Source organism: Paenibacillus mucilaginosus 3016 (genome assembly GCF_000250655.1).
GTDB classification, from domain to species: domain Bacteria; phylum Bacillota; class Bacilli; order Paenibacillales; family NBRC-103111; genus Paenibacillus_G; species Paenibacillus_G mucilaginosus.
Map to the genome: position 1 here is coordinate 429,290 of NC_016935.1, position 230,686 is coordinate 659,975.

Below are 230,686 nucleotides of genomic sequence, written 5' to 3' on the forward strand. Positions count from 1 at the left end.
ACGGCACGCCGTTTGATGACGGTAACGATCCACCAAAGGGCGACCAGCATCGATATTGGGGTCAAACGGAGTCTCTGACGGTGTTCCCCAATTTTGATTATCCTCCGGATGCGGAGAGCCACACTCCTTTAAAGGAGAGGGATTGGATAGAGGAGCCCTGGAACAAAAATATTAAGAGAGCTCAGAAAACCGACTATATGGAAGGTGAGCTATGGGATACCGGGAGTCAATCGGACCAACAAGACTCTCATCTCGAGGCATCACCTAAAGAGTGGCTGAAAGGTGCTGTAAACCACTACAACAATGACAGCAACCTGCTCGAAGATCTCGGGTGGAGCGTGGACAAGCTGTACAAGCACGCGGTGATTCTGTCTCGTCCTACGGAGTATTCGTACGGTCAGATCGTGCTTTTCCATCATCGTAATGGGGTAAACTGGTACGACGACTTCATGATTCCTCCGCTGAAGAGCCGGTATAACATTTCGCTAAGAGGCTCCTCGCTCACTCCGAATGACAAGGGGCCCGAAGGTTCGCCGCTCCGGCTTCACACGGAGGTGGAGCTCAGCGCTTACAATTCGGAGCCGGTGCGCATCAAGGTAGAGTTCCGCAGGCTGAACGGCGATATCATCAACTCCAAAGAGATCGAGCTTTCCCGCGAGCATCCAATGGAAAAGGTCAGCATCGACTGGAAGCGGCCGGGCGGCGGGGAGAAAGTAACCGTCGAAGCCTATGCGGTGAACAGCAGCGGGCAGCGGGACGAGAAGTTCCCAGAAGCCTACGAGGAAGATAACGTAGACTACATCGCCTTGTCGGCCCCGGTGGATGTACCGGACGGTCCGTACGAGGGCTTCTATCATGTGAGCGACCTCAACAAGCTGAAATCCCAGGAAGACGTCCGTTCTTATGGCGGCAACCCGGTGTTCATTCAGGAGCTGTCGACCGGCGGCAAGACCGTAAGCGGCATATCGGACCTGCCATCGGAGCCGGTTTGGAAAGACAACAAGGGCAATGATATCAGTCCCCGCAGCTTCTTCGTCAATGACGGAAGCCGGACGTATCTGAAGCTCTCGTCGCTGGCTTCGCTCTCGGGCGCCAAGCTGACGAGCAAACTGACCGCCCCGGCCTTCAGGACGGACCATGAGTCAGAGATTACCCGCACGGAACAGGGAGCCTGCGTAACGGAGACGGAGTGCGAGACCATCTACCATGTGACCGAGACGTTCAGACTGCAGTCCATGGGCTCCTACTACTCGCAGAATCTGGCGGAGTTCGAAGTGGAGCAGTCCCGCGCGCCGCAGATCAGCAAGTTCGCGGTGGACCCGCAGGGCAATCTGCGCATCTCCGCCTCCGCGTTCGGCTTTCCTGCGGGCGGCCTCAAGGCGGATCTCATCCTCGACTATGAGGCGAACAAAGAGAAGCTGCCTGAGGGCCTGCGTTCCTTGGACAATCCGGCCAATCCGCAGGGCGGCTACTGGCGCAAGATGGTGCTGCCGGCCTTCGCATCGGAAAAGCAGCCGTTCATTCACGAGCTCACCTCGTCGGATGGGGCGGTGATCACGAAGGGCACGGAAGCCAAGCTGAAGGGCAGCTCCTCGGATGAGCTCGTCATCTCCCAAGAGAAGCTGCAGCAAATGTTCGCTTACAGCGAACAACTGGATCTGTTCCGTCAGTCGGAAGCCTACCACAAGGCCCAGGGAACGGAAAAACACAGGCTGCTCAAATACATGGAGGGCATCGGGAAGGACCGTCCGGCGCTGTCGCCGGGGCCTCATACGCTGACCCTTTACGTAACCGACACCTTCGGCCGTTTCGATTATATCACCATCCGCTACTCGCCTGTCGCCCTGCATGACGGCAAGGCAAAGCCGGAGTTCGCCTACTTCCAGGGTAAGGGAACGCCGACCGAGTTCAGTCACGAGACGGCGAACGGCCGCTCCGGCATGAACGCGTACCGGGACTATGCCGTTCACTTCGATCTGACGGTGCCGGCAAGTATCCGGAAGAGCGGTACAACGCTGGAACGGCCGGGCTTCCTGGCGGCATGGGCCACGGATTTTCCGGCTATGCGCACCGGCTCGCAGTATAAGGTCGGCATGTCGAAGGACACCGCCGGAGCGCTGCATGCTGCAGACACGGGGGATTTTAACACTTTCGATGCGGATGGATCGGTGAAGAATGTCAGCGATCTGGTACCGGCCAATGAAGCCAAGGTCTACAGCAAGTTCGATCCAAGAGACTTCTATAACACAAAGCTGATTCAGGAAGAGAAGAACACGTCGGCACAGTTCAAGGCGTTCCCGAGGGTGATCCGCTCCGGACAGGGCATCTTCACGGAGAGCAGCCTCGAAGTGAGGGCTGTGCTGGAAGGACCGAGCGAGGCGGATAACATCCGCCGCATGGCTGAGCTTGTCAGCAGCGTGATCGAGGGCGGCTCGGGACTTCAGCTCTCGGGGGCCAAGGACGAGGAGCTGATCACCTCGGTGACAGGGCCGGGCAAGTACGGGGATCTCACGAACAATCTCAATGAGACAAGCCAGAAGCTTGTGCTGCAGTCCGGCACGGTACAGTCCATCATCGAGGCCTCGAAGCCCGTCACTACGAGCCAGACGATCATCGAGGACAGCAGGAACCGGCTGCAGGTACAGCGCACGGAGTTCATCTTCGCCGTACCGGTCTGGCTGGAGCCGGCCAAGGGAGCCTTCGGCGGAAGCAACCTCAACACGAAGTCGTATGACTGGACCGGCCGCGGCTACCGCGGTTTCATGATCCACCCGAATACCAAGGACGGCTTCTACACGATGCGGGTGGAAGGCAGCGCGGATCTGTCCAAGCTCGATCCGTCGTTCGCCGGGCGCAAGCTCAGCCTGTACAGCCGGTTAGAGCCGCTCGTTGTCCTCGGATCCGTGTTCCAGGACATGTGGGTTGATACTTCGGCCCCTGCACCGGCACAGCCGGGAACCGTCGATTCGGGATCGGATTGGCAGTGGACCGATTAAGCGACTGAATACATTTTGGAAGGCAGCTGCAATACCAAAGAATAGCAGAAGGACCGCACCCCGGGGCTGAGGGTTGCGGTCCTTTTTGCATTTGTACAGGCTAATCTAGAAGGGGCCATTCTTTTTTCGGACGGCGCAGCATTCAAGCAGCCGGATCCTTCAATGGCTGCGTTCCCTAATTCTTGCCTACAGTCCCTTCCACCGGACGACGGTGAGCGAGACGGTCTGGGCGCCCGCTCCCTTGGTATAGGTCCGGTTCGCGATGTCGGTGCCCGTGGAGCTTACCTCCACGGTCTCCCAGGAGCCGCGGGTGATTTTGTACTGCACGGCCGTGCCCTCGGCAATTGGCAGCGTCACGGTATACGTGCCGTCAGCCTGCTTCACCAGCTTCGAGGCCGGATCGGCCGCATTCCAGCTGTTGAAGGATCCGGCGACGTAGAGGCTGTCGCCCGCAGGCGTATTCGACGGCACCGTGACCTTGAAGGTCAGCGTGCTGGCCCCCGCAGCCGGATTCGTGGTCACGGACAGCGCAGCCGACGCGGTGGAGGTGTTGCCCGCGGCGTCGAAGGCCTTGACGGTGTAGCTGTACACGGTGTTGGCTGTCAGCCCGCTGTCCGTGTACGTCGTGCCGGCGGTGGTGCCGACCTTCACGCCGCCGCGGTATACGTCGTACCCGGTAACCTTGACGTTGTCCGTCGAAGCGGTCCAGCCGAGCGTAACGCTCGTATCCGTCTTGGCCGAAGACTGCAGGCCGGCGGGAACGCTTGGCGCCTGGCTGTCCGCCGGCGGAGGGCCGGACGTGATGACACCGCCGCTGTAGGTGGACGTGCCTGCCGGGAAGATGTAATTCTTCCCGCCGTTGTTGTCCCACGTGCCGCTGCCGTTGTTGAACACGGCTTCGAGGGAGGCCGCGGCGCCGAGGTCCACGGTCAGCTTGTGGTAGCCGGCGATCTCGGAGGCCGGCATGACGGTACCCGGAGACGTCGTCCATGTGCCGCCCGCCGGACGGTAGTGCATGTAAGGCGTCGTGTAGCCGGGCTTATAGTAGACCGTGGCCGAATTGCCCTGGTCGGTTGTCGACAAGGTGGCTGCCGCGCTGGCAGCGGACGTGTTGCCTTTGGCATCAAAGGCTTTCACGGTATACGTGTACGCGGTCAGAGCAGCCAGGCCGGTGTCCACATAACGGTTCGCCGCAGAGGTTCCTACCTTGGTGCCGTTCCGGTAAATCTCATAGCCCGTGACGCCGACATCATCCGTGGAGGCCGTCCACGTCAGTTCGATGGACGTCTTGGAGGCGGAAGCGGCTTTGATGTCCGACGGTACGCTTGGAGGCGTCGTGTCGAGCACCGGCGGCTTGTCCGTCAGGAACGGATACGTGCCTTTGATATCGCCGCTCGGGTCCTCGATGATTTTGCCGCCAACATTCTTGTATGTGCCTGCACCGACATATACCTGCTGAATATCGCTGCGGGTAATGTTACCTTTGCTGTCCTTCGCTTCAATGTAGTAGTCGACAAGCTCGTCACGCAGGTCCTTGATGTACGAATAGTACAGATCGCCGATCTCCTGTGCCGGCACCTTCTGAAGCACAGCTTTGGAGCCGGCCTGCCAGTCGACGCCGTTCATGTCCGGCTTCAGGTCGCGGCGCAGCATCGGATATTCCTTCCACTCGCCGACCTTGGCCGGGTCGATCCCTGCCACGCCCTGTGCCTTCAGCGCCGCCGGGTCATAGACGCGGAACGTGTTGTCCGCCGCATCCGCCTGCTTGCTCGTATGCTTGCGGATCTTGACCTTGATGTCCGTGATGCCGTTCAGGTCATAGGCGTAGGTGTAGATGCCGAACGTATTGTCAAAATGATGAAGCGTCCAGCCCTCGGACTTGTCCACGTTGGCGCTGCCCGGGTTATATGGCCAGCGCTGCGGCCACCAGACGGACGGGCCGGTGCGGTCCTTGTCCGCTTTGGGCGTAACATACGGCTTCGAGAAGTGAAGAGACTGATTGAACGAAACGGTCGGCTTCACGGAATCGTCCTGGTTCTCGTCATAGTAGCCGAAGCCCGAATCGATCGCCGGCATGAGGAAATACCACGACAGCTCCGCCGGGTTGGCACCGCCTGCATAATCCTTGGATGCATCGCCCTTCACCGGATAGGACATCATCCACGGGTTGAGCTGGTTGCCCGCATAGGTGACTTCCTTGTCAAGCGCGGTGGCCGGCTGCCAGTGGTTCGGATGCTCGTCGAGCCAGATCTGCTCGGCCGTCTTGGCGTAGTTCTCCGCCGCCTGCAGCAGCGCAAAGTTGCGCTCGAGGTAGTGGTAGCCGTGCTCGAATGACACCGTCATGCCTTCCTCGACGCCAGCGAGGTTCTTTTTCGGCGTATAATTGGTGCCCATCACGCGGTTGAAGTCGGCGAACTGGCCCTTCCAGATGCCGAACGGCAGCTTCCAGTGATGCCACTGCGGGTCCGAGGACGAGTCGCGCGTATCGATCCAGGAGCCGTCCTGCACGTGCACGACATCCGACGCGGCCGGCTTGTTCGTCGCGAGATATTCGTCGATGCCCATGCCTTTGACCCCGGTATCGGAATACGTCACCGCTCCCGCGTTGAGGTAGGTACCTTTGTCACCGGCGCGGCCGGAGGAATTGTCCCCGTCATGCGCGATGACGAAGAACTGCTTCTGCGGCACCAGCCCTTCGAACGGCTTCAGTGCCTTCGCCGTCACCTGGCCCTGATACCCTTCCTCCCAGGACTCGGCTTGGGCTACCGGGACCCCGACGATCTTGGACTCCTTGCCTGTGGTCGGATTTACATACTTCACCCAATGCGGAGTGGAGGCAAAAGGAAACTTGTTATGCGTCACCTGCTGCTCGTTGAACATCTGCTGCGATACCCAGGAGCCGACATTGCTCTCATTCTGCAGGTCCGCACGGTTTGGCGGGGAGACCATCGTGTCCTTGCCCGGGTCGTTCAGCAGCGGATAGTCTCTCAACGTACGGGAGAAGTGGTTGTTGCCGATGACCGACCACTGGATGCCAAGCTTCTCCAGCACGGGAATGATGCGCTCGGAGAATCCAAGCTCTGTCGGGAAGAAGCCCTTCGAGGACTTGAAGTCGCTTCCGAGGAAGTAAGGCTGGGCAAGCGTCGCGTTATGATAGATGAGGTCCTTCAGCATATAGTCGTTGCCGACGAGAGGTCCCATCGTATGATGGCCAGTAAAATGCACCATATCCATCGTGCGGTTGCCGCTTGGGGTCTTGAGCGTATTGTAGGCGTTCTTCCATGGGGCTCCCCAGTTCGTGTTGCTGTAGCCCGGCACGTTGTTCGTGTACATGAAGCTGTTCACGTTGTTGATGACGGCAGCGGACATCGTGACCTGCATCTGGGCGGAAGGATGATTGGCCCGCAGAGTGGCGGCCACATCCCAGGGCCATTCCAGGTAGGCACCGGTTTTGGCGTGATGCGTGTAGTAGGAGACGAGATCGTCATGGGGCATCGGGGCGCCGCTGGGCAGGTAGTAGGTGTAGTTGGCCGGCGGGTTCTTCTTTAGGTCGATCACCTGGCCGTCGTAAATGTAACGGACCGGACTGCCTACAGGGGTAGAATCATACTTGGAGACATCGTAATAGGGCCAGAAGTTCGGCATGTGGTTGTGGTACACGTGAGATGCGGCAATCTCCGCCGAAGCGGAGGCAGATGGCAGAGCGAGAGCCAGCGCCAGCGCGGCGGCACTGAACCGGCGGAGCCATCTTGAACGGGATTTCATCAGAAGTACACCAGCTTTCTTTGGGTAGAAGTAGGAATCCGCGATCGTTAGCGGCAGGGGGCGGAAGAGGGATCTGCCCCTCCGGCAGGATATGCTTCTTCCGGACAGGAAGAAGGATGCCTGCTGACATGGGGCGGGCCCAGCCGCAGATGCCGTAAGGTCTTGGGGGATGGGATCAGGCGGGTGTTCGAGGGACCTCCTTTCGGGTGGGAGACAAGGGATCTGTCGTCCCAAGAATGAGTAGAGCGCTTTCATGAAGGGTCATGCATGTCATTCTTGTTACTTCGGCAGCTCAGTTGAAAGAAGAATGAGCTGAAACCGGTTTCCGATGTAATGCAGCATTAGCCAACACGAAATAGGAGGTGCCGGAGACTCAGGTTGGCAAGCGATTACAATTCCATTATATGGTGTAAGGGACAGACCGGGTACCCGACAATATTGCTCTCAAAAGTGGAATATATTGATCTAGCCTGCACCATCACTCATTGAAAATGGTTTACATTTGATTGAAACGGCGGGGCGGCTGTACCGTATCCTCTTGTATAAACTTAGGATACGAAGGAGGTGAGAGGGCGGATGGCGGAATGGTCGCCGGATTGGCCGGCCCTGCTGCTTTTGCTGGGAATGACTTCCCTGGTATGGGGACCTTGGATGCTGGCAAAGGGGGTTTTTATTGCAGAAGGGGCAGGACAGCGGAAGGACGTGGTGCCTCTGCCTCCGGAGCCTCAGGAGGATCTCCGGCCTTCGGGGACACGGCGGTTTGCCGTTCGCCTTCTTCGCCCGCCAAGGGCAGGAACGGATGACAGGGATGAGGAGGACTGACCTTCCTGGGAGCGTGCTGATGCAAGGTTCACCCCAAGCACCCTGCGCTCGGCCCGGTCACAGCCGGAGCCGAAGCGCACGATCCAAAGGAGGAAACGGTAACCGATGTATACCCTCGTTCAACCCTTGATCGACTTCCTGGCCTACCTGCTTGCGATGCTCTACGAATGGACCCAAGACTGGGGTCTTGCTCTGCTTCTGCTCACCTTCGGCGTCCGGCTGCTGCTCGTCCGCTTCAACCTGAATGCCGGCCGCCAGCAGGTCCGCACGGCCGCCGCCCAGCCCGAGCTCGCCAAGCTGCGGGACACGCATGGAAGCGATCTGGCCGAGCTCGTCCGGCACACGTCGGAGGTCAACCGCAAGTACGGCATCCGGCCGCTGGCCCCGTTCGCCGCGGCGCTGCTGCAGGCTCCGCTGCTGATGGCCATGTACGGCCTGTTCCTGACCCACGGCAGCACGATGACGACCGTGCTGCTCCCCTGGATGGCCGGCCTGGGTACGGCCGATCCGCTGCACCTGCTGCCGCTGGCGGCCGGGCTTCTCTCCGCTGCGGCGGGCCTGATCCCCTTGGCGGATGTGCCGAGCCTCGGCAGTGCGTTCACCGCTACAGGTGCCCGCCTGGTGCTGGGCAGCCTGCTGCTGCTCGTGCCGCTGGCCGTCACGTGGACGGCCCCGGCCGCCGTAGCCCTGTACTGGACCGCCGGGAGCGCGTTCGCGCTGCTTGAGCGGCTGTTCTACCGAACGGCCCCGGGCCGCCGTCTGCTGCACCGCGGGCTGCCGGCAGCCGTACGTCCCCTAACCTGACAACAACCCCAAACTCCCGTTTCCCGGCTCTAACCGGGGAACGGGAGTTTTTTGGCATCGCGCCCTATGCACGCCCTCGCTCTCCATACTATCAATACTCTGTCGTGATCACCGGCGTTCCCAGCGTCAACCGGGACTCGCCCGTCTCCGAGCTGCGGTGCACCGCCGCCTGCAGGTTCAGCATCCGGCCTCCGCTCTGCACCGACGCCTCGAGGAGCGGTGAGGCATAGGAGACGCTCACGCTACGGCCGTCGTCGTAGCTCTCGACCGCTTCGGCCCGAAGCTCCGCCTGCAGCCAGCCGTTCAGCTTATCCGGGGAGGCGTAGTCCGCCTTCAGCTTGCCCTGGACAATCACGTTCCAGTTCGGCGTGACGCCCATGCCTTCGAGGACGCGGCTCAGCTTCGTCTGGGCTTCCTCCATCCGGGAGGCAGCTTCCCCGCCGGTGCCGGTGTCCCCGGATTCCGGGGTCTCGGCGGAGACGATCAGCTCGGTCGACCCGTCAGGGAACATGACCCATAGCAGCGTACGCCGGATGCCGCCGGAGTCGGGGCCGGAAGCTTTGTAGAGGATGTGGTCCCCGCCGCTGCGCAGCTCTGCGGGAGGGAGGCCGAGCCGCTCGCTGAGCCGGCGGCCGGTCTCGAGGAACGCAGCCTCGCCGGCATGGGGCTTGTAGGGGCTGATATGCTTGACGACGACGCGCACGGGGCCGTCGATCACATCGAGGGAGAGGGGCAGCAGACGCTCCAGGTCCCGGTTTGCTCCGGCGCCGGACGCCAGCGCTCCCCAGACGCAGAGCACGGTAACGGTAAGAAGAAGGAAGAAGGACGCGGTACGTTTCATATCGGAATAGGCCCCCTCGAATCTATCAATCTGGTAACTACTACAAAGCATAGTCAGAGAGAGGGACAAATATACCCGGGGGCCGAACATCTAAAAAAATTACAACAGATCCTAAAACCAGCCTCGTTCAAGGGGCTTCAGCAATCGCTTACAATATCAATATAAAACGCTTACATATAAGCCGCACAAAAAAGAGGTGACTCCCATGCAACAACTGAAGCGCATAGCCCTATGGTTCGACTCGCTTCTGGAGAACCTGGCGCAGATCGCGCTGCTCTCCATGATCCTGATCGTCACCGTACAGGTGCTGACGCGCAAGCTGTTTAATTACGTGCTGCCGTGGTCGGAGGAAGTCACGCTGCTGCTGCTCGTCTGGTTCGCCTTCATCGGGATCGCGATCGGCTTCCGTGAGAGACTGCATCTGGCGATCGATTCCTTTACGGCGAAGCTGCCGCCGCTGGCCAATAAGGTGCTGGACAAAGTAATCTATGCCGTCACGCTCGCCTTCGGCTTCTACCTGGTTGTCTCGGGTACCGAATTCACGCAGCTCATGCACGAGAGCCGGCTGGCGGCCACCGGGCTGCCAAACTCGATCATTTATGTGATCATGCCGATCACCGGCGTTCTCGTCTGTATTTACTCTTTTCTGCAGCTGATTGGCATGGATACGGTAAGACACAAAGGCATGGACGAAGGAGGGGGCCACTAGCATGGAAGAAACCACAATCGCCGTACTCGTCCTCTCGATCTCGTTCGTCGTGATGCTGCTGCTCCGCTTCCCGGTCTCGCTGACACTGGCGGTCTCGACACTGCTCACCGTCATGTATCTCGAAATTCCGCTCGCGGTCGTAGGCCAGCGGATGATCCAGGGGATGTCGTCCTACTCGCTGCTCACGATTCCGTTCTTCATCCTTGCGGGGCACATCATGAGCGAGGGCAATCTCGCGCTGCGGATCGTCAACCTCGCTCAGCTGTTCGTCGGGCGCGTCCGCGGAGGACTCGCGATGGTGAACTCGGTGGCCTGCATGTTCTTCGGCAATATCTCGGGCTCCGCCGTCGCCGACGTGTCGTCCATCGGATCGGTCATGATCCCCATGATGAAGAAAAAAGGCTACGACACCGACTACTCCGTCGGCGTCACCGTCTCTTCCGCCATCCAGGGCGTCGTCGTGCCGCCGAGCCACAACCTCGTGCTGTACTCACTGGCCGCAGGGGGCGGAATCTCGATCACCTCGCTGTTCCTTGCAGGCATCGTGCCGGGGATTATCCTGTGTCTGTCGCTCATGCTGACGAGCTACGTGTTCGCGGTGAAGCGCGGCTACGCCAAGGGCGACCCGATCGACCGCAAGGATGTGCCGAAGATTCTGCTCGACGGCTTCATGTCGATTCTGACGGCTGTCATTATCCTCGGGGGGATTTTCTCCGGCTGGTTCACGGCTACGGAGTCGGGGGCGCTGGCCTGCCTGTATGCCTTTATCCTGACGTTCGTAATCTACAAGGATATCCCTTACAGCCGCATGTGGCTGATTCTGAAGAAAACATTCCGTACCGTCTCCATGGTGCTGTTCCTGATCGCCGCCTCCGACGCGTTCTCCTGGCTGCTGGCGTTCCTGAAGATTCCGGCGATGGTGACCGACGCGATGATCTCGATCTCGGACTCGCCGTTCGTCATACTGCTCATCATCAACCTGCTGCTGCTGCTGCTCGGGGCGCCGATGGATATGGCCCCGCTCATTCTGATCATGACGCCGATCCTGCTGCCCGTCGTAACCCATCTGGGGATGGACCCCGTGCACTTCGGCATCATCATGATGCTCAACCTCGGGATCGGGCTGCTGACGCCGCCGGTGGGCACCGTCCTCTTCGTCGGCTGTGCGATAGGCAAGATCTCGATCAGCGAAGGAACGAAGGCCATGATGCCGTTCTTCTACGTGCTATGCGTCGTGCTGCTGGTGCTTACCTACCTGCCGGGACTTGTGATGTGGCTGCCGAATCTGGTGCAGGGCACCGGATAGACAAGAGTTGGCAGTGGATTGCGGGGAAGGCCGGAAGTACAATATCCATAAGAAGAAAAGGGGTAGTTCTCACATGAAAACACTCAAGAAAACGGTTACGGTACTGTCTGCTCTGGCGATCGCCGGCGGCCTGCTGGCAGGCTGCGGAGCGAAGGAGACGGCGGGCGGTACGGAAGGCGAGAAGAAGGCGGAGGGCAAGAAGTATACGTTCCGCCTGGCGGATACCCACCCTGCGGATTACCCGACGGTCATCGGCGACAAAAAATTCGCGGAGCTGGTGAACGAGCGGACGAACGGACGCATCAAGATCGACGTGTTCCCGGGGGCGCAGCTCGGGGAAGAGAAGGCGGTGCTCGAGCAGGTGCAGCTCGGCGCGATCGAGTTCACCCGCGTGTCGTCCGGACCGCTGGGTGAATTCTCGAAGGGCTTCGGCGTCTTCTCGCTGCCGTACGTGTTCGACAGCGACCAGCACCTGTGGAAGTTCCTCGAGAGCGAGGCCGGCAACAAGATGCTCGACAGCCTCGAAGGGGCGAAGATGAAGGGCCTGGCCTACTACAGCTCGGGGGCGCGCAGCTTCTACTCCCGCAAGCCGATCGCGAGCCTGGCCGATCTCAAGGGCCAGAAGATCCGCGTCATTCAGAACAAGATCAACATCGACCTCGTAGCGGCCCTGGGCGGCAGCGCGACGCCGATGCCGTACGGCGAAGTGTTCTCCTCCCTGCAGACGGGCGTTATCGATGCGGCGGAGAACAACTTCCCGAGCTACCAGTCGTCGAACCATTTTGAAGTGGCGAAGAACATGATCCTCGACGGCCACCAGCGCGTGCCGGAAGTGCTGCTCATCTCCCAGACAGCGTGGAACAAGCTGGGCGAAGAGGACCGCAAAATCCTGAAGCAGGCGGCGCTCGACTCCGTGAAGACGCAGCGCGAGGCATGGGATAAGTATGAGAAGGAAGCCGAAGCCAAGGTTCGTGCCGCCGGCGCGACCATCACGGAAGTGAAGGACCTGAAGCCTTGGCAGGATGCCGTGAAGCCGGTCATCGAGAAGTACCGCGCGGATTACAAGGAAGCGCTGGACGCGATCGACGCGGCGCGCAAGTAAGCTCTTCAGCCCGTATCCCGGGCGTGCGTGCTCCCGTCCCGCGGGGCACGCTTCTTGCGCTTCGGAAGCGGTGAGGGTGGCCTGCGCCGCACAGAGGTCGGCGGCATGCTCCGCATGTCAGGAGGCCCTCCCTTTCCACGTCAGACGCTCTCTTCCGACCGTACACGCAGGTTCGCGTACGCGGTCCCAAAAGGGCAGCCAAGCTTCAGATCACGGGAAAGCGGACGGCTGTTATAGGTTTCTCGCTTCCCTGCGGGAAGGTTCGCGTCAGCCTGTTCATCCCGCACACAAAGCGGTCCCTCTTGGTATCGCTTCCATGATACAATGAGAGCAGGGAAGGGATACGGAAGAAAGGGGGATGGCCATGAGCATGCGGATCGGGCAATGGATGGACAGAATACAGCGGTACGGGCTGCTGCGCGACAAGCCGCTGACGCTCCGGCTGTTCGTCTTCTCGGCGCTGCTCGTGGCGGTGCCGCTTGTTCTGGTGGGGCTGATCTCCTACCAGCGGTCGGCGGATGTTCTCGAAAGCGAGGGACGCGAGTCCAGCCTGCAGATCATCGAGCAGGTGAAAAGCCACATCGAGTATTACGTGCGGGACTTCGAGATTACGACGCTCGGCATCGTCAATCACCCGGACGTTACCCGTCTGCTGCGGATGCGGACTGCGGAGGAGATCCAGCAGAGCGGCATCCGCCCGGCCGTCGTGCAGATGCTGAAGAACGCGTCTTACTCGCGGTCGGACATCTCCAACATCACGCTTGTGCTGGACGGCCGGCAGACGTTCGACACGGCGGGCGTCCGCAGCCCTTATCCGGCCGACGAGCTCCGCAAGGAATACTGGTATGCGGATGTGCCGCTCCAAGGCACGCCGAAGCTGATCTCCCGGGTCATCCGCTGGCCGGACGGGCGGCAGGAGCAGGTCTTCTCCATCGTCCGCCGCCTGATGTCGCCGCAGACGCTCGAGCCGGCGGGGATGCTGATCATGGACGTGAATTTCAAGCGCATCCAGGAAATCTCGGAGATGGTGTCCATCGGGCGGACCGGGTTCCTGTACATGGTCGATGCGCAGAACCACTACGTGTACCATCCGGACCTGTCACTGGTGGGTACCCCGGCCGAGCCCGGCCATACCGGGCAGATGACGGAGGAGAGCGGAGCGCTGATCACCGGCGACAAGCCGAGCCTCTTCCTGACCTACAGCCTCTCCCCCTACCTCGGCTGGCGGCTGGTTACCGTGCTGCCGTACAAGGAGCTGACTGACGGCACCGACTATATCGGGCGCACGATCCTCTGGACGCTGATCATCGCCCTGACGGCCGCCTACCTGCTCGGCATCGGCTTCGCGGCGTCCCTCGTCGGTCCGATCCGGCGGCTTCAGGCGTATATGCGGCGGGTGGAGGTAGGGGATTTCAGCGTGAAGCTGGAGGTGCGCTCCAAGGACGAGATCGGCCTGCTTACCCACGGCTTCAACAAGATGGTGGAGCGGCTGGAGAGCCTGCTGGAGGAGATCTACTTCAGCCGGCTCAAAGAAACCGAGGCTTCGCTGCGGCAGAAGGAGAGCGAGCTGAAGGTGCTTCAGTCGCAGCTCAATCCGCATTTTCTCTATAACTCGCTCGAGACGATCCGGGGCATGGCGCTCGACCAGGATATGGACGATATCGCCTCCATGTCGGGGGCGCTGGCGAAGCTGCTCCGCTACAACCTGAAGAACGACCGGCCGGTGGTCACGCTCCGCGAGGAGCTGCTCTTCTGCCGGATGTATCTGCGGGTGCAGCAGTACCGGTTTGAAGACCGGCTTGACTCCGAATTCGACGTGCCGGATTGGGCGCTGGAGCTGCCGGTGGTGAAGTTCGCACTGCAGCCGATTGTCGAGAACAGCATCATCCACGGTATGGAACCGGGGGCGGCTCCGATGCGCATCCGGATCAGCGCGCGGCGGGACGGGGACGCCTCGTTCCTCGTGGCCGTCGAGGATACGGGCGTGGGGATGCCCGTGGAGGTGCTCTCCCGGATCCGCCTGGATCTCGAGCAGAAGGATGTGCTGGCCGGAGGCGACCATATCGGGGTGGCCAATGTGCACCGGCGGATCGTGTATGTGTACGGAGAGGCCTATGGGGGCCGGATCGATTCCCGGGAGGGCGGCGGCACGACCGTGACGCTGCGGTTTCCGGCGGAGGCCCGGCGGCAGGCGGATACGGACGAGGGTCTGTCTCCGCTCCGGAAGGCCGGGCTCCCGCTGTCAAGTCCTGAGCAAAAGGGAGGTAGCGATAGTGTACAGCGTGCTGTTGGTGGATGACGAGAAGTGGGTGCGCACCTCGCTGCGCAAAGTGATCGAACGCACGGGCCTGCCCTTCGAGGTGGCACGGGAGGCCTCGCATGGGCTGGAGGCTCTGGATATCCTGAAGGAAGCGCCGGTCGATATGGTGCTGACCGATGTGCGGATGCCGGTCATGAACGGCATGAGCTTCGTCCAGCAGCTGCGGCAGACGGCCCGGGAGCAGAGCGTGATCGTCGTCAGCGGCTATGACGACTTCGCTTACGTCCAGGGGGCGCTGCGCCTCGGGGTCACCGACTACCTGCTGAAGCCGGTCGAGGTGGAGGAGATGCGCGCCTGCCTGGAGGGCTGGCTGCAGGCCCGCGCGGGCGGGCAGGCGGCGGGAGCTCCCAAGGCTTCCTGTGATCCGGCGGACCGTTCGCCGGTGGAACAGGTGCTCGGGTATATCCGGGAGCATCTCGGCGGGGAGCTCACGCTGACCGAAGCCGCCGCACGGGTGCATCTCAACCCGAGCTACCTCAGCCAGCTGTTCAAGCAGCAGCTCGGGCGGGGCTTCGTCGAGCATATCGTCGAGATGCGGATGGAAGAGGCGAAGCGGCTGCTGGCGGCTACTTCCCTGCGGGTCAGCGAAGTGGCCCAGCGCGTGGGATACACGGACGTCGCGTATTTCAGCAATACCTTCAAGCGGAGCGCGGGCTGCACGCCGACGGAATACCGCCGGTGCCCGCCTGCATAGGATAAGAGAGGGAGTCGGAGTGAGCCCGGCTCCCGTAATGCATAGGTTCTTCAGCGTCCGGATGTCCGGACGTTTTGTTTTTTTATGGAGACGCCGGCTTTGGATTTTGCAGATGAGAAGACTCCCTCGGTAACGGTCCTATGCCCGCATGCCCAATGATTTCATTTCAGTCCGGCGGGATATAAGGTATACTAGATTGATACAGTATGTGGGGTGCCTAGCAGAATAAGGTACGGCCAGGTTCTGAGGGGAGGACAATGAAGGATGCATGCAGGCTACACCGCGCGTCGTGCCAAAGCTCCGGCAGCGTGCGAGGTACTGATCGTAGAGGATGACAACATCAGCCGGCGGGTGCTTCATACCATACTGGCCCAGCTGGGCTTTGGCCATATCGACATGGAGGATAACGGAGAGGCTGCCGTATCCGCCGCAGCTGCGAAGCGCTACGACCTGATATTCATGGATCTGCGGCTGCCCGTTCTCGACGGGCTCTCGGCCGCCCGGCGGATTATGGCGGACTGCGAAGGCCAGCGGCCTGTGATGATCGCCGTGACGACGAATACGCTGCCCGAGATCAAGCAGCAGTGTATGGCGGCGGGCATGGCGGATTACATTATCAAACCTTACTACAAAGCTACGCTTGTGGAAGTGCTCGATCACTATTTTCCGGTCGTCTTGTAAAATCACGCATGAGGGAAGGCTGCGACATTGCGGCCTTTCTGCATGTTCATGAGGGGGAGAGCGAATGCCAGCCCATACGGAGGCGGGAGTGCTGCTGCTTGATATGGCGGAGCAGCTCGCAGACCAAGTGACGGAGAGACAGTACAGCCTGCAGCCGGATCTCATCCAGAGGTTCGGACCTGCGGGCCGGGAGCGGACGAAGCAGGACACGGTGTTCAGCCTCAAATATTTGGCGGAGAGTCTTATGATGGACAGTCCCTCGTTGTTCGTGCACTACATCACCTGGCTGAAAGCGCTTCTCGAGGGGTACAAGGTCGGCGTGAAGGAGATCGAGGTGAATCTCGCCTGTCTCCGGGAAGAGGTGTGCCTCTCGATCGGAGGAGAGCATCAGGAGCATGTCACCCGGTTCCTCGACATCGGTCTGCATCAGCTTGCACTGCCGGCCGACGTGCCTCCGTTCATCGCGGCGGATGCGCCTTACGGGGCCGAGGCGGCCGAATATCTGCGCATTCTGCTGGAGGGCAGGCGCCAGGAGGCGAGCCGGCTCATCATGGAGCTGGTGGAGGCGCAGACGCCGCTGGCGGACATCTATCTGCACATCTTCCAGCCGGTGCAGTACGAGATCGGCAGGCTTTGGCAGACGGGCGGAATCAATGTGGCCCAGGAGCATTACTGCACGGCGGCCACGCAGCTCATCATGTCGCAGCTGTACCCGTATCTGTTCGGCTCCGAACGCAAGGACCGCAGGCTTGTGGCCACCTGTGTCGGCGACGAGATCCACGAGGTGGGCCTGCGGATGGTAGCCGATCTTTTCGAGGCCGAAGGCTGGGATACGTATTACCTCGGCGCGAACGTGCCGGCCCGCAGCATTATCCAGACCGTGATCTCGCAGCAGGCCCATATGGTGGCCATCTCGGCGACGATGACGTACCATGTCCATCTGGTGAAAAAGCTGATCGAACAGATCCGGGCCTCCGAAGGGTGCCGGGGGGTCAAGATCATTGTCGGCGGCCTGCCGTTCAACATCGATCCGCAGCTGTGGATCCAGGTAGGCGCGGACGGCTGCAGCCGCAATGCGGGCGAAGCGGTGCGTATGGCGGCCGGGCTGCTCCGGGAGATCCCCGCATCCTAAGGAGGCTGGCAACCCTATGACAACCATCGGCGAACCGGAAGAAGCGCAGCGGCTGAGAGAGACGATCGCCCGGCTGTCGGACGAGCTTATCCGTTCCAAGCAGAGGGAGGATGCGGCCCTGACGGAATTCTCCGTGATGAACAACGAGCTCATCACACTGCAGCGCCTGCTTGCCAAGACGAATGCCCAGCTGAAGACGGCCAAGGAAGAGGCCGAGCGGGCGAATGCGGCCAAGAGCGATCTGCTCGCGATGATCTCCCATGAGATCCGAACGCCCCTGAGCGGGATCATGGGAATGTCGGAGCTGCTAGGGCTCTCCGGCAAAGCGGCCGAAGCCCGGCAGGAGCTGGCGCTGATCCGCTCCTCGGCGGCCCTGCTGCTCACCATCGCCCATGACCTGCTTGATCTTTCGCGGATGGAGGCGGGCAAGCTGACCCTGGTGTCCCGCCCGTTCCGCCTGCGTGAGGTGCTCCTCCATGTCGTGGAGCTCCTGACCCCGTCCGCCGTCTCCAACGGAACGGCGCTGCTCCAGCAGGTGGAGGAGCGCATCGCGCCCGTGCTGGTCGGCGATGCCGACCGGATCCGCCAGGTGCTGATCAACCTGGCGGGCAACGCCATCAAATTCACGCCGGGCGGCACGGTGACCATCCGGGTGGACCTGCTGGGCGGAGGTGCCGGAGAGCAGCGGATTGCTATGGAGATCCGGGATACGGGCCGGGGCATCCCGCAGGAGAAGCTGTCGGAGCTGTTCCAGCCGTACTACCAGGCGCATGACGCTTCCTCGGCCGACATGCCGAAGGGCACCGGACTCGGCCTGTCGATCACCAAGCGGATCGTGGAGCTCATGGGCGGCACCATTGCCGTACAGAGTGTGCTTGGAGAAGGCTCCACCTTCCGGGTGGAGCTGCCGCTGCCGGTCGGGGAGAACAGCGGGAGGGCGGACGAGCCGGATTCCGGTCCGGCCGATCTCCCGCAGCGTGCGGCCGTCAAGCGGGAGATCGCCGTCCTGCTGGCGGAAGACGATGCGATCTCCCGCCAGGTCATTCTGATGCAGCTTCAGAAGCTGGGCCTCAGCCGCATCACGACCGCAGGCAGCGGGACGGAGGCGGTCGAGGCATGTGCCCGCGGAACGTTCGACATCATTCTGATGGATCATCACATGCCGGGAATGAACGGCAGCGAAGCGGTTCGCGCCATCCGGCTTCAGGAGGCCGCCGCCGGGCGGCCGCGCATTCCGATTCTGTCGCTCTCGGGGTCCACGCTCGGCAGGGCCGGTGAGAGCCGCGTCCTCGGTTCCGAGCTCGACGACGCCCTGATGAAGCCGTTCACCCTGAAGGCGCTGAGAGAGGCACTCGAGAAGTGGGTCCCGGCATTCCGTCCGGAGCCTCAACCGGAGCTCCTCGAGCAGGAGGTGCTGGCGGAACTGCTCGAGCTCGATCCGTCCCGTGCCCTGCTGCGGCAGCTTGTGGCGGATTACCTGGCGGATACCCCGGGACGTCTGCAGCGGCTGAAGGAAGCGGCGGACCGCGGCAGCCATGAAGAGATTGCCAGGCTGGCCCACAGCCTCAAGTCCGGAAGCGTCACCCTGGGGCTTCGCCCGTTGTCCGACCTGCTGCACACGCTGGAGGAAGAGGCACGGGAGGGCCAGCCGTCAGGGAAGCTGGCCTGCCTCGTCAGCGGGGTCCTCGCCGAGTACGAGCGGGCGGACACGGTGCTGCGGCAGCTGGTTTGACGCAGCCGGTCCAGGAGCCGCCGGTTCCGGATACAAGAAGAGTCCGTCCCTTGCTTTAGAGGGCGGACTCTTCTTGTTTGCGGACCCACAGTCCCTTGATGACCGTGTAGAGGATGAGCAGGGCGGGCATGACCGTTAAGCTCATGGCCGCCCTTCCCTGGACGGCGCTCTGCACAAGATGAACCAGCGGCACGGTGCCGGCCGCAGCGAGAATGAAATGCAGAGTAGACGGGCGCAGGCGGCATCGCTTGTCCAGAAAGCGAATGGTCCAGGCGAGCAGGGTACGGAAGATAATGAAGATGGCGAGCAGCCCGAGGGCTTTGCCGGCCAGCGTCATGGGATCACCCCCCCTCAGTAGAGCGAATTCGGCAGGACAGCTTAAGGATGCGGGCGGCAGTTCACCTAACGCAGGCATCCTATTCTGCTTACCCCTCCCTGCCGTTTGTTACCCATTGTCTTCCAAGTGGGGCCGAGCCCGGCTCAGGGGAGTGTCGGGGCAGGAGGGAGACGTGCCGTGCCCCGCGCAAAAAAGCAGCCTGCGGAGCTCGGGGCTCAGCAGGCTGCTTGGGAACACGTAATGAAGAGAACTGGCTTGGACGGTTTAGTACTTGGTATTGCCGGATTGGTAGGTATTTCCGGAAGCGAAGCCCTTGAACAGCGTCGGTACGCTGCTGTAACGGGTGTTCGTGATGCTGCCGGTGGATACAGGGCTGTCCGTGCGCAGGATGGAATCCTTCACGTTGGAGATATCGCTGGAGTCTACGTTCATGACGACCTTGAATGTCGTGCCCCCGTTTTGGCGTACCAGCTTGCCGATGTCATTGGCGCGGAAGTTCTTGATGTTGAACGTACCCGCAGCATTCGCCTGGAATACTTTGTCGTACGCCTTGTAGGCGGAGCCGCCCGTGATGTTCACGGTACCGGAGGACTTGAGCGTGAGGGCATCCTCACCTACGTCCTGCCAGTTCACGTTCGTGATGTTGCAGCTGCCGTAGCAGTGTACGCCGTCCGCGGCAGGAGCGCCGAGGTTCACGTTCTTGAGCGTGCCGCCCGCTTCGACGCGGAAGACCGGCTTCTGGCCTTCGGCCTGGCTGCCGTCGCCTAGCGTGCTTGCATTGGCTACATAAGTGTTGCCGGCACCGTCGAAGGTCTGCCCTGCAGCAACCACGATCGTGGAGTTAACTGTAATGGTAGCGGCTTGTGCCGGGAGAGCGGCGAATACCGAAGAGACCAGACCGACCGACAGCATCATGCTTGCGACTTTTTTCATTTTCATAAGTAACGCCTCCATCATTTGAATTTTGGTTTTGGTAAATTGGTTTATACAAGCTTACAGCCAATAAGGGTTGGGTCCCTGCACCTCCTCGTCTTGGGCTCGTCATTACCGTACCAGAATTTCCTTATTTCGGAAATAATCACAGTCTTAGTTTGAGGGAGTTTTCAACCAAAGGTTGAGAAGAGCGTATCGGTTTGAATGCAGCATATGGCGGTGGACGGGGGAAGTTGAAAGCGCGCTACGGGTGTAATCTAACGGGTAAGGCGTGTAAAAGCGAGGAGATATCTTTTTGAAAGCGACCTTTATGTGAAGCATAACGGAGCCCCAAAAGATATGCCCGAGCGCAGAGTATGCCGAAATCAAGAGGAGCGGGATCCAGACCAGCCTAGGAGTAAAAGCGAGGAGATGTCTTTTTGGAAGCGACCTTTATGCGAAGCATAACGGAGCGCAAAAAGATATGCCCGAGCGCAGAGTATGCTGAAATCAAGAGGAGTAGGATCCGGGCCAGCCTAGGAGTAAAAGCGAGGAGATATCTTTTTGGAAGCGACCTTTATGCGAAGCATAACGGAGCGCAAAAAGATATGCCCGAGCGCAGAGTATGCAGAAATCAAGATGAGGGATTGGTGCCGTTTTTATTCCTGGGGGGACCGGGGCCTCATGTGATCCGAGGATCAGAAGTGAGTTGTGAGCAGCTGCACGGGCTGTTTGTTTGACCCCCTCCTCAAACAGGTAAGTAATAGTATCCACAGCTTGGAAAGGGGAGAGTGCAAGATGGAAACGCCGAAAAATACGGAACGGATGCGGCAGCGTGTGAACCGTGATCATCCGGAGCAGTATCCGACGGACAAGCCCAGTCTCTTCGATCTGTACGAGAGCGAGCAGACGGTGGATGCCATTCCGGTGGAGGACCTGACACTGGAGCAGCAGGAGGAGAAGAACGGGGAAGAAACAAAGCACCGCTCTTCGAGCGAGCGCAAATATCATCCGTAAGCTTGGAGGCGGCCGGCCGCGGAGGCCTCGGATCAGCGCTGGAACACCGGGATATCGCCGGTGTTTTTCTTTTTGCCCGGACGTGTGATCTGGTTCACATCATCGGCTGAGGAGGCGTGCTATAGTAAAGGCATGAAAGAGAGCAGCACAGCACACGGGAAATAAGAAAGCACACTTCCAAGTAAAGCGAGCCATGAAGGGAAGCGAAGGTCATGAGTCCACCACAACCGCAGGAGCAGCCGCCTGAGAGCCCGACCGGAAACAACAACTCAGCGCAGGGCAGCAAAAGTAAAGCTTAGGTTAAAGTCAGAATGTTCTAAAGAGCTGCTAAACTGCACACTAATTTGTGAAAATATTCACTTGAATCAATTATTGGGACGAAATCCAGTCGTTCTGCATTCCATAAAACCATCCGAGGGAGATGTATCCATCATGTTAACCCGATTCCTTAGAGACAACGTGTATGCCGCCGGACTGCTGATGGTCCTTCGCTTGTATCTCGGTTACCAGTGGTTTACCGCAGGGCTTCACAAGCTGACGGGCGGATTCGATGCCGCCGGCTTCCTCAAAGGCGCCATTGCCAAGCCGGTGCTCGATAAAGCCACGAACGAACTGGTCTATCCGACGTTCACCGCCTTCCTGCAGCACTTCGCCCTGCCGAACGTGAAGCTGATTAACTTCCTGATACCGGTAGGGGAAACGCTGGTCGGCCTGGGCCTGATCCTCGGGGCCCTGACGACAGCCGCCGCCTTCTTCGGACTTATGATGAACTTCATGTTCCTCTTCGCCGGTACTGTAAGCACGAACCCGTGGCTGATCCTGCTTGGGGTCATCGTCCTGATGGCAGGTACGAATGCCGGCCGGTTCGGCGTAGACCACTACCTGATGCCTTTCCTCCGCAAGCTGCGCCGCCAAGGCGGCCATGAAGCCGGCCGCGGGAACGGAACGGCGGCCAAAGTATAACGGCTGCAGCGTAAACGGGCGCCCAAGTGTTCGACAACCGAAGCAGACGAAAAAACCGGGAGAGCCAAGCTCTCCCGGTTTTTCTTGCAGCAGTCGGTGGAATCAGCCCGTTTGCGGGTGATGTCCGCCCTGTTTCTTCTTGGCGGCATAGCCGGCCAGCAGGACAACCGCAATGATGGCGATGATGATGCCCCATTTGAGCACATCGTTTTCGCCGATGAATCCTTTAAGCAGCGGCTCGTCCGTAATCATTTTGCCTGCCGTCATCGCGAGAACCGCTGTGCCGATATAGACGATGACCGGGAAGCGTTCGATGAGCTTCAGGATGATGGTGCTTCCCCAGACGACGATCGGAACGGAGATGATAAGGCCGAGGACGACCAGCAGGAAGCTGCCGTGTGCCGCTCCCGCCACCGCGAGCACGTTGTCGATACCCATAACGGCATCGGCAATGATGATCGTGCGGATCGCTTCTTTGAGCGAGGTGGTCGCTTTAATATTGTCGTGGCCCTTATCGTCGGCCAGCAGCTTGTAGGCGATCCATACGAGCGCCAAGCCCCCGATCAGCAGCAGCCCCGGGACTTGCAGCAGCCATACGGCAACCAGCGTGAAGATAATCCGGATAATGATCGCGCCGGCGGTACCCCAGTAGATGGCCTTTTTTTGGTGCTCCTTCGGCAGATCCTTGGATGCCATACCGATGACGATGGCATTGTCTCCGGCCAGGATCAAGTCGATGATGATGATCGCGCCGAGGGCTGACCAAAATTCCGGTGAAAACAGATCCATGAATAAACTCCCCCTTTTCGTAAGTAATGACTGTCACCATGCAAATTCCTACACGTTTCGTCGTAGATCTTATACGGAACATCAGCGGACACGTTTCAACGAATGTACAGATTTAGGCTCATTCCTGCAAAAGTACGCTGTACCTAGTATTACCCAAGCCTTCACTCCTTACTAACCGGTTCTGTTAGTTGGTCGGTGAACGGATTCGGAGTGAATACATTTTTCGCCGCGAGTAATGATAAAAGGTATCCATGGGGATGAGCGAACGCGCAGCTGCGACGCTGATCAGCGAAGCTCTGTCCCTGATCCGGCGGCCTGCGGGACGCAGCCCAACTGCTGCACGACTCCTTGGAGGCAATTGGCACTGGCCCCGGCTGCGGCAGACTTGCTTAGGCTTAGATTGAAATCAGGTCGGTAATCAAAAGAGCTTTCCCCGGACTTCAAGAGTCCGGAGAAAGCTCTTTTGGTGCTGTACGAAATTCAGCCGCCCTCCATAGGAAAGAGCGTCACGTAAAGATCCTAGTAGCTCGTCTTCAGCCAGTTGTCCTTCGACCAGATCAGCTTGCCGGCGCCTGCGCCGTTCGATGCCGTCAGTCTGGCCTTCAGGGTCGCCGGGTCCTCGGCGGTGTAGCTGTACGGCAGCGTGGAGAAGCCGTTCCAGGAGAAAGCAATGACCGGTGCCGGCACAGGAGCGAGCGGGGAGCCCGAGGTGTCGCTGCCGCCGCGGAACGAAGTGCCGTTCAGCGAGTAGAGCGTGTCGAGCACCCGGATTTTGCCTGTGTAGCTGCTGTCGGCCGGATCGGTCTGGTTGTTGCGCACGGGGCTGGCCACGTCAATGATCTCCGACTTCTCGACAAGCACCGCCCCGCCTTCGGTGGAGATGGCGCCGTTGCTCGTTACGCCGAACTTGTATCCCTTGGACTTCAGAGCGGTTTCCATCGCTGTCGTAATCTTCTTCTTCGCGGCGTAGGCAGCCGCGCTGTCCATCACGATGTTATACGCATGGGCGTTGCCTCCGCGAAGCCGCGGCATCCGGTCCTGGATATCCTTGTAATAGTTATGGTGGAGCGTTACCTGGAGGTTCGGATTCAGGGAGTCGAACTCGGTGGCGCCTACGAGATGGCCTTTTTTCTGGGAGGCGGCAACTGCAATAATATCTTCCTTGGTCAGACCGATCGCGCTGCTGCGCAGGTATGCGTACATCGGGTAAGCGGACGGATTCGCTTCCATCGCGTCGATCTGCTTGCGGACCCAGCTGCCTGCGCTGCCGTCGTCGCCCTTGAAGGTGGACCAGGAGATCGTGACGCCGTTCGTGCCCTTTTTGACATCGACGAGGCCGTCGTAGGCTTTATTGAACTTGCAGTGGTCGATCCATACCTTGCTGTTCTCCTCCAGGGTGACATAATCCCAGTCGTTCTTGTCGTAGTCGCCCTTCGTATACTCGTCCCACTCCCACAGCTCGTCGAATTCCAGGTTGCGGATGATCACGTTAGAGCTGCGTTTGAAGACGAATGCGCCGTGTTTGATTTTGGCCCCGTTCGCCGAGAAGATCGTCAGTCCGTTGAAGCCGTCAACCGTAAGCTTGCTCACCCCTGTCGTCTTGAGCACGGGATGAGTCAGAGGCGTGCTGTGCGCTGTAAAAGGGGAGATCTTCGCTTCGGCCGGCAGCTCGTTCCAGCCGAGGTTCAGGTCGTTCATGATCTCGACCACCTTGACACCGGAGCCCCGCTTCAGTGCAGCGGCAAGATCAGCCGCGTTATATACCTTCTTGTAGCGGGCCGTGTCGGTCTCCGGGATGCTGCCGCCTCCGGTATTGCCGGCCGAGAACCCGGTCAGATTGTACGGGACAAGAGCCGGGTCCGCCGCGCTGGCGGACATCAGGGGCATGGCGGAGACGATGAGCGATGCGGCCGTAAGCACTTTCAACAAGGACTTGCTTTTCATTATTGGAGTTCCTCCCGTTTTCCGAATGAATGGAATTTGCGTATTCCGTTCCACAGCTTGGCCCTGATTGCCGTAAGGCTGCCTGTCCACTCCTCTCTATTTGCGTTTCAACCCGGTATGGATCAACCCGTCCGGATGCAACCAAAGCGTAGCATCGGGGCAGCGTTGCAGCAATGCGCTGATTTCAACCTGTTCAATGGAAGTGGAATTGGCGGGGATGTGAATAAAAGATAACAATAGGTACTTATGGTAAAACTAACCAAAATCTAATCGCCGGATTATTGCCGTTACGATCTGGCTCTCCGATAATGGGGCTATCCCCTCGAGGTGATCTGCAGGCTGAGGGGATAGATCGAAAGGCGGTGATCCCTCCCTAACTCATCATGGACGTTCATGAGTCATGGAACAGATGAGCCCGGCTGGCCTGGAAGAGTACAGAACTTCGGGCGACTACCCTAACCCCATTCTCAGAGGAGGAATATGTAACGTGAACAAACGCATGAACAAACCAGCTGCACTTCTGCTGTCTTCCGCATTGGCTCTCTCGATGCTGGCGGCTGCCCCGGCCGCCGCGGCTCCCGAGCCGATCTACGCCGCACCGAACGGATCGGCGAGCAATCCGGGCACGCTCAGCGCGCCGACGACACTGGCCGCCGCCCTCACCAAGGTCGCAGCCGGCGGTACGATCTACCTGCGCGGCGGGACCTACAGCTTCAGCTCCACCGTGACGATCGACCGGACGAACAGCGGCGCATCCGGTGCGCATAAAGCCATCGTCGCCTACGGCACGGAGAAGCCGGTTCTCGACTTTTCGGGCCAGACGTTCAACTCCGCCAACCGCGGCCTGCAGATCAACGGCCATTACTGGCTCGTGAAGGGTCTTGAGGTCAAGGGGGCCGGGGATAACGGCATCTATATCGCCGGCAATTACAACCGCCTCGAGAATGTGGAGACGCATCACAACCGCGATACGGGCATCCAGATCGGGCGCTACGCCTCGACGGCTGCACAGAGCGAGTGGCCGAGCTATAACGAAGTGATCAATTCCTACTCCCACGACAACTTCGACCCGGACAACGGCGAGGATGCGGACGGCTTCGCGGCCAAGCTGACGGTCGGGCCGGGCAACGTGTTCGACGGCTGCATCGCTGCATACAATGTGGATGACGGCTGGGATCTCTACACGAAGACGGATACGGGAGCGATCTCTCCGGTCACGATCCGCAACAGCGTAGCCCACCACAACGGCAAGACGTCGGACGGCACCACCACCACGAGCAGCGACGGCAACGGCTTCAAGCTGGGCGGCGAGAAAAATTCCGGTGAATCATATCGTGCAGAACTCGGTGGCGTACCAGAACAAGAAGCACGGCTTCACGTATAACAGCAACCCGGGTTCCATCCAGTTCAAGAACAACACGTCGTGGAGCAACGGTCAGAGCAATTTTGCCTTCGATGTCGGCACGCACGTGTTCACGAACAACCTCTCGTACAAGGGCGGATCGAGCGACAAGACGAGCGGGACGGATGTGTCGAGCACGAATGTATGGTGGAAGGACAACAAGACGGTGAACGCCAAGGGTCTTGCGGCCAGCGACGCCGATTTCGTCTCTCTGACGCCGGCGATCTCGCGCAATGCGGACGGTTCGCCGAATCTCGGCAGCTTCCTGCAGCTGTCATCTGGCAGCGATCTCAAGGGCACCGGTACGCCGAGCGGCACGGACATCGGGTATATCCGTTAAGCGTGAATGAGATCGGCGTAATCGGCATGAACGGCAAATGAACAAGAACACAGGGCGCCTGGCGGACAGGCGCTCTTTGGCATGCTGCGCAGGACGAAGGATGGGGAGCAAGAGGGGCGGAAGAGTTGGGCGCAGATGACCTACAATCTGGAACAAATTGTTTCGGAACACGTGAACATTGTCTGGTATAATGAGTGAAACGAATCGGAAGTTCTCGTCTTTGCCCTATACACCGCTGCCAGAGATTTTTCGACCATGCTGTCTTAGAAGAGGGGAAAAAGCCATGCTCCGGATCATCTTGTTCTATGTACCGATGGGAACCTCCGCCCTGCTCGCCGCCCTGACCCACGTGATCATCAACGGCGTGCTGGCCCGTTCCGCGAATCCCGACGTGACGATCTCCTCGTACGCCGTGGCGCTCAGCCTTTCCTTCCTGATCGATCTGCCGATGAACATCATCCGCCAGACCTCCAGCAAATATTCGCGCGACCGGATCTCCTTCAAGTCCGTCGCCCGGCTGACCGCCATCGTCTCGGGAGCGCTCGTCGCCATCAGCGCGGCCATCGGCTGGACCCCGGCCGGCGAGCTCCTGTTCCGGTATGTGTTCGGCGTCAAAGAATCTCTTCTCGAGCCAACCATCGGGGTCTATCAGGTGCTGGCGTTCATGTACGTGTTCACGGCTCTGCGCAGCTTATTCCAAGGCGTCATCATCAACCAGCTGCGCACCGGTTGGATGACGGTAGGCATGGCCGTCCGCGTGGCGGTCATGTTCGCGATGTCCTGGTTCTTCATCCGCGAGGGAATGACCCATGACGGGCGGATCGGCGCCTGGATCTTCGTCGTGGGGCTGATCATCGAATGCATCGTCGCCGTATGGGAGGGCATGGCGCTGCGCCGCGGCCTGCCGCCCGCCCGGGAAGAGCAGACCGTGGGGAAGGTGGGGCAGCTGCTGCCGTTCTATCTGCCGCTGCTGTACTCCTCGATGGTGCTCGTGCTGCTGAACCCTTCGATCCAGGCTGCGCTGAACAAGAGCATGGATCCCACGCTGGCCGTGGCCGCTTATGCCGTGGCGATTCAGCTCGCGAATATGGTGGCCTGGTTCTGCGCTTCGGTCCACCAGATCGTGATCCAGTTCTACGAGGATGAACGCCGCAGCGTGCTCCTCGTTGTCACCTGTCTCTCCATTCTGTCGCCGGCTCTGCTGCTGGGGGTATCTTCGCCGCTGGGCGGCCCCCTGCTCGAAGGCCTGCTCGGCCTTCATGGCCCGCTGCTGGCTGAAGTACGGCATCTGCTGCTCTTCCTGTCCGTGCAGGCACTGCTCTTCCCGTGGATCGATTTCGTGGCGGGCAAATGCATGATGCTCGGCCGGACGAAGGCGATCATGGCAAGCAAGATGGTCTCCGTCGGGCTCTCCCTGGGGCTGCTGCTTCTGCTGGTCTATACCGCGCCGGGCCTGAACGGACTGCTGGCCGGACTTGTGACCGCCCTTGCCGCACCTCTGGAGCTGCTGGTCATCTGGCTCTGGCTGAAACGGCTGGAGCGCCGGCCTGCCCCTCCGGTGCTGCAGGAGACGAAGCCTGCCTAAGGGTTGCAGGGCTGGGCGGATCCCGTTATGATTTAAGGTGGGTACCATATAAAGGAAATTCGTATCATGGAGAGCGGCAGTAAGGCTCCTTCCAAGACAGCATAGACCGTGCCTTTGGTGCAGCGGTCTTTTTTTATCGATTCGTTCTTGAAAGGGGTGGGGATGTGAACTCTTCTTATGCACTGCGGCAGGTTATTCGAGAGATGTCCGAGCAGGAAGCCAAGTCGCTGCTGTCCCTCCTGTTCGCTCATGACGGGTATTCGGCAGAGATGCACGAAAGCTTGAAGAAGTCTCTGCTGGAGATGTCCAAGAAGCGGACGGAGGTGGACTATGTAAAGATCCGGCATATTCATATTGCCCTTGGGGATTCGCCGGGCGGTTCGCTGAAGATAGCGCTGAAGGCACCGGAGGGGAGGAAGCCGGAGCACCGAGTTCTGGTGCTGCGGGATGCGCTTCCGTTCTCGGTCGGCCCTTTATGGAAGCTCGAAGAGGAAGAGGGGCGGGAAGAGCGGCGGCGGTGGTGCATGCTCCATATCAACATGGATGACAGGGATGAATATCTGCTCCAGGGCGAGGAGCAGTTTCTGGAGATGAGGAGCCGGTTGGAAGGCATACCCGAGTCGCTGCCGGTTACGATCTGGGCCGGCTCCAATGCGCATGAACAGGCGGGATTACGCTTTGCGGTTTATTTGCTGAGGGATAAGGAAAATCCGGTCTTCTTGATGGACACAACCTCAGCCTATGCTTCACTGCATCAGACGGATCCGAGTTACGGGAGGCGGCGGACCGGAGAGATGAATCCCGAGGAGCTGAGGGGCATCTGGGAAATGAAGGCGTGCTGCCGGAAGCTGTCGCCTGAGCAGAGACAGAGTCTGGAGTCCGAGTGGCTGGAGCTTTCCGGGCGGAAGACGGGCCTTCGGATATGGCGGGACGGGCGGATCGTGGAAGTACGGGAGGATTACTACGACAGCACGCTTACCGCCGTGGTGGAGCAGCTGCACAGGGAGCGGAATAATCAGGAGTGGATCAGGTCGGCTCGGGTGGTCGGAGAGATGATCGGCCATCTGGAGCAGGATATTGGTGATGAATACGTCGAATACCGGCTTAGGCATTTGATTTATCATGGTGTGCTGGAGATCCAGGGGGTACCCCGGGGCATGCGGTATGATGATGTGAGAATGAAGCAGCCGCTCACAGGCCTGGAACAGCGAGGGGGAACCGAAGACCATGAAGAATATGTTGAAAATTTATAATGATCCCAAGGGCGATGCCTACCGCAAGCTGATTGATTATGCGATGAAGCGGGCGGCGGTGTTCGCGCTGGCCGACCGGGAGATCGGGGCGGAAGAAGCACCGGCTCCGGGAGGAGGCCGAGCCGGGGCACTGCTGCGCAGACTGCAGCCGTATCTGATCCGGACCTGCACCATGGGCGAAGTCCGGCAGCGAAATAACATCGGTTACAGCCCGAAGGGCACCGTATATGTCTACCAATGCTGTCCCGAGGCGGCGGAAGTGCTGAAGAAGGCCGCCTCCTCGATGCATGCCTGGCAGTATCCCGATCTGCCGGAGGACCTCAGCTTCTGGGATGCGGAAGAGGAGGATTGGCTGGTCAACGTCGCGCACGAAGAGATGCTCTATATCCGGCTCTCCGAAGAGGAAGGCAGGGCGCTGGCCGAGGAGATCCCCGGGGTCTTCGTGATGGGGGAATTCAACCGGGGGCTGGATGCCTTCCTGGAGGATGCCCTGCGTCACGGGGCGGAGAAGCTGGAGCTGATGGGCTGGGGACTGGAGGAAGTCCCCGAGAAGCTCACAAGGATGACGCGGCTTAGGGAGCTGCAGCTCTTCGAGCAGGACATCCGGCGCCTGCCTCCGGCCTTGTTCGGGCTGCGGAATCTGGAGAGCCTGACAGTCTACACCGCCGACCTCGAAGAAATTCCGGGAGAGATCGGCCGGCTGGAGAATCTGGTACAGCTCTCGGTCTACTGCTGCAGCTACGACCGTCCGCACCAGGCGGAGAAGCTGATCGGCATCGATGAGGTGACGCTCAGCATGCTGCCGCCGGAGATTGGGGAGCTCTCGAAGCTCGAAATCCTGCGGATCAATGCCACCGGCCTGAAACGGGTCCCTCCCGAGCTGGCGAAGCTGAAGAACCTCCGGGTGCTTGATCTCGGCCGCAACAAGCTGGAGGCGGTGCCGCAGGAGCTCCTGGAACAGCTCCCGAACCTGGTGCATACCTCGTTTGAGGGGAATCCGTTCGGGGAGTGAGGCCTTAGGGCAGAAACGGAAGACCAAGGCCAATATCCATATCGAAAGGGGAGGGTCCCATGGTCAAGCTTAAGCTGAGCCGCCCGGCTCTGTTTCTCTTCCTGGCGGCGCTGATTCTGCTATTGGACAGCGCTGCCGCCCGATGGAACCCCGGAGCTTCGGAAGACCGGCTGATCGCTTACGCTGTGCTCTTCGACCTCATGCTGGTGGTTCCTCTGCTGTACTGGTTCCTGGTTGCCCGGCCGGCAGGGAAGCCGTTCTTAAGGATTCTTCCGTTCGCGGCTCTCGGCACATTCGTTTCCTGGCTGGTGCTTCCTGCCGCGCTCAAGGAAACGGCCTGGACGGTCTACTGGCCCCTCGAACTGCTGCTGATCGCCGCGGAAGCCGTGATCCTTTTCTATGAAGGGAGGCTGCTCTATCGTGCGGCAAGGAGATTCAGGGAGCTGGTTGGGGAGGAGCCGGACACGGCGGAGAGGCTTCGCAGAGCCGTAAGGGAGGTGCTGGGTGAAGGCGTGGTGTCTTCCGTTCTTCTGCATGACGCCCTTATGCTGTATTATGTTTTCTACACATGGACCAAGAAAGCTGATGTAACACCATCGGATTCAAAAAAATACAGCTACACCTATCACCGGAACAACAATCAGATCCTGTACGCCGCCATGCTGACCAAGATTCTGCTTCTGGAGACGGCAGCCCTTCACCTGATCGTCCAGACCTGGTCTACAGTCGCCGCATGGCTGCTGACTGCAGCAGACCTCTGGCTGCTCACGCTGATTTGGGCCGACTGCCGGGCCTCGGTCCTTCAACCGGTCCGCCTATCGGCCGGGGGGCTCCGCCTGCGGTATGGGCTGCGGATTCAGGCGGATCTGCCCTGGCACCGCATCGCCTCCGTCGAGGGTGTGGAATGGGATGTACGCAGACCCGAAGAGAGAAGGGCTGCAGTCCTGCCGCTGTTCGGAACGCCGAATGTCCGTATCCGGCTGCGCAGCCCGGCACGTGTGCAGGGGCTGCTGCTGCTTCCCTGCGAAGTGACGGCGATCTATCTGTCCCTCGACGAGCCGGAACGGTTCATCCGGGAATGGGGCCTGATGGCCCAGGACCAAGGAGATCGGCTGTAGCCGCAGCTGTATCGCCAAAAGAGCAGGCCGCGGGGCCTGCTCTTTTGGGGTACTCTGTAACAACGACCTATTGAAAATGACTGAGGTGAAGCAGCCGCTCCTTCCGGTTACCGCACATGCTGTAGCTTCTCCGGGTTGACGACGATATAGATCGCCCGGATCTGTCCCCCGGCCACCTCGAAGGACATGACCGACGACGGCTCCCCATGGATGTAGGTCACGAGGCCGGGGTCGCCGCCGACAAGGGCCGGCCGGTACGAGAAGCCGGGAGGCGACTTCTCGAGCAGCCCGGTGAGGAAGCGGATGATCCGGTCCGCCCCGAGAATCGGGCGGACGGCCGCCGTAACCCGGCCGCCTCCGTCCGAGAACAAGGAGGCATCCTCCGAGAGGGACGACAGTAGCTTCGGCACGTCCCCGGTCGCGAGGGCCGTCAGAAAGCCCTCGATCAGCTGCCTTGCCTCCTGTCCCGCCGCAGGCCGGGGGGCAGCAAGGCAAACATCGCCGCCGCTGTCGAAGGAGGCGGACCCGCCGATGCTGCGCTTCGCGCGGTGAAAGATCTGCCGGCAGTTGGCCTGGCTTTTGCCGACGATGGAAGCGATCTCCTCATAGTCATAGAGCAGCACCTCGCGGAGCAGGAACACGGCCCGTTCCGTAGAGGAGAGCTGCTGGAGCAGCAGCAGGTAAGCCGTCGACACGGATTCCTGCAGCATATACTGCTCGGGCGGATTGCCGGAGGGATCTCCGTCGGTGAGCAGAGGCTCGGGCAGCCAGGGGCCCACGTACACCTCGCGCTGCTTCTGGGCCGAGCGGAGCCGGTCGATGCAGCGGTTGGTCACGACCCGGCACAGGTAGGCTTTGAGGTTGCGGATCGGTTCGGGTCCCGCCGCATCCAGCGACAGGAAAGCATCCTGGACGATGTCCTCCGCATCCATCACACTCCCGAGCATACGGTAAGCCAGGGAGAACAACAGCGGTTTATATGTCGTATACGCCTGTTCGGCCACAGTGCCGTTTTCCATGAGAATCCCCTTCCTGTATCGAGCCGGACTTCTGCTGTCATGCCCGGTATTCCGGCAGTGATCGATAAATTGGGCTGATCTTAGACGAGAGCCTCAAGCCGAACGCCATGCCTGCTGTCCTGAAGCAGCTTCCGGACAGCCCGGCCTGCGCTGGCCGCCGCTGCATCGGCGAGCATCTCCCCATGGCTGGCCCAGTCGCCGGCGGCATAAAGCCCGGCGAGCCCTGGGACCTCAGGGCCCGGATAAGGGCCGCTGTGCCCGAGATGCACGGCATCGTGAACGACCGTGATATTCGGCAGGAACTGCCGGGCCGCGGTCTCATTCTGCCAGCCGGGATGAAGAAGGCTCATCGTTTGCTCGAGCAGCTTTTCGTCCGCCTGGGGATCGCTGTCCCCTCCGCCGTATTTAATCATGTGTACGACCAGTGTACCATTCCTGCTCAATTTTGCCACCCTCGAATGATGCGAGAAGAAGACAGGTTGATCGAGACCGAGGGCAAAATGGCGTCCCGGCGAAGGCAGCCGCTTCAAGGCCAGGTCGAGGCAGGCGGCCTTCACCGGCCGGGCTTCGTCCTTCCAGCGCCGGAGGACCGTCTCCTCCGCTCCGCGCACGAGATGGAACAGGGAGGCTGGGGATACGGCTGCAAGTACAGCGGATACCCGAAGGGTCCCGCCGCCCTTCAGCCGGATGCCGCTCACCTGTCCGTCATCATGGAGGATCTCCTCCACAGCCTGCCCTTCGGCGAAAGTAACGCCGGCCTTGACGGCCAGCTCCCGCAGCTGGTCCACGATCGTCTGCCAGCCCCCGTCGAGATACAGCACCCCGCCTTTCATGGAGCGCTGCAGCTGCAGCAGCACGGGGCCGGCCGGCTGGTGATCGATATCCCGGGAATAGGTGGATGTGCGGCACAGCGCATAGAAGATATGGCGAACCATCGGATCGCGCACTTCCCGTTCCGCCCATTCCCTCAGGGAGATGCGGGGCAGGGAAGTGGTATCGATTTTGGAGAGCCCCAGCATCAGGCGCCCGAATTCCATTTTGCCGGACCAGGACAGCAGCCGCGAAGAGAGAAGCTTCAGGGGATCACCGGGGAGCGGCACGACCCGTCCCTGCCAGATGGCGAAGCCGCTGGCCGGTGGAGAGCCGCCGGGCAGCCGAAGGCCAAGCTCCTGCAGCATGGCATAAGCCTCTCCATCCCGGTACAGCGCGTGACCGCCAAGGTTGAACAGGGCACCGCCGCGCTCCACCGTCATCGCGCGTCCCCCGAGCCTGGGCGACTGCTCGAGGAGTACCACCTTTTGCCCCGCCTTGCCCAGCATCACTGCAGCCAGCAGACCTGCCAAACCGCCCCCGATCACAGCCGTCTCATACGTGTTCTTCTCCATTGGGTTCATTGCTCTCATCCCTTCGTGTGTGAATAATCCGTTCTGCCACCTATGACGGGGAGGGGGATCATTCTGTGACACACACAGGGAATATTTTATCTTAGCTCATGGATATGCGGGAAAAGCCCGGGATATGGACGGGTAGGCAAGATTTTATATTACGGATCTGTGCTTCGGGCGGAAGGAACGGGGTAGGGACGTCAGGGGGATCGGGTGTAAGGGAGGGGGCAAGACTTTCCTGCGGCGCATCGGCGGGATAACAGGTGCATTGGGTTGCAGGGGATGCCAAGGTATGGAATAGTGGTTCTGTTACCTTCATTCCATAACACGTGACCAGGGAGGGGATTCGATGATTCGGGAAGCGGCGGGAGGGGACGCGGACAGACTCGCGGGGTTTTACCGGGAGCTCGCGCCTTCGAGCAGGAATGTGAACGTGCTGCCGGAGAGGGTCGAGCAGATCCGGCGTGATCCGAACAATTTTTTGTTCATCTACGAAGAAGAAGGGATTCCGCTCGGGACGGTGTTCCTCACCTTGTGCATGGATCCGGCCTACGAATTTCGGCCCTACGGGGTGATCGAGTATATGTTTGTGGCGGAGAGTGCCAGAGGCCGGGGAATCGGAAGCGCGCTGCTTGAGCATGCCGAGCGGCTCTGTGCCGCCAAGCACTGCACCCGGGTCAGCCTGATGAGCGGCAGCGAACGGACGGAAGCCCACCGGTTCTACGAGAGCCGGGGATACAAGGGCTCAGCCAGCAAAGCGTTCAAAAAATATATTCGGGTGACCCCGGTGAACTGGCCGGAGCAGCCGCCAAGCTGAAGGAGGGGGTCAGGGATAGAGAGGCAGCACCCCGATGTTCAGCGGACTCCTGCTTGCAGCAAAGAGGCATTCACCCGGAATTCGGGTGGATGCCTCTCGCTCTTACAGCGCTTTCCCCCGGAGCCATCTTGCATGGCCCGGCGGTTCTATACTATATTCTCGCAAGCAGCCGATACTTGGCTGCGGCTTCTCCTCAGCGAATCCACTGAACGACGCTGTCCAGGCTTTGACGGGTCTTCGGACGGGGCTCGTTCTTGCGGTAGCCGAAGGCGGCCATGACGGTCAGGGCATAGCGGCCGTTCTCCAGAATGCCCTCTTCCTCGAGGATCTTGCTGACGCCTTCGGGATCGAAGCCTTCGATCGGGCAGGAGTCGATGCCGATCTGGGCGGCTGCCGTCAGCATGTTGCCGAGGGCGATATAGGCTTGCTTGCCCGCCCAATCCTGCAGATAGCGGTCATCATCGAGGAGTTTGTAGGTGTTTTCCTGGAAATTTTTATAGAAGCCGCTCAGCATTTCGACAACATTGTCCGGCATGTGATGTATGTTCTCCATCAGGTTCTGCAGGTAAGCGGAGCCCGCGAGCAGATCCTCTTTGGTACGGCTCAGCAGCAGCACAAAGTGGCTGGCCGTAGACAGCTGGCCTTGGGCTCCCCAGGACACCGGCAGCAGCTTGGCACGGAGCTCGGGGCTCTGGACGACAACGAATTTCCAGGGCTCGAAGCCGAAGGAGCTGGGCGACAGGCGGCCGGTTTCGAGAATGAATTCGAAGTCTTCGTCCGGAATCTGGCGGCCGGCATCGAACTCCTTGCAGGCGTGGCGGAACTCGTAAGCTTTCAGAATCTCATGTTTCAGATCAGCTTGGGTTGTCATTGGATCATCCCTTCCCGTAGGCGGAGTAAAGGCATGAAGTATGTAGATGGATAACGGAGTAAAATGCCCTTTTGTAACTATAATAGTTACAGTTTTGTTTCCTGTCAAGTGTTCTTTTGGGAAAGATTGGGGGTCGGGCGGGCTGACTGTTCCGGAGCATTCCAACACCTGCATACGGCTGTGGTATAATAGGCCCGGACCCATATGGAAAAACTATGCAGGACGATAACCGGACTAAGGGGGATTACTGTATGCAGTATCATCAGATTACCGAAATCAACGACAAGCATTTTCGTGCGATGCACGAGCTGATGGGCCGGGTATTTCCGCCCGAGGAGGTGCTGGAGTACGACCTGTGGGCCGAGCCGCTTCAGGACCCGGGCATCCGGGTGTTTGTCGCCGTGCTGGATGGCGAAGTCGTAGGCGCTACGGAATACCGTTACTACGAGGATCTCGGCGTGGCGATGACCGATTTTACGATCATCGGCCGGGATGCTATCGGAGTAGGCCCGTTCCTGGCCGGACAGCGGATGGAAGATCTGCGTAAGGTTGTGGCGGCAAGCGGCGGAACGCTTCAGGGCATGTTCGCGGAGATCTACAATCCCTATCTGTCGGAGAAGCTGGAGTTCGGCGGGGTGAAGGCGATGAACCCGTTCGTCCGCCGCGAAGTGCTCGCCCACCTGGGCTACCGCAAGCTGGACTTCGACTATGTCCATCCATCCTGGCATAATGACGGCGAAGCGGTGCACGGTCTGGACCTGTGCTTCATGCCGATCGCAGACGCGAAGCAGGCGGATGTCCCTGCGGAGCTTGTAAGCACTTTCCTTGAGCGGTATTATGCCGTGCTGCCCCAGAAGCCGCAGGCCTGGTACACGATGGTGGAAGGTTTGAAGGGCCGGGAGCGCGTGGGATTGAAAGCAATCTGAACCCGGCATCGTAAAAAAGCCTCAGGGCTGCCAAGGCGTGATGGCCTGGGGGCCTGAGGCTTTTTGGGGTTGAGGCGCTGCGGTCCGGCGGAGGAGGCCCAAAATGCATGCGGCGCCTGCCTTCCGGGGCAGAACGGGAGGCGGGTTACTCTTCCTCCGTGCCGCTCCGGCGCCGGGCTTCAGCCGCTTCCAGCTCGTCAAGCGCCCGCTCGAGCCCGTAGTTGAGCAGCAGTGTCTTGAAGCCTTTGCCGCGGTTCTCGGCCAGCGCTTCCAGCCGCTCGCGAAGATCCTTGCGGAGATAAACGCGGTCCTTCTCGTGCGTCTCCTTGCGTTCCTTCTTCTTCAGCCGCGTCTCGAGTGCCTGCAGGACCGTCTCGGGCACGGCGTCCACTCCGCCGGCCGAAGCGATGAGCGCGGCCGTCTCGGCCGGCGCATCCGACGCCGCTACGGCGAAGGCGGCGCGCTGCGCCTCCGGCGCTTCCGGCACGGCCGGCGGATCGTCCTGCGCGGCCGTCTCAGCGGTCTCCGCAACGGTTCCGCTGTCGGCAGCCGCCTCGGCTTCGGCAGCCGTGATGCCTGCGGCGGCCGCCAGCAGAGCGGTCTCCGCAGGCTCCTCCGAAGCGGCCACCGCGCGGGCGGCGGCTTCTGCTTTCAGTGCGGAAGCGCTGCGGCGGTGACGGGCAGCGGCAGACTTCTTCGGCGCGGCGCTTTCGGCAGCGGTTGCCGCATCCCCGCCGGCAGCACCGGAAGGGCCGGCAGCGGCGGGCGGATCGAAGCTAACGAGCAGTTCTTTTTTTCGGGACGGCATGGGCAAGAACCTCCTTGGTTAACTCAAAATAGGGAGCGACCGCCGGATGGGACCGGTCCGACCATACGGCCGGCCGGCCTTCATAGGCTGCCGCATTCGCATAGCGGATGGACCGGGGAATCACGGTCTCGAGCATCGGGAAGCCCTGAGCCGCGCAGTAAGCGCGTGCGGAAGCGAGCAGTTCCCCGTGCAGGGTGGAACGCGAATCCACCATCGTGGCGGCGACGCCCACAATCCGCGGGGAGGGCGAGCCCTCGTCCCGCAGTCCCTCGATGGCTTGGACGACGCGCTGCAGCCCCTTGACGGAGAAGGCCTCCGGCACGAAGGGCACGAGCACGCCGTCAGCGGCCTTCACAGCATTGGCCGTCAGCAGTCCCAGCGAGGGCGGGCAGTCGATCAGGATCCAGTCATACTCCTTCTTTACCCGGCCGACGGCTTCTTTCAACAGATGCAGCGGCCTGGCGTACCGGCCGGGCTGGCCGAGCACCTGCACCTCGCTCCCGTTGAGCTCGTCCGAAGCCGGCGCGAGATCGAGATGATCGCTTACCGGCACGGTGATGTCGGCTAGAGGTGTACCGCGAAGCAGCACGTCGGCGGTCGAGCCGCGCTCCAGGCGGTCCGGGTCCCTGCCGAACACCACCGCCGCGTTGCCCTGCGGGTCGATATCGACGACGAGCACTTTGGCGGGATCCGCCCCGGAGGCCAGCACGGCGGCGAGGTGGGTGACGAGCGTGGTTTTACCCACCCCTCCCTTATTCATACATACGGCAATGACATTCCCCATTCGTATCTCCCCGCTTACTCTCTAAAGCTTCTGCAAGATGGGGCCCGCGGGCCCAAGTTTTGCATCCATTGTATCATAGGGCCGGAATCTTAGGGGGAAAATGATGGAAATGGTGCGGAGGCGGGGCCTCTGACATCTTGTCCGCTTCCTGCTATAATAGGGGCAGATGAATTCTATGGAAAACAGGTGAAGACAGATGAAGCAGACGGCGAAGGTCATGGGGGTTACGTTCTCCAAGGATACGCTCGCAGGAACAGTGAAGACGATCATCGGCCATTTGGATAAAAAAGACGCGGATTACATGCACATCATCACGTGCAACCCGGAGATCGTCATGGCTTCGGCGCATGATGAGGAGCTGAGGAACATTCTGGGCGATGCGGGACTGGTGACGGCTGACGGGATCGGCATCGTGCTCGCCTCCCGGTGGCTCGGCGATCCGCTGCCGGAGCGGGTGACGGGCTTCGATATCCTGATGGGGCTGCTCGAGGAAGGCGGCCGCAAGGGCTACTCGTTCTACCTGTTCGGTGCCGATCCCGAGACGAACGCCAAGGCAGCGGAGGTTATCTCCGCGAAGTACCCGGGTCTGCGCATTGCGGGCCGGCAGCACGGCTACTACAAGCCGGAGGAGGAAGGCCGCATTATCGGGGAGATCGCCGCGGCGAAGCCCGATATTCTCGTGGTGGCCTTAGGCGCCCCGCGGGCGGAGCGGTGGCTCTACCGCAACCGCGCGAAGCTGCCCGTCCGAGCGGCCATGGGTGTCGGCGGCAGCCTGGACGTCATTGCAGGCAAGGTGAAGCGGGCCCCGGTCATCTGGCAGAAGATGAACCTGGAGTGGCTCTACCGCCTGCTCTCCGAGCCTTCCCGCTGGCGCCGTCAGCTCGTGCTGCCGAAGTTTGCGGTGCGGGCGCTGTTCAGCCGGGGCCGGTCGTAGCCTGCCCGGCCTGAGAGCCTGCAGGCCTCTGTCCCCCGCCCCCTGACGTTAGCGCGTCGGAGGGGGCGGGCGGGCAGGGGCTTTTTTGTAATTTTAAATAAACGCGCATTGTTCTTCATGGGACCGCATTTGCCGGGGCGAATCCAGTTACTCTTCAGGTCGGCCCCGCCTCCGGCCGGAACAAGCCCATGTAGCCGAGGCCGTAGACGGAACCGACGGTGAGGAGCACGGTCCACAGCACGAGGGAGACCGTCATCCACAGCATGACCCAGCGCCGGGAGGAGCCGAAGGTCAGGGCCACGAGGGCGGCCAGATCCGTGCCCAGCAGGACCGGAGCGACCAGGGCCAAGCCGGGAACGCCGTACTTCTCCCAGATGCGCTTCGCCCGCGCATACTTCTTCGAAGTGCCGAGAACGGCTTCGCCGTTCCCGGCCCCGTCCTGCACCGGCGGGGGCGGTACAGCATGGGGGGCCTCGGAGCCGCCGCCATGAGGTGCTTCCGCCGGCAGAGCTTCGCCGGCACCGGCCGTTTCGGCCTGCGGCAGCCCGGCTTCCGCCTGCGCGGCCCTGCGTCCGGCCTTGCGTGCTTTGCGGCGCGCGCGCCAGGCGCTGAATTCGCGGAAGAACAGCGCGAGCAGCAGCAGCGGAATCCAATTGCCGATGAACGCCGAGACCGCGGTGCCGGCCGGGTTCATTCCCCAGGCGATCCCGAGCGGAATGACAACGAAGACGTCGACCCAGGGAACGGCGGCCAGCAGAAGCATGGCGGCGTAGGACCAGAGGGAGCCTCCTCCGGCAGCAATCATGTCATACATGGGTATCCCTCCTCTGCAGGATGCCCGGCCTGCCGGCGGCGGGCCGGTCCGGGCTGGCTTGCTTAAGCTTTTTCATCCTATCCTCTAAGGGTAAGGGATCCCTGCCGCAATAACAACCACGGGAGTGCAAGAAGTTTGTTGGGATACGGATTTCTTGTGTGAGGATACCCTGGAAAAGACTGTACAGCCGTTTACCCCCGGGGCCCATTTACGGTATAGTGGAGAGGAGCCTGAAGTTTGGCGGGAGGAGATTCAGCAGAGGTATGTCTAACAAAAACGATTGGGATGAATGGATCAACGACATAGACAAGGAACTCAGTGAGAAGAAGCGGGAGCAGGCCGGCGATCCGGGTCCCGGCGAACCCGAATGGCCGTCATGGGAGCCTGATCCGCGGGACGGCGGCTTCTGGGACGATCCCAGGGGAGGCGAAGGCCCCGGAGCGCCATGGACGGAAGGCGATCCCCGTGAAGCCTCCGACGGCGGAGCATGGGACGAGCCGCCTGCGGGCGCTGCGCCCCGCAGGACATCCCGTCCGATGCGGGCGAGCGCTCCGCTGAGGCCGACGGCCACGATGGAGGACGCTCAGGAGCTGCTCCGCAAATATTACGGCTACCCGGATTTCCGGGAAGGCCAGAAGCGGGTCATCGCGAGCGTGATCTCCGGCACCGATACGCTCGGCATCATGCCGACCGGGGGAGGGAAGTCGATCTGCTACCAAGTGCCGGCGATGCTCATGGAGGGGACGACGATCGTCGTCTCCCCTCTGATCTCGCTGATGAAGGACCAGGTCGACGGCCTCGATTCCATCGGTGTGCCGGCGACGTATCTGAACTCGACGCTGTCGTATGCCGAGGTGTCCAAGCGCATTCGGATGGCGGAGCAGGGAGAGTACAAGCTGCTCTATGTGGCGCCGGAGCGCCTCGAGTCGGAGCGCTTCCTGGAGCTGCTCTCGGGGCTGACGGTGCCGATGATCGCCGTGGACGAAGCGCACTGCGTCTCGCAGTGGGGGCGATGACTTCCGCCCGAGCTACATGCGCGTTAACGAGCTGGTGAACCACCTGCCGAGGCGGCCGATTCTGGCGGCGTTCACGGCGACGGCGACCGACCAGGTGCGCGAGGATATCGTGAAGCACCTGAAGCTCGCGGAGCCGCAGGTGTTCGTGACGGGCTTCGCGCGGACGAATCTGTCGTTCTCCGTCGTGAAGGGCGAGAACAAGCGTGACGTGCTCATGGGCTATATCCGCGAGCATGCGGACGAAGCGGGGATCATCTACGCGGCGACGCGCAAAGAGGTCGACCAGCTGTGTGAATACCTGCTGCGGCAGGGTATAGCGGCCGGCAAATACCACGCGGGCCTGACGGACACCGAGCGGGCGGACATGCAGGAGAAGTTCCTGTACGACGAAGTCCGCGTCATGGTGGCGAGCAACGCCTTCGGGATGGGGATCGACAAGTCGAACGTGCGGTATGTCATCCATTACAACATGCCGAAGAACATGGAGGCCTACTACCAGGAGGCGGGACGCGCCGGACGGGACGGGGAGCCGAGCGACTGTACGCTGCTGTTCTCCCCGCAGGATATCCACATCCAGAAGTTTCTTATCGAGCAGTCCGTCTCCGATCCGCAGCGACAGGCGCAGGAGTACCGCAGGCTGCAGCAGATGGCGGACTACTGCCATACGCCCCAGTGCCTGCAGCGCTATATCGTCCGCTATTTCGGCGGCGAGATGGAGCAGGACTGCGGGCAGTGCTCGAACTGCGCGAGCCCGGATCTCGAGATGACGGACATTACGCTCGAGGCGCAGCAGATCTTCTCCTGCGTGCGCCGGATGCGCGAGCGCTTCGGTATGACGCTGGTGGCATCGGTGCTGAAGGGCTCCCGGGCCAAAAAGGTGCTCGACATGCGTTTCGACCAGCTCAGCACCTATGGGCTTATGAAGAACCGCACCGAGAAGGATATCATCGACCGCATCCAGCTGCTTGTGGCTGAGGGCTATCTGCAGCTGACCGAAGGGCAGTATCCCGTGCTGAAGCTGACGCCGAAGGCGGGCGCGGTGCTTGCGGGCGAAGAGCGCGTCGTGCAGCGGGTGCGGGTGAAGCCGGCCGCTCCGGCGGTCAAGGAAGTGGAGAACGAGCTGTTCGACGAGCTGCGGAAGCTGCGCTCGGAGATTGCGAAGCGGGAGGGCATTCCGCCATATATCGTGTTCCCGGACAGCACGCTCCGCGAGATGTGCGGCGTGAAGCCGACGAACCCGGCTGCGATGCTGAAGATCAAGGGCGTCGGAGAAGCGAAGTTTTTCAAGTACGGGGCTTATTTTATCGAGTTTTTCAAAGGGCTGTCGGGCTGATCCTTGGGGACCGGGATTGGCGGCAGGTCCTGCATATAGAGGAGGAACGGCGTGACGAAGTCGAAGTGGTATGTAGTGTGGGAAGGGCGGCAGCCTGGCGTGTACAAGACTTGGGCCGAATGCCAGGCACAGACGAGCGGGTTCCCGCAGGCGAAGTTCAAGGCCTACGAGAGCGAGGCTGAGGCGAAAGCGATGCTGGCCGCCGGATGGAAGAAGGCCTTCTCCGCTGCACAGAAGGCCGGTGTGAGCGGCGGCGCGGGAACGGCAGGCTCCCGCGGGGGCGGTGCGCGTGCCGCTGCAGACGCGGCCAGGGCGTCCGGGACGGAAGCGGATCTCGACAGCCTGTCGGTGGACGTGGGCTGCAGCGGGAATCCGGGCATCGTGGAGTACAAGGGCGTGCATACCCGCACGGGTGAGGTGCTTTTTGAGCATGCGCCGATCTCCAAGGGGACCAATAACATGGGAGAGTTCCTGGCGATCGTTCACGGGCTGGCCTATCTGAAGCAGAAGGGCAGCTCCATGACCATCTACAGCGACTCCATGACGGCGATCGCCTGGGTCCGCAACAAGAAGGTGGCCTCCACGCTGGTGCGCGATGCCTCCACGAAGGAGATCTGGACGCTGGTGGACCGGGCGGAGGAGTGGATCCGACAGAATACATGGCCGAATAAGATTCTCAAGTGGAACACGAAGGCCTGGGGCGAGATCAAAGCGGACTATGGACGAAAGTAGACGTTAGGACCTGCGTCCCGAACGAACAATATGGTTATTCAACGAACTGTAAAATATTTCACACTTTCAGATCGACTTTTTTCGACATTTTCCCCGGTTCCCTTGTGGTATAATTGGTATATACATACGACATGGGAGCTATGACTTTGAATCCGTATCTGGGCACTTGGATTCAACGAGCCAGTAGTGCAACCGACCATCTTCCTTGGGGAAGGTGGTTTTTGTATTTTCTCATCCGGGGGGGAACAGAATTGGAAACGTTGAAGATTGAAGAGATCATCCGGCAGTTGGGCATCGCCGAGGAGCGGTTCGCCAAATGGTGTGAAGAGTTGGAAATGGAGCGTCCGGATTCTTCGGAGGACGGACAAGCGGAAACCTAGGACGTATGGGGATGGTCAGCTGCGTTCCTATACGAAAATGAATACATAAAGGGCTGCCTGTCACGGCAGCCCTTCTTTTGTCCATATACGAAAACGGCGGCCGGGTCCGGTGTTATTCAGGCCGTTCCAGCTCGAACAAGGTGCCGAGGCGGCTGTAGAAATTCCCGGCCATCCGGGCGACCGGCTGAAGCTTCTCCGGATCAATGTGCCCGCGATCGTAGAGTTCCTCGTCGAGGTGGAAGCGGACTACGCGCCCGATGAGCAGGTCGCAGGCCGGTACGCCGCCGGTGCCGCCAAGCTCGATGGCCTGCTCGAGTACGCATTCCATCCGGATCCGCGCCTCCTGCAGCCCGGGCACGGGAATCGCGTCGCTGGCCACGGGGGTCAATCCGGCACGTTCCACCTCACTCTCTCCGGGCGGCAGGGCTGCAGCCGTCTTGTTGGCCTTCTCCACGATGGATTCATCCGTAATATGTATGACGAAGGAACCGGTATCGGCGGCATTCCTGGCGGTATCCTTCCGCTCGCCCTGTTTGCGCTGGACTGAGACGGACACCAGGGGAGGCTGGCTGGCCACGATGTTAAAATAAGAGAAGGGGGCTGCATTGAGCACCCCTTCTTGCGACAGCGTGGTCACCAGTGCGATGGGCCGGGGAACGATGCTGCCGATGAGCAGCTTGTAGTTCTCCCGGTCCGACTGCTGCTGCGGATCGATGGAGATCATCGGCTGTCACCCCCGCCAAAGTGCTCTGCGAACCAGCTGGACGCAGCGGCGGCTTCCGAAGGCGTCAGCTGATGGCCGTACGATTCCCAGTGCACGGTGACATCGGCACCGGCGCCGGAGAGCAGGGCCTGCAGGTCTTCGGTCTCCTGCGGCGTGCAGATCGGATCGTTCTTCCCGGCCCCGATGAAGACCGGCAGGCCGGAAGCGTCCGGCAGCTCGATGCCCCGGCGCGGCACCATCGGATGGTGGAGAATCGCGCCGCGGAAAGCGCGGGCATAGTGGAAGAGCAGGGAGCCGATGATGTTGGCTCCGTTGGAGTAGCCTACCGCGACGAGATGGTTCCGGTCGAAGCCGTACTTGGCCGCCGCTTCATCCAGGAAGTCGTACACTTCCTTCGTGCGGAAGATGAGATCCTCTTCATCGAAGACGCCCTCCGCCAGACGGCGGAAGAAGCGCGGCATGCCGTTCTCCAGGACATTGCCTCTTAAGCTCAGTACGGCCGCCCCGGGCGCGATGCGCCCGGCGAGACCCAGCAGGTCGTGCTCCGTACCGCCGGTGCCGTGGAAGAGCACCAGGGTCGGTGCCTCCGGCCGGCTGCCTTGCTGATAAATATGCTTCATGATTGATCTCCCTCCAGTACTCTCACTTCGATCGGAAGCAGGTTCGCTTCGATTTGGGCGCGGTGCGGCTCATACCACTCCGGCAGCATGACCTTCTCGCCCAGGGCCTCAGGGGCTTCATCCTTGGCGAAGCCCGGAGGATCCGTGGCGATCTCGAAGAGAATGCCGCCGGCCTCACGGAAGTAAAGCGCGTTGAAGTATTGGCGGTCGACGACCGGCGTCGGCTGATAGCCGTAAGCCTGTACGGCGGTGCGCCACGCTTCATGATGCTCGAAGTCCTCCGCACGCCAGGCGATGTGATGGACCGTCCCCGCACCGTCGCTTCCGCGCTCCATGGCGGCGTGCGGCACATCGATCACATTGCCGATTCCGGCTTCGGAGCGGAAGCGGGTATAGCCTGCGTCCTCCGCTTCCTTAACGAAGCCGAGCAGCTGTTCCAGCGCATCCTTCGTGCGGGCCGGATTCGTACTGAACAGTACCGCGCCGGCGAACCCTTTGATCGCATGCTGCCCCGGAATGCCGCCGAACGACCAGCGGCTGTTCGCGCCTTCTACTCTTTCGACAATCTCAAGGCGCAGCCCTTCATTGTCGCTGAACTGCAGGGAGGTTTCGGAGAAGCGGGTCACCTTCTCCGTCTGAATCCCGAAGCGGGCCAGACGTTCTTCCCAGAAGGCCAGCGAGCCTGCCGGCACGGCGTAGGAGGTGATGCCCACCTGTCCGCCGCCGATCCGTCCCCGCCGCGAATTCGGCCAAGGGAAGAACGTAATGATCGTGCCGGGGCTGCCGGCTTCGTTGCCGAAGTACAGGTGATACACTTCAGGGGCATCGAAGTTGATCGTCTTTTTCACGAGTCTCAGGCCGAGCACTCCGGCATAGAAATCGACATTTTGCTGCGGATCACGGGCGAAGGCGGTGATATGGTGGATTCCGGCTGTTTTCATGGATAACATCCTCCTAAAAATTCGATTTAAATTTAGAATGTATTTGAATTGGCATTCGCCAAGGGGTATCGTGCTTATTACCCTTTAGAAACTAGTCATCTTACTGTTCCCTGGAGCGCTTATTCCATTAGCTGAGCAGGGCGTCGAGCGAGAGGGCGCCGGCACCGGTCAGGGCGATGCCGATGACGACAACGAGCAGGACCAGCGGATATTCGTATCCGTTAGAGGTCGACCATAACCCGTTGGCACCGTGCACTTTGACGATGGCTCCGAGCATGGTGGCGGCCAGCAGGACGGCGGCCAGCGGAGTAAGCAGGCCAAGGGTGAAGAGAAGGCCTCCGGCCAGTTCCATCAGCCCCGCAAGCACAGCCATCAATACGCCGGGCTTGATGCCGATTGAATCCATCCAACCGCCGGTTCCCTTGGGGCCGTAGCCTCCGAACCAGCCGAACAGCTTTTGGGCCCCATGCCCGATGAAGAGCACGCCGACCACCAAACGAATCAGAAACAAACCAAGAGCTGTGAGAGTTACCATTGCGAATCATCCTCCATTTTTTTAATTCAATATTCTTCAATTCAAGATATATGGCCGAGAGACAGAACCGCAGACAGCACTAACGGTCCTCGGCTCCTTTCCCAAGCTTCTTCAGCAGCTCTACAGCCGTCTCTTTCTCCTCCGGGGTGAGTCCCTGCATCAAACCGTGAATCGTATCCGCATGATCGGGGAAAATACGGTCGAACAGCTCGTTTCCGGCCGGGGTCATCTCCGCATAGATGACTCTTCGGTCCTCCTGGCAGGGTACCCGCTTCAGAAGGCCCTTCTTCTCCAGCTTATCGATGTTGTAGGTAATCGTGCCGGAGGTGATCAGAATCTTCTCGCCGATCTGCTGCAGAGGAATCCTGCCTTTGGTGTACAGCACCTCCAGAATCGTGAATTCCGAAGGGGACAGCTCATACTGCTTCATGTCTTTGACCGCCCGGTCCATGACGGTCTTGTAGGCTTTGGACAGCACCACGAGCAGCTTCAGGGAGGCGGCGTGTGCATCACTTACCGAATGGGGCATGGCGGCGATCCTCCTTGTGTTCCTCACATCATGAAATTAAGTATCTTGAATTAAAGATAAACCATGCGGCGCATATTGTCAAGCACGAATATAAAATCCGTGCCGGCACGCACCCCGGCCTGCTCCCTTGGCCGGGAAGACAAGCGGCGGCATGAATCGGCCAGGCCGGGGGAAACCGGCTTTACCGGCTAGTCTGCCCAGGGGCCCCGGGCGCTTATTCAAAGATCAGCGGCCGTACATGCGTACGATCTCCTGGGCTTTCTGGCGCAGCATATCGGCGACAGAGGAGGGCTCAAGCACCCGGACGTCCGTTCCGTAGCTCATCAGCATGCTGTAAAGCCAAGGCTCGTCGGGCCGCTGGCACCGGACAAGGAGGGAGCCGTCCGGGCGCGTCTCGATCTCGCTTTCCTCGAACCCGTCCTGCACCTTGGCCTTGGCGCGGGGGGAGAACTGAAGCACTAGTCCGAGCAGCGCACGCTTGGCATGGTAGTCGGCATTCCAGCCGAAGCGCAGCTCTTCGAGTTCGCCGGCCCTCCTCTCGAACGTCTCGCCGAGCAGGGTCAGGTCCATAATGCGCGAGAGACGGAAGATCCGAAAATCCGTCCGAAGCCGGCAGAAGCCGTAAAGGTACCAAATATAGCCCTTGAGTACGACGCCCATCGGTTCACAGGTTCTTGCCGAGTCCTCGCCTTGAGAGCTTGTATACCCGAAGGAGATCAGCTGCTGGGCGCGGATCGCCTGTTTGAGCAGGTGCAGCTTGGCCTTCTCGGCCTGCCCGCCCTGCCAGGGATTGAGATCCAGGATCATCTCGAGGCGGAGGTCAGCGGTTCCCCCAGAGGCGGTTCGAGCCACGAGTGAGCCGACCTTATCGAGGAGGGAGCCGATATCGATATCCGGCTCCGCGAGGGTAGTCTGAATGCCGCGCAGGGCGACGATAATCGATTGAAGCTCTTCGAGGGAGAGATACTGGCGTTCGATCCGGTACGTCTCCATGATTTCGTAACCGCCGGATGCACCGGCGTACGACGCGACGGGAATGCCTGCGCCGTTGATCGCTTCCAGATCCCGGTAGATGGTGCGCAGCGATACCTCGAAGCGCTCCGAGAGCTCCTTGGCGCTGACTCTCCTGCGGTTCAAGAGCAGCATCGTAATGGCGAGCAGACGATCCAGCTTCAGCTTGGACCCCTCCTTATGGCGTCTTTTCTTCCAAGATACCAAAAAATGGCCAAACCGCCTAGTCTGCCTGCGAGAAATGCTTCATGCAAGCTGGCCGGCCTGTTCAACCGTGAAAAAAAGGGCCCGGAAACGGCAATGCGCTTCCAGGCCCAGCTTTGAGTGTTATCCGGTGAAAAAACGGAGAGTGGTGGATCAGATCGCCCAGTTACCCTTGCGGAAGAGCGGTACCGTCGTACCGTCAGCCGTGATGCCGTCGATATCCATCTCAGCCGAGCCGATCATGAAGTCGACGTGGGTGATGCTCGTGTTGAGGCCGCGGGCCTTCAGCTCCTCCTGGGAGAGGCCCTTGCCGCCTTCCAGGTTGAAGGCATAGGCGCTGCCGATCGCGAGGTGATTCGACGCATTCTCGTCGAACAGCGTGTTATAGAAGAGCAGGCCCGACTGCGAGATCGGGGACTCGTGCGGCACCAGCGCCACTTCTCCGAGGTAGCGCGCGCCTTCGTCCATATCGATCAGGGTGCGCAGCGTGTCTTCCCCCTGCTCCGCCGAGACATCGACGATCTTGCCGTTCTCGAATGTGAGCTTGAAGTTGTCGATGAGGTTCCCGCCGTAGCTCAGCGGCTTCGTGCTCGATACCGTTCCGTTCACCCCGTCGTAACGCGGAGCGGTGAAGACTTCCTCCGTCGGCATGTTCGCCAGGAACGAGATGCCTTTCTCGTTGATGCTGTCGGCAGCAACCCACAGATGGCCTTCCGGCAGTTCGATCGTGAGATCCGTACCGGGAGCGGTGTAATGCAGCTTTTTGAACTTCTTCTCATTAAGGAAGTCGGATTTGGCATTGAGATGGCGGATATGCTCCTCCCAGGCGGCCACGGGGTCTTCGCGGTCGACACGCACGGTCCTGAGGATCGCTTCCCACAGCTTCGCCACCTGCTCCTCTTCGGACAGGCCCGGGAACACTTTGGCGGCCCAGGCCTTGGAAGGTGCCGCGGCTACGCACCAGCTGAACTTGTCGGACTGCATGTACTGCCGGAATTGGTGCATGGCCTTGCCGTAGGTCTTCTGGTGGTTCATGATCCGGCTCTGCGGCACTCCCTTGAGCAGATCGGGGTCGGAGGAGGTGATGGAGACGACGGCTGCGCCGTTCTCGGCAAGCTCCAGCATCTCGCCGGCATACCACTTGGGTTCTTCGAGGAACGATTCCTCCGGCGCCATATCATACCGCAGGCGGGTGATCGTATCGTCCGTCCAGTTGACCTTGACGAGGTAGGCTCCTTCCTCATAAGCATGCTTCGTGATCAGGCGGACGAGCTCGGCCGCATCAATCGTGCTGTTCACGACGAGCTTCTGGCCCTTCTGGATCTTCACTCCGGTCTTGACGATAAGCTCGGCATAGCGGCTCAACAGCTCTTGAAAGTTGGACATGCTCGATTCCTCCTAAGTATGAGGTGTAATGTAGTGAGTTATGTAGGAACAGGGTGCAGACCCGGTGGTTCTCTTATTGTACAACATTCCAGCCCGGATACGAAAACAGCAGAAGCCCGGGGAGACCTCCCCAGGCTTCTTGGTGTATCGTATTTATTCGCCGATCCCAATCCACTTCAGTGCCCCTGCTGTATAGAGCAGGATCGCAACGACGAGGACAGGAGCGACATACCGCAGAACGATGATCCACAGACGCAGCCACATCGGAGTCATGCCGGCTTCTTGAACGGCCGCCGACCATTTGTACCCGACGAACAGGGTTACGATGAGACCGCCGAGCGGAAGAAGAATATTGGAGGCCAGGAAGTCAGCCGAATCCATGATATTCTTACCGTCGATGATCGTAACATCTCCCAGCACGCCGCCGACCGACAGTGCGGACGGCACGCCGAGGACGAAGGTGGCAAGAGCGACGATCCAGGTTGCCTTGCTGCGGGTCCAGTTCCATTTGTCCATAGCATAGGCGACCGGCACCTCGAGAATGGAGACGGACGAGGTCAATGCGGCAATCGCAAGCAGGATGAAGAACAGCCCGCCGAAGAAGGCGCCGAGCGGCATGGCGGCGAAAGCGGCAGGCAGTGCCATGAAGACAAGTCCTGCGCCCTGCGACGGCTCAATGCCGAACGAGAACGAAGTAGGGAAGATGATCAGGCCTGCAACAAGGGCATAGAGCAGGTCGCCTGCGCCTACGGCCATTGTCGCAGCACCAAGGGACTGGCGCTTGTCAATGTAGCTGCCGTACGTAATCATGATGCCCATCCCGAGGGAGAGCGAGAAGAATGCATGGCCCAGCGCTACAAGTGCGGATTCCGCCGAGAGCTTCGAGAAGTCCGGCTTCAGGAAGAACTCGACCCCCTGCATGGCGCCCGGAAGAGTAAGTGAGCGGGCCATCAGGATGATCAGCAGGATCAGCAGGCCGGGAATCAGGATTTTGTTAAACTTCTCGATACCGCCCGAGATGCCGCGGGCAACGATCCAGATGTTGAGCAGCACAACGACAGTCTGCCAGAATACAGGCCAGAAGCCGCCGGCAAAGTCGAGAAACTGCTTGGTGTAGTCCGTGCTGGAGAACAGTGACCCGCTGAAGGACATGGCCGCATAATGCAGCGTCCATCCGGCTACAACAGAGTAGAACGTCATAATGAGGAATGCGGCGATGACCGAGAGGAAACCGAGCGCACCCCAGCGCTTGGAGCCCGACAGTTTAACGAAGGAGCTGTATGCGTTGCCGCGTCCGCCCCGGCCGATGGAGAGCTCGGCCAGCAGTACCGGAAGACCGACGACCAGAAGGCAGATCGTAAAGAGAAGGAAGAAAGCCGCGCCGCCGTATTTTCCCGTAATGTAAGGGAATTTCCACATGTTACCGAGTCCCACGGCACTGCCGATTGCCGTCAGGATAAAGCCCGACCTGCTGAACTGCTCCGTAAGTGAGCGCTCGTTTGGATCCAATTTCGATTGAGCCATTAGGTTCGAAGTCCCCGCTTTCTGTCAATATCATACAAAGATAATATGTGTATGTTATATGAAAACCCTTGATTTTGTCCATGTATTTAATTGGAAAAGGATGACGAAAACTAGCGAAAATTATTATCCGATGACAAATTAAATGCCGTGCGGCTGACATATCCGGGCAGGGATGCATATAGCCCCCATTGTTCCCCTCCGTCTCCTACTATTTCCTGTCAAAAAAGGGGGGTCAAAAGAAGGAATAGTTGTCCTCAATAGCGAACAATTAGTGCATTGAAACTAACGGTCGAAACTTGTGAATCGCATCGCAAGGGCGGGCTCGGGGGTACAGCATGGGACACGAAACAGGGCGGGAACCTTGGGAAATCGAACGCAGCCAATGGTTGCAGCGTGTACGCGAGCTGGAGCAGCGGGAGCGGGAGCTGCTCCAGCAGCTGAGAACGCAGGAGAACCTGAACAGCAAGATCCTTGATGCACTGCCCATGGACATCTTCATGGAGGATGCGGAGGGGCGGACGATCTATGCCAATCAGGCTACATATAAGCGCAACCGGCTGACGGAAGAGGAACTGCTCGGCCGCACGCTCTATGACTTTTTTCCTTATGAGGTGGCAGAGCGGTTCCGCCGGGAGAATCTGGAGGTGTGGCGGACCGGCAGACTGATCACCAGCGAAGGCACGTCTCTGGTCGGAGGGGACGAGATCTATCTGTATACGGGCAAGACGCTGATCTGCCCGGATGAGCAGACGGGCGAGAAGCTTCTGCTCGGCTTTGCTCTCGATATCACGGACCGGGTGCTGGCGGAGAAATCGCTCAGGGAGAGCGAAGAGCGCTTCCGCAAGCTGGTGGACCAGGCGGCGGACAGCTTCTTCCTTATGGACGGCAGCGGGCAGTTCCTGGATGTCAACCGGCAGGCCTGCCTGTCGCTCGGGTACACGGAAGAGGAGCTGCTGACGATGCAGGCGGGTCAGATTTCCTCGTTCCCGGCGGGCGAGCTGCTGCGTCTGCACGAGCGGGTCGTGGAGGAAGGAATGATCCAGTTGGAGGACGAGTTCCGGCGCAAGGACGGGACCCGGCTGCCGGTGGACATCCGGCTCGGGCTGGTCCAGGTGGGGGACAAGCAGATGGTGCTCGCGCTGTGCCGGGATATGACCGAGCGCAAGAAGGCGGCTGAGAAAATCGAGCACATGGCCTACCATGACGCCCTGACCGGGCTGCCTAACCGCTGGTTCGTCCACAAGCGGGTGATGGAGTGCACGGCCGGAAAGAAGGGGCAGGCGAAGCCGCTCGCGGTCGTCATGTTCGATCTCGATCACTTCAAAGTGATCAACGATTCGCTTGGCCATAAAGCCGGAGACCGGCTTCTGCAGCAGGTGGCGGAGCGCCTCCGGCGGGAGCTGGCCTTTGCCGATACGATTGCCAGGCTCGGGGGGGATGAGTTCCTGCTGCTTGTGCCCGGGGTAGACACGGAAGAGGAGGCGCTTAGGGCGGGACGGTCTGTAACGGGGCTGCTCAAGGAGCCCTTCGAGCTGAGCGGGCAGAAGATCAGCGTCACGGCCAGCGTAGGCATCGCGCTGTACCCCCGGGACGGGGGAACCATGGATTCGCTGGTCCGGAGTGCCGATATCGCCATGTACCGCTCGAAGGAGCTCGGCCGCAATGCCTGCCGGCTGTTCGCGCCGTCGATGAAGGATGAGGCCAAGGAGCGCCTGCGGATGGAGGTGCTGCTGCGGGAGGCGATCGTGGAGAAGCAGCTCGTCCTGCATTATCAGCCGAAGCTCGATCTGCGCAGCGGCCGGGTGTACGGGGTCGAAGCGCTGGTGCGCTGGAACAGCCCCGAGCAGGGGCTGGTCTATCCGGGCGCCTTCATTGGCATTGCGGAGGAGACCGGTCTCATCGTACCGATGGGCGAGTGGATCGTCCGGGAGGCGTGCCGGCAGTGCAGGGAGTGGCTCGATGCGGGGCTCGGGCCCCTCACGGTCAGTGTGAATCTGTCCGCCCGCCAGTTTGCGAAGGCCGACCTCGGCCGCAAGATTGCGGCGATTCTCGGCGAGACGGGACTGCCGCCGAATCTGCTCGAGCTGGAGCTGACGGAGAGCACAGTCATGGGAAACCCGGAGGAGGCGGCCCGGATGCTGCAGAGCCTGAAGGAGCTCGGTGTCTGCATCTCTATTGACGACTTCGGGACGGGCTTCTCCTCCCTGAGCTATCTCACCCGCTTCCCGATCGATACCCTGAAGATCGACAAATCATTCATCTCCCGGCTCGAAGAGGAGCAGGCGAACGGCGCGATCGCCGCCGGCATTGTGTCCCTGGCCCACAGCCTGCATCTCAAGGTGGTGGCCGAAGGGGTGGAGACGCAGCGGCAGCTGGACTTCCTGGCGGCGAAGGGCTGCGACGCGGTCCAAGGCTTCCACATCAGCAGGGGACTGGATCCCTGTGCCCTGGAGGCCTTCCTGCAGCAGCGATAAACCTCTTGCATTTCCATACATTTCCGTTTATGCTGGTGGGGAACAAATTTCATATTGTGATGCACGGGAGCTTGGGAGAACGCCAGGCTGAGAGGAAGGCCGCTGCCTTCGACCGTTAGACCTGAACTGGATAATGCCAGCGGAGGAACGAGAACCCACACCATCAGCGTGCAGCGGGAGCGGCCTGTTGTCGATCGACAACGGACCGGCCGTTCTGTGCTGCGCATACATCCGTGGACCGCTTGCGTAACATCGAGCGGTCCTTTTTGTCGTGCTTCCCCCATTGGTGATCCTTGTTCGGGGCCGGAAGCGGCGCAGGATGCCGCGCGTCCAAGAGCCTAGGAGGATAAGATCAGATGACAAGTGAAAACCGGATTGAAAACGGGAATGCTCCCGCAGCGGAAGCGGTACAGGGAGAAGGCGCAGCGGCGAAGATCGCCGGCGCGTTCCCGGGCAGCCGCAAAGTATACGTAGAGGGCTCCCGCCCCGATCTGAAGGTCGCCATGCGTGAGATTGAGCTGAGCCCGTCCACCGGGCGGTACGGGGAAGAGCCGAACGCACCCGTGCGCGTATACGACACCAGCGGGCCGTATACGGATGCGGGGGCGAAGACCGATATCCGTCAGGGGCTGCAGCCCAGCCGGCTGCCGTGGATCCTGAGCCGGGAGGACGTCGAATCGTACGAAGGCCGCGAAGTCAAGCCGGAGGACAACGGTTATCTGCACGCCGAATCGGTGAAGGAAGAGCTGCTGTTCCCCGGGCTGAAGCGCCGTCCGCTGCGGGCGAAGGCGGGGAGCAACGTAACCCAGCTGCACTATGCACGTAAAGGCATCATCACCCCGGAGATGGAGTATATCGCCATCCGCGAGAATGTCGATCCGGAGTTCGTGCGCAGCGAGGTGGCGCGCGGGCGGGCGATCATCCCGTCGAATATCAACCACCCGGAGAGCGAGCCGATGATCATCGGACGCAACTTCCTCGTGAAAGTCAACGCGAACATCGGCAATTCGGCTGTCGCTTCCTCGATCGACGAGGAGGTCGAGAAGATGACCTGGGCAATCCGCTGGGGCGCTGATAACATTATGGACCTCTCGACGGGCAAGAACATCCACATGACCCGCGAGTGGATTATCCGCAACTCCCCGGTGCCGGTCGGCACGGTGCCGATCTATCAGGCGCTGGAGAAAGTGAACGGCAAGGCGGAGGACCTGACGTGGGAGGTGTACCGCGACACGCTGATCGAGCAGGCGGAGCAGGGTGTCGACTATTTTACGATCCATGCGGGTGTGCTCCTGCGCTATATTCCGATGACGGCCAAGCGGGTGACGGGCATCGTCTCCCGGGGCGGCTCGATCATGGCGGCCTGGTGTCTGGCGCATCATCAGGAGAACTTCCTGTATACGCATTTTGACGAGATCTGTGAGATCATGAAAACGTATGATGTGGCGTTCTCCCTCGGGGACGGCCTGCGGCCGGGCTCCATCGCCGACGCGAACGACGAGGCCCAGTTCGCGGAGCTCGATACACTCGGCGAGCTGACGCACCGTGCCTGGAAGCACGACGTGCAGGTGATGATCGAGGGGCCGGGCCACGTGCCGATGCACCTCATCAAAGAAAACGTCGACCGCCAGCTTGAGGTATGCGACGAAGCGCCGTTCTATACGCTCGGACCGCTGACCACGGATATCGCGCCGGGCTACGACCACATCACCTCCGCCATCGGGGCGGCGATGATCGGCTGGTTCGGTACGGCCATGCTCTGCTACGTCACGCCGAAAGAGCACCTCGGCCTGCCGAACAAGAACGACGTGCGCGAAGGCGTCATCGCCTACAAGATCGCTGCGCATGCCGCCGACCTGGCCAAGGGCCATCCGGGAGCGCAGGAGCGCGACAATGCGCTGTCCAAGGCCCGCTTCGAATTCCGCTGGCGCGACCAGTTCCACCTGGCCCTCGATCCCGAACGCGCGATGGAGTACCACGACGAGACGCTGCCGGCCGAAGGTGCGAAGACGGCGCACTTCTGCTCGATGTGCGGGCCGAAGTTCTGTTCGATGCGCATCACGCAGGATATCCGTGAATATGCGCGGGAGCACGGCTTGGGGGAAGCAGAGGCGCTGCGGGCCGGCATGGAAGAGAAGTCGAAGGAATACGCCGAGACGGGCAGCGGGGTCTACAGGTAGGGTCACAGGGCAGAGCCTTTATAGACAAATTGAATTTAATGTATGTTGACGGGTTTCCGAATCCCGGCCTGGAACGTCTCCTGCGAGGCGCCTCCTGGACGGGGGAGGGCCCGTTTTTTGGTTTTTATACTTTTTTTAGAAATGGTTTAGAGGGGCTTTAGAAGCGGGGGGTATTCTGGATTCAGGGAGAAGCCGAAGGGCAGCGAGCGAAAGAGAGAATCGGGCAGCGGAGAAGGATGCGGCCGGGCGGCTCCAAATCCAAGAGTGGAGGAAATCACAATGAACATGGGTCTCAAAAAGAACGGTAAGGTATGGAAGACGGCGGTTCCCCTGGCACTGGGCGGCGTACTGCTTGTGAGCAGCGGCATGTCGGCCATGGCCGGCACTTCAGGATATGAGGCGTATAAGGCAGCGCTGAAGCAGCAGCATACGGTCCAGAGTGTAACGGCGGATGTGAAGATGGTCCTGAAGGACAACAGCCAGCCGCTGTGGCAGGCCGCACAGCACGTGAAGCTCGACAAGGCGGGACATCGGGCGAGCGGGGAAGTGGAGCTGCAGGAGGGGGCGGAGACCGAGCGGGTGGCGTTCTTTGCCGGAGCCGAGGAGGACCTGGTGTTCAAGAACAGTACGGAGGAGACGTATTATGTGGTCTCGGAGGATGAGCGTGCCGGCCGGAAGCATCACCGGGAGTCCGGGAAAGAGGGCGGACCGACAGCCGAGGAGCTGGAAGGGATCGTGGACGCGCTGGCCGGCGGTCTTAAGCAGCAGATGACGCTCGAGACGAAGCCGGACGGAGGCAGCCAGGTGGAACTGCAGCTGTCCGCGGCACAGATCCCGCCTGCCGTTCAGGCCTTGGGGGCGCTGGCTCTGAAGTATGCGGGGGATGGGGAACACCGGCATGCCCCCGGGAAGGAAGGCCTGCCGGCGTGGTTCGGCGGTACGGAGCCGGATCTGCCTGCCTTGACGCAGGATATCCGCATCGAATCCTTCCGACTGACAGCGGACATTGCTCCGGACGGCATGCTGCAGGGGCAGGTCGTGGAGCTGAAGGTCGATGGCAAGGATGCCGCGGGCGCAGAGCATGAGCTGGCCCTGACCGCTCAGGTGGCGCTGTCCGGACATAACGCGACGGCTGCGGATACGGTGGAGCTTGACGGAAAGCAGGTTCGCACGCTCGATCTGCATGGTGACGGGAGGAAGTAAGGGGCAGTGGGCTTGTCGCGGATGGCCGGCTGAGAACTGCAGGCCATCCCGCGGCGGCTTTCGGAACCCATGTGTATGGAAGTGGATGAGATAAGGAGGCCAAGATGATGAACGATCCCGTACTTGAGGTCAGCGGGCTGACCAAACTTTTTCGCAGCGGCAGGGGCATTCAGGAGATGAATCTTACGGTCGGCGAAGGGGAGATCTACGGACTCTTCGGACCGAACGGGGCCGGGAAGACGACGCTGCTCAAGCTCGTGACCGGCTTGATCCCTGCCGCCGGCGGGCAGGTCCGGTGGTTCGGGCACAGCCTGGAGGACGAGTACGAAGAGGCGATGAAGCGGGTCGGCTGTGTGCTGGAAGCCGGCAGCACGTACGGCTATCTTACCGCGAGGGAGCAGCTGGAGCAGGTGCGCCGCCATTACCCGGGCTTGGCGGCAGCCCGGATGGACGAAGTGCTGGAGCTGACAGGGCTTCGCCCTTACGCCGGGGAGAAAACCCGGGGCTTCTCGCTCGGTATGAAGCAGCGCCTGGCCCTGGCCGCCGCCCTGCTGCCCCGGCCGGCGTTCGTGCTGCTCGATGAGCCGACCAACGGGCTGGACATCGAGGGCATTCTGGAGATCCGCCGGGTGATCCGGCAGCTGGCTGCGGAAGAAGGGGTCACCTTCCTGATCTCTTCGCACCTGATCGGGGAGATGGAGCAGGTCTGCAGCCGCGCGGGTGTTCTATTGGGGGGGCGCCTGGTGCTTGAGGGTACGGTCCCCGATCTTCTGCGGGAGTATGGCTCGCTGGAGGCCATGTACCTGGCGGCGGCGGGACGGCCGCTGAGGGAGGGGGCGTAAATCATGCATGCTTTCTACGCAAGTCTGCGCAATGAGCTCGCCCGGCTCGCGGCCCAGCCCAAGACCCGCTGGTTCCTGGCGGCGTCGCTGCTGCTGCCGCTCGGTCTTTCGCTCTTGTCGTCCCGGCTGCAGGGAGGCGGCGGTCTGTCTGCCCTGCTCAGCGGGGATCCTTACCTCGCACTGCTTGGCGGCTATACGGCCTTCGTGCTGCCCCTGTTCCTGTTCATGACCGCCGCCGACCAGTTTCCGGGCGAGCGGGAGGAGGGCACGATGGTGCTGACGCTGCTTCGCCCTGTCTCCCGGGCCAAGATCTATGGGGCCAAGGTGGCTGCCGCCGCAGTCTATACCGGTCTGCAGCTGCTGCTTCTTGCTGTGGTCAGTTTGCTCTGCAGCCTGCTGCTGCCGGGCAGTGCTCCTGCGGTGCTGGATCCCCTCTCCTTTTTCCGGGCGGCCGTAGCCGCTTGGGCGGCCATGCTGGCTGTCGGAGCCGTCGGTGCGGCGCTCGTACAGCTTACTGGGCGTGCTACGACCGGCCTGGCGCTCTGCCTGGTGTTGTACGGGGCGTTGAAGCTCCTTCCGCTTCTGCTTCCCGGATTGTCGGTGTGGTCCCTCTTTTCTTACACGGGCTGGCATGCCCTCTGGCTCGGAGACGGGGTCCCGGCCGTCCGGTTGTGGAATCTGTCCCTGCTGCTCCTGGCGTATAGTATAATAGCCTATACAGGCGGTTTGGCTATTTTTAACAAAAAATCATTCTAACAGCAGCGGGGAGCGGGAAAGCCTTGTCCATCCGAATGAAGCTGATCCTTTCGAATATTGCCATGGTCGTCGTCCCGGTCCTCTTGTTTGCCCTGACAACGGTCCTGGTGGCCGCTCTTGTCATGAACAACGCCTTCGGGCTCAAGTCCCTTGTTCTGCCGGGTATCGGCTTGGAAGAGAATGCGGTGGAGGAGCATTTCGACAGCAAAAGCGAGTGGTATACGGTTCTGCAGTACTTTGCCCGGGAGGAGCCCGAACGCTTCCGGGACCCGGATTTCCTACAGCAGACCGGAGAGAAGCTCGCCAGCCTGGAATCCGGCATTGTGGTGCTGCAGGAAGGGAAGGTCACCTTCGCTTCACAGGCGATCGGACGGGTGGATGACCCGTCTGCGCTGCTCGCGCTTCCGGATGTATCGGGGCGGGAGCGTCATGAGCATGAGATCGTTCTGGGCGGTGTGGCTTACTATGTCTTCTCGCACGAGCTTAGGTTCGGAGATGGGGGCACCGGCGTGCTGGTCATGCTGGAGGATCAGCGGCCGCTCGGCATGGTGACCCGCAGGGTCTTTCCCATCGTGCTGGGTATTCTCCTGCTCGTGCTTGCGGTGACGAACGGCGGGCTGACCTATCTTGTCTCCCGCAGCATTATCCGACCGCTCCGCGAATTGAAGGCGGCGGCCGAGCGGATCAAGGACGGGCGGCTGGAGGAGGCGCTGGAGCTTCGGCGCAGGGATGAGATCGGCGAAGTGGGCGCGGCGTTCGAGGAGATGAGGCAGCGGCTGCTCGATTCCATCCGGACTCAGCTGCAGTATGAGGACAACCGCAAGGAACTGCTCACGAACATTTCGCACGATCTCAAGACCCCAATAACCGCCATCCAAAGCTGTGCGGAGGGGCTTCGGGACGGTATTGCCGATACGCCGGAGAAGCAGGCCAAGTACGTAGGCATGATCCACAGCAAAGCGCTGCACCTCAACCGGCTGATCGATGAGCTCTTCCTGTTCTCCAAGCTGGACCTGAAACGGCTTCCCTTTCACTTCGAGCCTCTTGAGCTGCGGGCGTATCTCATGGATTATGCCGAAGAGCTCAAGGTGGATCCGCGGATGCGGGAGATGCAGGTCCGCTTCGAGGCTGTTGAAACGGGACCCCGGGTGTGGGTCCAGGCGGACCGTGAGAAGCTCGGACGGGTGCTTATGAACATCGTGGATAATGCGGTGAAGCATGCAAGGGAGCCGCAGGCTCAGCTGCAGATTGCCTTAAGGACTGAAGATGGGGAGGCGGAGCTGACGCTCGAAGACAACGGGCCCGGCATTGAACCGCAGGCGCTGCCCTGGGTGTTCGACCGGTTCTACCGGGCGGATCTCTCCCGGCGTACCGATACGGGCGGCAGCGGATTGGGCCTTGCCATCGTCAAGGGCATCGTGGAAGAGCACGGCGGGCGTGTCCGGGCGGAGAGCGGACCGGACCGGGGGACGGCGATTGTCATCACGCTTCCGCTGCTCGCGGAGGTGCCGGAGCCGTGAATGGTAAGGGCGTCAGTCAGGTGGCCCGCATAGGGGAGAGGAGCGCAAGGGATGAAGCGGATTCTGATCATTGAAGACGAAAGCGTGATAGCGGAGGTGCAGAAGGATTATCTGGAGGTCTCGGGCTATGCGGTCGAGATTGCGGCTACCGGGGAGGCGGGGCTGCAGAAGGCGCTGCTTGAGCCGTACGATCTTATTCTTCTCGATCTGATGCTGCCCGGGGTTGACGGCTACGAGATCTGCCGGCAGGTCCGGGCGGCGAAGAATATCCCGATTCTGATGGTTTCGGCCCGCCGGGAAGAGATAGACAAGATCCGGGGCCTCGGCCTCGGTGCCGACGACTACATCATGAAGCCGTTCAGCGTCGGGGAGCTCGTCGCCCGGGTGAAGGCCCATCTGGCCCGGTTCGAGCGATTGACCGGCGGCGGGGGGAGCGGGGAGTCCAGAGGAAGGGACAGCCTGCAGGTCGGCGGCCTGATCATCGATACCCTCTCCCGCAAGGTGCATGTGAACGGCAGGGAGGTTGCTTTTACCTCCAAAGAGTATGACCTGCTTGTCTTCCTCGTGCAGCACCCGAACCGGGTGTTCGGCAAGGAGCAGATTTTCGAGCGGATCTGGGGGCTGGATGCCATGGGCGACAATGCGACGGTCACCGTACATATCTCGAAGCTGCGGGAGAAAATCGAGAGCGATCCGTCCAAGCCGCAGTACATCGAGACGATCTGGGGCGTGGGGTACAGGTTTAATGTATAGAAGCTCGTGATTTCGTTTTTGCGCTCCGTTATGCTTCGCATAAAGGTCGCTGTCAAAAACGAAACACATCGCCGGGCAAGGGGGAAGAAAGCGCTCCGTTATGCTCCGCATAAAGGTCCGGGCGCAAAGAGAGGCTGACCGCTTGAAGTACGCCGCTTGGGGTGACCCGCATGAAATAGATTGGAACGGGAAGCTTTTCGGAAGGAATCCGGAGGGCTTTTTTGCCGTGGGGCTGCTGCTGCCGTTCCAGGTCCCCTCTCCTGCCTGCCGCCCTTAATACGTTAAGATCCGGTAAACTCTGCGGGCAGGTGGGCGGCAGGCGGGTAATGGAATAGACAGGGGCTAACGAAGCGGGGCTTCCCGCTCCTTGAGGTAATGCGAAGGAGGCAGGCCGGTAAGACGCTTGAAGGTGCGGTGAAAAACGAAGGATCGCAGTAGCCGAGCTGCTCCGCGATGTCCGCTACGGTCAGGTCGGAGTGGCGCAGCAGGTAGACGGCGGTCTTCATCCGCAGCCCGTGCGTATATTCGGAGATCGTCTGGCCGGTCGCTTCGCGGAACAGCACGGCGGCATGCCCGGGGCTGCGGCCGATGACGGCAGCGAGATCCTCCTTGGTCACCTTCTCGCGGTAATGGTTGCGCAGGTAGGCCGTCATGAGCTCGCCCTGCCGGTGAAGCAGGGCGGTGTGCGGCCCTTTGTCATATTCCCGGTTCAGCCGGGTGAGCGACTCAAGAAGCAGCGCGCTGCAGAGGACGCCGGCGTAGGGAGCCCCTTCCGCCCATTCCTGCGCCATCGTCTGGGCCCGGGCGAGCAGCAGCTCCCAGGCGGCACAGCGCCAGCGAAGCGGCTGGTCCGAAGCCAGCAGGGGGAGCGGTGAGGCGCCGCCTGCTCCGGACGAGAAGGTAGTCACATATTTTTCGTGGGTGAGGGACGGAATGCTTTTGCCATAGTAGGTAACGCCGGGGGGGAGAAGCAGCACATCGCCCTTCTCGAGGAGCATTTTCTCCCCCTGCACCCAGTAGACGCATTTGCCGTAGCCCATCAGGATGAAGGACCAGGAGTCGGCCTCCCGTTCCACTTCCTCGAACCAGGGCATCGTTCCGGCGTCCCGGCGTATATTTTCGATCTGAAGCATGGGGGTGGTCTCCTTTTGAACGAGGGAAGCTCCAAGCGAATCCTCTGAATCTAACTATAATACATCTATCATACTATATTTCATGGAATATTGGGGAAAAGGGGATTACAATAACGGGAGACCATTCGACAAGAATCGAGCTAAGGGAGAGACATACACATGCGCAAAACCAAGATTATCTGTACACTCGGACCCGCTTGCGACAACCTGGAAGTGCTGAAAGAGATGATCCGGGCGGGCATGAACGTAGCCCGGCTGAACATGGCGCACGGCGATCTGGATGAGCAGCGGACCCGTATCCGCCGGGTGCGGCAGGCGGCGAGTGAACTGGGGGCTGCGGTGGCGGTACTGCTCGACATCAAGGGACCGGAAGTGCGCATCGGCAAGCTGAAGGACAGCTCGTACGAGCTGAAGACGGACGGGAAGCTGACGCTGACGACGGAGATCATCGAAGGAACGGCCGAGCGGATCTCGGTGTCTTACGCGCAGCTGCCACAGGATCTCCATCCGGGCAGCCGCATCCTGATCGATGACGGCCTGATCGAGCTGCGAGTCGAAGAAGTGGAAGGAACGGAGATTCACTGCCGCATCGTGAACGGCGGCGTGATCAAGCCCCGCAAAGGTGTCAACCTGCCGGGCGTAAAGACGTCGCTGCCCGGGGTAACGGAGCGGGACGTGCAGCACATTCATTTTGCAGCGGAAGAGGATCTCGATATTATCGCGGTTTCGTTCGTGCGCAGGGCGGCGGATATTCTGGAAGTGCGCGAGCTGCTGGAGCAGCTTGGTGCCGGTCACATCCAGATTATCTCGAAGATCGAGAACGAGGAAGGCGTGGACGAGCTGGATGCGATCCTGGAGGTGTCCGACGGCCTGATGGTCGCGCGCGGCGATCTCGGGGTCGAGATTCCGGTGGAGGATGTGCCGATCCTGCAGAAGCTCATGATCCGCAAGTGCAACCAGGCCGGCAAGCCGGTCATTACGGCGACGCATATGCTCGACTCCATGCAGGTGAATCCGCGTCCGACACGGGCGGAAGCAAGCGACGTGGCCAACGCGGTGCTCGACGGAACGGATGTGCTCATGCTGTCGGGCGAGAGTGCGGCAGGCAAGTATCCGGTGGAGTCCGTCCAGACGATGGCGGCTATTGCTGAGCGTACCGAAGCGACGCTTCCGTACTGGGACAACTACGTGAAGCGGGCGGCGGAGCAGACGCCGAACGTCACGGAAGTCATCTCACAGGCGGTCGTAGGCTCTTCCCTGGAGCTGAATGCCAAGGCGATCCTGACCCCGACGGAGACCGGCTTCACCGCGCGGATGGTATCCAAGTACCGGCCGAAGGCGCCGATCGTGGCGATCGCTCCCGACGAGCGGATCCGCCGTAGGATGAGCCTCATCTGGGGCGTAACCCCGGTGCTTGGCGAGCCGGTAACGTCCACCGACGCGATGTTCCTCTCCGCCGTGGACGGCGGCAAGAAGAGCGGGCTGGTCGAAGCGGGAGATCTCGTCATCGTCTCCGCAGGGGTGCCGATCGGCGGCGCAGGCTCGACGAACCTGATCAAGATCATGAACGCCGAATAGCATAGCAGACAGTTGCAGGCCAAAGAGCGCCCGGGAGAACCGCAGAAGCGGGAAACCCGGGCGCTCTTTGGGGATAGCTGCAAACAATTAAGATTTACCGGCCTTGCCCAGAGGATCGGCCCCGAAATCATTATCGTAATGCGACCGCTTCTTCGTGTTGGCCGTCGTATCCTTATAGAATTCTTCTTCCTGGCTCTCGAGCGGCAGGGAAGTCAGCTCCCATTCAGTATTGCCGAGCACCGGGTCGGCCGGAAATTCGTCGCCGCGCTTCAGCTTCTCTTCGCGGCCCCATTCGTTGGTATAAATGCCGTCGGTTTCGACTTCTTCGCCCGACATCGGATTCATGCTTTTATCATTTGCCATTGCTGCCAAAACCCTCCTTGTGGTCGAATCGAACGTTAGTATGCCCGCCTTCATTGAAAAAATGCCGCCCCCGGGGTATGATGTTGCCGTTGTACAGAAAGGAATGCGGTGGACATGACAGAAGCTTTATGGGGAACAGGGGTAAACGCCGCCGCGATAGTGGCCGGAGGACTGGCCGGACTGCTGCTGCAGCGGATGAGTGACGGCATGCGCCGTACGGTCATGCAGGGGATCGGTCTCGCGCTGATTGCGCTCGGAGTATCAATGGCGCTGAAGTCGGATCAATTTCTGCTCATGGCAGCCTGTTTGACCCTGGGGGGCATTACGGGTGAGCTGGCCGGAGTGGAACAGGGGCTGGAGCGGCTCGGCAAGCTGCTGGAACAGGCAGTGAATGCGCTCACCAGACGGCTCCGGCGGGGGAAGGATACGGGATCGCAGGAAGGCCGGCTGGCCGCCGGCTTCGTCAATGCGACGCTGGTCTTCTGCATCGGGGCGATGGCTGTCCTCGGTCCGCTGGACAGCGGCCTGCGCGGGGATCACGTCGTATTGTATACGAAAGCACTGCTCGACGGATTTTTGTCGATTATCTTTGCTTCGACGATGGGGGTGGGGGTGGCCTTCTCCGCCCTGGCGGTCTTCTTGTATCAAGGTGTGATCGCCTTGGCGGCATCCTGGATCGCCTCTGGGCTGGACGAGGTGCTGCTCGGCGAGATCATTCGTCAGGTGACGGCGGTGGGTGGCGTACTGATCGTCGGCGTGGGCATCAATCTGCTGGAACTGCGCCGGATTCATGTGGCCAATCTGCTGCCGGCTCTCGTCTTTGCAGCGCTTGCTGTTCCGGTGACCGGATGGCTGACGGCCTGGTGGGCGGGACTGGGCTAGGCTGGGCGGCAAGCGGACAGGACGTCCAATCCTATAGAAGCTTCTATAGAAAATAAGGCAGCCGTCGGCCGCGCGGTACAAAAAAAGAAGCCAGTTCTCCCTCAGAGAACTGGCTTCTTGGCGTACCCGGGCAGGCCGGCGGCGTAAGCTGCGTCTCCCATAGAATGGGAGCAGAATGGGCAGCGCTTAGTCCCGGGGAGGGACGAGCCGGTCCAGGCCGCCCATATAAGGCCGCAGCGCTTCCGGGATACGGACCGTGCCGTCTTCCTGCTGGTGGTTCTCCAGCAGGGGAATGAGAATTCGCGGCGAAGCCACGGCCGTATTATTGAGCGTATAACAGTACCGCAGCCGGCCGTCCCCGTCCTTGTACCGGATGCCCGCCCGGCGGGCCTGGAAGTCGAGCAGGTGCGACGACGAGTGAGTCTCCCCGTAAGCTGCCCGGCTTGGCATCCAGGTCTCGATGTCGTACTGCTTGAACGTCTTCTGCGACATGTCTCCGGTGCAGACGGCGACCGTGCGGTGCGGGAGCTCAAGCAGCCGGAGCAGGCGCCGCGCATGTCCCGTAATCTCCTGCAGCAGGGATTCCGCGGCTCCGGGGTCGGCCTCGCAGAGCACGACCTGCTCCACCTTGGCGAACTGGTGCACCCGGTACAGACCGTGCGTATCCCGGCCGGCCGAGCCCGCTTCGCTGCGGAAGCAGCTCGATACCGCCGCCAGCCGGATCGGCCGGGTGACGTCCACGGTCTCTCCACTGTAATAGTGCAGCAGCGGGATCTCCGAGGTGCCGGCAAGATAGCGGTCCTCTCCCTCAAGGCGGTACACCTGGTCTTCTCCCAGCGGGAAGAAGCCGGCATGGCGGAACGCCTCCGGCCGGAGCGCAAGGGGCACCTCGAGCAGCGTGAAGCCCTCGGCGAGCAGCAGGTCTACCGCCAGCTGCTGCACCGCCCGGTGGAGCAGGGCTCCCGCTCCGCGCAGGTAGTACCCGCGGCTGCCGGCCGGCTTGACGCCCCGGGGGAGGTCGATGATGCGGTGCAGCTCCCCGAGGGCGGTGTGGCTCAGCGGCTCGAAGCCGAACTGCGGCGGCTCGCCCCAGCGGCCGGTCTCTACGTTGTCCGCATCCGAGCGCCCCGGCGGGGTGTCCGCCGAAGGCACGTTCGGTACCCGCAGCAGCAGGTCGGCGCGCTGCCGCTCTGCTCCGTCCAGCTCCGCTTCGAGCCGAGCCAGCTCGCCGTTCACCCGGCGGACCTCCCGCTTGGCGTCCTCCGCTTCTGCCCTTCGGCCTTCCCGCAGCCAGCCGGGGATCGCCTGCGAATGCCGGTTGCGGATGCGGCGGAGCTCCTCCACCTGCTGCAGCAGCCCCCGCCAGCGGTCATCGCAGGCGAGGAGCTCTTCCACGCTCAAGGGAATGCCCTTAAGCCTGGCTGCCTCCTGCACCTTCGTTTGGTTTTCCCGAATCCAATGAATGTCCAGCATCTTAACCGCTCCTTTGTGTGGGTGTTGGTCCAAAAAACACAAAAAGCGCCCTCATCCGTATGGGACGAGGAGCGCTTGGACTCGCGGTGCCACCCAACTTGACCGGACGCTGAGAGTCCGATCCACTTTGGTTCCGCGGTAACGGGCGGGTCCGGTTGACTTAGGGGACGGGAGTCCCTTGACGACAACGCCTCCGAGTTGGATGCTCTTCATTGGCATAATGGCTGGATGCTTTTGTAGTAGTATACGCGATTCGGTTTGAATCATCAAGGGGAGGCTGCCCATAGGTTCGAGGAGGACAACTGACAGGCAGTGCGGTGCAGCAAGGGCGGGCTTCGGGTTGATACCGAAACGGAGGAAAGGTTGGTTAGCAATGAACTTTTCTGGTGGCAGCCTTATCCAAATATGGTATGGTAGTGATATGGTAAAAAGACGGTTCGGGGTTCCTGTAGGCTGTCTCCACGTTAACTCCCAGAGAGGTGAAAAAAGTCGTGACGTTTGTAAACCGCTTGGCCTGGTTTTTCCGCGAACGCTGGGTCTGGTATCTCGGTGCCGTCCTGCTTATGGCGCTTGTGAATGTGCTGGGAATCGTGCCGCCCCGGATGATCGGCAGCGTGATCGATGAGATCCGTACGGGGGCGCTGACCGGCGATCAGCTGCAGAGGCATGTGCTACTGCTCGCAGGGCTTGCCGTATTCATGTATATCATCACCTACATCTGGATTACTACGCTGTTCGGCAATTCGCTGCTTCTGGAGCGGATGCTGCGGAGCCGCCTTGTATCCCACTTCATGCGGATGTCGCCATCCTTCTTCCACCGGAACAGCACCGGGGAGCTCATGGCGCTGGCCACCAACGATATTCCTTCGATCGGGCAGACGGCGGGCTATGGCGTGATGACGCTTGTCAATACGATCGTCGGCACGTCGGTGGTGCTCATCACGATGATCTCGCTCATCTCCTGGAAGCTGATGCTGGCCGCGCTGATCCCGCTGCCGCTGCTGACCCTGCTGATCAGCGTACTGGGCAAGCAGACGCGGTCGCGGTTCATCGCGGCGCAGGCCGCCTTCGGGCGGATGAATGACCAGGCGCTGGAGTCCATCTCCGGGATGCGGGTGATTCGCTCTTATGTGCAGGAAGAGCACGACCTGGCCTCTTTTGACCGGGTGACCAGGGACGTCATGAATCTCAATATCCGGGTGGCCGCCATTCAGGCGCTGTTCCATCCCGCCATCTCGCTCATCGTAGGGATGAGCTTCATTATCGGGATCGGCTACGGAGCGAACCTCGTCTTTCATCATGAAATCACGCTGGGCCAGCTCGTATCCTTCAATATTTATCTCGGCATGCTGATCTGGCCGATGATCGCCTTCGGCGAGTTCATCAACGTGCTGCAGCGCGGCACCGCCTCCGTGGACCGGGTGACCGCCAGCTTCGCGCAGACGCCAGAAGTGCAGGATCCGGAGGAGCCGGTGAAGGTCGACCGTCCGGAATCGATCGAACTGCGGGATCTGACCTTCCGCTACCCGGGGGCCTCCCAGGATAGTCTGCGCGGCGTGTCCGTGCGGCTGGAGAGCGGCCAGACGCTCGGACTGGTCGGGCGCACCGGCAGCGGCAAGAGCACCCTGCTCAAGCAGCTCCTCCGCTACTATCCGGTCGAGCCGGGGACTGTGCTGTTCTCCGGCGTCGGGATCGAGAACCTCTCGGTGAGCGAGATCCGGAGCTGGATCGGCTATGTGCCGCAGGAGCATCTGCTTCTCTCGAAGTCGGTGCGGGACAATATCGCTCTCGCCCGGCCTGACGCTTCGGGGGAGGAGATCGCGCGGGCCATTGCGATGGCTTCATTCACCGCCGATATCGAGATGCTGCCCCAGGGGCTCGAGACGATTGTCGGCGAGAACGGTGTCATGCTCTCCGGCGGACAGAAGCAGCGCATCAGTATTGCGCGCGCCCTGCTCGCCGACCCGGAGATTCTGATTCTCGACGATTCCCTGTCGGCCGTGGATGCGCGGACGGAGAGCGCTATTCTGGAGGCGCTGCGGGCCGAGCGAGCAGGGCGGACGACGCTGATCGCCACCCACCGGTTGTCGGCCGTGATGCACGCCGACCGGATTCTGGTGCTTGAGGACGGCAGAATCAGCGAGGATGGCACCCACGAGGAGCTGATGCGGCGCGGCGGCTGGTACAAGGAGCAGTTCGAACGGCAGCAGCTGGAGGCGAACCTGCTCGAAACCTAGAGGCAAGAGGAAGGATGTGCGAGGATCATCATGGAACCGCAATCGAATGCAGGGGAAGCGAGAGTCCCGGTCTTCCGGAGGCTACTGGCTTATGCGCTCCTGTTCAAATACCGGATCGCCGCAGCGCTGCTTGTGCTCTGCTGTGCCGTGGGCGCGGAGCTGGCCGGGCCCTTCATCGCGAAGACGATCATCGACCGGCATATCGGGGGGATCGCCCAGCCTTGGTACGAATGGAACGTTAAGGATGTCTCCCTTCCTGCGGATACAAGGAATGTAGAACTGGACGGCGTATTGTATGTTCGCAAAGATTGGTTGGATGCGGGCGCTGCACCGGGATCCGGTCCTGCAGAACGTCCCGCCCTCTGGCGGGAAGCCCGGATTCTGCAGCTGGACAGCGGCATGTACCTGGTCCGGGGAGCGGGAGAGATGACCGGCGGTTCCTGGTCCGCTGCCGGGGAAGGAGCGGACGCGCCGGTACTGACCTGGAAGGCGGAGAGCGGGGAGACCCGGCAGGTGCCGGCGCGCAAGCTGACCACCGCAGAGACGGTGGCGTTCTACAAGTATGATATCCCCGAGGTCATCCGGTGGCTGGCTGTCTTCTTCGGCCTGCTTGTGCTCGGCAGCGCGCTGCATTATATCCAGGGCTTTACGCTGCAGACCACGGCACTGCGGATTATTCAGCGGATGCGGATGGATCTCATGAATCACATCCAGCGCATGCCGATCCGTTATTTTGACAGTACGCCGATCGGCCAGGTCGTCTCGCGGATCGCGAACGACACGGAAGCGGTACGGGACCTGTTCATGAGCTTCATGGCGACCTTCGTGGTCAGCTCGATTAATATTGTCGGCATCTATATCGCCCTGTTCCTGCTCGATTACCGGCTGGCGCTGGTGACGCTGGTGTTCATGCCGCTGTTCACTGTCGTGATGTACGTGCATCTCAAGTATTCCAAAAAGTACATCTCTGTGATGCGCGCACGGCTCAGTGATATGAACGCGATGCTCAACGAATCGATCAACGTCATGCCGATCCTGCAGGCGTTCCGGCAGGAGAAGAACCGCATGCGGGAGTTCAATGCCCTGAACGAGGACCGCTACCGTGCGAACATCAAGCAGATCCGGCTCTTCTCGCTCTCTTCGCGGAACTTTACCGGCTTGGTGGGCTCCCTTTTTACGGCGGGGGCCATCTGGTATTTCGGCGGCCAGTCGCTTCAGTCGGCGATCTCGTTCGGAGTATTCTACGCGTTCATCGATTATACGGGGCGGTTCTTTCAGCCGATCATCGGCATCTTCGATCAGCTCATGAACGCGCAGCGGGCGGTGGTATCCGCAGAGAAGGTGTTCGGCCTGATGGATATTGAGGGCACCGAGGTGGCGAGAGCCGACGAAGTCCCAAGGCCGCAGGGGCATGTGAAATTCGATAACGTCACGTTCGCTTACAAAGAAGGCGAGCCGGTACTGCGCGGCATCACCTTCGAGGCGAAGAAGGGGGAGACGGTAGCGCTGGTGGGGCACACCGGATCGGGCAAAAGCTCGATCATGAACCTCCTGCTCGGTTTCTACGAACCCTCGGACGGGCGTATTCTGATCGACGGGCAGGAGATCCGCAGCATCTCCAAGCAGGCGCTCCGCAAGCATATGGGGATCGTGCTCCAGGATCCGTTCCTGTTTACGGGCGATATCAAGTTCAATGTGTCGCTGTATAACGAGCGCATCGGGCCGCAGCAGGTACGCAAGGCACTGGCGGATGTCGGTGCCGCGGGCTTCGTCGAGGCGCTGCCGGGCGGCTATGACGAGCGGGTCGTCGAGCGCGGGAGCACGCTGTCCGCCGGACAACGGCAGCTCATCTCCTTCGCCAGGGCGCTGGCCTTCGACCCGGCGATCCTCATTCTCGATGAGGCGACCGCTTCGATCGACAGCGAGACCGAAGGGCTCATTCAGGAGGCACTGCGGGTGGTCAGCGCAGGGCGCACGACCTTCGTGATCGCCCACCGGCTCTCGACCATCCGCGAGGCGGATCAGATTCTGGTGCTGCACCGCGGTGAGATCGTCGAACGCGGCAATCACGAGACCTTGATGGAGCTGAAGGGCCGGTATTACCGGATGTACCAGCTCCAGTCGGGCGGTACCGTTCAGACCACAACCGCATAGCCGGCTGGGGATGTGTACGGATGAACAGCAACAAGGACCGCGGCCCGGGATTCGGGTGCGGTCCTTTTGATTCGAAGGGGCGGTGAACCATAGTGGATGGATTCAGCCGTGCTCCGCTGCTTGCGTCCCCAAGTCTCACAGCAGGGAAGGGGCTTCCGGTTCAGGATCCCGGCTGCGGATGACGAGCAGCAGGCCTTCCCGAACCTGCACCGTACCCGCTTCATCGACGAGGACATTGGAGATACCCAGCGACTGTCCTATGGTCAGCGAAGCCTCATGAAGCGGATATTGGAACCCCTCCAGGGTGATGCCGTGCACATCCAAGGTCAGCGGGAGCAGGGAGACGTGCGTATGGGGGCTCTTCTGCAGCTTCAGCGGCGTACCTGCACCGATCAGCTGCAGTTCGTTATACTCGTCGGCGATCCGGCACGGCACACCGGCCAGGAGGCCGCGGCGGAGCAGATGCACATTCGCCAGCGAGTGGTCCCATCGGCTGCCGAGCACTCCCGCCATTACAATCTCGCGGGCTCCCTGTTCGTGCGCCCAATTGAAGGCCATCTCGGTATCGGTCAAATCCTTCATGACCGGGTCACAGGTCAGGAACCGGGCGCTGCTGTCCCGTACCCGCTCCAGCTCCATGGCCGTCACGGAATCAAAATCGCCAAGTGCGATATCGGGACGCAGGCCGTGCTCCGCGAGGAAGAGAGCGCCCCGGTCGGCTCCGATCAGCTTGTCCCCCGGCTGGAGCAGGCGGAGGGCCCAGGAACCGAGGGTGCCTCCGGAGAAAATTACATAACGCGCCGCAGCGCTCATCATCACAACCGATCCTTTCCTGGTACCATGCTTTTCCTCATTGTAGCATAAGCGTCGGGGAAGGATATAGATGAGGTCTCCGGCCCGTAATCACCTGCCGCATCTGTACGTTCCAGAGCCCAACCTGCTCTATGGGGCGCATACATGAAGTGCGGCCGGGGTAATAACAAGAACAAAGGGTCTGGAGTGGTTCCGGCCAAAGGAGGGGATGTCATGAAGATCAACGGGCGATACGAGAACATGGATGGAATTCGGCTGCGCAAGAAGCTCCCTTTTATCCAGAAGTGGCGCAAGGAACGCAAGAAAATCAAGCTCAAGGACTGGAGCTATACTGTGCCCCAATGCGGGGAGAAGCAGATTGAGTTTCTGAAAAGCAATCATACCGAACCGACGATGACCTGGATCGGCCATTCCTCGTTCCTGCTGCAGATGGAAGGCAAGAACCTGCTGACCGATCCGGTGTGGGCCCAGCGGATGGGGCTGGAGAAACGGCTCGCGCCTCCCGGTCTGATGCCGTCGGATCTGCCGCGGATCGATGCGGTCCTGCTGTCGCACAGCCACTATGACCACATGGATATGCCTTCGCTGCGCACCGTACACCAGCGCAATCCGGGGGTTCAGATGCTGGTACCTGTGGGTCTGGGCAAAAAGCTGAAAAGCAGCGGGTTTCAGAAAGTTACGGAAGTGAATTGGTGGGATACGGTGAGGCTCGACGGCTTGGAGCTGCACTTCGTGCCGGCTCAGCACTGGACCCGCCGTACGCTCTTTGATACGAACGCTTCCCATTGGGGAGGATGGGTGCTGCGTCCGGTAACGCATCACGGAGAACGTCTTGCCGTCTATTTCGTAGGAGACAGTGCGTATTTCGGGGGATTCAAAACAATCGGTGAACGATTCCGGATTGGGTGGGCACTGATGCCGATCGGGGCTTATGACCCGGAGTGGTATACCGGCAAGCAGCATGTGAATCCGGAGGAAGCGGTACAGGCCTTCATCGACTGCGGGGCAGATGTCTGTGTGCCGATGCACTACGGCACCTTCCGCCTGGCAGACGACACGCCGCGGGAAGCGCTGGACCGGCTTCACGCGGCGTGGGAACGCCATGGTCTTGCTCCCGAGCGTCTTCGCATTCTGACCTTCGGCGAGACAGTAAGGCCGCTTGCGGAAACGGTGGGAGCCAGAGGGTAAAAAGAGGGGGTTAGCTCCGGTCCCGGCGGGACATCTGCTGCCATACGGAGCCGGCGGCTTCCTCGCCGCCCTCGATCCGCTCGAGTGCCATGCGGATCTGCAGACGGACTTCGAATTCGGGTTCATCCTCGGCCGCTTTCAAGGCTGGCAGTGCCGTTTCGTCCCCAAGCTCATAGAGGAAGCGGGCCGCCCGCCAGCGGACGAGCTTGTTCGGGTCGGAGAGCGCGGCGATCATGGCCTCCTGTGCCGCGGGATCCCCGAGATCGGACAGCGTATCCCCGGCGGTCCGGCGGACGGACGGGGAAGGATCCTGAAGCGCCCGGTACAGATGCGGAAGGACGACAGGGTCCTTCAGGTCCCCGAGGTATACGGAAGCGAGGCGGCGTACCGCTGCCTGCTCGTCATCCAGGGCGATGAGCAGCAGCGGAAGCGTTTCGGCGGAAGGCTGAATCCGGCGCAGCGCCGCATACCGCTCCTTCCATTCGGGCGAGCGCAGCAGGGCTTCCGCCTCCGCATAGGACAGCTCCCGCCGGGTTTTCTCGGCGCGCTGCTGCGCATCGCCCGTACCGGCTCCGGCTGCAGCTTGGGCCGCGAGTTCTTCCAGCTGCGCGTCGGAATAGGCGGCGTCAAGCTCCTGCACCACATCTTCCAACACCTCCTGCAGGGAGCCGTAACGGGTATCCCATTCCTCGAGGGTGCGCTCCTTGATCAGGTTGGGAGAAGCGGAGGCCGCCCGGACCGCCGTGTCGCTGAAGCGGGAGGGCAGGGCCGCCCGCTGTTCTTCGTCACCGCTGGAGACGCGAACCTGCAGCGGGATGCCGCGGAAGTGCTGCAGGAATACATGGACTTCGCCGAAGGATGCATCGGCCGTTGTCCCTTCTCCGTTCCCGGCGTCGGGGCCTTCCGCAGCGGGATGGGAGCTGCCCTGCGGATGGGCGGATTCCGTGACACCAAGCACTTCCCGGACCTCGGCGAGGATGCGGCCCCAGTCTCCCTTGGGCATCCGGTCTACGGCGATGAAATCCGCGGCACGGTAGAAGGCTTTGACTCCCTCGATCGACAGCAGGCGCTGCAGCTCGGGCGTCGGCGCTTCCGCAGCCTGCTCCCGGGTATAAGTTTCACGTACACCGCTGGGGAGCGACTCGCTCATATTGATCTTCATGGTGTTGGGGCTGGGGGTCGGTTCAATGGATACGATGGGCATCGGTGTACTAACTCCTTCTATTATATATATCGTTCTTGAATGATACGGAGATGGTGCAGTTCATGGCCGGCGATAATGTAGGCGAGTGCACGGGCGGTAATCGGATAGCCGCTCGCCGAGCCCTCCCGGAGCCAGTCGGCTGGGGACAAGCCGGCGAACAGGCTCAGTGTGGCCTGGCGGACCACGGCCAATTCATCGGCAAGCCGCTGCAGCGGCCATTCGTCGAACGCGGTGCCGCGGATAAACAGATCCTGGTCGAAGCCGGGCAGCGGCGTGGTATCCCCGCGCGCCACCCGCAGCAGGCGGTAGCTCATCACCCGCTCGGTGTCTGCAATGTGGCCGAGCACCTCTTTGATGCTCCACTTGTCTTCGGCGTAGCGGTGCAGGGCTTGTGCTTCGGTCAGCCCAGCCACCAGACCGGCCGTTTTCTGCAGCTGCTCCTTTAAGTGTGCGGTGACATCCCCTTCAGGCACCTGTGCGATGTATCCTGCATAAAACGCATTGTACTCGGTTTGTTCCGGTTTGGCCAATGTCATATGATTTCTCCTCCATTTCAGAAAAAGGACCTTCGGCCTCGGTGGGGAGGCCTTCGGGTCCTTGTGTTCAATGTTGTATGGGGCACCGTCCGGATAGAAGGCAGAGGCGCAGGATCAGTCGAGATCCAGCAGATTCCGGTGCAGATATGTATCGTCCAACGCTTTGGTCAGATCGAATACGGTATGGGCGAGATCCAGGTTCTCAAACACATGCTCACAGGAATCCTTGTAGGCCATTTCTTCCTCGTAATGGGACATGTAGCGTTCGATGAGCTCCGGGGTATCTCCGCGCTCCTGCTCGCGCTTCAGTACGGTTTCCCGGTCCGCATAGATGAAGATCCGGACAACCTTGTCGCCGTATACTTTCTTCAAGGCTTCCGCCCCGAACCGGTTTAACACCAGGTAGACCGCCCCGAATTTCTGGAGCTGTGCCGCGACATCGGCTTCCTTGATGCCGTAGCAGTTTCCGTCGATCTCGATGACCTCGATAAATTCTTGTTTCTCCTCGGCCGCTTTGAACTCTTCTCTGGATACAAAGTGATAGTCCTGCCCGTCAACCTCGGATGAGCGCGGAGGGCGTGTCGTGTACGATATGACCTGTTTTACGCCTAGCGTACTTCCTGACATTTGGGCTACCGTCCGGCGTCCTGCGCCGTTCGGACCGGTGAATACAAAAATTATTTCCTTGTCTTTCAGCTCGTACATGGAAACCCTCCTTCGATTTGAAGTGCAGTTCCTTGCCGGGTGGATCTACCTGTATTTTACATGGTTTCGTAGAAGAGGTAAAGGCATCGCTTACATTGCCCATTTGCCACGCTTCCGAAGTGGTTTATTCAAAATTCTTAGAAATGAAAAGAACCGGCTTCGCCGGCCTTCTCAGTTCCTGCATCGCAGCCTTCCCCCGTGCGCAGGTCGGGCTTTACCGGATCAGGGAGTGCGGCAGCACCGTCTTGGTGTCGTGCGCTGACTCCCTTGAAGTTCTTTAACCCGCGCGGCTTAGGTGACGCTTATCTGCCGCGCCTCCGGCCTCCAGCCGCTCCGCCGCGGCCCGCCGGCTTGGGTCCGCGGCCTGCACCTCCGCGCTCCGGAGCACCACCGCCGCCGGAACGCCCACGCGCTCCCGCGCTGCCGCCTCGCGCTCCGGCTCCGCCGCTGCGAGCGCCTGCCGTCCGCGCTCCGCGCTCGCCGCCCGGCCGCGGGCCGCTGCTCCAGCGCTCGGCGCCGTCACCGCGTCCCGGCGCGCCGCCGCCGCCGCCGCCGCGGGTGCCTGCCGCTGCCGCTCCGCGTCCGCCGCGTGGGGCGGCACTGTCGCGCGTGCCGCCCTGCGTGCCGCTCCACGGCAGCGCGCCTTCACCGCGTGCTCCGGCGCCGCCGCGTCCGCCCGCTGTGCCGCGTCCGGCTCCGCGTGCCGCGCTGTCGCGCCCGCCGCTCGCCGCTGCGCCCCAGCGCTCCGCGCTCTCGCCGCCGCGTGGCGCTGGTGCCGCTGCACGTCCGCGTCCGCCCGGTGCCGCTGCTCCGCGTCCTGCGGCTCCCCGCGCTCCGCGTCCGCCGGCGGTGCGTGCCTCACCGCGGCGCCCGCCTTGACGTCCGCCGCGCTCACTGCGCTCGTCCGTCCGCGCCTCGGCACCACCGCGTCCCGGCCGCTTCACGAGCTGCATCTTGATGCCTTTTTCAATGGCCTCAAGATAGAAGGCGTCGCGCGGCGCAGTGAAGGTGATCGCTTTGCCCGTCATCCCGGCCCGTCCCGTCCGGCCGATCCGGTGGATATAGCTTTCCGCATCATGGGGGATGTCGTAGTTATACACGTGGGTGATGCCTTCGACATCAAGTCCGCGTGCGGCAATATCGGTTGCTACAAGGAACTGGATCTTCGCATCGCGGAACCGTTTCATAACCTGCTCGCGCTTGGCCTGGGTCAAGTCGCCGTGCAGCTCATCTACCGCGTATCCGCGCTCGTCCAGCTCATCCCGCAGCTTCGTGGCCCGAAGCTTCGTCCGACAGAAGATCATGCCGAGGAAAGGAGGGTCTTCTTCCATCGCCTTGCAGAGAGCGTCCAGCTTACCGCGATCCGTCGTCTGTACGACGATCTGTTCGATTTCATCGAGGGTGACGCGCTTCGCTTTCACTTCAATCTCTACAGGAGGCTTCATATATTCTTTAGCCAGCTGGCGGACACGCTCCGGCATGGTGGCCGAGAAGAGCAGCGTCTGTCTGCGGGTTGGCGTAGCGGAGATAATCTCCACAACTTCAGGCAGAAAGCCCATGTGAAGCATCTGGTCGGCTTCGTCCAGTACGAGGGTGGAGAGCTTGAACAGCTGCACGGTTTCGCGGCGCAGGTGATCCAGCAGCCGGCCCGGCGTGGCGACGATGATATGAATGGCCCCTTCGAGCTTCCGGATCTGCCTCTCCACATCCTGACCGCCGTAAGCGGAGAGAACGCGGATGCCCTTCAGGGGAGCCCAGCGGGCTACCTCTTCGGTGATCTGGATGGCAAGCTCCCGCGTCGGCGTTACGATCAAGGCTTGTACATGCGAGCGGTTAGGGTCAATGCTCTCGAGGATGGGGAGCACGAAGGCAAGGGTTTTTCCTGTGCCTGTCTGTGCCTGGGCAATCACGTCATGTCCGCCCAGTACGGAGGGAATCGCTTCGCGCTGAATCGGCGTCGGTTCATTATACCCGTGTTTATGCAGTGCTTCGGCAAGCTCCTGGGAGATGCCCAGTGCCTGGAATTCGTTTTTCTTCATTATATAAGTCTCCCTGCTGTGTGAATTGTCTTCGATTATTTTCAACTTTCTGCCTGCCGCTCATACCTGAGACAGTCATAATTAAGCCCTATATATAGGAAGCTTTTTATCGGACCCGCCCGGAACCTGTTCCAAATGTATCCATAGTATCTTCACATTCTACAGGAAGCCGGTGCAAAAAGAAACTGCACAAGGAGGAGTTTCCCTGTGCAGCTGTGATTTTAGATCCCGTCAGTATTCCCGTCCATTGGCTTCCGCCTGGTTCGGAATGGTTGGGTCCGTTCCAAAGGTCCTCTCCATGGTCCGTGTGAACTCGGGAATATAAGGGCTAAGGGAGCGTCCGTGCCAGCTTTCGATCGCCAGCTTGGTGAATTGGTCAATGATATTCGGATTCGCGGAGATGTATACATCCTGGATGGTCGGCTCGAGCGAGCGGATCTTCTCTGCAATCTTCTGTTTGAACAGATGAGAAATGTGCTCATGGTGGGGCTCGGTTTGAGCACCGCTGACTCCGTCGATGAGCTGCGTGGGATCCACATGCAGGCTTTGGAAGTCACCTGCAGGATTTTCGCCGCGGGCTCGCCCGTCTTTGTTCGAATCGAGGGCCATCTTGTCGCCGCCATGGGTGCCGCTTGCCGTACTGTCCATCGTAATAGCTGTGTAGGCTACATTGTCCCCGACGAGCACAATAGCCGAATTCACGCCGTACATGGCCGCCACCTGGTCGGAGAGGTTCTGGTTCATTTCCAGTTTGGTTACTTTATGGGATACAGGGGCATACTGCTGCTGAGTCTGGTAAGCACGGGAGGTATCCTGTCTCGGCAGATCCCGTTTGCTGCCGTAATTGCTGGCGCTGTTGTAGTCGTACCAGGAATAGCATCCTGCCGCGACGGCAAAGGTGAAGAGCAAGGAAATCAGGCCGACAAGTCGTAGAGCGCGTGCCATGGTGGTTCCTCCTTTGAAACGGATAGTCGGGAAGAGAGCTTCGGCTTTTCGTGAACCGGGTGGATACCGGAGCTGCAGTTACGGGAATTCTCACAAATAGAATGGGTCATCCGTGGGGAAAACATGCGGGAGGGGAAGGAGGTCCAAAACATGCATAAAAGCACCGCTTAATGGAAATAACCAAAGAGAGGCAAAACGCTTAAACCCCTGAAAAATATACACTTCCGAACAATTTGTGAACTCTCTGAGATTCATTGACAAAAAAGAGACACGAATTTATAGTTAATATGGTGATCAGGCGTATTGACAAGATATGACCTTTTTTGTACGAAAAATATTTGCTTTCTAAGGTGGGATTGATAAGATGATTCGATGGCAAAATCTGTGGCGTTTCATCCCTCTTTTCGGGTTGATGATGTTGCTGTTAACGGGGTGTGGAGACGAAACGATTTCCGCCTTGAGACCGAGAGGTCCCGTAGCCAGAGACCAGCTCTTCCTGATGAAGCTCAGCTTCGGGATCATGCTGCTGGTTGTCGTGGTCGTATTCGTTATTTACTTGTACGTTCTCGTTCGCTTCAGAAAGAAAAAAGGCGACAAAGACATCATTCCAAAGCAAGTGGAAGGCAGTCATACGCTCGAGATTATTTGGACGGTCGTTCCGATCATCCTGCTTCTCATTCTTGCCGTCCCTACGGTCAAGTACACGTTCCAGCTGCTTGAAGACCACAGAGACAACAAGGATGCACTGCCTGTTAAAGTAACGGCCCACGCGTTCTGGTGGCAGTTCGAGTATCCGACGCTCGGCATCTCGACGGCACAAGATCTTGTCATCCCTACCGGCAAGAAGATTGCATTTGAATTGACGGCTTCTGACGTGAAGCACTCCTTCTGGGTTCCGTCGCTCGGCGGAAAGATGGACACGAACCCGGGATTGACCAACGTGTATTACCTGCAAGCCGATGAAATAGACACGTTCAAAGGTAAGTGTGCTGAGCTTTGCGGCGCTTCCCACTCCCTGATGGACTTCAAAGTGAAATCGCTTGACGCGGCCGCATTCGACCAATGGGTTGCCGATATGAAGACGCCTTCTACGGTGCCAGCGGATGCCAAAGCCGGCGAAACGCTCTTCAAAGACAACTGTCTCTCCTGTCACGCGGTCAATGCCCAAGGTCTTGGCGCCGGTCCGAACCTGAACGGCTTTGCTTCCCGTGAGCTTGTAGCCGGGATCCTGCCGCACAACGAACAGAGCCTGCGCGACTGGATTAAAGACCCGCAGTCGATCAAGCCGGGTGCCAAGATGCCTGCGTTCGGTGAGAACCCGCTCGAGCCTATTCCGGGCAGCAAGCCTCTCCAGGAGCAGCAGATCAATGACATTATCAAATATTTGAATACGCTGACTGTGAAGTAAAGAGCATCAGGGAATAAAGGAGGTTTCAAACGGTGGCTCACGCACACACGGTAAAACGTCACACCGGGCTGATGGATTGGCTTACCACGGTGGACCATAAAAAGATCGGCATTCTGTATCTGCTCGCCGGGGGGATTTTCTTCCTGATGGGCGGTTTGGAAGCGATCTTAATCCGGATTCAGCTCTTGTATCCGGATCAGAAAATCTTCATCGGCGATACCTTCAATGCACTCACTACAATGCACGGTACGACGATGATCTTCTTGGCGGCGATGCCTGTTATCTTCGCCTTCATGAATGCGATCGTGCCTCTGCAGATCGGTGCACGGGACGTAGCGTTCCCTTTTGTGAACGCGCTCGGCTTCTGGCTGTTCTTCTTTGGCGGCCTGCTTCTTAATACCTCCTGGATCATCGGCAGTGTTCCGGCGGCAGGTTGGACGGCTTATCCGCCTCTCTCCAATCTTACGCACGGTGAAGCCGGTACGTTCCAAGGCGGAATGGACTTCTACGTTCTGGGTCTGCAGATTGCGGGTCTCGGAACGCTGATCGGCGGTATCAACTTCCTGGTTACGATCATCAACATGCGTGCGCCAGGGATGACGTACATGAGAATGCCGATGTTTACATGGACGGCATTCATTACTTCCCTGCTGATCCTCTTCGCATTCCCGGCGATTACGGTCGGTCTGGTAGAACTGATGTTTGACCGGATTTTCGGTACCGGATTCTTCGATGTCAGCAAAGGCGGTAACCCGGTCCTGTGGGAGCATATCTTCTGGATCTTCGGTCACCCTGAGGTATACATTCTGATTCTCCCGGCCTTCGGTATCATATCCGATATCGTCTCGACCTTCTCGAGAAAGCGCCTGTTCGGTTACAGCTCGATGGTATTTGCTACAGCGCTGATCGGCTTCCTGGGCTTCATGGTTTGGGCTCACCATATGTTCACAACAGGGATCGGTCCTGTCGGGGATGCGATCTTCGGGGTCGCCACGATGGCGATCGCGGTTCCTACCGGCGTTAAGATCTTTAACTGGCTCTTTACCCTGTGGGGAGGCCAGATTCGCTTCACTACGGCGAACGTGTTCGCAACAGCTTTCATTCCTACCTTCGTTATGGGTGGGGTTACCGGGGTTATGCTCGCGGTTCCTGCGGCAGACTTCCAGTACCACGATACTTATTTCGTAGTAGCTCACTTCCACTATGTTATCGTCGGCGGTCTCGTGCTTGGTTTGTTCGCCGCTTCGTACTACTGGTGGCCTAAGATGTTCGGCCGTCTGCTGAACGAAACGCTGGGTAAGATTCATTTCTGGACGTTCTTCATCGGCTTCCACATGACCTTCTTCCCGCAGCACTTCCTCGGACTGATGGGTATGCCTCGCCGGGTATTTACATACCAGCCGGGTGTCGGTCTTGAGACAGGTAACTATATCTCTACGCTCGGTGCATTCCTGATGGGTATCGGTACGATCGTATTCTTCATCAACATTATTGCAACGGCAAGTAAACCGGCCAACGCACCGGCTGATCCATGGGATGGCCGTACGCTGGAGTGGGCGATTCCATCCCCGCCTCCGGAATATAACTTCAAGCAGACTCCGCTTGTGCGCGGCTTCGACGCTTTCTGGAAAGAGAAGATGGCGGGCAACAAAGAAATGACGCCTGCAGAGCCTGTAGGTTCGATTCACATGCCTTCGCCTTCGATTCTGCCCTTCGTGATGTCCGTCGGTCTGTTCATCTCGGGTTACGGCTTCATGTACCACAACTATCTGCTGAGCATTGGCGGTTTGATCATCACGTTCATCTGTATGTTCCTTCGCTCCGTGTACGACGATGCGGGCTTCCATATCGAACCGGAGGAGCTCAATGATAAGGGGGTTAAGGCATGAGTGCAGCACATCATGAAGTAGGCGGCGCCCTGCCACCTCACGCCGAAACGGCAACACTCGAAGGCAAGAATAAAGTACTCGGCTTCTGGCTGTTCCTTGGCGGCGAGTGCGTACTGTTCGGTACGCTCTTCGCTTCCTTCATCGCTCTTCGCAATCAGGTGCCGGACGGTCCTACCGGACAGCATTTGTTCGCCCTGGATCTGGTCGCTCTCTCGACGTTCATTCTCTTGACGAGCTCCTTGACAAGCGTATTCGGAACCATGGCTCTGCACCGCGGAGACCTGAAGAAGCTTCAGCTGTGGATGGCCATTACTGTACTGCTCGGTCTGTCCTTCCTCGGTCTTGAGATCTATGAGTTCGTTCATTATGTACATGAAGGTCATACCTTCACGAAGAGTGCGTTCTCCTCTTCCTTCTATACGCTGGTCGGCTTCCACGGCGCCCACGTAGCGTTCGGTGTTCTATGGATTGCCCTGCTGATCATCCAGTCCTTCAAAAAGGGCTTGACGGTCGTCACGGCTCCGAAGTTTTATGTAGCCGGTCTGTACTGGCACTTTATCGACGTTGTCTGGGTATTTATCTTCACGGTTGTATACCTGATGGGGAAGGTGGGTCCTTAAATGAGCAGCCAACACCACACGTCAGCACCAACGGAGCGTCACCGCCTGGAAGGGCCAAGAAATCACTACTTGTCGTATCTGATTTCGATCATCCTTACGATGATCGCCTTCGCGGTCGTTCTGTATGGAGGCCTGGATCGTTCGTTTATCATCTTTTTCATCGTCGGTATCGGTGTAGTTCAAGTCATTTTCCAACTCGCGTACTGGATGCATATGAAGGACCGGGGCCATATGTTCCCGATTGTAGGATTGGCTTTCGGAACCTTCGTCGCATTATCGGCAGTAGCCGCTGCAGTATACTGGGTTTGGTGGTAAGAGTAGGAGAGGTCGCTTGGGTTTGGAGGCGCCTCTCCTTTTGTTCATTTTGATTTTGTCGAAAAATTTCACGATTCTGACAAACCTCACCATGGGTAAAGGAAGGAGCTGCCAAGCATGCCGGCTAATGTTTCCCATGCAGGGCACGGTGCCGAGTCAACGTTCGCCGCTTTGTGGAGTCCCGGACTCCTGCTGCTGTTAACGGTCGTCGGGATTCTTTATACGCTGGCGGTGGGCCGTTGGCGCAAAGAGATTCCGGACAGCGAGCCGGTCCCTCTCAAGCAGCGGATCTGGTTCTGGACCGCACTGGTACTCTGGTACGCGGCTGAGGGGAGCCCGCTTTCCTATTACGGGCACCATTACTACTTCAGCGTTCATATGTTCCAGCAGTCGATTCTATATCTGATCATGCCGCCGATTCTTTTGCTCGGACTCCCGGCATGGCTGCTGCGAGCCGCCATTCGAACGGAGAGGGTCAAACGGATCGTATGGTGGTTGACGTCGCCTGTATTCGCTCTGTTTTTCTTTAACTTCATCTTCTCGATGTACCATATTCCGATGGTCATGGATTGGCTGATGGCCAGACCTGCAGCTTTGTCTGCGTATAAGGCGATCTTCCTTTTCTCCGCTTTCCAGTTATGGTTCCCTGTATTCTGTCCGCTTCCCGAATACAGCCGGATGTCCGAGCTGAAGAAGATGGGGTACATCTTCCTTAATGGTGTTCTTCTAACACCGGCTTGCGCCTTGATTATCTTTGCAGGCAAGCCGATGTACGAGATGTATGCTGCCGTACCGCCTGAACTGCTCTATCTGCCTATGGTCGATGACCAGCAGCTTGGAGGGGTTATCATGAAGATTGTACAGGAGATCGTGTACGGCTGGGCCCTGTGGTATACGTTCATCCGCTGGTACCGGAGGGAACGCAAACAGGACGAAGAGGAAGAGTTTCGGGAATCGTCCTATCTGACTTCAAGCACGATGAACCGTGCATAACTCAGCGGCAGGCCGCACAGCGGTCTGTCTTACATAGAAACGGGTGGAACTATCGTGAATGTACCTATACTGCCGACGATCTCTACGTTATTCATCGTGATCAGTGCCATCTTTGTCGGCTTCGGATGGTATCAAATTATGCGGGGGAACCGCCAAACCCACGAGAAGCTGATGCTGTGGGGAGCTTTCTTTGCTCTTGCCTTCTTCCTCGTTTACGCAAGCCGTACGATCTTCTCCGGCAATACCTCCTTTGGAGGGCCGGAAGAGCTGAAGCTGGCCTATCACTTGTTTTTGTTTTTTCATATCCTGCTGGCTACGGCGGCAGCTGTGTTCGGGATTATTACGCTGCTGCATGCCTTCAACAAGCGGTTTGCCAAGCACAAGAAGCTCGGCCGCTGGACGGCTGTAATCTGGCTGCTGACCGCCCCAACAGGGGTGGTCGTGTATGTGCTGCTCTATGTACTGTATCCGGGCGGCGCAACCAAACCGATGATTGATGCCATACTGGGGACCTAGTCTAGGTCGCCGAACGATGCGAAGAACCCTGCCGTATCCAACCGGATGCAGCAGGGTTCTTTTCATAGGGTCGAAATGGCTTCAGGCAGGATGCACTTTTCCGGATTCCTTTGACTTCCTTTTCCACCATACACCAGCGCACTCCGGCACGATCGGCAGTCCCTTCTGTCGTACCTCATCCGCCAGGGCATCGCCGAAGAAAAAGCGCGTCAATTCTTCCGCTTCCTGAGGGGAACGGAACGTATAATCGGTACGAATCCAGCGGTGACCGAACTCGTACTGCCGCTCCAATTGATTGTAATACTCAAGAAGGAACGGCGGCGGCTGCGGTGCTGTATACCCGGTTCCCATCGTTTCGAAGAGGATGACGGTACCGCCCGGCCTCAGAAGTCGGTCAATCTCGCTCATCATCTGCTTCAGATTCGCCTCCCACTCCGGCTCATCGCTGCCGGCCAAATAGCAGAGGCTCCATCCGGAGACAATGAGGTCGAAGGAGTGATCCGGGAGAGGCAGATTCCGGTGGTCTGCCGCGATGGTCATGAGACGGGAATGGCAGGACAAGGGAACGTTCCGTACCAACTCCTCCAGCATAGCCGGGGAAAGATCCGAAGCTGACAGCGAACGGGCCCGGGGGAGGAGGGACAACGTCAGACGTCCGCTGCCGGCGCCCAGATCCAGAATATCGAGGTCACCGCCTGGGTAGAGTTCCTCCATGATGTTCGAGAGATCCGGCTGAGCGGCAATCAGACGATGATATAGATGGGCTTTCATTCGGTAAATGTGTTCATGATCCGGCATAGGTGAAGCCTCCTGGCAGTGGAATGTCCACAGCATACACCCTGCCGCTGCGGCAAGGTCAAGGAGCTTCGATACCGGCCAGACAAGAGGTCTGCTTATAGAGTGAGAGCAGTTCCTCCCGGCTGAGTGAGCCGGCCTGATGCTCGAAGGTCACGTGGAATCGGCTGTTATGGGCTGCCAGATGCTGGAGATAGGCTTGCGCGTCTCCATAATCGGAATGCCCGTCCTGCCAGGGTTGTACGGGCTGGTGGTTGAAGAAACGGTCACCTGCATACCTCACATTGCTGTAATGGACGAGATACACGGAAGGTGCCACTTCATCCAGCCACTGATAGGGATCAAAGGAGTCCGCAACTCTTGCCGCCACATCGAGCCGGGCGGTGTCGACAACGAGGTCGATTTCCCGGTAGTCCCGGAACATGCGCACAACGATGTTCTGATAACTGCCAAAGAAATCATGCTCCAGCAAAATCTTTTGACCATAGCGGCGCTGCAGCTCCGACAGCCGCTCAAACAGACGGTGCGAGACTTCAAGGAATCGGCTTTGGGGCAGATCGCTTGGTTCGTATCGTTGGCCCTGCCTCGGAAGATTGATGTACTTCACTTGATCCCCTTCTCCGAAGATGGGCAGGAACGGGTAATGGAAGAGAATATAGTCGGCGCCCGACTCCGCAGCAAGCTCCACATCCTTCTCCGCCGTTCGCAGCCCTCGTGCCGTTCGTCCGGATCGGGAGAGGTCAACCTGGGCAGGGTGTAGCCCTTGCTGCCCAGAAGAGGGGTATGGATGCCAAAGATGAGCCCTTCCTTCCGGCAGAAGGAACGGAATTGAAGCAGTGCTTCACGGTCCGCGAATTGCGAAATCTCCATCCCGCTGATCTGTTCCGAGCCGAAGCGCGCCCAATCCTCCGGACGGAAGCCTCCCCACATGCCGATCTGCAGGCGTCTAGGTTTCATGATCTCCCCTCCGGTTTCTTTAGATGATCATTCCTCGGTCAGTAAACGCATGCTCATGAACATTTTACCATCTTGGGATGGGATGGAATACCGGTTATTACAGAGCATAGAGAATGCCGCTCCTGACACATAGTATGGATGGACCGCCTCGACGATTCATTCAAGTCGGTAGAGCCGGCGAACAAAAAAGCTCCAGCTGCCAAGAGGCAGCCGGAGCGGTGAAGGGCAAAGGATTAGCGCAGTGCGCTGCCGCCGAAGATAAAGCGGTGTTCCCAGTGGCGGCCGGCGATGGAGTCGATCCGAACGCCGCCGGAATCTTTGGAGTACGTGTGAAGAATTTTGCCATCGCCAAGGTAAATTCCCACGTGGGTAATCGTCTGGCCGGCTTTATTGCTCGGATAGTTCGAAGCGCTGCCTCCCTTGTAGCTCATGAAGAACATGAGATCACCAGGCTTCAGGTCATGCCAGTTCGTAGAAGTTTTGCCGATGGACTTCACGTAGTCTCCCTGGGTACGGGAGCTGCTTGGCAGGGTGACCCCGAGAGCATCCTTGAATGCTTGACGTACAAAATCAGAGCAGTCGAAGGTGTACGTGGTGGAACGGTCCGAACCATATTCATACGGTGTGCCGAGGTAGGCTTTACCTGCCGCAATGACTTTGCTTACCGCTGTGCTGGAGTATGTTACAGTGCCTGAAGAAGAAGCTGTTGTGCTCGTGCTCACAGGAACCGTACTGGTTGTGCTTACGTACCGGCTGCTTGTAGAGATATAGCCTACTTTCCCGGAAGACGTGCGGACTTTGTACCAGTAGCTGTTCACTTTGCTGAGAATCTCTACCGTCTCACCGGTGCTGACATATCCGTAGCTTGCCGCGCTGGTGTTCGGCTCACTGCGAAGGTTCACACTGCTAACGATAACGGCGCTGGCAGCTTGCGCTTCCTCCGGAATAAACGTGGTCGAGCCGAGCGTGATCGTAGTAGCAAGCAGCATCATGGTCCATTGCTTTTTCATAGTCAGTATTCCCTCCTGCGTTATCTGGTAGTTGTTGATCACGATCTGCGATCAGGCGGTACATACGAAGGTTGACATCTTGGCCGCCATCCCCCCACAATGGAAGTATGGAGTAAGAATGGGGATGGAGAATAATCATGGAAACTTGGGTCTTGGGACCTTTGGTCATATCACAATACTTGCTGGTCCTGTTCTTATCCGCTGCCGCAGGATACGGAGTGCTCCGGCTCAGGCTGCGGGGGAGCGGCATAGGCCGCCCAATGGGAGAATCAGTCCAAACCGCACTGCTGTTGTGGGTGCTGGTCTGGAAGCTGAGCATCCTTCTGTGGGAGCCGCAGAGCATTCTGGACGATCCCGTCTCCCTCCTGTATTTCAACGGCGGAGAGAAGGGGGTGTGGCTGGCCTCGATCGTGTCGGGCTTGTACATCCTCTATGCAGCCGAACGAAGACAGCTTGACCGCATCCTGTATAGCGATTCGCTGCTCCTGGCTCTTTTGGGTGGGTATGCGGCGTATGCGGCGCTGATCCTGCTTCTGGATCCACGGGAGTTTGGCAGCCGCCTGCCGTCCGTCATCGTGGTCCTGGCCGCCGCAGCACTGTGGCTTCGGTACCGGCCGGGGGGCACGCTTCAGTCACCGCTCCGGCGTGCCGCGCTTCTTGTAACAGCCTTCGCGCTCGTCTCTACCGTCACCGGCCATTTAGCTGACCGCACGACAGGGACGGACGCTGTACTGGCCGAGGTTGGAGTCGGTTTAAAGACCGGGCAGCTTGCCCCGGATTTTGAACTCGGCACCCTGGGCGGCGAGAGCGTTAAGCTCTCAAGCTACCGCGGCCGTACGGTGATCGTGAACTTCTGGGCGACCTGGTGTCCGCCCTGCCGCACGGAGATGCCGCATATGCAGGCTTATCATGCGGCGCAGCCCGAAGGCGGTCCGCTGATTCTGGCGGTCAATGCGACCTCGACGGAGGTCAGCGAACCTGTGGTGTCGAGCTGGAGTGAGACATGGAAGCTCACATTCCCGGTCCCCCTCGATAAGGAGGGTAAAGTGACGGAATTATTCGGTATTCATTCTTATCCGACTACCTACGTTATCGACAAGGACGGAATCATCCGCTACAAACAGGCCGGGCCGATGACTTTCGAGATGCTCGAGGATGCGGCGGCCAAGGCAGAGTGAAGCGCCTCTCAAACTATAAAGGCTGCGAAGGCGATCTTCAATGGAAAATGAGTCCTTCGAGGGTGGACCTGTGACCGGCCGCGCCTGGAATCCGGGAATCTTCTATAAAATTAGCTATAGGGGGTTCTGTTCTTTTTAATTGGATAAGCGTGGACGATCATGGTACCATGTGGATATATGACAGGTCATATTGAGCTGATTGGTATATCATTTTAGGTCAAAGGGTGGGATTGTGCGTGGCACAGACGAGTATTATCTTGCGTATTGAGTTGGATCATAACCACATCACGTTCGGGGACGTCGCTGCAACGATCGGCAAAGCGGGAGGGGACATTACGTCCATTGACGTCATTCGCCCAGGCAAAGATTCATCCGTCCGTGACATTACGGTGGATATTGCGGAGTCGGCGGAAGCGGCCGTAGTCGAGGCGCTGAAGTCGCACGTGGGGATCAAGCTCATCAACGTGTCGGACCGTACATTCCTCGCTCACTTGGGCGGTAAAATCAATATACAGCCGACTCTTCCGATCAAAAATCGGGACGACCTCTCCCGGGTTTATACACCGGGGGTAGCGCGTGTCTGCACATCCATTCATGAAGATCCGAAGAAAGCCTATTCGCTGACGATCAAGCGGAATACGGTAGCCGTGGTAACCGACGGTACGGCGGTACTTGGCCTTGGCGATATCGGACCGCATGCGGCAGCACCGGTGATGGAGGGGAAGGCCATGCTGTTCAAGCAGCTGGCCGGGGTCGATGCCTTCCCGATCTGCCTGGATACGAAGGACACGGAAGAGATTATCCGCACGGTGAAGTCCATTTCCCCGATCTTCGGGGGGATTAACCTGGAGGACATTTCCTCGCCGCGCTGCTTCGAGATTGAGACCCGTCTGGCCGAGGAGCTCGACATTCCGGTCTTCCACGATGACCAGCACGGTACGGCAGTGGTTGTGGTGGCAGGGCTGCTCAACGCGCTGAAGGTCGTCGGCAAGAAGATTGATAGCGTACGCATTGTGGTCAACGGGATCGGAGCGGCTGGCGTCTCCATCTGCAAAATGCTGCTGGCAGCCGGGGTAACGCGCCTTGTACCGGTCGACCGGGAAGGGGCGATCGTACGCGGCGGCAGCTACGAGCATCCGATGTGGCAGTGGCTGGCAGAGCAGCCGCAGGTGGAAGCGGAGAAAGGGACGCTGAAAGAAGTGCTCCGCGATGCCGACGTCTTTATCGGTGTATCCCGCGGCGGCCTGCTGAATGCAGACGATATCCAGACGATGGCGCCGGATCGTATCGTCTTCGCCATGGCGAATCCGGTGCCGGAGATCGATCCGGAAGAAGCCCTGCCGCATGTTCGGGTTCTCGGAACCGGACGCAGCGATTATCCGAACCAGATTAACAACGTTCTGGTCTTCCCGGGGATCTTCCGCGGGGCGCTGGATTGCCGGGCCCGCCGGATCAACGAGCCGATGAAACTGGCTGCCGCTCGCGCCATCGCATCGGTAGTGACGGAATCGGAGCTCAATGAGCATTACATTATTCCAAGCATATTTAACGAGCAGGTGGTGTCCAAGGTGCGCCGCGCGGTCATCGAAGCGGCGATCCTGACGGGAACCGCCCGCCGGACGCCGAAGGATTTTCGCTAACCCTCCTGGAGTGTACCGAGAAGAATAACCAAATAACGCCTGTCCTCTGCACACCAGTGCTGAAGGACAGGCGTTATTTTTTTAGCATACAAGAATGTATATCTCACCAGGGCTCGATGCCGGGGGCACCGGACCGAAGGCCCTAAGCTTTACTCGGGATCTACCCAGGCCTGAGACCACTGCTCCATTCCCTTCAGCACCGGCTCCAGCGCCCGTCCTTTGTCCGTTAACGAATACTCGATGCGTACCGGGGTCTCAGGGAAGACATCCCGCTTCACGATCCCCTCGGCTTCCAGATCCTTGAGCCGCTCGGAGAGCAGCCTGCCGCTGATCGGCAGGGCGGATTCCATCGTGCAGAACCGCTGCGGACCGGAGAGCAGCTGGTACATGATCAGGGCGGCCCAGCGCTTGCTCAGCAGCTTCATGCCCCTCTCCACCCTTGGGCATAAGGAGAATTGTTCCATCGTGCGACCACCTCCTCTCTATTATACCCGGGAGCGGAGGGCGTAACAATTTTACAGATCCCTCCGCAAAAAGAGCTTGACGGGTCCTCACGGCAGAAACCCTTCCTGGCTTATACGGATGCTTTCCTCGGGGAAACGGGTCTTCAGGGTCTCGATGACCCGGAGATAGGCGTCGGGGCGGTTCCATTCCTCCAGCTGAAGGGCTTCATAGAGCTTGTGGAGGCCCAGGCGCTGCGTCCGCTTTCCCTGGCTTCCGTCGCCCATGAAGACATCATCGACGCATAAGCGGGTGACGCCGGTGGAGGCCAGCACGTCCGCCAGGCGGGGCGAGCTCGGCAGCACGGGAGAGACCGCGGCTTGAGCGGGAATACCGGCGGCCACCAGCTCCTTCAGCGCCTTCAGGCGGGCGGCCAGGGGAGGAGCAGAGGGTGTGAAGGCCCGGCGTACGGGCTCCAGATCCGTCTCGATCGTCAGGGATACACGGACACGGGAGCCGAGACTGCGCAGCAGATCCAGGTCTCTGGTGACCAGGGGGCTGCGGGTCTGTACGAGCAGAAACGCGGGGTTATCCGAGGCGGCCATGACTTCCAGCAGGGAGCGGGTCAGGCCCGTCCGGTATTCCACAGGCTGGTACGGATCAGTACTCGAAGACATGAAGATCTGCAGGGGGCCTTTGCGGCCGGCGAGTCTAAGCTCCCGTTCAAGCCGTTCGGCGGCCTCCAGCTTGATATGGACCCAGGAACCCCAGGCTTCGCCCCGGAACTTGCCTACCGGCATCTCCCGCACGTAACAGTAGGAACAGGCGAAGGTACAGCCTCCGTACGGATTGAGCGTGTGCGTGTAGCCCTTGAGATAGCCTGAAGCCGGATTCAGGAGCCGGGAGGGAACTGAGGAAGTGATCGTGATGGAAGGCTTCATGTGCGGTAGAGCCTCCTTGTAGTGCAGGATAAGCTGCTTTACTTCGGAAGAACGGGTGCTGCGGAAGAGGATCCCTTCCGTGACGGCGTGGCTTCGTCCTTACGGAAGAAAGATCCGGACGGTGTCCCCCTCGCGGATTCGCCCCTCTCGTTCCACCGAGCAGACAATCCCCCGGCGGTGCTTGGCTGCTTTGACGAACCGGCCGGCGAGGTCGGGGAGCTGCAGGGCCTCTGCGATCTCCTTGCCTGGGCCTTTACACGGCGGATTCTCGCCTTCACCGATCAGCCCGCAGGCCTCTGGGAACAGCAGACGTGAGCCCACGGGCAGCGAGGTGAGCTGCGGATAGCCTTCGAGCAGCAGATTGGCTCCGAGCCATTCCGGCCTTACCTCCGGGATGCCCATCGCTCCGGCGATCAGGTCACACTCTTCCGCGGAAACGATGGAGATCTGACGCCGGTTGGCGATAAGCGTCCCCCGGGGATAGAAGGACTGCCGGCTGTCGGCTTTGCGGAAGAGCCCATAGTGACGGTCACCGGGGATCCCGCCGAGCTCTATCGCGAGCTCCGGCTCCCGTGAGGTAACGAAGCTCTTCGGCTGCCTGGCAGCCAGGACGGCGGCTACCCGGGCTTCATAGCAGGTTCGGGCCATTGGGGCAGGCCTCCTTATCAATTGGTTTGGTATTAGCGGAGGGACCGACAAGAAAACCCGGATGCCTGGGTCCGGGAATCGGGCCGAGGTACCGGGTTTATCGTGTTGATCCGCAGTGCAGGGGGGTCCCCGGCAGTCTGCAGAATAGAATTAGTCAGCTGCGCCGGCAGGCATCACTTCAGGCGAGGTCAGCTTGTCGTAGAACTCGGTGTACTTGTCCTTGTCTTCGCCGGCACGGGCCGCCATGGCTGCGCGCGGGTGGTCGTTCAGTACGCCTGCGATCATGTACGGGATGATGTAGCCCCACTCCCACTTCTCGCGCATCGAGACCATGTGCTTCTCGATAATGCCGAGAACCGGACGCAGATCGTACTTCGGATTCTTGAGGTGGCTGACGAGCAGCTCGGTCGGGCAGTTCCCTGCCGCACGGCCCATGCCGTATACGGACGTATCGAGGAACTCTACGCCTTTTGCAGCGCCCATAATCGTGTTGGAGAAGGCGAGCTGCTGGTTGTTGTGCATATGCAGGCCGAGCTTCTTGTTAGGGAGCAGGCGCTGGAATTTCGATACGAGGTAATCGACATCCTTGTAGTCCATGCTGCCGTAAGAGTCGACGATGTAAACGACATCGACCGGACTCTTCGCGATCTCTTCGAACGCTTCGTTAAGATCGTTCTCCATGACGTGGGAGAGGGCCATGATGTTGATCGTCGTCTCGTAGCCGAAATCGTGGAACTTCTGGACGAGATCGAGGGCCTTGTCCACATCTTTAATGTAGCAGGCTACGCGGATCAGATCGAGCAGGCTCTGTTCGCGCGGAAGGATGTCCTTCTCGTCGACGCGTCCGATATCCACGAGGGCGGACAGCTTCGTATCCGTCTTCTGCGGAAGGACTTCCTTCAGGAAGTCCTCGTTCAGGAAGCGCCATGGACCTGCCTCCGCGCCCTTGAGCAGCTTCGCCGAGTTCTTATATCCGATTTCCATATATTCGACGCCGGCTTCGCTCAGTCCGTAGTACATGTCCTTAACGAATTGGACGCTGAAGTCCCAGTTGTTGACGAGTCCGCCGTCGCGGATCGTGCAGTCCAGAATTTTATGATGGTCTCTGGTCATGATCATAGGCTCCTCTCCCGAGTCGGGCTGTTCGCTTTCAAGCTTTTATGCTTTTAAGCGGTAAAGTATTTGTATTAATTTCTATTTTTACACATCCGTTTTCCACTTGTCAATGATAACAAATTCCAGTAGGTGAATCAAACAAGATAAACGGCTTACCTGTCCTTTTAGGACAATGCGCGTTTATAACAAATATAAGATGACAGGATCAAGCTCCGGCGAGATATAAATTTGAATATTTCGAAAAAGGGGGCTTCAAGTCGAATGGGGGAAGGATTTGACGGAAGGGGCGTGGAAGATAGTATGGACCATACAAAGAATTGGAAAAAACAGACTGCGGGAGGGATGCCCTGTGCTCGAATATAATGTTGCTTTCCTTCGCAGGGGAGATCTTCTCCTTATGCTTAACCGGAGCAAGCCGCCTCTTCTCGGCTTATGGAACGGTGTCGGCGGGAAGCTGGAGCCGGGCGAAAGCCCCCTGGAGAGCGTCCTGCGCGAGATCGGGGAAGAAACAGGACTGGCCTTAAAGGAGGATGCCATCCGTTTTGGAGGCATTGTAACCTGGGAGATCGACGGCCGGATGGCCGGCGGCATGTACGCGTACACGGCGGACGCCGGTTCGGGGGATCTCGGCGGCTTGCCCCGTGAGACGGCGGACGGCATTCTGGCTTGGAAACCGGCGGCCTGGGTGCTGAATCCGGAGAACCGCGGCGTGGCCGGGCACGTCCAATACTTTTTGCCGCCCATGCTAGAGAAGTCTCCTGCTGCAGAGTACCGGTGCCTCTTTCGGGAGGGCCAGCTGCTGACCTGTGAGTGCCTGCCGCTGGATCTGTCTCTTTATACCTAGGCCGGCAGGCGAACTCTTGGGAAAATTGGGGAAAAGGGTCGTTGTACGGAGGAACGGCGATGTGGTATAGTTTTCCTTAAAATGATACATAATGTAGCAATATTCGGGAGGAATCATTGTTGATGAGACGAATCGCTTCGCTTACGCTCACATCGCTGCTCATGCTCAGCCTGTCCCCGCTCCTTGCGCACGGTGCCGAGCCCGCCAAACCGAAGGGAAGTGCATCCCCCGCCGTTTCCGTACTGACGGACACGTATGGGGGCGTCCGAATGGAGGTGCAGCCGGGGGAGGTCAAAAAGGAGACTCCGAAGGACGGCCGGCCGGAGAACAAGGTTATCCTTGACCGTACCAAGCTGAAGGAAGCCTTCGGCCGGCTCAAGGATCAGGCGGCGGGGCAGCCGGCGGTGACCGCTGTGATTCCTTCGACGGAGAGTACGGTCAAGATCCATATTGCGGACGCCGTCCTGGATGAAGCACGTCAGACCGTGCCAGGCGCTTATCTCCTACTGCAGCTGCCGGAAGTCAGCTACAAGCTGCCTGTCGGGTTCTCCGCCAAAGCGGCGGAGGAGCTGAAGGTGCCGCCGGCTAACGTGACGGTGATCGTCACGATCAAGTCGATGCCGGACTCGGCTCTCGGGACGGCGAGGGAGCGGCTGAAGGCTGCGGGAGCTTCGGAGATCCTGCCTGCACCTGTCGACTTCAAGATTACCGGCCAGCGGACGAACGGCCAGACGGTGGATCTGACGCGCGTAGGCTCCGCTTATGTGCAGAGGGTGCTCACCCTCCCTGCATCCGTGGATCCTTCCACAGTGACGGCCGTGACTTACGCCAATGGAGAGATTTCGTTCGTTCCCGCCCTGTTCAACTATAACCAGGCGACCGTACTGTCCCCTGGAGGCGGCTGGTTCACCATCGTATCGAGCAGCAAGGAATTCACGGATACAGCCGGACACTGGGCGGAAGCGGACATCCGCCTGCTGGCTTCGAAGCTGCTGGTCAAAGGCACCTCAGCCTCCGAGTTCTCGCCGGACAAACCGGTGACGCGGGCGGAGTTCGCAGCGATGCTCACACGTGCGCTGGGGCTGCCCGATAACCGCGGGGCCTCGGCCAAGTACAGCGATGTCGGCAAATATACCTGGTTTGCCGGCCCGGTGGGCGCCGCTTCGGCCGCCGGCCTGGTGGACGGCTACGATGACGGGACCTTCAAGCCGAATGCCCGGATTTCCCGCGAGCAGATGGCGGTGATGCTGACCAAGGCGCGGGCCTATGGCAGCGGGCTGCAGGGCCTGCCGAAGACGGTGGATCTCTCAGCTGTATCGATTCCTGTTTTTGAGGATGGAGCCAAGATCGCATCGTGGGCCTCGGAGCCGGTCACCGAAGTGCTTGCAGTCGGACTGATGGAGGGCGTGACCCCGGAGAAGTTCGCGCCGAAGGAGAATGCGACCCGTGCCCAGGCGGTCGTGCTGCTGAAACGCCTGCTCGTCAGCTTGAAGCTGGTCAACCCGGTGTAGCGTTTGGAAGCCCGGATTCAGCGGATGTCACTTAAAGAAAGAAGCTCTTTCCTATGGCGGAAAGAGCTTCTTTGGTATGCCGGGCGCATCGGTCAGCGGAGGAGGGTGGCGCCGCCGATCAGGGGCAGAGGCTTCGTCAGGCCGTTGATCGCATTCAGAATGCCGATGAGCATCAGCACCAGCAGTGCCAGATTGGCCACCGGCAGGAGCAGCAGACCGAGGAGCGGGATGAGCCCCAGCACCAGGTTGGCCCCTATGGCCGTAAGCAGCAGCAGAAGCCCCTGATTGGCATGGTACATGGCGTATCGGGAGTCCCTTGCCGCCAGCAGCGGCAGGAAGAAGAGAAGATAGGAAGCGGCGGCAATCCATTTGTTCGCTTGAACATCGTCCGGGTGGGGAGAAGGCATGGGATCGGTGCTCACGGGAATCACCTCTTTCATGAATTTACACAGTATCGGCGCAGGTGGGTGGTCGTAATTTGGTGTATACCATCCTATGTCAGCGGAAGGCCCGGTATGTATGCCGGACAGGAATAAGCTTCCTCCCGCAGGGTAAAGCTATATGGGAAACGATCCCTGATCAAGTGAGCGGAAAGGAAGCGATGGGCATGAACAGCGCACCGATAACCTTCGAATTCGAAAGCCGCAAAGCGGCCCTGCTGGCAATGGATACCATGGAGGAGCTCGGTTACCGGACTGCCCTTCATGACGAGCCGCAGAAACCGCTGCTGCATGTTATTGTGGACAAGGGCGATATCACATCGGCCCTGGAAATTGCCGAGGCCCATGGAGGAAGGCTCATCGAAACGGCGGACTTTCCGAACGAGCCGGCGGTATTTGCCATGGCCTATGATCCCGACGGGGGCATTATCATTCCGGCGCATCTGGTAGGCCCAGACGAAGTCGACATCTCCGCAGCCGCATACGGCGGCGGTCCCGGCAGTGCATATACTAATGAGGATGACGATACCTTCGACCCTTCCCGCGAAGATTACAACGGATTCGATGCGGGCATCCATCTATAAAAGGCAGGGGCCGGGGCAGCTCCGGCCCGATGACGGCGGATTCTCCGGATCCAGGCGGACCGCTGTTTTTGCTGTGAGTTCACGGATAGGGATAGGGGCCTGCAAAACTCTCATCTGGTGAAGGAAGAGTCCATGATTATTGGACAGGGCCTACAAGATTTGAGCGGGTGAACAATGTTGCACGGGACCTATTTTTATTAACGCGGAAAACACTGTTTCTCTAGACCCACACGTTTTGCGTTTGTTATGATGGGTGGGACTTTGAGGCGGACGAACGCCGCAGAACGATGGAGGGACACCGCTGTGGAAACCTATGATTCTTTGAAAGAAGGCGAGAGGGGCGCATGGGTCAGCATTGCCGCTTATATTCTCTTGTCCATTTTCAAAATCAGCATGGGCTATATGACCGGTTCTGAAGCTCTCACGGCGGATGGAATCAACAATACGACGGACATTATTGTATCGGTGGCCGTACTCGCCGGACTGCGGATTTCCCGTAAGCCCCCGGACGAGGACCACCGCTATGGACATATGCGGGCGGAGACGATCGCTTCGCTCGTGGCATCCTTTATTATGGCGCTTGCCGGGCTGCAGGTGATGATCCAGGCGGGCCGCAGCTTCCTTAACGGCCAGCATGAGGCTCCGGATCTGCTGGCGGCCTGGATCGCGCTCGGGTGTGCCGCTATCATGTGGGGCGTGTACACCTATAACCGCAGACTGGCGAAACGCATCAACAACCAGTCGCTGATGGCTGCAGCTTATGATAACCGGTCGGATGCCCTCGTCAGCGTGGGGGCCGCGGCCGGGATTATCGGTGCCCGGTTCGGCTTCCCGGTGCTGGATGCGGTAGCCGCCCTGGCTGTAGGCGTGGTCATCCTGAAGACCGCCTGGGAAGTCTTCTCAGACGCATCGCATGCGCTGACCGACGGATTCGATGACCAGAAGCTGGAGGTCTTCCAGCAGACCGTTGAGTCCACCCCGGGCGTGAAGCGGATCAAAGACATCCGCGCCCGCGTTCACGGCAGCCATGTGCTGCTTGATGTGGTCGTAGAGGTCAGTGCGGAGCTGTCGGTGGGCGAGAGCCACGATATCAGCGACGAGATCGAAAGGCGCATGGCGGACGAGCATCACATCAGCAATGTGCATGTGCATATCGAGCCGTATTCCGACTCAGAGCGGGAACGGCAGCAGATGACCTAGAAGAACTGTCCCTTGAGAAGGGACAGTTTTTTTCTTACTAATAATGGATTTGTTCGACAAAATTCGCATAAATCGGCCTTTTTCTAAAGGAAACTTAAGAATATTTTGTCAAAAAAGCAGGTAACAAATGGTCAATATCATTATATAATCAAGGACGGAACACAAAAATTGGTACTATAGTCGTTCCATCCCGCTGTTGGCGGTAGGAAAACCGGAGTACCGATGTTCTTTGATAACATCATATAATAGAGGAGAAACAGGACAGAATGACTAATTCTACCAAGTCAACTCAAGTTGACATGGCGGCTAGGATGTACCGGAATTTCCGGCAGTCCACTGCAATGGTCAGCAAGACGGTCGTTACGTGTATGCTGGGTACTACGCTGCTGACGGCTGCTCTGGGTGCTGCAGATTCAGCCTATGCCGCACTGCCGGCAGAGGGTGCTGCGCTGCCTTTATCCGGTGCGGTGTATGGAAGCGGTGGACAAGGTGCAGCTTCTCCATTGACCGATCTGGACGGCTCATATGCGAAGAAGGAGATACTGGCGCTTGCCGAGGCCGGCGTGGTTTCCGGTTATGAGGATGGGACATTCGCTCCGACCCAAGGTATGACCCGGGCGGAAATGGCCAAAATCATTGCGAAAGCCATGGGCTTGGCGGAAGATCCATCCTACGCGGAGAAGTTCACCGATATTGCCGCTGACAGCTGGTATAAGGGATATGTGGGCGCCCTCTTGAAGGCAGGCATTACGCAGGGAACGTCCGAGACAGCTTTTAGTCCGGACAGCTCGGTTACCCGGGAAGAGCTTGTCGTCTTTTTTGTCAGGGCTTTCGGGCTTGAGAAGGCTGCAGAGGCCTATGACGGTCCAAGTGTCTTCACCGATCAAGCGTCGATTTCCCCTTGGGCGCTGCCGCATGTTCACTTGGCTTACGGCATGGGCTTTATCGGAGGAGTCGCGAGCAGCGACGGAACTCTTCGGTTTGATCCCCGTGTTCAGGCGGAGCGGCAGGCCTTGGCCCGCCTGGCCTACGAGTACATTGGCAAGAAGCAGGATTATGTAGCCAAGGCAAAGGAATTGGTCGCTGCAGGGCAGCAGCCGGGCAAAGATGCGCCGAAGGCAGAGGATCCTGCTCCCGTCAGCACGGCATCTGCAGGTGGAAGCGCCGCTGCAGGTGGTGGCGGAGGCGGAGGCGGCAGCTCGTCATCGAAGAAAACGGAGAGGGCTCTGGAGCAGGCACTCGCTTCACTGGCCATCGGCTTTGCGTCGGGGGACAGCGAGCAGAACGTCAGAAATCCGATTGCACTTCCCGCGACGGTTGTGTACAAAGAGAACGGCTCCAAGGACAAAACGGTGCCGGTAAGCTGGACCTCCAGCAATCAGGACATCGTCGGAGCGGACGGTATGGTGAATCGTCCGGCAGCGGGTCAGCCGGATGTTCAGGTGGTGCTGACCGCATCGGTGCAGAAGGGAAGCAGCAAGGCCTCCCGGAACTATGAACTGACGGTTAAAGCATTGACTTCGCCGGTACCGGATCCTGATCCGCAGCCGGATCCAGATCCTAAGCCCGATCCCCAGCCGACGGGGTTGATCCGTTCTATCAGCGGAGTCCATACGGAGGAAACAAGGGCTGCCGAAGGGCTGCAGTTGGTGGAGTTCCAGGTGGAGCTTTCCAAGCAGGTGGAAGAGGCCTCGGAAATACCACACACCATTATGCTGGGAGACGACACCTTCCAAGTGCTTGTTTGGCAGGAGGGTGAGCAGCGCCAGCAGATTCCTATTTCCTTCCTCGATGTATATAACAGAGAGGGAACTTCCGTTATCGTGCGGCTTCACGAAGAGAATAATGTCGGACCTGCAGTACAGTACGGGCAAAAGTATACGGTTGAGCTTCGTGCGGGTAACGGAGAAGTTGCGGGTTCAAAGTTCTTCCAGATTGGTCTGCAGCCTACAGAAGTCAAGGTGGAAGATCACGACGAAACCCCTGGTGTGGACGGGAGAGATTTCTCGGTTACCTGGAGTCCCTCGGCTTGGGAGGAGGCTGAACTGCAGCAGGTCTATATCCTTCCGGTGGAAACCGAACTGGACCGCAGCAAGCACAGAGCCGTTGCTGAGTTCAGGGACCGGACTTCGCATTCCTGGACCGGGAGTGTGAATACCGCAGACAGTGCCGGACAAGCTTTAGCTCTGAAGGAGTATGCCATTGTTGTCGTTTCCTCTACTGCGGATGCGGAATCTTCAGAGGCTGTTACTTTTGTGCCTGACGGGATTATCACCGCACAGCCTGCCGTCGAGACAAAGGTTTATAATAACGGTGGTGAACTGTTAGGTCGAGGTGAACCCAATACGTTCGTTTATCTTAAAGATAACCGAGGACGTTTGGTGGGGGACGCCAAGGCTGATGGGTCAGGCAGATTTAAAATCCTACTTCCTACTTTCTTTATGGGAGAGGAAGGAGCGGTGCTAACCGTATCGGCCAAGAGCGCAGGAAAGCTTGAAAGTACGGGGGTATCCGTTCCTGTGGTAGCCGGTACTAAATCGGTGATCTCGGGGCTTCAAGCGCAGATCTATGAAGACGGAGGGGCGATTCACATCCCCCGGGAATTCAGGGGAAGTGTGAGAGTTTCTGCCGGTGACGGTACGGTATTGGCGGAAGAGTTTATTTACGATTATGAATACAGCCCTTTTACTATTATGCTGAACCAACCATGGCAGACAGCTAAGCTGAATGCAGGGGAAAGGATTGCCGTCAGAGTACAGGAATACCGCAAAAGTCCTAGTGATCCTGTGTACTTTGAAGTCAAGCCGCTCGAGGGGGTGACAAACAAGCCGGTTGTCACAGGCACCGTATATAATGCTCTGAGCCGGATTGAGCTGGAGGTGGAAGATTACTCTGCAGCGATCTCCCTTAGACGCAGTAACGGTTCCCTGCTTTGGCATGGATTTAGGGGAGGGTACGATTCCCTGTCAATTAATGGCCTGCTGTTGATCCCTGGAGAACATATCTCTCTTACAGCGGATGAGTTTGGCAAGGCAGAAAGTGAACCGGTTATTCTTGAGGTAATGACGGGTGAACGAACCAAGCTCGATTCGGTTACTGGGATTGTTTATGAAGACGGTGGAACCTTTACCGGATCTTTTTCCTCGGATTCGGAAGTAACCTACAGAGTGAAAAAGTGGGATGGCACCTTTGTAACGGCTGTCACGAACGTCAGCGGTCCGGACACTTCCTCGGCAAACTTTAAGGGGACCTACACAGTAGGGGAACAAGTATTTGTTACCGCACGTTCTAAAGGCCAACAGGCAAGTAAAGAACTGGCGCTTATCGTGCAGAAAGGTTCCGATACGAAAACCGCCGTGCCTGTAGTTGACAATGTTTATGGCACTGCATATGAGGTCAGCGGCATGGCTGAACCGAATGCTTACGTCAAAGTAACCCGACCTGACGGAACGATCTTTGAAGGATTTGCTTCCATACATGGATACTTCTACATTCCTTTGAATGATGCATTGGCCGTGGCCGGCGAGACCTTGAAAGTTACTGCAGATGCTCCAGGGAAGCTGGAGAGCGATATTCAAGAAATTACAGTTCTAAACGCGCTTCAGACTCCGGTGCCGACAGTGACCGTATCTGTATACAATGGCGTGGTGAGCAAGCTGCACGTAGTCAGCAAGCCGAATGCTTTTGTATGGGTTATAGATGAAAATGGCAGCCAGGTTGCAGGAAATATGGCGGATGGCAATGGGATATCGGATATCGTATTGGGTGAATATCCGTCCGGCAATAAGCTGTATGTAAAAGCCTTGTATTACGGCTGGGAGGAAAGCGCTCCATATGTCGTGGATCGTGGAGTTACGACCCCATCTTCCAAGCCAAGTGTAACCGGAGTGGTATATACGGACGGTTATCTCTTGGAGGGAACAGCCGGGCCGAATTCCTGGACTCAGCTTTTCAGCGGAGGAACCTCCATTGGAGAAACCATTTCCGACCAGGAGGGCAGATTCGAGCTTGGACATAACGGCAATGACTGGTTGTACGCTGGTGAAGTGGTTCAGGTTACCTCTCAAGAGCCTTATAGATCCGTTAGTCCACCGGTTGAATTCGTTGTGCAGCCGGAACAAGGAAAAACAGAGGCTCCAACGGTAATTGGAGATGTGTATGAGAACACGAATTGGCTAAGTGTCCAGACGGTACGTGGCGCTCTTGTTATCCTTCGGGACAACGAGGGCAAAGTGATTTCCCAGAATTACGCTGATTTTGAGGGCCGAGCAGACTTAAGATTCTATCCGTGGATTCGCCAAGGAAATACATTCAAGCTTACCTCTGATGCAATTGGCCGTACAGTGAGTGATGCGGTAGTTGTGAACGTGATCCCACCTCCGCCGACAACAAAGCCATATGCGGTAACCTCTGCAGTTTATGTAGACGGAGGCGAGGTTCGCGGTTATACGGAAGCTTACGCAGCAGTAGAGTTGAAACGAACGGATGGCTCGGTGATTGCCCGAGGATCTGCGTCATATGACGGTTCGTTCTTCCTTCGTACCCAACCGCTTCAGTTGGCAAACGGGGAGATCTTGGCCCTCATTGCCAAGGCTTGGGATAAGAGTGTGAGTGAAGCTTACAGTGTTACAGTGCAAGGCATTGTTTATGGTCAAACGGCGCAGCCTTCGGTTAGCGGGGCAGTGTATGAGACGGTTGGTAACCTGCGCATTGAGGCTGGTCCACGACAGTGGGTTCGTGCTTACTCGGAGTCAGAGGGACAGTTATTTTGGGAGTGGACTGGGGATTATCCCTACTGGTACCGTTACATTAACTTAACTAATCAGAAGGTAGGGACGAAGGTGTACGTGTACGCTGACGCTTTTGGCCAGACGGAAAGTGAACCCGTCGTTTACACAGTGCAACCTTCACCGCAAACGGCCAAGCCTTCGGTAATAGGAAGCGTTTATGCAACGAGCAACTCGATTACCGTAAGTTTGTCGGATTACCCTGGAGACAGTACCTACATTCGAATCAAACGGGCAGATGGACAATTGGTTGCATCAAATTGGGCCTACTCATCTACTGCGCAGCTTTCTCCCTGGCACACATTAATTGAGGGTGAAATCCTGTATGTTACAGCACAGGACACTTTTAAGAAGGAAAGCGATCCTTTCCTGGTGACGGTACAAGCGGCGCCCATGACAGTTACACCGTCCGTATATGGTTCTGTGTATGAAGACGGTGGAGTGATTACCGGAACGGCGGCAAAGTACGCCTCTGTACGTGTCTTTACCGGGGATAACTCTTATATTACTACGGGGTATGCCGATTACTGGGGTTCCTACCGCATTGATTTGACTTCCTACACCTTCAATCCAGGTGCTGTCCTTTGGGTAGAAGCACAGGCATCCGGCTATAAGCCAAGCTACAGGGTTTACCTGAATGTCCTTCCGGTTGCGGGACAAACCGCTGCACCGACTGTGAATGGAACCGTGTACCAATCCGATTCGTATGCACTCAGCGGGTATGCAGCTCCTTACTCCAAGATTACGGTTACCCGGGAAGACGGAGCTTCCTTTACCGCCTGGTCTGGGGAGTACGGAAACTTCTGGGCTTACTATCCAAGCTCCTACAACTGGCTCCATGGCGCAAGTGAACTTAAGATTACAGCCGATACGTACGGTAAGCTGGTCAGCGAGCCATTGATTGTTCCGGTTGTATCGAAGAAGACACCTGCTCCAGGAGTAGCGGTAAGTGTTTACGGCTCGACTTACACCCTGTCGGGGTATATGCATCAGTTAACAATTCTGCGGATAAGTGACGGTTATGGCTTGGATTTGACGTCCGTGGAAGTTGGCAGCTTTACATGGGATATTCCAGCCTATATGATCCAAGGAAATCGTTTAATGCTGACAGGTCAATGGAACAACTACTCCGTCAGCGACGTGGTCTATCTGACACTTCCATACAACAGTTCCGCTGTCGGTGGAAATGTGTATGGTGGCGGCAGCTCTGTAAGCGGGTCGGTGTACGGGTTCTCGACAGGAGGAAGCACGGCTTCCTCTACGAGCAGCCCGGCTCCTGCCGATGCAGCTTATCAAGCGTTCGCAGCAGCGGCGGCTGTGCTTCCGCAAAGAAGAGCGGCTTAATCCGCAACGCAGCATCGTAAAGCCTTAAACAATCAACACCCAAAAGGGCCCCGAGCTCAGCAGTTCAAACTGCCGAGCCCGGGGCCCTTTTGATGTTACACCGCCTGCTTCAGCCGCGGTACCATGCCTTTCAGGTACCAGACCAGGGCGCCGAACACCAGCGCGATGCCGGCTGTCGTCAGCGAGACGTTCAAGCCGCCGGCGATGAGCAGCTTGGCGAGGCCGACGCCCCCGATCATGAAGAGGTTCTCGCTGAAGTTCTGGATGGCGATGGTTTTGCCGGAACCGACGAGGTTTTTGCCCTGATCCTGAAGCACCGTATTCATCGGGATGATGAACAAGCCGCCAAGGATACCGATGAGCAGCAGCAGGATGATCGTCAGTACGAGATGCACCGGCAGAAGAGCGAGCAGAATCGCCGCCAGCATCAGGAAACCGAACAGGTAAGCACGGTAAAACTTCTCAATCCGTACAAGCCGCGGAGTCAGCAGAGCGCCGATGACGATGCCAACGCCCGTGGCCCCGATGATCCCCGACTGCAGAAGCTGATTCTGCACGCCGAGATATTGGGCGATCCAGATCAGGAAGGTGATCCGCAGCACCGAGGAGGTCATCCAGAAGGCGCTGGTGCCGACCAGGGAGAAGCGGGACTTCGGCTCCGCGAACAGGATTCGCACTTCGCGGAAGAAGGAAGCGGCGGAAGCGCCGTAGCGCAGCTCCGGATTGCCTTCCCGGCAGGAGATCAGCGGTGTCAGCACCGAAGAGGCAAGGTACAGCAGCACACAGACCGTAATCCCCAGCGCCGGGGCAAGGGAGGCGAGCCAGCCCCCGGCCACGGTGCCGAGCAGGATCGCCAGGATCGTGTAAGACTCGAGGTTGCCGTTGGCGCGGTAGAGCTGGGCTTTGTCCTCCCCGGTAATGTCGGTCAGCACCCCGTACTTGGCGGGAGAGAAGACGACCGCGCCGACTCCGACCAGCGCATAGGCGGCGGCAGGAGGGAAAGAGGTGAAGAGCAGCAGGGTCCCGGCCGTCTTGAGCAGGTTGCCGATGAGGAGCACGCGGGACTTGCGGTTCTTATCCGCGAAGGTGCCGACGAACGGGGCCAGAACCACGTAAGCCAGCAGGAAGCCGAGCTGTACGCCCAGCATGCCTTCTTCCGGATTCGCGGAACCCCGGGCCGAGAGCACGCCCAGAATCACGAAGAACACGGCATTGTCGGCAAAAGCGCTGAGAAACTGGGAAACGTACAGCGAGCGCAGGGAGCGGGAGACGGAAGAAGAAATGCGGTTCATGAAGGTCACGCTTCTTTCGGTGGAATATGGGTTTGCGGTCCGGAAGCACCCGGACGGGCCAGCTCTGCCGCCATGCGCTGAAGCGAGGCGTAGTCGGTCTTGCCGCTGCCGAGCAGCGGCAGGGAGGCGACACAGACGAGCCGTTCGGGGAGCAGCAGTGAGGTGATGCCTTTATCCGCTAGATAGGCGGAGAGTCGAGCACGTTCTGCCCCCGGACGGGTGTGGAACAGCACGATGCGCTCTCCCTTGCGGGGATCGGGCAGGGCGACCGCGGCTGCGGTTTCATCGCCGAAGCAGTCGGCCGCGGCCTGCTCGACGGCGTTCAGCGAGATCATCTCGCCGCCGATCTTCGCGAAGCGCTTCAGCCGGGCGACGATGCTCACGAACCCGTCGCCGTCGAGCTCTACGATATCTCCCGTACCGTACCATTCGGGGCAGGGAGTGAAGCCCTTGCCGTGAAGCAGGTATCCCTGCATGACATTCGGTCCTTTGACGTACAGGCTTCCGCCCGGCACGCCGGGTACGGATTCGAGTTTGTATTCGATGCCGGGGAGGAACCGGCCCACGGTGCCTTTGCGGTAATGCAGCGGCGTGTTCAGCGACAGGACGGGAGCGGTCTCGGTGGCACCGTAGCCCTCGAGAATCCGGATGCCGAACTTGTCGTTCCACAGCGTACGGACCTCATCCTTCAGCTTTTCGGCTCCGGCTACGACGTAGCGCAGGGCATGGAAGTCGTATGGATGAGCCGTCCGGCCGTAAGCGGCCAGGAAGGTCGAAGTGCCGAACAGGATCGTGGCGTTGCGGTCATAGACCAGCTCCGGGATGACTTTATAATGAAGCGGGCTCGGGTACAGGTAGACCCGCATCCCCGTCAGGAGCGGAAGCAGCGTGCCGGCCGTCAGGCCGAAGCTGTGGAACAGCGGCAGCGCATTGAACACGGAATCGGAGGAGGTAAAGTCGATCGACGCCCGGGCCTGCTGAACATTGGCATACAGATTGCCATGGCTGAGCACGACACCCTTGGGTTTGCTCTCGCTGCCGGAGGTGAACAGAATCACCGTGGGCAGTCCGGCTCCGCTTGCAGCTTTTCTACCGAGGAAGAGATCGAGCAGAGCCCCAAGCTTCACGACCGCTCCCAAGGAGGCTTTCAGGTCCTCGAGGTAGATGACCCGCACCCGGCTGCTGAGATCCGCTGCCATCGCTTCAAGGCCCGCCTTCTCGATGAACGTCCGCGAAGTCAGCACCGTGCGGACTTCGGCCGTTTCGCAGGCATCCAGAACGGCCTGGCGTCCGGCCGAGAAGTTGAGCAGCGCCGGCGTCCGGCCGAGACGAAACAGGGCGAGCAGCGTAACGGCACCAGCGGATGCGTTCGGCAGCAGTACAGCTGCGGTCTTTTGTCCCTGCAGCAGGGGGGCAAGCCCGCGGCTCAGCGCGTAAGCTCCGGTCAGCAGCTTCCGGTAGGAGAGCACGCCGGACGGATCCTCGCAGGCGGCAGCTCCAAGCCCATGCCGGCGGCCGGCTTCGAGCACTTCGTCGAACAGGTTCGCCTCCGGCTTCAGCCGGCTGCGCAGCAGCTGCTCCTGCAGGGCGCGCCCGATCCGGTCGGCCGCGGCTTCCTTCTGCCGCCGCATGCTTTGGCTGCGGTCCCATTCGATCCGCAGCGGTTCGCCAACATCGATGGAGACGGCCGGGAACCAGACGGTCCGCAGCTTGCGGCCCAGATAGGAAGCCTTGGACCGTTCCAGCCCGTTCAAGGCGATCGGGTACAGGGCGGCTCCGGTCCGCAGGGCGATATAGCCGACCCCGCTGTAGATTTTCATCAGGCCGCCGGTCGTCGTAATCCGGCCTTCCGGGAAGAGCAGCAGCGGCGTGCCGCCGGCGACCACCTTCACCATTCGGCGTACGGAGTAGGGGTTCAGCGGATCGACGGTAATATGGCGGCGGAGCCGGATGAACGGCGCGAACCGCGCGGCGATCCGGGTATTGACGACGAAGGTCACTTCCTTCGGCAGATAGAGGGCGAGCAGCACGGCGTCCAGCAGCGAGAGATGGTTCGGCATCAGGATCGCCGGGCCGGAGAAGTCGAGCTTCTCGAGCCCTTTGACTTTGAGACGGAAGGCTGCGGTAAGACACCATTTGAGAATCCATAAGATGACAGGCATGAGAGCATCCTCCTATTGGGCGGAACGATAGTTGGTTTAACATGAACGCAATAGATTGGAACTGCTGTTTTGTTAGATGATCTTAGTACTTGGTTCTAAATTTAGTATACGGGATCTCCGTCAGAACAGAAGTACTAACTTTCTATAGTACCGTTCAGCAGACCGTCGTCCACGATCATTCTGCCAGGCGTCTGCCTTGAACAGAACGCGGCATACCGCAAAAAGGCCTTACCCCTTAAGGTAAGGCCTTCAAACCGGACTGCGGGTGCAGCCTTCCCATGATCCCATGGAGAAGCCGAACACGCATGTTCCCATTCATCCCGCAGGAAGCGTCAGCTTCCACAGTTCTCCGCTGCACTCTTGCCGGCCGTATAGCCGGTCGTGAAGGCGGCGGTGATGTTATAGCCCCCGGTGTACCCGTGGATGTCGAGCACTTCCCCGCAGAAGAACAAGCCGCCGGTCAGCTTGGACTCCATGGTGCGGGGATCCACTTCTTTGAGATTGACGCCGCCCCCTGTGACGAAGGCTTCTTCGATCGACAGGGTGCCGTTGACTTCGACGGGAAAAGCTTTGAGCAGCTTCGCCATCTCGAGCCAAGGCTGCTTCGGAATGTTGGCGAACGTGGTCTCCTCCTTGAGTCCCGCCTTCGTCAGGATCAAAGGGATCATCCGCTCGGGGAGGGTGCCTTTCAGCACGTTCTTCACTGCCTTCTTCGGCTCCTGCTCGGCGAGCCGCAGGGTTTCGGTATAGAGCTCGTCCGCCGAGCGGTCCGGGAACATGTCGATGGTGACGCGGACCGTGGGCACATTGAACTGCTTTTTGGTCTTCACGACGAACTGGCTGCAGCGCAGCGCGACCGGGCCCGAGAGGCCGAAGTGGGTGAAGAGCAGATCGCCTTCATGCTCGATGAGCTTCTTCCCCTTTGGGTTCCAGACTGACAGCGTGATGTCCCGCAGCGACAGCCCCTGCAGCTCGCGGCTCTTGATGAAGCTCTCGCGCGAGGTCAGCGGCACCTCGGTCGGGTACAGCTCGGTGATGGTGTGGCCGCCTTCCTCCGCCCACGGATACCCGTCGCCCGTCGAGCCGGTCTGCGGCACCGACTTGCCTCCCGTGGCGATAATCACCGCCCGGGACTCAATCCGCTCCCCGCCGCGCAGCTCGACCCCGGCGACGGCACCGTCCCGGTACATCACCCGTTTGACGGGCGTGTTCACCCGAATCGTAACGCCCTGCCGGCGCACCTGGCCGACGAGAGCGTCGACCACGGTCTTCGCCCGGTCGCTGACAGGGAACATGCGGCCCCGGTCTTCCTCCTTCAGGGCAATGCCGAGGTCCTCGAAGAAGGCAATAATGTCGCGGTTGCTGAATGTTGCGAAGGCGCTGTAGAGAAACCGGCCGTTGCCGGGGATATGCTTGATGATCTCCTCGGGGTCCTTGGCATTCGTGACATTGCACCGCCCGCCGCCCGAGATGCCGAGCTTGCGTCCGAGCTTGTCCCCCTTGTCGATGAGCAGTGTCCGGGCACCGTGCCGGGACGCTGCGATGGCCGCCATGAGACCGGAGGGTCCCCCGCCAATGATAATGACATCGTAGCTCATAGTCCGTACTGCTCCTTGTTTCACTTGGGATATGCCCTTTATCTTACCCTTTTTTGGAACGGGAGTCACGGTGCCGGCAGAGGGCCCGACAAAAATAGTGTCCCCCGGACAGCGCGTTGCGACATAATTTGATTTCACTTCCGTATTATAATGCAGGAAAATGACCCTCACTTTAAAGGAGCGATCAGTTGGGACATGACCCTTACTTCCGTGGAATCCCCCGATTGGCAGTACCAGCAGCGTGACTGTATGCTGCTCGATGCGATGGAGCAGCGGATTGTCCGCTTGACCCAGAAGAACACCACCCTGCTGGGTGTGGTTACGCAGAATACCGAAGCCCTCGAGCTGACCAAAGTAGCGGTAACGAGCAACAAGAACCGCTTGAGACAGCTCTGGCGGCAGCTTAGTGAGCTTCGAATCCATAATCACTAACACGAAGGGCTGCCTGCAGCGGCTTCTTCTTCCTTAAGCATAATGAACAGATGAACCGGACCGTTCCTCCTTGGAGAGCATTCCAGGGATGGAAGACGGTCTGTTTTTTTCTTGCGGGGGGCGGGAGGTAATGATTATCACTAAAATGAGCGGGGCGTTCTTCCGAAACATAGGTATATGGATTGCAAACCAAGGAGGAACAGGAACGTGAAGATGACCGTAGGAAAAAAAATATTCGGGGGCTTTGCCCTGCTGCTTGTCCTGCTGCTCGTGGTCGGCTTGTTCGGTGTGAATCAGATGAACCGGCTGTACAAGCAGGCGGAGGAGATGAATGTGTCCTGGATGCCGGGCGTGTCGACCAGTAAGGAGATCGAATCGGTGACGCAAGAGATTGTCTCCAAGATGTTCCTGGTCGTGGTAGAGTCTGATGTGCAGCGAGCGACGGAATTGACGAAGCAGATCGATGAACATTTCAAACAGATTGATACGGAGATGGCCGCTTACGAGGCAACCATCCTGGATGAGCTGTATCCGGAGGACCGGCACAATTTCGAGGAGCTGAAGAAAGAAATCTCCGGTTTGAAATCGGCTATCGAAGAGAGCAAGAAGTTGGCAGCCGACGTGAACCTGGAGGCAGGGGTCGGTTCGCGCATCGGTGAGGTCAACAACATGATTAAGAGCCTTACGGACCGCCTGAGGGCTTCCAACGAGATTCTGGACAAGGTCACCAAGTTTAACGACGACGGAGCTGTCCGCCTGGCCAAGCTGGCGGCCGAGACGAACGAGAGCGCACGCGGGGTGATCTTCACGGTCATCGCAGCTGCAATCCTGATCGGTCTGGTCATGGCCTACCTGATCGCCCGGAACATTTCCCGCCCGATGATTCAAGCCTCTGAGGCGCTCGGACGTGTGGCTGCAGGGGATCTCACCGTGGAACCGCTCAAGGTCAAGAGTCGTGATGAAATCGGGCAGCTGGCAGAGGCCTTCAACCGGATGACAGCCGATATGAATGCGATGGTATCGCAGATCAAGGTGTCCTCCGAGATGGTGGCCGCTTCGGCGGAACAGCTTCTGGCTTCGGCCGAGCAGAGCTCGAAGGCGGCGGAGTCGGTCGCAGACGGCTCGCAGGAGGCATCGGATTATACGGAGAAACAGATGCAGAGTGTCGAAGAGCTCTTCAATGCCCTGTCTGAGGTTTCGGCCGGTATGCAGCAGATTTCGGGCAACGGCGAGATTATGCTGACCATGGTCCGCGAAACCAACGAGCTGTCCGACCGCGGCGGCAGAGCCGTGCAGGCCATCGCCGAGCAGATGAACGAGATCAACCAGACCTCCGAGGAGTCTTCCCGGATGATCCGGATGCTGGGCGAGCAGTCCAAGCAGATCGGCAACATCGTTACGCTGATCACCGGTATAGCGAATCAGACGAACCTGCTTGCGCTCAATGCGGCTATTGAGGCGGCTCGCGCAGGGGAGCATGGCAAAGGGTTCGCCGTCGTTGCAGGTGAGGTGCGCAAGCTGGCCGAGCAGTCGGTCCAGTCGGCCGCCCAGATCACTTCGCTGGTCGAATCGATTCAGCGCGATACGGACAAAGTCATTCTCTCCGTTGAAAGAGGAACAGACAAAGTCTACGAAGGCATTCGCAAGGCGGAGGACGTACGAGATGCGTTCACTGAGATCAAGGAGTCGATCCAGACGGTATCCGTGAAGGTGGAAGAGGTGACGCATTCCGTCGAGGACATGACTGCTTCCAGCGAAGAGATGACGGCGACGATCGAGACGGTGAGCACGGCTTCCGAGCAGATCGCCACCGCTTCGCAGACCAATGCGGCTGCAAGCCAGCAGCAGCTGGCCTCGATGCAGGAGATCAGCGCCTCTTCCCAGTCCCTGGCGCACTTGGCCGAGGAACTGAACGAAGTGCTCGCACGCTTCAAAACGAATAAGTAAGGTGAAAAACGGCTGTTCCCAGAGCTCATAAGGGAACGGCCGTTTTTGCTCTTTACTGGATGAATTTAATTCGGTATATAAAATAAGCCCCTCTGCGGTCCGGGGCGGGTCATCCTGATCGATGCCTGCCGGTAGAGCCGGAGGGGCTTATTATTTTATATGATGCCGGGCGAAGGCTGAGTGCTTCCGAAGGGGACTCTGCTCAGCGCTAAGCCGACTGAGTCTGCTGGGCTTCCAGCCTCTTCACCGTCAGCCGCGCGATCCGCAGATCGTCGGTTTCCTCGATCACGAACTCGTAGGTATCGCCGTAGCGGATGCTCTGGCCCTGCTTCGGAGGAATTTCGACCTGCGAATAGATCCATCCGCCGATCGTATCGTAGTCCTCCGATTCAATCTCCAGCCCGAACTGTTCGTTGACTTCGTCAATCAGCAGCCGGCCGTCGATGGAATAAGAATCATCGTCACGAATCTCGACGCTTGGGCGCGGATCCGGGTCGAACTCATCCTGGATCTCACCGACGATCTCCTCAAGGATGTCCTCGATCGTCACGAGACCCGAAGTTCCGCCATACTCATCGATGAGCAGGGCAATCTGGCCTTTTTTCTTCTGCATGAGCTTGAGCAGCGTGGAGATCGGCATCGATTCCGGCACCTTCGTAATCGGGCGGGCGATCGAACGGATGTCATCCACCTTGCCCTGGGCCTTCAGCAGATCCTTGATATGCACGAAGCCGATGATATTGTCCTTGTCGGGATCGCAGACCGGGTAGCGGGTGCGCATCTCGTTCAGGGCAATATCCAGGTTCTCCTGGAACGAGAGATTGGCATACAGGCAGCCCATCTCCGTCCGCGGGATCATGATCTCTCTCGCGTTCGTTTCCGAGAATTCGAATATATTATCAAACAGTGTCAATTCGGTGTTATCGATAAACCCGCTTTTGTGGCTTTCCTTCACCAGCACACGGATTTCTTCATCCGTATGGGCCGACTCGTGCTCGGTCGCAGGCTCGATGCCCACCCGTTTCAGCATCCAGTTGGAGATGCCGTTGAGGATCCAGATGAACGGGTACATCACCTTGTACATCACGACCAGGGGCATGGCCGCCCACAGGGTCACATTCTCGGACTGCCGGATGGCATACGTCTTCGGGAACTGTTCACCGAGCGTGATATGCAGCGTCGTGATCAGGGAGAAGGCGACCAGGAACGATACCGTATGCACCACCGTATCGCTGAGTCCCAGCCAGCCCTTGAGGACGGGCTCCAGAGCATCCGCAATGACCGGTTCCCCGACCCAGCCGAGGCCGAGAGAGGCCAGGGTGATGCCAAGCTGGCAGGCGGAGAGGTAGGCATTCAGGTTGGCCATAATCTTCTGGGCCAGACGCGCGCTGAGATTGCCCGATTGCGCCAGCACATCGATGCGGCTGTTCCTTACTTTCACCATTGCGAATTCGGCAGCGACAAAGAAACCATTCAGAAGTACAAGCACCACGATCAAAACCACGTTAAGCAATAAAGGTAACGGGTCACTACTCAATCATTCCCTATCCCCTGCGTGAGGCGGATAGGTACACCTCCTTGAACAAAGCAATTTTTTTGGACAAGATCCAGTTTGACCGGCATAAAGAATGTTTATAAATTATTATACCGAATCGGGAAAAGGCGCTCAAACGACGAGAGAGTGCTTGCGGTGCATGCAGAAGATGCTGCAGCCGCGTTTCATCCGGGGAATGACCGTTTTCCCCCTGTACGCTGTTAATTTGACCGAATTTGTTCAAAATCATGATTTTCAGGCTGTTAGTTTAAGGGTATTTACCCTTTTCTCTTCCATACGAAACGTTGGATGGAGCAGCCCGAGTCTCTTCTTCCCTCAAAACGATGGCAAAGGAGTGAGTGGTATGCCGAACCTGTGGCAGGCAATCCGGAAGGGGAATACGTCCTCGGGGATCGCGGCGCTTGGCAATGCCGGGCTGGCGGTCCTCAAGGGGGTGGCGGCGTTCTTCAGCGGCAGCGGCGCCATGTTCGCTTCCGCGATGCATTCTATAGCGGATGCGGTGAATCAGGGCTTCGTGTTCGCGGGCAGTGTGCTGGCGGAGCGCAAGCCCACCAAGCGGTTCCCGGCCGGATTCGGCCGCGTCATCAACATCTTCTGCATGATCGCTGTGATTGTGGTGACCGTGATGGCCTACGAGACGGTCAAGGAGGGCTTCCATCTGCTTCAGCATCCGGCGGAGTCGGAAGGCTTCTGGCTTTCCTTTGTTATCCTGCTGGCCGCCATTGCGGTGGACGGCGGGGTGCTGATCAAGGCCATGCATGAGATTCTCAAAGAAACCCGGGTGGAGGCACACGGAATGGACGTCATCCCGGCGGCCTTCCGGAATGTGGGGCGTGCCGCACCGCCGACACGTCTGGTCTTCTATGAAGATATTGTGGCCACGACCGGTGCGGTGCTCGCGTTAGCCGCCGTAGTTATTGCGGAGTTTACGCCGCTGAAGGTCTTTGACGGGATCGCCACCATTCTGATCGGGCTGTTAATGGTGATTGTGGCCTTTAAGGTCGGGTTCGACAATATGGCCGGTCTGATCGGCGTCGCCGCTCCGGTCGAAGTGGAGACCAAGGTCTCGGAGCTGATTCTCGGGGACCCGGACGTGCGGGATATCAACACGCTGCGGATCATCCAGGAGGGGCGTTTCTACCACGTGGACGGTTACATCGAGCTGCGGCGGGGACTGGCTCTGGCCGAGGCGGATGACATCAAGTTCCGTGTACGGGACAAGCTGCTGGCGGATATCGATATAGCGGACGTGACCCTGGGCATTATTGAAGATAACGGGATCCAGACCTGGAATCTGGAGGAGCTGAGAGGAGAAAGCAGGGGCTGAGGGCCCCTTTTTTTTGTGCCTGCTCTTCACTTTTCATTGACTTATGCCGATATTGGTAGTATGATAGGTGTTATGCTTTGCAAAAGAAGGAACCTCAAATAACCCCTATGAATTTGAATCCCCTCGAATTTTTAACCCACTTTCCATGATTCACCGCACATCGAATGACAATTCTTAAGGATTCCCATGAATGTTCAACTGTGGTTTGTACTGATTCACACTGGCGCGGTCTTCGGAGCCGCAAGGATGGAAGAGAGGCAGGGCTTTCATTGTTTTAGTTTCACAGTATCATGACAGATTCAACAAGCAAGATGAGGGGTTGACGGTTCGACGCTGCAGGAGTTGACTGCCGGCGCACGATATAGGTTCCCACCGCAGAACATGCATTACACCCATAAGCCTTGACCTTGGCTGCTCGCCATCCGGTCGGGGCTTTTGTCGTTTTACGGGCCCAACACGCCCCTTGTCCAATCCGCTTCTTTCCCCGGCCGGGAGCTCGACGCTTCCATTTTCTGCGGGTGCGCTTTCCGCATGGATTGACGGCAGGCTGCCGCATACTAGGCATTAGAAGGGAGATGAGACTATGGCGAAGAACAAGAAGAACCGCTCGAACAATTCCAAAGAGCAGGAGATGCACGAGAACAGCAACGGGCAGGCCAATGCTGCGGGAGTGATGGATAAACGGCTGAGCGGACCTAACCGTCCGGCTGAATAAGGAGGCACGTTCCGTGACGACCCCTAACCGCCCCGGGGGACACGACCCCGAGGGCTACGACCATGTGAACACCGACATAGAGTACAACGCCAAAAATGACCCGGCGCTCGATCCCTTCGAAATCGAGTTCAAGCCGGAATACCAGTCGGGCCGCGGTCCCCGGGAAGCCTTCGTGAACGAGCACGGGGTGCTGATCGGCGACCACGACTACACTTCCGCGAATTCTCCGCTGGAGCAGTGGAGCAAGGATACCGACCCGTCCATCATGTCCGGAGACGAGTGGGTTCACCCGTATAAGGACGTGGGCTTCCAGACGGCGGAGAACCGGGATATCTTCGAGCGGGGCATTCCGCCGAAGGCCGACCGCTTTATGCATCCGGACAAGGATGTCGCCTACGATGCGTTCCAGCCGGGGGAAGCGGACCCGCAGCGCAGCGAGGACGGCCGCTGAGGCACCGGTTCTTGTCTGCTGCAGGCCCTGCGCCTGCAGCCCTTTGCTTTCCCGATGACCCGATGTATAATAGGACATAACACAAATGTCCCCTGCGGAACATGGGATCGAAGGAGTGAGCAGAACAATGTCCATGTCGTTTGAGAGATACATGATGGATATGGTGCAGCCGATGAGAGACGAGCTGACTCGGATCGGCATCCAGGAGCTTCGCACCCCTGAGGAAGTAACGGAAGCGCTCGAGAACATGAAGGGCACGGCCCTGGTTGTCGTCAACTCCGTCTGCGGCTGTGCGGCGGGCCAATGCCGCCCGGGCGTGACCAAGGCACTTCAGCATGAAGTGAAGCCGGACCACCTGTATACGGTCTTTGCGGGCCAGGACAAAGAAGCGACAGCGAAGGCGCGCGAATTCTTCGCACCGTACCCGCCGTCCTCCCCGTCCATCGCTCTGATGAAAGACGGCGAGCTCGTTCACTTCATCCAGCGTCACCAGGTCGAAGACCGGTCCGCCGAGATGATCGCGAACGACTTGATCGGCGCTTTCGAGACCTACTGCAAATAAGTGCGCAGCGCTCCCGCCGGATCCTCTCAGGATCCCCCGGGAGTTTTTTTTGTGCCGCGGGCATATGGGATGAATGGAAACGGTTCCTGTTTCAGAAGGGGCCAAGCCGTTTAACCTATGAAGAGAATCATGGTATACTGTAAGGAAACTTGACAGCGGGAAAATACATAAGCATGGACAGCAGGACTTTTCAGAGGAACCCGCCCCGTCACGGAGATAGAAGAAGGAGAGGTGCTCGCGATGAGTCTGCAGCAGGAGATCATTGCCAAGCTGGGCGTGAAGCCAGAGATCAATGTACAGGAAGAGATCCGCAAGCGCGTGGATTTTCTGAAGGAGTATGTGCTGAAGGCGGGAGTCGACGGGCTGCTGATCGCCATCAGCGGGGGGATCGACAGCGCAGTGGCTACGGGGCTGTGCAAGCGTGCAACTGACGAGCTGACTGAAGAGAAGGGCCGCGAGTACAAGACGCTCGGCGTCTTCCAGCCTTACGGCACGCAGGAGGATATCGCCGACAGCTATGCCACGGCGGAAGCGTTCAACTTGAAGTACAAGGTCGAGACGAACATCGAGGAAGCGGTGAACGAGATGGCCCTGGAGACTGAGCATGCGCTCAAGTCGATCGGCGTCCACCAGCATGTCAGCCGCGGGGGCAAGGGGAACATCAAGGCCCGTACGCGGATGGTTGTGCAGTATGCACTCGCCTTCGATCTGAACCTGCTCGTGGTGGGGACCGACCATGCGTCCGAAGCCATTACCGGCTTCTTCACGAAGTGGGGAGACGGTGCCGTTGACATTACGCCGCTGCGGACGCTGAACAAGCGTCAGGTGCGGGCGCTGGCCCGCGAGCTGGGTGTGCCGAAGAGCGTGCTGGACAAGGCGCCTACGGCGGGCCTGTGGGAAGGCCAGACCGACGAGAAAGAGCTCGGCATCACCTACGAGGATAACAGCGACTATCTCGAAGGCAAGCAGATTGCGGATGAAGTCCGCGAGAAGCTGGAGAAGCACTACCTGCGCACGGAGCATAAGCGCACCGATATTCCGGGCATCTAATAGACATTCCGGGCATCTAATGGCCGGCCAAAAGGACAACCCTCTCCCTTACGGGAGAGGGTTGTTTGATGTTGGCGAAGGGTGTGGTGCGGGGGACAGCGGAGGCGTGTTATTTCATCCCGGCATTGCTCTGCAGACGTTTCGCGATCTGCAGGAAGTCCTCGGCCGAGATGCCCGGGGCGAACTCTTCGGGCACCTCCGGCAGGTCGGGAATCGGTGCCCCCGGAGGTGAGCCGAAGACCGTCTCGAGCGGTGACCCGTCCTCCGGATGCTGTCCCTTCCAGATCAGTGCGATGTCGCGGTAATCGTCCGGCGAGAAGGTGTAGAGCTTCCGGTGTTCGCCGATCGCCTCGAATTTGCGGGCCTCATCGAAGTATTTGTTCTCGAGGCTCGGGATCGGGAGCATCTTGGTCACATCCACGCCGGTCGCCACCTCCAGAGCCTTGGCATAGGCGATGATATGTACGCCCCCGCGGACAAGCAGATAACCGATCATATGCCGGGCCGTAGGGTGGTCGGTCATCTCGTAGACCCGCATCTTGTGGGTTCGGGCTCCGCACTCGAGGAAAAAGTTATGGAGCAGATCGAGCACGAGATTACCGCTGTTGAAGACGTTATCCCCGACCCAGGGGCGTCCTTGGGAGTCGGCGACATAGGCCGTCTGCGCATTCGGGATGAAGTGCAGACTGTAGCGTTTGTCCTTCGCATTGCGCATCGGCCCGATATCCGGGTCGCCGGGATACGTATCGCGCCTCTCGCCGGTCAGCACCATGTTGATGGTATGGGAGACGAGCTCGACATGGCCGAACTCCTCGGCGGTAATGCTGGCGACGAGATCATAGAACGGCTTCAGCTTCTTTTTGCCGCGAAAATTGTGGGATTGAAACATATAGTTGTTCAGCGTCGACATCTCGCCGAATTTGCCCCCGAGCAGCTCCTGTACGGCAGACGCCGCATTGGGGTCGGAGTAAGGCGACTTCGGCAGTTCAATTTGCAGCTTGTTATGACGGGTGATCATGATGTTATCCCTCCCTGGCCTTATGGGCTCCACTTCACGAATATGTCGAGCGGGAGGGAAATATGACGGACAACCCGGGGGGCCGGAGGGGCTTGGGACGCACTTGGACTTAGCGGCTCATCCGCTGCAGCACCTTCTCCGTACGGCCGAGAATGTCGTCGATCTGCGCGGCCGTCGTGCAGAGCGGCAGCCAGAAGTAGATCGTATCGCCCAGGGGACGGAGGAACAGGCCCTGCTGCAGTCCCTCTTCGTAGACCCGGAAGCCGATGCGCTCCTCCCAAGGATAGCGCTCCCCGGAGTCCCGGTCCCGGTAGAGATCGAAGGCGGCCACCATCCCGAGGCCGCGGAGATGCGCGACGCCCGGATCAGCGGCCAGCCGGGCGGCTGCCTGTTGCAGGTGCGAAGCCGCGGCGGCGGCCTGCTCAAGGACGCCCTCTTCCTCGAAGATCCGCAGGGATTCGAGGGCGACGGCGCAGGCCAGCGGGTTGCCGGTGAAGCTGTGGCCGTGCGTGAACGTCTTGAGCTTGGCGTAGTCGTCGTAGAAAGCATCATAGATGCCGGCGGTGGTCATGGTGACGGAGAGCGGAAGCATGCCGGCGGTCAGGCCCTTGGAGAGGCACAGGAAGTCGGGGGAGATCCCCGCATGCTCGCAGGCAAACATGCGGCCGGTCCGGCCGAAGCCGACGGCCACCTCGTCGGCGATGAGATGCACGCCGTACTGCGTGCACAGCTCGCGCAGGCCCCTGACGTAGGAGGCCGGATGCAGGATCATTCCGCCGGCCGCCTGGATCATCGGCTCGACGATGAGCGCCGCGATCTCGCCGGCGGAAGCCTCGAAGAGGTGTCGTACCGCCTCCAGCGCTTGAGCGGCTGCTGCTTCCGCATCGCCGTCCTGCCGTCCACGGGGATCGGGCGACGGCACCTTATGGGCGCCGAAGAGCAGCGGCCGGAAGACGGAGTGGTACTGGTCCACGCCGCCGACACTGACCGCTCCGATCGTATCCCCATGATAGCTGTGCTCGACATAGGCGAAGGTCGTCTTGTCGGGACAGCCGGTCTGCTGCCAGTACTGGAACGACATTTTCAGTGCCACTTCCACCGCCGTGGAGCCGTTGTCCGAGTAGAAGACCTTCGTCAGCCCGTCCGGGGTAAGCGCCGTCAGCCGCTCGGCCAGTTCAATGCCGGGGGCGTGCGTGAGGCCCGCGAACATGACATGATCCATCTTCGCCATCTGCCGGTTCACGGCCTCGCGGATCCGGGGATGCGCGTGGCCGTGAACGTTCACCCACCAGGAAGAGTTCGTGTCATAGTAGGCCTTCCCGTCCGCATCGTACAGGAAGACCCCCTCGGCCCGCTCGATCAGCACCGGGTCCCTCTCGGCATAATCCTTCATCTGGGTGAACGGATGCCACACATAACGGCGGTCCGCTTCCAGCAGACGCACTTTGTCTCTATGCTCCATGCTTTTCCAGTCCTCCTTGAACTCACTCGCAAGATCCGATACGATGAATGCAATCCTCATTGTACCAAAAGAGCGTAAAGAAAGGACCCCATTCCATGATCATCGGCATTGGAACAGATCTTCTGGATATCGCCCGAGTGCAGGCGATATTGAAGCAGCCATCCGGCGAGCGGTTCCTGCAGCGCGTCCTTACGCCGGCGGAGCGGGAGCTGGCCGCGGGACGCGGCGGCAGGCTCGCCGAATTCACCGCCGGGCGTTTCGCCGCGAAGGAAGCGGTCGTGAAGGCGCTGGGCTGCGGCATCGGCCGGGAGGTGGGCTTCGGCGACATCGAAGTGCTCCCGGACGCCAAGGGCAAGCCTCACTGCCGGTTGTCCGAGGCCTCGCTCGGGCGCCTGGCCGCCGGAGGCACCGACGTGCGCGGCCTGATCGTGCACCTCAGCATCACGCACAGCGACACGGCGGCCATGGCCTACGCGATGGCTGAGCTGAGGGCGTAACCGGACAAGCATTGGCAGCCGCCGGGAAGCGGGCCCGGATCCGCAGGGGCTGCGCCTCTCCGGCTGAGCACGGCATGCGGACATCAAAGAACCTCCCCATCCAGAACGGAAAGGGAGGTTCTTTTTGATGCGTGCGTCATGACCGCGTTACTTCTTGCCGGCCAGCCAGGCGGACAGGCCTTCGATTTCCTCGGCGCTCAGCTTGTCCTGGAAGCCGGGCATGCCGCCGCCTCCGCGGGCGATCTGCGCGGCGATCTGCTCCTTGGTGAACCGGCCGCCCACCTGCTGCAGGTTGGTGCTCGGCCCAACCTTGCCCTCGAGCGCGCCTCCATGACAGGAGAGGCACCGCTGCTTATACAGTGCCTGTACGGGCTCGGAAGCGCCCTCCATGGCTTTGGCCGCTGCGGCGGTGTCGGCCGCATTCTTGCCGCCGCCGAACGGCTCGGGGCTGTTCTTGGGCCCGCAGGCCGCAAGCATGGCGGCCGCGGCGCCGATCAGCAGCACAATTTGAATGGTCTTCTTGATTATCATTGGTATCGCATCCCCCTTGTCCATAAACGAAGCAGGCCTGCCACCGCCATCAGGGACAAGCCGCCGAGGCCGGACACCAGAATGGGGGCGAAGCCGAGATACTTCCACGCGGTTACCGCCGTGAGAGCCAGCATCCATACGCCCAGCACCGTCAGCGGCCATCCGAGCCGCCTGCCGAGCACGAGATAGGCGGATGCCAGCACGAAGCCCGGCAGCAGGGCGCTGTCGTAAGGAGTCAGTCCCCACAGACTCATTCGGGAGCCGGCAAGGTACAGGGCGGAGAGCCCCAGGACCACGGCGAGGCTCCGGACCAGCGTGGCCGGCAGCAGCCGCGCGGGAACGCCGGCAGGTGCCCTGCGGCGGAGCTTCTCCCACAGCAGCAGGCTAAGGGAAACAAGCAGCGCCGCCAGGAAGAGGCCTGCCGGCAGCCGGCCCGCCTCCCGCCAAGGCTCCGCAAACCGCAGTCCCGCATTCACGGCCCGTTCGGCGCCCCAGACGAGCAGCCAGGGAGCATACGATGCCGCAGCCAGGCGGTGGCGGTCCCGGAGGGCGGAGCGCAGGGCCGGGCCCGAGGCGCTCCTCGCGATCAGATCTCCTTGTTTCATCGGGCCACCTCATTTCATCACGGCTCATGCTTCTATGTATAGGTAGCGTACACTTTCTTCGAAGGCAAAGTCAAACCTCACAGGGGTTCTCAGGAAGTGGGGAAGAAACGGTGCTTTTTGGCATACTCCCGGGGCGATTCGCCCGTCACTTTCTTGAAGATGCGCGAGAAATAGAACTCGTCCGTATAACCGACGCTGCCCGCAATGGATTTCAGCCGGTAATCGGAGAGAACGAGCAGCTCCTTCGCCCGGTCGACCCGCAGGTGGGTGAGGTAATCGATCGGGCTGTAACCGATGTATTTCTTGAAGAGGCGGGAGTAATGGCTCACGCTGAGGCCGGCCATCTGGGCAAGCGTCTCCAAGGTGAGCGGCTCCCGGTAATGCCCGATCATATAGTCCTGGGTGAGCTCGATCGCGGCGGTCGTATCCCCGGCGATCTTCTGTGCCCGGAAGTCGGCCACGAGGGTCAGGAAGAAGTCCTGGAGCACGATTTTGCGGCGCATGGCGGTCATATGCCCCCGGCGCTTCCACAGAAGGTCGAGCTGCTCCATCTGGTAGATGAGCTGCGGCGTGTTCGTTACCGTATACATCCCCTCGAGCGGGAACTTGGACTCGGCGGCATTCCTGTAAATCCATTGTTCCTTCTCCTCGTAACATTCCGTATAATGAAAGCGGAGAAAGTAGTATTCGAGCGGCTGCTCGGGATCGGTCGTCCGTTCCACCACCATGCCGGGCGTGAAGCAGAACAGCTTGCCGGGCTCGGCCGGATAATGGGTGCCGCCGATGGTGAAGGTGCCTCTGCCTTTGATGATGAGCCAGACGGAATGATATTTGATTGAACGGGATTTCTGATGCCAGTGGCTCTCGCACTTCTGGTGGCCGACGAGCAGGATTGAGACGACCAGCTTGTTGAGGCGCGCGGCCAGTTCTCCGGGAGTCAGCATCGGCTTGTCCTCTTTTCGCTTCGGATTTGCTTCTCTCCATTATAGCCTGACAACGTGTGCAAAGCGAAGGAGAACTCATGTACAGTACAGAACAAAAGCAATATTTCTCGGAAAAGCTGCTGTCGTGGTACCGCCGGCACAAGCGCGATCTGCCTTGGCGGCGCAGCCGTAATCCGTATCATATCTGGATCTCGGAGATCATGCTGCAGCAGACGAGAGTCGAGACCGTCATCCCTTATTTTCATAGATTCGTTGACAAATTCCCTACCGTGGAGGCCTTGGCCGAAGCGCCGGAGGACGAGGTGCTGAAGGCCTGGGAGGGGCTTGGCTACTATTCACGGGCCCGCAATCTGCAGAGCGCTGTCCGGGAAGTGCAGGAGCGCTATGGGGGCGTCGTGCCGGATACCAAGGAGGAAGTGTTTGCCCTCAAAGGAGTGGGGCCGTATACGGCGGGCGCCATTCTCAGCATTGCCTACAACAAGCCGGAGCCTGCGGTGGACGGCAATGTCATGCGGGTGCTCTCGCGCTACTTCCTGATCGAAGAGGACATCATGAAGGGCAGCACCCGGGTCCTGATGGAAAAGCTGGCCAAAGAGCTCATTCCCGAAGGGGCTGCGGGTGATTTCAACCAGGGCCTGATGGAGCTCGGGGCCATGGTCTGTACGCCGAAGTCGCCGCACTGCCTGACCTGTCCGGTCATGCTGCACTGCTCCGGCCGGGCCGCAGGCATGGAGGCGGAGCTGCCGGTGAAGAAGAAGGCGAAGCCGCCCCGGCCGGAGAGCCGGTATGTTGCCCTGCTCGAGGGCACTGGCGGGCAGGCGGGGCGCGTCCTGATCCGCCAGAGGCCGGCGGAGGGGCTGCTCGCGCGGATGTGGGAGCTGCCCCATGCCCTGGCTCCCGGCACCGGCACGGACGGGAGAGATACGGCGCAGGGGCCGGATCCCGCTCCCGCCCACGAAGCGCTGGCGGAGCATCTGGACGCGGACGGGCTGGGTCTCGGGGAGCTGCGGTGGTTCATGCCGGCCGAGCACACATTCAGCCACATTCATTGGGAGCTGGACGTCTTCCTCGGCACGGTGGACAACCCGTCGCTGCTTCCCGAATCCTCGGCGCCGCTGCCGTCCCACTACCGCTGGATCACCCGGGAGGAGATGGAGCAGTATGCCTTTCCGAATGTGTTCCTGCGCATCCTGAAGGCTTACTTCAAGGAACGGGAAGGTGCCTCTTAAGCTCTGCAATAACGGACCAAAAACCCCCTCCGGCAATCCGTGCTTGGAGGGGGTTGGGCGTTAGTGAAAGGAAAAAGGCCGGCGGTCAGTAGATGAGTTTGGCCATCCGCTCGGGATCTTTGACCATAATGTATTTCTTGTCGATCGTGATGATGTCGTCCTCCTGGAGCTCCTGAAGCACCTTGGTGACGGACTCGCGTACCGTGCCGACCATATTGGCGAGCTGCTGATGAGTCAGCTTCATGTTGATGAGGTACCCGCTGGAGCGCTGCAGGCCGTGCTCTTCGGCCAGCTGGGAGATGACCTTGATCGTGCGTGTCCGCACATCCAGGAAGGTCAGGTTATAGATCTGTTCGTTGGCTTTGCGCAGCCGCTCCATGGTGACTTCAAGCAGCCTCATGCACAGCTTGGGGCTGTTCTCCATGAAGCTCGCAAAGTCGGAACGCATCAGGGTGTAGATCGAGCAGGCTTCGAGAGTCTCGGCGGCGGCGGATCGCTGGAGCCCCTTCTGAATCAGCGACATTTCACCGAAGAAATCGCCCTGGCGGAACAGGGACAGAATGATCTCCTTGTAATTGTCGATCCGGTAGATCTTGACGACCCCGCTGCCGATCAGATAGAATTCTTCACCAAGGTCCCCTTCCAGGAACAGGATGGTTCCTTTCTTGTACTTGCGCTCCTGGAAGAGCGGAGCGATCGATTCCAGTTCCGTGACGGACAAGTCCTGGAACAGGGGGACATTCTGCAGAAGAGATATCAGGTTGCTCATAAAGGTGGCTTCACTCTTTTCCGGTCGTACTTCTGTTAAGAAGAGAATACTAAGATTATATCGGTCTTGGGACCGGGGGGCCAGATTTTCTTTTTATACTATAGAAAATTTTATAAAATCCATTCTGCCGGGCCGAGAGGCCCAAGGAGCTGACTCTGCTTGGATCCCGTACTGCTCTTGTCTTTCACGGCGGTTGCCGTCCTGCTAACCTTGGCCCCCGGGCCGGATCTGCTTTTCGTCATAGCCCAGAGCCTCACCAACGGAAGGAAGGCCGGCGTCATCACGGGGCTTGGCCTGAGCACCGGCGTGGTGGCCCACACGTTCGCAGCCGCCGTCGGCCTGTCGGCCCTGCTGTATAATTCGCTCATCCTGTTTCAGCTGGTGAAGTATGCCGGTGCGGCCTACCTGCTCTATCTGGCCTGGATGGCCTGGAAGGAAGGGAGCGGCGCCGCAGGGCTCGCCAGCCCGCCGGCCCAGGCGGCCGGGGCGCTGTACCGCCGGGGCATTCTTATGAATGTGCTCAACCCCAAGGTGTCGCTGTTCTTTCTCGCGCTGCTCCCGCAGTTTGTGTCGGCGCAGGGCGGGGAGCCGGCTGTCCAGATGATCGTCCTCGGTGCGGTCTTCATGGTGCAGGCAATGCTGATCTTTACCCTGGTCTCGCTGTGTGCGGGCTGGCTGGCCGGCAGGCTGACCGGGGGGAAGGGCATGCCTCCCTGGATTCACAAAGCCAAAGCGGTGCTGTATGCGGCCATCGGCCTGCGGCTGGTGTTCTCGGAACGTTAGAAGCGCTTAGCCCGGACGCCGCATCCCCAATATTTCCTTGTCGCACTGCGGCGCCGCAGCAGCGCAAGCGCAAAGAAGACCCGCCGGAATAATCCGGCGGGTCTTCTGCATTCTATTCGTTTCGCGCGAATTACTTCGCTGCCGCTTCGTAACGCTTGCCGACTTCTTCCCAGTTGACAACGTTCCAGAAGGCCGCGATGTAGTCAGGGCGCTTGTTCTGGTATTTCAGGTAGTAAGCGTGCTCCCATACGTCCAGACCGAGGACCGGCGTTTCGCCTTCCATGATCGGGCTGTCCTGGTTAGGCAGGGAAGCTACTTTGAGCTTGCCGTCTTTGGTTACGGACAGGAAGGCCCAGCCGGAGCCGAAACGGGTTGTTGCCGCTTTTGCGAAGTCTTCCTTGAACTTGTCGAAACCGCCGAGCTCAGCGTTGATCGCATCAGCAAGCTTGCCGCTTGGTGCGCCGCCGCCGTTCGGTCCGATCGTTTCCCAGAAGAGGGAGTGGTTTGCATGGCCGCCGCCGTTGTTGCGAACGGCAGTACGGATGCCTTCCGGCAGAGCGTCCAGGTTCGAGATCAGCTCTTCCACGCTTTTGGATTGAAGATCGGCGTGAGCTTCCAGCGCTGCGTTCAGGTTCGTTACGTAAGTGTTGTGGTGACGATCGTGGTGAATCATCATCGTCATTTCGTCAATGTGGGGCTCAAGTGCGTTGTTCGCATAAGGCAGTGCAGGTAATTGATGTGCCATCTTCTAATCTACCTCCCGCAAAGTATAAGATTTCCAAGATTCATTATCGCCTATATTCCATATAAAATCAACATATATGTATGTTAAGTGTTCATAGGATAAAGGGAACGGCTGCAGCGGTCCCTAGTATCCGCTGCGCCGCTCGATCTCATGGATAATCTGCCCGAGCATGGCGGTTCCCTGCGCATTCAGCCAGGGAGACAGGTCGGCCATGACCCGCTGGTGATAATGAAGCTCCTCGGAAGTCCATTCTTCCGTTTTGCGGTCGTTAAGTTCGTGGATGCGGCGGATGTCGTCGGTCACTGGAGGCACCTCCTTTCGATGGAGAATGGGGCCCGTACCGGATTATTCTGATTCGGGCCGTCCACTTTTATGCAGCATGTCCTCCAAATGACGGAAAAAAGGTCATCCGGAGGAACCTGAGCTGGAGCTGCCGACTCCGGCGCGGGAGCCGGAAGTGCTGGAGGCGGCTGCCGGGGAGGAGGCGGAGCCGCCCGGGGACGAACCGAGCGAGCGCGAACCTGGAGGGCTGCTCTGGGGCGGTGCGGAGGTGCCGGCCGAGCCTCCTCCGGCTGCGGCTCCCGGCCCGGACGGGCCCGCCGTGCCGCGGGCGCCGGTTCCGCCGGAGGCTTCCGTACCGGCCGTGCTCCCCTTACTCGCTCCCGCTTGTGCAGGGGGCGACGTGCCGCCCCCTGCCGCCGCACCTGCTGCACCTGCCGTCGTGCCGGAAGCCGTTCCCCCTGCGCCATCCCCGCTTTTGGTAAACGTTCCGGCACGTTTGGTCGTTTCGGGAGCGGGTACAGCGGGCGCCAGGGGCTTTGTTCTCCACCGTGCTCCCGGGCGCGGTCTTTGACGGCTGAGAAGCCGCAGGACTGCGGCCCGCAAGGCCTCCGGAGCTGCGGCGGTAGTAAGGGACCGCACCTCCGTAGAAGGCGGCGTTCTCCGCAGCGTCGATGAAGCCGCTGCAATCATCGAAGCTGCGGTCCTGATCCGCATCGGCGCAGAAGTCCTCGGGCGGTACCTGCGCGGAAGAGGCCGTGGCTGCAGGGGGACGGCTGCCGGCCGTTGAGGAATACGCCGGCGGAGGAGCACTGCCGGCAGGGCCGGGGGAACAACCGGCCGCGGCCGTCAATGCGGCGGCGGCGAACAGAGGCATCAGTTTGGAAGGACGGCGTGCGTTCAGGGAGGAGAGAGCAGGTTTCATGACGGAGCGCCCCTTTGATGTGGTTTATACTTCTAGTACGCTGAATGAAACTAGAATGTTCCATTTTTTTACATAATGTAACCTTGACTCCTTTGGATTCTAAAAGTTTACTGAAATCATCCGTGAATCATTGCCAAGCGCTCCCAATTGACTTTATACTATCCTTATGGAAACTTTTAGTAGACTTTCTTTTCGATTGGAAGAGAAAAGGGACTGGATGAAGAGATAGATGAAGGAGGAGCCGCTATGGATTGGCCCAAACAAAGGCTGGCCTGCGCCGGACTGGCGGCAGCTCTCGTGTTGTCGCCCTTTTTGTCGTGCGCAGCCGACGCAGCGGCAGAGATGGGGACGGCGGAACCGGAGCCGGTACAGGAGAGCGAGCCGATCCCGGCAGCATCAGCCCCGGAGGTCGTGCCGGGCAAGGTGCTTGTCAAGTACAAGAAGACGGCTGAGGCTCCATCGGGCGCACGGATGCTGAAGGCGTCCGGCAAGGTCAGCACTACGGTGACCGTGCAGACGCAGGAGCAGGAGAGTGTGCCTGATGCTGTGAAGCGGCTCATGGAGAATCCGGATGTGGAATATGCCGAGCCGGTATACCGGTTTCATTACACCGATCTGGATTACCGTCCGGCCCTGCCGGTGGAGAAGGGTTCGCTGCTCGGGGCAGGCAAAGGAAGCGGCAAAAGCCTGAAGACTGTGGCTTCGAATGACCCCTACCTCGATTACCAATGGGGATTGTCGGTTACCGAATTGACCTACGGCTGGGAGAGGGTGCAGGGGAATACGGACCGCCAGCCGGTCACGATTGCCGTTATTGATTCGGGGGTGCGGGCGGACCATGAGGACCTCGCCGGCGTCCTGCTGCGGGGCTACGATGTGAAGAACCGGGATTGGAACCCGGAGGATGAGAACGGCCACGGGACGATGGTAGCGGGGCTTGCCGCCGCCCTGACCGATAATGGTGTAGGTATCGCGGGGGCCGCCGGACCGGGTCCTGTGCGCATACTTCCCGTCAAAGTGGGCGGCAGCGGACGGACGGATATCGAGAGCTCCGATGTGGCCGAAGGCATCTACTGGGCGGCGGATAACGGGGCGGACGTGATCAACCTGAGCCTTGGGATGTCCGGTGAGGTACAGGCCGTGAAGGATGCCATCGAGTACGCCTTCAGCAAAAAGATCGTGGTCGTCGCCGCTGCGGGCAACGACAGCAATCACTGGACCGGAGATGAGGCGGGGAACGTGCTCCGGGAAGAGGAGGAGACGGAGGGTGAAGAACTGCCCCGCCGGGCTTACCGCACGCTGTTTCCGGCAAGCATGCCGGGGGTGGTGTCGGTAGGCTCCGTCACCCGTGCGGAAGGAGGCGGCCTGACCATCGCCGACTTCTCGAATATCGGCAGGGTAACGGTCGTTGCTCCCGGCACCTCGATGTACTCGACCCTGCATACCGGGCCGGACGCGGTGGGAATCGGCAACGGGACCTCCTTCTCCGCGCCGCTTGCGGCCGGACTGGCGGCCCTGCTCAAGATGCAGGACCCCGACCTGACCTCTGCCGATGTGGAGCGGATCCTGTCCCATACGGCCCGCAGGCTTGAGCCGCCGGCAGCCAAGGGCAGCGGCTCCTACTCCGCTTCGGCTTATTATGGCGGCGGACTGCTGGATGGAACGGCGGCGTTCACCAGACCCCGGCTGAGCTTGACCGCCTTGAGGACGACTGCCGGGTCGGCAGGCCAGTCGCTTCTTCAGGCGAAGCTGAGGGCGGAGGACGACACGGGCCGGGAGGCCGGAGCGGAAGTGAGCCCGGGAACCGCGGTGCGGGTGTCCATTACAAGCCGTACCGGCGAAAGCAAGACGGTTACGCGGGAGGTGTACCTCGGCCGGACGCTTGAAGAGCGGTTGAACGCAGAGGATGTGTACCACCTTGAGGTGCAGGCGAAGCTTCCGGAGGACCTGGAAGGCAGGTACGTGCCTCCCGGTCCGGTCGTCCTTCTGAAGCGGCCGGGAGCGCCGGAGACTTCACCCGCTGCGGGAAGCTACACCGGCAAGCAGACGGTGGAGCTGAAGACGGTTACGGCCGGAGCCAAGCTCGTCTACGGATTTGCCGGGAGCACCACGGTCTATGACTACACGGGACCGATTACCTTGACGGAGAGCCGCACGCTGGTCGTCTATGCGGTCAAGAACGGCATCGCCAGCGAGCCCCGAAGCTACAAGTATACGATCGGCGCGGGATCTTCGAACAGCGGCGGCGGTTCGTCTTCGGGCACCGGTGTCAGTCAGCCTGCTGCCGGGGAAGGAGGATCTCCCGGGGCGGCGCCACCTCCAGTTACGGTAGCCCCTCCCAAGGAGGAGCTGAAGGAGCGCATCACTTCGGCGAAGGGAGCTCCCGTCACGGTGGATGTGCCGGATAAGGGAGCCGGAGGCTGGGTATTCGAGCTCGCGGGCGAGGTGTGGAACCTGGCCAAGACGACAGGCACGAAGCTCATCATCCAGGGCGACGGGCTGAGCTTCACGGTACCGCCGGGCGCCTTCGACGTAGCGGACGACACCGCCGTGAAGCTGAGTGCCCTCTCGGCTGCGGAGGCCCCGGGGAGGCCGGCATATGCCGAGCCCGCTTCGCCGGTCTATAAGCTGAGGCTGGAGGCCGGGGGGCAGGAGATTACGGCCTTCGAGAAGCCGGTGCTGCTCACCGTCGATTTTGACGGCGGGAAGATCACGGACCTGAACCGCTCCGGGGTGTACCGCTATGAGGAGGAAACGGGGAATTGGGCTTATGCCGGCGGAAGCCCGGAACAGAATCAGTACCGGATCGAGTTGAAGGGCTTCGGCCGGTTCACCGTGATGCAGTGGAACCGTCACTTCGCGGATCTCGAAGGCCATTGGGCCCGGGAGGCCGTCGAGCGGATGGCGTCCAAGGGAGTGGCCGATGGCATGACGGATACGGAGTTTGCCCCTGACGCCGAGGTGACGCGGGCCCAGTTCACGGCCCTGCTCGCCAGGACGCTGCAGCTGCCGCAGAGCGCCGGGGAGCTGCCGTTCGGGGATGTGCCGGAGGATGCCTGGTACCGGCAGGCCCTGGTGAATGCCCTCGCGGCCGGGCTGATCAGTGGAGTGAGCGACACGCAGTTCGCTCCCGATGAGCTGATCACCCGTGAGCAGATGGCGCTCATGCTCGTGAACGCCGGGAACTATGCGGCCGGGCCCGGGAATGGGGCCGTTCTGGCCTCGGCTGAGCCGGTGTCCTTCCGCGACGGGGGGCGGATCAGCGCCTGGGCGGCGGAGGCCGTGAAGAAGGCTGCCGGCCTCGGGCTGCTCAAAGGCATGCCGGACGGTACCTTCGGTCCTGCCAATCCGGCCTCCAGGGGGCAGGCGGTAACCGTGCTGTGCCGTTTGCTGGACCCGGATGCCCCGTAAGAGGATCAGCGGAGGAAAGCCGCTTTTCGGAACGAAAGTCCCGGAGAGCGGCTTTTTCGCGCAGTCAAAAACCGGCATCGTTCGTGAAAACGCTTCAAAATAAAGCGTTTTCAGAAGAAAATTAAAAAAATGTGAAGATTTTTTGCGATTTCTTAAAGATTAAGCAGGAATTTGGGCCGTTTTGTCGTATTTTACTATAATACCAATCTCAGTGGCGGGGAGAGTTCGACTTATGCTTGTGGGTTCCTATCAGGTTCGCTCGTTTCAATTATCGGATTATGTAGCGGTAACCTGTCTTCTCGAAAGCGTGCTGACGGAAGATTGCTACGAAGAAACGATGGAAGCATTTGCGAGACAGCTGTCTTGGGACAGTGAATTGGTTTTGGTTGCAGAACAAGAAGGGGAGATCGTCGGCATCATTGTCGGTACGATCGATAACCACAACGGATACTATTACCGGATTGCCGTGGAAGCCGAGCATCAGCGCAGAGGGATCGGCCAGTCTCTGATCGAATCGCTTCGCCAGCGCTTTATCGGTCGGAAGGTTCGGCGAATTCTCGTTACGGTGGACGCTCATAACGAAGTGGTGCTGCCTGTGTACGAGAAGGCGGGCTATCAGGCCGCCGATTTTTCGCGTGCGCCTCATCGTCTCAGTATAGTAAACGGATAGACCCCACCTGCGGAACTTCATGAAAGTGACGATATAAGCATAACCGGAAGGCTGCGGCTGTTTCGGGGATGCTTTTTTTGTTGTTATGGTATAGAAAAGCGATTTTTGTTATCAGGGTTCGCTCTCTCTCCCTTGAAAGCCGCACCACATACGTTTATGCTAGTAGCAAGATTCCTGCGTCCGGGACCTTCGCTTACACACCCTGGTTCCATGGACGCATGCAGCAAGCCAGTGCAAGACAGACGGAACGGCACATTGTATCAGCAAAACGCAGAGCGCCCCGCCACCTGAAGGCGGTCCGATGCAGAAGGGCAGGCACCTTATGGGAGCATTTCATCCATATTTGATCAAGAGCTTCAAGCACGATGGGCACCTGCACCGGATGTGGCTCAAGAACTGGCTCGTTCCGGACGATCTCCTGCACGAATCCCATCGGGCCGAATCCATGCTGGTGCTGATTAACAGCCAGACGAAGATCGTGGAGGCCGACGGCAAGGAGTGGGTCAGCCGCATACCGGGCATATCCTTTTTTATCCCGAAAATGTGGTTCAATGTAGTAGCCCTGATTGAGGAGCACGGAGTCCGGTACTACTGCAATGTCGCTTCGCCTCCCTACGTGAACAACCGCATTATTACTTATATTGATTATGATCTGGATGTCATCCGGATGCCGGCAGGCGATATTCACGTGGTCGACCAGGACGAATATGAGCAGCATAAGATCCTGTATCATTATTCTTCTATTGTAGACGGGAAGGTGAAGCAGGGGCTGAACGCCCTGCTTGCCAGAGTACGGGCCGGTGGAGCGCCGTTCCAGGACGATCTCGTAATGTTTTATTATGAACGTTGGAAAGAATATGGGGCGGAGGGGTAGCATGGGGCTCCTTCCTGCCAAAGGCATGCAAGAGCAGGAGGAGCAGAAGGCTTCGGCTTCCCCCGAAGGGTCTCTCCGGGAGATCTGGAAGTGGATGAAGCTGACCGCTGCCGGACTCCTGCTCGTTGTCTTCATTCACCAGTATTTTTTTCATTTCTCTACGGTAAGGGGCATTTCGATGGAGCCCACCCTCGTAGAGGGAGAGTGGCTCTTCATTAATAAGACGATCCGCCTGGCCGGTATGCCGCAGCGGGGCGATGTGATCGTCATCAAGCGAAACAGTGAAGAAGAGCGGAAGCCCGTCTTCCTTGTGAAGCGCGTCGTGGCCGTAGGCGGGGATGAGGTGCACATCCGCCGCGGCAGGCTGTATGTGAACGGCGAGGCGGTATCCGAGCCCTACACGGGCACGCCGATCGAGGACGGCGGATTCGAGCCGTATACCATAGAAGAGGGACACCTCTTTGTCATGGGGGATAACCGTCACCGGTATGCGAGCCATGACAGCCGCAGCTTCGGTGCGGTTCCCCTCGAAGAGGTGGTCGGCAGGGCCGAGTGGATCATCTGGCCGCTGGATAAGTGGCGGCGATTGTAGAAGGAAGGAGAGGAAGGGCGCATGGAAGACCGGCATCCAGATCACGATACAGAACTCCCTGCGGGCCTGGCCTCCCTGCCGGACGTCCCCGCCGGAGCGTGGAAGCGGCTCAAGGACAAGCTGCGGAGCGCGGCGCCGGATCTTGGGATCGACAAGATCGGCTTCGCTTCGGCCGAACCGTTCACGGAGCTGAGGGACATCCTGGAGCGGCACCGGGAGAAGGGCTATGAGTCCGGCTTCGAGGAACGGGACATCGCGAAGCGGGTGGACCCGGCACTCACGATGGAGCGGCCGCGGTCGATTCTCTCGATTGCGGTAGCCTATCCGTCCAAACTGCCGAATCCGCCGCGCTCCGAGCCGGGGCGTTACCGCGGAATTCTCTCCCGCTCCGCCTGGGGCACGGATTATCATCATGTGCTGCGGGACCGCCTGCAGAAGCTGGAGAACTGGATTCGCGCCGAAGTGCCGGGGGCCCGTACCGTATCGATGGTCGATACGGGGGTGCTGGTCGACCGGGCGGTCGCGGAACGGGCCGGCATCGGCTGGATCGGCAAGAACTGCTCCGTCATTACGCCGGAATGGGGATCGTGGGTGTATCTTGGCGAGATGGTGACGAACGTGCCTTTCCCGCCGGATGTACCGGTGCTCCAGGACTGCGGGGACTGTACGCTGTGCATCGACGCCTGTCCGACCGGTGCGCTGGTGGGGCCGGGGCAGCTCAATGCCCAGCGGTGCGTCTCGTATTTGACTCAGACCAAGGGCATTATTGAGGATGACGAACTGAAGCGCAAGATCGGCAACCGGCTTTACGGCTGCGATACGTGTCAGATCGTGTGCCCGAAGAATAAAGGCATCCATGCGGATCACCATCCCGAGCTGCAGCCGGATCCCGAGCAGGTCAAGCCTCTGCTGGTCCCTTTGCTGCAGATGACCAACCGCGAATTCAAGGAGAAGTTCGGCACGAGCTCCGCCTCCTGGCGCGGCCGTAAGCCGATCCAGCGCAATGCGATTCTGGCGCTGGGGAACTTCCGCGACCGGGAGGCCCTGCCGGAGCTGCTCCGTGTGCTCCGGACCGATGAGCGGCCGGAGATTCGTGCGACGGCGGCTTGGGCGGTGGGACGAATCGGCGGAGCGGCGGCCGAAGCGGCGCTCCGCGAGGCGCTTGAGCGGGAGACTGACGAAGCGGCGCGGCGGGAGATCGTGAAGGCGCAGGGGCTGGCACAGGAGCAGGAACAGACTGCGGCGCAGGAGCAGCATACAAGGGAGACGGGCGCATGAGTACGATCCGGTATCATGAAATGGATTCCCCGATCGGGGTATTGACGCTGGGCATCAGCGATAGAGACGGCCTCTGCCAGATCGAATTCGGTTCGTTCGAAGAGCATGAAGATCGTCTGCGCAGCTGGTCGGGACGCTTCTTCGGAACAGACATCTGGGGGAGCGATCCGGCAGCGCTGGCGCCTTTCGAGGACCAGCTCCGGCGCTATTTTGCCGGTGAGCTGCGGGTCTTCACGCTGCCGCTTGATCTGCGCGGAACCCCCTTCCAGGTTGGCGTGTGGCAGGCTCTGATCGGGATCCCATACGGAGAGGCGCGTTCCTACAAGGATGTGGCCGAGGCGATCGGGTCGCCGAAGGCCGTGCGGGCCGTCGGCGGGGCGAATAACCGCAATCCCGTCCCGATCGTAGTGCCGTGCCACCGCGTCATCGGGGCGGCCGGCGCCATGGTCGGCTACGGCGGAGGATTATCGATCAAGACCTTTTTGCTCGGACTGGAAGGCTATGAAGGAAGGGCATCTGCAGCGGGAGGCGGACGGATATGAGATATGTGCACATCGACAGCGTCGAGTCGGGCCAATACCTGGGGCGCACGATTTTTACGGCCAACGGGTCCATTCTTCTCTCCGAAGGCGTGCAGCTGACCGTATTCATGATCAATCAGCTCATGCGCATCGGGGTGACCATGATCTATATCAAGGACCAGGAGTTCGAGGATCTGGAGATTCCGGAGCTGGTTTCGGAGGAGACGAAGCGGGCGGTCATGAAACGGATGACCGACACCTTCAACTCCATCCGGTCGGGCAAGGATTTTAATACGAAGAGCCTGAACTTAAGCATCGACTCGCTGCTGGAAGAAGTGATGCAGAACAAAGAAGTGATGGTTCAGCTGACGGACATCCGGACCGAGGACAATGCGATGTATGTCCATGCGCTGAACGTCTGCATGATGTCGGTGCTGATCGGCATCAATCTGGGCCTGCCGGCTTCCCAGCTTCGTGAGCTTGCCATAGGGGCGCTGCTCCACGATGTGGGCAAGCTTGAGCTCATCACGGATGACGAGCACAGCGACAAGCGCCGGCACCATACCTGGCGGGGCTTTGAGGTGCTGAAGAACAAGCGGGAGCTCAGCCTGCTGATCGCCCATGTCGCTTTTCAGCATCATGAGACCATGGACGGAGAAGGGCTGCCGCGCCAGATCCCCGGAGAAGAGATTCATCTCTATGCACGCATCGTGGCCGTCGCCAATACTTACGACAATCTGCTGTTCGAAAAAGAGGGCAAGCGAATGCTGCCCCATGATGCGTGCGAGCGGATGATGGTGCTGGCGGGATCGAAGCTCGATCGTGACATTGTGATCCAGTTCCTGCGTACGGTCTCTATTTATCCGACAGGTGCCTCCGTAAGGCTGACGACGCGCGAGACCGGGGTTGTGGTAGGCCAGCACCGGGGGCTTCCGGGGCGTCCCGTCGTCCGGGTAGTGAAGGGCAGCGGCGACGATCTGGAGATCAAAGAGGTGGATCTCGCGAAGCATACGACGGTGTTCGTCGAATCCGTGCTGATGTAAGGAGGTATTTGTCACTCCTTGTCAGGCATGCTATGATAAAGAAATCCAAATTATCGGTAGAGGTGAACGAACCAATCATGTGGGGATATGTCGTAACCGCGGTAGTCGCTCTGCTGGTCGGAGGTGCGGCCGGATTTTACATCGGCGTGATGTACCTGCGCAGGCAGATGGAGAAAATGCAGAGCAATCCGGAGATGCTCCAGCAGATGGCCAAGCAGATGGGGTATAACCTGAACAAGCAGCAGATGGCCAAGATGCAGCAGATGATGAAGAAACAGAAGTTTCGTCCGTAACCGGGCCTGAAGGCCGCGGGAGCGGTTTGGCGGTCCTCCGAACCGGGGGGCGAAAGAGGAGGGAAAGGCCATGCCGGCCAAAGAATACAGAAATAACCGCGTGATCGAGAACCGCGAACAGATCGAGCACCATGTCCGCGAGATTCTTCGGTTGATCGGTGAAGATGTGGACCGTGAAGGTCTGCATGACACCCCGGCACGCGTAACACGCATGTATGAAGAGATTTTCGCAGGCTATGAAGCCGATGTCAAAGACATCCTCGGCGTGGCATTCGACGAGAAGCACGAAGAGCTGGTCATTGTCAAAGATATCGTCTACTACAGCCAGTGCGAGCACCATATGGCGCCTTTCTTCGGGCGGATCCATATCGGATATATCCCGAGCGGGAAGATCGCGGGACTGAGCAAATTCGCGCGTCTGGTGGAGGCCGTCACCCGCCGCCTCCAGGTGCAGGAACGCATTACCTCGGAGCTCGCCGACATCATCGAAGGGGAGCTGGAGCCCCACGGCTGCATGGTCGTGGTGGAAGGCGAGCATCTGTGCATGTGCGCCCGCGGCGTCAAGAAGCCGGGCAGCAAGACGATCTCCTCGGCTGTGCGCGGCGTATTCCGTACGGATGCGTCCTCCCGTGCCGAGTTCCTGTCCCTGATCAAGGACTAGCCTGTTTCGACCGGAATACAAGAGCGCAGGACCATCTCCCCTGGAGGAGACGGTTCTGCGCTCTTTGTTGTTCAGCCATGGTCCTGGGACGGGGCACAGGGGTGGACATCAAAAAGGAGGCCACTTGAGCCCGCGTGCGGCTTCCAGGCGTTCGTTCACGTGCTCCCAGTGTATAGTGTTCCACCAGGCTTCAATGTAGCGTGCACGGTCGTTCCGGTAGCGGACATAGTAAGCATGCTCCCAGACGTCGAGTACGAGGAGCGGGATGACGTCCCACTGGGATAAGTTCTGGTGCTTCTCCGCCTGCAGGATCTCGAGCCTGTGGCTGCGCGGACTCCAGACGAGAAGCGCCCATCCGCCGCCTTCCACCTTCTCGGCGGCCGCGCTGAACTGCTTGCGGAAAGGGGAGAAGCCGCCGAAGGACTTCTTAAGGTCCGCCGCAATGGTGCCGGTGGGCGGACCGCCCCCTCCGGGCTTCATCACCTGCCAGAACAGCGTATGGAGGTAATGCCCCGCTCCGTGGAAGGCGGTTTCCCGCTCCCAATGCTTCACGAGGGCATAATCGCCGATCTCCCGGGCGCGGGCCAAGGCAAGCTCCGCTTTATTGAGGCCCTCCACATAGCTTAAGTGATGCTTGGTGTGGTGCAGGCGCATCGTTTCTTTGTCGATATGGGGTTCGAGAGCATCGTACGGATAAGGAAGCGGAGGGAGCCGATGTCCGCCGATGGGAACCGGCTTGGCATAAGCCGGGACGGGCCGGATGCCCATGGTCCAGACCCCCTCCTGGGTTGCCGTGGCGCCGGAGCTGTCATAAGGCTCTTCCGGCGGCTGGGCTTCAGACGGATCCCCCCCAGTGTCGTGGGCAGAGAGCGGGTGCCCATCCGATCCTCCCTGTCCCTCTTGTCCGGTCTGCGCGTCGTCTGGTGCGAAGCTTCCCCCGGAGAGTCCCTCCTCGTATGCTCCAGGCCCTCCTGCGGCGGCCTGGAGCACACCGAGGAAGTACTCCGACTCCCGGATGAGATGAAGGAGTATCGCGCGGAGGGGAGGCTGGGTCCGAATCGTTCGGCTTCTCTCCATGAGCAGGTGGAGCTGCCGGACGAAGGCCTGCGATTGGACAGCCGAGGCCTCCAGGAAGCGCCGCACTTCCTGCCGCAGAGCCGGGGAGGCGGGAGCCGGCCTGCGGAGCAAGGCCTCGATCCAGCGCCCGGCGGAGGTTTCGGCCCGGGCCAGCACGACCTCCCATTCCTGCAGCAGCCTTTTGTAGTCGGGTTCAAGGGCGGGGGCCAGCTCGCGGATGACGACCGTATGCTCACGCTCCTGCCCTTTCCAGAAGCGCGTCTCCTCGAGCAGTCTGAGCGGCGTGAGCGCACCGTAAGCATACTGCATGAACAAAAAACCTCCCCATCCGTTACCGTAAGGAGCCGGCCTGGTCCAGGTGCGGCTCCATCGGAAACAGTGTATTCGGGGAGGTTCTGCGGTATGTGTCACCGGCTCTGTCCGTGCTTCACGACCTCGGGCGATCCGGTCGAGAGCGTCTGCAGGAAGCCGGTCGTCATCTGCAGGTAGGTTTTCTTGTGAGCGCGGTAGATCAGCTCATGGCCGTCTTTCTCCAGCAGCCACAGCTGCGACCCGGACTGGTCCTTCTGGAGCTGGTAGATGCTCTCCACCATGTTCCAGGGCGCTTTAAGGTCTTCCTTGCCGTGAATGAAGAAGATCGGGATATCGTACTTCGTTTCCTTCACCGTCTGGTAAGGCACCTGGTTCAGGCTGACGCCGTTGAGCAGAGGGAAGAACATATGAACGAGCCCTTGCGAGAACTTCGGCAGATTGGCAACCTGCTTCATGTTGTGGTACAGGGTCTCGGGCTCCAGAACGAAGGTGCTGTCGAGGATCATGCCATCGATGTCCTTCGTTAGCAGAGCGGCCTGCAGGGCGGTGCCGGCTCCCATGGAGAAGCCCCAGACGTAGACCCGGTCCGCGCCGCGGTCTTTGGCGTACTGCACCGCACCCAGCAGCTCCTGGGATTCCCGAAGACCGCCGGTAACGTTCCAGTCCGGCTGCACGTAGCCGTAATCGAACATCACAACGTTGAAGCCCATTTTATGCGCAGCTTTGGCCAGATCGTAGATCGGCACCCAGATTTCTTCACGGTTGCCGCCGTAGCCGTGGGAGAAGACCACCGTCTTGCGGGAGTTGGCCGACTCCATCTCGGACGGGATATACCAGCCGGACAGGGTAGACGATCCGTTCAAGCTCGGGAAGGTGATGTCTTCGTACGCCGTTCCGATCGACAGGGCCGGATTGGATCGCAGCGGATCGATATGCGGCCGGGCGAGCGTCCAGGCGATATATGCATGGAATGCCATCAGGAGGCTGAATAAGAGCAGCAGAACGGACAGCAGGCCGATCAAGAGGCCCTTGTGCCGGCGGACGAAGGTTCGTCTGACAGCGGTTTCAACGGTGGTGGGGTTTATGGGTACAGATGAATAGGATGATGAAGAATTGGTTTCCATAGCGGTTCCCTCCCAAGGAAGTGAGCTGAGATGACTGGTTGCGGCAGACGACGCAGGCGGGGCCCTGATCCACTTCGATCCTGGCAGCTTTCGGTCCGGCGTACCGGAAGGGAGAGGCTGTTGCAATCGCTAAGGAAAACATCCGATGGAGGATGGCAGGCTCCAACCCGATCCGGACGATATGATCGGATAGGCCGGCATGAACCGGGATATACATAAGAATGCGGCAGGCGGTTTTTCCAATAATATCGGTGGAAGCGGTCCGTTTTCTTTAAAATAATTAAGAAGCTTTATCTCACCAGGGCTCGATTCGGTCATCTTATATTTCTAAAACGCGCTCATTGTCCTCGAAGGACGGTGAAGCCGTTTATCTTGCATATAAGCTGAATAATCAGATAATTTACTTCTATTTCTATAGTAAAGGGACGAGGGCGTTCCCGTCAATGTTCGTCGAAAATTGTAAGCCTCCTGTAATCTTGCCGTAACATACGCCGGTTTGGGACAATTCCCGATGCGGGTATAGGGGGATGCGGGAGGAAACGATATAGGAATATCAGCCAAAATGGGCTATAATAGATTTCAACCAGTGAAACGATATTTCGGGGGGTGAAAGGAATGGAAGATGGCAAATTAACGGTTCGTGCGGTGGAGCGGGCTCTCGATATTCTGCTCTGCTTCACGGAGGCGGAGGATTTGAGCCTGACGGAGATCTCGGCCCGGGTAGGTCTGCACAAGAGCACGGTCCATCGGCTGCTCGCCTCGCTTGAAGGCAAGGGCTTCATCATCCGCCATCCGGCTACAGAGCGGTACCGGCTCGGTTTCCGGATCTGGGAGCTGTCCGCGAATCTGACCCACAGCGACGACCCTGCCGTCATCCTGCTGCCTGAGCTGGAGCGGCTGCGCGACCAGCTGGGGGAGACGGTCTCGCTCTATGTGCGCGACGGCCTCGAACGCGTGCGCGTGCAGGCCGTGCAGAGCAATCAGGCCATCCGCCGCGTCGCCCCGATCGGAGCCCGGCTGCCGCTCTATGTCGGCGCCTCGAGCAAAGTGCTCGTGGCCTTTGCCGATCCCGCGGAGCAGCAGGCGCTGCTGGCGGACCCGGCCTGGCCGCCCGCTTCAGACCCCGCCGCTTACGAGCAGCAGCTGGCGGAGGTACGCTCGCTGGGCTACGCTACCAGCGTCGAAGAACGCGAGCCCGGCGCCGCCGCCGTCTCCGTCCCCGTCTTCGACCGGGCGGAGAAGCTGGTCGCCGCGCTCGCGGTGTCCGGCCCCTCCAACCGGCTGACGGTGGAGCTGATGAAAGAGCACGCGCCGCTGCTCATGGATGCGGCCCGGCGGATGGGGAAGATGCTGCGCTGAGCCGCAGCATCGGTTTCTGCCGCAGCCCCTTCTTGCAAGGGGGTCTGCAGCGGAACCCCTCCTTTCAGGCTGCCGCCCATTCCCGAATTTTTCTATATGTATGTCAAAAAAAGCCTTAGGGCCCTCTCTCCGGAAGGAGAGAAGCCCAAGGCTTTTTGGTGTAACTTGATGGTCAGCTTGCCGGCCAGCGGGATGCTTACGCCATGATCTGGCGAAGCACGGTTTGCAGAATACCGCCGTTACGGTAGTAGTCTACATCCACATAGCTGTCGAGACGGGCGATAACTTCGAAGGAGAAGCTTGTTCCGTCTTCGCGGGTTACGTTGACCGTTACTTTTTGACCCGGCTGAACATCGTTGCTCAGACCTACGATATCGAACGTTTCGGTACCGGTCAGGCCGAGCGTGCTCCAGCCTTGGCCTTCCTGGAACTGCAGCGGCAGAACGCCCATGCCGACGAGGTTGGAACGGTGAATCCGCTCGAAGCTTTCGGCGATAACGGCTTTGACGCCGAGGAGGAACGTACCTTTGGCCGCCCAGTCACGGGAGGAGCCGGTGCCGTACTCTTTACCTGCGATAACGACCAGGTTCGTGCCCTGCTCTTGATACTTCATGGAAGCATCGTATACGGACATGACTTCGCCGGTTGGCAGGTAAGTCGTTACGCCGCCCTCAGTGCCCGGAGCCACTTGGTTACGGATCCGGATGTTCGCGAAGGTACCGCGCATCATCACGTCGTGGTTACCGCGGCGGGAACCGTAGGAGTTGAAGTCTTCTTTCTTCACGCCGTGCTCCATAAGGAATTTACCCGCTGGGGAATCCGGCTTGATGTTACCTGCAGGCGAGATGTGGTCCGTTGTAACGGAATCGCCGAGCAGGAGCAGCGTTTTGGCGCCGCGGATATCGGCGATGTCGTTGAGTTCCGAACCGAGGTTCTCGAAGAACGGCGGGTTGGCGATGTACGTGGAGTTGTCGTCCCACTCGTACAGCTCGCCTTCCGGTACGTTGATCGCGTTGAAGCGCTCGTTGGAACGGAACACGTTCGCGTACTTCTCGCGGTACAGGTCCGCACTCATGCCCTGCGTGAACGCTTCGGCGATCTCTTGAGCCGTAGGCCAGATGTCCTTCAGGTAGACAGGCTCGTTCTTCTGGTCATAGCCGATCGGATCGTTCGCGAGGTCAATGTTCACGGTGCCGGCCAGCGCGTAAGCGACGACGAGCGGAGGCGATGCCAGGTAGTTGGCTTTCACCTGAGCGTGAACGCGGCCTTCGAAGTTCCGGTTACCGGACAGCACGGCCGCGACCGTCATATCGTTGTCGGCAATGGCACGGGACACTTCTTCAGGCAGCGGACCGGAGTTCCCGATGCACGTTGCGCAGCCGTAGCCTGCCACGTGGAAGCCAAGGGCTTCGAGGGACTCGAGAAGTCCGGCTTTGCGCAGATACTCCGTTACGACCAGGGAGCCTGGCGTCAGGGAGCTCTTCACGTAGCCTGGCTTGCGCAGACCGCGGGCAACGGCTTTCTTCGCCACGAGACCTGCACCGAGCATTACGCTTGGGTTCGAAGTATTCGTACAGGAAGTGATCGCTGCGATAACAACCGCTCCTGTGCCCATCTTGCTCACTTCACCGTTCACATGAGGAACATCCACCACTTCGGCGATCTTCTCATCGGAGAGGCCGTAGCCGCCTTTGTCGATCGGTGTGCGGATGATGCTGTTGAACGATTCCTTCATGTTCGTCAGCTCTACACGGTCTTGAGGACGCTTAGGACCGGCCAAGCTTGGTACAACGGAACCGAGGTCGAGCTCCAGCACGTCGCTGAATACCGGATCCGGCGTATCGTTGGTACGGAACAGGCCCTGCTCTTTATAGTAAGCTTCCACGAGAGCGATCTGCTCTTCGCTGCGGCCCGTGTTGCGGAGGAAGTACAGGGATTCCTGGTCAACCGGGAAGAAACCGATCGTTGCACCGTATTCCCGGAGCCATGTTGGCTACAGTCGCACGGTCCGCCAGGGAGATGTTGCTGAGGCCCGGGCCGTAGAACTCGACGAATTTGCCGACAACGCCTTTTTTACGGAGCATTTGGGTAACCGTCAGAGCCAGGTCCGTTGCCGTAGCGCCTTCGGACAGAGTGCCTGTCAGTTTGAAGCCGATAACTTCTGGAGTTACGAAGTAGAGCGGTTGACCGAGCATGCCGGCTTCCGCCTCGATTCCGCCGACGCCCCAGCCTACGATACCGAGACCGTTGATCATCGTCGTGTGGGAGTCCGTACCTACGAGAGAATCCGGGAATACGAATTCTTCGCCGTTAATGGTGCGGGTTGCCGCAACGGATGCGAGGTACTCCAGGTTGACCTGGTGAACGATCCCTGTGTCCGGCGGTACGGCACGGAAGTTATCGAATGCGGTTTGAGCCCAGCGCAGGAAGCGGTAGCGCTCTTCGTTGCGCTCGAACTCGATTTTCTCGTTGAACTCGAGAGCGTCTTTGGAGCCGAATGCATCCACCATGACGGAGTGGTCGATAACAAGGTCGACCGGAACGAGCGGGTTGATGCGCTTCGGGTCTCCGCCGGCGCGCTTCATTGTATCTCTCATGGCGGCCAGGTCAACTACAACCGGTACGCCAGTGAAGTCCTGGAGCACGATACGTGCGGGAATGAACGGAATTTCTTTATTCGGGTCGCGGTCGGAAGCCCAGCTCGCGATTTGCTTCACATGCTCTTCCGTAATCGCTTTGCCGTCGAATTGGCGGAGAGCCGCCTCGAGAAGAACTTTGATCGAGAAAGGCAGATTGGAAATGTCGCTGCCTTGTTCCTGGAACGCCTGCAGGCTGTAGTAGTTGTAGGTTTTGCCGCCTACTTCCAGCTGTTTGCGGACCGAGAATTGGTCTTGGTTAGACATGGTAGCCTTTTCCTCCTTCAGGTTATGAATCAGCTGCTTTGCCCTCGTTTCACTAAGTGAAACACGATTTCAAAATTAGCTTACCCTTAGTATACAATGGGAGTCCCATTTTCGTAAAGGTCGAATTCGTTCATTTTTGCGACTCTCCGCGCATACGATGGGACTAACGCCGCCCGCCTGTTTTCCGCGCATGAGCTCGTCCGTTCGGGTGCTTACCTCACTTATCGAAAGGGGCTGCAAGCCGTTGAGCTGGAGAACGACTCTCTACGACTATGTACATCACCGCAACCGGATGGACATTGAGCATTCCGTAGAACCGATGCTGCCGTTTGTAAGCGATGAAGCGTATCTGTCGGCCGAGCGGTCCAGACTGGCCCGGCGTCTCGACAGTGATCGGGAGAGAGGCCTGCTGCCCGTCAAAACCGAGACCCGGCTCTCCATCAGACAGACCGTCCCTTACAAAAACGGGATTGCCGCCGACTGTGTGCTGAAGCGGATCGCCGTCGGGCAGATCGGGCTTGAAGCTTACGAGGAACAGCGGGTCGAACAGGAACGGATCTGCCTGGCGCCGTCTCCGGACGGCGAAGCGTGGACGATTCAGCGGGTTGAGCCGCTTCTGGGGGAGCAGAGACTCCGGCTGAAGACGGCCCATCCGGGCGCGCTGCTCGAAGCCGATGACGAGTTCGAACATGTGGGTCTGATGCGTGCTCCTTCCGTACCCCTGCTCGGACCGGGGGTGGCTCCGCTTGCCGGTACCGCCTCACGCCGCTCCTACAACCGCGGGGAAGCGGTGCGGTACGCCGACAAATGGTGGGACGGAAACAACCCGGCCTATATCGCATTTGAAGTAGACTGCACCAGCTACATCTCCCAATGCCTCTTTGCAGGGGGGGCACCGATGAACTATACTGATAGAAGGGATGCGGGCTGGTGGTACAAAGGCAGGCTCGGCGGCCAGGAACTGTGGAGCTTTTCCTGGGCGGTGGCGGAGAGTTTGCAGTTTTACCTCCGAACGAGCCGCAGCGGGCTTCGCGGACAGGAGGTTGTTTCCGCGGGTGAGCTGGAGCCGGGCGACGTCATTGCCTATGACTGGGACGGGGACGGCAGGTTTCAGCACAGCACGATCGTCACGGCCAAGGATGCGAACGGGATGCCGCTGGTCAACGCACACACGGTCAGCTCACGGCGCCGATACTGGGATTACAGAGATTCCCATGCATGGACGACGCGGACACAGTACCGCTTCATACATATTTCGGATGCATTATGATGACGATGGGTGAGCCATCCCTTTACCGTAGGTAGGGTTCGCTAATTCGGGCGGGCCCATGCACTGCTTTTCTTCTTTCTGATCTCAGGGACGACAGACTTCATTAACCGGAGGGTACTTATGAGCAAAATTCGCGTAGGCCTGATATACGGAGGCAAATCCGGAGAACATGAAGTGTCTCTCCAGACCGCTCTTGCCGTTACCAAGGCACTTGACTTGAGCAAATATGAGGTTCAGCCTTTTTACATAACCAAAGAGGGAGACTGGCGCTCCGGCCCCCAGCTTACGGCACCCGCAGATTCGGTGGATGCCCTCACCTTCGGGTCGGCTTCTTCTTCGAACGAAACCGGCACGTTTGCCCTTCAGCCGCTGTTCGGTTCATCCGCTGCGGCCAAGGCTTCCGGTAACCCGGCGGTTTCCGGGTCTGAGAGCGGAGCCGCTGCCGGACCGCTTGATGTAGTGCTTCCGCTGCTTCACGGCACCTTCGGTGAAGACGGAACCGTTCAGGGTCTTTTGGAGATGGCCAATATCGCGTATGTCGGAACGGGCGTTCTGGCCTCCGCCGTCGGCATGGATAAGGTCATGATGAAAAAGGTATTTGCCCAGGAAGGTCTTCCGCAGTGCGTATTCCGCCATTTCACGAAAAGCCAGTGGGAGAAGGACAACGCGTTCTTTATTATGGAAATTGAAGTGGCCATCGGCTATCCGTGCTTTGTCAAACCGGCGAACCTGGGCTCCAGTGTCGGGATCAACAAGGCGCGCAACCGCGATGAGCTTCTGTCGGCCATTGCGGAAGCGTTCCGCTACGACCGCAAGGTCATTGTGGAAGAGTTCATCGATGCCCGGGAGCTGGAAGTGGCTGTGCTCGGCAATGACGAGCCTCAGGCTTCGGTGGTCGGGGAGATTGTTTCATCCGGCGAATTCTACGACTATAAGGCCAAGTATATCGACGGCAAGTCCTCGATGATTATTCCTGCGGAGATTGATTCCGAGCAGGCTTCCCGGATTCGTGATCTGGCGGTCCGTGCGTTCCAATCGATTGACGGCACCGGTTTGTCCCGTGTGGACTTCTTCCTGCGCAAGGACAACGGCGAAATCTACATTAATGAAATCAATACGATGCCCGGCTTTACTCCATTCAGTATGTATCCGCTGCTCTGGAGAGAGTCCGGCAAGCCTTACAGCGAGCTTCTCGACGATCTGGTCCGTCTGGCGATCCAGCGTCATGAGGAGAAGCAGCGCCTGCAGTATTCCTTTGACCTGACATAGCTTTGCCCGCAAGCCGCCGCTTCTGCTGCGGCTTGCTTCGTTTGGCGGCATCCCTTATGCTAGGGTTAACGGGGTATGCCTAATCGAGAGGAGCGACCGGTCCATGGGATTCCAAACCGAATTTAATTCCGTCTGCAAATTCAAATCCGAGCAGGAGCTGTACGAGCTGCTTGAATACGGCCGCGGCAAAATGGTCAAAAGCGGTTTTCGCGTGTTTCCCGCCGGACAGAAGGTTATTGCCTACACGCCGGGCAACCAGGCGATCGCCATCGTCAAGATTCTGGCTTCCATTGCGGAGATCAACTTCCAAGGGGAAGAAGTCACCCAGGTGGAGATGGAGCTGGTGCGCCGGCTGACGGAGGAAGAAGCGCGGATCCAGACAGCTTTGGCTCACGAGATGTTTTTCGGGGAGCAGGAATAGCTTTGTACTCTTAATGACAAGCGGCGTTAACGATCAAGCTCGTAAAGAATCGCACGCCAAAGAGCAGTTCACCCTGTATGATACGCTCCCCATACGGTAGACAGGTGAAATAATAAAAAACCTGTTACTGTAAGGGGAGCTTTTTCATGTCTAAAGAAAAATACTGTGCTACGGAGAAACTTGCTATCCTTGAAGAAGTTTCAAGTGGAAAAATTGGTTTTATCGCTGCAACCAAAAGATACGGTATGAATAAAACAACTTTAATGAAATGGCAGCGTCGTTATAAGCTATATGGGTATGAAGGACTGGAAAGAAGTACTCGCAATCGAAGTTACAGCGCTGAGCTGAAGCTTCAAGCGGTGAAAGATTATGTAGAGGGTGGATTGTCAAAATACCGGATCATCGACAAATACAGGATCTCAAGTACAACGCAGCTTTCTAACTGGATTAAGAAGTATAATGGTCATAGCAGCTTAAAAGCCTACAAAGGGGAAGCACAAGCTATGACAAAGGGTCGCTCTACTACGTGGGATGAGAGGATCGATATCGTCCACTATTGCCTGGCACATCAGCATGACTATCATAAGACAGCTGGCCAGTTTCAGGTCTCCTACCAGCAAGTATATCAATGGGTGAAGAAATTCGAAGCCGGCGGTGCGGATGCTTTAAAGGATGGCCGGGGGCGAAAGAAGGCGCCGGAAGAGATGACGGAGGCAGATCGCCAGAAGCTCGAGATGAAGAAGATGGAATACGAAATGGAGAGGCTTCGGGCGGAGAATGCATTTCTAAAAAAGTTACGGGAAATCCAAAGGAGGCGAAGCTAAGCCAATATCGCCAAGAGAACGTCTACCTTGCCATCCAAGCGCTTCAGGAAGAGGAGTCGATCAGCATTCAACTTCTGTGTGAAGTCGCAGGAGTTGCACGCTCAAGCTATTACAAATGGTTAAACCGCAAACCCAGCTCTCGTGAGCAGGAGAATGAGCGGCTGACAAAGATGATGATGTCCATATATGAAAAAGTAGAGAAAACCTTTGGGTACCGCCAATTAACACTCCACATGCGCAAGGAAACCGGACAGACGATTAACCATAAACGCGTGTACCGGCTGATGAAAGTCAAGGGAATCCAGTCGGTCATCCGCAGGAAGAGAAAGAAATACCCTCATTCTACTCCCCAGCACGTGGCCGAGAATGTGCTGAATCGTAATTTCCAAGCAGCTGAACCCAATGAGAAATGGGTAACGGATGTAACAGAATTTAAATACGGCAACGGTCAGAAAGCGTATTTAAGCGCGATTCTCGATCTTCATGATAAATCCATCGTCTCCAGAGTAGTGGGGCATTCCAACAACAACCCACTTGTTTTCGAGACGTTGAAGCAAGCCTTGCAAGCAGCTCCAGGAAGCAAACCAATGCTTCATAGTGACAGAGGATTTCAATACACTTCACTTGACTTCAAAAAGCTTTTGGACGATAACGAACTGACTCAAAGTATGTCCCGGGTTGGGCGGTGTATCGATAACGGGCCGATGGAATCCTTCTGGGGGACCTTAAAATGCGAGAAGTATTATCTACACACTTACCAAACCTTTGAGGAGCTTGAGAGAGACATTCTGGCTTACATCGATTTTTACAATAACGAACGATTACAAGCAAAACTAAACGGCCTCAGTCCAATGGAATACAGGACCAAGGCCGCTTAAGATTTTTATTTTTTGTACTGTCTACTTGACGGGGGGCTGTTCAGTAGCGGGGAGGGCTGCTCTTTTTATTGGTGTCTGCTGGGTCAGCCGCCCTGCTGCGAGGGCGGTTTATGGAGAAGGGCCGGATCGGGTATCCTAGATCCATACAACTGGACCAAGTGGGGAGCGTGAAGGTGTGATAGTCCGTTTGGGTTACGTAGCCATGTCGGTCATGGTGAAGAACGCTTCGCCTTCCAAGACGATGACCTATACCCATTTCGAAAAGCTCGGGGACCGGGAAGCCGCGATCCGCAAGCTGGAAAGGATTGCCTCGGAGAATATCCGCAATACGCAGCGCCTTCTGAAGCATAACCGGGCCTATGATATCGAAATGTACCGCATCTCCTCCAAGCTGATTCCGCTTTTGGGGCATGAGGGATTGGGGGACTGGGATCCGATCGAACGGCTGTCGGGTGATTTTGCCGAGCTCGGCCAATATGCCAAGGACAATCGGATGAGGCTTTCCTTTCATCCCGATCATTTTACCGTGTTCAGTACTCCGAGGGAGGACGTTCTCCGGAGTTCCAGAGCCGATCTGGACAGGCATGTAAGGATGCTCGAAGCCATGGGGCTGGATGCGTCGGCCAAATGCAATATCCACGTCGGCGGAACTTACGGCAATAAGGACTCCGCCCGGGCCCGGTTCCTGGAACAGTTCGGCGCCCTGCCCGAGAGGATCCGCGAGCGGATGACACTGGAGAACGACGATAAAACCTTCAATGCCCTCGAGACGTTGGAGATCTGCGAAGAGGCGGGTGTGCCGATGGTGCTCGATATACATCATGATGCGGTCAATCCGGGAGAGGTACCGGCAGCGGAGCTGTGGCCAAGGATTCTACAGACCTGGAAGGGTCAGAAGGAGCAGGAGGACGGAAGCGGTTCTCCGCGCGATCTGCCGCCCAAGATTCATGTCTCCAGCCCCAAAAGCGAGAGCGACCCCAGAGGGCATGCCGATTATATAGAGACCGGCGTGTTTATGGATTTTGTGCGTGCCGTCGCTCCGCTTACACCGAGACTGGACGTCATGCTGGAGGCCAAGATGAAGGACGGCTCCCTTATTCAGTTGGCCGAGGATCTTAAGAAGGAGCCGAATATTACCATGCTCTCTCAGGCGTCGTTTGAAATCTAGGCCCCGGATGAATATGGCTGGGGACCGGTCCAAAGTTCTCTTGAATCTTCTGGCAAAATACGTTACCTTGAGGTAAGCAAAGGGTACGAGCCTATAAGCGACAGGGGGACGTAAGGATATGAGTTTGGTTGCCGGAAAGAATATCGTGGTAATGGGCGTGGCTAACGACCGCAGTATCGCTTGGGCGATCGCCCAGTCTTTGGCGGCTCAGGGCGCAAGACTGGTATTTACTTATGAGAACGAGCGGGTGGAGGAGCGGGTACGCAAGCTGGCCGGCACCATTGAGGGAGCATCAATTCTCCCCTGCAACGTAACGGATGACGCGGATATCGATCGTCTGGCCGAGAACCTGCGGGAGCAGTTCGGCGTTCTTCACGGCATTGTACACAGCATTGCTTTTGCGCGGACGGAAGAACTCGAGGGGATGTTCGTGAATACTTCCCGCGACGGGTTTGCCCTCGCGCATGACATCAGTGCCTACTCTCTTGTTGCGGTAGCCCAAAAGCTGTATCCGCTGATGACCGAGGGCGGCAGCGTGATGACCATGACGTATCTCGGGGCGGAACGCGCCCTGAAAAATTATAATGTGATGGGGGTGGCGAAGGCGGCTCTGGAAGCCAGCGTCCGCTACTTGGCCAATGATTTGGGCCAGTTCAACATTCGGGTGAACGCCATCTCCGCGGGTCCGATCCGTACGCTTGCGGCCAAGGGAATCAAGGACTTCAATTCCATCCTGAAGACGGTGGAGGAGAAGGCGCCGCTGCGCCGGACGACCGAAGCGGCCGAAGTGGGCGATACCGCCCTGTTCCTCATGAGCAACCTTTCGCGCGGCATCACGGGCGAAGTAATTTATGTGGACAGCGGGTATCATATTATTGGCGTGTAGTCTTGCAGAAGACCGTCACTGTCACTGACAGGATGGTCTTTTTGCTTTTTTGTCACAATACCTAAGCGGAATTGGACGAAACGCCGTAGCCAATCCTGCGTATATTCTCTATACTAGAATGCATACGTTGATATCGGCTCATTTAATTCCACAAAAGGAATGATCAGTTATGTCCACATCCAATATTCCGGCGTTCGCCGTCGGCAGCAAAAGCTTCACCGCAGTAGCTATCAACACGGCATCCAAGGCTGGCGAGTGGATACAAAGCAAGGTTGGGGACTTCTCTAGTCTACATACGAAGTACTCTGCGCAGGACCTGGTGACGGAAGTAGACAAGGGCGCGGAGAAGATGATCCGCAACTTGATTTTGACGCACTTCCCGGGCCACTCGATTCTTGGTGAAGAAGGCGTGGAGCCAGGACCGGAAGCTTCGCAGCGCGCCCTGGAAGAGGCCAGCAGCGCCGAATACTTGTGGATCGTCGATCCTTTGGACGGCACCACGAATTTCGTCCACGGGTTCCCGTTTTTCTCGGTTTCTATCGCACTGGCATATAAGGGAGAAGTAATCGTTGGAGTCGTATATAATCCGATTCACAATGAGCTGTATGTAGCGGAAAAAGGTAAAGGTGCCTACCTGAAGGGCAGGAAGATGGAGGTTTCACCCGAGAAGACACTGGGCGAGAGCCTGATTGCCACAGGCTTCCCGGCGGACCGCGACGGAACCCTCCCGGCCAATCTTAGAGGGGTTCAGGCTCTGAGCCCCAAAGTGAGAAATATGAGGGTGGCCGGTTCGGCAGCTCTTCATATGGCTTACGTGGCAGCGGGCAGGCTGAGTGGTTTCTACGAGATCGGGCTGAATTCCTGGGACATGGCTGCAGGCGCTCTATTAATAGAGGAATCCGGCGGCAAAGTCACGGATACGCTCGGCAACCCGTATCATCTGGGAGTTCGGCATGTCGTTGCATCCAATGGTCACATCCACGATGAACTGCAGAAGGAACTGGCTGCCGCTTCGGCAACGGGGTATTAAGATCAGAAACACAAGTCCAAGCGACTTGTGTTTTTCTTTTTAGGGGCTTGCATTTTATTTTTAGGCATGATACTATGTCTTTCCGGCCAGCGAGGTCGGCAAATGCACTTCCCAAAAGGAAGAAAAAAACTTTTAAAAAAAGCTTGCATTTGAGATTGCATCTGTGGTAAATTACAAAAGTCGCTTTTGACGGATACGAAAAACAAGTCGAAACGCGTCGTAAGAAATTGCCCTTTGAAAACTGAACAACGAGTGAGTGTTAAATATAGAGACTCAGCGATGAGTTTCTGCCAAGCTTCAAATGAGTCATCAGCTTTTCTTTAATGGAGAGTTTGATCCTGGCTCAGGACGAACGCTGGCGGCGTGCCTAATACATGCAAGTCGAGCGGAGCACTTCGGTGCTTAGCGGCGGACGGGTGAGTAACACGTAGGCAACCTGCCTGTAAGATCGGGATAACTACCGGAAACGGTAGCTAAGACCGGATAGCTGGTTTCGGTGCATGCCGGAATCATGAAACACGGGGCAACCTGTGGCTTACGGATGGGCCTGCGGCGCATTAGCTAGTTGGCGGGGTAACGGCCCACCAAGGCGACGATGCGTAGCCGACCTGAGAGGGTGATCGGCCACACTGGGACTGAGACACGGCCCAGACTCCTACGGGAGGCAGCAGTAGGGAATCTTCCGCAATGGGCGCAAGCCTGACGGAGCAACGCCGCGTGAGTGATGAAGGTTTTCGGATCGTAAAGCTCTGTTGCCAGGGAAGAATGTCGTGGAGAGTAACTGCTCTGCGAATGACGGTACCTGAGAAGAAAGCCCCCGGCTAACTACGTGCCAGCAGCCGCGGTAATACGTAGGGGGCAAGCGTTGTCCGGAATTATTGGGCGTAAAGCGCGCGCAGGCGGTCTTTTAAGTCTGGTGTTTAAGCCCGGGGCTCAACCCCGGTTCGCACCGGAAACTGGAAGACTTGAGTGCAGGAGAGGAAAGCGGAATTCCACGTGTAGCGGTGAAATGCGTAGAGATGTGGAGGAACACCAGTGGCGAAGGCGGCTTTCTGGACTGTAACTGACGCTGAGGCGCGAAAGCGTGGGGAGCAAACAGGATTAGATACCCTGGTAGTCCACGCCGTAAACGATGAGTGCTAGGTGTTAGGGGTTTCGATACCCTTGGTGCCGAAGTAAACACAATAAGCACTCCGCCTGGGGAGTACGCTCGCAAGAGTGAAACTCAAAGGAATTGACGGGGACCCGCACAAGCAGTGGAGTATGTGGTTTAATTCGAAGCAACGCGAAGAACCTTACCAGGTCTTGACATCCCTCTGAAAGCCCTAGAGATAGGGTCCTCCTTCGGGACAGAGGTGACAGGTGGTGCATGGTTGTCGTCAGCTCGTGTCGTGAGATGTTGGGTTAAGTCCCGCAACGAGCGCAACCCTTGACTTTAGTTGCCAGCATTGAGTTGGGCACTCTAGAGTGACTGCCGGTGACAAACCGGAGGAAGGTGGGGATGACGTCAAATCATCATGCCCCTTATGACCTGGGCTACACACGTACTACAATGGCCGGTACAACGGGAAGCGAAGTCGCGAGATGGAGCGAATCCTTAGAAGCCGGTCTCAGTTCGGATTGCAGGCTGCAACTCGCCTGCATGAAGTCGGAATTGCTAGTAATCGCGGATCAGCATGCCGCGGTGAATACGTTCCCGGGTCTTGTACACACCGCCCGTCACACCACGAGAGTTTACAACACCCGAAGCCGGTGGGGTAACCCGCAAGGGGGCCAGCCGTCGAAGGTGGGGTAGATGATTGGGGTGAAGTCGTAACAAGGTAGCCGTATCGGAAGGTGCGGCTGGATCACCTCCTTTCTATGGAGTCCATGTCACCTGCAGGGTGGCGGACAAATCTTATAGCAGCCCTTGAGCTGCGGACACTCACTCGTGTTCAGTTTTGAAAGGTGCAATGCCTTTCAAACTTGGCTAGGCTGTCAAAAGCTGATACTTGTATCGGCCGCGGCGCCATGCTAAGATAACGTTCCTGCCAGTGAAACGGCGGTGAACATGGTTTGTTCCTTGAAAACTGGATAGCGAAACAAAGCAAATAAAGCTGAAACATCCAATGTTTCGAATAGCGATTAGGTTAAGCTATTAAGAGCACACGGAGGATGCCTAGGCACCAGGAGCCGAAGAAGGACGTGGCGAACAACGATAATGCCTCGGGGAGCCGTAAGCAGGCTTTGATCCGGGGATGTCCGAATGGGGAAACCCACATGTGGTAATTCGCATGTACCATGCAGTGAATACATAGCTGCATTGGAGGCATACGAGGGGAACTGAAACATCTAAGTACCCTCAGGAAAAGAAAACAATAGTGATTCCGTCAGTAGCGGCGAGCGAAAGCGGAACAGCCCAAACCAAGGAGCTTGCTCCTTGGGGTTGTAGGACGTCAATGTGGGTTAAGCAGAGTAGGCGAACAGGTCTGGAAAGGCCGGCCAGAGTGGGTAAAAGCCCCGTAACTGAAATTCTGCGAACACCCTAGACGGATCCTGAGTACCGCGAGACACGTGAAACCTCGTGGGAAACCGGCAGGACCATCTGCCAAGGCTAAATACTCCCTGGTGACCGATAGTGAAGCAGTACCGTGAGGGAAAGGTGAAAAGAACCGCGGGAGCGGAGTGAAAAAGAACCTGAAACCGTGTGCTTACAAGAAGTCAGAGCCCGTTAATGGGTGATGGCGTGCCTTTTGTAGAATGAACCGGCGAGTTACGTTCCCGTGCGAGGTTAAGGTGAGAAGCCGCAGCCGCAGCGAAAGCGAGTCTGAATAGGGCGACATAGTACGTGGACGTAGACCCGAAACCGTGTGATCTACCCCTGTCCAGGGTGAAGGTGCGGTAACACGCACTGGAGGCCCGAACCCACGAATGTTGAAAAATTCGGGGATGAGGTGGGGGTAGCGGAGAAATTCCAATCGAACTCGGAGATAGCTGGTTCTCCCCGAAATAGCTTTAGGGCTAGCCTCGGGTTAGCGTTGCGGAGGTAAAGCACTGATTGGGTGCGGGGCCCGCCAAGGGTTACCAAGTCCAGTCAAACTCTGAATGCCGCAAACGTGATGCCCGGGAGTCAGACAGTGAGTGCTAAGATCCATTGTCAAGAGGGAAACAGCCCAGATCATCAGCTAAGGTCCCCAAGTGTGTGTTAAGTGGGAAAGGATGTGGAGTTGCACAGACAACCAGGATGTTGGCTTAGAAGCAGCCACCATTGAAAGAGTGCGTAATAGCTCACTGGTCGAGTGACTCTGCGCCGAAAATGTAACGGGGCTAAACACACCACCGAAGCTATGAGTCCAAGGTGCAAACTTGTTTGCACCCGGGCAGTAGGGGAGCGTTGTATGCGGGTTGAAGGTTGATCGTGAGGACAGCTGGACTGCATACAAGTGAGAATGCCGGTATGAGTAACGAAAAGATCAGTGAGAATCTGATCCGCCGAAAGCCTAAGGGTTCCTGAGGAAGGCTCGTCCGCTCAGGGTAAGTCGGGACCTAAGGCGAGGCCGAAAGGCGTAGTCGAAGGACAACAGGTTGAAATTCCTGTACCACCGTGAACCGTTATGAGCAATGGGGTGACGCAGAAGGATAGTGACGCGAGCTGATGGATGCTCGTCCAAGCAGTAAGGCTGATGTGTAGGCAAATCCGCACATCGTAAGGCTAAGCTGTGATGGGGAGGGAAATTTAAGTACCGAAGGTCATGAGTTCAGGCTGCCAAGAAAAGCCTCTAGCCAGGGAGAAGGTGCCCGTACCGCAAACCGACACAGGTAGGCGAGCAGAGCATGCTAAGGCGCGCGGAAGAACTCTCGTTAAGGAACTCGGCAAAATGACCCCGTAACTTCGGGAGAAGGGGTGCCTCGGTAGGGTGAATAGCCCGAGGGGGCCGCAGTGAAAAGGCCCAAGCGACTGTTTAGCAAAAACACAGGTCTGTGCGAAGCCGCAAGGCGAAGTATACGGGCTGACGCCTGCCCGGTGCTGGAAGGTTAAGGGGAGCGGTTAGGAGCAATCCGAAGCTGTGAACCGAAGCCCCAGTAAACGGCGGCCGTAACTATAACGGTCCTAAGGTAGCGAAATTCCTTGTCAGGTAAATTCTGACCCGCACGAATGGCGTAACGACTTGGGCGCTGTCTCGACGAGAGATCCGGTGAAATTTTAATACCTGTGAAGATGCAGGTTACCCGCGACAAGACGGAAAGACCCCATGGAGCTTTACTGCAGCTTGATATTGGACTTTGGTACGATCTGTACAGGATAGGTGGGAGCCTGAGAAGCCTGAGCGCCAGCTTGGGTGGAGGCGCCGTTGGGATACCACCCTGATCGTATCGGAGTTCTAACCTGGTACCGTGATCCGGTACGGGGACAGTGTCAGGTGGGCAGTTTGACTGGGGCGGTCGCCTCCTAAAGCGTAACGGAGGCGCCCCAAGGTTCCCTCAGAATGGTTGGAAATCATTCGAAGAGTGCAAAGGCATAAGGGAGCTTGACTGCGAGACAAACAGGTCGAGCAGGGACGAAAGTCGGGCTTAGTGATCCGGTGGTACCGAATGGAAGGGCCATCGCTCAACGGATAAAAGCTACCCTGGGGATAACAGGCTTATCTCCCCCAAGAGTCCACATCGACGGGGAGGTTTGGCACCTCGATGTCGGCTCATCGCATCCTGGGGCTGAAGTAGGTCCCAAGGGTTGGGCTGTTCGCCCATTAAAGCGGTACGCGAGCTGGGTTCAGAACGTCGTGAGACAGTTCGGTCCCTATCTGTCGCGGGCGCAGGAAATTTGAGAGGAGCTGTCCTTAGTACGAGAGGACCGGGATGGACGTACCGCTGGTGTACCAGTTGTTCCGCCAGGAGCACGGCTGGATAGCCAAGTACGGACGGGATAAGCGCTGAAAGCATCTAAGCGTGAAGCCCCCCTCAAGATGAGATTTCCCAGTATGTAAGACCCCTTGTAGACGACGAGGTTGATAGGTTCGGGGTGGAAGCGCGGCAACGCGTGGAGCTGACGAATACTAATCGGTCGAGGGCTTATCCACAAGCTTCCTGAGGGAAGCGGCGGCAGTAATATAGATGTTAGATCGATCTTCAGCTAGCAAGTGAGGATATGTCATTTTGGTAGTGACCTTTGTGCGAAGCACAACGGAGCGCAAAATGACATAACCGAACGTATATCCAGTTTTCAAGGTGCAAGCCTTGAACAACCGTTTGGTGATGATGGCGGAAGGGAACCACGCGTACCCATCCCGAACACGAACGTTAAGCCTTCCAGCGTCGATGGTACTTGGACCGCAGGGTCCTGGGAGAGTAGAACGTCGCCAAGCGGATCTTAAGATCCACTATACAGCTCAGTATTCCCTGATAGCTCAGTTGGTAGAGCACTCGACTGTTAATCGAGTTGTCACAGGTTCGAGTCCTGTTCGGGGGAGCCATATCTTGGAGAGGTGTCCGAGCTGGCCGAAGGAGCACGATTGGAAATCGTGTAGGCGTCACAAGCGTCTCGAGGGTTCGAATCCCTCTCTCTCCGTAGATTTATTTTTAGATTAATGCACTTATTACTGGTTTGGCCCGTTGGTCAAGGGGTTAAGACACCTCCCTTTCACGGAGGTAACAGGGGTTCGAATCCCCTACGGGTCATTTTATCCCATGGAGGCTTAGCTCAGCTGGGAGAGCATCTGCCTTACAAGCAGAGGGTCGGCGGTTCGATCCCGTCAGCCTCCACCATAAAGACTTTTTACTGACGCGGGGTGGAGCAGCCCGGTAGCTCGTCGGGCTCATAACCCGAAGGCCGCAGGTTCAAATCCTGCCCCCGCAACCAATTATCTCTTAGTGTGGAGCCGTGGTGTAGAGGCCTAACATGCCTGCCTGTCACGCAGGAGACCGCGGGTTCGAATCCCGTCGGCTCCGCCATTTTTACAAACCAATACATCGAACTTATTATGATTCTATGATAATCGGTGTTGTTTTTATGAAAAATGCCGTCGTAGCTCAGCGGTAGAGCAACGCACTCGTAATGCGTAGGTCGGAGGTTCGATTCCTCTCGACGGCACCAGCAGTATCATGGCGGTCGTGGCGAAGTGGTTAACGCACCGGTTTGTGGATCCGGCATTCGAGGGTTCAATTCCCTTCGACCGCCCCATTTCTTCTATTGGGGATTAGCCAAGCGGTAAGGCAACGGACTTTGACTCCGTCATGCCTAGGTTCGAATCCTAGATCCCCAGCCATATTAGAGCCATTAGCTCAGTCGGTAGAGCACCTGACTTTTAATCAGGGTGTCGTAGGTTCGAGTCCTACATGGCTCACCATGTTATTCTTACCACTTGCGGAAGTGGCTCAGCGGTAGAGCATCGCCTTGCCAAGGCGAGGGTCGCGGGTTCGATTCCCGTCTTCCGCTCCATCATTTTCATCTGGCGCAGTACAAGATTTTATGTTATTATGCGGAAGTGGCTCAGCGGTAGAGCATCGCCTTGCCAAGGCGAGGGTCGCGGGTTCGATTCCCGTCTTCCGCTCCATAATCCCATCTCCGTAACATACATGCCGGTATGGCGGAATTGGCAGACGCGCGCGACTCAAAATCGTGAGGGAAACCGTGGGGGTTCGAGTCCCTCTACCGGCATCAATTAACGGGACGTAGCTCAGCTTGGTAGAGCACCTGGTTTGGGACCAGGGGGTCGCATGTTCAAATCGTGTCGTCCCGACCATCAGTTTTCTTTAACTCATGCGGGTGTAGTTCAATGGTAGAACTCCAGCCTTCCAAGCTGGTAGCGTGGGTTCGATTCCCATCACCCGCTCCATGTCCCAGTAGCTCAGTTGGATAGAGCACTCGCCTTCTAAGCGAGTTGTCGGGGGTTCGAATCCCTCCTGGGACGCTTTTCATGAATATTCAACCTTCTACGTGTAACGTAGAAGGTTTTTTTGTGTTTTCAAAGTGCTATTAATCCCGGGGCTGGTGGAAAATTGTGCTTGCCCGTTCTGCGAACTTCGGGTAGAATCGAACCAAGTTAATTGTTAACCTGAATTTCTTTAACTTGGTTAACGTATTGGAGTGATAACCGCATGGGCAAAGGGCTTTTTATTACGGGAACCGATACGGAGGTGGGCAAGACCTGGGTTACCTCGGTCTTGGCTGCAGCTGCAGCCAGGCGCATTTCCCTGCATAATGCCGGCCAGGGTACTGTGCTGTCCAACCCTCTACACCTCTGGAAACCCATTCAATCCGGTTCCCAGCCGGGAGACCCAAGGGCGGATAGCTTCAGGCTGCTGAGAGGCAGCGGAATCGAACAAACCGAGGAGGAGACTGTAACGTATTCCCTGAAGGCCCCGCTGGCTCCCTGGATGGCAGCCCGGCGTGCAGGAACCCTGATACCGTGGGAGGAACTCCTCGCCGAAGGAGAACGAAAGCTGGCATCGTATCCACGGTTATTGGTGGAAGGAGCTGGTGGACTGCTTGTTCCTCTTACGGAGCGGTACACGGTTGCCGATCTGGCAGCGGCCATGGGGCTGCCGCTGCTGATTGTCGCAAGAACCCGGCTCGGTACGGTCAACCATACCCTGCTCACCATTGAGGCGGCAAGACAACGGGGACTCCGAATCGCAGGTGTACTGCTGAACGGATACCCCGGGGATGACGATCTGGCATTAAGCGAGACGATCGAGATGATCGAACAGTTTGGCTCCGTCCCGGTTCTGGGAGTATTCCCGCAGCTGGAGGAGGAGCCGGTCTCCATGGAAGAATGGGAGGCCTGGAGGGATCAATGGATCGAGATCGTGGAGAGCCGGATTCGTATGGACGAGATCATGAGCTTTTTTTAATCATAAGGATTCCATAGGATAAGCAAAGGAGCTGGAATGAATGGTTACCACATATACCAACTGGAGCGAGCTGGCGGAGAAAGCGATACAGGGTGAACGCTTGACGATGAGAGAGAGCCTTGATCTGCTGGAGGCGCCGGATGAAGAACTGCTGCGAATTATGGATGCCGCATTTCAAGTGAGGCGTCATTATTACGGTAAGAAGGTCAAGCTGAACCTAATTATCAATGCCAAGAGCGGTTTGTGTCCCGAGGACTGCGGGTACTGCTCCCAGTCGATTGTCTCCAAGGCTGCCATTACCAAGTACCCTCTGCTGGAGAAGGAAACGCTGGTAGACGGGGCGCGCAAAGCGATGGAGCTGAAAGTAGGTACATATTGTATTGTGGCCAGCGGGCGGGGGCCAACCGGGCGTGAGCTCGACCAAGTGGTGGAGGCGGTCAAAGAGATCAAATCAACCATGCCGATGAAAATTTGCGCCTGTCTCGGCATTCTTAGTGAGGAGCAGGCCGTCAAATTAAAAGAAGCCGGTGTGGACCGCTACAATCACAACCTCAATACGAGCAAAGCGAACTTCGGCAATATCACAACAACCCATACCTATGACGACAGGGTGGAAACGCTAGAGAAAGCAAAAGCAGCGGGTATGTCTCCTTGTTCCGGCTGTATCATCGGCATGGGAGAGACGAACGAGGAGATCGTCGAGATGGCTTACGCGCTGCGCGAACTGGATGCGGATTCGATCCCGGTTAACTTTTTAAACTCCATCCCGGGCACTCCTCTGGAGAATCGGCGGGATCTGGACCCGCGGCATTGTCTGAAGGTACTGGCGCTGATGAGACTGATCTGCCCGACCAAAGAAATCAGGGTCGCCGGCGGCAGGGAAGTCAATCTGCGGTCGATGCAGGCTCTTGCGCTGTATGCAGCGAATTCGGTGTTCGTAGGAGACTATCTGACGACCGAAGGACAGGAAGCAACGGCCGATCACCAGATGATCGAAGATATGGGCTTTGAGATTGAGCTTTGTGCCCTCTAAGAGAGCGAGTGAGTCGACAGCAGCTGCAGTGGATGCATAAGGAACTGGAGTCCCTGCGGGAGCGGCAACAGTTTCGTTCGATCACGGACTCGGAGCCTCAGCCTGATGGATGGGTCATCCGCTCAGGGCAGCGAATGCTCAACCTGGCATCCAACCAGTACCTCGGCATGGATTGCGCTTGGGCCGCTCCGGGGCTGGAGACAGCTTCAGCGGGCATGGGGGCGGGGGCGTCAAGGCTTGTGACCGGAAATCATCCGCTGTGCACGAGGCTGGAACAAGAGTTTGCCCGTTTCAAAGGAACGGAAAGCTGCCTGCTCTTATCCAGCGGGTATATGGCGAACATCGGTGTGATCCCCGCGCTAGTGGGGCGCTCGGACTGCATTTTCAGCGACCGCCTCAATCATGCGAGTATTATGGACGGCATCGTACTCAGCAGGGCGGAATGCCGCCGCTATCCTCACCGGGACCTCGACCGTTTGGAAGCCCAGCTCAAGAAGGCACCCGCAGGAGCCAGGAAGCTGATCGTCACCGATTCGATCTTCAGCATGGACGGCAGTATCGCACCGCTTCGGGAGCTGGTCGAGCTCAAGGATCGGTACGGGGCCATGCTCATGGTGGATGAGGCGCACAGCGGCGGGCTTTACAGTGAAGAAGGCCAAGGGCTGATCCACAGCTTGAGGCTAACCGACCGGGTGGAGATCCAGATGGGGACCTTCAGCAAGGCTTACGGCGCCTATGGATCATACATAGCCGGCGATGCGCTGTTGAAGGAATACCTGACGAACAAGGCGCGCAGCTTGATTTTTACGACTGCCCTTCCTCCGGCAGTGATCTCTGCCGTGTACCGCAGCTGGCAGTCGGTTAAAGGCCACCGTGTACGGAGAGCGGAACTGCAGAGAAAGGCAGCGTTGTTCCGGCAAAGGCTGCAGGAGGCCGGATTCGATACCGGAGGAAGTGAGTGCCACATTGTACCGCTGGTACTGGGCAGCAATGAGAAGGCGCTGAAAGTCAGTGAGAAGCTGCAGCAGGAAGGGATCGCCGCCGTGGCCATCAGGCCTCCTACCGTGCCGGAAGGGACGGCTAGGATCCGCTTCAGCCTGATGGCCACCCATTCGGATGAAGACCTGCAGTGGGCTATGGAACGCATTATTCGGATAGGACGTGAAGAAGGATGACCCTGCCGCAGATTAAACCGAGCATCCTCTGGGTCCACGGATGGGGGATGAGTCCGAACATCTGGCCCCATGCCATAGGTACAGATATAGCTGAGCCGATAGGACAGCCGGAGGCCCTTCTACCCGGATGGAGGCACAGTTATTTTACCTATGAGGGGTGCAGTACAGGTGAACAAATGGTACGGCATCTTCACAGCCGCCTGTCGGAAGAGAAGCCGGATGCGGTTGTGGGGTGGTCGCTGGGAGGGATGCTGCTGCTCCGGTGTCTGGCGGATGAACTGCGGTCCGGCAGGCAGTTTACCGGGAGTATGCGAGGTGGAATGCCGTTAGTTATACTTGCGGGCACCACCCTCAGCTTCACCCACCCTGATCGAACTTACGGATGGCCGCGGCGCATTGTGGAACGGATGAGGGCTAAGGCAGAGGCGGAGCCATGGGCTGTGATCGAGCAGTTCGCCGAAGCCATGCTCACAGGAAGGATGCACGACACAAGGCTGGTGGATCAGGTGAAGGCGTCCTGGGGGACGACCGACTTTTCCAGGGAGGGGCTGTATGCCGGCCTGAGTTATCTGATCGAAGAAGACCTGCAGAGGGCTTGGGTGGAGATTCTGACACCTGCGCTGAAGAGCGGGGCGCTGCACCTGCTGTGGCTCCAAGGGGAGGAAGACGGCATCTGTCCCATTGGAGCGGTTCCTGATACAGGGGAAGGCTGGCAGAAGGCTGTCTTTCCCCGTACAGGGCATCTGCCTTTTCTCGAGAGGACGCCGGAGTTCTACCAACGCATAAAGGAGTTTCTTCATGAATACCTGGAGTATCGATAAGAAGAGGGTTCGGCGTCATTTTGACCGGCATGCCCACGAATACGACCTGTATGCGGAGGTTCAGCGCCGGATGACGGATGAATTGATGAGCCGCCTGCTCGAGAGGAGAAGAGGGCCCCATGTAGGTCGAATCGTCGAGATCGGGTGCGGCACCGGCCAGCTGACCCAAAAGCTGCTGCAAGCGTATCCGGAAGCGGAAGTGACGGCGATCGACCTCTCACCAAAGATGGCGGAGGTAACAAGGCTTCGCTGCGCCCCTTGGGCAGGGGAGCGTCTTACGGTCCTCGCAGCAGACGCGGAGACCCTGTTGATGTCGCCATTTTGCACTCCGGAACGATTCTCGGGATTTGATCTGGTCGTCTCAAGTGCCGCTTTTCAATGGTTTACAGACACGCAGAAGACTCTGACCAGCTGGCTCGGGCGAATCCGGCAGGAAGGACTGCTGGCCTTTGCCACCTTCGGCCCCGAGACGTTCCGAGAGCTGCATGGTGCTTTCCGGCAGGCCGAAATCCGTCTTGGAATTCCTCATCAGGCCAGCGGGCAGCAGTTCGCAGACCGGGAAGAATGGCAGAGGCTGCTGCTTCCTTGCGGTGAGAGCGCTTGGGAACTGGATTGGGACGAAGAAAGGGTGATCCAGCGGTTCGATAACGTTCGGTCTTTTCTCGACAGTGTGAAGCGCGTAGGGGCCGGCAACAGCGTACAGGATGGAAGAGCGGGCTTCTCCATGGCCCGGAAGAGAATAGAGCTGATGACGGAAGCGTACAGCCGGGCCTATGGGGGAGAAGGGATTCCGGCCACGTATCATATCTACTATGGAATGTTTGGAAAAAGGTAGATTTGAGGCGGGGGAGTATGGCAGAATGTCGGCGGATGTCATATAATGATAGGGAGAAGTCTTCGCAAACGTGTGCGAACAGACTTAAAACGTTTAAATGGGGTGTAGAGATGAATTTGTTTGATCTGACCGGAAAAGTCGCTTTGGTAACCGGCGGTGCCGTTGGTCTGGGTGGGGGCATTTCGCTTGGATTGGCCAAGGCAGGCGCGGATATTGTCATCGTTACAAGCAACGACCGTTCGCGTGAAGTTCAACAGGAGATTGAGGCCATGGGCCGTAAAGTACATACGATCGTAGCCAATCTCATGGACGAGCAGGCGCTGAAGGGCGTCGTGGAAGAGGCCCTGTCCGTTTTCGGCAAGATCGACATTCTCGTCAACAACTCCGGGATCATCCGCCGGACACCGGCTGCAGAGCATGGGGCGCAGGACTGGCACGATGTGCTCAATCTGAACCTGAACTCGGCGTTCTTCCTCTGCCAGCTCGTGGGCCGCGAGATGATCAAACAGGGCTCCGGTAAAATCATCAACATCGCATCCCTGCTGAGCTTCCAGGGCGGGATTAACGTTCCCGGCTATACGGCGTCGAAGCATGCGATTGCAGGCGTTACCAAGGCTCTGGCGAACGAGTGGGCCAGCAAAGGCGTTCAAGTGAATGCGATTGCACCAGGCTATATGTCCACGGACAATACCGCTGCTCTTCGCGCCGATGAAGAGCGCAGCTCCCAGATTCTCGTTCGTATTCCGGCAGCACGCTGGGGCACGACGGAAGACCTGCAGGGGCCAGTCATCTTCCTGGCTTCCGCAGCATCGGATTACATGAACGGCCACGTGCTTGCCGTGGACGGCGGATGGATGGCACGCTAATGGCAGAGAGCGGACAAACCCAAGAACACCAAATGTTCCGTCCGGAGATTATCACCTTCGGAGAGACCATGGCACTGATTATGCCGGAGGGTTCCAAGGGAATCGAGTATTCGAGCAGCTTCCAGGGGCTGTTCGGCGGTGCGGAGAGCAACGTGGCCATCGGCGTATCCCGTCTCGGGCACCGGGCCGGCTGGTTCAGCCGGCTCGGCAAGGACCCGTTCGGCCGGATGATTCTCAAGAAGATCCGCGGGGAAGGTGTGGACGTCTCCCGTACGGAACTTACCACGGAAGCACCGACGGGGCTCATGCTGCGCGAAGTCGTATCCGGCAAGACCTCCGTCTACTATTACCGCAAGGGCTCTGCAGCCAGTCTGCTGCGTCCGGAGCATCTCGATGAGGATTATATTGCCCAAGCGAAGTATCTGCATGTCACGGGCATTACGGCGGCTCTGAGCGAGTCCTGCCGGGCTACCCTCCGGGAAGCGATCCGTCTGGCCAAGAAGCACGGAGTCAAGATCTGCTTTGACCCGAACCTTCGTCTGAAGCTGTGGTCAATCGAGGAAGCAAGAGGCGTGCTGCTGGAGCTGGCCCAGGAAGCGGATTACTTCCTGCCGGGTCTGGATGAGCTGAAGCTGCTCTATCAGACGGAGAGCTTCGATGAGATTGTGGCGAAGCTCTCCGAGCTGAAAGCGATATCCATCGTCAAAGGCGGAGAGGACGAAACCTACGTTGTCGAGAACGGAGAGGTATCGGCCGTACCGTACTTTAAGGCGGACCGCGTTGTGGATACGGTAGGCGCCGGAGACGGGTTCTGCGCGGGATTTTTCGTGGGCCTGCTTAAGGGTTACACGCATGTCGAAGCGGTGCGTCTCGGCAATCTGATCGGGTGTATGGTGGTTCAGATGGAAGGCGATTGGGAAGGCATTCCTACCTGGGAGCAGGTAGAAGCATTCCTCAACAACGTCAAGCACGTGGAACGGTAGGGGGAGGACACAACCAATGAAAAAACTGCAGCTCGTACAAAAGATTGTCAATGAAGGGGTCGTGGCGGTACTGCGCGGCGACACGCCGGACGAAGTCGTTGAGATGGCCGAACAGGCGATTGAAGGGGGCATCAAGGTCATTGAAGTCACGATGACCGTTCCCTTCGCTCTGCAGGCGATTGAGAAGCTGGCTAAGAAATATTCGAGTACGACTGACGATCCTTCGCGTTATGCGATCATCGGTGTAGGTACGGTGCTCGATCCCGAAACGGCCCGTGCGGCCATCCTGAGCGGGTCTGAGTTCGTCGTTGGGCCTTCCCTTAATCCGGATACCATAACCCTCTGCAACCGGTACCGTGTGCCTGTAATGCCGGGCGTCATGACCATCCAGGAGATTCAGCGTGCGCTGGAGCTGGGTGTGGATGTGGTGAAGCTGTTCCCTGGCAACCTGTATTCGCCGAGTATGATCAAAGCGATCAAGGGGCCTCTGCCGCAGGCGAACGTCATGCCGACGGGTGGGGTATCACTCGACAATCTGGGCGAGTGGATCAAAGCCGGGGCGGTTGCCGTGGGCATCGGATCGGATCTGACGACTGAAGCGGTTAAGCAGCGCGATTACAGCCTTGTAGCCAAGAAGGCGGCCCAGTACGTGGCAGCGTATCGTGCAGCCAAGGCCTAAATGAAGAAGGTGCTCTTTCCTAATGGAGAGGGCATCTTTTCTTTATAAGGGGCAGCGGCTGGGCTTGTGCTGACCTGTCTGAAGCATATACGGGGCCGTCACCTTCAGCGTAAGCGATCTTGGGCGGATATCCGGGGCTCTTCACCGGTCAAGAACTGGTACCAGCGCTGCCGGAACCGGACCTGAGGACCGTCGGCCCCCACATGGGCTTCCATGCGCAGGGCATCCGGGATGGGACGCGGGTGCTGGCTCTCAACGACAGCACGGTCTTCATCCAGCACCTGGGCGCTGTAAAGGGAGAAAATACGGCTCACACCCGGAAACTTGGCAAAGTTCCTGCCGGCATAACCGAAAATCGCCGTAACCTCCCGGTCCACCGGGCTGAAGGTAACATAATTGGTGAACCGGCTGCGCCGCGGCTCGGCCGGTGTCAGGAGCCACTGCTGGGGAAAGCGGTAGTTCAGCAGTCCGCTGCCGTTGCGTATCGTGATCCGGTCTCCTTCGGCTTCAAAATCAATGTGAATGTTGGACGAGCTGTTCCGCCCGATCGTGCGCCGGTGGACGATGGGAACGTGGGCCACATCGATTACGCTCTCGATGACTCGGGTCAGATGGGCCTCCCACACGGCATCATAGGGAGCCAGCACAAGATCCGGATCGTCCAATTCGGGAAATAAGGCAGGAGGTTCAGGCTTCCTGCCGTTAAGTTCGCGCATCGTCATGGGGTAAACCCACAGCAGGCCTGCTTGTTCTTGTACCGGGTAAGCGAGGGTATGTGCAAAGCTGGGAATCGGTCTGTCCGGATGGGCAGGAATGGAGGTGCAGGTACCATCCCCTTTAAAGGTCCAGGCATGATAAGGGCAGCGCAGCAGATCGCCTTCGCAGCTTCCAAGCGACAAGTCTGCCCCGCGGTGCGGACAGTAGGCATGAAGCGCCTGTACAGTGCCTGCTGAGTCCCGGAACAGAACGAGATCACGTCCGGCAATCCTTTTCCTAAGAAGCCGCCCTTGCTTCAATTCTTTGGACCAGCCTAAGGCATACCAGACGCAGGGGAAAACATCATGATCTCCTTCTTGGCTTGCGCGGTACAGTTCGTCGGGCATCTGGGCTCCTCCCTCAGCTTATCGAGTGATAAGTTATAGATATGAATGGTGGATTGGGATTAGTGCAAGAATGAGGGGAGCATTAGAAGTATAAACCAATCCGGCAGTCAGCAGTTAAAGTTATATTTAGATATTTACCCTTACTGTATGATTGTACAAACATTATACAACTAAGCTGGGAAGGCGTAAAGAGCATGAGGTGCGATGGATCTGTGATGGCAAGTAAAAGCAGCAATAATAACAGTAAGGGCACAAGCCCCAATCAGATCATCCGGCATGGATCAGGGACCTTTCTCGAGAGTAATCTTGTATGGGCTGCTGCGTCCACGTCTCACTTTATAGGGACAAAGAAAACAGCCCCCTGCAGGCAGGAGGCTGTTAAAAAATCTTGTAGAGTTAGCTTTGAAGCATACTGCTTAAAGAGCGGCCTACTCCGTAGCTACGGATTGGTCGGCTTGCAGGTTCACCGGAGCGATCCGGACGAAGTTCGCCTGCAGGTTCGCCAGCAGACCGTCGATCGTTGCTGCGGCTTCCGTTTGACCGGATTTCGCGAGCTCTTCGCGATAAGCGCCGAGCAGCTCGTTCAGATCCTTGACGCTTTGGACGCCGATCTGTTCGATCTTCACTTTGGCACCCTTGGCGATACGGCGCTCGATAGCCGCTTGATCCAGTCCCATCTCAGGAACGAGACGCTGGTAGATCACGCCGCCGGTCATCCCTGCGCAGATCCATGGACCTGGGTCGCCGAGAACTACGGCACGGCCGTTGGTCATGTACTCGAATGCAAAGCCCTTCAGGTTCGCACGGGAAGCGAGGCCGCCCAGATCGTCACGGAGCGGAGTGGTAATCTCGCCGCCGAAGACAACGTCTGCGCCCGAGAAGCGGATGCAGGCACGGGTATCGGCATTGCCCTGGATCAGGAACAGACCCTTCTGAGCGCCGTAACCGAACGATTTACCAACGGAACCGTTGATGAACTGCTTGTGCTTGCTGTGAGCCTTCAGGATGGCAACCTTACCGCCGAGGGACATCTTGCCGACGCCGTCTTCCGCACCACCGTGTACCGTGATGTCTACGCCGCGGGCGTTGAATGCGGCCAGACCGTTACCCGGTACGGAACCTTCGGTCATCGTGATGTTCACCGCTGGCAGGCTGTCGTAGCTGCCGTCGAAGCGGTCTCTTACGCGGTGGCTCGCATAGCGTGCCCCGAGAATACGGGATTCGGCATCGACTTTGCTCCAAGTGCGTTCAACCGGTGCGTGGAACGATACGGCATCCGGGAAGAACTCTTGGCCTTCGGCGCCGGCAGCGATCCGGATATCGGACGATACGGCTGCAGCCACTTCAGCATGAGCTTCCTGCGCAGCAGCGAAGGAGAGCGGAGCCGGACGGAGCAGGTCGGACAGGTCGATGCGCTCGAGGTGCGAGATCTGCTGGAGCAGGTCGGAACGGCCGACGAGTTCCTGCAGGTTCTTGAAGCCGAGCTGGGCAACCGTCTCGCGAATCTCTTCACCGATACCGCTGAAGATCCGGACAAGGCCGTCTACGGCGAGATCGTACACGCGAGGTACGAAGCGGCGAAGACCTTTCTCTTCGGCTTCTTCCATGGAGTCGATCTGCGTAGCGATACCTACGTGGCAGGTATCCAGGTGGCAGCCGCGGCAGGTCGTACATCCGATGGACTGCATCGCGATGGAACCGAAGCCGACACGGTTGGCGCCGAGCATGACCATCTTAACGACGTCCTGGCCGGACTTCATGCCGCCGTCGGACCACAGTTCAACGCGGTGGCGAAGGCCTGCGTCGATCAGGGCCAAGTGAGCGAGCTTCGTTCCGATCTCGGTAGGCAGACCTACATGCGTGATGGAGTGAATACGCGCCGCACCTGTACCTCCGTCGAAGCCGGAGAGCGTGATGACGTCCGCGCCGGCCTTGGCTACGCCGACGGCGATGGTGCCGACACCCGGTACGACCGGAATCTTAACGATAATCTGTGCCTTGCGGCCGGAAGCTTCCTTAAGCTCCGAGATGATCTGTGCCAGGTCCTCGATCGAGTAGATATCGTGGTTGTTGGATGGCGAGATCAGGTCGGAACCGATCGTGGCGTTCCGTGCCGCTGCGATCTTGGCCGTAACCTTGGAGCCCGGCAGGTGACCGCCTTCGCCCGGCTTCGCGCCTTGACCGATCTTGATTTCAAGGAATGCTACGGCATTCGCGAGCTCGACGTTAACGCCGAAACGGCCGGAAGCGACCTGCGCACCGCGCGTACGCTTGTATTTGCCGAGCATGTCTTTGATCTCTCCGCCTTCGCCGTTCATGGTAACCATGTTGAGGCGTTCGCCGGCTTCGGCATAAGCACGGAAAGCTGTTTCGTTCTGCGAGCCGAAGGACATCGAGGAGATGAGCATCGGCAGGCTGTGTCCGCCGATACCGATCTCGACCTGCGACGGTTCAAGCGGCTTGCGGCCTTCGCTGTGTGCCTTCTCGAAGTCGAATCCGGCAACGTGACGGATCGAGATGGCGTTCTTCTTCTCTTCTTCACGAAGCTTGTCGCGGTAGTCCGTGTAAGGAGCCGCGCCGGAAGCTGCGTCGCCGAGAGCCTTCCACATGCGCTGGAAGAAGCGGAAGTTCTTCGCCGCCTTGGCTTTCGGGTTCGAGAAGTCGTTGTAGCGGGCTTCGGCTTCGGCTTCCAGCTCGGCATAACCCGTACCGGCTTTGTCGCTGCCGAGGTAGTTCACGATATCGAGCACGTCGGCAAGCTCCGGCTTGAGGCCGATGGACGAGAAGAAGCGGGTGTAGCCGCGCAGCTCGTGCGTACCGATCGTGGAGATGACTTTCTCCAGGCCCTTCATGAGAGCCGTGAATACTTTGCGTGCCGCCGGCGCGCCGTCTTTGGAAGCGGCGGTAGCGAACATGATGTATGGAGACAGAACGTCTGCGCCAAGGCCACAGGCCACAGCGATGTCATGCAGGTTGCGGATCGCCGCGCTGCGCAGGACGATCGTCGTCTGGCGGCGCAGGTTGTCGCCGAATCCGAGCTTCTCGGCTCTGAGGGCGATATCGACCTTGGATACGGCCAGATGCGGATCCATCCACAGACGGTCGTTCTGGTGCGCTTCGCTGTCGTCGAGGACAACCAGCATAGCACCGTTCTTCACGGCACGGACCGCTTCAGCCGCCAGCTCATTGAGGGCTGCTTCAAGCGAACCGCCGCGAGGGAACGTCGTCGAGAGCACAGCAACGTTGGCACCGTTCGGGCCGCCGAAGAGGTTCACGAGCTGCTCCAGGCTAGGCTGCTTGAGCTCGGCCAGAGAATCGATCCCGTTGCTGCCTTCGAGCACGACAGGGTACAGAATCTCGACGCGAGGGCGGGCGTCCGGCTCGCCGTATACTTTCGGACGCGGACCGACAACGACGCGGGTGGAGAAGTGCTCCATTTCGCGGTCACGGTCAATCGCCGGGTTCGTTACGACAGCTACGCTTTCCTTGATGAAGTCCGGAATGTTCTGGCGCTCCCATGCGAGGGCCGCATGCGGGCTGTCGTGGCCCAGGGAACGGATCGGCTCGGCGCCGGTTTCGGCAGTAGACTCGATCATCGTGATCCCGTCGCGGTCCCAGCCGAACGCGCTGTATACCGCATCGGTAGGTACGATGTCAGCCGATGGAGCCGCTTCGCTTACAGCTACTTCCTGCACCAGGTGCTTGCGGAGGCCGTCCAGCCCTACGCGTGCCGCTGCGCGCTTCAGTACCAGGTTCTGCACTTCGTAGTAAGGGATTACCTGGATATGCTCGCCCGGTGTCAGCACGACACCGATTTTCTCGCCCGGTGCGATCGGCTTCGGATCGGCAACCATCTCGCCGACCGTAATTACGCCCTGCTCGGAGGAGAAGTACAGCGAAGTTTCGCTCTCCACCATCCATACCGGACGAAGACCGAGGGCATCGACGCTGAAGATACACTCATTGCCGTAGCGGGATACGATACCGGCAGGTCCTTGAGCGAAGTGGCCCCAAGTCTGGCGGTAGTACACATAGAGATCCTGCAGCTCCGGACGGAACAGCTTCATCTCGTTATGGATCGGCGGGAAGACGACTTCCATCGCTTCGAACAGGGACATGCCGGAACGGTGAATGAACGTCTCGATCGTACGGTTCATGTCCTGGGAGTCACTGCCCCCGTCGACGAGCGGTACGCCGACCATGTCAGCTTCGATACGCAGCTTCTTCACCGTGTTGATCTCGCCGTTGTGGCCGAGGAGGGAGAAAGGCTGAACGCGGAAGAAGCTCGACTGGGTGTTCGTGGAATAACGATTATGTCCGATCGTGACCTGCGCTGCGAACAGCGGGTCGCGGGTATCGTTAAAATATTTCGGCAGGATGCTTGCGGCACCCATGACCTTGTAAGCCGCGGTTACGTTGCTCAGTGTGGCGACGTGTACGGTGTACTGATCTTCGATCGCAACATGAAGCTCGAAGAGGTGATCGGCAACTTTCACTTCCTGCTTCTCGCAGAGGCCTGCGATCTGCCAGAACGTAGGCTCGTCATTGCGGCCGTTCGGACCGAGGACGGAGCTGTCCACCTGGTTCTCCTGCTCCATCAGGATGGAGACGCCGAACTTCGCGAACAGGGCGCGGATGCCTTCCTGCATCTGGGCAACCGTCAGGTCGAGCTTGCGCGGAACGAAAATGTGGGCTACGGAGAAATGCTCGTCGTATGCAAGCTTGCCGTCGAGACCGTTCTCTTGGAGTTTCTTCTCCCAGAGGGCTCTTGGAATATCCGTCAGGATCCCACAGCCGTCGCCTTCACCGTTGATGAATCCCGAACGATGCTCCATCTTAACAAGAGCTTCAATCGTTTTCTGGATGTTGTCACGGGATGGAAAACCGTCTTTCTCTACAATACAAATGATGCCGCAGGAGTCATGTTCGGTGGCCAAGAGATTCTGAAAGCGGCCTTCATCACGCATAACTTGATTCATTCTAGTGGTCAGCAGGCTGACCGTCACCTCCCATGTAATTAAGTTGCGGTTTCGTCCATAATAGAAGGTTCTGTACATGATCTTAGAAAGTATATAGCGAGGCTCTATACCGACTCTAAATCATGGGGACGAGCTCCTAACGCTTCAACCCGCGGAAGGGCACCGGACCCCCGATGCTGCTGCAAAGAAAGCGGACAAAGCCAAATGGGCAGAACGGATGAATAAAAATACAATTATTCTGCATAAATGGCGTTGCCGACGCGTCCTTACACCTGAAATCAGGTAAGAACACTGGGCCATAATTAAAAAAATAAATGTGCCCAAGTCGACAAAATGAGCGCATATCCTCGTGGCTATCATGGCGAAAACCTTACAATTAGCCGATGATATTGGGTTATAAAGTAGTTATAGGATACCATGAAAATGTCTTTGAGACAATAGAACTTTCGGCAAAGGAACCAATTGTAAGCGTTATCTATTGTGCATACGTGGTGAATAAAGGCAATTTTCTTACGATTTTGTGTGTTCCATAAAAAACGAACGAACTATTATCTCTTAGTGATAATAGTTCGTGATTGTAGTGATAAATATTTTTGTTATGGGGAAAGGCTTTTTATTTCATGCGGGCGAAAGCACGGTTTGCCGCTTCGATGGTGTATGCAATATCGGCTTCCGTGTGGGCGGTCGTCGTGAACCAGGCCTCATATTTGGACGGGGCCAGACAGACTCCCTCGGCCAGCATATGGCGGAAAAAGGAAGCGAAGCTCTCACCGTCGGTATCCTGCGCTTCCTCATAGTTGGTTACCGGATGGGAGCAGAAATGAGTGGACAAAGCGCCGCGGATGCGGTTGATCGTCAGCGGGATGCCGTGCTGTGCTGCAGCCGCGGCAAGCCCCTCTTCGAGCATCGCGCCGAGCCGGTCGAGGCGCTCGTAGGTGCCCGGCTCGCTCAGAGCCTCCAGGCAGGCGATGCCGGCCGAGATCGAAGCGGGGTTGCCCGCCATGGTGCCGGCCTGGTAGGCCGGACCCAGCGGAGCCACCTGCGACATGATCTCCGCCCGCCCGCCGTAGGCGCCGATCGGCAGCCCGCCGCCGATGATCTTGCCGAGCGCCGTCAGGTCCGGCTCGATGGCCGCGTAGTCGGTGCCCGCCGGAAGCCCGGCGAACGTGGAGGCGGCGCCGTAGTGGAAGCGGAAGGCGGTAATGACCTCGTCGTAGATGACGAGGGAGCCGTTGCGCCGGGCCGCGCCGCACAGCGCCTCGAGGAAGCCGGGCTGCGGCATCACCATGCCGAAGTTGCCGACGATAGGCTCGACCATGACGGCGGCGACATCATCGCCCCAGCGGGCGAGCGCTTCGTCCAGCGCCTTAGGGTCATTGAACGGCACGGTAATCACCTCGTGCGCGATGGAGACCGGAATCCCGGCACTGTCCGGGATTCCGAGGGTGGAAGGGCCGGAGCCTGCGGCGACGAGCACCAGATCCGAATGGCCGTGGTAGCAGCCGGCGAACTTGATGATCTTGCTGCGGCCGGTATAGGCGCGGGCCACGCGGATCGTCGTCATGACCGCTTCCGTGCCCGAGTTGACGAAACGGACCTTGTCGAGCGAGGGGATCGCTTCCTTCAGCATGCGGGCGAAGCGGATCTCAAGCTCGGTCGGCGTACCGTACAGCGTCCCGTTCTCGGCGGCACGCACGATCGCGGCCGTGACATGCGGGTGGGCATGGCCGAGGATGACGGGGCCGTAAGCCGCCAGATAGTCGATGTAGCGGTTGCCGTCCTCGTCCCAGAAGTAGGCTCCCTGCCCGCGCTTCATAAAGACAGGGGCCCCTCCGCCTACGGCCTTGAACGACCGGGACGGCGAGTTGACACCGCCTACGATATGCTGGAGCGCTTCTTGATATAAGGAAGAGGAGCGAGGTCTGGCGTCCCCTGCGGATGAATGCTGGCTCATATGTATAACCTCCCAAAGCGATTCTCATCTATAGTGAAGGAACAGGGAAGCGCCCCGAAGCGGGGCGCCTCCCAGTCCATCTTACTCATTATAAGCGATCGCCCTGCGAAGGGGAAACACCGTCCTTACTTACGCTGGGGCATGGGTTAAGCGGCCCTGGAGCATGGTGACGGCCTCGCCGGCGATTCGGATGCGGTCACCGGTCTTCTCGAGGTGGAGCACGCCTGTTCTTGGGGAGCACTGGATGGCGGTCATCCGCTCCTGGCCGAGCTTGCCGTGCCAGTAAGGCAGAAGAGAGCAGTGCGCCGAGCCGGTGACCGGATCTTCATTGATTCCAAGGGACGGGAAGAAGCAGCGGGAAGCGAAGTCATAGCGTTCCTCGGACGAGCGGGAGGTGGCGAGCAGACCGCGGTAAGGCAGTGCCCCAAGCAGGGCATAATCCGGGCTCAGGCTGAGGACTGTCTCCTGCGTGGAGAACTCCAGAATGAGATCGTCACCGTCCGTAGCCGCGGCGGCGGGAAGAACGCCGCCGAGTATTTTCCCGATCTGTTCCGCCAGGCCGTGCTCTTCCAGGGAAAGCGGACGGATCGGCTTCAAAGGGAAGTCGAGCACAATCCGCCCGTCCTCTGTTCTCTCCGCCTTCAGCAGGCCGCTGCGGGTGTGGAACTGCAGCACGGTCTGCGGATCCTCCAGGCCGCGGTCCCAGAGATAATGAGCACTGGCCAGTGTGGCATGGCCGCAGAGATCGACTTCGACCGCCGGGGTGAACCAGCGGAGCCGGTAGCTGCCGTCCTCCTGCTTCCACAGGAAGGCGGTTTCGGACAGGTTCATCTCCATAGCCACCTGCTGCAGCCATGATTCCGCGGGTTGAACCTCGAGCAGGGTGACGGCTGCGGGGTTGCCGCGGAACGGTCCTTCTGCAAACGCGTCGATAATATCAATCTCGGCAGAGAAAGGGGGGCTTGCGATTCGAATCCTTGTTCAGGCATGGGGAAATTCCTCCTTGGATAATGTGTGGAAATGAGTTCGATGTGGAGAAGTGTAACAGAAGCGGAAGCGCCCCGAAACAGTACAGTGTAACAGTTGGAAGCTTCAGCGAGGGGGATAAAAAGCATAGCAGGCAGTTGGTGTCCAAAGCGCAGACTCCATGCCGCAGCCAGGGAAAAGGAGATTTCAAATGTAAACATACACAGGGATCTCAATGGTAAAGTAAAACGCGGTTTCAACGGTAAAAGTAAAACGAGATCGCGGGTAAAAGAAAAAAGAGACCTCATCGGTCTCCTTAAACGATCGTTTCCTGCGGATTCACACATTTTTAACACCATGGAACTTTCGCGGCATGTATCATTTGGGACATAAACCAAGTTCTTACCTACTGCTTCTTCGTGGTGCTTGTCCCGCTGCCGCTCTTGGTGCCGGCTTTCTCGGCCGGGGCGAACGGATCGCGCCCTTCGAACAGGGCCTTGATGTAATTCTGCAGCTTGTCTTTGTTGACGCTGATGACTTCGGCGCCGCCTACCCGCTTCTCGATCACGAGCTCCGTCGGCGGAATCTGCGAGGAGATCATGCCTTCGGTCTTCGCCTCATAAGCCAGGGTGCCGAGCTTCAGCATATCGGTGGTTGTCAGGTTGGTCGAGATATAAGGATCGATGCTGTTCAGTACCTTGGGGAGCCGGATAAGCGAGCCGGTCGACTGCATCTTAACCGCCACCGCCTGGATGAATTTGCGCTGCCGCTCCGTTCTCGAGAAGTCGCTCAGCGCATCATGCCGGAAGCGGACATACTGCAGCGCCTTCTTGCCGTCGAGCTGCTGCAGGCCTTTCTTCAGGTTGATGTCATATTCGTGGCCGTCGGCAGAATCCTTGTACTTCATGTCCTTCTCCACGTCAATCTCAATGCCGCCGATCGCATCAATCAGGGCAATGAAGCCTTTAAAGTCCGTATAGACATAATACTGTACCGGAATGCCGAGCAGGTCGCTCACCGTCTTCATGGCGAGATTCGGTCCGCCCGTAGCAATAGCCGTGTTGATCCGGTCGTCACCGTGACCCGGAATCTTGACATACGTATCCCGCAGGATAGAGAAGAGATACGCCTTCTTCGTTACAGGGTCGATGGAAGCGACCATGATCGAGTCCGAACGGGGAATCTCGTTCTTCTTGAGTCCCCGCGAATCGCCACCGAGGATCAGCACGTTCACACGCTGCTTGCCTTCCCACTTCGGCGGGGTGTAAGATTCGTTAGTAGCCACCTGCTTGGGGGTCAGCCCTCCCCATTTGGGTGAAGCGGGGTCGTCCTGGATCTGGTTTGCGAAGCGGAGAAAAGAATATGTAAAATAACCAATGCCGACAAGCAAGATCGTAATCAATAAACCAAAAGTCCATTTGAGCGTACGGGCCATAATCGATCGGTTCCTTTCTTGAATATCAGAATGCTTCGTGCTGTGATGGGCTCCAGTTCTTTTTCTGATATTTAGCGGCCGGGACCGAATCCCGGGAGAAGGGCATGCTAATCTCACCTAAATAACATTTGGAGTGAGCGTCCGTGTCATGCGCAGGTGCGGGTAAATCATTATGACCCATTATAAAAGCTGGGGAGGCTTCCCTGCAAGCTTCGTCAAAATATGACAGAAAGGCGTGTGTTGGCAGTGACGCTGGCGATCGACGTCCATGGACTGCGCAAGGAGTTCATGGTCCAAAAAAACCGCGAGGGGCTGAAAGGGGCCGTTCGTGATCTGTTTAGAAGAGAGTATAACCAAGTTCGCGCCGTAAAAGACATCTCCTTCCAGATTCCCGAGGGGGAGATCTGCGGTTACATAGGAGAGAACGGGGCGGGCAAGTCGACCACGATCAAGATGCTTACGGGCATCCTCGTTCCTACGGCCGGAGAGATCCGGGTGAACGGGTACATTCCCTATAAAGAAAGGGAGAAGTTCGTCCGCGGCATCGGTGTCGTGTTCGGACAGCGCAGCCAGCTGTGGTGGGACCTCGGGGTGGTGGAATCCTTCCAGCTGCTGAAGAAGGTATACCGTGTGGAAGATGCCGACTACCGCGAACGTCTCGCCGAGCTGACCGACCGGCTGCAGCTCGGCGAGCTGCTGAACCGTCCCGTACGGAAGCTGAGTCTCGGCCAGCGGATGCGCTGTGAGCTCGCGGCTTCGCTCATTCACAATCCGAAGATTCTGTTCCTCGACGAACCGACGATCGGTCTCGACATTGTGGTGAAGACGGAGATCCGCGAATTCCTGAAATCGATCAATCAGCGGTTCGGCACGACGATCCTGCTCACGACGCATGACCTGCAGGATATCGAGGCGCTGTGCTCCCGGGTGATCATGCTGGATGACGGCCGCATCATCTATGACGGAGGCCTGGAGGAGCTCAAGAACCGCTGGGGCAAAGGCAAAGAGGTCATCCTGCGCTTCGCGCAGCCGGCTTCCCTTCAGCGGCTGAAGGAGCTGACGGCTGGGCTCGAGGTGCATTGGTCCCTCGACAACGAGATGACGGCGAAGGTCTGGATTCCGCAGGAGCAGGCGGGCGTGTCGGAAGTGCTCGGCCGCGTGGTGAATGCGGTGGCGATCGAGGACATCAAGATTATTGAGACGACGACCGATGATATCGTGCGGGAGATCTACAAGTCGGGTTCGGCGGAGACGAAGCCGGCCCGGGAAACGGAAGTGACGCTTCATGGGTAGCGCGTATTTCGAGATCATCCGGATGCGGTTCCTCATGATGTTGGCTTACCGGGTGAATTACTACAGCGGCATTATTATCTATTCACTGAATATCGGCGCTTATTATTTCTTATGGAAAGCCATCTACGGCAGCAAGGAAGTGCTGGGGGGCCTGACCTTGACCCAGATGACGACCTATGTGGCCGTATCGTGGATGGCGCGGGCGTTTTATTTTAACAACCTGGACCGGGAAATTGCCAATGAGATCAAGGACGGCAGCGTGGCGATCCAGTTCATCCGTCCCTATAACTATATTATTGTAAAGATGATGCAGGGCCTTGGCGAAGGCCTGTTCCGCCTGCTGCTGTTCTCCACGCCGGGCATGGTCATCGTCTCGCTGCTCTTCCCGGTGAAGCTGCCGACGGATCCGGGCGTATGGATCGTGTTCCTTGGGATGCTGTTCCTCAGCTTCCTGATCAACACGCAGATCAACATCATCACGGGGCTGTTCGCCTTCTTCCTGGAGAACAACGAGGGGCTGATGCGGATGAAGCGGGTCGCGGTGGACCTGTTCTCGGGTCTGGTCGTACCGATGTCCTTCTTCCCGGAGTGGTCCCAGGGTATCATCAACCTGCTGCCGTTCCCGGCTATCACCTATCTGCCGGGCTCGGTCTTCACGGGGAAAGTCGCGGGGATCGGCGCGTGGAATGTGTTCGCGGTACAGCTCGTGTGGTTCGTCCTGCTCATCATTCCGCTGTTCTTACTCTGGCGGGGCGCGCGTACGCGCCTGTTCGTGCAAGGGGGTTGATGCGCATGAGATTCTACGGGGGACTGGTCTTCGACTATCTTAAGAACTATATGAAAACCCGGCTCACCTACCGCTCCGACTTCTGGATCGAGGTGCTGTCGGATCTGCTGTTCAACGGGCTTAACCTGTTCTTCATTCTGGTGGTGTTCGGCCATACGGCGGCGATCGGAGGCTGGAACGAGCAGCAGATTCTGTTCATCTACGGCTACTTCATGGTGCCGTACGGGCTGTTCATTACCTTTTTCAACCTGTGGGGCTTCAGCGAGAAGTACATCGTCAAAGGGGAGATGGACCGGATCCTGACGCGGCCGGCCCACAATCTCGTGCAGCTTATGCTCGAGAACATGGATCCCTCCTCGCTCTTCTCGGCGCTGGTCGGACTGCTCATTATGGGGTATTCGTGGACACAACTGGACCTTGGCATGATGTGGTACGATCCGCTGGTATTCGTACTGCTCGTCCTCGGCTCCATGATGATCTACGGGGGCATCTATATCTTTTTCACCGCGCTCTCGTTCTTCTCGGATTCCCCGACCGGCATTACTGCGCTGCTGTGGAATCTGCAGAACTACGGCCGCTATCCGATGACGATCTACAACCGCGGCCTCTCGCTGCTGCTGACGTGGGTGCTGCCGTTCGGTTTCGTGGGCTTCTACCCGGCGGCCTACTTCCTCGACAGGGAGAACTGGGGGGCCTTCGCGCTGCTCACCCCGGTCGTAGGCGCCGTCTTTCTGACGATCGGCCTGTCCGTATGGAATTATGGCGTGAAGCGGTACCGCGGCGCAGGCTCTTGATCCATTGCTAGATCATGCGAAGGACAACGTCAGGTCGAATCATACAGGGAGCTTCCTTAGGGAGGCTCCTTTGTTTTGGAAGGAGGGAGCGGGAGAGGGGGCTAAGGAAAGGAAATTTAATCCTTTTTTAAGCTTCTTTTAAGGTTCCCGTCATCCCCGGTTCATAGATGGGCAGTATGCTGAAGAAGAACAATCAACCGGCTTCGGTCATCCCTTCCGTCTATTCGGGACCGTGAATCCCGCAGGGGCGGTATTTGTGCTGAGGGAGGGGGCGGGTGAACGGTCCGTCCCAAGCTTGACCGGTAAGAGGAACGCACGGGGAAATGGCGAAGTCCGAATCTGACCGAAAAGGGGAGTGCATAATGATACGGATCGTTATTGCAGAGGGCCAAAGAATGCTGCTGGATGCTTTGGCTGCCATGATTTCTCTCCATTCTGATTTTGAGATCGTCGGCAAGGCATGTACGGGAGAAGAGGCATTGAAGCTTGTAACGGATGTACGGCCCGATATCTGTATCACCGACATCCAGCTGCCGGGGATGAAGGGACTGGAGCTGGCGGAGCGGCTCAAGGGAGGAAGCTGTAAAGTCGTGATCCTGACGGCTCTCGTTCAGGTAGGCTATTTTGAACGTGCCATTCAGGCCGGGGTGAGCGCTTATCTGTCCAAGGACAGCGGGAGCGAGGAGCTGCTCAAAGCCCTTCGCAGTGTAATGAGCGGGCGGCGCGTCTATACGCGTGAGCTGCTGGCGGACAGCGCTCCCGAGGAGAATCCCCTGACGGAGCGGGAGAAGGAAGTGCTTCTCCTGGTGGCGGGCGGCAAAACCACACAGGAAATCGCTGGGGTGCTTCATCTCTCAAGGGGCACGGTGCGGAATTACATATCGGGAATCCTGGAGAAGCTCCGGGTGAAGAACCGGATCGAGGCGATCATCCGCAGCAAGGAGAAGGGCTGGCTCGAGCCCTTTCCTATCTGAAATCATCGTGCAGCGCTTCGGCCGGGTAATGGAGGGAACGATGCGGTGGAGTTGATGCGGGAGCGGCGCCTCGGGTATGCTGTAGAGTGAAAGTCTCTGTCTGCCTTCCGAGCAGACGGCGCAGGATAAGGAGATCAATCTATGACAGCAGCGGTCGGACAGCCGGCACCTGAATTCCGCCTTCCCGCTACGGGGGGCGCTGAAGTATCGCTCTCGGACTTTAGGGGACGCAGTGTCCTCCTGTACTTTTATCCCAAAGACATGACCCCCACCTGCACGAACCAGGCCTGCGACCTGCGGGACCGGGCAGACGAATTCGGCGGGGCGGATGCCGTCATTCTCGGCATCTCGCCGGATCCCGTGAAGCAGCACGAGAAGTTCATTGCGAAGTACGGACTGCCGTTCCTTCTGCTTTCGGATGAGGACCACGCCGCGGCCGAAGCCTACGGGGTATGGCAGCTCAAGAAGCTGTACGGCAGGGAATACATGGGCATCGAACGGTCGACGTTCATCATCGACAAGAACGGGGTGCTTGTGAAGGAATGGCGCAAGGTGAAGGTCAAGGGGCATGTGGACCAAGCCCTGCAGTACATCAAGGAGCATCTGTCCTAAAGACAGGTGCAGGGAAGGCCGCTCGTACGGAGTGGTCTTTTTTGTTTTTTTTGGCAGCTTTTCTGAGATATAACTTCTTATATTTTTTTAAAAAAGGGTGGGAGGATGGACGGACAAGAGGTACACTGGAGGAAGGGATTGGAAGTACGGCTGCCGGCTTGGGGCGGCTGCCGGGGAAAGAGCATAGGGGGAGATCGACGGATGCGAATCGTGGTTCTGGATGGATATACCCTGAATCCGGGGGATTTGGACTGGGGGCCGCTTGAGGCCCTTGGGGAAGTAACCGTGTATGACCGGACTCCGCCGGAGCGGATTGTGGAGCGGGCGGAGACAGCGGAGATCGTGCTCACGAACAAGACGCCGCTGACCGCAGAGACGATCGCAGGGCTGCCGAAGCTGAAGTATATCGGCGTGCTGGCGACGGGATACAATATTGTGGATGGGGAGGCGGCGGCAGCGCGGGGCATTCCGGTGGCGAACGTGCCGGATTACAGCACGGATTCCGTGGCGCAGCTGGTCTTCGCCCTGCTGCTGGAGCTGACCCTGCAGGTGAAGCTGCACAGCGATGCCGTTCATGCGGGCGAGTGGACGGGGAGTGCCGACTTCAGCTTCACGAAGTCGCCGCTGCTGGAGCTCACCGGCCGAACCTTCGGCATCCTGGGCTTCGGCCGCATCGGGCAGAGGACGGCAGGCATCGCGAGGGCGTTCGGCATGAACGTCATCGTCAGCGGCAGGCAGCCGAAGGCGGTGCCGGGCTTCGAGGAGGTGCCGTGGGTGCCGGTGGACGAGCTGTTCGCCGTCTCCGACGTGCTCTCCCTGCACTGCCCGCTGACGCCGCAGACGGAGAGGATCGTGAACCGGGAGCGGCTTCGTCTTATGAAGCCTTCCGCCCTGCTCATCAATACGTCCCGCGGCGGACTCATCGCCGAGCAGGATCTGGCGGATGCGCTGAACGAAGGACGGCTTGCCGGTGCGGGGCTCGATGTGCTGTCGGTGGAGCCGCCTGGGGCAGACCAGCCGCTGCTGACCGCCCGGAACTGCCTGATTACGCCGCATATCGCCTGGGCTACGGTCGAGGCTCGGACCCGGCTGCTCGGTCTGGCGGCGGGGAATGTGGAGGCCTTCCTGGCAGGAGCGCCGCGCAATATTGTGAACGGCGCCGAATAGAAGGCGGGGACCAGGCCAGAATCGAAAGATGACAAGTGAGGCAGCAGAGATCCATTCATCTATATCCATATACCAATCACTGGGGAGTGTGTCTGAAGATGAGTCTCGGTCAGGAAAAGGGCATTCGGATGTATATCGGTACATACAGTGAGGAAGGCGAAGATTCGCTGTTCCTCGTCACAATGGACAGTGAAACGGGGGAGCTGCAGCGCCAGGCGGCGTATGCCGAGGTGCAGAGTCCGTCGTTCGTCATCCGCAACGAAGCGGGAGACCGCCTGTACTGCGTGAGCGAGATCGATATCGAAGGGCGTGCCGGCGGCGGAGCCGCCGCCTACCGGATCGATCCGCTGACGGGGGAGGCGAGCTTCCTGGGCAGACAGGACGTACAGGGGGCAGCTCCCTGCCACCTGGCCTTGGTTCCGGGGGAGCGCCGGCTTGTAGTCGCCAACTATTCCAGCGGCAATGTTTCCGTCCACGGCATCGGGCCGGGCGGGGAGCTGCTGGAGCTGGCGGAGGCGCATCGGCACACGGGAAGCAGTGTGCATGCGGACCGGCAGGGGGAGCCGCATCCCCACTGCATCGTGATCCGCGAAGGGTTCGTCTACGTTCCGGACCTCGGCAAGGACCGGATTGTCACCTACCGTCTTGCGGGAGATGCGGTGGAGGGGATTCTGGTTCCGCACGCCGAAGCGGCTGTTCATGCGGGAGCCGGCCCCCGGCATCTCGTCTTCCATGCGACGCTGCCTTATGCCTATGTCGCTAACGAGCTGGACTCGACGGTGACCGTATTCGCCGCTGACCCGGCCGAAGGGAAACTCACGGAGAGGGAGGCGGTGTTCACCCTGCCGGAGGGCTATAAGGGAGAAAGCTATGTGGCGGATATCCATATCCATCCGAACGGGCGGTACCTCTATGTTTCCAACCGGGGGCATGACAGCATCGCCGTGTTCGAAATCAACCAAGAGACGGGGGCTCTTCGTGCGGTACAGCATCAATCCACGCTGGGCCGCTTCCCGCGCAATTTTGCCGTAACGCCGGACGGAAGATTTCTGCTGGCCGCCAATCAGAACTCCGACTCCATCACCGTGCTGGAAATCCGTGAAGCGGGAGGAACCTGAGCCCGGCGGGCCGGGAGCTCTCGCTGCCGAAGCCGGTGTGCATCCGGTTCCTGCCTTAATGAAAGAGACATTGCCCCAGGGATCAAGGTGCCTGGCGGAACAGCATCCTCAAGGCATACAGAGCTTGGGAAACATAGAAGTCCCGTGGCGTAAAAGTGTCGATAGACACAGCGCCGCCAAGGCATAAAAGCCTCCGGTCCCCCATATAATCTAGTATTTCCAGAATACTAGATTATACGGAGGGATCTTTTTATGGCGGGCAGAAGGCAGGCGGCTTTATCCGCAGTAATCCGACAGGCTGCAATCATGGCGTTAGGCATCATCCTGCTTCTGCTGCTGCTCTTCCCAGGGACGCTTCGGGCCATGCCTGAGGCGGAGGGGAACGTATACTCCACGCTGAAATCCGGCAAGAGGGTGGATGCCGGCGGAGAGTATAAGGCAGCCGGCCAGCCGACCGTCTACCTCACCTTCGATGACGGACCGAGCCACTTGACGCCTAAATTCCTCGATGTGCTGAAGGAGGAAGGGGTGCCGGCGACTTTCTTCGTCCTGGGAGAGCAGGTGGAAGCGAGACCCGAAGTGGCGAAGCGGATTGCGGAGGAAGGCCACGTACTCGGCAACCACACGTACAACCATGTGTACCGCGATATTTACAAGGACTTCTCCGTCTTCTGGGAGCAGCTGCAGCATACGGAGAAGGCGGTGCAGGAGGCGGCAGGTGTCCGGCCCCGGCTGGTCCGCGCCCCTGGAGGCACGTTCGGAAACTTCGACGCCTTCTATTTCTACTATCTGGAGCAGGCCGGTTATCAGATTCACGACTGGACGATCGACAGCTCGGATGCCCGCAGGAAGGGCATAACAGCTGATGAGATATATGGAACCGTAGCCCGGGGACCCTTCCGGCAGGAAGCGGTCGTGCTCATGCATGACAGCGCGGGGCATGAAGAAACGTTGAAAGCGCTGCCTCGGATCATCCGGCTGTTCAAGGACAAAGGCTATGTCTTCGCTCCGCTCACTCCCGAGGTGAAGCCGCCCCAGTTCTCCGCAGGCAAGCCCAAATGGCCCCGCAGCAGCACGCCGGAAGGCCATGCCGCCCGGCTGGCCGAGATGCGGCAGATCAGCTACACCTGGCGAAGCGATCCGGCCGGGGAGGCGCCGGGTGTTCTGCATGCGCCGCCAAGCGTGCTCGCATCCGGCTCGGCGGAAGGGGAATCCAGAGGACCGGACCAACTCGATGTCGTACTGGATTCCAGGCGCCTGACGCTGGCTAAAGGAGAGTTCGAGGCGGCGAGAGGAGGAGGCTACAACGTACCTTTGCGGGAGCTGGTGGAAGCGATGGGAGGCGTAGTGCAGTGGGATGCCGGTCTGCGCACCGCAACCGCCCGTTATGCAGGGCATGCGGTCCAGTATGATTTCGGCCGTCTGGAGCTGCGGCTGTACAGACCCGGTGAGGCAACGAAGGTCGTGCCGCTGCCGGGGATGGCACTGAAGGACGGCAGGGTCATGGTACCGCTCCAAGGAACACTGGAGCTCCTCGGCAGCCGGATTCTCTCGTCAGGAGGAGTGCAGCCCGGGGCGGCCATCGCGGAAGTGAGTGCCCGTCTCTACGGCAACTGGTGGCGGCTGCAGCCTTACCAAGTCCCTGATCTGAAGGCGAAAGCGCAAGTCTAAAGTCTCTCAAACCGGGTCATACTGGAGAACATAGACTGCGAGATTCGGGAGGCCGTGCCTCCTTGGATTGTCGCACTAACGCTAGGAGGTTCCAGTTCATGACCCATTCCCCCTTTGCCCCGGATTCACCGCAGGCTCTTATTGAGAAGATTATTTATCAGGTTGAGAAAGTCATTGTAGGCAAACGTGATGTGGTGGAAAAGCTGATGACGGCCCTGCTCTGCGGGGGGCATGTGCTCCTCGAGGACGTGCCGGGCGTCGGCAAAACGATGCTGGTGCGGGCGCTGGCCCGGGCCGTCGACGGCAGCTTCAAACGGATTCAATGCACGCCGGACCTGCTGCCTTCCGACCTGACGGGTGTGTCCGTATACAACCAGCGGACAGCCGACTTTGAATTCCGGCCGGGCCCGCTGCTGGCGCAGATCGTCCTGGCCGACGAGCTCAACCGGACCTCGCCGCGGACCCAGGCGGCCCTGCTCGAAGCGATGGAAGAGAAGCGGATTACGGTGGACGGGATGACCTACCCGCTGCCCCAGCCGTTCTTCATCCTGGCGACACAGAATCCGCTCGACTTTGAAGGCACCTATCCCCTGCCGGAGGCGCAGCTCGACCGCTTCCTGCTGAAGCTGAGGCTCGGTTACCCGGGTCCGCGCGAGGAGGTCGAGATGCTGGGCCGAATGGAGGAGATCCATCCGCTGGCGGCCGTCCGGACGGTCGTGCTGCAGGAGGAGTTCACCGCCCTGCAAAAGGAAGTTCGTGGGGTTCATGTCGATGAGACGATCAAGCAGTACATCGTCGGCCTGACGACGGCTACGCGGACGCATGCCGATGTCGCGCTCGGGGCGAGTCCGCGGGCTTCCATCGCCCTGATGCAGGCCTCCCAGGCACTGGCCTTCCAGCGCGGGCGGGGCTACGTCATCCCCGATGACGTCAAGGAGCTGGCGGTGCCCGTTCTGGCCCACCGGCTGATGCTGACGCCGGGGGCTGCGGTGGCCGGCCGTACCGCCGAAGGCGTGATCGATGCGATTGCCGGAACGGCAGCGGTGCCGGTACGCCGGCCCGCAGCCGGCTAGGAAGGACGACGGACATGCGGAGCGTGCTGTTGTTTCTCGGCTGGCTGGCGGGTGCCGGCTGGTCTGCGGCCTGGGCCTTCCTCTGGGGAGGCCGGACGGCCTGGTTTATGTTCTACGCGATGGCCTTTCTGCTTCTGTATACCGGAGGCCTCCTGTGGTCGGCACGCAGGGGCGTACGGGTAGAAGCGGGGCAGGGGAGCGGGGCGGCTCCGGTCTCTGGAGAGGAGCAGGACCGGACTGTGGAGCATGGGGACCCGGTGCACCTAATCTATAGTGTGCGGTTTCCCTCCGGGTGGGCGCCGGGGATCTGGGTGCTGCTCGAAGAGGCTTGGGTGCATCAGGGCACCGGAGAGCGGCATCTGGTGCGGATGGCGTCTCCCCTGCGGCGCAGTGGAGCGGACCTGCAGGGCGGGCTGCCGCCGCTGAGGCGGGGCTGCTACCGGCGTGAAGTGCAGGAAGTGCGGCTCAGCGATGCGTTCGGGCTGCTGCAGGTCAAGGTGGGCGTGGTGGAGAGGACGGCCGCCGCGGCTGACAAGGTTAGAACAGGGGAGCCCGGGGTTCAGGCGGCGAGCCTTGAATCCGCCCTGCCGGGAGAAAAGAAAGCGGCACGGACGGACTCCCGCCGTGGGGCTGTGAGCGGGAAGAACGCTGGTCAGACGGCCGGCTGGGCGGCAACTTCCGATGAGGACCCGACTGGCGGCGGTCAGATCTGGGTGCTGCCCCGGTGCCACAGTGCGGCGGCATGGCCAGCAGGCTCGCTTGGCGACGGCCGGCCGGTTCAGCGGCGGGCCTGGTCTGCCGCCGAGGTGCCGCAGCTCAGCGGCACCCGGCCTTATGCGCCGGGCGATCCGCTCCGCCGGATCCATTGGCGCAGCAGCGCGCGCACGGGCGACCTGCGTGCGAAGGAGCTGGAGCCGCCCGGGCCGGGCCGGCAGCTCGTGCTCTTGGACGCGGCCGGAGCCGGGGGGAGCGAAGGAGCCGCCCTGTGGGCGGATCCTTTGCTCACGGCGGCGGCGGAGGCCGCGGCGGGGCTCCTGCGGCGCAGTCTCGCCGAGGGGCGGCGCGTGCGCCTCGCGGTGAGCGACGCGCAGGGCAGCGCCGCGGAGGCGCACGGCAGCGCCCGCCTGGCCGGGCTGCTGCGCTTGCTGGCGGCGGTGCCGCGCGGCGGGGCAGCCGCGGACAGCGGCGGCGGAAGCTTCGCCGCGCTCGTGCTTCGCGAGGCCCGCTCGGCCGCGGGAGGCGCGCTCACGCTCGTGACGGCGCGCGCCGATGCGCAGCTGCCGCAGGTGCTGCGGCGGCTGCCGAAGGGCGCCGCCGGCGTCGTGTTCGTGCACGGCCCGGGGGAGCTCCCGGAGCACGTGCACGCCTGGAAGCGGCAGCTCGAGGCGCTCGGCTGCCCGGTGACGCTGGTGCCGGCAGGGACGGCTCCGGTACCCGTGCCGGCCGCGGAAGGAGGTGCCCGCCATGCCGTATGGGGCACCTGAAGCTGTGCCGGCAGGGCACACGACCGGGACCACGGCCGCTGCCCGCCGGGCGGCAGAACCTTCGCTGCTCGGGTGGGGAGCGGATGCCGCACTGACCCTGCTGCTCTTCCTGCTGCTCGTGGAGTGGCTGTACCCTCTCCGGCTGCTCGTCTATGTAACGGAAGTGTATGCAATCGGTCCGTTCGTGCTCACTTTCGCTCTGCTGCTTCTCGCCGATACGTTCCGTCTGCCGGCCTGGGCGGTATGGCCGGTGAAAGCGGCCTGGATCATCACGGTGACGGCCTGGCTGCATGCCGGCGGAACCCTGCCTTCCGTGCTCTGGTGGGAGCAGTGGGGGCATGAGCTGCTCTCGGATGCGCAGGAGGGGCTGCGGGGGGAGCTGGCCGGCTGGGAGCCGGCGACGCGGACCCTGCTGTTCCTCTCGGGGTGGGCCTTCTTCCTCTCTGTGGTGCAGTCCTTCGTATTGGAGCGCAGGAGCATGCTCTGGTTCGGCGGGCTGACGCTCTTCTATCTTGGAGCAATCGAATGGATCTTCGGCGTCGATATGGGCTACGCCGCGCTGCGGAGCGCTGGCTGGACGCTGCTGCTGCAGAGCTGCCTGCAGAGCGCCCGCTGGGACCGGTGGCGGTGGGCTGAGAGGGTTTCCTCCGCTCCGGCACTTCAGGAGCGGGCCGGACGGGGGACGTTGGCCGCAGGAGTAGTGCTGGCCGCCTGCTGTCTGCTCTGCGGCTGGTTCGGTACGCTGCTCCATCCCGGAGCGGTTCGCCCGCCGGATTGGTCGGCGGCGATCCGTGCGCTGGAGCAAGGGGTTCAAGGGAAATCTTGGATCCCGGAAGGCCGGGGTACGTCGGCCCAGACCGGGTACGGAGCCGACGATACGAAGCTGGGACATCCGCTCACGCCGGACAGCAGCCCGGCATTCACGGCGGTGACCCCGCGGCTGACGTATTGGCGCGGGGAGGCCAAGAGCTTTTATACCGGGCAGGGGTGGACGGAGCCAGAGGGAGAGCTGACGCAGGATCTTGCCGCAGGAGCTTCACCCGTAGGCGTCCCGTCCGCCGGGGGAACCCTGCGTCAGCAGGTGACCGTACAGGCGCGGAGCCTGAACCGGCAGCTCTTTGCCGGCGGTACGGTGACCGCCGTGACGGAGATGACGTCGGAGAGCGGGCTGGCCATTCCCTCTTCCTGGGTCTGGAAGGAGAAGGGGGCGGACCGGTTCACCCTGCCGGCGCTCAGTGACCCGATGGTCTCCTATACCGTAGAGTCCAGGCTTCCGGCCGAAGAGGATGCGGTAAGGACTGCACTCCCGTCAGCCTATCCGCCGGAGATTCTTCAGCGCTATCTGCAGCTCCCGGACTCCGTTTCGGCCCGAGTCAGGGCTCTGGCGCAAGGCCTGTCCGAGAATGGCACATCGCCGTATGCCAAGGTCAAGGCGGTGGAGCACTATCTCCAATCGCAGTTTGCGTACAGCCTGCAGAATACCCGGGCGGCTGAGCCCGGGGAGGATCTCGTGGACCGCTTCCTGTTCGAGCAGAAGACAGGGTACTGCGACCACTTCTCCTCTTCGATGGTGGTGCTGCTCCGGGCGAGCGGCATCCCCGCCCGCTGGGTGAAGGGATTCACCCCCGGTGAAGTGATGGCTGTCACGACCGAGGGCGGCGGGAAGCCGAGCTATACCGTCCAGGTCCGGCAGCGGGATGCCCATTCCTGGGTCGAAGTGTACTTCCCGCAGCACGGCTGGGTGGCCTTCGATCCCACGCCTGCCCTGCCGGCGGCGCAGCAGGCGGAAGGGCAGGAAGCGGCTGCGGCTGCTCCGGCCGCTGAGATTGCCGCCCCCGGGGAATCCGTGTGGCAGCAGGTGCGTACCTGGCTGGCTGCCGGCCGGGAGGCGGTACTGCAGGGCGCCGCAGCCGGGCTCACGGCACTGCGCGAAGAGAGCGGGCCGCTGCTCCGGCGGCTGCTGGCGGCTGCGTCCCCTTACGCCATCCCGGCGTCGGGCGCAGCGGCCCTCGCTTTGGCGGCGCTTGCCGCGTACGCGCTCTGGCGGCAGTACCGCCGTCTCCCCGCGCTGCCGGGCTTCGGCCTGCTGCCAGGCCTGCGCCGCGCGGTGCGCCTCGCCTTCGCGGAGCGGCTGTGGCGCCGCCTGCAGCGGGCCCACGGCCGGGCGGCACCGGCGCAGACGCTGCGCGAGTACGCCGCATCCCGGCGCTGTGCCGGCGAGGCGCAGCAGGCCGCGCTGCTGCAGCTCGCGCAGCTGCTTGAGGCGCTGCGCTACGCCGACCCGCGGGCGCCCGAAGCGCGCGTGACGCGCCGCACGCTGACGGAGGCGTGGCGGCACGTGAAGCGCAGCCGGCGGCTCTAGCCCGCACGGCCAAGAAGAGGCCTGGCTCCGCAGAGACTGCGGGGGGCCAGGCCTCTTGGTCATGGGCGGCCATACCGCACTAGTGCGTACAGCAGATGGATACCCAGATCTGTCGTACTGCTGAAGCGTCCCTTTTTTCATATAGAGAAGCTTTCACCAAGGACTTGGCCTACACTCAGCCTCCGGTTCATCAAGCTGCTCAGAGCTCCTGCCTTCACTTCCTGAGCTCCCTGTTTACATCGTTTCTCTATTGTTCCCCAGCATTCCGCCACTGCCCTCCCACTGTGTCATCCACACGAGCCTGCCTCCGGCGTATCCTCCTGCATACCTACCGCTCCCCGTCACGCCAGCCGTCCTTCTTCAGGTCGGCGGTTGGCTCGGGATCATCCTTTTGCCCGCTGCGCTCCCACGCTTCCACAACCTGAGCGTTATAAGCCCGCAGATCGGAGCGGAGACCCCCGGCTGACTTTTCCTCCATTCGCCGCAAACGACGGGAGATCGACTCGAGCCGGAAGATCACATACACCGGGAAAGCCAGAAACACCAACAGTGAAATCATCACTCCAAAGGGACTGACCATCGTCGTCACTGCCTCCTTTTTCCTGGGACAAAGATAAAATGAGAAAGATGCCTCTGTAAATTTTACCACATATTGGAACTTGGCGTGAGTCATTTGCGTTATACTGCACAGAAGGTACTGTGGTTCTTAACTCACAAGGGGGAGGAAAAGATGCGGCGAAACCGGCTTGGCTGTTTCGCTCTCTTCATGCTTCTGCTGTTCAGTATCGGCTGCGGCAGCCGGGAGGTGGTGAAGCACAATTATGTTTATAAGGGGGAGACGCCGAATTGGACGGCGGAGTATCATGTCAGCGGGCAAGGGGTGTTCACCAAGAAGACGGGCCGCCCTATGGACTATGAAAGCCGGTCCTAGTACGAATTTGTGGTGACCTATAAGGGTGACGCGGCTGATCTGGCGGCGGTCAAGGGTATGGAGTACGGCTTCGAGTCCAGTGCCAGGAGTACGAAAAGATCATTCGATGGGCCGCCGAGTCCCGGGCAAAAACAGTTTACGATCGAACAAAGGCTTCAACTGGGCGGGGCTATCGAAAGAAGGGATGAGACCATTACCGCCGAGGTAACCTGGAACGGACGGACGGAGACGATTCAGCTTCAGCCGGTTCCTTGAGAAGCGGCAGCTTATTTCTAAGCGAACCGACCGGAATTCTTACGCGGTTCTCCCCTGAAATTCCCATTCGAGGCCGTGCCTTCATAGCCATTTCCTTCGTAACCGCTGTCAATCCAATGTCCATGCGCAGCAGGCGTTTGGGCCGGGTTTTCCATCCGGGCGGGCCGCCTCTTTTCCTCTTTCCCCAAATCGGGGTAGGCATTGCCCTTTGTCCGGCAGACGCTTATAATAAGGGCTATTAAAAAAAGAGGCGGAGGAACAAACAGAACATGGACAAGCCGAATGAAATTATCGTGGTGCTCGACTTCGGGGGGCAGTACAACCAGTTGATCGCGCGCCGCATCCGTGACCTTGGCGTTTACAGCGAACTGCTGCCTTTCAATACGCCGGCGGACAAAATTCGGGAACTGCAGCCTAAAGGTATCGTATTCTCGGGGGGACCAGCCAGCGTGTACGGGGAAGCTTCTCCGCTGGTAGACCCTGCCGTATATGATCTCGGCGTGCCGATCCTCGGGATCTGCTACGGGATGCAAATGATGGCCCACCAGCTGAACGGCAAGGTGGAAGGCGCGCTGAAGCGCGAGTACGGCAAGGCGGAGGTGGACTTCGCGGAAGGCTGCGGGCTGACTCACGGGCTCGAGAGCCGGCAGACGGTATGGATGAGCCACAGCGATCTCGTGGTGCAGGCGCCGGAAGGCTTCGTAGTCGATGCAGGTACCGAACATGCGCCGATCGCCGCGATGAGCCACCCGGACCGCAAGCTCTATGCCGTCCAGTTCCATCCGGAAGTGCAGCACTCCGTCTACGGCAACGAAATGATCCGCAACTTCCTCTACAAGATCTGCGAGTGCGAAGGCACATGGAGCATGGAGACTTTCATCGAGGACACGGTGCGTGAGATCCGCGAGCAGGTCGGCGACCAGAAGGTGCTCTGTGCGCTGAGCGGCGGCGTGGACTCCTCGGTTGTGGCCATGCTGATCCACAAGGCGATCGGCGACCAGCTGACATGTATGTTCATCGACCACGGCCTGCTTCGCAAGGACGAGGCGGAGAGCGTCATGGACACGTTCGTCGGCAAGTTCGACATGAAGGTCGTCAAGATCGACGCGCGCGAGCGGTTCCTCGGCAAGCTGGCCGGTGTGGACGATCCGGAGCAGAAGCGCAAAATTATCGGTACGGAGTTCATCCGCGTCTTCGAGGAAGAGTCGGCACAGTTCGACGACTTCGCTTTCCTGGCGCAGGGCACATTGTACACGGACATCGTGGAGAGCGGCACGGCTACGGCGCAGACGATCAAGTCGCACCACAACGTGGGCGGTCTGCCTGAAGACATGAAGTTCAAGCTCGTGGAGCCGCTGAAGGCGCTCTTCAAGGACGAAGTCCGCAAGGTGGGCGAGGAGTGCGGTCTGCCGGAGGCGATCGTATGGCGCCAGCCGTTCCCGGGTCCGGGTCTTGCGATCCGCGTGCTGGGCGAAGTGACCGAGGAGAAGCTGACCATCGTGCGCGAGTCCGATGCGATTCTCCGCGACGAGATCGCCAAAGCGGGCCTGAACCGCGAGATCTGGCAGTACTTCACCGCGCTGCCTAACATGAAGAGTGTAGGCGTTATGGGTGACGCCCGTACGTACTCGTACACGGTCGGCATCCGTGCCGTAACGTCCATTGACGGCATGACCGCCGACTGGGCTCGTATTCCTTGGGATGTGCTCGAGAAGATCTCCGTGCGCATCGTCAACGAGGTCGATAACGTCAACCGGATTGTATACGACATCACTTCGAAGCCGCCGGCTACGATCGAGTGGGAATAGAAGACAGAACAGAGGACCTGCGTTTTCCCGAGGGGAAATGCAGGTTTTTCCATTCACAGCGGGGAAAATAAGGAGGATTACCGAACGAAGGTCAAAAAAAATATGACAATGTTCGGAATATCCATTGACAAGCTTCGACACGCCTTCTAGAATGGAAAGAGTAAAGCAGCAACCAACAATCGCATACAGGAATAACGTTTCGTATAATTCCGGGAATTGGCCCGGAAGTTTCTACGAGATCACCGTAAATGATCTGGCTACGAACAAGGATAACCGGTTCACGGGTAAACCCGTGGAGCCTTCTTTATGCTTGGACGAGCCCGGACCATCTTCATGGTGCCGGGCTTTTTTGTATAATTCAGGGAGTATGGGTCAAACTACTATTTTCTGAACCTATCCAGTGTTCCAAGCAAGCAGCAGTCTGCAAGAGAAAGGCGCGGCAGGTGGATTTCCCATGCCGACTGAAGCGTATTCCGCCTCCGGCGGACGCTGATCCGAGCTCGTTGTTCCCCAAAACCACTTGGAGGGATTTTAGGATGGATCGTTTCTTTAAGCTGAAGGAGAACGGAACCACGGTACGCACCGAAGTGATGGCCGGTCTGACGACGTTCATGACGATGGCGTACATCCTGGCCGTCAACCCGAACATTCTCAGTGCGTTCGGATCCGGGGCGACGGGCATGGACTGGACCTCGGTCTTCCTGGCGACGGCGATTGCGGCCGGCGTCATGACGATTGCGATGGGCCTCTTCGTGAACTTCCCGGTTGCACTCGCTCCGGGAATGGGTCTTAATGCTTACTTCGCTACGGTGATCTTGGCTTCGCAGGGTACGTTTACGTACCAGATGGGACTTACGGCTGTTTTTATCTCCGGTCTGATTTTCATTGTGCTGACGGTGACCAAGGTCCGTCAGATGCTGCTCGTAGCCGTACCGGACTCGCTCAAGCATGCGATTACGGTCGGGATCGGGCTGTTCATCGCCATCGTCGGATTGAAGAACAGCGGTTTGATGACGATAGCCGTTGAAGCTTCGAATGATATTGCCAAAGGCAAGTACACCGATCTGCTCTCCTTCGAATCGGTCATTCATATCGGAAGCATGCATGATGTGAATGTCATTCTCTGCATCGTGGGTCTGGTGCTGATTTCGGCGCTCATGGTGCTCAAAGTTCGCGGTGCCATTCTGTTCGGGATTCTGCTCACCACGGTGGTCGGTGCCTTCATGCACAATCCCGATGGCTCATCTGTAGTGAACTTTGCGAATCTGGGCCGCCCTGAAACGACTTGGGTTCCGGATCTGAGCAAGCTGACGTTCGGTCACTTTGATTTTGCAGGGATTCTCAACGCGGGGATTATCTCGGTCATTGCGACATTTACGTTCGTCGAATTGTTCGATACGTTCGGTACGCTCGTGGGTACGGCCAACCGGGCGGGCATGATGAAAGACAAGGTGGAAGGCAACAAACGCGTCGGCAAGGCGATGATGGTCGATGCCGTAGGTGTCAGCACCGGTGCGCTGGTCGGTACCAGTACGGTAACGGCATTCGTTGAGAGCGCGGCAGGGGTAGCCGAGGGCGGACGCACGGGACTTACAGCTGTGACGACCGGCGTGTGCTTCCTGCTTGCGCTGTTCCTCGCTCCTGTGGCTGCCTTGATTCCGGGTTCCGCTACCGCAGCGGCTCTGATTGTCGTCGGTGTTCTCATGATGCAATCCGTCCGCGAGATCGACTTCCAGGACCTCGTGTATGGTATTCCGGCTTTCTTCATCGTGGCGCTGATGCCGTTCACGTACAACATTGCCAACGGGATTTCGTTCGGTATCGTGTCCTATGTGCTGCTGGCGACCGTAGCCAATGTAGGGGCCAAAGGCCAGTACAAAGTACACTGGATGATGTGGCTGCTGGCCGTGCTGGTTGTAGCGCGGTACGCTTTCCTCGGCGGGGAATAAGAAGCGAAGGTCATAAACGGGTGAGGCCTTTCGCCGGATTCATGGGCATTTTTAAACAGACAAACAGATAAATATATATATATTACAGGGGACCAGGCCCCGGAAGCCGGACGTTTCAAGCGTCTGGCGGCCGGGGCTATCGTATGTCCGGGATGCCCGGGGGTGGATCTGTGCATATTTTAAATTTTCAGAAAAGTATATTGACTTCCCCGGGAACGCATACTATAATGACAAACAAATCCAAAACATGAAACGCGACGAACGGGAACAGTAGCGGGAAGAACCTGTACAGAGAGCTGCGGGAAGGTGCAACGCAGTCAGGGACGCTGGCGAACCTCACCCGGGAGCGGCAGGGCCGAAGCGCCGGTGCAGTTTGCATCCACGCCAGTAAGCTCTACGGGGGCCTCCGTGATCAGGCTTCAAGCGGGCAGCTTGCTTCTCTTATGAGGGGGCTGTCAACAAGAGTGGTACCGCGATAGGTCAGCCTGTCGTCTCTTATTTAAGAGACGGCGGGCTTTTTGATTTTCAGTCCGGATGCAGAGCCGGGCAATCATTGAATTTCATAGCAAAAACGCGATGAACGGGAACAGTAAGGCAGGCCGGTGAACAGAGAGCTGCGGGGTGGTGCGACGCAGTCAGCGGCAGGTCTGAAGCTCGCCCGGGAGCGGCGGGGTTGATAACGGCGGGAGAGCTGCAGGTGCTCTTCGGCTGGAGTAGATTCCGACGGAGGCCCACCGTGAGAAGGGCTTCGAGGTGGAGTTCCTGGCGAACCGGCGGCTTTGTGCGGCGGGTGGACCGGAATTCAAGAAGAGTGGTACCGCGGCAGGGCATCGAGCCCGTCGTCTCTTATGCAGAGACGACGGGCTTTTTGATATTTCAGCAGGGTGGTTCGTTGCTCAGTCGAGGCAGTGGCATCAGGACAAGGGATAAGCCAATACACTACACTTTGGGAGGATAACGACATGAGAAAAATTATGATTTTCGACACGACCTTGAGAGACGGAGAACAGGCGCCGGGAGCGACGCTCACACCGCAGCAGAAGATCGTGATTGCGCGGCAGCTCGCGAAGCAGGGCGTGGACGTCATTGAGCCGGGATTCCCAATCTCCAGCCCCGGGGACTTCGCCGCGGTGGAACAGATCTCCAGGGAAATAACCGGGGTGGAGATCTGCGGCTTCGCCCGCGCCGTCAAGGGGGATATCGATGCCGCTGTGAAAGCGACACGGGATGCGGAGCGCCGCCGTCTGCATATGTTCCTCTCCTCGTCGAGCATTCATCTGGACTTCCAGCTGCGCAAATCGCGGGAGCAGGCCATTGCGATGGCCCGGGAGATGGTGGCCTACGGCAAGCAGTTCGTAGACCGCATCGAATTCTCGCCCATGGATGCCACGCGCACCGGTGACGAGTTCCTCTTCGAGATGATCGAGGCGGTCATTGCCGAGGGAGCGACAATCATCAATATCCCGGACACGGTAGGCTACGCGCTTCCGGATGAGTACGGAGCCATGTTCACGCGGGTGATGCAGAATGTGCGGGGCAGCGACCGGGTTGAATTCAGCGCCCACTGTCACAACGACCTGGGGCTGGCGGTGGCGAACTCCCTGGCGGCCATCAAGGCGGGGGTCTCCCAGGTGGAGGTTACGGTGAATGGCGTAGGAGAGCGTGCCGGCAACTGCTCGATGGAGGAGCTGGTCATGGCACTCGAGACCCGGGGGAATGCCATGGGGGCGGTGACGGGCATCCGCACCGAAGAGATCTTCGCCACCTCACAGATGGTCTCCCGGGCGATGAGCTTCCCGATCGCCTTCAACAAGCCGGTAGTCGGCCGCAACGCCTTCCAGCATGAAGCCGGCATCCACCAGGACGGCCTGCTCAAGAACCGGAATACCTACGAGATCATGGATCCGGAGCGGCTGGGGGTACCGCGCAGCATGATCATCCTCGGCAAGCATTCCGGACGCCATGCGATCCGCCACCGGGTAAGCGAGCTGGGCGTGGAGCTGACCGACGAGCAGATGGAGGACTTCTACGCTTCCTTCAAGAGCCTGGCGGACAGCCAGAAGGTCGTTCACGACCATCAGCTCATGCAGCTGATTGGGGACGCGGTGAACCGGGTAATGGAACCGTACACGCTGGTATCCACCCAGCTCGTGACCGGAACGGCCGGACACCGCGTCGCCTCGTGCACGATCCGCAGCGAAGCGACCGGGGAAGAGAAGACTTATACGGGGACCGGCGAAGGCCCTGTCGAGGCGGTTGTGGCCGGCATCAAGCAGGCGCTGCCCTTCGCCGTCGAGTTCGCTGATCTGGAGCTGTACTCTTTGTCCTCGGGCGAAGAAGCCAGCGGAGAAGCGATCGTTACCGTACGCAGGGACGGTGCTTCTTATCGGGGGATTGCCGCTCACCGGGATATCCTCATGGCCGCCGCACACGCCTTCATGGCTGCATGCAACCAAGCGGCCCGGGAGGCCGGAGAAGGGCAGGAGCAGGCTGAGCAAGCGCAGGTCCGGATCTCCTGAAACGGCCGCCGGCAGGATACTTAACAAGATAAAATGACTGGAAAAAGGGCTGTGGATACTAGTTATCCACAGCCCTTGTGTATAGTGTGGGTAACTTCAAAAAAGGCTGATCTTTTGCGGGTTTTGGGGGCCCCTGATTTCGCGGCACGCGTGGATAAGTTTTCACAGCCTCCCTGTGTATAATGTGGATAAATCTGTGGATTGAATTAAAAAAGCCGATAATATCAAGGAAAACGACAAATTTTTATGTGGATAAGGTTGTGGATAGGAACTTCATTTTTCTGGATATCCTCAACTAATTGTAAGCGAATACACAAAACCGTGGACAACGTCGCGCGAATTCGGTCCACATTGTGGACAACCCGTGTTCAGATCAGGGACTGATTCGACTCTATCCACAAGGGTGATATAAATACAAAGCGTGAAACCCGAAGAAAGGACGGTGGACCCTGTGCTGAATCGATTCCGGCTGCATCAAAGCGAAGAGGTGGACCTGTCTTCCTTTGATCCCGAGGAGACCGGAGGTATTGAGAGCAAAGATCAGATCCGCGCAGAGTATGAAGACCTTCAGGAAAGACTCAAGGAGCTGCAGGACAAGCTGTACGCAGGCAAAAGCCATGCGGTGCTCATCATCTTCCAGGGTATGGACTGCAGCGGCAAAGACGGTGTGATCAAGAAAGTACTGGCGAACCTGAACCCGCAGGGGTTCCGGGCGGAGAGCTTCAAGAAGCCGACGGCCGATGAGGCGGCGCACGACTTTCTGTGGCGCACGCACAAGGTTATGCCGGCCAAAGGCTATATGGCCGCCTTCAACCGTTCTTACTACGAGGATGTGCTGATTACCCGGGTGCACGGCCTGATCTCCGACGAGGAAGCGGACCGCAGGCTGGATCATATCCGGCATTTTGAAGCGCTGCTGCTCGACAACCATGTGGTAATCATCAAGATTTTTCTACATATCTCACCCGAATTCCAGCTTGGCAAAATCCGGGAGCGGCTGGAGAGCCCGGAGAAGCTGTGGAAATTCGATATGAGCGATCTTCAGGAACGCAGATACTGGGAAGAGTACCGCAAAGCGTATGAGGTGGCGCTGGCCCGCTCCGCAAAAAAGCGCAGTCCCTGGTATGTCGTTCCCGCCAACAAGCGTTGGTTTCGCGACTACCTGGTGCTGCGCATTATCGTGGAGGAACTGGAGGCGCTGCCTCTGCAGTATCCGACCCCGGAGATCGACCTCGCCGGATTGTTCGACGACCGAAACGACCGCCGTCCGGAGGCTTAACGTAATTCGGGGAGTCCGGCTATTCGGCCAGTCCCTCCCATTCTTCATAGCAGGCCGTAAGCTGGGCGCGCTTCTCTTCGAGGAGCGCGTTCTTCTGCTGTACGAGGACGTAGTCGTTATAGACCTCGGGCAGAGCCAGCTCGGCTTCGGTCTCGCCGATCTCCGTCTCAAGCTGGGCGATCTGGGCTTCGAGCTGCTCCAGGCGGCGCTGCCGGGACCGTTCCTCACGTTTCGCCTGCTTGCCTGCTTCATACCCGCTGCCTTTGATGCTGTCCGTCTCCTGTACGGAGGATCCCGCGCCACCGGCGCTCTTGGCGCTCCGGGCAGCAGCCTCCTTCGCGAGACGCTCCTGCTCCATCTCCGCGAGCTCCTGCTTTTTCTCCATATAATCGTCGTAGTTGCCGAGATATCCGGTGACTCCGTCCGCTGCCAGCTCCAGCATGCTCTCGGCCATCTTGTTCAGGAAGTACCGGTCATGGGAGATGAAGAGGAGGGTGCCTTCGTAATCGATGAGGGCCGACTCCAGCACTTCCTTGCTGTATAAGTCCAGATGGTTCGTCGGCTCGTCAAGAATCAGAACGTTGGCCTTCAGCAGCATAAGCTTGGCGAGCGCCACTCTGGCTTTCTCGCCGCCGCTGAGCGATCCGACCTTCTTGAAGACGTCTTCGCCGCTGAACAGGAACGAGCCGAGCACCGTGCGCACCCGGGCTTCCTCCAGGTGCGGATACTCGCTCCAGAGCTCTTCGAGCACCGTGTTGTGCGGGTTGAGGCCGGTCTGCTCCTGGTCATAGTACCCGATCTTCACGTTGGCTCCCCAGGTGAACGAGCCGCGGTCCGGTGCGTGCTGGCCGATCAACGTCTTCAGCAGCGTCGACTTGCCGACCCCGTTCGGGCCGATCAAGGCGGCCGTATCGCCGCGGCGCAGCTGGAAGGTCACGTTCCGGATGAGCGGGTTGACCCCGTCATACGAAACGGCGACGCCCCGCACATCCAGCACCTCGCGGCCGGAGATGCTGTCGACCTCGAAGGAGAAGCTCGCCCGCTTCAGGTCCCCCAGCGGCTTGTCGATGCGCTCCATCTTCTCGAGCGCCTTGCGCCGGCTCTGGGCCCGCTTCGTGGTCGAAGCCCGCACGATGTTGCGCTGGACGAACTCCTCCATCTTCGCGATCTCGTCCTGCTGCTTCTCGTACTGCTTCAGCTGGATTTCGTAATCGGCCTCCTTGAGCTCGACATACCGGGTATAGTTGCCGGTATAGCGGCGCGAGGTGGTCCGCTCGATCTCGTAGATGGCATCGACGAGCGCGTCGAGGAAGTACCGGTCGTGGGATACGACCAGGATGGCGCCGGAGTAGGAGCGCAGATACTGCTCCAGCCACGTCAGGGTCGCGATGTCCAGATGGTTCGTCGGCTCGTCGAGCAGGAGCAGATCCGGTGCTTCGAGCAGCATCTTGGCGAGCGCGAGGCGGGTCTTCTGGCCGCCGCTCAGCGCCTGCACCGGCGTGGCGGGATCCATGCTTCCGAAGCCCATGCCGTTCAGGATGCCGCGGATCTTGGCTTCGATCTCGTAGCCGCCGCGCTCGCGGAATCGGTCGGAGAGCTCGGCGTAGCGCTTCATTGTATCTTCCGTCTTTTTCTCGTCGGCCAGCACCGTCTCGTCAGCCATAAGCGCCTCCAGCCGGCGCAGCTCTCCCTCGGTTTCCAGCAGATCGGAGAAAACGCTGAGCAGCTCGTTCCACATTGAGCGGTCCGAATGCAATCCGCTGTTCTGCTTGAGATACCCGATCCGCGTCTCCTTGCTCTTGAAGATCTGGCCGCCGTCATACGACAGCTCGCCGGCAATGATCTGCAGCAGCGTCGACTTGCCCGCCCCGTTCACGCCGACCAGCCCGATCCGTTCCCTGGCCTCAATTTGTAATGATATATTGGAAAGCACGGTATTGACCCCGTAGCTTTTGGTGATTCCCGACACCTGCAGCAGCATGGTTGACAAGCCTCCCGAACCCTGAATTAATCGATGGATAACATTGATCTTGGATGGCTGCCTATTGAATGATAACGACAGCTTCCTACCCTTGTGTAGTGTAGCATATTCCCGCGCCGCTGTGCATTCCTTCTCCGGCTTCCCCCGGGGCCGGTGGGCCGGGTTCCGGCAGGTTGTCCGGCTGCCCGGAGACGCGGGCGGGGAGGAGGCTGTTTTTATTTTCATGTTGTGATAGAATGTTGGTATTCCAGAATTGAACCGCTAAAGAGAGGCCGCCCTCATGAATATAAAAGAGAGAAAAATCGAGCTTCGCCGCCAAGCGGAAGCCATTCGGTCTGCCCTGACGGAGGAACAGCGCAAAGAGAAGTCCGCCGTCATCAGCGCCAAGGTGATTGAACGCCTGGAAGAGCTGCTGCAGCCGGATCCTTCCGTGCGCCGGCGTCCGACGCTTTTCACTTATATGCCCGTGAAGACGGAAGTCGATGTGACTCCGGTGCTTGAAGCCTGTTGGAAGCGCCACTGGCGTGTGGTCGTTCCCAAGGTGTTCGCCGCCCACAAACAGTTGAAGCTGTATGAAGTCCGTTCCTATGCGGACCTGGAGCGGGGGACCTGGGGCATCCGCGAGCCGGTCGCCAAGGCCCAGCAGCTGATGGACATCCGGCAGATTGACGTTGCGCTCGTACCGGGACTGGCCTTCGACTTAAGCATGGGCCGCCTGGGCTACGGAGGCGGGTTCTACGACCGCTTCATGCAGCAGTACGTACGCACGGGGCTGCCGAAACCTTATATTATCGCCGCCTCCTTCGATGAGCAGCTGATCCCCGAGGTCCCGATGGGGCTGTTCGATTTCCGGATTAACGAGCTCATCACCGAGACGAGAACGATCGTGGAAGGGAGCGGGAAGAACGATGGCTGAGCAGGACAAGGGAGCAGGAACTCTGACCCACTTTGACGGGGAAGGCCGGGCCCGGATGGTGGATATCTCGGACAAGGCCGAGACCGTCCGCACGGCTGTGGCACGGACTACCGTAACCATGCAGCAGGGGACGCTGAATCTCATCAAAGAAGGCCGGATCGGCAAGGGCGATGTGCTGGGTGTCTCCCAGGTTGCGGCGATCATGGCCGCGAAGAAGACGTCGGATTGGATTCCGATGTGCCATCCCCTCCCGCTGACGGGGGTGGAGGTCCGCTACTCCGATAACGGGGACAGCGAGCTGTATATTGAAGCGACTGTCAGGACCAAGGGCCAAACGGGCGTGGAGATGGAGGCGCTGACGGCGGTTTCGGCCGCTGCGCTTACGGTGTACGACATGTGCAAAGCGGCGGATAAAGCGATGCGCATCGGACCCACGCTGCTGCTCAGCAAGACGGGCGGCAAGAGCGGCGATTATCAGGCGGAGTTATAGACAATGGGCGGGAGCCGGCTCCGGTCTTCGCAGGAAGCGGACAAGCCGGCCTTTGACCCTGATTTTTTGTATGCACAATCCATACCCGGGAAAGGAGCAGGCTTATGCGCTGGAAGGTGGCTATTTTGACCGCAAGCGACCGCGGATCCCGCGGGGAACGGGAAGACACGAGCGCCCAGGTGATCCGGGAGCTGATCGAAGAAGAGATCGGCGGCGAGATCATCGAATACCGTGTCGTACCGGATGAGAAAGACGAAATCATGGCCGCACTGATCGAAATGACCGACTACTTCAAAGCCGATCTTATACTCACCACCGGCGGAACGGGCCTCGCTGCCCGCGATGTGACGCCCGAAGCCACGCTTGGCGTCATTGACCGCCAGGCTCCGGGCTTCGCCGAAGCGATGCGTATGGCGTCGATGCAGAAGACGCCGCGCGCCATGCTCTCCCGGGCCGTATCCGGCATCCGCGGACGGACGCTGATTCTCAATCTTCCGGGTGCGCCGAAGGGCGTGATGGAGAACCTGTCGGCGGTGATGGGCCAGCTTCCTCACGCGCTCGGCATCCTCACCGGCAGGGAAGGGGATCACGGCGATGAAGCGTGAGGATCTCCTTCAGGAGGTGGCGGTGGAGCAGGCGGTCGGCCTGATGCTGGCGCATGACCTGACGCAGATCCTTCCGGGCCGGTTCAAGGGGAGGCTGTTCCGCAAAGGTCATGTGATCCGCGAAGAGGATATCCCGGCCCTGCTGTCCATCGGCAAGGAGCACATCTATACGATGCGGCTGGTGGACGGCATCCTGCACGAGGACGAAGCCGCGCGCCGGATGGCGGAAGCGGTCCGCAGTCCGCAGGTGGAGCTGACCGAGCCGCATGAAGGCAAGATCACGCTCAAATCGGCGATCCATGGCCTCGCGGTCATCGACAAGGCGCGGATCGATGCGATGAATGCGCTCGACGGGATCGTCATGTCGACGATCCGCTCGCATACCCCGGTGAAGCCGGGGCAGCCGCTCATCGGCACCCGCGTCGTCCCGCTGATCATCGAAGAGGAGCGGGTCGCGGAGGTGGAGCGCATCGCCGCTTCTTCGGAGGAGCCGGTGCTCCAGGTGAAGCCGTTCCGTCCGCTGCGGGCGGGGCTGATCACCACCGGCAGCGAAGTGTTCAAGGGCCGCATCCAGGACAAGTTCGGTCCGGTGGTGCGCGAGAAGCTGGAAGCCTTCGGTTCCGAGATTATCGAGCAGCGGTTCGCTCCGGATGACAGCAGTGTGATCATCCGGGAGATTCAACGGTTCCTGCACGAGGACAAGGCGGAGCTTATTCTGCTGACGGGCGGCATGTCCGTCGATCCGGACGATCGCACCCCCGGGGCGATCAAGGCGGCCGGGACGGATATCGTCTCCTACGGCACACCGATGCTGCCGGGCTCCATGCTGCTGATGGGTTACATCGAAGGAGTCCCGATTATGGGGCTGCCCGGCTGCGTCATGCATGACCCGTTCACCTCCTTCGACGTGCTGCTCCCCCGCATCTGTGCGGGAGAAATCATTGAACGTCAAGATATTACAGAACTCGGGTACGGCGGGCTGCTCGGCTGTTAAAGCCGGCGGTTCCGCGCCGTGCCCTGCAAGCATTCCCATACCAACACAAAGGAGCATGCTTATGTTTGGGAATATAGGCATCACCGAATTTCTTCTTATCGCGGTCATCGCGCTGCTCTTGTTCGGACCGAAGAAGCTGCCGGAGCTCGGCAGGGCGCTGGGCAGGACCCTGCGCGAATTCAAGCAGGGGACCCGCGAGCTGATGAACGACGAGCCGGACGCCGCGCCGCCGCGCAAGGACGTAACGCCGCAGGAGCCGCCGGCAGCGGTGCCGGCCCAAGCACCGGTACAGGCGCCGGCGCAGACAACGGGAGATCCAGTGCAGGCTCCGGCAGCCGCACAGAACCAGCCGGCAGCGCCGAAGTCCGAGACGCCCGCGGAGAACCGGGCGGATCAGCGCCGGCTCCCGGATTGAGAGGCGTCCCGTACGCCGCACTATCATGAACTTCCTTGGCAGGTGAATCCGCATGAATCATGAAGAAGAAGGAATGACGCTGGTCGAGCACCTGACCGAGCTGCGCAAGCGGATCGTCTGGGTTCTGCTTGTTCTGGTCCTCGGGATGGTCGTCGGATTGGTCTACGCCAAGCCGCTGATCCTTTACCTGCAGTCCATAGCACCGATCGCGAATGTGAACTGGCATACATTCTCCCCTTGGGAGCCCATTAAGCTTTATATGAACTTCTCCCTGGTCACGGGGCTGCTCATTGCTCTGCCCTTTGCCCTGTACCAGACCTGGGCCTTTCTGAAGCCGGGACTGCGCGAGGTGGAACAGAAGGCTTCGCTGCTGTACGTTCCTTTTGCCTTCTTCATGTTTCTGCTGGGGCTGGCATTCGGTTATTTTGTCGTATTCAAAATGGCCTTCCTGTTCACCTCCTCCATCTCCGCGAACCTTCAGCTGACCGAAACCTACGGCGCTGCGCAGTACTTCTCGTTTATGTTCAATATCCTTCTTCCGATCGCGCTCGTGTTCGAGCTGCCGATTGTGGTGATGTTCCTGACCAAAATCCGGGTGCTCAACCCGCTGCTGCTGAAGAAGGTCCGGCGTTATGCTTATCTGGCCCTTGTGGTGATCGCGACCATGATCACACCGCCGGATGCAGTCTCGGCGATCGTCGTGGCCCTGCCGATGATTCTCCTGTACGAATTCAGCGTCTTCCTCTCGGCAACCATTTACCGCAAGCAGCTGCTGGATGATCAGGCGTGGGAAGCCGAGGCGGCCACCTTGGAAGGAAGCTCAAAGTCTGTCGATTGACAGGCTTTTTTCTTTTTGGGGCGGGGGAGTAGGACGGTGGGGCAGGAGCCCCGTTCCAGCCCGCTGCCACAGGAAGGCTTCCGTATATTTCCGCTTTCCTTGGATACAATGGGGGAGGTGTGAAAAAGTTGTAAAAGCACTTGCAAATTCACAGCGAAGTCGGTATCATAAAGAGTGTTGTTAGCACTAGACACATTCGAGTGCTAATAACAAGATTCGACTCGACTCTGTACCTAATTTTAAAGGAGGCTATTTTCTCATGATCAAACCGTTGGGTGATCGCGTAGTTATTGAAGCCATTGCAAAAGAGGAAACGACCGCAAGCGGCATCGTTCTGCCGGACACAGCGAAAGAGAAGCCGCAAGAAGGCAAAGTCGTCGCTGTAGGCAGCGGTACCCTGAAAGACGGCGAGCGTATTCCGCTGGAGCTGAAAGAAGGCGACCGCGTGATCTTCTCCAAATATGCCGGTACGGAAGTGAAATTCGACGGCCGTGAGCTGTTGATTATGCGCGAAAGCGACATCCTGGCGATTCTGGCCTAGGAACGCAGCCGCTATATACTTAAGTTTTAGACCGTTTTTCCTTACTTACACTAAGCTTCCGGAGTCGTCCGGAGGACGTATACATGGCAGTACCATTTCAATTATCGGGAGGGTTCATTCATGGCTAAAGAAATTAAGTTCAGCGAAGACGCTCGCCGCGCGATGCTCCGCGGGGTTGACGCTCTGGCGAATGCCGTTAAAGTTACACTCGGTCCTAAAGGCCGCAACGTGGTACTCGAGGAAGAAATTCGGTTCCCCGCTCATCACCAACGACGGCGTGACGATCGCGAAGGAAATCGAACTCGAAGATGCTTTCGAGAACATGGGCGCCCAGCTCGTGAAGGAAGTAGCTACGAAGACGAACGATATCGCAGGTGACGGTACGACGACCGCTACGGTTCTGGCTCAAGCCATGATCCGCGAAGGTCTGAAGAACGTAACGGCAGGCGCTAACCCTATGGTCATCCCGCAAAGGGATCGACAAAGCGGTTCGTGCAGCGGTTGAAGAACTGGCAAGCATCTCCAAGTCCATCGAAGGCAAGCAGTCCATCGCTCAAGTAGCGGCGATCTCCGCTGCTGACGACGAAGTGGGCGAGCTGATCGCAGAAGCGATGGAGAAAGTGGGCAAAGACGGCGTTATCACCGTCGAAGAGTCCAAAGGCTTCGCTACGGAGCTGGAAGTGGTTGAAGGTATGCAGTTCGACCGCGGTTACATCTCCCCTTACATGATCACGGACACAGACAAGATGGAAGCGGTCCTCGACAACCCTTACATCCTGATCACCGATAAGAAGATCACGAACATTCAAGAGATCCTTCCGGTTCTTGAGAAAGTGGTTCAATCCGGCAAGCAGCTGCTGATCATCGCTGAAGACGTGGAAGGCGAAGCTCTGGCTACGCTGGTTGTGAACCGTCTGCGCGGTACGTTCACTTGCGTGGCTGTCAAAGCTCCTGGCTTCGGCGACCGCCGCAAGGCTATGCTCGGCGACATCGCTGCCCTGACCGGCGGCCAAGTGATCACGGAAGAGCTCGGCCTCGAGCTGAAATCGACGCGTCCGGAGCAGCTGGGTTCCGCTCGTCAAATCCGTGTAACGAAAGAAAACACGATCATCGTGGACGGCGCCGGCGACAAGAAAGACATCGGTACGCGCGTATCCCAGATCCGTGCCCAACTGGAAGAAACGACTTCCGACTTCGACAAAGAGAAGCTCCAGGAGCGTCTTGCGAAGCTGTCCGGCGGCGTAGCTGTCGTGAAGGTCGGCGCAGCAACCGAAACCGAGCTCAAAGAGCGCAAGCTCCGCATCGAAGATGCCCTGAACGCTACGCGTGCAGCGGTTGAAGAAGGTATCGTAGCAGGCGGCGGTACGGCTCTCGTGAGCGTGTACAATGCTGTAGCAAGCGTAAATGCAGAAGGCGACGAGAAGACGGGCGTGAACATCGTTCTGCGCGCTCTGGAAGAGCCTGTCCGCACGATCGCAGCTAACGCTGGTCAAGAAGGTTCCGTCATCGTGGAGCGCCTGAAGAAAGAAGCAACAGGCGTAGGCTACAACGCGGCAACCGGCGAGTGGGTCAACATGATCGAAGCCGGGATCGTAGACCCTGCGAAGGTAACCCGTTCCGCTCTGCAGAACGCGGCTTCCGTAGCGGCTATGTTCCTGACGACCGAAGCGGTTATCGCTGACAAGCCTGAAAAAGATAAGCCTGCTATGCCTGACATGGGCGGCATGGGTGGTATGGGCGGCATGGGCGGATTCTAATCCGATCCTGTCCGTGGAAGACGGCAGCATCCTCAGGGGTGCTGCCGTCTTTTTTTTGTTTAAGCGAATGGTTGTCCAAAAGGATGTTAGGATGCTCCTGCCAAAGAGACGCTGCAAGCCGGTGGTCTAACCGTCTGTGTGATGATTCGGCCCTTCAGGTGTGACACCCCATTCATAAGCGGTCCCAGCCCTCCACCTCCACGTATCCGAACGGGAATGCGAATCTTCTAGTGTCCGGAAAAACTTTGAACTGCAGTTGGAATTTGCGCTGCGTGACCGTATGGACGCGTTGGCCATCCATGCCGTCCAGGTATTTATGATATACTTGGAGGGCACAAAAGTAGAATAGAACTTTCAGAAGTATGGAGGCATGACATGCTTCACTTGACGTTGAACGGGCTGGCCGCAGCGGTCTACCGTTATTTTTCATACCCTGTGTTGGAGCAGGGCTGGCAGGTGTATTCCGAAGGGCGGATTATCGAATATACCGCGGAGGGTGCGCTGGTTCAGGCTTATGTGGAGGATGATTCCCCTGATTGGGAACACCCTAATCGGGTAGAGCTCAACTTGGAAGATCTTAGATACAGCACGTGCGACTGTCATTCGGATGGCTACTGTGAGCATATGGCTGCCGTTGTGTTCGAATGGTGCGACCGGGCCGATTACGATCCTTCGAAGCTCCTGAAGTCCGGGACCTCGGCATTGGGGGGCGCAGGCGGCGGTACGCCTGTGCGCGAGTCCTCTTCTGGAGGAGAGGACAGCAGCTGGGCCTCCATTCTGGATTCGCTCACTACAGCAAGAAGCCTGCTGCCCAGGGAGGAACCGTCTACAGATCCGGAAGCCCCTGTACAGGGGAGCGGGCCGGCGAGCTGGTACAAGTATTTTCGCAGCCGGGTTCATCCGAACCGGTTCAGCTCTCTTGCCTCGGCTTCGGCACTCTACGACAAGGTGCTGGGTGAACTGCTTCCCATCGCCGCCGGGTGGGAAAAGACCGCCGCCCAGCTGTATGAGCTGCATGTAATTTTATTTGTGATGAAGCTGACGGAGGAGATTCAGGGGAGTCATTTTCGGCAGCAGTATGATTTTTCTTATTATCAGCGGATGGAGGTCTACCGGGATCTTGCTTCCCGCTGCTGGGATCATCTTACAGGACTGCTTAAGGAGATTCACAGGACAGAAGCCCGTGAGCGCTATGATTCGCTGCTTCAGGAGACGGAAGAGGTGCTGCATTCGCATGCCCAGCCGGCCTCCGGCACGGTAGTGCCCTGGATGCAGACGTACACGGCTCTGTGGTGGGACCTGCTCTGGAGCGAAGCGGGGGCTGCAAGGGAAAAAGCACGGCTGCAGAAGGTATCCGAAGAGGAGGAGCTTCCGGCTTCCCGTGCCGAATGGCTGATGCATGCGCAGCTTCTGTTCGCCATGCGTGGTGGTACGGATGAGGAGGCCATGGAGCTTGCCGGCCGGATGGGCCATGCGGCGCCGGCGAAGGTGCTGCCGTACCTGGAGGTTATGGCTCGTACCCGGGCATGGGAACGCCTGAGAGCATGGCTGCAGTGGCTGGTTCCCTGGATGACACGCGTTCCGGGCGGGCAGCTTGGCAGCTACTTTGACCTGTGGGAACAGGTGAGAGGGGCGCGGGGCTTGGACCAGGAGTGGAGGGATGCCGTCTTTGCTCTGCTTCCCCGAAGCCTGGATTACTACACGGAAGAACTCATGAGCACCGGCAGATATCGGGAATGGGTGGATATCCATCTCGTTCTCGGCTATACGCCGATGGACTTTCGGGCCAGCGAGCTCAAACCGATTGAGAGCGAGCATCGGGAGCTGCTGCTCCCCTGGTATCATCACAGCGTGGAACTGTTCATCGCGGAGAAGAACCGGGACGCGTATAAGCGTGCGGTACGGCTGCTGAAGAAGCTGCAGAGCCATTACAAGAAGCTGAAGCGTACGGAGGTCTGGGACCGGTACCTGGCCTATCTGACGACCCGTTATTCGCGTCTGCGGGCGCTGCAGCAGGAAATGGAGAAGCTGCGAAAAGGAGGGGATGCTTCGTGACGCTGCTGAAGACATTAGCAGAAGTCCACGGAGCCTGTGAGGCCGACGGCAGCTGGGAGCTGTGGGCCGTCAGCGAGCGGGGCCAAGCGTTCTCGGCTGCTGAGCTTCGTCTGCGGTTGTTCGCCTGGCATGGACGCAGCTTGTATGGTGCGCTGCTCGAGCCGGGCAGCCAGCCGGACAGCGTTCGCCTGAGCGCCTATGCGGCGCTGGAGTACCTGGCTGCGCCGGGTACGGCCATGCATCTGCCGCTGCGCTGGTCGGCACAGCTGGAAGCCGCCAGGCAGCTTGCTGCCCTCGGCATGGAGGCGCTGCGCAGCGGCTGGTACCGTCCTGACGCCGAGGCGTGGCAAGCGGGACGCCTTGGATGGCAGCTTGTCGTGCCGGAGGCCCGTGCGGCTGAGGCCGCAGCGCTGCTCGTGGCAGCTGCAGGGCACGGCATCGACGGCCGCGCCTGGTTCAGCCGGGCACTCGGCGAGCTGCTGCAGAGCGACCCGGCCGTGCAGGCGGCCTGGGACGAGCTGCAGCGGGAGCAGCCGCTGCTGCAGGCGGCGGCCCTGGACTTGGCCGTGGGCGATGAGGCCCTGGCCGAGGCTTCGCTGCGGCTGGACGAAGAGGCCTGGCTGGCCGCTGCCGGCTGGCGTCCCGACGAGGTGCCGTTCCGCACCTGCTTCCAGCTTATCGAGCCGGAAGACGACGAAGAGGAGTGGACGCTCCGGCTGCTGCTGCAGGATAAGGACGACCCGGCCCGGCTTGTGGAGATCAGCCTGGCGGCCGATGGGCTGCTGCTGGCTCCTGACGGCCTCCCCGATGCATGGGCCGAGCATGCGGCCCGGCGGGTGCCGCAGGACGTGGAGCGCAGCCTCCGCGCGGCTCCGGAGCTGGAGCGTGCAGACGGCAGCGGCTTGGTGAGAAGCCGGCTGGGTGAGGCCGCAGCCTGGCTCTTCCTGCATGAAGGCAGCCTGAAGCTGCTGCAGGCCGGCTACTCGGTGTTCCTGCCGGCCTGGTGGGAAGAGCTGCAGAGGCTGACGCCACGCCTGAAGGCGAAGCTGAAGTCGTCGGCCGGTTCCGGCGGAGGCTCCCTGCTGGGCCGGGATCAGCTGATCCAGTTCGACTGGAAGGTCGCCATCGGCGATATGGACTTCTCCGAAGAGGAATTTGCCCGCATGGCGGCGGAGAAGAAGCGCCTGCTGAAGGTCAGGGGGCGCTGGATTCAACTGGACCCTGCCATGCTGAGGCAAATGCAGGAGGCCATGAGAGGGCCGGAACGGCGCGGAGGCCTGTCGCTGCGCGAAGTGCTGGAGCTGCATTTGCTGGCCGGAGAACAGGCGGAGGGTAACGCGTCGGAGGAAGGCGCAGCCGGAGAGGGGGCAGATGCTCCCGCGCTGCAGATGGAGGTGGAGCTGAACGCCCATATGGCGCAGCTGCTTCAGCATCTGCAGCACACGAAGCAGATCCCGATCGTAGAGCCGCCGGCGGGGCTGCGGGCAGAGATGCGCTCCTATCAGAAGGAGGGTATGTCCTGGCTCCTGTTCATGCGGCGGTTTGGACTCGGTTCCTGCCTTGCGGATGACATGGGGCTTGGGAAGACGCTGCAGTTCATAGCTTACCTGCTCGCTTCCCGGGAGCAGGCGGCGGGGGAAGGCAGGCGGCTGGCCCCGGCCATGCTGATCTGCCCTACCTCGGTGCTCGGCAATTGGCAGAAGGAGCTGGAGCGGTTTGCTCCGTCGCTGAAGGTGCGTCTGCATTATGGTCCCCAACGGCTTCAAGGGGAGGCTTTTGCAGAGGCCGTGGGCCGGGTGGATCTTGTGCTGACCTCCTATACCCTCGCTCAGATGGACGAGGAGACGCTCTCCGGCGTGCATTGGGATGTAATAGGGCTAGATGAGGCCCAGAACATCAAGAACGCGTATACGAAGCAGTCGACGGCCGTCCGGCGTCTCGAGGCAGGGCATAAGATTGCGCTCACCGGTACGCCGGTCGAGAACCGGCTGACGGAGCTTTGGACCATTTTCGACTTCATCAATCCGGGGTACCTGGGCAGCCTCACTGAATTCAACCATAAGTACGTGGGGCCGATCGAAAAGACAAGAGATGAAGTGCTGCTCGGCCGTGTGCAGAAGCTGATCCGTCCTTTCCTGCTGCGCCGGGTGAAGAAGGACCCTGCGATTCAGCTGGATCTGCCGGAGAAGTATGAGACGAAGGCCTACGTATCGCTGACGGTTGAGCAGGCTACGCTGTACGAGAATGTCGTTCAGGATCTCATGAATCGGATCGATACCTTGAGCGGTATGGAGAAAAAAGGCCTCATCCTGGCCACCCTCACCAAGCTGAAGCAGATTTGCGACCATCCGGCACTTTTTCTCAAAGACACTGGTGGAGCAGCGATGGAGTCGGAGCTGGAACGCTCCTCGAAGCTGTCCCGGCTGCTGGAACTGGTACAGGAGCTTCGCGCCGAGGGGGAGAGCTGCCTGATTTTTACGCAGTTCGTCGATATGGGCAATCTGCTCCAAAACACGCTGGAAGAGCAGCTTGGCGAGCGGGTGCTGTTCCTGCACGGCGGGGTGCCTAAAGCGCAGCGGGATACCATGATTGAAGGCTTCCAGCGTCCGGATTCAGCGGATGGGGAGCGCAGCAGCGTCTTTATCCTCTCCTTGAAGGCCGGAGGAACAGGGCTGAATCTTACGGCGGCCAATCATGTGTTCCACTTTGACCGGTGGTGGAATCCCGCTGTCGAGAACCAAGCGACCGACCGGGCGTTCCGCATCGGACAAACCCGCAACGTGCAGGTGCACAAGTTCATTGCCCTCGGTACGCTGGAGGAGCGGATCGATGAGATGATCGAACGCAAGCTCGGACTGAGCCAGCAGATCGTAGGCACCGGGGAGAACTGGGTGACGGAGATGTCGACGCACGAGCTCAGGGAGCTGTTCGCTCTTCGGCGTGAGTGGGTCGGCAAGTGAGAGGAGGATAGGCGATGAGTGAAGATTCGCATAGGCTTGAAGATGAACGATCGACAGCAGGTTCTTCGAATGAGGGGGCTTCAGGTGCTTCGGAAGAAGCTGTGAGCACTTTGAAGCCCAAGCGTGGAAGGAAAAGCAAGACGCCTCCTCCGTCCGACCCGCTGGAAGGCTTAGACGTGGAAGGATCGCCTCATTTGCAGGGCATGTCCCCAGCTTGGCAGCGGCTGTATGAGGCGATTGGGAAAGCGGCGAAGTCTTAACAAGAAGGCTTGGTACGGCACAGCGGATGCTGCAAGCGTGCGGGTTATGCAGCTTGGTGCTGGGCGTGAGCGTGTTATTTAGGGTTTGGTCTAAGGTGGGGTCCATGCGACAGCCAGTGATTCCAAGTGGAACTTCTTGGCTGGCCTCCTGCTTCTGCCTATCGCCCGAGCCTGATTGTATTTGTATACGTCAGCTGCCATCCAAACGGGCATGGTGATTTATGCGGTCTTAGTATCGTGCTTGCTTCCAAGCTTGTGGGAAGGGAAAAGACCTGCAATTAGGCTTGAGGCTGAAGCAGACTTGCCTAGTACAGCGAGAAGTGGATACTGCGCTTCCTGCCCGTTCCTTAAGCATAACAAAGGGGCTATCCCAAAGTAGATTGCTCTACTGGGATAGCCCCTTTGTTATTTGGCTTGAATCTTAGTCGATGAAGTCAGCGAGCGTCAGGAAGCGTTTCAGCATCGTGGCTGCTTGAGCACGAGTAGCTTCGCTTACTGGAGCAATTTCGCTGTCCGTCAGACCGTTGACCAGACCTGCATTGATCGCAGCTGCAACTTCAGCTTGAGCCCATACGATGCTGTCCGCATCGTCGAACTTGCTGAGTACTTCAGCTTGCTTGGAGGAGGAAACGGCAGTTTCGATACCTGCATAGTTCGCAGCACGAACGACCATAGCGGCCAGTTCTTCACGAGTGATTTCCGCGTCCGGACGGAACGTGTTGTCCTCGTAACCGTTGATGATGCCTGCATACGTAGCGGATGCTACCGTGTTAGCATACCAAGCGGAAGAGTTCACGTCTGTGAAGTAAGTGTTCGTCGTTACAGCGTTCAGGCTCAGGGAACGTACAACCAGAGCAGCGAACTCTGCACGAGTGATGCTGCGGTCCGGTTGGAACTCGTCCGCCGTTACGCCGTCAACAACCAGCTTGTTCGCGAGCAGTTCCACATCGGATTGTGCCCAGTGGGAAGCCAGATCGTCGAAGGACTTGTTGGACTCAATAACTGTGTAGATGCTGTTGCTGTTACGCTTCAGCGTAGCAACCGTCTTGCCGTCGGTCGTTTCGAACGTAGTCGGTACGAAGCTCAGCGTCTTCGTTGTTTCGTTGTACACAACGCCGGCCGCTTTCTTCGAATCTACATTCTTGTTAACGTTCAGCGTACGGGAAACGAACGTTTTGCCGAGGTCAACGGAAACCGTTTTGCCTTTCGCGCTTGCTGTCAGGTTGAAATCAACAGCGATTGCGATTGGAGCAGCACCCAGGGCGTAAACAGCTTTCGTTACATCCTCGCCTGCTTTCTTGGCAATCGTCACGGTGACCGTAACGTCCTTCTGCTCAGCAGAAAGGGACTTCGCCAGAGCATCGCCGTTCAGTACGGACAGAGGCAGAGTGTACGTGCCGTTGTCGGAGATCACGGTGATCTGTGCGTTGTTGTACTTCTTCAGCGCATCGAGCAGAGCGGACAGAGGCAGGTCCAGTTTCTCGCCTTTGATCGTGATCTCTACTTTGTTCGTTACGTCAAAAGCACGTTGCAGCTCGTAAGCCGATACGGAACCTGTAGTAGCATCGATTTTGCCGTTGGTGCTAGTGGAAGCACCGCCGCCACCGCCACCAGGGCTCGACTTTTTGCCGGAGTTGTTAACGCTGTACGTAGCGCCAAAAACGCTGTTGAAGTAAACGTTCAGGTTCACGCTGTCGTATGTTGTCGAGCTGACGCTCTTCGACCAGTTCAACCGGAAATCGTAGCGACTTGTCGAAGGGTTGTAGGTTGCATATGTAGCGGACAGGATGGAAGAACCGGATGCGTAAGTAGTCAGATATACACTATCTCCAACATTGTTGTATGTATCCGAATATACTGAACCGCTAACCGTTCTGTTGTACTTATTGTACACTACGTTTTCAAAGTGAACTGCTGCCAAAGCAAGTACAGGAAGCAGAATCGAAACAAACATGAATAATGCCAGGGCTTGGGAAGTCTTTTTTATTACGCGTGTGTTCATGCCAGTAGTGCTCCTTTTGTTTCTCAATAGATTTGTTTGTTGTTCATTCGATTGCACTTTGTATTCACACCTCCTTTTCCAGTGCATATTTGTAAGAACCAGGGTTTATTCTATCATCAATCCGACATAATTGGTAGTATTTACACAAAAAAAGAAGGTAGATTCACAAAGAATCCAACCTTCTTTTGGCATTATTTCATTACAGGCGATCCGCCAGCTTTAAGAAACGCTTCAGCAGCACAGCCGCTTCCGCCCGAGTAGCTGGCTTCGACGAACCCAGCTGGTTGTCGGTTACACCGTTAATAAGGTGGGCATTCAATGCAGCAGCCAGTTCCTGGTGAGCCCAAACGACTTCATTCGCATCGGTGTACCCAGACAGCAGCTTATCTTGCGTATCTTGAGGGACATGAGTAGAGATTTGAACATAATCCAGCGCACGAATAATAACGGCAGCAAGCTCTTCACGTGTTGCGGAGTCATTCGGACGGAAGGTATTATCCTCGTAACCGTTGATGATGCCGGCATACACCGCCGATGCAACAGTGTCAGCGTACCAGGCGGACTCATTGACATCGGTGAAGTAAGTGCTGGTTGTTACCGATGAGAGTTCGATAGAACGAACAATCAGGGCTGCAAATTCAGCGCGAGTGATGGCGCGGTCCGGTTGGAACTCGCTTGCCGTTACGCCGCTGATCAGGCCTTTGCCTGCGAGCAGTTCAATATCAGCTTGAGCCCAGTGGGAAGCTAAATCTTCGAAAGTAACCTCCGCATAAACGTTGTCATTTACGCTATATACGTCCGTATAAACGGAATCGGATACCGACTCATTCGTGCTTGCTGCACTGGAGTCTGTTGCTGCGAATGCCATAACAGGCAGCATGATGGCCATCATCATGAGGGCTGCGAGCAGGCTCGCGATTTTGCGGGATACAGCATGGTTCATCTTACGTATTCTCCTCTCAGATTGTAGGCTAATTATGTAGGAGGTGTCCTCAAAGATATAATCAAGTAAACACACAGCCTTTATAGCACAATAGAAACTATTGTAACACAACTAAATAGAAGAATGGTAGCTCACCCAAGCTGGGATAAGCTACCATCACCAATGGCATTACTATTAGAGTTTCGCATTGACCAGGCTTTCGATCTTCTGCTTCTCTGTCGGATCCTTTGCGAGGAGCTTGTCCATCAGCGGCTGGTCATTCTTGCCCTGCTTTTGCAGCGCGGCGAGATACCAGCGGATATTTTGGACCACGGCTGCGTCGTCCAAGGAGCCGCCAATACTATTCTTGAACTTATTTTCTGCTTCTGCATGATTCCCACGGAAGAAGTAAATTTGTCCTAAGGCAAGTGACATGCGCGGTGTGATATTGAACGGGTTACCTTGGCCTTGTTCTTTCGGCAGTGTAGCCAGGTGCTTTTGCTTTTCCTCAAACTGTTTAAGGGTGGCTAAAGCTGCGTCCCAGTGTTGATTCTGCTGCTGTGCATTCCCCGATTCACGAGCCTTATGCCCCAGGTCCGTGTTTAAAGAGATACTGAGTTCATACAGCTCCACTTTCCATGGGAAGTTATTTAATTCTGTGTTAGCCAATTCAAGAGCTTTTTGGGTCTTTTCTTTTGTAATGTAATTGTAAATTTGGCGTTCTGTCAAAAAGTAATTAGATGGCTCTTTTTGTCTAGCTTGCTGTAGTAGGGTGTCCGCCTCTGTAAAGTACTTTTCATCCTTCGTTTGATTATAGGCTTGCAGCAGAAGAGCGACTTTTTGAAGAACGTAGTCCGGATGGCTAGGTTGTTTGCTAAGAGCGCTGTTCAACGGTGTGAGGATCTCAGTCAAACTGCTTTGACCTGAAGACCCCAGAGCTCTGGATTGATTGAAATTGCTGTTCGCATTAACCATTTGAATGGAACGGAAAAAGAAAATCAAGCTGACGAGAAGGATGATACTCGGATAAACCCATTTTCCTTTTGCACTGAATTTATCTTTCCAAGTTGTGCTCAGTTCGTTAGAGTCCGTAGCGATTAAAGTGCCCAAGGAAAGAAATAAGAGCAGGCCGAGATAAACGTAGCTAAGATCGAAGTCTAAGGCACTATGGACGAGCAGCGAGATGGATATAATGTAAAAAATAAATCGGCGATTTCGTTGCTGTTCATCTTGTTTGATATAGTTTTTGATAAATATATAAAAAACAAGGATGAGCAAGACGAGGAATACGGTCAAACCAAGAATACCGGATTCAGTTAAGTATTGCAGATAGAAATTGTGAGCTTGCCGGCTAGTATAAGGGTTATTTTGATACTTTTCATATAGAGCGGCCCAGGCACCGCCTCCTGCTCCCACCAACGGATAATCGCTCACGAGTTTCATAGCATCCATGTAGAATGTCCCGCGTTCCAATACGCTGTGCTGCTGGAAATTGATGTTCTCTACACGGATCCTAATATTCTCGGGCAGCAGTTTTGTGATGCCACTGTCAGTTAATAAAAGAGATACGCCAATCCCGCCTAAGATGACCGCAGCCAGAGGTAATACGAAGTGGCCCCACCGTTTATTAGTCATTCCGTTCAGTCGCTGATCCACCCATGGGGATACATAGCGTTGAAGAATAATGGATATACCGGTGTAGAGGAGTGAAACAAGCAGGAGACTGAGCCAGCCAGAGGAAGCTAAGGCCGTATTATACCCCCGGAATTGAGTTACTCCTATAGTGGTAAGTTTGGTAAGGATCGTGAATGACAAGATAAATGAGATCAGAAGATGAAGCAAATACATAACCTGACGCTGAGGCTTCAAAAATGGCAAGACCAATAACAAAACCGCAGGTAAAATAACAAATCCGCCGCGGGATAAAGTGACGAAAAAGGAAATAATGATAGGTACAACCATAAAGGAGTGAATACCTACCGAATACCATTTAGAAGAGTTGATTAATAGAAATACGGAGCAAAACAACACCCCTATCAGAAAGCCGGCATAGGTGTTCGCGTACTGAAAAACTGAAGTAAGACGCGGACCATTAGAATCCTCCATAACGGCATGCAAATAGAAGTTATCCTTCATAGCTGAAGCAAACCACTTTACCAGGCTAAACGCAGTCTCTTTGTTTCCCAGCCAGTTCATCATTCCAAAGAGAACGATAAAATAGGCCGACGTCATAAAAGCATTGCGTAAAATTGAAGTTCCTAGTTCAGTTTTTGCCAGGTAATAAGCGGTGAGAAAGAAGGTGGCATAGACTAACTGAATATAAACCATATTCATCGCGAAATTTGTAGAAGCTGCAGAGAAGCTGGAGATATAATAAGTAGCCGGGATTGCCCAAATCCATACGGCAGCTATATCAGACAAACGTTGAAGTGACCACTGAAAATATAAGAAAATGGAGAGAAGAATGATGATTATACTACTCCATACAAATGAGGAGTAGATCGGCGCTTCGAAATCAAAATTATTTCCGTTAAATAATCCGCGCTGAAAAGGAGACCAGAAAAGAAAAACGACAGTAATCGTGGACAATAGCCAAAAAACGATGGAACTTTTCTCAAATTCTTGCGTCTGTTTTTGTAGGCCTGCAGCATAGGTCGAATGCTGTTTCTTTTGATTCATAGTAATCTCCTCAATATATTTTTTCACGATACTTTCAAGTGGTATCATATCATAACTAGTATTATCACACCAACAACTGGTACTATATGTCTTATCCTGCAGAATTGTAGTATTTGTTACTTTTCTTTGATAGAATATCCTAGAATAAAATGGGGGAAATTGTTTCATTACAAGGAGCTTCTAATAAAAGTTAGCATGTGGGAGGCATAACGTGAAAGGTATAATTTTAGCTGGTGGGTCGGGTACGCGACTTTATCCATTGACAAGAGCAGTTTCTAAACAAATCTTACCGGTTTATGACAAGCCAATGATCTATTATCCTTTATCTGTACTTATGTTAGCTGGTATCAGAGATATACTTATTATTTCAACACCAAGAGATTTAGGAGTATTCCAAGAGTTGCTTGGTGATGGATCAAATTTAGGTATTAACTTTCAGTATACTGTTCAAGAGAAACCAAATGGGCTAGCTGAGGCTTTTATTTTAGCTGAGGATTTTATTGGTGAAGACTCGGTAGCATTAGTACTTGGAGATAACATATTTTACGGCCAAAATTTCTCCAAAACACTTCAGAATGCCTCTTGTTTAACTGAAGGGGCCATAATATTCGGATGCCTAGTAAACGACCCGAGAGCCTATGGGGTAGTTGAATTTGATAGTTCTGGGAACGTCCTTTCTATTGAGGAAAAACCTATTCAGCCCAAATCAAACTATGCAGTACCTGGACTTTACTTCTGTGATAATAAAGTTGTTCAAATAGCTAGGAATGTAATTCCTTCTGAGCGAGGGGAACTGGAGATCACTTCAGTGTTAAACGAGTACATGGCTAAAAATAATTTGAAGGTGGAGGTTTTTGGGAGAGGGATGGCATGGCTCGATACAGGGACACACGAATCTCTGTTGGAGGCAAGTAATTTTGTTGAAGCAATTCAAAAGCGCCAAGGATTATACATTTCATGTATTGAAGAGATAGCATATCGTATGGGTTACATTGATAAAAGGAAGCTAGTGGAACTAGCTCAACCTTTGTTAAAAACAGATTATGGCCAATATCTATTGAATTTAGCAAAATCATGATTTTTTTGAGGAGAATGTTCTTTGCAGAAGAGAAAAAGGGCTGTAAAAATAATCGGTATTTTTGTTTTGTTTTTTATTGCATTTTTTTTGTGTCTATCTGGTATCTTAACTCCCCCTAAAGACTATAAGATTCTTATTGAGGTTAAATCAAATCAATCAGACAACTTCCAGTTGTACTATAGTCAAATACAGGAGTCTTTCAACGAAGCTAATTCCATTATACAAGAATATTCAGCGCCAGGTTTCAGTATTCTCAAATTTAATGTTAATACAGATATTACGAAAATGAGGTTAGATTTAGGATCTAAACCTCAGGAGATAACAATCAAGGATATTAAATACTCGACTTTCTTTGGTAATTATAGTGTGAGCCTTTCTGAATTAAACGCTATCGACTCTAATCATTTATCGGATATTTCAAAAGGTATTAATGGGTTGCAAATAAACACCATTGGTTCTGACCCATTTATAGTGTTACCGATTGATGAAGCGGTTTTAACTAAGGTGAAAAATGATAACCAAAAAAAAGAGAGATTTCTCTCTCTTATTTTGGCAGTAGTGTGTGCTTTTTTCTCAACTCTACTCAATATAAGAAGGAAACTTTTACTAGGTTATGTTAGGGAATTAGTTGTTCAACGTGACTTGATCTTCAATCTCTCAAAGAATGATTTTAAGACAAGGTATGCAGGATCATACTTAGGTATTTTTTGGGCGTTTGTTCAGCCTATCTTCACTATACTGGTTTATTGGTTTGTCTTTGAAATTGGTTTTAGAAGTGGCCCGGTGAATAATGTTCCTTTTGTTCTCTGGTTTATGGCTGGTATGATACCATGGTTTTTCTTCTCGGAGGCCCTTACAAACGCTACGTACAGCTTTCTTGAATATTCTTATTTGGTTAAAAAAGTTGTTTTTCAAATCAAGGTGCTTCCTTTGGTTAAGGTAGTTTCCGCTTTGTTCATCCATATTTTCTTCGTGTTGTTCATTATTATAATTTATGCTGCTTTTTCATATTATCCGACAATTCATTTTATACAATTAGTATATTACAGTTTTTGTATTTTTATGTTGGTGGTATGTTTATCTTTTATAACTTCTGCATTGATTGTTTTTCTTAAGGATGTGGGCCAAATCCTCAATTTAGTCCTACAATTCGGTATGTGGTTAACCCCCATTTTGTGGAGTTATCAGATGATTCCTCAATCTTATCAATGGCTGCTTAAACTTAATCCAATGTACTATATAGTAGAAGGATATAGAGATTCTCTAATCAATGGTGTTTGGTTCTGGGAGAGATTTAACCAAACAGTATATTTTTGGTCATTAGTCGTATTGATTATGATCATCGGATCCTTTATTTATCGAAAACTAAAACCGCATTTTGCGGATGTATTATAGAAAGGTTGTTATACATGGATAACAACGTAGCTATAGAAGTTAAAAACGTTACGAAAACATATAAACTATACAAGAAACATAGCGATCGATTTAAAGAAGCTTTGAGTCCGTTTAGAAAAAATTATCACACTAATTTTTATGCTTTAAATGACATTTCATTTAAAGTGAGACGTGGGGAAATCATAGGTATTATTGGGAAGAACGGTTCTGGTAAATCGACAGTGTTAAAAATCATTACGGGAGTTCTTTCTCCAACTGAGGGGAAAGTTGATGTGAATGGAAAGATATCGGCATTACTTGAACTTGGAGCGGGTTTCAATGGTGAATATACTGGTATAGAAAATATTTATTTAAATGGATTGATGCTTGGTTTTAGTAGGGAGGAAATGCAGAAAAAAATAGATTCCATTATTGATTTTGCCGAAATTGGTGAATTTATTAATCAACCAGTAAAGTCTTACTCAAGTGGAATGTTTGCTAGGCTTGCATTTTCAGTGGCAATAAATGTAGATCCGGATATTTTAATAGTTGATGAAGCCTTAGCTGTGGGCGATTTAAAGTTTCAATTGAAATGCATGGAGAAGTTTAACGAGTTCAGGGTACGTGGAAAAACTATTTTATTTGTTTCGCATGATATTAACAGCATTAAAAGATATTGTAACAGGGTAGTTTGGATTAATGAGGGTAGAATGATCGCAGAAGGGGATGCTGAAAGGCTATGTGATAAGTATACCGATTATCTAAAATATGGGAAAATTATGCTAAGTGAAGAGGGGGAGGGAGTTGTTGACAACTCGTCAAACTTACAGTTACGCTCTGATATAATAGGATACATAGAGAGTGTAAAGATTTTTGATAGTGAAATGAATCAACTGGAAGAAGTTCAACATGGAAATGACGTTTATGTTCACATAGATTTTTTTATGAATCGGACAGATATAAAAAGTATAGTAATTGGTTTAGCTATCCATACTATAGATGACTTTTATGTTTGTGGATTAAACTCCTTGCTTGATAACATGGATATTGACTATAAATTTGGGAAAAACACGATTATTGTTAAATACAAAGATTTTAACTTGTTAGGTGGGACTTACTATTTTGATGCGGCTTTATTTGAAAGTAATGCGCACGTGCCAATAGATTATAAAGCTAAGATAAAAACTTTCTTTGTCGAAGCTCCTTATAAAGGAGAAGGTCTATGTATTATTCCGCATGAATGGTCTATGAAAGGAGACTAACGTTGAAATACGATTTTGAATTAGAATTGCATGAGGTCAACTCCCTCTCCTTGATTAGTAAAAAAATTAAACCCGGTTCTTATGTATTGGAGTTTGGTCCTGCTACAGGGAGGTTAACAAGGTACCTAAAACAGCATTTGGAGTGTAGAATCGATATAGTTGAAATAGATAAAGAATCTGCAGATTTAGCCATTCCTTATGTAAATGATGCTGTAATAGGTAATATCGAAGATTACGAATGGTATCAAAAATTTATTAGTAGGTGTTATGATCATATTATATTCGCTGATGTGCTAGAGCACTTGATTGATCCAGTTAAAGCTTTAAAGAAAGCAGCTTCATTGTTGAATGAAAATGGAACAATTCTGATATCAGTACCAAATATTGCCCACAATAGTGTTATTATTGATCTTTTGAATAATAAATTCCGGTATAAGGATATTGGGTTACTGGACGAAACTCATGTGAAATTCTTTACTTATGAAAATTTGTTGAATACTATTGAACAAACTGGTTTACGAGTATTACACGAGCAGGCTGTATATAAGAAAGTCGAAGAAACTGAGTTTGATAATTTTTATGACCAAGTACCAACGCCTGTAGGGAAATTTCTGAAAAACCGTCCTTATTCAGAAGTGTATCAATTTGTTTTTGAGCTTGGTAATAAAACGCATGAAGCAGTTCAGACATTGAAAAATATTAAGGATCATTTTAATTGTTACATATCTCAATTATATGTGGATGTAGGACAAGGTTTTACTGAGGGTCAATGTGCAATAAAAGAAATTCGGCCTAATATAAAAGAATTAGTGTTTTCTGTTGATAGTTTTAATGGAATCAAACAATTTAGATTCGATCCGATTAATACAAATGCTATCATTAGAATAAATAAAATCGCCGTGATGGATATAAACGAGCGCTTCTATGAAGTAAGTGATTTTGTTACTAATGCGGCTTATCAATTAAGGGATATTTTTGTTTTCGCGACCGAAGACCCTCAAGTTTATTTTACCGCCCCCTTAGAAAATGATATTTCTAAAATCATTATTAAAATAGATATCCTGGAACTGGAATATGAAAACAACATATTTTGGCTAACATTGTTGAATGATATAAAAACGGAAGAACTGAAATTAGCTTCTGAGGCTGTTTTTTTAAAAAGTAATGTTGAGGATTTAAAAAGAGAAAAGATTGCTTTAACAACTGACCTCCAGGATAAAGATCGAGAGATAGAAGGGTTAGTCTCAAGGCTGCATGAATTAGAACGAGAAAAGAAAGAAGCTTTGAGTAAAATAGAAGCTGCTGAAAAAAATATTGAGAGTTTACGTATTGAACTAGACCATTATAATGAATCACTCGTGAAATTAAATAAAGAAAATGTGAAAGTGAAAGAGCAAAATGCTGACCTTAATGTTCGTCTGGATGAGCTGATGAATAGTAAGGGATGGAAAGCAGTTCAAAAATTAAGAAAAATCAAGAGCAGTTTTCTAAAATGAACTTTTTTCTTTAGTAAGGAAGGGGAACTTTTTAATGTCTATCGATAAAGTAAGAGAGGCTCTTGGTAATATTTTTGGACGTAATAAAAAAAGGTGGCTTTTTAGAAAAGATGTAGAGCCTTTTGTGAATGATATACAAAACGTCGAATTTGATCAGGATGTTTTCCTGCCTAAAGATTCTATAAAACCTGCTATCTTTACTTTTCACTTGGATGCAAATTTTAGATTTTTAAAAGTAGCATTCCATATAGTAAGCAGAACTAATGAAGGGAAAATAAAGTTATCTAACAAAGCTGGTAGGGATTTTGATTTAGGTTCATTTCAAGACTTCAGTGTGCCCTATTATTGTAAATTTCCATACCAAACAAATGAGCTTATCTTAAGTCTTCAATCCGAAGAGGCATTTAAGATCAATCAACTAGAATTTATAGCAATTACATCATTAGAATATAAGTTAATGAAATTAAAACAGTACATTATTAAATTTAGGAGGATTCTGCAAAAGCAGCCTCACCTAATAAATAGATTTAAAGAAGAATACAAAAAAAATGGATTAGGATTTGCTGTTAAAAAAGTAAAAGAAAAGCTATACAAAAATGAAATTAATTCTAATGTAATCGTAATGCAAGACAAGGTACGTATATCCAGCAAGAACAAAGATAATCAAATACTTTTTGTTTCCCATAATGCACAAAAAGCCGGTGCCTCACTTCTTGCTTTAAATATAGTAAGAACATTAAATAATTATTACAAAAAAGAAGTAACAATTTTATTAATGCAGGGCGGACCGAATGAATCAGAATTTTCGAAATACGGGACCGTTTATAACTTAAATCAAAACTCTCTTTCATATATTGAAAATGAAAAGGAGGTCGAGAATTTATTAATTCATTTTAAAGATAATGGTATTAAAGAATGTATAACAAATACCGTTGTTTCAGGTGTTTTAACAAGAACATTGAATAAGCTTAATATACAAACAATATCATTAATACATGAACTCCCAACTTCAATCAAAACATATAACTACATTCAAGGTGCGGAATATATCTCAAAATATTCAAACAAAATTGTGTTTCCAAATCGATTTGTGGAAGAAAAGTTTGTTGAGGAGTTTGTAGTTGATTCTGATAAAATGGTTATTAAATCTCAAGGATTATACAGTAAGAATAGTAATGATTATGATAAAATCAAATCTAAAAAGCAACTCTGTGATCTGTTAAATATACCTCATAATGTGAATATCGTTTTAGGTTGTGGTTATGCCGATTTAAGAAAAGGTATTGATCTATTTTTCTCTGTAGCTAAAAAAGTCGTGCAGCAAAAGGGAAAAGAAAACTATCATTTTGTTTGGCTCGGAGAAACAGATCCAGTTTTAAAAAATTGGTTATTACATGATGCAAGTACTTTAGACATTCAGTCTAATATACATTTTATGGGTTTTGTTGATCAGCCATTATTTGTTTTTGCCGCGGCGGATATATTCTTGCTTACTTCAAGAGAAGATCCTTTTCCGACTGTCGCCATGGAGGCGATAGATAATGGTACACCAGTTCTGGCTTTTCTTGAGGCAGGTGGAATACCCGAACTAATTGAAAAAATCGGTGGTAATTCCATTCCTTACTTAAATGTAGATAAGATGGCCGAGGAAACAATTAACCTTTTGGAAAATAGCGTAGAATATAGTCTGCTGTCGACCAAAGGGAAAGAGATAGTAACTGCCGATTATAACCATGAAGAATATGTGAAATTCTTGCTTATGACCCTAGGAAGTGGGCTTGATGAGTATGAGAAGAAAAGTAAGTTTTTGAAGGAAAGGCCTTATAAAGTTTCGGTTATTATACCGAATTATAATTATGAGAAATTTCTTCCGGAACGCTTATATTCTATTATTGGACAGACCTACACTCCCGATGAAATAATATTTCTAGATGATGTCTCTAAGGATAATAGCATACAAGTCGCAGAAGAAATATTAAAAAGCAGTTCGATTCCCTTCAGAATAATAAGAAATAATGTGAATGTAGGCTGCTTTGGTCAATGGATTAAAGGTATTGATACGTCCAGAGGAGATATAGTATGGATTGCTGAGGCAGATGATGTATGCGAGGTTAACTTTCTTGAAACATTGTTGCCAGAGTTCATGGACCAGGAAGTGAACTTGGTGTATAGTCAATCTCAAATCATCGATGAACATTCAAATAAAATTGATTTTCAGTATACACAGTATACGGATGATTTATCTATCACTAAGTGGAGATCACCATATAAAGTTGATGGACAACTTGAAGTCGTTGAAGGTCTTGGTATCAAAAACACAATTCCAAATGCAAGTGCAGTTCTGATGAGAAAGTCGGCATTATCAGGAATTGAGGATGTTTTAGCTCATTATAAAATTGCCGGTGACTGGCTCGGATATTTGTATGTATTAAGACGTGGAAAGATTTCTTTTAATCCAACGGTATTGAATTATCATCGAAGACATACACAAAGTATAATTAGTGTAAAAGAACAAAGCACAGATCTCTATAAGGAAATGATCGCTGTAAAAAAGTTTATTTCCGATAACTTTTATCTTCCCGCAGAACTACAGGATCGGTTCTTAATGCATATTGAGAATGAGTACAGCAGGCTTGGTTGTAAAGGGTATTCAAGTAAAAGTATATATGAAAATCCCGAGATTGCTGCAGAGTATGAAGAATTAAAAAAGGGACTTGAAGAGAAGATTAAGAGCATCAATTATCTTCAAGAGAAGAGAAAAATCTTGTTTGTTACTCCTGATTTAGGAGTTGGCGGCGGCCAAATGTTAGTTATAAGGCTCGCTAACTATTTTTCAATGTTCCAAGAAGTTTATATTTATAATAGTCGGCCCTGGATAATTGATGAACAAATGGTTAAGATGATATCCTCAAAAGTTAACATCTTACATAGTTCAGGTGATCCGCAAGAATTGAAGCAATACATTATTTCTGAAAATATTATGGTGGTTAATTCACATATCTGGTGGTCTGATAAAACGGCATTTCATGCTATCAAGGATCTTAATGAAGTGAATTGGATAATTTCCATGCATGGATGTTATGAGGCTTTGTTAAGGCAGCCTGAAATAGATCGTGACTTTAAACAAGTCGTTAGTCAGATGTTAAATAGGGCTAACACCATTATTTATGCCACTGAGAAGAATGCAGAAATTTTTAATACGGTAGATATAGAACGCTCTAAAACCCGCAAGGTATACTATGGATATCAGCTTCAGAGTATTCCTTCTAAAGATAGAATGCTTTTAGGTATTAATGAAAATGATTTTGTGTTTGGCTTGATTTCAAGAGCTATAAAAGAAAAGGGCTGGGAAGAAAGTATTCAAGCAGCAATGTTGTTGCATAAGGAATACCCTGACATGCATTTAATATTGGTCGGTCAAGGAGAATATGCCGATTCACTGAAAGAAAAGTATAAACAATACAATCAGATTCACTTTATTAATCAATTTAATGCACCGTCAGAATGGATTGGGTGGTTGCAAATTTTTGACGTAGCTTTGCTTCCCACTTATTTTGTATCAGAGAGCTTGCCTAACTCGGTTATAGAGTATTTGGCATATAACAAACCGGTTATTGCCACAGATATAGGTGATATAAAATATATGATTCATTCTGAGGAATATAATAAGGATGCAGGCATTCTTCTATCTTTAGATTCCGAAGGTAAAGTTGATGTTAATGACTTAACTAGATCAATGAAACTGATGATGGATGACAGCGATAAATTTAATGAGTATAAATTTAATACTCGGCTCTTATTTGAGCAATTTGCCATGCACGATTTCGCAAGTAATTATTTTAATTTTTTCACCCGTACAAAAAAGTAAAGGGATGGCCTAATGGCCATCTTGGTTACTTCAGATCTGCTGATGAAAAAAACGGAGGCTAGATATGGTAGGAAATAGGTGTTTACTTCTGGGGGGAGGAGGGTTTATTGGGCAAAATTTGACAGAATTATTGTTGGACTTTGGGTATAGTGTGACTGTTTTCGATAGAAATCTTGAAAGCAAATGCGTACCCCTACTAAAGAAAGTTGCTTATATTGAAGGAGACTTTTTTCAACAAGAGCATTATGCTGAGCTACTTCGTAATCAGGATTTTGTGATTCATCTTATTAGTAGTGTAGGTCCTTCATCTTCTATGAATTTTGCCAATAAACCTTATGAACAGGACGTATTAAAATCAATACAATTACTTGATGATTGTCGTAAGGCAGGAATTAATAGGGTGATTTTTCTTTCATCAGGGGGCACGGTCTATGGCCAAAGAATAGAACAATCTATTCTGAAAGAAGATGTTGATATTACAAATCCTATCAATCACTATGGTATTATGAAACTGACTATCGAAAAGATAGTACTTATGTACAATGAACTATACAATATGGAGAATATTGTGCTTAGGGTTGCTAATCCCTATGGAAAGGGTCAAAATACAAATAAAAAAATAGGTGCAGTTTCAATATTTCTAGATAATATACTTAATAATCGTCCAATTAATTTATATGGTGTGGGTGATACCGTTAGAGATTACATTGATGTTAGCGACGTATGTGAAGGTATCAGAGCTGCAATAAATTATCAAATAAATGATGTGATTGTACCCATATTTAATATTGGTACAGGTAAGGGTTATTCTTTGGTAGATGTCATAAGACTAATCGAAGAAGTCACTCAAAAAAAGGCAAGCATTGTGTTCGAAGAAAAAAGGGCGATTGATGTTATGTATAATGTTCTTGACCCTTTAAAGTCAGAAAAGCAGCTTGGCTTTAAGGCGAATACTTTACTAAGTGAGGGTATTCGTAAGTTATATGCAAATTGAATGACGTTAAAAAATTTTCCGAATGCCGAGGTTGATATGCTTGTTTCAATAGTAATACCAAATTACAACGGTAAGAAATATATCAAAACATGCCTCGAGTCAATAAAAAAACAAACATACAAAGATTTTGAAGTTATTTTTGTTGATAATGGCTCTTCGGATGGAAGTGTGGACTACGTCAAAGCACACTACCCGGAAATACTTTTGATAACATTGGAAGAAAACTTTGGGTTTAGCATCGCTGTTAATAGAGGAATTGAAAAAGCACAAGGCGATTATGTAGTTTTATTAAATACTGATACTGAGGCGACAGATAATTGGCTTTACGAATTAGTGACATGTGTAACATCAAACAGTAAGATATTTTCATGCGCAAGTAAAATGCTTCAATATTATGATAAGGACAAAATTGATGATGCTGGTGATTTTTACAGTATCCTTGGATGGGCATATCAGGATGGTCATGATGAATCTGCAAGTTTATATACAGAAGATCGTTATATTTTTAGTAGTTGTGCTGGTGCAGCAATTTATAGAAAAAGCCTTTTTGAAAAAGTTGGTTTATTTGATGAAAGATTCTTTGCTTATTTAGAAGATGTTGATATAGGATACCGTGCACAAATTGAAGGTTACTTCAATTATTTTTGTAGCAAAGCAATAATTTATCATATTGGTAGTGCTACCTCAGGGGGAGGATACAGCCCATTTAAGGTGAAACTTTCCTCTAGAAATAACCTTTACCTAATTTACAAAAATATGCCTTTAATACAGATTGTTTTGAATATTCCATTTATATTGATAGGTATCATTATAAAGTACTTATTTTTTCGTAGGAAAAATTTAGGTATTGCCTATAAAGAAGGGTTAATAGAGGGACTAAAAACGCTGAAATCTGTTAATAAAAAATCTTTCAAACTAAAAGATATAGGAAAGCTAATTAAAATTCAGTACTGGCTCACGGGTTATACATTGAAATACGCATATCGTAAACTAAGATTTTTTCAAAGGAGTAATTAGTGATCCGATGAGAATTATCGAAACTAAAATAGCTGAGCTTTTAATAATTGAACCGGATGTTTTCAAGGATATTAGGGGCTTCTTCATGGAAACGTTCAGTGCCCAGAAGCTGAAAGAAGCAGGTTTAGAATATCCCTTCGTACAAGACAACCACTCTCTCTCCGTTGAAGCGGGTGTGCTTCGCGGTCTGCATTATCAGTTGAATCCCAAAGCCCAAACGAAGCTTGTTCGTGTAGCGGCCGGGGCTATCTATGATGTGGCAGTGGATATTCGTAAAAACTCCCCAACCTATGGTCAGTGGGTTGGTGTCATTTTGAGCGCAGAAAATAAACGTCAACTGCTGGTTCCTCAGGGGTTTGCTCACGGATTCTGTACTTTGGTGCCTAACACGGAAGTATTGTACAAGGTGGACCAGTACTACTCGCCTGAGCATGACCGGGGCATCGCGTGGAACGATCCGGCTCTAGGAATCGACTGGCCGGTATCCAAACCAGTGCTGTCGGACAAGGACGGGAAGCACCCGCTTCTTGCCGACGCTGAAAACAACTTCGAATAACGGAGGCTCATTCTTTTATGAAAGTTCTTGTAACCGGCGGAGCCGGCTTTATCGGCAGTAACTTCGTGATCTATATGCTCAATAAATATCCTTCGTACCAAATCATCAACGTGGACGCTTTAACCTATGCAGGGAACCTGGAGAATCTGACAGCGGTTCAGGATAACCCGAATTATACCTTTGCCAAAGGGGATATTGCGGATTCTGCGTTCGTGGAAGGTCTGTTCCAAGACGGGATCGACGTAGTAGTTAACTTCGCGGCAGAATCTCACGTAGACCGGAGTATTCTGGATCCTCAGATTTTTACGAAGACAAATGTACTAGGAACTCAGGTTCTTTTGGATGCGGCAAAGAAGCACGAAGTAAAGAAATTTGTCCAAGTTTCTACAGATGAGGTGTACGGATCCCTGGGGGAAACAGGCCTTTTCACGGAGACTACCCCACTGGCGCCCAACAGCCCATACTCCGCAAGCAAGGCTGGCGGGGATCTGATCGTGCGTGCTTATCACGAGACGTATGGTATGAATGTGAACATTACGCGCTGTTCGAACAACTATGGACCGTATCAATTCCCCGAGAAGTTGATCCCTCTGATGATTGCCAATGCCCTGAACGACAAGCAGCTCCCGGTCTATGGGGATGGCCTTAACATCCGTGACTGGCTGTACGTAGAAGATCACTGCAGCGCGATCGACCTGGTTATGCACGACGGTGTGAGCGGCGAAGTATATAACATTGGCGGCAACAACGAGCGTACCAATATCCAAATCGTGAAAACGATCCTGGAACAGCTGGGCAAGCCTGAATCCCTGATTACCTATGTTCAAGACAGATTGGGTCATGACCGCAGATACGGCATTGATGCAGCGAAGATTACGAACGAACTGGGCTGGAAGCCGAAGTATCACTTTGAATCCGGAATCAAAGCTACGATTGCCTGGTACTTGGACAACAAAGAATGGTGGCAGCGGATCCAGTCAGGGGCCTATCAAGAGTACTACAACCGTCAGTATGCTTCGAGATTGGGGAACTAGAACATGAAGGTACTGGTTACCGGGGCGAATGGCCAGTTGGGGCAAGATGTTGCAACTTTGTTTGCTGAGCAGCACGAGGTGCGGGGGCTTGGTCGTGCGCAGCTTGATATTACAAACCTGGAGCAATGCCTGGAGCAGGTAGAGTCTTTCCGTCCGGATGTTATCATTCACTGTGCCGCATACACAGCGGTTGACCAAGCAGAGAGCGATGTTGATGGAGCCTACCTGGTCAACGCGGTAGGCACACGCAATATGGCTGCAGCCGCAGAGAAGGTCGGCAGCAAGCTCTGTTATATCAGCACGGATTACGTATTTGATGGCAAGGGCACTTCGCCATACAGGGAGTACGATAAGACCAACCCGTCCGGAATCTACGGGAAGTCCAAGGAGGCCGGAGAGCAGCTCGCCATGTCCTTGTGCTCCCGCTATTTTATCGTACGTACGTCCTGGGTTTATGGATTGCATGGGAATAATTTCGTAAAAACGATGCTGAAGCTCTCGGAGGATAGGGATCGGTTGAAGGTAGTACATGATCAAATCGGTTCTCCTACATTTACTGAGGATTTGGCCGGCTTCCTGCTGGCTCTGGTGAATACGGAGAAATATGGGATCTATCATGCTTCGAATTCCGGCATCTGCTCTTGGTATGAGTTTGCTAAAGCCATCTTCGAAGAGAGCGGGAAAGCAACAATCGTCGAACCGTGTACAACGGATGAGTTCCCACGACCGGCGCCGCGGCCGTCCTATTCTGTTATGGACCACTTGTCCATCCGTACTAATGGATTCAACGAGATTCGTCCTTGGCGGGAAGCGTTGATCGATTTCTTGCAAAAGTATGGACAGGTCAAAGCATGAAAAAAGTAAATGTGCATATCGTTACCTATAATAGTCAGGATGATATTGCGGAGTGTCTGATGGCTGTTTTGGAGAAGACGTATCCCCTTCATCAGATTATGGTGATCGATAATCAATCACAGGACAACACGGTCCAAGTACTCCATAGGCTTCAAGACCGAGGAATCACGGTGTTTGCCAATAAGGAGAACAACGGGTTTGCCGGTGGGCATAATCAGGCGATTCGCATGGCCGATCCTGAGGTGGATTACTATCTTGTACTGAATCCGGATGTCAAATTGCATCCGGATTATGTTGTTTCTCTGGTTGAGGCCATAGAAAAGGACCCTGCGATTGGAAGTGCAACAGGTATGCTGGTGTTCACCGAAAACCCAACGGTTATCGATAGTACGGGCCTGCGTATCAATAAAGCCAGGAGAGCCTTCGATCGGGGACAAGGGGAAGCTGCGGATCGCTGGAATCTAGGAGATGAGGTATTCGGCGTTTCCGGGGCAGCAGCGTTCTATTCCAAAAGAAGACGTTGATGTGGCTTGGAGAAGCCGTGTGCTGGGGTGGAAAGCCCTCTATGTACCGGAGGCCAAGGGGTTTCATCGCCGCGGCTGGAAGAAGGGCTCCCGAGGGGCGATCCCGCTTCGGATTCGGCGCTATTCTTACATCAACCGATATAAAATGATGCTGAAAAACGACCGGCTGCTCGAATTCCTGAAACAATGCATTCCGCTGCTGATGTATGAGCTTCCAAGCTTACTTTACTTCCTTGTGAGAGAACCCTAGGTGTTTGGAGCATGGAAATCAGTTTGGGGGAAGTGGAGTGAGATTCGACGGAAAAGGGCATACATCCAAAGCAGAAGGAAGTCGGAATGGAAAGAGATTTATAGATATTTTGAGTAATGGCCCTGCGTTCCACTCTTCCTAGTATTTCATGATATAATACAACTATATGTCATGCTATGTGGAGAAGTTTAATGGACTTGAGTATTATTATTCTTAACTATAACACACGTGAATTAACGCTTCAGTGTCTGGAATCCGTTTATCAATCGCAAGGCTGCAGTTTAGAAGTCATCGTGGTGGACAATGCTTCAAAAGATGATTCGGTTGCAACTATTGGGAGAGAATATCCGTCAGTTACATTGGTAGCCAACTCAGCTAATGTCGGGTACTCCAAAGGGAACAATCAGGGGATGCTTTTAGCTAAAGGGCGGTATATTCTTCTACTGAATTCCGATACTGTCA

The 230,686-nt window shown here is 57.4% G+C and carries 185 protein-coding genes, 16 tRNA genes, 3 rRNA genes, 4 pseudogenes, 2 riboswitches and 1 other annotated feature (2 of these 211 cut by a window edge); of the genes and pseudogenes, 143 read left to right on the top strand and 65 right to left on the bottom strand.

Features of this window, described 5'->3' with window-relative positions:
- Positions 1 to 2,996, top strand: partial view of an Athe_2463 domain-containing protein gene (locus tag PM3016_RS01940; RefSeq protein WP_014368254.1) — the 3' portion only. 298 nt of this gene lie to the left of the window's left edge; 2,996 of the gene's 3,294 nt are visible here — the last part of the coding sequence; the start codon falls outside the window, past its left edge; it ends in the stop codon at positions 2,994 to 2,996.
- A 186-nt stretch (positions 2,997 to 3,182) separates the two neighbouring features.
- On the opposite strand, the gene PM3016_RS40640 is transcribed toward PM3016_RS01940, so the two are convergent.
- A complete protein-coding gene (locus PM3016_RS40640; RefSeq protein WP_014368255.1) occupies positions 3,183 to 6,761 on the bottom strand; it encodes a carbohydrate binding domain-containing protein in 3,579 nt (1,192 codons plus the stop codon).
- A gap of 927 nt (positions 6,762 to 7,688) precedes the next feature.
- Between PM3016_RS40640 and PM3016_RS01955 the strand changes: the two genes are divergently transcribed.
- Positions 7,689 to 8,387, top strand: coding sequence for a YidC/Oxa1 family membrane protein insertase (locus tag PM3016_RS01955; RefSeq protein WP_014368256.1), 699 nt, complete (start codon positions 7,689 to 7,691; stop codon positions 8,385 to 8,387).
- 91 nt (positions 8,388 to 8,478) lie between these two features.
- Here the strand turns inward: PM3016_RS01955 and PM3016_RS01960 are convergent, their stop codons facing one another.
- Positions 8,479 to 9,228, bottom strand: coding sequence for a YwmB family TATA-box binding protein (locus PM3016_RS01960; RefSeq protein WP_014368257.1), 750 nt, complete (start codon positions 9,226 to 9,228; stop codon positions 8,479 to 8,481).
- A 205-nt stretch (positions 9,229 to 9,433) separates the two neighbouring features.
- On the opposite strand from PM3016_RS01960, the gene PM3016_RS01965 reads away from it, so the two are divergent.
- The 8 genes from PM3016_RS01965 (at position 9,434) to PM3016_RS02000 (ending at position 18,904) form a co-directional block, all read left to right on the top strand.
- Positions 9,434 to 9,937 carry a TRAP transporter small permease gene (locus PM3016_RS01965; RefSeq protein WP_014368258.1) on the top strand — a complete coding sequence of 168 codons (504 nt, stop codon included), beginning with the start codon at positions 9,434 to 9,436 and terminating at the stop codon, positions 9,935 to 9,937.
- 1 nt (position 9,938) lies between these two features.
- Positions 9,939 to 11,243, top strand: coding sequence for a TRAP transporter large permease (locus tag PM3016_RS01970; protein ID WP_013914213.1), 1,305 nt, complete (start codon positions 9,939 to 9,941; stop codon positions 11,241 to 11,243).
- Positions 11,244 to 11,316: 73 nt separating this feature from the next.
- Entirely contained in the window at positions 11,317 to 12,345 is a 1,029-nt protein-coding gene (locus PM3016_RS01975; protein ID WP_014368259.1) for a TRAP transporter substrate-binding protein, read from the top strand.
- Positions 12,346 to 12,709: 364 nt separating this feature from the next.
- Positions 12,710 to 14,644: a sensor histidine kinase gene (locus PM3016_RS01980; RefSeq protein WP_014368260.1), complete on the top strand. Its 1,935-nt coding sequence runs from the start codon at positions 12,710 to 12,712 to the stop codon at positions 14,642 to 14,644.
- A complete protein-coding gene (locus PM3016_RS01985; protein WP_013914216.1) occupies positions 14,619 to 15,359 on the top strand; it encodes a response regulator transcription factor in 741 nt (246 codons plus the stop codon). Before PM3016_RS01980 ends, PM3016_RS01985 begins: the two co-directional genes overlap by 26 nt.
- 264 nt (positions 15,360 to 15,623) lie before the next feature.
- Positions 15,624 to 16,040: a response regulator gene (locus PM3016_RS01990; RefSeq protein WP_014368261.1), complete on the top strand. Its 417-nt coding sequence runs from the start codon at positions 15,624 to 15,626 to the stop codon at positions 16,038 to 16,040.
- Between the two features lie 64 nt (positions 16,041 to 16,104).
- A complete protein-coding gene (locus PM3016_RS01995; protein ID WP_013914218.1) occupies positions 16,105 to 17,172 on the top strand; it encodes a cobalamin-dependent protein in 1,068 nt (355 codons plus the stop codon).
- 16 nt (positions 17,173 to 17,188) lie between these two features.
- On the top strand, positions 17,189 to 18,904 hold the full coding sequence (locus PM3016_RS02000) for an ATP-binding protein (RefSeq protein WP_014368262.1): 1,716 nt from the start codon (positions 17,189 to 17,191) through the stop codon (positions 18,902 to 18,904).
- Between the two features lie 55 nt (positions 18,905 to 18,959).
- Here the strand turns inward: PM3016_RS02000 and PM3016_RS02005 are convergent, their stop codons facing one another.
- Together PM3016_RS02005 and PM3016_RS02010 are read right to left on the bottom strand one after the other, a co-directional pair.
- Positions 18,960 to 19,241: a hypothetical protein gene (locus PM3016_RS02005; protein WP_013914220.1), complete on the bottom strand. Its 282-nt coding sequence runs from the start codon at positions 19,239 to 19,241 to the stop codon at positions 18,960 to 18,962.
- 264 nt (positions 19,242 to 19,505) lie between these two features.
- Positions 19,506 to 20,180 carry a pectate lyase gene (locus PM3016_RS02010; protein WP_013914221.1) on the bottom strand — a complete coding sequence of 225 codons (675 nt, stop codon included), beginning with the start codon at positions 20,178 to 20,180 and terminating at the stop codon, positions 19,506 to 19,508.
- Positions 20,181 to 20,951: 771 nt separating this feature from the next.
- Here PM3016_RS02010 and PM3016_RS02020 point away from each other — a divergent pair.
- Both PM3016_RS02020 and PM3016_RS02025 read left to right on the top strand, forming a co-directional pair.
- On the top strand, positions 20,952 to 21,170 hold the full coding sequence (locus PM3016_RS02020; protein WP_013914223.1) for a hypothetical protein: 219 nt from the start codon (positions 20,952 to 20,954) through the stop codon (positions 21,168 to 21,170).
- Between the two features lie 432 nt (positions 21,171 to 21,602).
- On the top strand, positions 21,603 to 22,133 hold the full coding sequence (locus tag PM3016_RS02025) for a DoxX family protein (RefSeq protein WP_014368263.1): 531 nt from the start codon (positions 21,603 to 21,605) through the stop codon (positions 22,131 to 22,133).
- Positions 22,134 to 22,235: 102 nt separating this feature from the next.
- Here PM3016_RS02025 and PM3016_RS02030 read toward each other — a convergent pair whose 3' ends face one another.
- Positions 22,236 to 22,922 (bottom strand): TerC family protein, encoded by a 687-nt coding sequence (locus tag PM3016_RS02030; RefSeq protein ID WP_013914225.1) that lies wholly within the window; start codon positions 22,920 to 22,922, stop codon positions 22,236 to 22,238.
- A 519-nt stretch (positions 22,923 to 23,441) separates the two neighbouring features.
- On the bottom strand, positions 23,442 to 24,866 hold the full coding sequence (locus PM3016_RS02035) for a pectate lyase family protein (RefSeq protein WP_014368264.1): 1,425 nt from the start codon (positions 24,864 to 24,866) through the stop codon (positions 23,442 to 23,444).
- Between the two features lie 547 nt (positions 24,867 to 25,413).
- Here PM3016_RS02035 and PM3016_RS02040 point away from each other — a divergent pair.
- From PM3016_RS02040 to PM3016_RS02060, 5 genes and pseudogenes are all read left to right on the top strand, one after another.
- Positions 25,414 to 26,608 (top strand): annotated as a pseudogene (locus tag PM3016_RS02040) (right-handed parallel beta-helix repeat-containing protein).
- Between the two features lie 283 nt (positions 26,609 to 26,891).
- Positions 26,892 to 28,193, top strand: coding sequence for a hypothetical protein (locus PM3016_RS02045; protein WP_014368265.1), 1,302 nt, complete (start codon positions 26,892 to 26,894; stop codon positions 28,191 to 28,193).
- A gap of 164 nt (positions 28,194 to 28,357) precedes the next feature.
- Positions 28,358 to 29,446 carry a DUF1835 domain-containing protein gene (locus tag PM3016_RS02050; RefSeq protein WP_148279651.1) on the top strand — a complete coding sequence of 363 codons (1,089 nt, stop codon included), beginning with the start codon at positions 28,358 to 28,360 and terminating at the stop codon, positions 29,444 to 29,446.
- Complete coding sequence (locus PM3016_RS02055; RefSeq protein WP_014368267.1) at positions 29,421 to 30,458, top strand: leucine-rich repeat domain-containing protein; 1,038 nt, start codon at positions 29,421 to 29,423, stop codon at positions 30,456 to 30,458. Before PM3016_RS02050 ends, PM3016_RS02055 begins: the two co-directional genes overlap by 26 nt.
- Before the next feature lie 59 nt (positions 30,459 to 30,517).
- Positions 30,518 to 31,576: a hypothetical protein gene (locus PM3016_RS02060; RefSeq protein ID WP_014368268.1), complete on the top strand. Its 1,059-nt coding sequence runs from the start codon at positions 30,518 to 30,520 to the stop codon at positions 31,574 to 31,576.
- A 107-nt stretch (positions 31,577 to 31,683) separates the two neighbouring features.
- Here the strand turns inward: PM3016_RS02060 and PM3016_RS02065 are convergent, their stop codons facing one another.
- Both PM3016_RS02065 and PM3016_RS02070 read right to left on the bottom strand, forming a co-directional pair.
- Positions 31,684 to 32,595, bottom strand: a complete 912-nt coding sequence (locus PM3016_RS02065; RefSeq protein WP_014368269.1) for an RNA polymerase sigma-70 factor — start codon at positions 32,593 to 32,595, stop codon at positions 31,684 to 31,686.
- Between the two features lie 80 nt (positions 32,596 to 32,675).
- Entirely contained in the window at positions 32,676 to 33,980 is a 1,305-nt protein-coding gene (locus PM3016_RS02070; protein WP_041619017.1) for a phytoene desaturase family protein, read from the bottom strand.
- A gap of 349 nt (positions 33,981 to 34,329) precedes the next feature.
- On the opposite strand from PM3016_RS02070, the gene PM3016_RS02075 reads away from it, so the two are divergent.
- Entirely contained in the window at positions 34,330 to 34,797 is a 468-nt protein-coding gene (locus tag PM3016_RS02075) for a GNAT family N-acetyltransferase (RefSeq protein WP_013914236.1), read from the top strand.
- 193 nt (positions 34,798 to 34,990) lie between these two features.
- Here PM3016_RS02075 and PM3016_RS02080 read toward each other — a convergent pair whose 3' ends face one another.
- Positions 34,991 to 35,668 (bottom strand): NAD(P)H-dependent oxidoreductase, encoded by a 678-nt coding sequence (locus PM3016_RS02080; RefSeq protein ID WP_013914237.1) that lies wholly within the window; start codon positions 35,666 to 35,668, stop codon positions 34,991 to 34,993.
- A gap of 251 nt (positions 35,669 to 35,919) precedes the next feature.
- Here PM3016_RS02080 and PM3016_RS02085 point away from each other — a divergent pair, with 251 nt between their 5' ends.
- Positions 35,920 to 36,594, top strand: a complete 675-nt coding sequence (locus PM3016_RS02085; protein WP_014368271.1) for a hypothetical protein — start codon at positions 35,920 to 35,922, stop codon at positions 36,592 to 36,594.
- Between the two features lie 145 nt (positions 36,595 to 36,739).
- Here PM3016_RS02085 and PM3016_RS02090 read toward each other — a convergent pair whose 3' ends face one another.
- On the bottom strand, positions 36,740 to 37,402 hold the full coding sequence (locus PM3016_RS02090) for a hypothetical protein (RefSeq protein WP_014368272.1): 663 nt from the start codon (positions 37,400 to 37,402) through the stop codon (positions 36,740 to 36,742).
- On the bottom strand, positions 37,371 to 38,186 hold the full coding sequence (locus PM3016_RS02095; RefSeq protein WP_013914240.1) for a ParA family protein: 816 nt from the start codon (positions 38,184 to 38,186) through the stop codon (positions 37,371 to 37,373). The genes PM3016_RS02090 and PM3016_RS02095 overlap by 32 nt, the downstream gene beginning before the upstream one ends.
- A gap of 196 nt (positions 38,187 to 38,382) precedes the next feature.
- Between PM3016_RS02095 and PM3016_RS02100 the strand changes: the two genes are divergently transcribed.
- Positions 38,383 to 39,120 carry a WecB/TagA/CpsF family glycosyltransferase gene (locus tag PM3016_RS02100; RefSeq protein ID WP_014368273.1) on the top strand — a complete coding sequence of 246 codons (738 nt, stop codon included), beginning with the start codon at positions 38,383 to 38,385 and terminating at the stop codon, positions 39,118 to 39,120.
- A gap of 154 nt (positions 39,121 to 39,274) precedes the next feature.
- Here PM3016_RS02100 and PM3016_RS02105 read toward each other — a convergent pair whose 3' ends face one another.
- On the bottom strand, positions 39,275 to 39,934 hold the full coding sequence (locus tag PM3016_RS02105; protein ID WP_014368274.1) for a small multi-drug export protein: 660 nt from the start codon (positions 39,932 to 39,934) through the stop codon (positions 39,275 to 39,277).
- A gap of 536 nt (positions 39,935 to 40,470) precedes the next feature.
- Here PM3016_RS02105 and recQ point away from each other — a divergent pair.
- The 3 genes and pseudogenes from recQ to PM3016_RS40645 all read left to right on the top strand — a co-directional run bounded on the left by recQ (position 40,471) and on the right by PM3016_RS40645 (position 43,395).
- A pseudogene (gene recQ / locus PM3016_RS02110) lies at positions 40,471 to 42,283 on the top strand (DNA helicase RecQ).
- A gap of 51 nt (positions 42,284 to 42,334) precedes the next feature.
- A complete protein-coding gene (rnhA, locus tag PM3016_RS02115) occupies positions 42,335 to 43,015 on the top strand; it encodes a ribonuclease H (protein WP_014368275.1) in 681 nt (226 codons plus the stop codon).
- A 124-nt stretch (positions 43,016 to 43,139) separates the two neighbouring features.
- Positions 43,140 to 43,222, top strand: a riboswitch (cyclic di-GMP riboswitch).
- Positions 43,223 to 43,266: 44 nt separating this feature from the next.
- Positions 43,267 to 43,395, top strand: a complete 129-nt coding sequence (locus tag PM3016_RS40645; RefSeq protein WP_014649179.1) for a hypothetical protein — start codon at positions 43,267 to 43,269, stop codon at positions 43,393 to 43,395.
- Between the two features lie 112 nt (positions 43,396 to 43,507).
- Here PM3016_RS40645 and PM3016_RS02120 read toward each other — a convergent pair whose 3' ends face one another.
- From PM3016_RS02120 to PM3016_RS02155, 8 genes are all read right to left on the bottom strand, one after another.
- Positions 43,508 to 44,119, bottom strand: a complete 612-nt coding sequence (locus tag PM3016_RS02120; RefSeq protein WP_013914247.1) for a flavin reductase family protein — start codon at positions 44,117 to 44,119, stop codon at positions 43,508 to 43,510.
- Positions 44,116 to 44,739: an alpha/beta hydrolase gene (locus tag PM3016_RS02125; protein ID WP_014368277.1), complete on the bottom strand. Its 624-nt coding sequence runs from the start codon at positions 44,737 to 44,739 to the stop codon at positions 44,116 to 44,118. Before PM3016_RS02125 ends, PM3016_RS02120 begins: the two co-directional genes overlap by 4 nt.
- Positions 44,736 to 45,680 carry a ring-cleaving dioxygenase gene (locus tag PM3016_RS02130; RefSeq protein ID WP_013914249.1) on the bottom strand — a complete coding sequence of 315 codons (945 nt, stop codon included), beginning with the start codon at positions 45,678 to 45,680 and terminating at the stop codon, positions 44,736 to 44,738. The genes PM3016_RS02125 and PM3016_RS02130 overlap by 4 nt, the downstream gene beginning before the upstream one ends.
- Before the next feature lie 127 nt (positions 45,681 to 45,807).
- Positions 45,808 to 46,215, bottom strand: a complete 408-nt coding sequence (locus PM3016_RS02135) for a DoxX family protein (protein WP_013914250.1) — start codon at positions 46,213 to 46,215, stop codon at positions 45,808 to 45,810.
- A 79-nt stretch (positions 46,216 to 46,294) separates the two neighbouring features.
- Positions 46,295 to 46,744 carry a MarR family winged helix-turn-helix transcriptional regulator gene (locus PM3016_RS02140; protein WP_013914251.1) on the bottom strand — a complete coding sequence of 150 codons (450 nt, stop codon included), beginning with the start codon at positions 46,742 to 46,744 and terminating at the stop codon, positions 46,295 to 46,297.
- A gap of 225 nt (positions 46,745 to 46,969) precedes the next feature.
- Positions 46,970 to 47,962: a helix-turn-helix transcriptional regulator gene (locus tag PM3016_RS02145; RefSeq protein WP_014368278.1), complete on the bottom strand. Its 993-nt coding sequence runs from the start codon at positions 47,960 to 47,962 to the stop codon at positions 46,970 to 46,972.
- Between the two features lie 150 nt (positions 47,963 to 48,112).
- Positions 48,113 to 49,345, bottom strand: a complete 1,233-nt coding sequence (locus PM3016_RS02150) for an aminopeptidase (RefSeq protein WP_013914254.1) — start codon at positions 49,343 to 49,345, stop codon at positions 48,113 to 48,115.
- Positions 49,346 to 49,498: 153 nt separating this feature from the next.
- Complete coding sequence (locus PM3016_RS02155; protein ID WP_013914255.1) at positions 49,499 to 50,869, bottom strand: sodium-dependent transporter; 1,371 nt, start codon at positions 50,867 to 50,869, stop codon at positions 49,499 to 49,501.
- A 335-nt stretch (positions 50,870 to 51,204) separates the two neighbouring features.
- Between PM3016_RS02155 and PM3016_RS02160 the strand changes: the two genes are divergently transcribed.
- The 7 genes from PM3016_RS02160 (at position 51,205) to PM3016_RS02190 (ending at position 60,597) form a co-directional block, all read left to right on the top strand.
- Complete coding sequence (locus PM3016_RS02160; RefSeq protein WP_014368279.1) at positions 51,205 to 53,343, top strand: sensor domain-containing protein; 2,139 nt, start codon at positions 51,205 to 51,207, stop codon at positions 53,341 to 53,343.
- A gap of 356 nt (positions 53,344 to 53,699) precedes the next feature.
- Complete coding sequence (gene thiC, locus PM3016_RS02165; protein ID WP_014368280.1) at positions 53,700 to 55,523, top strand: phosphomethylpyrimidine synthase ThiC; 1,824 nt, start codon at positions 53,700 to 53,702, stop codon at positions 55,521 to 55,523.
- Positions 55,524 to 55,802: 279 nt separating this feature from the next.
- The gene (locus PM3016_RS02170; RefSeq protein WP_013914258.1) at positions 55,803 to 56,726 is read left to right on the top strand and encodes a hypothetical protein; all 924 of its coding nucleotides are present in this window, start codon (positions 55,803 to 55,805) and stop codon (positions 56,724 to 56,726) included.
- Between the two features lie 104 nt (positions 56,727 to 56,830).
- On the top strand, positions 56,831 to 57,568 hold the full coding sequence (locus PM3016_RS02175; RefSeq protein ID WP_013914259.1) for an ABC transporter ATP-binding protein: 738 nt from the start codon (positions 56,831 to 56,833) through the stop codon (positions 57,566 to 57,568).
- 3 nt (positions 57,569 to 57,571) lie between these two features.
- Complete coding sequence (locus tag PM3016_RS02180; RefSeq protein WP_014368281.1) at positions 57,572 to 58,324, top strand: ABC transporter permease subunit; 753 nt, start codon at positions 57,572 to 57,574, stop codon at positions 58,322 to 58,324.
- Positions 58,325 to 58,347: 23 nt separating this feature from the next.
- Positions 58,348 to 59,844: a sensor histidine kinase gene (locus PM3016_RS02185; RefSeq protein ID WP_014368282.1), complete on the top strand. Its 1,497-nt coding sequence runs from the start codon at positions 58,348 to 58,350 to the stop codon at positions 59,842 to 59,844.
- A 51-nt stretch (positions 59,845 to 59,895) separates the two neighbouring features.
- Entirely contained in the window at positions 59,896 to 60,597 is a 702-nt protein-coding gene (locus PM3016_RS02190) for a response regulator transcription factor (protein WP_013914262.1), read from the top strand.
- Between the two features lie 281 nt (positions 60,598 to 60,878).
- On the opposite strand, the gene PM3016_RS02195 is transcribed toward PM3016_RS02190, so the two are convergent.
- Complete coding sequence (locus PM3016_RS02195) at positions 60,879 to 61,730, bottom strand: helix-turn-helix domain-containing protein (protein WP_014368283.1); 852 nt, start codon at positions 61,728 to 61,730, stop codon at positions 60,879 to 60,881.
- 159 nt (positions 61,731 to 61,889) lie between these two features.
- Between PM3016_RS02195 and pyk the strand changes: the two genes are divergently transcribed.
- Entirely contained in the window at positions 61,890 to 63,308 is a 1,419-nt protein-coding gene (pyk, locus tag PM3016_RS02200) for a pyruvate kinase (RefSeq protein WP_013914265.1), read from the top strand.
- 87 nt (positions 63,309 to 63,395) lie between these two features.
- Here the strand turns inward: pyk and PM3016_RS02205 are convergent, their stop codons facing one another.
- Positions 63,396 to 63,671, bottom strand: a complete 276-nt coding sequence (locus PM3016_RS02205) for a hypothetical protein (protein ID WP_014368284.1) — start codon at positions 63,669 to 63,671, stop codon at positions 63,396 to 63,398.
- Between the two features lie 114 nt (positions 63,672 to 63,785).
- Between PM3016_RS02205 and PM3016_RS02210 the strand changes: the two genes are divergently transcribed.
- Complete coding sequence (locus PM3016_RS02210; RefSeq protein WP_014368285.1) at positions 63,786 to 64,553, top strand: DUF554 domain-containing protein; 768 nt, start codon at positions 63,786 to 63,788, stop codon at positions 64,551 to 64,553.
- Between the two features lie 186 nt (positions 64,554 to 64,739).
- On the opposite strand, the gene serS is transcribed toward PM3016_RS02210, so the two are convergent.
- Positions 64,740 to 66,026, bottom strand: coding sequence for a serine--tRNA ligase (serS, locus tag PM3016_RS02215; RefSeq protein ID WP_014368286.1), 1,287 nt, complete (start codon positions 66,024 to 66,026; stop codon positions 64,740 to 64,742).
- 491 nt (positions 66,027 to 66,517) lie between these two features.
- Here serS and PM3016_RS02220 point away from each other — a divergent pair, with 491 nt between their 5' ends.
- Positions 66,518 to 68,263, top strand: a complete 1,746-nt coding sequence (locus PM3016_RS02220; RefSeq protein WP_014368287.1) for an ABC transporter ATP-binding protein — start codon at positions 66,518 to 66,520, stop codon at positions 68,261 to 68,263.
- Between the two features lie 30 nt (positions 68,264 to 68,293).
- Entirely contained in the window at positions 68,294 to 70,417 is a 2,124-nt protein-coding gene (locus PM3016_RS02225; RefSeq protein ID WP_014368288.1) for an ABC transporter ATP-binding protein, read from the top strand.
- 135 nt (positions 70,418 to 70,552) lie between these two features.
- Here PM3016_RS02225 and PM3016_RS02230 read toward each other — a convergent pair whose 3' ends face one another.
- On the bottom strand, positions 70,553 to 71,233 hold the full coding sequence (locus PM3016_RS02230; RefSeq protein ID WP_014368289.1) for a thiamine diphosphokinase: 681 nt from the start codon (positions 71,231 to 71,233) through the stop codon (positions 70,553 to 70,555).
- A 210-nt stretch (positions 71,234 to 71,443) separates the two neighbouring features.
- Between PM3016_RS02230 and PM3016_RS02235 the strand changes: the two genes are divergently transcribed.
- Positions 71,444 to 72,418 carry an MBL fold metallo-hydrolase gene (locus PM3016_RS02235; RefSeq protein ID WP_014368290.1) on the top strand — a complete coding sequence of 325 codons (975 nt, stop codon included), beginning with the start codon at positions 71,444 to 71,446 and terminating at the stop codon, positions 72,416 to 72,418.
- 10 nt (positions 72,419 to 72,428) lie between these two features.
- Here the strand turns inward: PM3016_RS02235 and PM3016_RS02240 are convergent, their stop codons facing one another.
- The 5 genes from PM3016_RS02240 to PM3016_RS02260 all read right to left on the bottom strand — a co-directional run bounded on the left by PM3016_RS02240 (position 72,429) and on the right by PM3016_RS02260 (position 77,847).
- Positions 72,429 to 73,622 carry a conserved virulence factor C family protein gene (locus PM3016_RS02240; protein WP_014368291.1) on the bottom strand — a complete coding sequence of 398 codons (1,194 nt, stop codon included), beginning with the start codon at positions 73,620 to 73,622 and terminating at the stop codon, positions 72,429 to 72,431.
- 20 nt (positions 73,623 to 73,642) lie between these two features.
- Positions 73,643 to 74,158 carry a DinB family protein gene (locus tag PM3016_RS02245; protein WP_013914274.1) on the bottom strand — a complete coding sequence of 172 codons (516 nt, stop codon included), beginning with the start codon at positions 74,156 to 74,158 and terminating at the stop codon, positions 73,643 to 73,645.
- A gap of 114 nt (positions 74,159 to 74,272) precedes the next feature.
- Positions 74,273 to 74,863 (bottom strand): guanylate kinase, encoded by a 591-nt coding sequence (locus tag PM3016_RS02250; RefSeq protein ID WP_013914275.1) that lies wholly within the window; start codon positions 74,861 to 74,863, stop codon positions 74,273 to 74,275.
- Positions 74,864 to 75,165: 302 nt separating this feature from the next.
- The gene (locus PM3016_RS02255) at positions 75,166 to 76,902 is read right to left on the bottom strand and encodes a DEAD/DEAH box helicase (protein WP_014368292.1); all 1,737 of its coding nucleotides are present in this window, start codon (positions 76,900 to 76,902) and stop codon (positions 75,166 to 75,168) included.
- A gap of 231 nt (positions 76,903 to 77,133) precedes the next feature.
- Positions 77,134 to 77,847, bottom strand: a complete 714-nt coding sequence (locus tag PM3016_RS02260) for a YhcN/YlaJ family sporulation lipoprotein (protein ID WP_014368293.1) — start codon at positions 77,845 to 77,847, stop codon at positions 77,134 to 77,136.
- 364 nt (positions 77,848 to 78,211) lie between these two features.
- Here PM3016_RS02260 and coxB point away from each other — a divergent pair, with 364 nt between their 5' ends.
- From coxB to PM3016_RS02290, 6 genes are all read left to right on the top strand, one after another.
- Positions 78,212 to 79,255, top strand: coding sequence for a cytochrome c oxidase subunit II (gene coxB, locus PM3016_RS02265; RefSeq protein ID WP_013914279.1), 1,044 nt, complete (start codon positions 78,212 to 78,214; stop codon positions 79,253 to 79,255).
- 71 nt (positions 79,256 to 79,326) lie between these two features.
- A complete protein-coding gene (ctaD, locus tag PM3016_RS02270; RefSeq protein ID WP_051045019.1) occupies positions 79,327 to 81,144 on the top strand; it encodes a cytochrome c oxidase subunit I in 1,818 nt (605 codons plus the stop codon).
- Positions 81,141 to 81,764 carry a cytochrome (ubi)quinol oxidase subunit III gene (locus tag PM3016_RS02275; protein WP_013914281.1) on the top strand — a complete coding sequence of 208 codons (624 nt, stop codon included), beginning with the start codon at positions 81,141 to 81,143 and terminating at the stop codon, positions 81,762 to 81,764. The genes ctaD and PM3016_RS02275 overlap by 4 nt, the downstream gene beginning before the upstream one ends.
- Positions 81,765 to 82,079: a cytochrome C oxidase subunit IV family protein gene (locus tag PM3016_RS02280; protein ID WP_014368295.1), complete on the top strand. Its 315-nt coding sequence runs from the start codon at positions 81,765 to 81,767 to the stop codon at positions 82,077 to 82,079. It abuts the gene before it with no gap.
- A 117-nt stretch (positions 82,080 to 82,196) separates the two neighbouring features.
- A complete protein-coding gene (locus PM3016_RS02285; RefSeq protein WP_014368296.1) occupies positions 82,197 to 83,072 on the top strand; it encodes a cytochrome c oxidase assembly protein in 876 nt (291 codons plus the stop codon).
- Between the two features lie 54 nt (positions 83,073 to 83,126).
- Positions 83,127 to 83,588, top strand: a complete 462-nt coding sequence (locus tag PM3016_RS02290; protein ID WP_013914284.1) for a DUF420 domain-containing protein — start codon at positions 83,127 to 83,129, stop codon at positions 83,586 to 83,588.
- A gap of 81 nt (positions 83,589 to 83,669) precedes the next feature.
- On the opposite strand, the gene PM3016_RS02295 is transcribed toward PM3016_RS02290, so the two are convergent.
- The 4 genes from PM3016_RS02295 to PM3016_RS02305 form a co-directional block, all read right to left on the bottom strand.
- Positions 83,670 to 84,386 carry a class I SAM-dependent methyltransferase gene (locus tag PM3016_RS02295; protein WP_014368297.1) on the bottom strand — a complete coding sequence of 239 codons (717 nt, stop codon included), beginning with the start codon at positions 84,384 to 84,386 and terminating at the stop codon, positions 83,670 to 83,672.
- Between the two features lie 58 nt (positions 84,387 to 84,444).
- Positions 84,445 to 84,990 carry a hypothetical protein gene (locus tag PM3016_RS39260; RefSeq protein WP_238540419.1) on the bottom strand — a complete coding sequence of 182 codons (546 nt, stop codon included), beginning with the start codon at positions 84,988 to 84,990 and terminating at the stop codon, positions 84,445 to 84,447.
- Positions 84,987 to 85,340, bottom strand: a complete 354-nt coding sequence (locus tag PM3016_RS39265; RefSeq protein ID WP_238540420.1) for a hypothetical protein — start codon at positions 85,338 to 85,340, stop codon at positions 84,987 to 84,989. Before PM3016_RS39265 ends, PM3016_RS39260 begins: the two co-directional genes overlap by 4 nt.
- A 233-nt stretch (positions 85,341 to 85,573) precedes the next feature.
- Entirely contained in the window at positions 85,574 to 86,350 is a 777-nt protein-coding gene (locus tag PM3016_RS02305) for a C40 family peptidase (protein ID WP_014368298.1), read from the bottom strand.
- A gap of 260 nt (positions 86,351 to 86,610) precedes the next feature.
- On the opposite strand from PM3016_RS02305, the gene PM3016_RS02310 reads away from it, so the two are divergent.
- Entirely contained in the window at positions 86,611 to 87,528 is a 918-nt protein-coding gene (locus tag PM3016_RS02310; RefSeq protein ID WP_238540421.1) for a redoxin domain-containing protein, read from the top strand.
- Between the two features lie 236 nt (positions 87,529 to 87,764).
- Positions 87,765 to 89,168 carry an NAD-dependent malic enzyme gene (locus PM3016_RS02315; RefSeq protein WP_014368300.1) on the top strand — a complete coding sequence of 468 codons (1,404 nt, stop codon included), beginning with the start codon at positions 87,765 to 87,767 and terminating at the stop codon, positions 89,166 to 89,168.
- 149 nt (positions 89,169 to 89,317) lie between these two features.
- On the opposite strand, the gene PM3016_RS02320 is transcribed toward PM3016_RS02315, so the two are convergent.
- The 4 genes from PM3016_RS02320 to PM3016_RS02335 form a co-directional block, all read right to left on the bottom strand.
- Positions 89,318 to 89,632, bottom strand: a complete 315-nt coding sequence (locus tag PM3016_RS02320) for a winged helix-turn-helix transcriptional regulator (protein WP_014368301.1) — start codon at positions 89,630 to 89,632, stop codon at positions 89,318 to 89,320.
- Positions 89,633 to 89,719: 87 nt separating this feature from the next.
- The gene (locus PM3016_RS02325) at positions 89,720 to 90,550 is read right to left on the bottom strand and encodes an SPL family radical SAM protein (RefSeq protein ID WP_014368302.1); all 831 of its coding nucleotides are present in this window, start codon (positions 90,548 to 90,550) and stop codon (positions 89,720 to 89,722) included.
- Positions 90,551 to 90,649: 99 nt separating this feature from the next.
- A complete protein-coding gene (locus PM3016_RS02330) occupies positions 90,650 to 91,198 on the bottom strand; it encodes an MOSC domain-containing protein (RefSeq protein WP_014368303.1) in 549 nt (182 codons plus the stop codon).
- 150 nt (positions 91,199 to 91,348) lie between these two features.
- Positions 91,349 to 92,311, bottom strand: coding sequence for an aldolase catalytic domain-containing protein (locus tag PM3016_RS02335; protein ID WP_013914293.1), 963 nt, complete (start codon positions 92,309 to 92,311; stop codon positions 91,349 to 91,351).
- A gap of 352 nt (positions 92,312 to 92,663) precedes the next feature.
- Between PM3016_RS02335 and PM3016_RS02340 the strand changes: the two genes are divergently transcribed.
- On the top strand, positions 92,664 to 93,158 hold the full coding sequence (locus PM3016_RS02340) for an NUDIX hydrolase (RefSeq protein WP_014368304.1): 495 nt from the start codon (positions 92,664 to 92,666) through the stop codon (positions 93,156 to 93,158).
- 122 nt (positions 93,159 to 93,280) lie between these two features.
- Entirely contained in the window at positions 93,281 to 94,669 is a 1,389-nt protein-coding gene (locus tag PM3016_RS02345) for an S-layer homology domain-containing protein (protein WP_014368305.1), read from the top strand.
- Positions 94,670 to 94,761: 92 nt separating this feature from the next.
- Here PM3016_RS02345 and PM3016_RS02350 read toward each other — a convergent pair whose 3' ends face one another.
- Positions 94,762 to 95,091, bottom strand: coding sequence for a hypothetical protein (locus tag PM3016_RS02350; RefSeq protein ID WP_041619018.1), 330 nt, complete (start codon positions 95,089 to 95,091; stop codon positions 94,762 to 94,764).
- A gap of 185 nt (positions 95,092 to 95,276) precedes the next feature.
- On the opposite strand from PM3016_RS02350, the gene PM3016_RS02355 reads away from it, so the two are divergent.
- The 3 genes from PM3016_RS02355 (at position 95,277) to PM3016_RS02365 (ending at position 103,024) form a co-directional block, all read left to right on the top strand.
- The gene (locus PM3016_RS02355; protein WP_014649217.1) at positions 95,277 to 95,693 is read left to right on the top strand and encodes a hypothetical protein; all 417 of its coding nucleotides are present in this window, start codon (positions 95,277 to 95,279) and stop codon (positions 95,691 to 95,693) included.
- A 303-nt stretch (positions 95,694 to 95,996) separates the two neighbouring features.
- The gene (locus PM3016_RS02360) at positions 95,997 to 96,893 is read left to right on the top strand and encodes a cation diffusion facilitator family transporter (RefSeq protein WP_013914298.1); all 897 of its coding nucleotides are present in this window, start codon (positions 95,997 to 95,999) and stop codon (positions 96,891 to 96,893) included.
- 503 nt (positions 96,894 to 97,396) lie between these two features.
- The gene (locus PM3016_RS02365; protein WP_238540422.1) at positions 97,397 to 103,024 is read left to right on the top strand and encodes an Ig-like domain-containing protein; all 5,628 of its coding nucleotides are present in this window, start codon (positions 97,397 to 97,399) and stop codon (positions 103,022 to 103,024) included.
- A gap of 95 nt (positions 103,025 to 103,119) precedes the next feature.
- Here the strand turns inward: PM3016_RS02365 and lplT are convergent, their stop codons facing one another.
- The 3 genes from lplT to PM3016_RS02380 all read right to left on the bottom strand — a co-directional run bounded on the left by lplT (position 103,120) and on the right by PM3016_RS02380 (position 108,076).
- Complete coding sequence (gene lplT, locus PM3016_RS02370; RefSeq protein WP_014368309.1) at positions 103,120 to 104,316, bottom strand: lysophospholipid transporter LplT; 1,197 nt, start codon at positions 104,314 to 104,316, stop codon at positions 103,120 to 103,122.
- A 5-nt stretch (positions 104,317 to 104,321) separates the two neighbouring features.
- Positions 104,322 to 106,478, bottom strand: a complete 2,157-nt coding sequence (locus PM3016_RS02375; RefSeq protein ID WP_014368310.1) for an AMP-binding protein — start codon at positions 106,476 to 106,478, stop codon at positions 104,322 to 104,324.
- A 332-nt stretch (positions 106,479 to 106,810) separates the two neighbouring features.
- A complete protein-coding gene (locus PM3016_RS02380) occupies positions 106,811 to 108,076 on the bottom strand; it encodes a BaiN/RdsA family NAD(P)/FAD-dependent oxidoreductase (RefSeq protein ID WP_014368311.1) in 1,266 nt (421 codons plus the stop codon).
- 195 nt (positions 108,077 to 108,271) lie between these two features.
- Between PM3016_RS02380 and PM3016_RS02385 the strand changes: the two genes are divergently transcribed.
- Both PM3016_RS02385 and PM3016_RS02390 read left to right on the top strand, forming a co-directional pair.
- A complete protein-coding gene (locus PM3016_RS02385) occupies positions 108,272 to 108,508 on the top strand; it encodes a hypothetical protein (protein ID WP_014368312.1) in 237 nt (78 codons plus the stop codon).
- Positions 108,509 to 108,721: 213 nt separating this feature from the next.
- The gene (locus PM3016_RS02390; protein WP_238540569.1) at positions 108,722 to 110,455 is read left to right on the top strand and encodes a HAMP domain-containing methyl-accepting chemotaxis protein; all 1,734 of its coding nucleotides are present in this window, start codon (positions 108,722 to 108,724) and stop codon (positions 110,453 to 110,455) included.
- A 208-nt stretch (positions 110,456 to 110,663) separates the two neighbouring features.
- On the opposite strand, the gene PM3016_RS02395 is transcribed toward PM3016_RS02390, so the two are convergent.
- On the bottom strand, positions 110,664 to 111,968 hold the full coding sequence (locus PM3016_RS02395) for a hemolysin family protein (RefSeq protein ID WP_016362264.1): 1,305 nt from the start codon (positions 111,966 to 111,968) through the stop codon (positions 110,664 to 110,666).
- Between the two features lie 385 nt (positions 111,969 to 112,353).
- Here PM3016_RS02395 and PM3016_RS02400 point away from each other — a divergent pair, with 385 nt between their 5' ends.
- The 5 genes from PM3016_RS02400 to nadE all read left to right on the top strand — a co-directional run bounded on the left by PM3016_RS02400 (position 112,354) and on the right by nadE (position 116,115).
- Positions 112,354 to 113,337, top strand: a complete 984-nt coding sequence (locus PM3016_RS02400; protein WP_014368315.1) for a cation diffusion facilitator family transporter — start codon at positions 112,354 to 112,356, stop codon at positions 113,335 to 113,337.
- 583 nt (positions 113,338 to 113,920) lie between these two features.
- Entirely contained in the window at positions 113,921 to 114,052 is a 132-nt protein-coding gene (locus tag PM3016_RS40650; RefSeq protein WP_013914307.1) for a hypothetical protein, read from the top strand.
- Between the two features lie 13 nt (positions 114,053 to 114,065).
- Positions 114,066 to 114,503, top strand: a complete 438-nt coding sequence (locus PM3016_RS02405; protein ID WP_013914308.1) for a DUF3905 domain-containing protein — start codon at positions 114,066 to 114,068, stop codon at positions 114,501 to 114,503.
- A gap of 127 nt (positions 114,504 to 114,630) precedes the next feature.
- Complete coding sequence (locus PM3016_RS02410; RefSeq protein ID WP_013914309.1) at positions 114,631 to 115,065, top strand: BrxA/BrxB family bacilliredoxin; 435 nt, start codon at positions 114,631 to 114,633, stop codon at positions 115,063 to 115,065.
- 240 nt (positions 115,066 to 115,305) lie between these two features.
- A complete protein-coding gene (nadE, locus tag PM3016_RS02415) occupies positions 115,306 to 116,115 on the top strand; it encodes an ammonia-dependent NAD(+) synthetase (protein WP_014368316.1) in 810 nt (269 codons plus the stop codon).
- Positions 116,116 to 116,224: 109 nt separating this feature from the next.
- Here nadE and PM3016_RS02420 read toward each other — a convergent pair whose 3' ends face one another.
- Both PM3016_RS02420 and bioA read right to left on the bottom strand, forming a co-directional pair.
- Entirely contained in the window at positions 116,225 to 117,133 is a 909-nt protein-coding gene (locus PM3016_RS02420; RefSeq protein ID WP_013914311.1) for a manganese catalase family protein, read from the bottom strand.
- 109 nt (positions 117,134 to 117,242) lie between these two features.
- Positions 117,243 to 118,595 carry an adenosylmethionine--8-amino-7-oxononanoate transaminase gene (gene bioA / locus PM3016_RS02425; protein WP_014368317.1) on the bottom strand — a complete coding sequence of 451 codons (1,353 nt, stop codon included), beginning with the start codon at positions 118,593 to 118,595 and terminating at the stop codon, positions 117,243 to 117,245.
- A gap of 95 nt (positions 118,596 to 118,690) precedes the next feature.
- Between bioA and acpS the strand changes: the two genes are divergently transcribed.
- Positions 118,691 to 119,092, top strand: a complete 402-nt coding sequence (acpS, locus tag PM3016_RS02430) for a holo-ACP synthase (protein ID WP_014368318.1) — start codon at positions 118,691 to 118,693, stop codon at positions 119,090 to 119,092.
- Positions 119,093 to 119,239: 147 nt separating this feature from the next.
- On the opposite strand, the gene PM3016_RS02435 is transcribed toward acpS, so the two are convergent.
- The 3 genes from PM3016_RS02435 to PM3016_RS02445 form a co-directional block, all read right to left on the bottom strand.
- Positions 119,240 to 119,623, bottom strand: a complete 384-nt coding sequence (locus PM3016_RS02435; RefSeq protein ID WP_014368319.1) for a c-type cytochrome — start codon at positions 119,621 to 119,623, stop codon at positions 119,240 to 119,242.
- Positions 119,620 to 120,228: a hypothetical protein gene (locus PM3016_RS02440; protein WP_014368320.1), complete on the bottom strand. Its 609-nt coding sequence runs from the start codon at positions 120,226 to 120,228 to the stop codon at positions 119,620 to 119,622. The genes PM3016_RS02435 and PM3016_RS02440 overlap by 4 nt, the downstream gene beginning before the upstream one ends.
- Before the next feature lie 89 nt (positions 120,229 to 120,317).
- Positions 120,318 to 121,172, bottom strand: a complete 855-nt coding sequence (locus PM3016_RS02445) for a helix-turn-helix domain-containing protein (protein WP_014368321.1) — start codon at positions 121,170 to 121,172, stop codon at positions 120,318 to 120,320.
- Positions 121,173 to 121,249: 77 nt separating this feature from the next.
- Here PM3016_RS02445 and mutY point away from each other — a divergent pair, with 77 nt between their 5' ends.
- On the top strand, positions 121,250 to 122,401 hold the full coding sequence (gene mutY, locus PM3016_RS02450; RefSeq protein ID WP_014368322.1) for an A/G-specific adenine glycosylase: 1,152 nt from the start codon (positions 121,250 to 121,252) through the stop codon (positions 122,399 to 122,401).
- A gap of 85 nt (positions 122,402 to 122,486) precedes the next feature.
- On the opposite strand, the gene PM3016_RS02455 is transcribed toward mutY, so the two are convergent.
- Positions 122,487 to 123,170, bottom strand: a complete 684-nt coding sequence (locus PM3016_RS02455; protein WP_013914319.1) for a Crp/Fnr family transcriptional regulator — start codon at positions 123,168 to 123,170, stop codon at positions 122,487 to 122,489.
- Between the two features lie 159 nt (positions 123,171 to 123,329).
- Here PM3016_RS02455 and PM3016_RS02460 point away from each other — a divergent pair, with 159 nt between their 5' ends.
- On the top strand, positions 123,330 to 123,953 hold the full coding sequence (locus PM3016_RS02460) for a LysE family translocator (RefSeq protein ID WP_014368323.1): 624 nt from the start codon (positions 123,330 to 123,332) through the stop codon (positions 123,951 to 123,953).
- Positions 123,954 to 124,083: 130 nt separating this feature from the next.
- Here the strand turns inward: PM3016_RS02460 and PM3016_RS02465 are convergent, their stop codons facing one another.
- From PM3016_RS02465 to PM3016_RS02475, 3 genes are all read right to left on the bottom strand, one after another.
- Positions 124,084 to 124,698 (bottom strand): superoxide dismutase, encoded by a 615-nt coding sequence (locus PM3016_RS02465; RefSeq protein WP_013914321.1) that lies wholly within the window; start codon positions 124,696 to 124,698, stop codon positions 124,084 to 124,086.
- 123 nt (positions 124,699 to 124,821) lie between these two features.
- Positions 124,822 to 125,001 carry a hypothetical protein gene (locus PM3016_RS02470; RefSeq protein ID WP_013914322.1) on the bottom strand — a complete coding sequence of 60 codons (180 nt, stop codon included), beginning with the start codon at positions 124,999 to 125,001 and terminating at the stop codon, positions 124,822 to 124,824.
- 102 nt (positions 125,002 to 125,103) lie between these two features.
- Positions 125,104 to 125,694: a hypothetical protein gene (locus PM3016_RS02475; RefSeq protein ID WP_238540423.1), complete on the bottom strand. Its 591-nt coding sequence runs from the start codon at positions 125,692 to 125,694 to the stop codon at positions 125,104 to 125,106.
- A 454-nt stretch (positions 125,695 to 126,148) separates the two neighbouring features.
- Here PM3016_RS02475 and PM3016_RS02480 point away from each other — a divergent pair, with 454 nt between their 5' ends.
- From PM3016_RS02480 to folE, 9 genes are all read left to right on the top strand, one after another.
- Positions 126,149 to 129,313: a S8 family serine peptidase gene (locus tag PM3016_RS02480; RefSeq protein WP_014368325.1), complete on the top strand. Its 3,165-nt coding sequence runs from the start codon at positions 126,149 to 126,151 to the stop codon at positions 129,311 to 129,313.
- Between the two features lie 232 nt (positions 129,314 to 129,545).
- Complete coding sequence (locus PM3016_RS02485; protein WP_014368326.1) at positions 129,546 to 129,983, top strand: GNAT family N-acetyltransferase; 438 nt, start codon at positions 129,546 to 129,548, stop codon at positions 129,981 to 129,983.
- 322 nt (positions 129,984 to 130,305) lie between these two features.
- Positions 130,306 to 130,857 carry a DUF402 domain-containing protein gene (locus PM3016_RS02490; protein WP_014649225.1) on the top strand — a complete coding sequence of 184 codons (552 nt, stop codon included), beginning with the start codon at positions 130,306 to 130,308 and terminating at the stop codon, positions 130,855 to 130,857.
- 1 nt (position 130,858) lies between these two features.
- Positions 130,859 to 131,449, top strand: coding sequence for a signal peptidase I (gene lepB, locus PM3016_RS02495; RefSeq protein ID WP_013914327.1), 591 nt, complete (start codon positions 130,859 to 130,861; stop codon positions 131,447 to 131,449).
- A gap of 21 nt (positions 131,450 to 131,470) precedes the next feature.
- The gene (queG, locus tag PM3016_RS02500; protein ID WP_014368327.1) at positions 131,471 to 132,727 is read left to right on the top strand and encodes a tRNA epoxyqueuosine(34) reductase QueG; all 1,257 of its coding nucleotides are present in this window, start codon (positions 131,471 to 131,473) and stop codon (positions 132,725 to 132,727) included.
- Complete coding sequence (locus PM3016_RS02505) at positions 132,724 to 133,269, top strand: methylated-DNA--[protein]-cysteine S-methyltransferase (RefSeq protein ID WP_014368328.1); 546 nt, start codon at positions 132,724 to 132,726, stop codon at positions 133,267 to 133,269. The genes queG and PM3016_RS02505 overlap by 4 nt, the downstream gene beginning before the upstream one ends.
- Entirely contained in the window at positions 133,266 to 134,291 is a 1,026-nt protein-coding gene (locus PM3016_RS02510; protein ID WP_013914330.1) for an HD-GYP domain-containing protein, read from the top strand. The genes PM3016_RS02505 and PM3016_RS02510 overlap by 4 nt, the downstream gene beginning before the upstream one ends.
- Before the next feature lie 77 nt (positions 134,292 to 134,368).
- Positions 134,369 to 134,584, top strand: a complete 216-nt coding sequence (locus tag PM3016_RS02515; RefSeq protein ID WP_014649230.1) for a YneF family protein — start codon at positions 134,369 to 134,371, stop codon at positions 134,582 to 134,584.
- A 70-nt stretch (positions 134,585 to 134,654) separates the two neighbouring features.
- Positions 134,655 to 135,245 (top strand): GTP cyclohydrolase I FolE, encoded by a 591-nt coding sequence (gene folE, locus PM3016_RS02520; protein WP_013914332.1) that lies wholly within the window; start codon positions 134,655 to 134,657, stop codon positions 135,243 to 135,245.
- A 108-nt stretch (positions 135,246 to 135,353) separates the two neighbouring features.
- Here the strand turns inward: folE and PM3016_RS02525 are convergent, their stop codons facing one another.
- Positions 135,354 to 136,631, bottom strand: a complete 1,278-nt coding sequence (locus PM3016_RS02525; RefSeq protein WP_013914333.1) for a Fe-Mn family superoxide dismutase — start codon at positions 136,629 to 136,631, stop codon at positions 135,354 to 135,356.
- A gap of 98 nt (positions 136,632 to 136,729) precedes the next feature.
- Positions 136,730 to 137,758: an alpha/beta hydrolase gene (locus PM3016_RS02530; protein WP_013914334.1), complete on the bottom strand. Its 1,029-nt coding sequence runs from the start codon at positions 137,756 to 137,758 to the stop codon at positions 136,730 to 136,732.
- Positions 137,759 to 138,373: 615 nt separating this feature from the next.
- Between PM3016_RS02530 and PM3016_RS02535 the strand changes: the two genes are divergently transcribed.
- Entirely contained in the window at positions 138,374 to 139,117 is a 744-nt protein-coding gene (locus PM3016_RS02535) for an IclR family transcriptional regulator (RefSeq protein ID WP_013914336.1), read from the top strand.
- A 196-nt stretch (positions 139,118 to 139,313) separates the two neighbouring features.
- Here the strand turns inward: PM3016_RS02535 and acnA are convergent.
- Positions 139,314 to 142,020, bottom strand: a pseudogene (acnA, locus tag PM3016_RS02540) (aconitate hydratase AcnA).
- 244 nt (positions 142,021 to 142,264) lie between these two features.
- Between acnA and PM3016_RS02545 the strand changes: the two are divergent.
- The 32 genes from PM3016_RS02545 to kduD all read left to right on the top strand — a co-directional run bounded on the left by PM3016_RS02545 (position 142,265) and on the right by kduD (position 162,326).
- Positions 142,265 to 143,290, top strand: coding sequence for an amidase domain-containing protein (locus PM3016_RS02545; RefSeq protein ID WP_013914338.1), 1,026 nt, complete (start codon positions 142,265 to 142,267; stop codon positions 143,288 to 143,290).
- 120 nt (positions 143,291 to 143,410) lie between these two features.
- Positions 143,411 to 144,559, top strand: a complete 1,149-nt coding sequence (locus tag PM3016_RS02550; protein WP_014368329.1) for a D-alanine--D-alanine ligase — start codon at positions 143,411 to 143,413, stop codon at positions 144,557 to 144,559.
- A 103-nt stretch (positions 144,560 to 144,662) separates the two neighbouring features.
- Complete coding sequence (locus PM3016_RS02555; protein WP_013914340.1) at positions 144,663 to 144,980, top strand: hypothetical protein; 318 nt, start codon at positions 144,663 to 144,665, stop codon at positions 144,978 to 144,980.
- Positions 144,981 to 145,126: 146 nt separating this feature from the next.
- Positions 145,127 to 146,682 (top strand): IS3 family transposase gene (locus tag PM3016_RS41260; RefSeq protein WP_420798945.1). Its coding sequence is split into 2 segments (ribosomal slippage): positions 145,127 to 145,778 and positions 145,778 to 146,682, totalling 1,557 coding nucleotides; the frame shifts between segments, so codons are not numbered across the junction.
- A 175-nt stretch (positions 146,683 to 146,857) separates the two neighbouring features.
- Positions 146,858 to 147,850: a UV DNA damage repair endonuclease UvsE gene (uvsE, locus tag PM3016_RS02570; protein ID WP_014368332.1), complete on the top strand. Its 993-nt coding sequence runs from the start codon at positions 146,858 to 146,860 to the stop codon at positions 147,848 to 147,850.
- Between the two features lie 118 nt (positions 147,851 to 147,968).
- Positions 147,969 to 148,736 carry an enoyl-ACP reductase FabI gene (gene fabI, locus PM3016_RS02575; RefSeq protein ID WP_013914342.1) on the top strand — a complete coding sequence of 256 codons (768 nt, stop codon included), beginning with the start codon at positions 147,969 to 147,971 and terminating at the stop codon, positions 148,734 to 148,736.
- Between the two features lie 169 nt (positions 148,737 to 148,905).
- Positions 148,906 to 149,766, top strand: coding sequence for an inositol monophosphatase family protein (locus PM3016_RS02580; RefSeq protein WP_013914343.1), 861 nt, complete (start codon positions 148,906 to 148,908; stop codon positions 149,764 to 149,766).
- A 320-nt stretch (positions 149,767 to 150,086) separates the two neighbouring features.
- Positions 150,087 to 151,624 (top strand): 16S ribosomal RNA (locus tag PM3016_RS02585).
- Positions 151,625 to 151,893: 269 nt separating this feature from the next.
- A 23S ribosomal RNA gene (locus tag PM3016_RS02590) occupies positions 151,894 to 154,823 on the top strand.
- Positions 154,824 to 154,991: 168 nt separating this feature from the next.
- A 5S ribosomal RNA gene (gene rrf / locus PM3016_RS02595) occupies positions 154,992 to 155,108 on the top strand.
- The 16S, 23S and 5S rRNA genes sit together here with 16 tRNA genes alongside, the layout of an rRNA operon.
- A gap of 31 nt (positions 155,109 to 155,139) precedes the next feature.
- Positions 155,140 to 155,212: transfer RNA gene (locus PM3016_RS02600), tRNA-Asn, on the top strand.
- Positions 155,213 to 155,222: 10 nt separating this feature from the next.
- Positions 155,223 to 155,311, top strand: a tRNA-Ser gene (locus PM3016_RS02605).
- Between the two features lie 38 nt (positions 155,312 to 155,349).
- Positions 155,350 to 155,421 (top strand) — tRNA-Glu (locus PM3016_RS02610).
- Positions 155,422 to 155,432: 11 nt separating this feature from the next.
- Positions 155,433 to 155,508: transfer RNA gene (locus tag PM3016_RS02615), tRNA-Val, on the top strand.
- A 17-nt stretch (positions 155,509 to 155,525) separates the two neighbouring features.
- Positions 155,526 to 155,602 (top strand) — tRNA-Met (locus PM3016_RS02620).
- Positions 155,603 to 155,617: 15 nt separating this feature from the next.
- Positions 155,618 to 155,694 (top strand) — tRNA-Asp (locus PM3016_RS02625).
- Between the two features lie 67 nt (positions 155,695 to 155,761).
- A tRNA-Thr gene (locus PM3016_RS02630) sits at positions 155,762 to 155,836 on the top strand.
- 11 nt (positions 155,837 to 155,847) lie between these two features.
- Positions 155,848 to 155,923 (top strand) — tRNA-His (locus PM3016_RS02635).
- Between the two features lie 10 nt (positions 155,924 to 155,933).
- Positions 155,934 to 156,008, top strand: a tRNA-Gln gene (locus PM3016_RS02640).
- 5 nt (positions 156,009 to 156,013) lie between these two features.
- Positions 156,014 to 156,089, top strand: a tRNA-Lys gene (locus PM3016_RS02645).
- A gap of 17 nt (positions 156,090 to 156,106) precedes the next feature.
- Positions 156,107 to 156,181, top strand: a tRNA-Gly gene (locus tag PM3016_RS02650).
- A 40-nt stretch (positions 156,182 to 156,221) separates the two neighbouring features.
- Positions 156,222 to 156,296, top strand: a tRNA-Gly gene (locus PM3016_RS02655).
- Between the two features lie 24 nt (positions 156,297 to 156,320).
- A tRNA-Leu gene (locus tag PM3016_RS02660) sits at positions 156,321 to 156,400 on the top strand.
- 8 nt (positions 156,401 to 156,408) lie between these two features.
- Positions 156,409 to 156,485: transfer RNA gene (locus PM3016_RS02665), tRNA-Pro, on the top strand.
- 19 nt (positions 156,486 to 156,504) lie between these two features.
- Positions 156,505 to 156,578: transfer RNA gene (locus PM3016_RS02670), tRNA-Gly, on the top strand.
- A gap of 1 nt (position 156,579) precedes the next feature.
- A tRNA-Arg gene (locus PM3016_RS02675) sits at positions 156,580 to 156,653 on the top strand.
- Positions 156,654 to 156,840: 187 nt separating this feature from the next.
- On the top strand, positions 156,841 to 157,596 hold the full coding sequence (gene bioD / locus PM3016_RS02680; RefSeq protein WP_014368333.1) for a dethiobiotin synthase: 756 nt from the start codon (positions 156,841 to 156,843) through the stop codon (positions 157,594 to 157,596).
- 40 nt (positions 157,597 to 157,636) lie between these two features.
- Positions 157,637 to 158,629, top strand: a complete 993-nt coding sequence (gene bioB / locus PM3016_RS02685) for a biotin synthase BioB (RefSeq protein ID WP_014368334.1) — start codon at positions 157,637 to 157,639, stop codon at positions 158,627 to 158,629.
- Positions 158,630 to 158,637: 8 nt separating this feature from the next.
- On the top strand, positions 158,638 to 159,804 hold the full coding sequence (bioF, locus tag PM3016_RS02690) for an 8-amino-7-oxononanoate synthase (RefSeq protein WP_081484296.1): 1,167 nt from the start codon (positions 158,638 to 158,640) through the stop codon (positions 159,802 to 159,804).
- A complete protein-coding gene (locus PM3016_RS02695; RefSeq protein ID WP_014368336.1) occupies positions 159,801 to 160,625 on the top strand; it encodes an alpha/beta fold hydrolase in 825 nt (274 codons plus the stop codon). The genes bioF and PM3016_RS02695 overlap by 4 nt, the downstream gene beginning before the upstream one ends.
- The gene (gene bioC / locus PM3016_RS02700; RefSeq protein ID WP_014368337.1) at positions 160,603 to 161,460 is read left to right on the top strand and encodes a malonyl-ACP O-methyltransferase BioC; all 858 of its coding nucleotides are present in this window, start codon (positions 160,603 to 160,605) and stop codon (positions 161,458 to 161,460) included. The genes PM3016_RS02695 and bioC overlap by 23 nt, the downstream gene beginning before the upstream one ends.
- Before the next feature lie 110 nt (positions 161,461 to 161,570).
- Complete coding sequence (gene kduD, locus PM3016_RS02705; protein ID WP_013914349.1) at positions 161,571 to 162,326, top strand: 2-dehydro-3-deoxy-D-gluconate 5-dehydrogenase KduD; 756 nt, start codon at positions 161,571 to 161,573, stop codon at positions 162,324 to 162,326.
- Here kduD and PM3016_RS41265 read toward each other — a convergent pair.
- A complete protein-coding gene (locus PM3016_RS41265) occupies positions 162,247 to 162,423 on the bottom strand; it encodes a 4Fe-4S binding protein (RefSeq protein WP_413783322.1) in 177 nt (58 codons plus the stop codon). The two genes, kduD and PM3016_RS41265, sit on opposite strands and share 80 nt — an antisense overlap.
- On the opposite strand from PM3016_RS41265, the gene PM3016_RS02710 reads away from it, so the two are divergent.
- Positions 162,359 to 163,309 carry a sugar kinase gene (locus tag PM3016_RS02710; RefSeq protein WP_420798952.1) on the top strand — a complete coding sequence of 317 codons (951 nt, stop codon included), beginning with the start codon at positions 162,359 to 162,361 and terminating at the stop codon, positions 163,307 to 163,309. The genes PM3016_RS41265 and PM3016_RS02710 overlap by 65 nt on opposite strands.
- A 16-nt stretch (positions 163,310 to 163,325) precedes the next feature.
- A complete protein-coding gene (locus PM3016_RS02715) occupies positions 163,326 to 163,988 on the top strand; it encodes a bifunctional 2-keto-4-hydroxyglutarate aldolase/2-keto-3-deoxy-6-phosphogluconate aldolase (RefSeq protein WP_013914351.1) in 663 nt (220 codons plus the stop codon).
- Positions 163,989 to 164,092: 104 nt separating this feature from the next.
- Here PM3016_RS02715 and PM3016_RS02720 read toward each other — a convergent pair whose 3' ends face one another.
- The 5 genes from PM3016_RS02720 to PM3016_RS02740 form a co-directional block, all read right to left on the bottom strand.
- Positions 164,093 to 165,091, bottom strand: a complete 999-nt coding sequence (locus PM3016_RS02720) for an aromatic ring-hydroxylating oxygenase subunit alpha (protein WP_014368340.1) — start codon at positions 165,089 to 165,091, stop codon at positions 164,093 to 164,095.
- Positions 165,092 to 165,519: 428 nt separating this feature from the next.
- Positions 165,520 to 170,058 (bottom strand): glutamate synthase-related protein, encoded by a 4,539-nt coding sequence (locus PM3016_RS02725; protein WP_187298022.1) that lies wholly within the window; start codon positions 170,056 to 170,058, stop codon positions 165,520 to 165,522.
- A 625-nt stretch (positions 170,059 to 170,683) separates the two neighbouring features.
- Complete coding sequence (locus PM3016_RS02730) at positions 170,684 to 172,024, bottom strand: glutamate-1-semialdehyde 2,1-aminomutase (protein WP_014368342.1); 1,341 nt, start codon at positions 172,022 to 172,024, stop codon at positions 170,684 to 170,686.
- A gap of 129 nt (positions 172,025 to 172,153) precedes the next feature.
- The gene (locus PM3016_RS02735) at positions 172,154 to 172,999 is read right to left on the bottom strand and encodes a PhzF family phenazine biosynthesis protein (RefSeq protein WP_337999631.1); all 846 of its coding nucleotides are present in this window, start codon (positions 172,997 to 172,999) and stop codon (positions 172,154 to 172,156) included.
- Positions 173,000 to 173,396: 397 nt separating this feature from the next.
- Positions 173,397 to 174,425, bottom strand: a complete 1,029-nt coding sequence (locus PM3016_RS02740; protein WP_013914355.1) for an LCP family protein — start codon at positions 174,423 to 174,425, stop codon at positions 173,397 to 173,399.
- 222 nt (positions 174,426 to 174,647) lie between these two features.
- Between PM3016_RS02740 and PM3016_RS02745 the strand changes: the two genes are divergently transcribed.
- From PM3016_RS02745 to PM3016_RS02795, 11 genes are all read left to right on the top strand, one after another.
- Positions 174,648 to 175,718: an ABC transporter ATP-binding protein gene (locus PM3016_RS02745; protein ID WP_041616487.1), complete on the top strand. Its 1,071-nt coding sequence runs from the start codon at positions 174,648 to 174,650 to the stop codon at positions 175,716 to 175,718.
- The gene (locus PM3016_RS02750) at positions 175,711 to 176,505 is read left to right on the top strand and encodes an ABC transporter permease (RefSeq protein WP_013914357.1); all 795 of its coding nucleotides are present in this window, start codon (positions 175,711 to 175,713) and stop codon (positions 176,503 to 176,505) included. Before PM3016_RS02745 ends, PM3016_RS02750 begins: the two co-directional genes overlap by 8 nt.
- A 5-nt stretch (positions 176,506 to 176,510) precedes the next feature.
- Complete coding sequence (locus PM3016_RS02755; RefSeq protein WP_013914358.1) at positions 176,511 to 177,299, top strand: ABC transporter permease; 789 nt, start codon at positions 176,511 to 176,513, stop codon at positions 177,297 to 177,299.
- A gap of 362 nt (positions 177,300 to 177,661) precedes the next feature.
- Positions 177,662 to 178,273, top strand: coding sequence for a response regulator transcription factor (locus PM3016_RS02760; RefSeq protein ID WP_013914359.1), 612 nt, complete (start codon positions 177,662 to 177,664; stop codon positions 178,271 to 178,273).
- A 141-nt stretch (positions 178,274 to 178,414) separates the two neighbouring features.
- On the top strand, positions 178,415 to 178,885 hold the full coding sequence (gene bcp / locus PM3016_RS02765) for a thioredoxin-dependent thiol peroxidase (RefSeq protein ID WP_013914360.1): 471 nt from the start codon (positions 178,415 to 178,417) through the stop codon (positions 178,883 to 178,885).
- A gap of 201 nt (positions 178,886 to 179,086) precedes the next feature.
- Complete coding sequence (locus tag PM3016_RS02770) at positions 179,087 to 180,052, top strand: D-2-hydroxyacid dehydrogenase (protein WP_013914362.1); 966 nt, start codon at positions 179,087 to 179,089, stop codon at positions 180,050 to 180,052.
- Between the two features lie 98 nt (positions 180,053 to 180,150).
- On the top strand, positions 180,151 to 181,170 hold the full coding sequence (locus PM3016_RS02775) for a lactonase family protein (protein WP_014368346.1): 1,020 nt from the start codon (positions 180,151 to 180,153) through the stop codon (positions 181,168 to 181,170).
- Between the two features lie 252 nt (positions 181,171 to 181,422).
- On the top strand, positions 181,423 to 182,841 hold the full coding sequence (locus PM3016_RS02780) for a polysaccharide deacetylase family protein (protein WP_013914364.1): 1,419 nt from the start codon (positions 181,423 to 181,425) through the stop codon (positions 182,839 to 182,841).
- A gap of 98 nt (positions 182,842 to 182,939) precedes the next feature.
- On the top strand, positions 182,940 to 183,914 hold the full coding sequence (locus tag PM3016_RS02785) for an AAA family ATPase (protein WP_013914365.1): 975 nt from the start codon (positions 182,940 to 182,942) through the stop codon (positions 183,912 to 183,914).
- Positions 183,915 to 183,928: 14 nt separating this feature from the next.
- The gene (locus PM3016_RS02790; RefSeq protein WP_014368347.1) at positions 183,929 to 185,398 is read left to right on the top strand and encodes a DUF58 domain-containing protein; all 1,470 of its coding nucleotides are present in this window, start codon (positions 183,929 to 183,931) and stop codon (positions 185,396 to 185,398) included.
- Positions 185,379 to 187,760, top strand: a complete 2,382-nt coding sequence (locus PM3016_RS02795; protein WP_014368348.1) for a transglutaminase-like domain-containing protein — start codon at positions 185,379 to 185,381, stop codon at positions 187,758 to 187,760. Before PM3016_RS02790 ends, PM3016_RS02795 begins: the two co-directional genes overlap by 20 nt.
- A gap of 328 nt (positions 187,761 to 188,088) precedes the next feature.
- Here PM3016_RS02795 and PM3016_RS02800 read toward each other — a convergent pair whose 3' ends face one another.
- The gene (locus PM3016_RS02800; RefSeq protein WP_014368349.1) at positions 188,089 to 188,340 is read right to left on the bottom strand and encodes a hypothetical protein; all 252 of its coding nucleotides are present in this window, start codon (positions 188,338 to 188,340) and stop codon (positions 188,089 to 188,091) included.
- A gap of 150 nt (positions 188,341 to 188,490) precedes the next feature.
- Here PM3016_RS02800 and PM3016_RS02805 point away from each other — a divergent pair, with 150 nt between their 5' ends.
- From PM3016_RS02805 to PM3016_RS02830, 6 genes are all read left to right on the top strand, one after another.
- Entirely contained in the window at positions 188,491 to 188,691 is a 201-nt protein-coding gene (locus PM3016_RS02805; protein WP_014368350.1) for a hypothetical protein, read from the top strand.
- 12 nt (positions 188,692 to 188,703) lie between these two features.
- Positions 188,704 to 188,946, top strand: a complete 243-nt coding sequence (locus PM3016_RS02810; protein WP_148279654.1) for a hypothetical protein — start codon at positions 188,704 to 188,706, stop codon at positions 188,944 to 188,946.
- Between the two features lie 269 nt (positions 188,947 to 189,215).
- A complete protein-coding gene (guaA, locus tag PM3016_RS02815) occupies positions 189,216 to 190,754 on the top strand; it encodes a glutamine-hydrolyzing GMP synthase (RefSeq protein ID WP_014368351.1) in 1,539 nt (512 codons plus the stop codon).
- A gap of 179 nt (positions 190,755 to 190,933) precedes the next feature.
- Positions 190,934 to 191,034: riboswitch (purine riboswitch) on the top strand.
- A gap of 256 nt (positions 191,035 to 191,290) precedes the next feature.
- On the top strand, positions 191,291 to 192,703 hold the full coding sequence (locus PM3016_RS02820; RefSeq protein ID WP_014368352.1) for an NCS2 family permease: 1,413 nt from the start codon (positions 191,291 to 191,293) through the stop codon (positions 192,701 to 192,703).
- Positions 192,704 to 192,951: 248 nt separating this feature from the next.
- Positions 192,952 to 193,202: a binding site (T-box leader), on the top strand.
- A gap of 463 nt (positions 193,203 to 193,665) precedes the next feature.
- Positions 193,666 to 195,222, top strand: coding sequence for a 2-isopropylmalate synthase (locus PM3016_RS02825; RefSeq protein ID WP_014368353.1), 1,557 nt, complete (start codon positions 193,666 to 193,668; stop codon positions 195,220 to 195,222).
- A 451-nt stretch (positions 195,223 to 195,673) separates the two neighbouring features.
- Positions 195,674 to 196,501 carry a PPK2 family polyphosphate kinase gene (locus PM3016_RS02830; RefSeq protein ID WP_014368354.1) on the top strand — a complete coding sequence of 276 codons (828 nt, stop codon included), beginning with the start codon at positions 195,674 to 195,676 and terminating at the stop codon, positions 196,499 to 196,501.
- Between the two features lie 19 nt (positions 196,502 to 196,520).
- Here the strand turns inward: PM3016_RS02830 and PM3016_RS02835 are convergent, their stop codons facing one another.
- Entirely contained in the window at positions 196,521 to 198,482 is a 1,962-nt protein-coding gene (locus PM3016_RS02835; protein ID WP_013914376.1) for an ABC transporter ATP-binding protein, read from the bottom strand.
- A gap of 280 nt (positions 198,483 to 198,762) precedes the next feature.
- Between PM3016_RS02835 and PM3016_RS02840 the strand changes: the two genes are divergently transcribed.
- From PM3016_RS02840 to PM3016_RS36975, 11 genes and pseudogenes are all read left to right on the top strand, one after another.
- Positions 198,763 to 199,398 (top strand): 5-formyltetrahydrofolate cyclo-ligase, encoded by a 636-nt coding sequence (locus PM3016_RS02840; protein ID WP_013914377.1) that lies wholly within the window; start codon positions 198,763 to 198,765, stop codon positions 199,396 to 199,398.
- On the top strand, positions 199,391 to 199,888 hold the full coding sequence (moaC, locus tag PM3016_RS02845) for a cyclic pyranopterin monophosphate synthase MoaC (RefSeq protein ID WP_013914378.1): 498 nt from the start codon (positions 199,391 to 199,393) through the stop codon (positions 199,886 to 199,888). Before PM3016_RS02840 ends, moaC begins: the two co-directional genes overlap by 8 nt.
- 104 nt (positions 199,889 to 199,992) lie before the next feature.
- Positions 199,993 to 200,493, top strand: coding sequence for a molybdopterin adenylyltransferase (mog, locus tag PM3016_RS02850; RefSeq protein ID WP_014368355.1), 501 nt, complete (start codon positions 199,993 to 199,995; stop codon positions 200,491 to 200,493).
- On the top strand, positions 200,483 to 201,487 hold the full coding sequence (locus PM3016_RS02855) for a molybdopterin-binding protein (protein WP_013914380.1): 1,005 nt from the start codon (positions 200,483 to 200,485) through the stop codon (positions 201,485 to 201,487). The genes mog and PM3016_RS02855 overlap by 11 nt, the downstream gene beginning before the upstream one ends.
- Before the next feature lie 61 nt (positions 201,488 to 201,548).
- On the top strand, positions 201,549 to 201,902 hold the full coding sequence (locus PM3016_RS02860) for a twin-arginine translocase TatA/TatE family subunit (protein WP_014368356.1): 354 nt from the start codon (positions 201,549 to 201,551) through the stop codon (positions 201,900 to 201,902).
- A gap of 52 nt (positions 201,903 to 201,954) precedes the next feature.
- Positions 201,955 to 202,740: a twin-arginine translocase subunit TatC gene (gene tatC, locus PM3016_RS02865; protein ID WP_013914382.1), complete on the top strand. Its 786-nt coding sequence runs from the start codon at positions 201,955 to 201,957 to the stop codon at positions 202,738 to 202,740.
- Between the two features lie 259 nt (positions 202,741 to 202,999).
- On the top strand, positions 203,000 to 203,281 hold the full coding sequence (gene groES / locus PM3016_RS02870) for a co-chaperone GroES (RefSeq protein ID WP_013914383.1): 282 nt from the start codon (positions 203,000 to 203,002) through the stop codon (positions 203,279 to 203,281).
- 120 nt (positions 203,282 to 203,401) lie between these two features.
- Positions 203,402 to 205,038, top strand: a pseudogene (groL, locus tag PM3016_RS02875) (chaperonin GroEL).
- A gap of 375 nt (positions 205,039 to 205,413) precedes the next feature.
- On the top strand, positions 205,414 to 207,093 hold the full coding sequence (locus PM3016_RS02880; protein WP_014368359.1) for a hypothetical protein: 1,680 nt from the start codon (positions 205,414 to 205,416) through the stop codon (positions 207,091 to 207,093).
- Positions 207,090 to 210,053, top strand: coding sequence for a DEAD/DEAH box helicase (locus tag PM3016_RS02885; RefSeq protein ID WP_014368360.1), 2,964 nt, complete (start codon positions 207,090 to 207,092; stop codon positions 210,051 to 210,053). The genes PM3016_RS02880 and PM3016_RS02885 overlap by 4 nt, the downstream gene beginning before the upstream one ends.
- A 14-nt stretch (positions 210,054 to 210,067) precedes the next feature.
- On the top strand, positions 210,068 to 210,313 hold the full coding sequence (locus PM3016_RS36975) for a hypothetical protein (RefSeq protein ID WP_014368361.1): 246 nt from the start codon (positions 210,068 to 210,070) through the stop codon (positions 210,311 to 210,313).
- A gap of 421 nt (positions 210,314 to 210,734) precedes the next feature.
- On the opposite strand, the gene PM3016_RS02890 is transcribed toward PM3016_RS36975, so the two are convergent.
- The 3 genes from PM3016_RS02890 to PM3016_RS02900 form a co-directional block, all read right to left on the bottom strand.
- Entirely contained in the window at positions 210,735 to 212,315 is a 1,581-nt protein-coding gene (locus tag PM3016_RS02890; protein ID WP_014368362.1) for an S-layer homology domain-containing protein, read from the bottom strand.
- Positions 212,316 to 212,514: 199 nt separating this feature from the next.
- Positions 212,515 to 213,258, bottom strand: a complete 744-nt coding sequence (locus tag PM3016_RS02895; protein ID WP_014368363.1) for an S-layer homology domain-containing protein — start codon at positions 213,256 to 213,258, stop codon at positions 212,515 to 212,517.
- 174 nt (positions 213,259 to 213,432) lie between these two features.
- A complete protein-coding gene (locus PM3016_RS02900; protein WP_014368364.1) occupies positions 213,433 to 215,916 on the bottom strand; it encodes an O-antigen ligase family protein in 2,484 nt (827 codons plus the stop codon).
- 211 nt (positions 215,917 to 216,127) lie between these two features.
- Here PM3016_RS02900 and rfbA point away from each other — a divergent pair, with 211 nt between their 5' ends.
- From rfbA to PM3016_RS02960, 13 genes are all read left to right on the top strand, one after another.
- A complete protein-coding gene (rfbA, locus tag PM3016_RS02905; protein ID WP_014368365.1) occupies positions 216,128 to 216,994 on the top strand; it encodes a glucose-1-phosphate thymidylyltransferase RfbA in 867 nt (288 codons plus the stop codon).
- A gap of 21 nt (positions 216,995 to 217,015) precedes the next feature.
- Complete coding sequence (locus PM3016_RS36900) at positions 217,016 to 218,389, top strand: ABC transporter permease (RefSeq protein ID WP_014368366.1); 1,374 nt, start codon at positions 217,016 to 217,018, stop codon at positions 218,387 to 218,389.
- Positions 218,390 to 218,403: 14 nt separating this feature from the next.
- Positions 218,404 to 219,630 carry an ABC transporter ATP-binding protein gene (locus tag PM3016_RS02915; RefSeq protein ID WP_014368367.1) on the top strand — a complete coding sequence of 409 codons (1,227 nt, stop codon included), beginning with the start codon at positions 218,404 to 218,406 and terminating at the stop codon, positions 219,628 to 219,630.
- Between the two features lie 2 nt (positions 219,631 to 219,632).
- Entirely contained in the window at positions 219,633 to 221,126 is a 1,494-nt protein-coding gene (locus PM3016_RS36695) for a class I SAM-dependent methyltransferase (protein ID WP_014368368.1), read from the top strand.
- Between the two features lie 34 nt (positions 221,127 to 221,160).
- Positions 221,161 to 224,994, top strand: coding sequence for a glycosyltransferase (locus tag PM3016_RS02925; protein ID WP_014368369.1), 3,834 nt, complete (start codon positions 221,161 to 221,163; stop codon positions 224,992 to 224,994).
- 64 nt (positions 224,995 to 225,058) lie between these two features.
- A complete protein-coding gene (locus PM3016_RS02930; RefSeq protein ID WP_014368370.1) occupies positions 225,059 to 225,988 on the top strand; it encodes an NAD-dependent epimerase/dehydratase family protein in 930 nt (309 codons plus the stop codon).
- Positions 225,989 to 227,005 carry a glycosyltransferase family 2 protein gene (locus PM3016_RS36980; RefSeq protein WP_202948959.1) on the top strand — a complete coding sequence of 339 codons (1,017 nt, stop codon included), beginning with the start codon at positions 225,989 to 225,991 and terminating at the stop codon, positions 227,003 to 227,005.
- A 7-nt stretch (positions 227,006 to 227,012) separates the two neighbouring features.
- Positions 227,013 to 227,561 carry a dTDP-4-dehydrorhamnose 3,5-epimerase gene (rfbC, locus tag PM3016_RS02940; protein ID WP_014368372.1) on the top strand — a complete coding sequence of 183 codons (549 nt, stop codon included), beginning with the start codon at positions 227,013 to 227,015 and terminating at the stop codon, positions 227,559 to 227,561.
- Between the two features lie 17 nt (positions 227,562 to 227,578).
- The gene (gene rfbB / locus PM3016_RS02945) at positions 227,579 to 228,595 is read left to right on the top strand and encodes a dTDP-glucose 4,6-dehydratase (RefSeq protein WP_014368373.1); all 1,017 of its coding nucleotides are present in this window, start codon (positions 227,579 to 227,581) and stop codon (positions 228,593 to 228,595) included.
- 3 nt (positions 228,596 to 228,598) lie between these two features.
- Positions 228,599 to 229,450: a dTDP-4-dehydrorhamnose reductase gene (rfbD, locus tag PM3016_RS02950; protein ID WP_014368374.1), complete on the top strand. Its 852-nt coding sequence runs from the start codon at positions 228,599 to 228,601 to the stop codon at positions 229,448 to 229,450.
- Positions 229,447 to 229,974, top strand: a complete 528-nt coding sequence (locus tag PM3016_RS41045) for a glycosyltransferase (protein WP_014368375.1) — start codon at positions 229,447 to 229,449, stop codon at positions 229,972 to 229,974. Before rfbD ends, PM3016_RS41045 begins: the two co-directional genes overlap by 4 nt.
- A 19-nt stretch (positions 229,975 to 229,993) precedes the next feature.
- Positions 229,994 to 230,224, top strand: a complete 231-nt coding sequence (locus tag PM3016_RS41050) for a glycosyltransferase family 2 protein (protein ID WP_014368376.1) — start codon at positions 229,994 to 229,996, stop codon at positions 230,222 to 230,224.
- Between the two features lie 191 nt (positions 230,225 to 230,415).
- Positions 230,416 to 230,686, top strand: the start of a protein-coding gene (locus tag PM3016_RS02960; RefSeq protein ID WP_014368377.1) for a glycosyltransferase family 2 protein. 593 nt of this gene lie beyond the right edge of the window; only the first 271 of its 864 coding nucleotides appear in the window; the start codon lies at positions 230,416 to 230,418; its stop codon lies off the right edge, out of view.

Bases quoted from the DNA above. Each gene is read 5' to 3' on its own strand.
- PM3016_RS40640 (WP_014368255.1), bottom strand. From the start codon at position 6,761: ATGAAATCCCGTTCAAGATGGCTCCGCCGGTTCAGTGCCGCCGCGCTG.
- PM3016_RS01955 (WP_014368256.1), top strand. From the start codon at position 7,689: ATGTATACCCTCGTTCAACCCTTGATCGACTTCCTGGCCTACCTGCTT.
- PM3016_RS01960 (WP_014368257.1), bottom strand. From the start codon at position 9,228: ATGAAACGTACCGCGTCCTTCTTCCTTCTTCTTACCGTTACCGTGCTC.
- PM3016_RS01965 (WP_014368258.1), top strand. From the start codon at position 9,434: ATGCAACAACTGAAGCGCATAGCCCTATGGTTCGACTCGCTTCTGGAG.
- PM3016_RS01970 (WP_013914213.1), top strand. From the start codon at position 9,939: ATGGAAGAAACCACAATCGCCGTACTCGTCCTCTCGATCTCGTTCGTC.
- PM3016_RS01975 (WP_014368259.1), top strand. From the start codon at position 11,317: ATGAAAACACTCAAGAAAACGGTTACGGTACTGTCTGCTCTGGCGATC.
- PM3016_RS01980 (WP_014368260.1), top strand. From the start codon at position 12,710: ATGAGCATGCGGATCGGGCAATGGATGGACAGAATACAGCGGTACGGG.
- PM3016_RS01990 (WP_014368261.1), top strand. From the start codon at position 15,624: ATGCATGCAGGCTACACCGCGCGTCGTGCCAAAGCTCCGGCAGCGTGC.
- PM3016_RS01995 (WP_013914218.1), top strand. From the start codon at position 16,105: ATGCCAGCCCATACGGAGGCGGGAGTGCTGCTGCTTGATATGGCGGAG.
- PM3016_RS02000 (WP_014368262.1), top strand. From the start codon at position 17,189: ATGACAACCATCGGCGAACCGGAAGAAGCGCAGCGGCTGAGAGAGACG.
- PM3016_RS02005 (WP_013914220.1), bottom strand. From the start codon at position 19,241: ATGACGCTGGCCGGCAAAGCCCTCGGGCTGCTCGCCATCTTCATTATC.
- PM3016_RS02010 (WP_013914221.1), bottom strand. From the start codon at position 20,180: ATGAAAATGAAAAAAGTCGCAAGCATGATGCTGTCGGTCGGTCTGGTC.
- PM3016_RS02020 (WP_013914223.1), top strand. From the start codon at position 20,952: ATGGAAACGCCGAAAAATACGGAACGGATGCGGCAGCGTGTGAACCGT.
- PM3016_RS02025 (WP_014368263.1), top strand. From the start codon at position 21,603: ATGTTAACCCGATTCCTTAGAGACAACGTGTATGCCGCCGGACTGCTG.
- PM3016_RS02030 (WP_013914225.1), bottom strand. From the start codon at position 22,922: ATGGATCTGTTTTCACCGGAATTTTGGTCAGCCCTCGGCGCGATCATC.
- PM3016_RS02035 (WP_014368264.1), bottom strand. From the start codon at position 24,866: ATGAAAAGCAAGTCCTTGTTGAAAGTGCTTACGGCCGCATCGCTCATC.
- PM3016_RS02045 (WP_014368265.1), top strand. From the start codon at position 26,892: ATGCTCCGGATCATCTTGTTCTATGTACCGATGGGAACCTCCGCCCTG.
- PM3016_RS02055 (WP_014368267.1), top strand. From the start codon at position 29,421: ATGAAGAATATGTTGAAAATTTATAATGATCCCAAGGGCGATGCCTAC.
- PM3016_RS02060 (WP_014368268.1), top strand. From the start codon at position 30,518: ATGGTCAAGCTTAAGCTGAGCCGCCCGGCTCTGTTTCTCTTCCTGGCG.
- PM3016_RS02065 (WP_014368269.1), bottom strand. From the start codon at position 32,595: ATGGAAAACGGCACTGTGGCCGAACAGGCGTATACGACATATAAACCG.
- PM3016_RS02070 (WP_041619017.1), bottom strand. From the start codon at position 33,980: ATGGAGAAGAACACGTATGAGACGGCTGTGATCGGGGGCGGTTTGGCA.
- PM3016_RS02075 (WP_013914236.1), top strand. From the start codon at position 34,330: ATGATTCGGGAAGCGGCGGGAGGGGACGCGGACAGACTCGCGGGGTTT.
- PM3016_RS02080 (WP_013914237.1), bottom strand. From the start codon at position 35,668: ATGACAACCCAAGCTGATCTGAAACATGAGATTCTGAAAGCTTACGAG.
- PM3016_RS02085 (WP_014368271.1), top strand. From the start codon at position 35,920: ATGCAGTATCATCAGATTACCGAAATCAACGACAAGCATTTTCGTGCG.
- PM3016_RS02090 (WP_014368272.1), bottom strand. From the start codon at position 37,402: ATGCCGTCCCGAAAAAAAGAACTGCTCGTTAGCTTCGATCCGCCCGCC.
- PM3016_RS02095 (WP_013914240.1), bottom strand. From the start codon at position 38,186: ATGGGGAATGTCATTGCCGTATGTATGAATAAGGGAGGGGTGGGTAAA.
- PM3016_RS02100 (WP_014368273.1), top strand. From the start codon at position 38,383: ATGAAGCAGACGGCGAAGGTCATGGGGGTTACGTTCTCCAAGGATACG.
- PM3016_RS02105 (WP_014368274.1), bottom strand. From the start codon at position 39,934: ATGTATGACATGATTGCTGCCGGAGGAGGCTCCCTCTGGTCCTACGCC.
- PM3016_RS02120 (WP_013914247.1), bottom strand. From the start codon at position 44,119: ATGATCTCCATCGATCCGCAGCAGCAGTCGGACCGGGAGAACTACAAG.
- PM3016_RS02125 (WP_014368277.1), bottom strand. From the start codon at position 44,739: ATGAAGCATATTTATCAGCAAGGCAGCCGGCCGGAGGCACCGACCCTG.
- PM3016_RS02130 (WP_013914249.1), bottom strand. From the start codon at position 45,680: ATGAAAACAGCCGGAATCCACCATATCACCGCCTTCGCCCGTGATCCG.
- PM3016_RS02135 (WP_013914250.1), bottom strand. From the start codon at position 46,215: ATGGTAACTCTCACAGCTCTTGGTTTGTTTCTGATTCGTTTGGTGGTC.
- PM3016_RS02140 (WP_013914251.1), bottom strand. From the start codon at position 46,744: ATGCCCCATTCGGTAAGTGATGCACACGCCGCCTCCCTGAAGCTGCTC.
- PM3016_RS02150 (WP_013914254.1), bottom strand. From the start codon at position 49,345: ATGTCCAACTTTCAAGAGCTGTTGAGCCGCTATGCCGAGCTTATCGTC.
- PM3016_RS02155 (WP_013914255.1), bottom strand. From the start codon at position 50,869: ATGGCTCAATCGAAATTGGATCCAAACGAGCGCTCACTTACGGAGCAG.
- PM3016_RS02160 (WP_014368279.1), top strand. From the start codon at position 51,205: ATGGGACACGAAACAGGGCGGGAACCTTGGGAAATCGAACGCAGCCAA.
- thiC (WP_014368280.1), top strand. From the start codon at position 53,700: ATGACAAGTGAAAACCGGATTGAAAACGGGAATGCTCCCGCAGCGGAA.
- PM3016_RS02170 (WP_013914258.1), top strand. From the start codon at position 55,803: ATGAACATGGGTCTCAAAAAGAACGGTAAGGTATGGAAGACGGCGGTT.
- PM3016_RS02175 (WP_013914259.1), top strand. From the start codon at position 56,831: ATGATGAACGATCCCGTACTTGAGGTCAGCGGGCTGACCAAACTTTTT.
- PM3016_RS02180 (WP_014368281.1), top strand. From the start codon at position 57,572: ATGCATGCTTTCTACGCAAGTCTGCGCAATGAGCTCGCCCGGCTCGCG.
- PM3016_RS02190 (WP_013914262.1), top strand. From the start codon at position 59,896: ATGAAGCGGATTCTGATCATTGAAGACGAAAGCGTGATAGCGGAGGTG.
- PM3016_RS02195 (WP_014368283.1), bottom strand. From the start codon at position 61,730: ATGCTTCAGATCGAAAATATACGCCGGGACGCCGGAACGATGCCCTGG.
- pyk (WP_013914265.1), top strand. From the start codon at position 61,890: ATGCGCAAAACCAAGATTATCTGTACACTCGGACCCGCTTGCGACAAC.
- PM3016_RS02205 (WP_014368284.1), bottom strand. From the start codon at position 63,671: ATGGCAAATGATAAAAGCATGAATCCGATGTCGGGCGAAGAAGTCGAA.
- PM3016_RS02210 (WP_014368285.1), top strand. From the start codon at position 63,786: ATGACAGAAGCTTTATGGGGAACAGGGGTAAACGCCGCCGCGATAGTG.
- serS (WP_014368286.1), bottom strand. From the start codon at position 66,026: ATGCTGGACATTCATTGGATTCGGGAAAACCAAACGAAGGTGCAGGAG.
- PM3016_RS02225 (WP_014368288.1), top strand. From the start codon at position 68,294: ATGGAACCGCAATCGAATGCAGGGGAAGCGAGAGTCCCGGTCTTCCGG.
- PM3016_RS02230 (WP_014368289.1), bottom strand. From the start codon at position 71,233: ATGATGAGCGCTGCGGCGCGTTATGTAATTTTCTCCGGAGGCACCCTC.
- PM3016_RS02235 (WP_014368290.1), top strand. From the start codon at position 71,444: ATGAAGATCAACGGGCGATACGAGAACATGGATGGAATTCGGCTGCGC.
- PM3016_RS02240 (WP_014368291.1), bottom strand. From the start codon at position 73,622: ATGCCCATCGTATCCATTGAACCGACCCCCAGCCCCAACACCATGAAG.
- PM3016_RS02245 (WP_013914274.1), bottom strand. From the start codon at position 74,158: ATGACATTGGCCAAACCGGAACAAACCGAGTACAATGCGTTTTATGCA.
- PM3016_RS02250 (WP_013914275.1), bottom strand. From the start codon at position 74,863: ATGTACGAGCTGAAAGACAAGGAAATAATTTTTGTATTCACCGGTCCG.
- PM3016_RS02255 (WP_014368292.1), bottom strand. From the start codon at position 76,902: ATGAAGAAAAACGAATTCCAGGCACTGGGCATCTCCCAGGAGCTTGCC.
- PM3016_RS02260 (WP_014368293.1), bottom strand. From the start codon at position 77,847: ATGGCACGCGCTCTACGACTTGTCGGCCTGATTTCCTTGCTCTTCACC.
- coxB (WP_013914279.1), top strand. From the start codon at position 78,212: ATGATTCGATGGCAAAATCTGTGGCGTTTCATCCCTCTTTTCGGGTTG.
- ctaD (WP_051045019.1), top strand. From the start codon at position 79,327: ATGGATTGGCTTACCACGGTGGACCATAAAAAGATCGGCATTCTGTAT.
- PM3016_RS02275 (WP_013914281.1), top strand. From the start codon at position 81,141: ATGAGTGCAGCACATCATGAAGTAGGCGGCGCCCTGCCACCTCACGCC.
- PM3016_RS02280 (WP_014368295.1), top strand. From the start codon at position 81,765: ATGAGCAGCCAACACCACACGTCAGCACCAACGGAGCGTCACCGCCTG.
- PM3016_RS02285 (WP_014368296.1), top strand. From the start codon at position 82,197: ATGCCGGCTAATGTTTCCCATGCAGGGCACGGTGCCGAGTCAACGTTC.
- PM3016_RS02295 (WP_014368297.1), bottom strand. From the start codon at position 84,386: ATGCCGGATCATGAACACATTTACCGAATGAAAGCCCATCTATATCAT.
- PM3016_RS39265 (WP_238540420.1), bottom strand. From the start codon at position 85,340: ATGAAACCTAGACGCCTGCAGATCGGCATGTGGGGAGGCTTCCGTCCG.
- PM3016_RS02305 (WP_014368298.1), bottom strand. From the start codon at position 86,350: ATGAAAAAGCAATGGACCATGATGCTGCTTGCTACTACGATCACGCTC.
- PM3016_RS02310 (WP_238540421.1), top strand. From the start codon at position 86,611: ATGGGAGAATCAGTCCAAACCGCACTGCTGTTGTGGGTGCTGGTCTGG.
- PM3016_RS02320 (WP_014368301.1), bottom strand. From the start codon at position 89,632: ATGGAACAATTCTCCTTATGCCCAAGGGTGGAGAGGGGCATGAAGCTG.
- PM3016_RS02325 (WP_014368302.1), bottom strand. From the start codon at position 90,550: ATGAAGCCTTCCATCACGATCACTTCCTCAGTTCCCTCCCGGCTCCTG.
- PM3016_RS02330 (WP_014368303.1), bottom strand. From the start codon at position 91,198: ATGGCCCGAACCTGCTATGAAGCCCGGGTAGCCGCCGTCCTGGCTGCC.
- PM3016_RS02335 (WP_013914293.1), bottom strand. From the start codon at position 92,311: ATGACCAGAGACCATCATAAAATTCTGGACTGCACGATCCGCGACGGC.
- PM3016_RS02345 (WP_014368305.1), top strand. From the start codon at position 93,281: ATGAGACGAATCGCTTCGCTTACGCTCACATCGCTGCTCATGCTCAGC.
- PM3016_RS02355 (WP_014649217.1), top strand. From the start codon at position 95,277: ATGAACAGCGCACCGATAACCTTCGAATTCGAAAGCCGCAAAGCGGCC.
- lplT (WP_014368309.1), bottom strand. From the start codon at position 104,316: ATGAACCGCATTTCTTCTTCCGTCTCCCGCTCCCTGCGCTCGCTGTAC.
- PM3016_RS02375 (WP_014368310.1), bottom strand. From the start codon at position 106,478: ATGCCTGTCATCTTATGGATTCTCAAATGGTGTCTTACCGCAGCCTTC.
- PM3016_RS02380 (WP_014368311.1), bottom strand. From the start codon at position 108,076: ATGAGCTACGATGTCATTATCATTGGCGGGGGACCCTCCGGTCTCATG.
- PM3016_RS02385 (WP_014368312.1), top strand. From the start codon at position 108,272: ATGACCCTTACTTCCGTGGAATCCCCCGATTGGCAGTACCAGCAGCGT.
- PM3016_RS02390 (WP_238540569.1), top strand. From the start codon at position 108,722: ATGACCGTAGGAAAAAAAATATTCGGGGGCTTTGCCCTGCTGCTTGTC.
- PM3016_RS02400 (WP_014368315.1), top strand. From the start codon at position 112,354: ATGCCGAACCTGTGGCAGGCAATCCGGAAGGGGAATACGTCCTCGGGG.
- PM3016_RS40650 (WP_013914307.1), top strand. From the start codon at position 113,921: ATGGCGAAGAACAAGAAGAACCGCTCGAACAATTCCAAAGAGCAGGAG.
- PM3016_RS02410 (WP_013914309.1), top strand. From the start codon at position 114,631: ATGTCCATGTCGTTTGAGAGATACATGATGGATATGGTGCAGCCGATG.
- nadE (WP_014368316.1), top strand. From the start codon at position 115,306: ATGAGTCTGCAGCAGGAGATCATTGCCAAGCTGGGCGTGAAGCCAGAG.
- PM3016_RS02420 (WP_013914311.1), bottom strand. From the start codon at position 117,133: ATGATCACCCGTCATAACAAGCTGCAAATTGAACTGCCGAAGTCGCCT.
- bioA (WP_014368317.1), bottom strand. From the start codon at position 118,595: ATGGAGCATAGAGACAAAGTGCGTCTGCTGGAAGCGGACCGCCGTTAT.
- acpS (WP_014368318.1), top strand. From the start codon at position 118,691: ATGATCATCGGCATTGGAACAGATCTTCTGGATATCGCCCGAGTGCAG.
- PM3016_RS02435 (WP_014368319.1), bottom strand. From the start codon at position 119,623: ATGATAATCAAGAAGACCATTCAAATTGTGCTGCTGATCGGCGCCGCG.
- PM3016_RS02440 (WP_014368320.1), bottom strand. From the start codon at position 120,228: ATGAAACAAGGAGATCTGATCGCGAGGAGCGCCTCGGGCCCGGCCCTG.
- PM3016_RS02445 (WP_014368321.1), bottom strand. From the start codon at position 121,172: ATGCTGACTCCCGGAGAACTGGCCGCGCGCCTCAACAAGCTGGTCGTC.
- mutY (WP_014368322.1), top strand. From the start codon at position 121,250: ATGTACAGTACAGAACAAAAGCAATATTTCTCGGAAAAGCTGCTGTCG.
- PM3016_RS02455 (WP_013914319.1), bottom strand. From the start codon at position 123,170: ATGAGCAACCTGATATCTCTTCTGCAGAATGTCCCCCTGTTCCAGGAC.
- PM3016_RS02465 (WP_013914321.1), bottom strand. From the start codon at position 124,698: ATGGCACATCAATTACCTGCACTGCCTTATGCGAACAACGCACTTGAG.
- PM3016_RS02475 (WP_238540423.1), bottom strand. From the start codon at position 125,694: ATGCGGATCAGGACCGCAGCTTCGATGATTGCAGCGGCTTCATCGACG.
- PM3016_RS02480 (WP_014368325.1), top strand. From the start codon at position 126,149: ATGGATTGGCCCAAACAAAGGCTGGCCTGCGCCGGACTGGCGGCAGCT.
- PM3016_RS02485 (WP_014368326.1), top strand. From the start codon at position 129,546: ATGCTTGTGGGTTCCTATCAGGTTCGCTCGTTTCAATTATCGGATTAT.
- PM3016_RS02490 (WP_014649225.1), top strand. From the start codon at position 130,306: ATGGGAGCATTTCATCCATATTTGATCAAGAGCTTCAAGCACGATGGG.
- lepB (WP_013914327.1), top strand. From the start codon at position 130,859: ATGGGGCTCCTTCCTGCCAAAGGCATGCAAGAGCAGGAGGAGCAGAAG.
- queG (WP_014368327.1), top strand. From the start codon at position 131,471: ATGGAAGACCGGCATCCAGATCACGATACAGAACTCCCTGCGGGCCTG.
- PM3016_RS02505 (WP_014368328.1), top strand. From the start codon at position 132,724: ATGAGTACGATCCGGTATCATGAAATGGATTCCCCGATCGGGGTATTG.
- PM3016_RS02510 (WP_013914330.1), top strand. From the start codon at position 133,266: ATGAGATATGTGCACATCGACAGCGTCGAGTCGGGCCAATACCTGGGG.
- PM3016_RS02515 (WP_014649230.1), top strand. From the start codon at position 134,369: ATGTGGGGATATGTCGTAACCGCGGTAGTCGCTCTGCTGGTCGGAGGT.
- folE (WP_013914332.1), top strand. From the start codon at position 134,655: ATGCCGGCCAAAGAATACAGAAATAACCGCGTGATCGAGAACCGCGAA.
- PM3016_RS02525 (WP_013914333.1), bottom strand. From the start codon at position 136,631: ATGCAGTATGCTTACGGTGCGCTCACGCCGCTCAGACTGCTCGAGGAG.
- PM3016_RS02530 (WP_013914334.1), bottom strand. From the start codon at position 137,758: ATGGAAACCAATTCTTCATCATCCTATTCATCTGTACCCATAAACCCC.
- PM3016_RS02535 (WP_013914336.1), top strand. From the start codon at position 138,374: ATGGAAGATGGCAAATTAACGGTTCGTGCGGTGGAGCGGGCTCTCGAT.
- PM3016_RS02550 (WP_014368329.1), top strand. From the start codon at position 143,411: ATGAGCAAAATTCGCGTAGGCCTGATATACGGAGGCAAATCCGGAGAA.
- PM3016_RS02555 (WP_013914340.1), top strand. From the start codon at position 144,663: ATGGGATTCCAAACCGAATTTAATTCCGTCTGCAAATTCAAATCCGAG.
- fabI (WP_013914342.1), top strand. From the start codon at position 147,969: ATGAGTTTGGTTGCCGGAAAGAATATCGTGGTAATGGGCGTGGCTAAC.
- PM3016_RS02580 (WP_013914343.1), top strand. From the start codon at position 148,906: ATGTCCACATCCAATATTCCGGCGTTCGCCGTCGGCAGCAAAAGCTTC.
- bioD (WP_014368333.1), top strand. From the start codon at position 156,841: ATGGGCAAAGGGCTTTTTATTACGGGAACCGATACGGAGGTGGGCAAG.
- bioB (WP_014368334.1), top strand. From the start codon at position 157,637: ATGGTTACCACATATACCAACTGGAGCGAGCTGGCGGAGAAAGCGATA.
- PM3016_RS02695 (WP_014368336.1), top strand. From the start codon at position 159,801: ATGACCCTGCCGCAGATTAAACCGAGCATCCTCTGGGTCCACGGATGG.
- bioC (WP_014368337.1), top strand. From the start codon at position 160,603: ATGAATACCTGGAGTATCGATAAGAAGAGGGTTCGGCGTCATTTTGAC.
- kduD (WP_013914349.1), top strand. From the start codon at position 161,571: ATGAATTTGTTTGATCTGACCGGAAAAGTCGCTTTGGTAACCGGCGGT.
- PM3016_RS02710 (WP_420798952.1), top strand. From the start codon at position 162,359: ATGTTCCGTCCGGAGATTATCACCTTCGGAGAGACCATGGCACTGATT.
- PM3016_RS02715 (WP_013914351.1), top strand. From the start codon at position 163,326: ATGAAAAAACTGCAGCTCGTACAAAAGATTGTCAATGAAGGGGTCGTG.
- PM3016_RS02720 (WP_014368340.1), bottom strand. From the start codon at position 165,091: ATGCCCGACGAACTGTACCGCGCAAGCCAAGAAGGAGATCATGATGTT.
- PM3016_RS02725 (WP_187298022.1), bottom strand. From the start codon at position 170,058: ATGCGTGATGAAGGCCGCTTTCAGAATCTCTTGGCCACCGAACATGAC.
- PM3016_RS02730 (WP_014368342.1), bottom strand. From the start codon at position 172,024: ATGAGCCAGCATTCATCCGCAGGGGACGCCAGACCTCGCTCCTCTTCC.
- PM3016_RS02740 (WP_013914355.1), bottom strand. From the start codon at position 174,425: ATGGCCCGTACGCTCAAATGGACTTTTGGTTTATTGATTACGATCTTG.
- PM3016_RS02745 (WP_041616487.1), top strand. From the start codon at position 174,648: ATGACAGAAAGGCGTGTGTTGGCAGTGACGCTGGCGATCGACGTCCAT.
- PM3016_RS02750 (WP_013914357.1), top strand. From the start codon at position 175,711: ATGGGTAGCGCGTATTTCGAGATCATCCGGATGCGGTTCCTCATGATG.
- PM3016_RS02755 (WP_013914358.1), top strand. From the start codon at position 176,511: ATGAGATTCTACGGGGGACTGGTCTTCGACTATCTTAAGAACTATATG.
- PM3016_RS02760 (WP_013914359.1), top strand. From the start codon at position 177,662: ATGATACGGATCGTTATTGCAGAGGGCCAAAGAATGCTGCTGGATGCT.
- bcp (WP_013914360.1), top strand. From the start codon at position 178,415: ATGACAGCAGCGGTCGGACAGCCGGCACCTGAATTCCGCCTTCCCGCT.
- PM3016_RS02770 (WP_013914362.1), top strand. From the start codon at position 179,087: ATGCGAATCGTGGTTCTGGATGGATATACCCTGAATCCGGGGGATTTG.
- PM3016_RS02775 (WP_014368346.1), top strand. From the start codon at position 180,151: ATGAGTCTCGGTCAGGAAAAGGGCATTCGGATGTATATCGGTACATAC.
- PM3016_RS02780 (WP_013914364.1), top strand. From the start codon at position 181,423: ATGGCGGGCAGAAGGCAGGCGGCTTTATCCGCAGTAATCCGACAGGCT.
- PM3016_RS02785 (WP_013914365.1), top strand. From the start codon at position 182,940: ATGACCCATTCCCCCTTTGCCCCGGATTCACCGCAGGCTCTTATTGAG.
- PM3016_RS02790 (WP_014368347.1), top strand. From the start codon at position 183,929: ATGCGGAGCGTGCTGTTGTTTCTCGGCTGGCTGGCGGGTGCCGGCTGG.
- PM3016_RS02795 (WP_014368348.1), top strand. From the start codon at position 185,379: ATGCCGTATGGGGCACCTGAAGCTGTGCCGGCAGGGCACACGACCGGG.
- PM3016_RS02800 (WP_014368349.1), bottom strand. From the start codon at position 188,340: ATGGTCAGTCCCTTTGGAGTGATGATTTCACTGTTGGTGTTTCTGGCT.
- PM3016_RS02805 (WP_014368350.1), top strand. From the start codon at position 188,491: ATGCGGCGAAACCGGCTTGGCTGTTTCGCTCTCTTCATGCTTCTGCTG.
- guaA (WP_014368351.1), top strand. From the start codon at position 189,216: ATGGACAAGCCGAATGAAATTATCGTGGTGCTCGACTTCGGGGGGCAG.
- PM3016_RS02820 (WP_014368352.1), top strand. From the start codon at position 191,291: ATGGATCGTTTCTTTAAGCTGAAGGAGAACGGAACCACGGTACGCACC.
- PM3016_RS02825 (WP_014368353.1), top strand. From the start codon at position 193,666: ATGAGAAAAATTATGATTTTCGACACGACCTTGAGAGACGGAGAACAG.
- PM3016_RS02835 (WP_013914376.1), bottom strand. From the start codon at position 198,482: ATGCTGCTGCAGGTGTCGGGAATCACCAAAAGCTACGGGGTCAATACC.
- PM3016_RS02840 (WP_013914377.1), top strand. From the start codon at position 198,763: ATGAATATAAAAGAGAGAAAAATCGAGCTTCGCCGCCAAGCGGAAGCC.
- moaC (WP_013914378.1), top strand. From the start codon at position 199,391: ATGGCTGAGCAGGACAAGGGAGCAGGAACTCTGACCCACTTTGACGGG.
- mog (WP_014368355.1), top strand. From the start codon at position 199,993: ATGCGCTGGAAGGTGGCTATTTTGACCGCAAGCGACCGCGGATCCCGC.
- PM3016_RS02855 (WP_013914380.1), top strand. From the start codon at position 200,483: ATGAAGCGTGAGGATCTCCTTCAGGAGGTGGCGGTGGAGCAGGCGGTC.
- PM3016_RS02860 (WP_014368356.1), top strand. From the start codon at position 201,549: ATGTTTGGGAATATAGGCATCACCGAATTTCTTCTTATCGCGGTCATC.
- tatC (WP_013914382.1), top strand. From the start codon at position 201,955: ATGAATCATGAAGAAGAAGGAATGACGCTGGTCGAGCACCTGACCGAG.
- groES (WP_013914383.1), top strand. From the start codon at position 203,000: ATGATCAAACCGTTGGGTGATCGCGTAGTTATTGAAGCCATTGCAAAA.
- PM3016_RS02880 (WP_014368359.1), top strand. From the start codon at position 205,414: ATGCTTCACTTGACGTTGAACGGGCTGGCCGCAGCGGTCTACCGTTAT.
- PM3016_RS36975 (WP_014368361.1), top strand. From the start codon at position 210,068: ATGAGTGAAGATTCGCATAGGCTTGAAGATGAACGATCGACAGCAGGT.
- PM3016_RS02890 (WP_014368362.1), bottom strand. From the start codon at position 212,315: ATGAACACACGCGTAATAAAAAAGACTTCCCAAGCCCTGGCATTATTC.
- PM3016_RS02895 (WP_014368363.1), bottom strand. From the start codon at position 213,258: ATGAACCATGCTGTATCCCGCAAAATCGCGAGCCTGCTCGCAGCCCTC.
- PM3016_RS02900 (WP_014368364.1), bottom strand. From the start codon at position 215,916: ATGAATCAAAAGAAACAGCATTCGACCTATGCTGCAGGCCTACAAAAA.
- PM3016_RS02915 (WP_014368367.1), top strand. From the start codon at position 218,404: ATGGATAACAACGTAGCTATAGAAGTTAAAAACGTTACGAAAACATAT.
- PM3016_RS02925 (WP_014368369.1), top strand. From the start codon at position 221,161: ATGTCTATCGATAAAGTAAGAGAGGCTCTTGGTAATATTTTTGGACGT.
- PM3016_RS02930 (WP_014368370.1), top strand. From the start codon at position 225,059: ATGGTAGGAAATAGGTGTTTACTTCTGGGGGGAGGAGGGTTTATTGGG.
- PM3016_RS36980 (WP_202948959.1), top strand. From the start codon at position 225,989: ATGACGTTAAAAAATTTTCCGAATGCCGAGGTTGATATGCTTGTTTCA.
- rfbC (WP_014368372.1), top strand. From the start codon at position 227,013: ATGAGAATTATCGAAACTAAAATAGCTGAGCTTTTAATAATTGAACCG.
- rfbB (WP_014368373.1), top strand. From the start codon at position 227,579: ATGAAAGTTCTTGTAACCGGCGGAGCCGGCTTTATCGGCAGTAACTTC.
- rfbD (WP_014368374.1), top strand. From the start codon at position 228,599: ATGAAGGTACTGGTTACCGGGGCGAATGGCCAGTTGGGGCAAGATGTT.
- PM3016_RS41045 (WP_014368375.1), top strand. From the start codon at position 229,447: ATGAAAAAAGTAAATGTGCATATCGTTACCTATAATAGTCAGGATGAT.